Raw genomic sequence first — 230,686 nt, 5'->3', positions numbered from 1 at the left:
CCCACCGCAGGCGTGGACATCGAGTTGCGCCGTTCGATGTGGACCTTTCTGACCGAGCTGAACAGCAAAGGCATCACCATCATCCTCACCACGCACTACCTGGAAGAAGCCGAACAGCTGTGCCGCAACATCGGCATCATTGACCACGGGGTGATCGTGCAGAACACCGGCATGAAGCAGCTGCTCAGCACGTTGACCGTCGAGACGTTCGTGCTTGATCTCAAGGCGTCCTGGCAGACCGCGCCACAATTGCCCGGTTTCCCTTGCCGCCTGCTCGACAGTCACACGCTGGAAGTGCAGGTCGACAAGAACGTCGGCATCACGGCGCTGTTCAGCCAGTTGGCCTTCCAGAACATCGAAGTTTTGAGCCTGCGTAACAAATCCAATCGCCTTGAGGAGTTGTTTGTGTCCCTGGTGGAAAAAAACCTCGCGAAGGTGGCGGTATGACCGTACCCAACGGCGAGTTGCGCCCCAACCTGATTGCCCTGAAAACCATCGTCTACCGTGAAGTGCACCGCTTCATGCGGATCTGGCCGCAGACCCTGCTGCCGCCAGCCATCACCATGGTTCTGTACTTCGTCATCTTCGGTAACCTCATCGGTCGCCAGATCGGTGACATGGGCGGCTTTACCTACATGCAGTACATCGTGCCGGGCCTGATCATGATGTCGGTGATCACCAACTCCTACGGCAACGTGGTGTCGAGCTTCTTCGGTGCCAAGTTTCAGCACTCCATCGAAGAGCTGATGGTGTCGCCAGTCTCGCCGCACACCATTCTGGTCGGCTACACCCTGGGCGGTGTGTTGCGTGGGCTGATGGTCGGTTTCATCGTCACCATGCTGTCGATGTTTTTCACCGACCTGCAAGTGCACCACTTGGGCGTGACCATCATCGTGGTCGTGCTGACGGCGACGATCTTCTCGTTGCTGGGTTTCATCAACGCAGTGTTTGCGCGTAACTTCGACGATATCTCGATCATCCCGACGTTCGTGCTCACCCCGCTGACCTACCTGGGCGGCGTGTTCTACTCGATCAACCTGTTGCCGCCGTTCTGGCAGACCGTGTCGCTGGCCAACCCGGTCCTGCACATGGTCAATGCCTTCCGTTACGGCATTCTGGGCGTCTCCGACATCAAGATCAGCATCGCCCTGGCGTTCATGATCGTGGCGACCATCGTGCTGTATATCGGCTGCGCCAGGTTGCTGGTGAGCGGTCGCGGTATGCGTCAGTAACACATTGGCTTCGACCCGCCAGGCTGGAGGGTCGAACGCTGGCCGGCACCGGCCGTTCAGATTCTGCAACACACCACCTCTTCCGACATTTCCCCAGTGCGCTGATTCTTGAGGCTTTCCGCTGCAAGGAACCGTCATGCGCACAGGGATGATCGCGCTCGCGCTCGGGCTGCTTGCCCTGCGTTTTCTACCGGCGCTGCCGCCGATCTGGCTATTGCTGCTGATGCCGATACTGGCGTTGATGCTGCTGCCGTTCCGTACCTATCCGCTGGCGTTGTTCCTGCTCGGTTTCACCTGGGCGTGCGTGTCGGCGCAGTGGGCGCTGAGTGACCGGTTGGCGCCGCGTCTCGATGGTCAGACGTTGTGGGTACAGGGCAAGGTGGTCGGTTTGCCGAGTGTCGCCGAAGGTGTGGTGCGTTTCGAGCTGGAAGGCGCCTGGTCACGACGTGCCAAACTGCCCGCGCGAATCCGGGTGGCCTGGTACGGCGGCCAGCCCGTGAACAGCGGGGAGCGCTGGCGCATGGCGGTCAAACTCAAGCGACCGTCCGGGCTGGTCAATCCCGATGCTTTCGACTATGAGGCCTGGCTGCTGGCGCAGCGCATCGGTGCGACCGGCACGGTGGTGGATGGTGAGCTATTGGCACCCGCGCGTGCCGCCTGGCGCGATGCCCTTCGTCAGCGCCTGCTGGCGGTCGATGCGCAGGGCCGGGAGGGCGGTCTGGCAGCGCTGGTGCTGGGCGATGGCTCAGGGCTATCGAGCACCGACTGGCAGGTGTTGCAGGATACCGGCACTGTGCATCTGCTGGTCATTTCCGGCCAGCACATCGGTTTGCTGGCCGGGGTGATTTACGCTTTGGTCGCAGGCTTGGCGCGCTGGGGGCTGTGGCCACGCTTTTTGCCCTGGCTGCCGTGGGCGTGTGCGCTGGCGTTCAGCGCTGCACTGGGCTACGGACTGCTGGCCGGTTTCGAGGTGCCAGTCCGGCGCGCCTGTGTGATGGTCGCGATGGTGCTGCTGTGGCGCTTGCGTTTTCGCCATCTGGGCGTGGTCTGGCCCTTGTTGCTGTCCTTTAACGCGGTGCTGATCTTCGAGCCGCTGGTGACGCTGCAGCCGGGTTTCTGGCTGTCCTTCGCGGCGGTCGGCATTCTGATCCTGATTTTCAGTGGGCGTCTCGGCGCCTGGCGCTGGTGGCAAAGCTGGACACGGGCGCAGTGGCTGATCGCCGTTGGCTTGTTGCCGATCTTGCTGGCGCTGAACTTGCCGATCAGCCTCAGTGGGCCGTTCGCCAACTTGCTTGCCGTGCCTTGGGTCAGCGTGATCGTCCTGCCTCCGGCATTGCTCGGAACGCTGTTGCTGCCAGTCCCTGTAGTCGGGGAAGGTCTGCTGTGGCTGGCGGGCGGGGCGCTGCAGTGGCTGTTCGTGTTCCTCGACGCGGTGGCGGCAGCGTTGCCGGCCTGGCTGCCCAGTGCGGTGCCGGTCTGGGCATGGTGGTTGAGTCTGCTCGGGGCCTTGCTCTTGTTACTGCCCAAGGGCGTGCCCATGCGTCCGCTGGGCTGGCCGTTGCTGTTGCTGTGCGTTTTTCCGCCGCTCGAATCAGTGCCTGAAGGCCAGGTAGACGTGTTGCAACTGGATGTGGGGCAGGGCCTGGCGATTCTCCTGCGCACTCGCAATCACACACTTCTGTATGACGCAGGTCCGCGTTTCGGTGAGTTCGATATCGGTCAGCGCGTGGTCGTGCCCGCCATGCGCAAGGCAGGTGTCCGCCATCTTGACCTGATGTTGATCAGCCATTCCGACGCAGACCATGCCGGCGGTGCAGCAGCGGTTCATCAGGCTTTTCCGGTAAGCCGGGTGCTGGGTGGCGAGCTGGCCAGACTTGCGCCGCAACTCGACGCCCGATTGTGCGAGAGCGGTGCGCGCTGGGAGTGGGATGGCGTGGTGTTTTCCACGTGGCGCTGGGAGCAGGGGCCTGACGGCAACCCCGCCTCCTGCATCCTCAGCGTCGACGCCGGGGGCGAGCGTCTGCTGCTGGCGGGCGATATCGACGTGAGCGCCGAGCGCGCGGCAATCGACAGCGGGTTCGACCTGCGTGCCCACTGGTTGCAGTCGCCGCATCACGGCAGCCGGACCTCATCGTCCAAAGCGTTTCTTCGCGCCGTCGCACCGGTCGGCGTGCTGATTTCCCGTGGTCGCAACAATGCGTTCGGTCACCCACACCCGTTGGTCATGGCGCGCTATCGAGGCTTGGGCATCGCCAGTTACGACAGTGTCGAGCTGGGCGCTGTGCGTCTGCAACTGGGTACGTTCGGAGCGCCGCAGGCCGAGCGTGCGCAACGGCGCTTCTGGCGTAATTGAGTGAATGGATATCGATCTCGGCGTTCGGCACTTGGCGACCCTATGGTAGAGTGGCGCCAATTTTTCGAGGGAGTGATCACTGTGTGGGAACTGGTCAAATCTGGCGGCTGGATGATGCTGCCGATTATTCTGAGCTCCATCGCCGCCGCCGGCATCATCATCGAGCGCCTGTGGACGTTGCGTGCCAGCCGTATCACGCCACCGCACCTGCTCGGGCAGGTCTGGCAGTGGATTCAGGAAAAGAAGCTGGACGGCGAAAAACTCAAGCAGCTGCGCGCTGACTCGCCGCTGGGCGAAATCCTTGCCGCAGGTCTGGCCAATTCCAGGCATGGTCGCGAGATCATGAAGGAGTGCATCGAAGAAGCCGCTGCCCGGGTCATTCATGAGCTGGAGCGCTACCTCAGCGCACTGGGCTCGATCGCTGCCATGGCGCCGCTGCTTGGTTTGCTGGGCACCGTGCTGGGCATGATCGATATCTTCGGCTCGTTCAACAGTTCCGGGGCCACCGCCAATGCCGGCGTGCTGGCAGGTGGTATTTCCAAGGCGCTGATCTGTACGGCGTCGGGTCTTATCGTCGCGATCCCGGCGATTTTCTTTCATCGCTTCCTGCAGAGCCGCGTCGATGAGTTGGTGGTCGGCATGGAACAACAGGCCATTCGTCTGGTTGAAGTGGTGCAGGGCGACCGCGATGTCGATCTGATCGACGCCAAGATCGATCTCAAGTCGCTGGCCAGAGCGGGCGGGGGCAAGAAGAAGTGAAATTTCGCCGTCGCAGACCCCGGGAAAACATCGACATCAATCTGGTCTCTCTGATTGACGTGGTGTTCATCCTGCTGCTGTTCTTCATTGTGACGACCACCTTCACTCGCGAAACCCAGTTGCGGGTCGATCTGCCACAGGCCGTTACCGGAACGCCGGACGTGGACGCCAGCGCCAAACAGCTGGACATTGCCATCAACGCCGACGGGATTTTCTCGCTGAACAATCAGTTGTTGCCGAAAAACGATCTGGCGACGCTGATCGAGGCGCTGCAGCGCGAGTCGGGGGGCGATACCAGCCTGCCGCTGTCGATCAGCGCCGACGGCAAGACCCCGCACCAGTCGGTCATCACGGCCATGGATGCGGCGGGCAAGCTGGGCTTCAGTCATTTGCGCATGACCACCGTCGAGGCCACACCGGCTAACTGATGGCATTCACTGACCGTTTGCTCGATGCCTGGTACAAGGGCCACCCTGCGCTGGCGCTATTGCGCCCGCTCGAAGGTCTTTACCGGCGTGTCGTAGAGCGCAAACGGGCACGGTTTCTGGCGGGCGAGGGTGATATCTATCGCGCGCCGGTGCCGGTCATCGTGGTGGGTAATATCACCGTCGGTGGCACTGGCAAGACGCCGTTGATTCTCTGGATGATCGAGCACTGCCGCCGTCGCGGCCTGCGTGTCGGTGTGGTCAGCCGCGGTTACGGCGCCACGCCGCCAAGCCTGCCGTGGCGCGTCCTGCCTGAACAAAGTGCCAGCGAGGCGGGGGACGAGCCCCTGCTCATCGTGCAGCGCTGCGGCGTGCCGCTGATGATCGATCCGGATCGCAGTCGCGCCGTACAGGCCTTGCTCGCTGCCGAACCGCTGGATGTGATTCTTTCCGACGACGGCTTGCAGCATTACCGGCTGGCCCGCGACCTGGAGCTGGTGCTGATCGATGCCGCCCGTGGTCTGGGCAATCGCCGTTGTCTGCCGGCCGGGCCATTGCGCGAACCGGTCGAGCGGCTGAGCAGTGTCGACGCCCTGCTTTATAACGGCGCGACGGCTGACAGGGACGACGGCTATGCCTTCAGGCTCAAGCCTTCGGCGCTGATCAATCTGCGCAGTGGCGAACGTCAGCCGGTGGATTATTTTCCGGCCGGGCAGGCGCTGCATGCGGTCGCCGGAATCGGCAATCCCCAACGTTTCTTCAATACCCTCGAAGGATTACACTGGCGGCCGGTGACTCACGCATTCGCCGACCATGCTGTCTACAGTGCCGAGGCGCTGACATTTACCCCCGCGCTGCCTTTGGTCATGACCGAGAAGGATGCGGTGAAATGTCGTGCCTTTGCCGCTGATGACTGGTGGTATCTGGCAGTGGATGCACTACCTTCCGATGCCTTTGTCGGTTGGTTCGACCAGCAACTGCTACGTCTTTCTCCATGATTGCTTCAGGATCTCCTATGGACACCAAACTACTCGATATCCTCGCTTGCCCTGTCTGCAAGGGACCATTGAAGCTCAGCGCCGACAAGACCGAGCTGATCAGCAAGGGCGCAGGTCTTGCCTATCCGGTGCGCGACGGCATCCCGGTGATGCTCGAAAGCGAAGCTCGCACCCTGAGCACCGACGAGCGGCTGGAAAAATGACCGCAGCGTTTACCGTTGTCATTCCCGCGCGCTACGGCTCCAGCCGCTTTCCGGGCAAGCCGCTGAAAACCATTGCCGGCAAACCCATGGTTCAGCTGGTCTGGGAGCAGGCGTGCAAGAGCAGCGCCGAGCGTGTGGTGATTGCCACCGACGATGCACGCATTGTCGAAGCCTGTCAGGCTTTTGGTGCCGAAGTGCTGCTGACGCGCGACGATCACAACTCCGGCACCGATCGTCTGGCCGAGGTGGCCGCGCAACTTGGCCTGGCGACTGACGCGATTGTCGTCAATGTACAGGGCGACGAGCCGATGATCCCGCCAGCGGTGATCGACCAGGTGGCGTCCAATCTGGCCGCCCATCCCGAAGCCGGCATGTCTACGCTGGCCGAGCCTATCGACGACGTGGCCGCGTTGTTCAACCCCAACATCGTCAAGGTAGCTACGGACATCAACGGCCTGGCGCTGACGTTCAGCCGGGCTCCCTTGCCGTGGGCGCGCGATGCGCTCGCAGCAAACCGCGACCAGTTGCCTGCCGGCGTGCCTTATCGTCGGCACATCGGTATCTACGCCTACCGTGCGGGCTTCCTGCATGACTTCGTCAGTTGGGGGCCGTGCTGGCTGGAAAACACCGAAAGCCTGGAACAATTGCGTGCGCTGTGGAATGGCGTGCGGATTCACGTTGCCGATGCCCTTGAGGCGCCACCTGGTGGCGTCGATACGCCTGAAGACCTGGAGCGCGTCAGGCGCTTGCTGGAGGGTTGATGCGCTTCGTCCAGTGGTTCGGGAAGGCGAGGGTATGACCTTGCAGGTGCAGTCCGCGATTTCCCTCAAGCCGTTCAATACGTTCGGTGTTGATGTGCAAGCCCGGTTATTTGCCGAAGCGCATAGCGATGATGACGTTCGCGAGGCGCTGGCCTATTCGGCCGAGCACGATGTGCCACTGCTGGTGATTGGCGGTGGCAGCAACCTGCTGCTCAGCGCTGACGTGCAGTCACTGGTGGTGCGCATGGCCAGCCGCGGCATTCGCATCGTGCACGAGGACTGTCTCGAGTCGATTGTCGAGGCAGAGGCCGGCGAGCCCTGGCATCCGTTCGTGCAGTCCTGTCTGGAGCTGGGGCTGGCGGGGTTGGAAAACCTCAGTCTGATTCCAGGTACCGTTGGCGCGGCACCCATGCAGAACATCGGCGCTTATGGCGTCGAGATCAAGGATGTTTTCCATAGCCTGACGGCGCTGGATCGTGAAACGGGCGAATTGCGCGAGTTTTCTCTGCAGGATTGTGCGTTCGGCTACCGCGACAGCGTGTTCAAGCATCAGGTCGCGCGCTGGTTAATCCTGCGTGTACGTTTCAAGCTCAGTCGCGTCGCTCGCCTGCACCTCGAATATGGCCCGGTTCGTCAGCGTCTCGACGAGCAGGGTATCGATCAGCCGACGCCGTTCGATGTCAGTCGTGCGATCTGCGCCATTCGCAGTGAAAAGCTGCCTGACCCCGCTGTGCTGGGCAATGCCGGTAGTTTCTTCAAAAACCCGATAATCGCTGCCGAATTGTACGCAACGATCAAACAGCAGCACCCAGGCGTGGTCGGCTACCCGCAGGACGATGGCCAAGTGAAGCTGGCGGCCGGGTGGCTGATCGAGCAGGCGGGCTGGAAGGGGTATCGCGATGGTGATGCTGGCGTGCACAAGCTGCAGTCGCTGGTGCTGGTCAACTATGGGCAGGCCAGTGGCTTGCAGTTGCTAAGTCTGGCGCGCCGTATCCAGACTGATATCGCCGAACGTTTCGGTATCGAGCTGGAGATGGAGCCAAACCTCTACTGATAGCCTGGAAAGGGGCTCTTGTGGGGGCTCGCTCGCGAAGAGATCAGATCAAGCGCCGCGTATTGAAGATGAACGCGGTGCAATCCTCAACCAACGGACATGAAAAAGCCCCGCCTGTTTGCACAGGCGGGGCTTTTTCATGGGCCGGGATTAGACGAGGGGTTTAGGCTCGTTTTCTTTCTCGGCTTCATGTTGCGGTTTAACTGCTGGTTGCTCAGTTGCCGCTTCTTCGGTCTTTTCCTCGGCTGCCGGTGAAGGCTGTGCCGATTCTGCTTCAGCAGCAGCAGGCGCTGCCTCGACGACTGGAGCGCTGGCAGCAGCGGCTTCCTGTTGACGACGTGCTTCTTCTTCACGCTTGCGGCGACGAACTTCGCGAGGATCGTTCGGTGCGCGGCCCGTGCTGCTGACCACTGGTGCAGGCGCTGCTTCTTCAGCCGCAGGTGCCTGCTCTTGTGGGGTAGGTGCCTGTTCTTCAACGACCGGCTGAGGTGCGACGTAAGGAGCAGGCTCTTCTTTCAGCGCTACCGGCTCGACAACAGCAGCAGGCGCAGGCGTTGGCAGTTCGGATGATTCAGTGGCTGGCACTTCCTCATGAGCCGCTGCTTCGACCGGCGCCTGTGGTGCTGGCTCTGGCGTCGGCTTGAACGGCACTACGCGTTCTGCGTGAGGTGCTTCGAACAGTTCGGACTGTGCCGCAATCGCAGGTGCTTCGACCGCTGCCGGCTGAACTTCAACCTCTGGAGCAGGCTGTGCTACAGCAGCATCGTCTGCCACAGGGGCTTCAACGGCAGGTGCTTCGACAGTCGTCTCGGCAACGGCCGGTGCTTTTTCGGCAACCGGTGCTTCGGTGGCTGACGTTTCAGCTACTGGCGTTTCAGTCACAGGCGCTTCGGCAGAAGTTTCCTGATGCACAGCCTCGGCGTCTGCAGCGGCTGCGTTGCTGTTGGCACGTTCGGCCTGCTGATGCGCGTCGGCTTCGGCAGGCGCGCTGATCACGCTGCTGGCAGCGGAAGCTGCGGCGGTGAAGCCCAGACCCGCCGACAGGTCGGTGGCGCTGCCTTCTTCTTCGTTGCCGTTCTCTTCGGAGCCTTCGATCACGTTGCCATTGGCATCGCGCTGACGCTCACGACGATTGCTGCGACGACGCTGGCCACGCGAGCGGCGGCGAGGGCGGTCGCCTTCGCTACCGTCGTTGCCTTCCTGGTTCTCGTCATGTGTCTGCTCTTCGTTGAGCAGCACTTCCTCTTCTTCGCTCACGGCAGCTGCGGCCTGTTCGGCGCGTGGTTGACGTTCTTCACGAGGTGCGCGCGGCTGGCGCTCTTCGCGTGGTGCGCGTTCAGGACGCTCCTCGCGAGCGAGGTTCACTGCCGGGGCTGCATCCAGAGGCTCGCGCAGTTCGCGAACCGGGCGATCTTCGCGCGCTTCACGTGGCTTGCGCTCGCGGGTGGTACGGGCTGGACGCTCTTCGCGCGGAGCCGACTCCTCGCGGGCTTCACGCGGTTCGCGAACGGTGCGCTCTTCACGAGGTGCACGTTCCTCACGTGGAGCACGCTCTTCACGCGGTGCGCGCTCTGCACGTTCTTCGCGCGGGGCGCGTTCTTCACGAGGCTTGCGCTCTTCGTCGCGGCGATTGTTGCGGCCACGGCTCTGCTGGCGGCCGTTGCGGCGTTCCTCGTTGCGGGCTGGACGCTGTTCTGCAACTGGCTTCTCGACCACGACCGGAACGACAGGCTCTTCCTTGGTCGCGAACAGGCTGACCAGGGATTTCACCAGACCCTTGAACAGGCTTGGCTCGTGAGCGACAGGTGTCGGTGCAGGCGTTGGCGCAGGGGCAGCGGCTTCTACCGGGACCGGCGCATTGGCGCGGGCCGGGGCAGTCTTGACGGCTGCTTCCTGGCGAACCAGGGTGCGGGTTGCGGCGGCCAGTGGTGCAATTTCTTCCACTTCGGCAGCGGCAGCAGCAATTTCGTAGCTGGTCTGGCTGCTGTGCGCTTCAGGGCTGTCATCACGCAGACGCTGAACTTCGAAGTGCGGAGTTTCCAGCTGATCGTTCGGCAGAATGATGATGCGGGCACGGGTGCGCAGTTCGATCTTGGTGATCGAGTTGCGTTTTTCGTTGAGCAGGAAGGCCGCGACCGGGATCGGCACCTGAGCGCGCACTTCTGCAGTGCGGTCTTTCAGGGCTTCTTCTTCGATCAGGCGCAGGATGGCCAGCGACAGCGATTCAACATCACGGATGATGCCGGTGCCGTTGCAGCGAGGGCAAACAATGCCGCTGCTTTCGCCCAGCGATGGACGCAGGCGCTGACGGGACATTTCCAGCAGGCCAAAGCGCGAAATACGACCGATCTGCACGCGGGCACGGTCGGCTTCCAGGCTTTCGCGGACTTTCTCTTCCACCGCGCGCTGGTTCTTGGCCGGCGTCATGTCGATGAAGTCGATGACGATCAGGCCGCCGATGTCACGCAGACGCAATTGACGGGCGATTTCCTCAGCCGCTTCAAGGTTGGTCTGCAGGGCGGTTTCTTCGATGTCGCTGCCTTTGGTGGCGCGCGCCGAGTTGATGTCGATGGACACCAGGGCTTCGGTCGGATCGATGACGATGGAGCCGCCGGAAGGCAGTTCGACAACACGCTGAAAGGCGGTTTCGATCTGGCTTTCGATCTGGAAGCGGTTGAACAGCGGAACGCTGTCTTCGTACAGCTTGATCTTGCTGGCGTACTGCGGCATCACCTGACGGATGAAGGTCAGTGCTTCTTCCTGGGCTTCGATGCTGTCGATCAGGACTTCACCGATATCCTGGCGCAGGTAGTCACGGATGGCGCGGATGATGACGTTGCTTTCCTGGTAGATCAGGAAAGGGGCGGAGCGATCGAGGGACGCTTCCTTGATAGCGGTCCACAGTTGCAGCAGGTAATCGAGGTCCCACTGCATTTCTTCGCTGCTGCGGCCCAGGCCGGCAGTACGAACGATCAGACCCATGTCGGCTGGCGCGATCAGGCCATTGAGGGCTTCACGCAGTTCGTTGCGCTCTTCACCTTCGATACGACGCGAGATGCCGCCGGCACGAGGGTTGTTGGGCATCAGGACCAGATAGCGGCCTGCGAGGCTGATGAAGGTGGTCAGGGCTGCGCCCTTGTTGCCACGTTCTTCTTTCTCGACCTGAACGATGACTTCCTGGCCTTCGCTCAGGACGTCCTTGATGTTGACGCGGCCTTCAGGGGCTTTCTTGAAGTACTCGCGGGAGATTTCCTTGAGGGGCAGGAAGCCGTGGCGCTCAGAGCCGAAATCGACAAAGGCAGCCTCGAGGCTGGGTTCGATGCGAGTGATTCGGCCTTTATAGATGTTGGCCTTCTTCTGCTCGCGTGCACCTGACTCGATGTCCAGGTCGTAGAGGCGCTGGCCGTCTACCAGTGCAACACGCAACTCTTCGGGTTGAGTTGCGTTAATCAGCATTCTTTTCATGTAGTACCGTCGGTTTCCGGGCTGCCGGAAACGGCGTTCGGCACACACGACTTCTCACGGTCGGTGTCAGGGCACGTCAGGAGTGGTTGGACACTCCAGTGTCTAGCGAGGTCCTCGCCCAGAGGGGGCGGAGGGTCGCGACGACGTTTCCTGCTTGCTGTGGTGGCATAAGACACCCCTTTCAGCAAAAGCTTTGTCAGGAGGAGGAATCGACCATCGGTAGCGGACGAGATGAAGCGTCTAGAACAAGCCTTGTGCTACACAGTCCGATGGTTGTGCGTCTCCACCCTACACGTATCCCTGATAATTCGGGTGCTGCCGCGCGCAGAATCCGCAGCGGGTTGGCATTTACCGCGACCTTCGATAGGGAAGGTCGCGCATCATGGCTTGAGGCGTTGTTCCCGAAGCATTCGCTCGTAGCGTCTGAAAGCGACTGCACTTTGTGAACTGGCCATGAACTGTCCGCACTGGCCGCGAGCTGTCTGCTCTGCTGTCAGGCGTGTTTCCGGCCTCATGTCACCTGCGCTTGTTACGTTTTCAGCGTGCTCCGTTGTCACCGAACACTGCGTAGGACGGCCTCCCGTCCTTGTGAATTGCGTTGGTCAGGGCCGGTTGTCAACCGTTGGTCCGCTGTCCGGCCGCTTTTGGCGGCGTTCGCGACTATAGCAGCAATCATTAAGTGCTTCAATTCCATAAAAAATTGTTATCATTTGCGGCATGACGAATATTGCCCCTCCAACCCCCGGCGTCCAGCTGGTTGAGGTTGCCCCGGAACTTGCCGGTCAACGCATCGATAACTTTCTGATCACTTATCTCAAGGGTGTGCCCAAAACCTTGATTTACCGCATTTTGCGCAAAGGCGAAGTGCGTGTGAACAAGGGGCGGATCAAGCCGGAGTACAAGTTGCAGGCAGGCGATATCGTGCGCATTCCTCCTGTGCGCGTGCCTGAGCGCGACGAGCCTGTGCCGGTCGCGCAGGCATTGTTGCAGCGTCTCGAAGCTGCGATCGTCTACGAAGACAAGGCGCTTATCGTGCTCAACAAGCCTGCAGGTATCGCCGTGCATGGCGGCAGCGGCCTGAGCTTTGGCGTGATCGAAGCGTTCCGCCAGTTGCGCCCTGATGCCAAGGAGCTCGAGCTGGTTCACCGTCTCGATCGCGATACATCCGGTCTGCTGATGATCGCCAAGAAACGCAGCATGCTGCGTCATCTGCATGAAGCCCTGCGCGGCGACGGCGTAGACAAGCGCTACATGGCGCTGGTCCGCGGTAACTGGGCAACAGCGTTGAAGCAGGTTCGTGCACCGCTGATGAAAAGCAACCTGCGCTCCGGCGAACGCATGGTCGAAGTGAATGAAGAGGGCAAGGAGGCCCTGACGATTTTCAAGGTGCTGCGTCGTTTCGGCGATTTTGCCACCATGGTCGAAGCCAAGCCGGTCACCGGGCGTACTCACCAGATCCGTGTGCACACCTTGCACGCAGGGCATGCCATTGCAGGTGACACCAAGTACGGTGACGAGAATTTCAGTCGCGAAATTCGCGATCTGGGCGGCAAGCGTCTGTTTTTGCACGCCTACATGCTCACGGTGCCGATGCCCGATGGCAGCAAACTCAATGTGCAGGCGCCTGTCGATGATATGTGGGCCAAAACAGTGGAGCGTCTGAGTGCGCCGTGATTATGATCTGTTGATTTTCGACTGGGATGGCACGCTGGCCGACTCGGTCGGGCGCATCATCCTGTCCATGCGTACGGCGGCCATCGAGACTGACCTTGAAATTCGCGACGATACCGCGATCAAGGGGATTATCGGCCTGGGGCTGCCTGAGGCGATTCGAACCCTGTATCCGCAGATCAGCGGCAATCAGCTAATCGATTTTCGCCAGCACTACGCAGACAGTTATATGGCAATGGATAACGTGCCGTCGCCGCTGTTCGACGGTGTTGTAGAGTCGATGCAGGCGTTTCGCGAGGATGGCTATCGTCTGGCGGTCGCTACCGGCAAGGCGCGTCGCGGGCTCGATCGTGTGCTGAAGGCCAATGGCTGGCAGGATTACTTCGATGCCACCCGGGCGGCCGACGAGACCGCCAGCAAGCCTGATCCGCTGATGTTGAACGAGATCATGGCGCACTGTGAGGTTACCCCGCAGCGTTCGCTGATGATTGGCGATGCTTCGTTCGATCTGCTGATGGCTCGCAATGCGGGTATGGATTCGGTTGCGGTGGGCTATGGCGCTCAGCCGCTGGAGTCGCTGCGTCAGTTCGAGCCGCGGCTGGCTATCGAGCATTTTTCCGAGCTGCGCACCTGGTTGAACGGGCGCAGCGTCTAGTTTTCGGGTTGGAGTGATTGGAACATGTCTGACGAATGGAAGGCACCCGTTTCGCAAAGCGCGGACGAGGGCATCAATGGCAGGGAAGAGGCAAAAAGCTGGAAGCTTCTTGAAAAGACGCTGCTGGCCAGTGTGCAGGAGCAGCGCCGGGCGCGTCGCTGGGGGATCTTTTTCAAGCTGCTGACGTTCGCGTTCCTGTTTGTTGCAGTGATTGTCCCGATGCTGGATTTCGAGGGCGGCACTTCGCGCCGTTCCAGTCACACTGCGCTGATCGATGTGCAGGGCGTAATTGCCGACAAGGAAGCGGCCAGTGCTGAGAACATCGTCACTGCGCTGCAGAAGGCCTTCGAGGATGAAAAGACCAAGGGTGTGATTCTGCGTATCAACAGCCCGGGCGGCAGTCCTGTGCAGTCGGGCTATGTCTACGACGAAATCCGCCGTCTGCGCGCGACGAAGCCGGATATCAAGGTGTATGCGGTCATTACCGATCTCGGTGCTTCGGGCGCTTATTACATCGCCAGCGCCGCTGACCAGATCTATGCCGACAAGGCTAGTCTGGTGGGGTCGATCGGTGTGACGGCAGCAGGCTTCGGCTTTGTCGGTGCCATGGACAAGCTCGGCGTTGATCGTCGTACCTACACCTCCGGCGAGCACAAGGCGTTCCTTGACCCGTTCCAGCCACAGAAGGCTGACGAAACGCAGTTCTGGCAGGGTGTGCTGGACACGACTCATCGCCAGTTCATTGCCAGTGTCAAACAAGGTCGCGGCGATCGATTGAAGGACAAAGAGCACCCAGAGCTGTTCTCCGGGCTGATCTGGACCGGCGAGCAGGCTGTTGCGCTGGGTCTGGTGGATGGTCTGGGCAGTGCAAGTTATGTTGCGCGTGACGTGATCAAGGAAAAGGACATCGTCGAGTACACCGTCGAAGAGTCGCCTTTCGATCGCTTTTCGAAAAAGCTGGGCACCAGTATCGCCGAGCGAATTGCCATGCTGGTCGGTTTCAACGGCCCAAGCCTGCGTTGATGGCTTGATGCAGGCATAAAGAACCCGGCCAATGGCCGGGTTCTTTATATGTAAGGGTCAGGGTACGCTGACGCCTTCCTTTATAAGCATGTCCACCAGGCGTATCAGCGGCAGGCCGATCAGGCTGGTCGCGTCACTGCCTTCGGTGCTGCGAAACAGGCTGACGCCAAGGCCTTCTGCCTTGAAGCTGCCAGCGCAGTCATAGGGCTGTTCGGCATGCAGATAGCGTTCGATGCTGGCCCGGTCGAGTTCGCGCATGTGCACTGTAAAAGGCACGCAGTCGACCTGGCACTCGCCGGTCGAGCTATTGAGCAGGGCCAAGCCGGTCAGGAAGGTCACGCTTTTGCCGCTCGCTGCCGTCAGCTGTTCCAGTGCGCGCTCGAAGCTGTGTGGCTTGCCCAGGACCTGTTCGTCAAGGACGGCGACCTGGTCGGAGCCGATGATCAGGTGCTGTGGATGCTCGGCGGCGAGCGCTTGGGCTTTCTCTCGGGCAAGGCGCTGTACGAGGTCGAATGCGGCCTCGTTCGGTCGCCGGCTTTCATCGATATCCGGAGACCTGCAGGTGAATGGCAGGCGCAGGCGGGCGAGCAGTTCGCGGCGGTATGAGGAGCTGGAAGCGAGGAGCAGGGATGGCATGCGGTTCTCCGTAGGCTGAGCGTTGATTCTAAAGAGTGGCCGGAGTGACGAACAGGCCTGAATTTCCTTTGACATGCCCGGGGGGCATCCCTAGAATGCTGCGCCTATGTTGAATGACCCGATTCCATCTCACGTTGACCCGCGCAAATTGTCCGATCGCGGCACTACCCTTCAGGGTGAAGTGCTGCTGGGCGATCTGAAGAGACTCTGCGACCCGCTTGCCGACACTGTCGGTACGGTGCAGGCGAAATTCGTTTTTGAGCGTGACGAACGCCGTTCTGTGGTTATCCACAGTTCGATAGACGTCCCGGTCAAGATGGTTTGCCAGCGTTGTCTTGAGCTGGTGACCCTGCCGATCCACAGCGAATGCAGTTACGTTGTGGTGAAGGAGGGTGCGAATACCCAGTCGTTACCGAAAGGTTATGACGTGCTGGAACTGGGCGAAGATCCTTTGGATCTGCTGGCATTGATCGAGGAGGAGCTATTGCTCGCCTTGCCCATTGTGCCTGCTCATCATCCTGAAGAATGCCAGCAACCGGCGGGTCTCGATGAGCCCGAACCGAGCGTGGACGAGGTAACGCGGTCCAACCCGTTCAGTGTATTGGCGCAGTTAAAGCGTGACCCAAACGTTTAGGAGTTAATCAATTATGGCTGTTCAGCAGAACAAAAAATCCCGCTCTGCCCGTGACATGCGTCGTTCGCACGACGCTCTTGAGGCAAGCACTCTGTCGGTAGAAAAGACCACTGGTGAAATTCACCTGCGTCACCACGTATCGCCAGAAGGCGTATACCGTGGTCGTAAAGTGATCGACAAGGGCGCTGACGAGTAATTTCTTGTCCGCTCCGATCATCGCGATCGACGCAATGGGCGGGGACTTCGGTCCCCGCAACATTGTTCAGGCAAGCCTCGCGTGCCTGACAGCTACTCCCTCGCTTCACCTGGCCCTTGTCGGTCAAGCCTCCCTTATTGAAGAACTCGTCTCTACTCATGAAGCTGTGGACCGTTCGCGCCTGCGTGTCATTCATGCCAGTGAAGCGATTGCGATGGACGAGCGTCCGTCTCAGGCGTTGCGTGGCAAGCCTGACTCCTCCATGCGCGTTGCTCTCGAACTGGTGGCCAACGGTCAGGCCCAGGCATGTGTCAGTGCCGGCAATACCGGTGCGCTGATGGCGCTTTCCCGGTTTGTGCTCAAGACCTTGCCAGGGATTGATCGCCCGGCAATGATCGCAGCCATTCCCACTCGCTCAGGTCATTGCCAGTTGCTGGACCTGGGGGCGAACGTTGATTGCAGTGCCGAGGCGCTTTATCAGTTTGCAGTGATGGGCTCGGTGCTTGCCGAGATCCTTGGTGTCGCAACGCCCAGAGTGGCCTTGCTCAATGTGGGCACTGAGGACATCAAGGGCAATCAGCAGGTCAAGCGTGCTGCCGGTCTTTTGCAGTCTGCCTCGGGGCTTAACTACATTGGCTATGTCGAAGGTGACGGGTTGTACAGGGGGGAAGCTGACGTAGTGGTGTGTGATGGTTTCGTCGGCAACGTATTGCTCAAGTCGAGTGAGGGGCTGGCGACGATGATTGCGGCCAGGATCGAGACGCTGTTCCAGCGCAATCTGCTCAGCAGGGCGGTCGGCGCGCTGGCGTTGCCCTTGCTGAAGCGCTTGCAGACCGACCTGGCGCCCGCCCGTCATAATGGCGCGAGCCTGCTCGGGTTGCAGGGGGTCGTGGTGAAAAGCCATGGCTCTGCAAGTGTTTCAGGCTTTCAGAGTGCGATTCATCGAGCGCTCGTCGAGTCCCGTGAAAACCTGCCACAGCGTTTGAAGGGGCGGCTTGAAACGATGTTTCAGGACGACCGAAGCTGAAAATGTGACGCATCAGACTGGTCAGTCATCCAACCGATCAGTCATATACATTAGAATTCCCGCGTTCGACCTGTCCGGACGCCCATTTTGGCGACAATAATTCAGAGGCTTGTCAAATGTCTGCATCCCTCGCATTCGTCTTTCCGGGTCAAGGATCGCAATCGCTCGGTATGCTCGCCGAACAAGGCGCGCAACATCCGCTGATCCTCGACACTTTCGAGCAGGCTTCCGAAGCCCTCGGCTATGACCTGTGGGCATTGACTCAGAACGGTCCTGCCGAGCTGCTCAATCAGACCGACAAGACCCAGCCGGCCATTTTGACCGCTTCGGTTGCCTTGTGGCATGTGTGGCTGGCCGAGGGCGGTGCGGTTCCTGCGTTCGTCGCCGGTCACAGTCTGGGTGAATACAGCGCACTGGTAGCCGCGCAAAGCCTGAGCCTGGCCGACGCCGTAAAGCTTGTCGAGCGTCGCGGCCAGTTGATGCAGGAAGCGGTGCCAGCGGGTCAGGGCGGTATGGCCGCCATTCTGGGTCTCGATGATGCCGACGTTATTGCAGCCTGCGCCGAAGCGGCACAGGGTGAGGTCGTCAGTGCCGTGAATTTCAACTCGCCGGGCCAGGTGGTGATCGCCGGTTCCGCCGAGGCTGTCAAGCGTGCCATGGAGCTGTGCAAGGCCCGTGGCGCCAAGCGCGCTTTGCCATTGCCGGTCAGCGTGCCATCGCACTGCGAACTGATGCGCCCGGCCGCCGAGCGTTTCGCCGAGGCCGTTGAAGCCATCGAATGGCAAGCGCCGAAAATTGCGCTGGTACAGAACGTCAGCGCCAGTGCCGTCAGTGATCTGGCGACGCTCAAGCGTGATTTGCTGGAGCAGTTGTACAAGCCGGTACGCTGGGTCGAATCCATTCAATGCCTGGCCAGTCGCGGTGCGACCCAGCTTGTGGAGTGCGGTCCGGGCAAAGTGCTGGCCGGTCTGAACAAGCGTTGCGCCGACGGCGTGATGACCTACAACCTTGATACCCCGGACGCCTTTGCCGCCGCGCGCGCGGCACTGGCCTGATTAGGAGAAGCCTGCATGAGCCTTCAAGGTAAAGTGGCACTGGTAACCGGTGCAAGTCGCGGCATTGGTCAAGCCATTGCTCTGGAATTGGGACGCAACGGTGCTGTTGTCGTGGGTACCGCGACGTCAGAGTCCGGTGCCGAGCGCATCAGCGCGACGTTCAAGGAAAACGGCATCGAAGGCTTTGGCCTGATGCTGGATGTCTGCGATGCCGAGTCTGTGAATTCCGTTCTGTCCACCATTCAGGAGCGCGTCGGCGCACCGTTGATTCTGGTCAATAACGCCGGTATCACCCGTGATAACCTGATGATGCGCATGAAAGATGACGAATGGTATGACGTCGTCAACACCAATCTGAACAGCCTTTTCCGTCTTTCCAAGGGCGTTCTGCGTGGCATGACCAAAGCGCGTTGGGGGCGTATTATCAGCATTGGTTCGGTTGTGGGTGCCATGGGCAACGCCGGTCAAGTAAACTATGCTTCCGCGAAGGCCGGTCTGGAAGGCTTCAGTCGGGCTCTGGCCCGTGAAGTGGGCTCGCGGGCGGTCACCGTGAATTCGGTGGCACCGGGTTTTATCGATACCGACATGACGCGTGAGCTGCCTGAGGCTCAGCGTGAGTCACTGATTACCCAGATACCCCTGGGCCGTTTGGGGCAAGCCGAAGAGATTGCGCACGTAGTCGCTTTTCTTGCGTCCGAAGGCGCAGGCTACGTTACCGGGGCCACAATCCCTGTTAACGGCGGCATGTACATGAGCTAATGTGACGACCTGTTTCAAAAAAATGTCATACGAGCTGTCTAAAATCCGTTATAAAGCTGCAATCTATGAATGGGCAAAGGTACGGTTGGGCATAAGGGGAGAGCGTTAAGCTTGAAATTCGCAAAACCTCTTCTATACACTTACCCACTGGCCAGATGCCTGAACATTTCCACTAGGAGTTAAAACTAGGTATGAGCACCATCGAAGAGCGCGTCAAGAAAATCGTTGCAGAGCAACTTGGCGTCAAACAAGAAGAGGTTGTCAACACTGCTTCTTTCGTTGAGGACCTGGGCGCTGACTCCCTGGACACCGTCGAGCTGGTAATGGCTCTGGAAGAGGAATTCGAGACCGAAATCCCGGACGAAGAAGCGGAAAAGATCACTACCGTTCAAGCAGCAATCGACTACGTCACTAGCCATCAGGCTTAAGATTTGTAATCGCTGACTGCTGTCACGGGAAAACCGCACTGCTTTAACCGGCGTGCGGTTTTTTCTTTAAAAAACGCTGTGATTGTTCCGTAAACAAGAGAGAAGGAGAGTCCTGTGTCGCGTAGACGCGTCGTGGTCACCGGGATGGGCATGCTTTCGCCACTGGGCAATGACGTGCCCAGCAGTTGGCAAGGCATTCTGGCGGGCCGCAGTGGCATTGGCCTTATCGAGCACACGGACTTGTCAGCCTTCACCACCCGCTTCGGCGGCTCGGTCAAGGGTTTCAACGTCGAAGAATACCTCGCGCCCAAAGAAGCGCGTCGCCTCGATCTCTTTATTCAGTATGGCCTCGCGGCCAGCTTTCAGGCCGTGCGTAATGCAGGCCTTGAAGTCACTGATGCAAACCGTGAGCGCATCGGCGTTGCCATGGGTTCGGGCATCGGTGGTCTGACCAATATCGAAAACAGCAGTCGTCTGCTGCACGAGCAGGGTCCGGGGCGGATTTCACCGTTCTTCGTTCCTGGCTCGATCATCAATATGATTTCCGGTTTCCTGTCGATCCATCTGGGCGCACAGGGACCCAATTACTCCATCGCGACGGCTTGCACGACTGCAACCCACTGCATCGGCATGGCGGCTCGCAACATCGCCTATGACGAAGCGGACGTGATGATCGCCGGCGGCGCTGAAATGGCCGCCTGTGGGCTCGGTCTGGGTGGCTTCGGTGCAGCGCGTGCACTGTCGACCCGCAACGATGACCCGACCCGCGCCAGTCGCCCCTGGGACAAGGGCCGTGATGGCTTCGTCCTGTCCGACGGTGCCGGTGCCATGGTGCTCGAAGAACTCGAGCACGCCAAGGCGCGTGGCGCGACCATTTATGCAGAGCTGGTCGGGTTCGGCATGAGCGGCGACGCCTATCACATGACTTCGCCACCTGATGACGGCGCCGGTGCTGCACGCTGCATCGTCAATGCGTTGCGTGATGCCAAGGTCAATCCCGATCAGGTGCAGTACATCAACGCACACGGTACGTCGACGCCTGCAGGCGATCTGGCCGAGGCTTCTGCGATCAAGTCGGTATTCGGTGATCACGCATACAAGCTGGCAGTCAGTTCGACCAAGTCGATGACCGGCCACCTGCTGGGCGCCGCTGGTGCTGTCGAAGCGATCTTCAGCGTCCTGGCAATGGTTGATCAGGTGGCTCCGCCGACCATCAACCTGGATGAGCCAAGTGAAGGCTGCGATCTGGACTTCGTGCCTCACGAAGCGCGCCGCATGCCGATCGACGTCGTTCTGTCGAACTCCTTCGGCTTCGGTGGCACCAACGGCTCGCTGGTATTCCGTCGGTTCGCCGAGTAATGCCCGACTGGGTCGATGGCTGCCCCGCAGACGCCTTGTCCCTCAAGGATCGAGGGCTGGCTTACGGCGATGGACTGTTTGAAACCATCGTCGTCAAGGCCGGGCAGCCTTTGCTCCTGGAGCGCCATCTGCAGCGTCTCGAAAGCGGCTGCGCACGCTTGTCGATCGCAACCGATCACGCGCTGATCCGTGCAGAAATGACCCGCTTCGCTGCAGAACTTGGTGATGGGGTCATGAAGCTCATCCTTACCCGTGGCGACAGCCAGCGCGGCTACGCCCCGGCCCCCAATGCCCAATCGCGTCGAATCCTGCAGGGCGGCCCTGCGCCAGCCTATCCCGGTGCGCATGCCGAGCAGGGCGTGCGCCTGTTTGCCTGCCAGACGCGACTGGCGGAACAGCCGCTTCTGGCCGGACTCAAACATCTCAATCGTCTGGAGCAGGTACTGGCCCGTTCCGAGTGGAGTGACAGCGAGCACGCCGAGGGTTTGATGCGTGATATGTCCGGGCGACTGATAGAGGGTGTCTACAGCAACCTGTTTCTGGTCAGTCAGGGCCGTTTGCTGACTGCTGATCTCAGCCGCTGCGGGGTCGCAGGTGTGATGCGTGCCGAGCTGCTGGACCAAGCACCAAAGCTGGGGTTGGCTGTCGATATCCGTGACCTGCACATGTCTGACCTGGAATCGGCAGACGAAGTGTTTCTATGCAATAGCGTGTACGGCGTCTGGCCGGTTCGCAGCTTTGCAGCGTTGAACTGGCCGGTCGGGCCGCTGACCCGTAAACTGCAAGGTATTGCCCGCAGCCTTCTGGATATCTGATTTTGATCCGAAAAATATTGGTGTTGCTGGAAACAGCGGTTGTCCTGGCAGGTTTGCTGCTCGGCTTTGCGTTCTGGCAGCAGTATCAGGCACTGAACCAACCGCTTGAGGTGGCTCAGGAGCAACTGCTGGACGTTCCGGCCGGTTCGACGCCGACCGGCGTACTCAATCGATTGCAGGCCGATGGCGTGATCAAGGACGCTTTCTGGCTGCGTCTTTACTGGCGTTTCAACCTGTCCGGACAGGCGCTGCACAGCGGTGAATACCGCATGATGCCGGGCATGAACGTCAAGGGCCTGTTCGACGTCTGGAAGCGCAAGGAAGTCGTGCAATACAGCCTGACGCTGGTCGAAGGCTGGAATTTCCGCCAGGTGCGTGCCGCGCTTGCCAAACAGCCCAAGCTCGATCAAACGCTGGCAGGTCTGTCCGACAGCGAGCTGATGGCGAAAATTGGCCACCCCGACGTGTTTCCTGAAGGCCGTTTCTTTCCGGACACTTACCGCTACGTGCGCGGCATGACCGACGTCGAATTGCTCAAGCAGGCCTACAGCCGCCTGGAAGAAGTACTCGACGAGGAATGGAATGCGCGTTCGTCAGAGGCTCCCTACTCAAATCCTTACCAGGCGCTGATCATGGCGTCTTTGGTCGAGAAGGAGACCGGTGTACCTCAGGAGCGCGGCCAGATAGCCGGCGTGTTCGTGCGTCGCCTGAAGCTGGGCATGCAGTTGCAGACCGATCCGACCGTGATCTACGGCATGGGCGAGCGCTACAACGGCAAGCTGACCCGCGCCAACCTCAAGGAAGCGACGCCCTATAACACCTACGTGATCGCCGGCCTGCCGCCGACGCCTATTTCGCTGGTGGGGCGCGAAGCGATTCACGCTGCGCTCAATCCAGTAGACGGCAGCAGCCTGTATTTCGTGGCCAAGGGTGACGGCAGCCATGTGTTCTCGGACGATCTGGATGCCCATAACGCGGCCGTGCGTGACTATCAGCTCAAGCGCCGCGCGGATTATCGCTCCAGCCCGGCACCTGCCACACCGGCACCGGCAACTGACTCGCCCTCTTCGGAAGCCGTGCCTGCGGATGTTCCAGATGCCCCGCAGTCCGAGCCGAGTGCGCAATGATGACGATTAAGGATGACCTGTGACTGGCTTGTTTATCACTCTTGAAGGCCCGGAAGGTGCAGGCAAAAGCACCAACCGCGACTACCTGGCGGCACAATTGCGTGCGCAGGGGGTTCAGGTACTGCTGACCCGCGAGCCAGGTGGCACTCCGCTGGCCGAGCGTATTCGCGAGTTGTTGCTGGCGCCCAGCGACGAGGCCATGAGCGCCGACACCGAATTGCTGCTGGTGTTTGCCGCGCGTGCCCAGCATTTGGCCGAAGTCATTCGTCCCGCGCTGGCGCGTGGCGAGGTGGTGCTCTGTGATCGGTTTACCGATGCCACCTACGCCTATCAGGGCGGCGGTCGCGGCCTGTCCCATGAGCGTATCGCAGCGCTGGAGCAGTTCGTTCAAGGCGACCTGCGCCCTGACCTGACGCTGGTGTTCGACCTGCCGGTAGAGATCGGCCTGTCACGCGCCGCTGCACGCGGTCGGCTGGATCGGTTCGAGCAGGAAGGGCGGGCTTTCTTCGACGCCGTGCGTAGCACCTATCTGGAGCGCGCCAAGGCTGAACCTGCGCGCTATCGCCTGGTAGACGCCGGACAGACCCTGGCCGATGTGCAGGATTCCCTCGACACCTTGCTGCCTCAGTTGCTGGAGCTGCAACGTGGCTGAAGCCTATCCCTGGCAGGCTTCGCTCTGGCAGCAGATGGCCGGTCGCGCCCAGCACGCTCACGCTTATCTGCTGCACGGGCCTGCGGGTATCGGTAAGCGCGCCCTGGCTGAACGGCTGATGGCCAGCTTGTTGTGCAAGACGCCTGACGGGCTTGATGCCTGCGGGCACTGCAAGTCCTGTCTGCTGTTGGCGGCTGGCAGCCATCCCGACAATTACGTGCTCGAGCCGGAAGAGGCGGACAAGCCGATCAAGGTCGATCAGGTGCGTGATCTGGTCAGTTTCGTGGTGCAGACCGCCCAGATGGGCGGGCGCAAGGTGGTGCTCGTCGAGCCGGTGGAAGCGATGAATACCAACGCGGCCAATGCCTTGCTGAAAAGTCTGGAAGAGCCTTCAGGCAATACCGTTCTGTTGTTGGTCAGCCATCAACCGAGCCGCTTGCTGCCAACGGTCAAGAGCCGCTGTGTGCAGCAGGCCTGCCCGTTGCCCGGCGAGCAGATGAGTCTCGACTGGCTGAGCGGTGCATTGCCCGATTGCACGCAGGACGAGCGCTTCGAGTTGCTGACGCTGGCCGCCGGGTCGCCGCTGGCTGCGGTGGCGCTGCACGCGCAGGGTGTTCGCGAACAGCGCGCGCTGGTGGTCGACGGCGTCAAGAAGCTGCTCAAGCAACAACAGTCGGCTACCCAGCTGGCCGAGGGCTGGAAGGATATTCCGCTGTTATTGCTGTTCGACTGGTTCTGTGACTGGTCGCACCTGATCCTGCGCTATCAGATGACGCAGGACGAGGAGGGCCTTGGCCTGGGTGACATGCGCAAGGTGATTCAATACCTGGCGCAGAAGTCTTCTCGCGCCAAAGTGCTGGATATTCAGGACTGGATTCTGGCGCAGCGCCAGAAAGTCATGTCCAAGGCCAACCTCAATCGGGTTTTGCTGCTTGAAGCGTTGTTGGTGCAGTGGGCAGGCCTGCCGGGACAGGCGTAGACTCTGCGTTATCCGGAACCGTTGAGGTGTTGTCATGAATCTGCCGCCGAGCACAGGTCCACGTAATGGCATTCTGTCCCTGACCATCAAGGACAAGTCCGTTCTTTACGCTGCTTATATGCCGTTCATCAGAAACGGCGGGCTGTTCATTCCGACCAGCAAAAGCTACAAGCTGGGCGATGAAGTGTTCATGCTTCTTAATCTGATGGACGAACCGGAGAAGGTTCCGGTGGCCGGTCGTGTTGCCTGGATCACGCCGAAAGGCGCGCAGGGCAATCGCACTGCCGGCGTTGGCGTGCAGTTCAATGGCGGCGACAACACTGCCCGCAATCTGATCGAAACTCACCTGGTCGGCGCTCTCAAGTCCGATCGTCCAACCCATACGATGTAGTTGTGTTTTAACCCATGCTTGTAGATTCCCATTGTCACCTCGATCGCCTTGACCTTGCCCAGCACGACGGCTCTCTGGATGCCGCACTCGACGCCGCCCGCGGCAGAGGGGTCGGGCATTTTCTCTGCATCGGTGTCAGCGCCGACAATGCGGGTGCGGTCAAGGCACTCGCCGAACGCTATGCGGATGTTGATTGCTCGGTGGGCATTCATCCGCTGGACGTGAAGCCCGGCGAAATGCCGCCCCTGGACTGGTTGCTCAAGGAGCTGGATCACCCGCGGGTGGTAGCGATTGGTGAGACCGGTCTGGACTATCACTACGAACCTGAAGCGGCCGAGCTGCAACAGGCGTCTTTCCGGGTTCACCTCGAGGCGGCCAGAATCACTGAAAAACCAGTGGTCATCCACACTCGGGGCGCACGTGCCGATACCCTCAGCCTGCTGCGTGAAGCGGCCTTGCCCTACGCCGGTGTCCTGCACTGTTTCACCGAAGACTGGGAGATGGCCAAGGCCGCGCTGGACCTGGGTTACTACATTTCGCTGTCCGGTATCGTGACGTTTCGCAACGCCGATGCCCTGCGCGACGTTGCAAGGCAGGTGCCCGCCGATCGTCTGCTGGTCGAGACCGACTCCCCGTACCTCGCGCCCATCCCGTATCGGGGCAAGCCGAATCTGCCCCAGTACGTACGTGAGGTGGCCGAGTTTCTGGCAATGCTGCGAGGCGAGTCCTACGAGCGCTTTGCCGAGCAGACCACGGCCAATTTCGCTCGCCTGTTTCCGCTGGCGCACGTTCAGCGCTGACGGATGCACACGTTCACGGGCAGACAAATCGCAGGCAAAAAAAACCCGGATTCTGGGGGGTGAAGCCGGGTTAAGACCATTAGGAGTAAAACAAAGGCGCGCTAGTCCTTTGGCGCCTCTACTGCCGAGTCATTTGGGGAATGATGACGCGGCAGCAGCTTAAGTATTGTTCAGGACGGCGCAGCGTCCAGTGTCTTTTGATCGTTTTTTAAACAGTTTTGGAATACTAAAGCGCTCCTTGAGTGCTCGATGAACACTTTGTATCGGGCGAAATGCGGGTGCGCTGCAGTAATGGAGTGGTGGGGTGGAGTTTTCCAACGGTTTTCTGCTGAGTCTGTCCTTGTGCCTGGACATTGGTCTGGCAAACATCGCCATGATCACGCTGTCCATGCAGCGCGGTTTTTCCAGAGGGCTGTGGCTCGGGCTGGGAACCTGCGTCGGTGATCTGGCCTACGCAATCCTGGCGATGCTCGGCATGGCCGTGCTGCTGCAATATGAAGCCGTGCGCTACGTGCTCTGGATTGGCGGCACGGCGGTGCTGGCCTGGTTCTGCTTCAGAATGATCATGAGTGCTACCACCGTCAGCAACGGTCTCGACAGTCAGGCGGTTGAATCGGAAAAATCCAGCCTGGCGCTGTTCCTGCGCGGGATCTTTCTGGCGATGTCCTCACCCAGCGCCATCCTCTGGTTTGCCGCAGTCGGCGGAGCGCTGATTGCCCGGCAAGGCTCTGATCTTGTCAGCGCTTCGACCTTTCTCGCCGGGTTTGTCGCTGCGGGCGTGGTCTGGTCGATCTCGCTGTGCGCGCTGGCTCATCAGGGTGGGCGTTTCATGGGCGAACGAATGTTGCGCTGGTCGTACATTGCCTCGGCGCTGATCTTTGCCTACTTCACGTTGTATGTGGTGATCACGGGTTATCTGGAGTTTGTCGTTGCCTCTCCAGCGTTGCCAGCGCACTAGGTTGCCACCGCACTGGAACGGTATCGGGCGCCCGGGCTGACCGGTGCGAATCGTTCATGCAGGTCGACAAGTATGGATGAACCGTGCAATTTAGCGCCGATTGGGCATAATACCCGGCTTCGATTTCGATCCTGACAGACCTCTCTATGCAGAAAGAACCTCGTAAGGTCCGTGAATTTCGCCGCCGTGAGCAGGAAATTCTCGACACCGCGCTAAAGCTGTTTCTCGAGCAAGGCGAAGACAGCGTCACTGTCGAGATGATCGCGGACGCCGTCGGCATTGGCAAAGGCACCATCTACAAGCACTTCAAGTCCAAGGCGGAAATCTACCTGCGCCTGATGCTCGACTACGAGCGGGATCTGAACGAGCTGCTGCATTCGGCCGATGTCGACAAGGACAAGGAATCGCTCTCGCGCGCCTACTTCGAATTCCGCATGCGTGACCCGCAGCGCTATCGCCTGTTCGACCGCCTGGAAGAGAAGGTGGTCAAGGGCAACCAGGTGCCTGAACTGGTCGAAGAACTGCACAAGATTCGCGCTTCGAACTTCGAACACCTGACGCTGCTGATCAAAGGCCGCATCAGCGAAGGCAAGCTCGAAGATGTCCCGCCTTACTATCATTACTGCGCTGCCTGGGCGCTGGTGCATGGCGCCGTTGCCCTGTATCACTCGCCATTCTGGAGCAACGTGCTGGAAGACCAGGAGGGCTTCTTCCACTTCCTCATGGACATCGGCGTACGCATGGGCAACAAGCGCAAGCGCGACGGCGAAGTCAACGCCGAACCCACGCCAGATCCTGCCGCCGAATAACGCGCAGGCCTGGCCTTGAGCATCAGCTTCAAGGCTTTGGTGCCGGCTGCGCCAGAGATGGCGCGGAAGCTGCATCCGACGACCATTCGCCGGTTTTCCGTCACCGGTATTTGGGAGGGGATAATGCGTAGCCTGGTTATGCTGCTCGCGCTTCTGGCGTTGAGTGGCTGCATGAAAGTCAGTGACATGGGCGAGGGTGTTCGCGAGCAATTCAGCGACGCAGGTCTGCTCGACCATAGCGAAACCCGGCGTACTGCCAACTGGCGCGTGCAGCCTGACTCGTTCATTTACATCGCTCAGGGCGCCTTTGTGCCGCCAGGCAACGCCTATCCGCGGCCCAACGTGGTGGCTGAAGAAGCTTTCAAGGGCTTTATCGAGTACTTCCCGATGGTCCGTCGTGCCCGAGGCCCATTGGGGCTGGATGAAGCCATGGTCGAGGCGCGTGCTGCGGGCGCACATTATTTGCTCTATGCGCGTTTCGCCAAGGCTGACGACCGCATCGGCAATGGCGATCAATGGGCCGATCAGGAAGCGGTGGATCGTCTGGGCGTCGACAGCGGCGTCATTCAGCTGATGCTGATCGAGACCGGCACCCGCTACCTCATCGACAGCGCACGCATTCGCAGCCGTGGCGGATTGCTGACGCTTTACGACAAAAGCCCCGAGGATTTGCTGGGTCCGCCTCTTGAGGACTACGCTCGTACCTTATTGGGTGTCGAACGCTAGAAGCCGTGTCAGGAGAGTTGAGTGACCGATTCAAACAAGGCGGGTGATCTGTTCGCGCAGATCCCCAAAACCAAAGGGCTACCGCCTGTTCATTTGTGGAATCCGGATTTCTGCGGCGATATCGACATGCGTATCGCTCGCGACGGTACCTGGTATTACCTGGGCACGCCGATCGGCCGCAAACCGATGGTCCGGCTGTTCTCTACAATCATGCGCCGCGATGGCGATGACTATTTCCTGGTCACGCCCGTCGAGAAGGTCGGCATCACAGTTGATGACGCGCCTTTTGTCGCTGTCAGCCTCGAGGTGCTGGGGGAGGGCGAGGGCCAGGTATTGCGCTTTCTGACCAATGTAGAGGATCAAAGCGAAGCGGGGCCGGAACACCTTTTGCGGGTTGTAACCGACCCTGACACCCAGGAACCGGCGCCGTACATTCACGTGCGGAGCAATCTGGAGGCGCTGATTCACCGCAATGTTTTCTATCAGTTGGTCGAGCTGGCCGTTTCCCGCGACATAGACGGACAGCGCTGGCTGGGCGTCTGGAGCCATGGCGTGTTCTTCCCGATAGGGCTCGAGCCTTGAAATGCACACCTGATTGCCGGCTTGAATTGCCTGTCGGCAGTGCGGCGGTTAAAGTGCCGCTCCCTGATTTTCCTGAGGTTTTTGCATGAGCCAGTCCTTTGATATCGCCGTAGTCGGCGCAACCGGTACTGTCGGCGAAACCGTTGTGCAGGTTCTGGAGGAGCGCAATTTTCCGGTGGGCAATCTGTACCTGCTGGCCAGCATCGAATCTGCAGGCCACTCGGTGCCGTTTCGAGGCAAGAATGTGCGCGTACGCGAAGTCGACGAATTCGATTTCAGCACGGTGCGCATGGCGTTTTTCGCTGCGGGGCCTGCGGTCAGTCGCAGTCACGCCGAAAAGGCGGTAGCGGCGGGGTGCACGGTCATCGACCTCTCGGGCGCATTTACCTCAGCCCAGGCGCCGAATGTGGTGCCGGAAATAAATGCTACGCTTTTGCACAGCCGTGGTATCGCGCCTTGTCTGGTTGCCAGCCCCAGCGCTTCTGCCACTGCGGTTGCCCTGGCTCTGGCGCCGTTGCGCGGCCTGATCGATATTCAGTCGGTGATGGTAACGGCGTGTCTGGCGGTATCGGCACTGGGGCGTGAAGGCGTCAGCGAGCTGGCACGTCAAACCACCGAACTGTTGAATGTCCGCCCGCTGGAAACACGTTTTTTTGATCGCCAGATGGCGTTCAACCTGCTGGCGCAAGTGGGTACACCAGACGCGTCGGGGCACCTGCCGCTGGAAAGGCGTCTGGTCGAAGAATTGCGCGAACTGCTTGCGCTGCCATCGCTCAAAGTGTCTGCGACTTGCATTCAGGTACCGGTGTTCTTTGGTGACAGCTTCACTGTCGCGCTGCGCACGGCCGGGGCGGTCGACGTGGCGGCGGTCAATGCTGCACTCGAGTCTGCAGAGGGGATCGAGCTGGTCGATGCGGGTGATTACCCTACACCGGTGGGCGATGCGGTGGGTCAGGACGTGGTTTATGTGGGACGCGTCAGGGCGGGAACCGACGATTCCGAGCAGCTCAATCTGTGGCTGACCTCAGATAATGTGCGCAAAGGCGCGGCGCTCAACGCTGTGCAGGTTGGCGAATTGTTGATAAAAGACTATGTGTAAAAGATACTTGGCAACAATTTGAATAATTGTTTTAGCGGCGATACGCCTTACACCCAAATGCAGGACTACCTCCCCGGATCTCGGGGAATCTTTAAACAAGGGATGGGCTATGGTTCAGGTTCGTAAACTGGTATTAGCAATCGCTGCGGCATCAGCGCTGTCATCGGGTATGGCGCAGGCGCTGGGGCTCGGGGAATTGTCGGTCAAGTCGACCCTGAATCAGCCATTGGTAGCGGAAATCGAGTTGACCGAGGCTCAGGGACTCAACGCAACGCAAGTTGTGCCCAGCCTGGCCACCACGGCCGACTTCGCGCAGGCGGGCGTGACCCGTCAGGCATTTCTCAACGATCTCACCTTTACCCCGGTTATCAATGCCAGCGGTAAAAGTGTCCTGCGCATTACATCCAGCAAGCCGGTGCGCGAGCCTTATGTGAAGTTCCTGGTTCAGGTGCTCTGGCCCAATGGCCGGTTGCTGCGTGAATACAGCCTTCTGCTCGATCCGCCGAAATTCTCTCCCGAGGCAGCCGCTGCGGCTGCTGCCCCGGCCCCCGCTGCAGCGCCCGCGGCGCCTGCGCAACTGGCAACGGTAGCCCCGTCGGCTGAAGCGCCGGCAGCCGAGGCACCAGCACCGGCACCGTCTGCCAACCCAGCCGCAGTGCCGCCGCCAGCCGCGGACAAGCAGTCGCAGTACGTCACCGCCAATAACGACACCCTGTGGGAAATCGCTGCGAAGGTGCGCACTGGCGGGACTGTCCAGCAAACCATGCTGGCGATTCAGGCGTTGAATCCGGATGCGTTCATTGGTGGCAACATCAACCGCCTGAAGAAAGGGCAGGTGCTGCGCCTTCCAACGCCGCAACAGACCACCGCGCTGCCGCAATCACAGGCAGTGGCAGAAGTTTCCCGGCAATACAGCGCCTGGCGTGAAGGTCGCCGTCTGCCGGCCGGTACACGTCAGGTCGATGCTACCCGTCGTAACCGTGCGGGCGCGGCGCCCTCCAAAGTCGATACCTCCGATAACCTCAGTCTGGTGTCGGCAAGTGGCAAGCCTGCGGCTAAAGGTGCGGCGGGCGACAGCGATGTCGGCAACAAGCTGGCCGTGGCTCAGGAAGCCCTGGACACTACGCGTCGCGACAATGCCGAGCTGAAAAGCCGCATGAACGACCTGCAAAGCCAGCTCGACAAGTTGCAGCGTCTGGTCGAGCTGAAAAACGGTCAACTGGCCAAGATGCAGGCCGCTGGCGCAGCTGTGCCTCCTCCTGCCGCCACCCCGGAAGCGGCGACGCCTGCCAACGCGGCGGTGCCTGCCTCGCTGGTCGACGCCAACGGTGCCCCGGTCAAACCGGCCGGCGAGATCGCGCCTGAAGATGCGCTGCCTGCCGGAGCTGCCGAAGTTGCAACGCCGGCGCCAGAGCAGCCGCTGGCGGTAGAGCCGGTTGCTGCAGCGGACGAAGACGAGGACGCGCTGCAGAAAATCATCAACAACCCTGTGTTGCTTGGTCTGATCGGCGGTGCGGTATTGCTGATTCTGGCCTTGCTGCTGTTGTTCCTGGCGCGTCGTCGCGCGGCGAAGGCCGAGGCCGAGAAGCACAAGCGCATGGCGCGTGCGCTGGCCGAGGAGTCGGATTTCGTCTCGGACATGGACATGAATGCACCGCCTGCCAGCTTCGACGGGCTTGATGTGCCGCCGCCCAACGTGCGCATGGGAGGCGCAGCAGCAGCTGCTGCCGGTCGTGAACGTCCTGCCGATCCGCTGGTTCAGGCCGAGATCCATATCGCTTACGGCCGTATGAATCAGGCGATTGAATTGCTGGAAGAAGCCGTCAACGAAGACCCTAAACGCGACGATATCCGTCTGAAACTGATGGAAATCTACGCCGAGCAGGGTAATAACAAAGCCTATGCCGCCCACGAACGTAAACTGGTGGCAGCGGGAAAGCTTGAAGCTGAGGTCGAGCAGCGGGAAGAACTTAACTCGACCCTGAAGCCGGTGGCACCTGTTGCTGCGCCGCTGGCTTCTGAACCCTCCACTGCATCGGCTGCCCCAGTGGTAGCTGCAGCCGCCGCAGCGGCCACGACAGCTGCGCTGGTTGCAGAGCTTGATGCCAAATATCTCGAAGAACTGCTGGCCGATGATGCGGCAGAGCAGGAGGCCGAGCCAGAGCCTGAGCCCGAAATTGTTGCTACACCTGAACCTGAGCCGGAAGTAGTCGCGCCGCTGGTCGCAGAGCCTGTTGAAGAGGCAGACCCGTTCGATAACGATTTCGACTTGAGCCTGGACGAGTTCGAAGAACCGTCTGTGCCCGAAGTCTCTACTGTTAACGATCTCGATGACCTGATGCTCGACGAGCCCAAGGTATCGGCGGTAGCGGATGACGAAGAGCTGAGCTTCGAGTCGGTCATGCAGCAGCAGGAAGAGGCCCGTGCAGCGACAACGCCGCAGGACCTTGCCGACTTCGACCTGGACTTGTCCGAGGAAGACCCGGCCCTCAAGAACGAAGATGATTTCCTGCTCGGTCTTGGCGAGGATCCGCTGGATTTGGGTGAAACCTCGCCTGTACCGCCGGTCGGTGATGACCTGGAGCTTCCAGAGGATTTCGACCTGTCGCTGGCGGACGAGATTGAAACCGATCAGGCAAGTCAGGCGTTCGCGACTGAAATCGACGACGTTAATGCCGAGCTTGAGCGTCTTTCGCAGAATCTCGAACATCCGCCGCTCGATGAGCCGAGATTCACCGCGGAGGACGCGGCAGCGCTGGATGACGAGCCGGACTTCGACTTCATGTCCGGTACTGACGAGGCGGCGACCAAGCTTGATCTGGCGCGTGCCTACATCGACATGGGCGATGCGGACGGCGCTCGGGATATTCTTGATGAGGTCGTCACCGAGGGCGATGACGGTCAGAAAAGCGAAGCGCGGGAGATGCTTTCGCGGCTGGCCTGACTCAACCCCGGCAACCTGCACACGGCCGCTTATGCGGCCGTTTGCATTTCAGATGTCCGGCTTGAGTAGCGCGTTTTTTTTGCGGCCGTATAATGGCCGACTTTTCGCGAACCGACAGGCTGTACCACTTTGGCGAATATAGATAACCCGGCCGCCGAGATGGCGGCCGAGGGCTTTTCCCGAATCGCGCTGGGCGTTGAATACAAGGGCTCGCGCTATTGCGGCTGGCAACGTCAGGCGTCCGGCGTGCTGACTGTGCAGGAAACCCTTGAAGACGCGTTGTCAAAAGTGGCCGCGTCACCGGTTTCACTGATGTGTGCCGGTCGCACGGACGCCGGCGTGCATGCCTGCGGTCAGGTGGTGCATTTCGACACCCAGGCCGAACGCACCCTGAAGGCCTGGGTCATGGGCGCCAATATCAATCTGCCCCACGATGTCAGCGTCACTTGGGCCAGGGTCATGCCGGCCACCTTTCATGCACGCTTCAAGGCCATTGCCCGGCGTTATCGTTACGTGATCTACAACGATCAGATCCGTCCGGCGCACCTGAACCAGGAAATTACCTGGAACCACCGCCCGCTGGATGTCGAGCGCATGGCGCAGGCTGCCGAATATCTGGTGGGTACTCACGATTTCAGCGCGTTTCGCGCCGGTCAGTGTCAGGCCAAGTCGCCGGTCAAGCAGTTACACCATCTGCGCGTGACCCGCCACGGCAAGATGATCGTGATCGATGTGCGCGCCAATGCCTTTCTTCATCATATGGTGCGCAATATCGCCGGTGTGCTGATGACCATCGGTACCGGCGAGCGTCCTGTGGAGTGGGCGCGCGAGGTGCTGGAAAGCCGGATTCGGCGCACCGGCGGTGTCACGGCCCATCCTTATGGGCTTTACCTGGTCGGCGTCGAGTACCGTGATGAATTCCCGTTGCCAGAGCGTTATATCGGTCCTCATTTTCTTACGGGCTTTGCGGAATTGGACGGCTGACGATCCTGGCAGCATTTGCTAACATCCGGGACTTTCCGAAAAACCGGAGGTTACTCACGACATGTCAGCCGTTCGCAGCAAGATCTGCGGGATTACCCGCATAGAAGATGCACTGGCTGCCGCCGAGGCAGGTGCCGACGCTATTGGCCTGGTGTTCTACCCGAAAAGCCCGCGCGCGGTGACGGTATTGCAGGCGCGTGCCATTATTGCCGCGCTGCCGCCGTTCATCACCACGGTGGGCCTGTTCGTCAACGCCAGTCGCTGCGAGCTCAACGAGACGCTGGATGCGGTCGCGCTGGACATGCTGCAGTTTCATGGCGATGAAACACCCGAGGAATGCGACGGGTATCATCGTCCTTACATCAAGGCGCTGAGGGTCAAGGCCGGTGATGACATTGCCGGGGTCTGCCGAACCTATCGCAATGCACGCGGCGTGCTGCTCGATACCTACGTCGAAGGTGTGCCGGGCGGTACCGGAGAAACCTTCGATTGGGCATTGATTCCGGACGACCTGGACAAGCCGGTCATTCTGGCGGGCGGGCTGACGTCGGCCAACGTGGCGCAGGCCATCGCTCAGGTCCGGCCCTATGCCGTGGATGTCAGCGGCGGCGTTGAAAAGAGCAAGGGTATCAAGGATCGGGAGAAGATCCTGGCGTTCATGAGTGCGGTGCACGGCACCTGATGTGACGGCTATTGATCGGCCGCCGTCCATAAGCCTGTCCGCGCCAAGAGGCACGCGGGTCGAATCAAGTAAGCGGTGGGGCCACTGTGCAACGCCGTCGTTGTGAAAAATCGGGGTGAGGGGTGTGCAGGTCCGGCCGTGAGTCGATCGCTATCCTTTCATCGTCGTCCATATACGAATTTATCTGAGGGCATGCGACTGGTGTTTGATTTGTCAGTCGTTCGAGCCACACCGGTACTGGAGATATAAAGCATGAGCAACTGGTTGGTAGACAAACTGATCCCATCGATCATGCGTTCCGAGGTCAAGAAGAGCTCGGTTCCCGAAGGCCTCTGGCACAAATGCCCGTCCTGTGAGGCGGTGCTGTATCGCCCTGAGCTGGAAAAGACCCTGGACGTCTGCCCCAAGTGCAACCATCACATGCGTATCGGTGCACGTGCACGCCTGAACATTTTTCTGGACGTCGAAGGGCGCGAAGAGCTGGGTGCCGACCTTGAGCCGGTCGACCGTCTGAAATTCCGCGACGGCAAGAAGTACAAGGATCGTCTGACCGCTGCGCAGAAGCAGACCGGTGAGAAGGACGCGCTGATTTCCATGAGCGGCACCTTGCTGGGCATGCCGGTGGTGGCCTCGGCATTCGAATTCTCGTTCATGGGTGGTTCGATGGGTGCCATTGTCGGCGAGCGTTTCGTACGTGCCGCCAACTACGCGCTGGAAAATCGCTGCCCGTTCGTCTGCTTCGCCGCTTCCGGCGGTGCGCGCATGCAGGAAGCGCTGATCTCGCTGATGCAGATGGCCAAGACCTCGGCGGTTCTGGCGCGTCTTCGCGAAGAAGGGCTGCCGTTTATCTCGGTGCTGACCGACCCGGTCTACGGTGGCGTTTCCGCCAGCCTGGCCATGCTGGGTGACGTCATCGTCGCCGAGCCAAAAGCACTGATCGGTTTCGCTGGTCCGCGGGTCATCGAGCAAACCGTTCGCGAGAAGCTGCCTGAAGGCTTCCAGCGCAGCGAATTCCTGCTGGATCACGGTGCTATCGACATGATCGTCTCGCGCAGCGAACTTCGTCCGCGCCTGGGTAACCTGCTGGCACAGATGATGAACCTGCCAACCCCTCGCTTTGTCGCACCCGTTATCGAGCCAATCGTCGTCCCGCCGGCACCTGCGACGATATGACCCCTACGTCCCTGAGCGACTGGCTCGCCTACCTGGAGCAACTGCATCCGTCGGCCATCGATATGGGCCTGGACCGGTCTCGACAGGTGGCGCTGCAACTGGGGCTTACACGCCCGGCGCGCCAGGTGATCACGGTGACGGGCACCAACGGCAAGGGCTCGACCTGCGCCTTTGTCGCCGCCTTGTTGCAGGCTCAGGGCTTGAAGGTCGGTGTCTACAGCTCCCCGCATTTGATTCGCTATAACGAGCGGGTGAAAGTGCAGGGCGTCGAGGCAACCGATCTGGAACTGTGCGATGCCTTCGCTGCGGTCGAAGCGGCGCGCGGCGATGTCACCCTGACTTATTTCGAAATGGGCACGCTGGCGGCGTTCTGGCTGTTCGAGCAGGCCAGGCTTGATGCGGTGGTGCTGGAAGTCGGTCTGGGCGGTCGTCTGGACGCGGTCAATCTCGTGGATGCGGACCTGGCGCTGGTCACCAGTATCGGGGTCGATCACGCCGAGTACCTGGGTGACACCCGTAAGTCGGTCGCTTTCGAGAAAGCCGGGATCTTTCGCGCTGGCTGTCCTGCACTGTGCGGTGACCCGGCGCCCCCTGAGCCGCTGCTGGCCAAAGCTCGCGAGCTGGGCTGTCCGTTGTTGTTGCGTGGCCGAGATTTCGATCTTTCCATAGGTGATGACAGCTGGGACTGGCGCGGTATCGCTCACGGCGAACGGATCGAGCTGCGCGGTCTGCCGCTGCTCGACCTGCCCATGCAGAATGCAGCGCTGGCGCTTCAGGCCTTCGCCCTGCTGGGGTATATATTGCAACCGGATGCGACAGGCAAGGTGCTTGCCGAGACCCGGCTCGCCGGTCGTCTCGATCGCAGGGTCGTCAAGTGGCACGGCAAGTCGCTCAACCTGCTTCTGGATGTAGGCCATAACCCCCACGCCGCCCGGTTTCTGGGGCAACGCCTGGCGCGGCAGCCACTCGGCGGCAAGCGTCGTGCAGTGTTTGGCCTGCTCAGTGACAAGGATCTCGACGGCGTGGTCGCGCACCTGGCGCCGGTCATTGAAGAGTGGGCCGTTGCGCCGCTTCCGACCTCGCGCAGCCGGCCGGCAGAAGAGTTGCAGGCGGCCTTGCAGAACCTTGGGGCCCGCGTGACGTCCTATCAGAGTATCGCGTTGGCGCTGGAAGCTCAGTGCGCGCATGCCACGCCCGATGACGAGATTCTGCTGTTCGGTTCATTTTACTGTGTTGCCGAGGCCCTTGAATGGTTGGCCCGGTACACCGATGAGGACGCTGCAAATGGCTTTGCTGGATAACGTATTCAAGCAGCGAATGGTTGGAGCACTGGTGCTGATCGCCGTGGCGGTCATTTTCCTGCCCATGCTTTTCACGCGTGAAGATGAAACACGTCAGGTGCAGGTCGAGGCGCCAGCCGCGCCTCAGGCGCCTGCAGCTGCGCAGGTGCGGGTCGATCCGGTACCTGTTCCGGAGCCTCAGGTTCTGCCTCAGGAGCCTGTGCCAGGTGATGATGACATGAGCAGCAACCAGCCGCCTGCCATGCCGATAGCGCCTGCGCCGACCGCTCAGACCGCACCTGCCGCTCCGGCCTCCAAACCTGCTGCCAAGCCGGCACCTGCTCCGGCGCCAGCGACAGCTGCTGCACCAGTTGCGACACCGGCGCCTGCCAAACCTGCGGCACCTGCTGGCGTCGACGCCAACGGCCTGTCGATCAGTTGGTCGGTGCAATTGGCGAGCATGTCCAATCGTGCCAATGCCGACAATCTGCAAAAGACGCTGCGCACCCAGGGCTACAACGCCTACATTCGCACCGCTGATGGCGTGAACCGGGTGTTTGTCGGCCCGCTCATCGAGCGTGCCGAGGCCGATCGCCTGCGCGATCAGCTCGACAAACAGCAAAAGCTCAAGGGTATTGTGGTGCGCTTTCAGCCCCAGGGTGGCTGACCGTTCGGCACCTGGTGCCCCTGGCACAAAGGAAAATGCCTCGCGCCGGTAATCGCTGCTTACCGGCAGGCGGGCGCTCTGCTAAAATGCGCCGCCTTATCCGTCTGCAGGCTGCAACGTGCCATTTACTCCGGTTGACTGGGCAATTCTCGGAATTGTCGCCATCTCCGCCCTGATCAGTCTGAAGCGCGGCTTCGTAAAAGAAGCACTGTCGTTGACGACGTGGATCATTGCAGGTGTTGTGGCCTGGATGTTTGGCGCAGGGTTGTCGCAGTATCTGGTCAACTACATAGAAACACCTTCGGCCCGCGTGATCGCGAGCTGTACCATTCTTTTTGTCGCCACCCTGCTGGTAGGCGCCATGGTCAATTTTCTGATAGGCGAGCTGATTCGCGTCACCGGGCTTTCCGGGACCGATCGTTTTCTCGGCATGGTCTTCGGCGCAGCGCGCGGAGGCCTGCTTGTCGTTGTGGCGGTAGGGCTGTTGAGCCTGGGGCCGGTGCAACAGGATCAATGGTGGCAGCAGTCCAGGCTGGTGCCGCAATTTCTCATGGTCGCTGACTGGTCGAAAAACCTGATTCTCGGGATGTCCAGCAAGTGGCTCGCCAGCGGCATCAGCGTACCCGCTGACATGCCGTTCAAGGAACAGATCCTGCCGTCTACAATGCCGCAGGATGTGCTCGGTAAATCCAGTTCCACTAAGTAGGGGTTGTGTCGCATGTGTGGCATCGTCGGTATCGTCGGCAAGTCGAACGTCAATCAGGCGCTGTATGACGCGCTTACCGTCCTCCAGCACCGCGGCCAGGACGCTGCCGGTATCGTAACCAGCCACGATGGCCGGTTATTCCTGCGCAAGGACAACGGATTGGTGCGCGATGTGTTTCATCAACGTCATATGCAGCGTCTGGTCGGGCATATGGGCATCGGTCATGTGCGTTACCCCACCGCGGGCAGCTCGACGTCGGCCGAGGCTCAGCCGTTCTACGTCAACTCGCCTTACGGCATCACGCTGGCGCACAACGGCAACCTCACCAACGTCGAGCAGTTGGCCAAGGAAATTTACGAATCCGACCTGCGCCATGTGAACACTAATTCCGATTCGGAAGTGCTGCTCAACGTGTTCGCCCATGAGCTGGCCGTGCGTGGCAAGTTGCAGCCGACCGAAGAGGATATCTTCGCGGCAGTGACCGACGTGCACAATCGCTGCCGTGGTGGTTACGCGGTCGTGGCCATGATCACTGGCTACGGTATCGTCGGCTTCCGTGACCCGGACGCCATTCGTCCTATCGTGTTCGGCCAGCGTCACACCGACGAAGGCGTCGAGTACATGATCGCCTCGGAAAGCGTATCGCTGGACGTGCTGGGCTTTACCCTGATTCGCGACCTGGCGCCGGGCGAAGCGGTCTACATCACTGAAGACGGCAAGCTGCATACCCGTCAGTGCGCGGCCAACCCCAAATACGCACCATGCATCTTCGAACACGTCTATCTGGCGCGCCCGGACTCGATCATCGACGGCATCTCGGTCTACAAGGCGCGCCTGCGCATGGGTGAGAAGCTGGCCGACAAGATCCTGCGCGAGCGCCCTGATCACGATATCGACGTGGTCATCCCGATTCCGGACACCAGCCGTACTGCGGCGCTGGAGCTGGCCAACCATCTGGGCGTCAAGTTCCGCGAAGGCTTCGTCAAGAACCGTTACATCGGCCGGACCTTCATCATGCCGGGCCAGGCTGCGCGCAAGAAATCCGTACGCCAGAAGCTCAACGCCATCGAGCTGGAGTTCCGCGGCAAGAACGTGATGCTGGTGGATGACTCCATCGTACGTGGCACGACCTGCAAGCAGATCATCCAGATGGCCCGCGAAGCCGGTGCGAAGAATGTCTACTTCTGTTCTGCAGCCCCGGCTGTGCGCTACCCCAACGTCTACGGCATCGACATGCCGAGTGCTCACGAACTGATTGCCCATAACCGCACCACTCAGGACGTGGCCGACCTCATCGGTGCCGACTGGCTGGTCTATCAGGATCTGAATGACCTGATCGAAGCGGTCAGCGGCAGCAAGAAAATCAAGATCGACAACTTCGATTGCTCGGTTTTCGACGGCAAGTACGTGACCGGCGATATCGACGAGCATTATTTGAACCGGATCGAGAGCGCGCGTAATGACGCCTCCAAGATCAAGACTCAGGCAGTGAGCGCGATCATCGATCTGTACAACAACTAATTGGGCAAGGAGTGGGCGGCATGACTCAGGAATGGGATGCAGGTCGGCTGGACAGCGACCTTGAAGGCGTAGGTTTCGATACCCTAGCCGTACGTGCCGGGCATCACCGCACACCGGAAGGAGAGCATGGCGAACCCATGTTCTTTACCTCCAGTTACGTATTTCGCACAGCCGCCGACGCGGCTGCGCGTTTCTCCGGTGAAGTGCTGGGCAACGTCTACTCGCGTTACACCAACCCGACGGTGCGTTCGTTCGAAGAGCGCATTGCCGCACTGGAAGGTGCCGAGCAGGCCGTCGCTACGGCGACCGGCATGGCGGCAACCCTGGCAGTGGTGATGAGCCTGTGCAGCGCCGGTGATCATGTGCTGGTGTCGCGCAGCGTTTTCGGCTCGACCATCAGCCTGTTCGACAAGTACTTCAAGCGCTTTGGTGTCGAGGTGGATTACGTTCCTCTCGCCGATCTGAGCGGCTGGGACGCGGCGATCAAGCCCAACACCAAAATGCTCTTTGTCGAATCGCCGTCCAATCCCTTGGCTGAGCTGGTCGACATCGCGGCGCTGGCCGAGATCGCCCACGCCAAGGGCGCGATGTTGATCGTCGACAACTGTTTCTGTACGCCGGCCTTGCAGCAGCCGCTGTTGCTGGGCGCTGACATTGTCGTGCATTCGGCCACCAAGTTCATCGACGGCCAGGGCCGTTGCATGGGCGGCGTGGTTGCCGGGCGCAGCGAGCAAATGAAAGAAGTGGTCGGTTTCCTGCGTACTGCCGGGCCGACACTCAGCCCGTTCAACGCGTGGATATTCCTCAAGGGCCTCGAAACCCTGAACCTGCGGATGCGCGCTCACTGTGCCAATGCTCAGGCACTGGCCGAGTGGCTCGAGCAGCAGGGCGGCATCGAAAAGGTCCATTACGCTGGACTGAAAAGTCACCCGCAGCACGAGTTGGCCCAGCGTCAGCAAAAGGGTTTTGGTGCTGTAGTGAGCTTCGAGGTCAAGGGTGGCAAGGACGGCGCATGGCGCTTCATCGATGCCACGCGACTGATTTCGATCACTGCCAACCTGGGCGACAGCAAAACCACGATCACTCACCCGAGCACCACCTCTCACGGTCGCCTGGCACCTCAGGAGCGTGAAGCCGCAGGTATTCGCGACAGCCTGATTCGGGTTGCGGTGGGGCTGGAAGACGTGGCTGATCTGCAGGCTGACCTGGCCCGTGGTCTGGCGGCGTTGTGAGTAGCGATGCCAGCAATCCGGCCAGTGGCAAGCCGGGCGAGGAGTGGGCGTTGAAATTTGCCAGCGTCCACAATGGTCGTGTCGCCCTGGTGACCGGTGCCGCTCGGGGTATCGGGCTCGGCATCGCAGCGTGGCTGATTGCCGAAGGCTGGCAAGTGGTGTTGACCGATCTGGACCGTACGCGTGGCTCGAAAGTGGCCAGTGCGCTGGGTGAAAATGCCCTGTTCATTGCCATGGACGTTGCCAGTGAAGAACAAGTCGCAGCGGGCGTGGCCGAGGTGCTTCGGCAGTTCGGTCGTCTCGATGCGCTGGTGTGCAACGCGGCGGTCGCCGATCCGCACAACACTACGCTGGAAAGCCTTGAGCTGTCGCACTGGAACCGTGTGCTGGCAGTCAACCTCGGCGGTCCGATGCTGCTGGCCAAGCATTGCGCGCCTTATCTGCGTGCGCATTGCGGCAGCATCGTCAACCTGACCTCCACACGCGCCCGTCAGTCAGAGGCCGACACCGAGGCTTATGCAGCCAGCAAGGGTGGTCTGATGGCGCTGACGCATGCGCTGGCGATCAGCCTGGGGCCGGAGATTCGTGTCAACGCTGTCAGCCCTGGCTGGATCGACGCTCGCGACCCCTCGTTGCGCAGAGCCGAGCCGTTGTCCGAGACCGATCATGCCCAGCATCCGGCCGGCAGGGTAGGGACGGTGGAGGATGTTGCGGCGATGGTTGCCTGGCTGTTGTCCAGAAACGCCGGTTTCGTGACCGGGCAGGAGTTCGTGGTCGACGGTGGCATGACGCGCAAGATGGTGTACGCCGAGTAGTTTGTGCGGGCGAGCTTCGATTGAGCTATTGCTTGTGCTTTTGGTGTGTGGTGAGGGTTTTATGATTGAGGCGGTTTTTAAAAAAACTTCAATCAGGCTATTGACTTAGGTTCGTTAGGTGCGTAAATTTCGCGGCCTCAACGAAGCAAAGGGTGATTAGCTCAGCTGGGAGAGCAGCTGCCTTACAAGCAGCGGGTCGGCGGTTCGATCCCGTCATCACCCACCATCGTTGAGTTTGAAAGCTGAAGTACGAGGGCTTTCAAAAGTGATTTTACAAAGCTTATACGGACGCAAGTCCACAATGCGCAGCGGTAGTTCAGTCGGTTAGAATACCGGCCTGTCACGCCGGGGGTCGCGGGTTCGAGTCCCGTCCGCTGCGCCATATTTGTACAGATCGGGTTCGCCGGGTCTGCGATTGAAAAGCTAAAGGGTCTTTCAGTCACGTGTACAGGAAGCAAACTACCGAAAGTTTGTTTCAAACAGGTTTACAGCGATACGCAGCGGTAGTTCAGTCGGTTAGAATACCGGCCTGTCACGCCGGGGGTCGCGGGTTCGAGTCCCGTCCGCTGCGCCATACACCGCTTCAAGGCCCTTGAACTCCTTGAAGCAAACAAGAAAGCGGCCCTAGGGTCGCTTTTTTGTTGTCTGCGTTTTGTGTGCCTGGGAGTAGATTGGGTTCGCTTGAGCATGGGCTGTATCCAAATCCTTTTGAACTGTACGTTGATCCAGCGTCGGCCTTGTTGCAGACTTACCGCCATTTCCCAGTTCGCAGTCTTGCTGGCAGTCTTTTCCTTCCTCAGGATTTTCGATGTTTAAGCTACTGAATGTTCGTACCGCCTTCTGGATCTCTGCCGTGCTGATGGCAGCCGGGTGTTCATCGCCCAAGCAGGCGGTGTATGACCATGAACACTTCGACGACGCCGGGACCTTCTCCCGAAGCTACCCTGCGACCGACATGGCCTACTGCGAGGCAGGGCGGCGTGCCTTGCTGAGTCAGGGCTATATCATCACCAGCAGCGACCCGAAGATGATTGCCGGCCGCAAGAGCTTCCAGCAGACCGGCGATACGCATATCGAGATCAGCTTCAATCTGGTGTGCGCCGCCGATGCGAAGGATGGCAATTCCACCATGTTCGCCAACGCCCTGCAGGACCGTTACGCGTTGAAGAAGACCAACAACTCGGCCAGCCTCGGCGTAGGCGTGCTGGGCTCCGTGTCGATGCCGATAGGCTCGACTGACGACTCGATGGTCAAGGTCGCCAGCGAGACCGTCTCGTCAGCGAAGTTCTACGAGCGCTTTTTCGGTCTGGTGGAAAACTTCCTGCCGCCTGAAGTGAAAAAGGCTGCGCATATTGTCGAGAAGCCCAAGGCCGACCTCGGTGTGCCTGACACGGCTCCCGCAGCCCCGGCGGCTCCCGCCAAGGCTGCTGAGCCTGCGAAGCTGGCGCCTGCGTCGTCAGAAAACGCGCCGAAGGCCGAGCATGCCGCCGAACCGGTCACGCCTGCTGCAAGCGAACCTGTGCCTGCGCCGTCCGAACCTGCTTCATTCAAGGCAGAAACGGTCGAAACACCGGCCGCAGAACCTGCAGAAAGCACCGCTCCCACGCCAGTTGAGCCCACCCCGGCGCAGTAAGGAGTGGCGCGGAGCGTCGGTAACTGCGTTCCCGCGCTGGAGCGTGAGGAACGAGAGATATCCACGGCCTCAGCCCAGAAACAGTCTGTACGCCGGGTTCTCGCTTTCGTCCCAATACCGGTAACCAATCTCATCCAGCGCAGCGCCGACCAGATGCCGCTCATCCTCCGGCACGACCAGCCCGGCGACCACCCGCCCATCGGCTGCGCCGTGGTTGCGGTAATGGAACATCGAGATGGTCCAGCGACCGCCCAGACGGTTGAGGAAGTTGAACAGCGCGCCCGGTCGTTCCGGGAACTCGAAGCGCAGCACCACTTCATCATTGACCCGCTCGGCATGCCCGCCAACCATGTGGCGAATGTGCAGTTTGGCCAGTTCGTTGTCGGTCAGGTCCAGCACCGGGAAGCCTTGCCCGGTCAGGCTGGCGATCAGGGCACTGCGTGGGTCATTCTCCGGATGAGTCTGCACGCCGGCGAAGATGTGCGCCTCGCGGTCGGTGTGGTAGCGGTAGTTGAACTCGGTGATCTGCCGCTTGCCGATGGCCTCGCAGAATGCCTTGAAGCTGCCCGGTTGCTCGGGGATGGTCACGGCAATGATCGCCTCGCGACCTTCGCCCAGCTCTGCACGTTCGGCCACGTGGCGCAAACGGTCGAAGTTGACGTTGGCCCCTGAATCGATCGCCACCAGCGTCTGGCCGCTGACGCCGCGTTGCTCGACATACTTCTTGATCCCGGCCACGCCCAGCGCACCGGACGGCTCGGTGATCGAGCGAGTATCGTCGTAGATGTCCTTGATCGCCGCGCAGATTTCGTCGGTGCTGACGGTGATCACTTCATCGACATAATGGCGGCACACTTCGAAGGTGTGATGGCCGATCTGCGCGACCGCCACGCCATCGGCAAACAGCCCGACCTGGCTCAGCACCACGCGTTCCCCGGCGGCCATCGCCGCCTGCAGGCAGTTGGAGTCGTCCGGCTCGACGCCAATGATCTTGATCTCCGGCCGCAGGTATTTCACATAGGCCGCGATACCGGCAATCAGACCGCCGCCACCGACCGGAACAAAGATCGCGTCCAGTTGGCCCGGTTGCTGACGAAGAATCTCCATCGCCACCGTGCCTTGCCCGGCGATGGTGTCAGGGTCGTCATATGGATGGATGTAAACGAAGCCCTGTTCGTCGACCAGCTTCAGCGAGTAGGCCAGCGCTTCCGGGAAGGAATCGCCGTGCAGCACCACGGTGGCACCCCGCGAGCGCACGCCCTCGACCTTGATCTCCGGCGTGGTGCGCGGCATGACGATGGTCGCCTTGATCCCCAACTCACGCGCCGCCAGCGCCAGGCCCTGAGCATGATTACCTGCCGATGCCGTCACCACGCCGCGTGCGGTCTGCTCTGCGGGCAATTGCGCGAGCTTGTTGTAAGCGCCGCGAATCTTGAACGAGAACACGGGCTGCAGATCTTCGCGCTTGAGCAGCACCTGATTGCCCAGCCGTTCGGACAGCTGGCGAGCGCCTTGCAGCGGCGTTTCAATGGCAACGTCGTAGACGCGCGAGGTGAGGATTTTGCGCGCGTAGTCGTTGAGCAGAGCGTGCGGGTCCTGGCTCATCGCATCGCCTCTTCGTACGTCGTGCCTGGATACCTGGCGAACGCGCGCGGCAGATCGATAATCAGGTCCAGAGCGGCGAGAAGGGCGATAGAGCGAGGGATGGCGATCATGTCTGACTCCTGATTCGGCAATTGTTGCCCGGGAGACAGAAGAAACCCGCCTCCAGGGCGGGTTTTTTGCAAACGTCGGCTAACCCGCCATGACTGGAATGACGGTAATAATAATCTGGCCGAAGTTGTGCTTGATGAGGTTCATGAGCACGAGATTAGGTCGACACTGGCATGCAAGTCAATAGCACCCGTCCGCTACAGGGGTGAAGGGGATACTGAATCAGCCACGGTCTTTTTCGTCTGTTTGACAGGAATCAACATTTTTATTTCACATTGGCACTTTAATGTTGATCTTGCGGTCAGTTATTTCAGCTTTGATTATCACCCCCACTCACTCAGCCAAGAGGGCGAAGAAATGGACGAATACCAGGAAGAACTACTTGAATACCGCGCATCGGAACTGGACCCGGTAGAGCCTGCCGACGACGCTACCGAACTGTGAACGGCTTCAAGCGCTTTGACGCTGGCTGCGGCGGAACTCTCCCGGAGTCTGACCGTTCCAGCGTTTGAAGGCGCGTTGAAAGGCTTCGGCAGAAGCGAATCCCAGCAGGTAGGCGATCTCCCCGAACGCCAGTTCAGTGTCGCGAATATAAGTCATCGCCAAGTCGCGCCGCGTGTCATTGAGCACTGCGCGAAAGCAGGTGCCTTCCTCGGCCAGCTTGCGACGCAGCGTCCAGGTCGGCAGTTTGAGCCTTGCCGCCACTTCCTCCAGGTCCGGTTCACTTCCGCCGTTCAATAACGGCCCCAGCAATTGAATGATGCGTTCACGCAGGCTGCGGGTGCGGGTCTGTTGCTCCAGTTCACCTTCGCACAACTGCAACAGGTGCCGCCAGGTACTTGGGCAATGGTCCGGGTTGCGCAATGCCAGGCTGGTCTGGTCCAGGCGCAGTTGGTTGGTCGCCGCGCCAAACACCACCGGGTTATCACTTAGCACGGCGTATTGCGCGGCATAGTCAGGTGCTTCGAATTCGATCTCGACGCGTTGTGCGCGCAGCTCTGTACCTGCCAGCGTCGAAAGCTGAGCTAGCCAGCCAGCTAAAATCGAGTCCACCACAAACCTGTTGTAAGCGTTATAGGGGCTGATTGAATAGAAGCGCATCCAGGCGCCGGCCGAGTCCTCGTGGAAGCTCGACTGACCGCGATAATTGGAGCCATACAAGGGTTCGAAGCGGATCAGGGTACGTGCCGCCTCGCGCACGTTGGGTGCCTGGGCCGCGGTGATACCGGCCAGACCTGCCTGCGCAAAACGACTGAGCTGGCCCATGCGCAAACCCAGCCCTGGCTGGCCGGTCAGCTGGATGGCAGCATGCCCCAAGCGCATGTAGCGCGGGATCGACAGCCGCGCTCGCGCCTGGCTCAGGCGAATCGGGTCAAGACCGTACTGCTCCAGCAGCGCGTCAGGGTTCCTGTCGAAGCTGTTGACCGCATCGGTCAGGCTCTGGATGAAACCCACCGACAGATCACCGAGGCGCAGCGTCAGGGTCGGCATCGTCAAAGCCAGAGGTTGATCAGGCGCGCACCGCCAGCAGCATTTTCCTGCTGCGGCTCGGCGATCGTTTGTCCTGCGTGGCTGGCAAAACTTTGTCCGGCCACACCCTGATTCCAGAACTGCCCGCGCATGAACACACTGAGCCCTGCCTGCGCAGTGCTTTGCGGAGCACGTCCGGTCAACGTCAGGTGATGCCAGGCTTCGCCCTCGCTAGGCGTGTCAGTCGGCACGTCGATGTCTGAATGCCGGGGCTTGCGCCACGCTTCGGACCAGGCGGCCTTGCCGATCACAAAGGCCGGCACCGCGATCAGTTGCGCACCTTTCTGGTTCAGGCGCGCGTAATTCTCCGGGTACCAGCTGTCGCTACCGATCAGCACTCCCAGACGCCCGGCCGGGGTGTCGATCACATTCAACGGCGCGTCGCTTGCCGTGCGCACATAACGCTTCTGATAGCGCTCGGGGTACAACTGACGTTGCGGCTGACCCAGCGGCAGGCCATCGCTGCCAAATGTCAGGCTGCTGTTATACAGGGCGCCGCTGCCGACTTTCAGCTGACCGCCTTCAACGCTGGGATCGGGCAGCACAATCGAGCCTGCCACCAGTGTGACGCCGAACTCTCTGGCGAGGCCGCCAAACAGTGTCTGATAGTCCCGCGCCATCGATCGGGCCTTGATCCGCAGGTGGGCGTCATCCAGACGGTCCCTGCCTTCGGCCCCCAGGATCGCCGTGATGAATTGCAACGGATTGCTCCACGACAGCCATTCCATGGCGTCATCCAGCGTGGCGGCTTGATAGAGCTGATCCTTCTCGCCACTGGCGAACAGCCAGGTGCCGATATGTTCCGGCAGTATCACCACCGTGCGTGGGTTGATCAGCCCCTTGTCACGGGCCTGTTGCAAATAAGCGGCGAGCTTGCGGTGCAGTCGCTCGGTGTTCTGGTAATCAGTCGGAAACAGCTCGGGCTCGATCCCCAGCAGGTTGCCGCGCTCACCGGGCTGGCCTTCATTGATGGCCAGACGAATGCGCAGATCGGACAGGTAGTGACCCGCCGGACGTTGATCGGTCCAGATTGCGTAGCTGACGAGGCTGGCAACGCTGAGCAGAACCAGGCAGATGGCGAAGAGTTTGCGCATAAAAAGGATCGAATGACGGCCATCGGGAAATTGTCGACTAGGGTAGGGCGGCGTCGGGCGCTTGCCAAGTGCCACTGCGCGTTTGGATCAATAACTTGTCACTTTCGGTCATTGAGTGTGTGGCGGGATGCGTCTTTACTGGTGACCAATGAACCAGAGGACCCGCAGAGGTCCTTGCTATTGCGTGATTGACTCGATGGAGCTTTGCCATGACTGCTGCTCATTATCCGCACCTGCTGGCCCCGCTGGACCTGGGCTTCACGACCTTGCGCAACCGCACCCTGATGGGCTCGATGCACACCGGTCTTGAAGAGCGGCCGGGCGGTTTCGAGCGCATGGCCACCTACTTTGCCGAGCGCGCCCGTGGTGGTGTCGGGCTGATGGTCACCGGCGGCATCGCGCCCAATGAAGAGGGCGGTGTGTATGACGGCGCGGCAAAGCTCACCAACGTCGAAGAAGCGGATCGCCATCGCCTCGTGACGCGCGCGGTTCACGAGGCTGGTGGCAAGATTTGCCTGCAGATCCTCCACGCCGGTCGCTACGCCTACAGCCGCAAGCAGGTCGCGCCGAGCGCCATTCAGGCGCCGATCAACCCGTTCATGCCGCGAGAGCTGGACGAAGAAGGCATCGAAAAGCAGATCGCTGACTTTGTGAACTGTTCGGCACTGGCCCGCAGCGCCGGTTATGACGGTGTCGAAATCATGGGCTCGGAAGGCTACTTCATCAATCAGTTCCTGGCCGCGCATACCAACCACCGGACCGACCGTTGGGGCGGCAGCTATGAAAACCGCATGCGTCTGGCGGTCGAGATCGTCAGGCGCGTGCGTGAGGCAGTCGGTGCGCAGTTCATCATCATCTTTCGCCTGTCGATGCTCGACCTTGTGGAAGGCGGCAGCAGTTGGGAAGAAATCGTCGAGCTGGCCAAGGCGGTCGAACAGGCCGGTGCGACGCTGATCAACACCGGCATCGGCTGGCATGAAGCGCGCATTCCGACCATCGCCACCAAGGTGCCGCGCGCCGCGTTCAGCAAGGTCACTGCCAAACTGCGAGGCTCGGTGAGCATCCCGCTGATTACCACCAACCGGATCAACACCCCGGAAGTCGCCGAGCGCATTCTCAGCGAAGGTGATGCAGACATGGTCTCGATGGCTCGTCCGTTTCTGGCCGATCCCGAGTTCGTCAACAAGGCTGCTGCGGGCCATGCCGAACGCATCAACACCTGCATCGGCTGCAATCAGGCCTGCCTCGACCACACCTTCGGCGGCAAGCTGACCAGCTGTCTGGTCAATCCGCGTGCCTGCCACGAGACCGAACTCAATTACCTGCCCACCCTGCAGGTCAGGAAAATTGCCGTAGTGGGTGCCGGTCCTGCCGGTCTGGCCGCGGCAACCGTTGCCGCACAGCGCGGGCATGAGGTGACGCTGTTCGATTCGGCCAGCGAAATCGGCGGCCAGTTCAATATCGCCAAGCGCGTGCCGGGCAAGGAGGAGTTCGCCGAAACCCTGCGTTACTTCCGCAACAAAGTGCAGGAGACGGGTGTTCAGTTACGTCTTGGCAATCGGGTAAAGGCCGCAGACTTGCTGGGCGCAGGCTTTGACGAGGTGATTCTGGCGACCGGTATCGCGCCACGCACGCCGGCCATCCCCGGCATCGATAACCCCATGGTGTTGAGCTATCTGGACGTCATATTGCAGCGCAAGCCGGTCGGGCGCCGCGTGGCAGTAATAGGCGCGGGTGGCATCGGTTTCGATGTGTCTGAATTTCTTGTGCATCAGGGCGTGGCCACCAGTCTGGATCGCGAGGCTTTCTGGAAAGAGTGGGGCATCGACACGACCTTGCAGGCTCGCGGCGGTGTCGCCGGGGTCAAGCCCGAAGCCCACGCGCCGGCACGCCAGGTGTTTCTGTTGCAGCGCAAGAGTTCCAAGGTCGGCGACGGCCTGGGCAAGACCACCGGCTGGATTCACCGCACGGGGCTCAAGAACAAACAGGTGCAAATGCTCAATGCTGTGCAGTACCTGAAAATCGATGACGCAGGGCTGCATATTCGCATTGGCGAAGATGGCGAGGAAAAGCTGCTGGCGGTGGATAACGTGGTGATCTGTGCCGGGCAGGACCCGTTACGCGAACTGTATGACGATCTGCTCAATGCCGGGCAAAGCGTGCACCTGATCGGCGGCGCGGATGTTGCCGCAGAGCTGGACGCCAAACGGGCCATCGACCAAGGCTCACGTCTGGCCGCCACCCTGTGACAGACAACGCCTGATCAAGGGTTTCGCAACGCAGCCTGCTGACCGGCGAAGACCCGGAAACGGCTTGGCTGTAAACTGCGGCGCATGATGCTCGACGCCCTTGGCTGGCAACCCACTGCTCCCCTGGAACGCTTGAACCTGCCCTGGCTGCAAAAAGCCGGGGTCGAGGTTGCGATTCTGCGCCTGGACCTCATCGACGCGCTGATCAGCGGCAACAAATGGTTCAAACTCAGCGAGCACCTGAGCCTGGCTGTCGACGCGGGTGCCGAGGGATTGATCAGCCTTGGCGGTGCGCACTCCAATCATCTGCATGCTCTGGCCGCAACAGGCAAACGCTTCGGTTTCCTGACGGTCGGCCTGTTGCGCGGTCATGCTCAGCAGACGCCGACGGTGCTCGATCTGCAGGCTTTCGGCATGCAACTGCACTGGCTGGGTTACGCCGGTTATCGCGAGCGGCATGCTGCGGGCTTCTGGTCGCCCTGGCAGGCCCGCTATCCCGGTCTTTATCCGATTGCCGAAGGCGGTGGCGGGCTTGCCGGTGCGTTGGGGTGCGGTCGGCTGCGGGTAATGCTCGACGCGCAGCTCGCGCATCTGGGCTGGGACGATTACCACGGATGGTGGTTGGCTGCAGGCACCGGCACCACGCTGGCCGGCTTGCTGTTGGCAGAGGCGGGCGCCCGTCCGGTGTACGGAGCGATGGCTGTGCCCGAGGATCACGGGGTCGCGCCAAACATTATCGCGGTGCTGAATGACGCTGCGCAGGCTCAGGCCGATGTCAAGCCGTGTTTGCCCCCCGGTTGTGTTCTGCTCGATGCCAGCCGCGGCGGTTTCGCCAGAACCGACGCGGCGCTGCTCGATTTCATTGCCGACAGCGAGGCTCAGAGCGGTGTACCTCTAGAGCCGCTGTACACCGGCAAGGCGTTGCTGGCCCTGCATGATGAGGTGCTGGCCGGTCGTTTCGCGCCCGGCACGCGCCTGGTCTTCGTTCACACCGGAGGCCTCCAGGGACGACGCGCGATGGGCCTGTAAGCCACGTGGCAGAGCCTTTGGCATGAATCCTGCGCAGTTCGATGACAAGACGTCGGCCCTGACTACGTGGATGACACTTCTGGAGAGGGGCATCCGGGTCGCTGTCTCGATAATCGATCCATTCCAGATCAAGACGCCGAGGCCCGCCATGACAACTACTACCGTAGAGCAAGTCGATCCTGCCACGCTGAAAAAAGTCATCGTTGCTGCGGCCATCGGCAACTTCGTCGAGTGGTTCGATTTTGCCGTGTATGGCTTTCTGGCGACGACGATCGCATTGCAGTTTTTCCCCACCGGCGACAGCAGTGCGGCGTTGCTGAAGACCTTTGCCGTGTTCGCCGTGGCCTTCGCATTCAGACCGCTGGGCGGGATTTTCTTCGGCATGCTGGGTGACCGGATCGGGCGCAAGAAAACCCTGGCGATGACCATCCTGCTGATGGCCGGTGCAACCACACTGATCGGCCTGTTACCGACCTATGCCGCGATCGGTGTGATGGCGCCGGTGCTGCTGACCATCATTCGCTGTGCGCAGGGTTTCTCCGCCGGCGGGGAGTATGCCGGTGCCTGCGCCTACCTCATGGAACACGCACCACGCACGCAACGTGCCTGGTATGGCAGCTTCGTTCCGGTTTCGACGTTCTCCGCGTTCGCTGCCGCGGCAGTGGTGGCCTATGCGCTGGAGTCGTTTTTGTCGACTGAAGCCATGGGTAACTGGGGCTGGCGTCTGCCGTTTCTGATTGCTGCACCGCTTGGGTTGGTCGGGCTGTATCTGCGCTGGAAGCTCGATGAGACCCCGGCGTTTCAGGCGGTGGCTCAAGAGCACGCTGTTGCTCACTCGCCACTCAAGGACACCTTGCGCCATCATGCCGCCGCGATGTGCTGTCTGGGTGCATTCGTGTCATTAACGGCGTTGTCGTTCTACATGTTCACCACCTATTTCGCGACCTACCTGCAAGTGGCCGGTGGACTGAGCAGGGCAACGGCGCTGCTGGTCTCGTTGATCGCTCTGGCCTTCGCCGCCGCCCTCTGCCCACTGGCCGGTGCCTATTCGGACCGGGTAGGGCGCCGCGCCACCATGGCAACGGCCTGCATCCTGTTAATGGTCGTGGTGTTTCCGTCATTCCTGATGGCCAGCTCCGGCTCGTTCATCGCCTCGATCATCGGCGTCATGCTGCTTGCCGTGGGCGCAGTGCTATGCGGCGTGGTAACGGCTGCACTGCTGTCCGAAACCTTCCCCACCCGTACCCGCTACACCGCCTCGGCGATCACCTACAACATGGCCTACACCCTGTTCGGCGGCACCGCGCCGCTGATGGCGACCTGGCTGATTAGCATGACCGGCAGCAACCTGTCGCCCGCGTTCTACCTCATCGCCGTGGCAGCACTGGCAATGGCCGGCGGCATGGCCCTGCCGGAAACCTCGAAAATCTCGCTGCATGATGTACCTGTTGCAGGCGAGGAGCCGGTGGTGGGGTCAATTGCCTGAAGACTAGGGCCACAATATCGCTCACATCGCTGAACGCTGTGTGACGCGGAGCGTCACGAACTGCATTACCACGCGGAACGCTCATCTTTATACTTAGGTGCTGAAGAGCCGGGAAGACGGCGCTTTCAGGCTCCTGCCCGCAGGGCATGGGAGCAGACCGGGCGACGCTTCGCTTGTTCGCGAAGGCGTCGGTTCAGACGATGTATTTTCGGTGACTGTACCGGCGCTTTCGCGAACAAGTTCGCTCCCACGGCCTTCGGCCAGAATCAAAAACAGATGTGTGTGTAACGCTGAGCGCGGAGCATCGGCACGATAGTCAGAAACAGGAAAGAACCATGCCCGGCAGAGCACTTTCCGACCCGTCAGCAAAAACGCAACAAAACGTGGCACAGTCGCCCCGAAAAATGGCACATTGGCGCGCCTCGGTACGCGTGACACATCTTGTAATCATCCGTACCGGGTGACCCGCGAACCCTTTTACGGATAAATACCATGGCGACCAGTGCTCCGCCCGCGACGGCGAAGGCCTCGACCACCCCTCAAGCCAGTCCGCTGGTGATGCGCATCATCGGCGCCGTTGCCCTCGCGCACCTGGTCAATGACCTGATTCAAGCCATCCTCCCGTCGATCTACCCCATGCTCAAGGCCAGCTACGACCTGAGCTTCACCCAGATCGGCCTGATTACCCTGACATTTCAGATCACAGCCTCGCTGCTGCAGCCCTGGGTCGGTTATTACACTGATCGCCATCCCAACCCGCTGGTACTGCCCGTCGGATCGATCTGCACGCTGATCGGCATCGTAATGATGTCGATGGTCGGCAGCTTCCCCTTGATCCTGCTGGCCGCCGCGTTGATCGGCATCGGCTCTTCGACGTTCCACCCGGAAGCCTCGCGTATCGCGCGACTGGCCTCCGGTGGTCGCTACGGGCTCGCGCAATCGACCTTTCAGGTCGGTGGCAACACAGGCACGGCGTTCGGGCCGTTGCTGGCGGCGGCGATCATCATCCCGTTCGGCCAGGGCAATGTCGCCTGGATTGGCCTGTTTGCATTGTTCTCGCTGGGGCTACTGTACGCAATCAGCCGCTGGTATCGCGCGCACCTCAACCTGTTCAAGCTCAAGGCCGGTCAGGCCGCCACTCATGGTCTGTCCAGAAAGCGCGTGATCGCCTCGTTGGCAGTGCTGGCGTTTCTGGTGTTTTCCAAGTTCTTCTACATGACCAGCCTGACCAGCTATTTCACCTTCTACCTGATCGAGAAATTTGACCTGTCGGTTGCCAGCTCGCAATTGCACCTGTTCCTGTTTCTGGGCGCCGTGGCGGCGGGGACCTTTTTCGGCGGGCCGATCGGTGACCGCATTGGCCGCAAGGCGGTGATCTGGTTCTCGATTCTTGGTGCTGCGCCGTTCACCCTGGCGCTGCCCTATGCCGATCTGTTCTGGACCAGCGTACTCAGTGTGATCATCGGCTTTGTCCTGGCCTCGGCCTTTTCCGCCATCGTGGTCTACGCCCAGGAGCTGGTGCCTGGCAACGTGGGCATGATCGCCGGGCTGTTTTTCGGCCTGATGTTCGGCTTCGGCGGCATTGGCGCTGCCTTGCTCGGCTATCTGGCTGACAGCCACGGCATCCTGTTCGTCTACACGCTGTGCTCTTACCTGCCGCTGCTCGGCATCCTCGCGATTCTTCTGCCTCGGACCAAATAATGCTGCTAGCAACGCTGATTTTCCTGTTCACCATCACGCTGGTCATCTGGCAACCCAAGGGTCTGGGCGTAGGCTGGAGCGCCGTACTCGGGGCGATCCTGGCGTTGCTGACAGGCGTCGTGCACGTCAGTGACATCGCTGTGGTGTGGGGCATCATCTGGAATGCCACGGCAACGTTCATTTCGCTGATCATCATCACGCTGCTGCTCGATGAAGCCGGTTTCTTTGCTTGGGCAGCGCTGCATGTGGCGCGCTGGGGCAAGGGCAGCGGACGCCGTCTGTTTGCCCTGTTCGTGCTGTTCGGCGCGCTGGTGTCCGCCTTGTTCGCCAACGATGGTGCCGTGCTGATCCTCACCCCGATCGTCATTGCCATGATGCTGGCGTTGCGCTTCTCGCCTGCCTCGACACTGGCGTTCGTCATGGCGGCCGGTTTCATCGCCGATACGGCCAGCCTGCCGCTGGTGGTCTCGAATCTGGTGAACATCGTGTCGGCGGATTACTTCAAGATCGGTTTCAACCGTTACGCAGCGGTCATGGTGCCGGTGAATCTGGCCAGTGTCGCCGCCACACTGGCCGTGCTGATGTGGTACTTCCGTCGGGATATTCCCGCCGAGTTCGAGCCCGAGCAACTGGACAAGCCGGAAACGGTTATCCATGACCGGGCCACGTTTCTGGCCGGTTGGGCGGTGCTGGTGATTTTGCTGGTGGGCTGTTTCGCCCTTGAGCCGCTGGGCATCCCGATCAGTGCGATCTCGTCGGTGTGCGCAGTGTTGCTGCTGGGCATCGCTGCCAAAGGGCATACGATCAAGACGCGCAAGGTGATGAAAGAAGCACCGTGGCACATCGTGGTCTTTTCGCTGGGCATGTACCTGGTGGTCTATGGCCTGCGTAACGCCGGGCTGACCGATTACCTGGCCAATCTGCTGGACTGGTTCGCGGGCTATGGCATCTGGGGCGCGGCGATGGGCACCGGCCTGATGACGGCGTTCCTGTCTTCGATCATGAACAACATGCCCACGGTACTCATCGGGCTGCTGTCCATCGACGCAAGTCATGCCAGCGGCGCCATCCAGGAAGCGATGATCTACGCCAACGTGATCGGCAGCGACCTCGGTCCGAAAATCACTCCAATCGGCAGCCTGGCCACGCTGCTCTGGCTGCACGTGCTGCAGCGCAAGGGCATCACTATCAGCTGGGGCTACTACTTCAAGGTCGGTATCGTGCTGACCGTGCCTGTACTGCTGGTCACACTGGCTGCGCTGGCATTGCGGTTGAGTTGAGCGGATGACTGGTGTCGGCCCAGGCTGTGTAAAAACTACTGCGCTTGGCAATACTGCGTTAAAAACAGGCGAAAAATGCTCATTTAGAACACCTAAACTCCGCTTTTTCGCCTGTTTTTGCCTTGTCTTGCCTTCGCTCGTGACGTTTTTACACACCCTGGGCCAGATTCGGCCACATGTCCGACACCAGAAACAGCCGCTCGGCTTCCTCCCAGTGACCCTCGGCATTCTCCCTGAGGCGCACCAATAGCTGCGCCGGGGCCAGCGGGTCGAGTTCACTCAGCCATTCGTGCAACTGCTGATCGCTCCAGGCCTGGTTGTAGAGTGCCGGCGCCAGCCAGGCATGGCGCGGCAGGGGCTGCCAGCGTCCAGGGTGGCTTTGCGCCTGAAACGACTTCCAGTCACGCTGATGCAGCCAGCGACCCTTAAGGTGCTGCGGATGAACGCCGGCGGGCGATTGGCATGAGCCTGGCCACGGATACAGCAGGTAGCCGCCCAGCCACAACCGCGCACTGAACGCCTCGACCCCCAGCGCTGCCAGCGTCGCACGGCTTTCCGGACGTGCCGACATCGGCAACTGATGCTGGCTCAGATGAGTCAGCTTGCGGTCCAGCCGATCCTGGCAGCCCGGCCCCAGCCAGTGCGCCGGATCGCGGCCATCGCCGTCCTGCGGCCCCAGGTAAAGCTTGATCGCCAGTTCGACGTGGTGCACGCCGTCACCATCACGGAGCAGCATATCCAGCTCGCCCAGGGTCTGGTTGCCAAGCCTGATCGGCAGGTTGGCGGCGATTATTTCCACCCCTGGGGCATGCTGCACGGCGAATTGCCAGAGCCGTTCGTAATAGCGGCCCAGTCTTCGTGTGCTGGCCTGCGCGAGCCAGTCTTCGAGCGGGCGGCTGTCGCGGTCAAGTTGCTGGAGAAAATCCGTCAGTTGCTGCGGGGCTTTTACCCAGTCGCTGCCCGCCAGTGGATGGCGCTGCGGCCAAGGCGCGATTTCAAGCATGGGGGGCGCGAGGATCACCCAGGCAAGGTCGCGCACTTCGGAATGCCGCAATTGGCGGGGGAGATCGATCAGGCCGGGAAATAGAGTCATGCGCCGAGGATAGCGTGAGTCGCCGCCGACAGACAGCATGTTTGGCAAGCGGCATATTCGCGCTGGTGTTTCTGCTTCAAAGACAACGTATGACGTATGACGTGCGACAGGATGTTCATCGAATAACGAAAGGTTATCGAAAACTATCAGTGGCCTTCTCTTTGTGCAAACGGTCATTCATATCCAGTATATTGTTTGCGTCAAACAATTCAGGCACTGCTCAATTATGTTCATTGGCCGGTCTGTCTCAATTGTGGTCACCTTGTGGTGAACGTCATTCAATCAGTCGGTCGACGCTTGGGCTGCTTAATTATAGGTGGTCTTCAGGCGGCGGATATTTGACTCGGCAAGTCGGATGCCTGGAGTTTTCTATGAACGGTGACATGCAGACCCGTATAAAACAACTGCTCTCACCCGCCATTGCGCGCGTGCAATGTATTGCCATCGTTTGTTGGCTGGTTGTTCTTTCGGTCACGCCGTATCTGCAATTCGGTCTGCCGGAAATACTGCTGACCCTTGGCCTGCTGGGGGCGTGCGCCTGGCAATATCGCGCAGTCGACTTCAGAGTCTGGCGCTGCGTGGGCATGGCATTCGTGATCATTGTGGCACTGTGCTTTTCAAGGGCTGGGCATTTGCGCACCGGCACGGACATCAACTGGTCACTCTCGGTCGCCGTGATGATTATCCTGTGTTCGACATTGTTAGTGGTGTATACCCGGGATTATCTGGTGGTGGCGATACTCGCCTGGTGTATTCTCTCTCCCGCTCAGGGGGTCGATACCGACAGTGTCGCGGCTGTGTTCATGACGCTGTTCTTTATCACGTCGGTCAGTCTGGGCAGTGTGATGAATCATACTTACACGCGCACACTTCGTACGGTATTGAGTCTGGAACATCAGTTTCGCGAACTGTCGCTGACCGATGACCTGACCGCTATATTGAATCGCCGGGCATTGATGCAGGCACTGGACAATCATGTGCTGAATAACTCGGCCGGTTATTTTCTGATGCTCGACATTGATGACTTCAAAACGATCAATGATCAATTCGGTCACGACGCCGGTGATCAGGCACTTCGTGTTATGGCAGGCTGCCTGCAAAAGACCGTAGGCAGTCTCGCCTTCGGACGCATGGGCGGAGAGGAGTTCGGCGTGATCCTGCCAATGTGCAGTGAAGATGACGCTCGGGATTATGTGCTGAACCTGTTGGAGTGCATCAGAAAATCCCTCGCTGTCAGCCCGTTGACCTGCAGTGCCGGGCTGGCCGACATCCCTGCGGCAGCGGACAGCTCGGAAGTGCTCAAGACCGCCGATATCAATCTGTATCAGGCCAAGCGGGGCGGCAAGGACCGGGCATTCTGGCGAGGTGCGCAGATAGGCGGCCATCAGGCGGGCGGCATCAGTGTGGAATGCGATAAAACCCGCGTCCTGACACGGTAGGCGGGCATCGGACTTTATCGCGCTGCCCGTACCTTGTTGCAAGGTCCGCGAAACCCTTTTTAAACCCCGGTTTGCTGCGATCAGGCCCTTTCGCCCATAATCACGTTTTAAAGTCGTCTCGAACCCGCAGCAGGAGCCTCATGGAGCAATTTCGCAATATCGGCATCATCGGTCGCCTGGGCAGTGTTCAGGTGCTCGAGACCGTTCGCCGACTCAAGAGATTCCTGCTGGACCGCCACCTGCACGTCATTCTCGAAGAGACGATCGCCGAGGTCCTGCCCGGTCATGGCCTGCAGACCTCATCGCGCAAGATGCTCGGCGAGGTCTGCGACATGGTCATTGTGGTCGGCGGCGACGGCAGCCTGCTGGGCGCGGCGCGGGCACTGGCCCGGCATAACGTTCCGGTGCTGGGCATCAACCGTGGCAGCCTGGGCTTTCTGACCGACATCCGTCCCGACGAGCTGGAGGTCAAATGTGCCGAAGTGCTCGACGGGCATTACCTGGTCGAAAACCGTTTCCTGCTCCAGGCCGAAGTGCGTCGCCATGGCGAGGCCATCGGTCAGGGCGATGCGCTCAACGACGTGGTGCTGCACCCCGGCAAGTCCACGCGCATGATCGAATTCGAGATCTACATCGACGGTCAGTTCGTGTGCAGTCAGAAGGCTGACGGCCTGATCGTCGCCACCCCGACCGGATCGACAGCCTACGCGTTGTCGGCAGGCGGGCCGATCATGCACCCCAAGCTCGACGCCATCGTCATCGTGCCGATGTACCCGCATACCCTGTCCGGGCGGCCGATCGTGGTCGACGGCAACAGCGAGCTGAAAATCGTGGTGTCCAAGGACATGACCATTTACCCGCAAGTGTCGTGCGACGGTCAGAATCACTTCACCTGTGCGCCAGGTGACACCATTACGGTCAGCAAGAAACCGCAGAAACTGCGTCTGATCCATCCGTTGGATCACAACTATTACGAGGTCTGCCGCACCAAGCTCGGCTGGGGCAGCAAGCTCGGCGGCGGGGGCGATTAATGCTCGATCCGGCGCGTGGCTATGATCTGATCGGTGACGTGCACGGGTGTGCCCATACCCTCGAGCACTTGCTGGAGCTTCTCGGTTACCGTCTGCAGGCTGGCGTGTGGCGTCATCCCGAGCGTATCGTTATTTTCCTCGGCGACATCATCGACCGCGGCCCGCGTATTCGCGAATCGCTGCACATCGTGCGCGACATGGTTCAGGCTGGTCAGGCGTTGTGCATCATGGGCAACCATGAGTTCAACGCGCTGGGCTGGGTGACACCGGCCCTGTCCGAAAGCGGTCACCAGTTCGTGCGCGAGCACACCCCGCGTCACGCGCGGCTGATCGGCGAAACCCTGGCACAGTTCGAGCCGTATCCGGATGAGTGGAGCGAGTTCGTCAACTGGTTCTACGAGCTACCGCTGTACCTCGATGCCGGTCGCTTCAGGGTCGTGCATGCCTGCTGGGATGCGACGCTGATCGATCCGCTGCGTGGCCTGCATGGCACTGGGTGTATCGACCAGCATTTCGTCCAGGCGTCGGCAGTGCCCGGCAGCTTCGCCAGTAATGTCTTCAACCGTCTGCTGCGTGGCACCGACATGCGCCTGCCGCATGGCCTGACCCTGACTGGCGGTGATGGACTGACCCGCGAATTCTTCCGCACCAAGTTCTGGGAGGATGATCCGCAGACCTATGGCGACGTGGTCTTTCAGCCGGACGCCTTGCCCGAAGGGGTCGCCAAGACGCCATTGTCCACGTCGGAAAAGAACGCGTTGCTGCGGTATGGCATCAATGAGCCGCTGCTGTTTGTCGGTCATTACTGGCGCAGCGGCATCCCTGCGCCTATCCGGCCTAACCTGGCCTGTCTGGATTACAGCGCCGTGCTCTACGGCAAACTGGTCGCCTATCGGCTGGACCAGGAAACACAAATCGATCCGGACAAATTCGTCTGGGTCGACGTGCAGCGTCCCGAGGTTTGAGAATGAGTCCTGTAGCTGTCCTGCGTTTGCCGCTGACCACCGACCTGAGCGGTTTTGTCAGGCTGTTGCTGCGCTTGCAGATCCCTCACCGGGTCAGTGAAGAGGCTGGCGAGCAAGTCCTGTGGGTGCCGGACGCGCCGCGACTGGTCGAAGAAGTACGCGAGTTGTACACGCGCTTCCCCGAAGGTGACGAGCACGTGCAACTGACGCAAGACACCGGAAGCGCCACCTACAAGCCGCCCGGCCTGATCGAGCAGTTACGCAGCAGTCCGGTGACGGCGCTGGTGTTGCTGGTCACCTTGCTGGTCGCCGGCCTGACGCTGCTGGGCGATAACCTCGAAGCCGTCCGCTGGCTGACCTTTCAGGATTTCCGCATCAATGGCGAGTACGCAACGTTTCTGCCGTTGTCCGAAAGCCTCGCGTCCGGACAGTGGTGGCGGATCATTTCGCCCATGCTGATCCACTTCGGCATCCTGCACCTGGCCATGAACGGCATGTGGTTCTGGGAGCTGGGGCGGCGGATTGAAATTCGTCAGGGTAGCCTGTCGCTGCTGTTGCTGACCTTGCTGTTTTCGTCGGTTTCAAATTACGTGCAATACCTGTTCAGCGGCCCAAGCCTGTTTGGCGGACTGTCCGGCGTGTTGTATGGCTTGCTCGGGCATTGCTGGATTTTCCAGATGCTGGCGCCCAACCCGGTCTATCGCCTGCCGCGCGGCGTGTTGATCATGATGCTGGTCTGGCTGGCGCTGTGCCTGTCCGGGCTGGTGAGCATGCTCGGTTTCGGCGAAATCGCCAACGGTGCGCATGTCGGCGGGCTGATCATCGGTTGTGTCACCGGGCTGCTGGGTGGTGCGATTGCGCGCCGCAAGGCCTAGAATTACCCGCTATTTTCTGGAGTGCGCCATGTCGTCTTTTATAGAAATGATCGAAAACATCACCCCGGATATCTACGAGAGCCTGAAACTGGCTGTGGAAATCGGCAAATGGTCCGACGGTCGCAAGCTCACTCAGGAGCAGCGTGAGCTGTCGCTGCAGGCGCTGATCGCCTGGGAAGTGCAGAACCTGCCGGAAGACCAGCGTACTGGCTACATGGGGCCGCAGGAATGCGCCTCTAAATCGGCCCCAGTGCCCAATATCCTGTTCAAATCGGATGCTATTCATTGATCGAAATTGGTCGCGGAGCAGTCAACAAAATGTCGGCGCGTCAGGATGACACGTCGTGTGTGCAATACGCTTTTCGCCTCGGTGAGACCGAGATCGCGGTCAACCCGCTGATCGGCAAGACGCTGCGTCTGGAGTTTCTCGGCGCCATTCATTGCAGTCATTGCGGGCGCAAGACCAAGTCCAGCTACAGCCAGGGTTACTGCTACCCGTGCATGCTCAAGCTGGCGCAGTGCGACCTGTGCATCATGAGCCCGGAGAAATGCCATCACGATCAGGGTACCTGCCGTGATCCGGCGTGGGGCGAGCAGTTCTGCATGACCGATCACATCGTTTACCTGGCCAATTCCTCAGGCGTGAAGGTCGGTATTACCCGCTCAACGCAATTGCCGACCCGCTGGCTTGACCAGGGCGCAAGCCAGGCCCTGCCGATCCTGCGCGTGGCAACCCGTCAGCAGTCCGGCTTCGTCGAAGACCTGCTGCGCAGCCAGGTGGCCGATCGTACCAACTGGCGTGCCTTGCTCAAGGGTGACGCTCAGCCTGTCGACCTCAAGGCCATTCGCCAGGCGCTGTTCGACAGTTGCGGCGCAGGGCTGCAGGGATTGCAAGAACGATTCGGGCTGCAGGCCATCCAATTGCTACATGACGCCGAGCCTGTCGAGTTTCGTTACCCGGTCGAGGCGTATCCGACCAAGATTGTCAGCTTCAATCTGGACAAGAACCCGATTGCCGAAGGCACGCTGCTGGGGATCAAGGGCCAATACCTGATTTTCGACACGGGCGTGATCAATATCCGCAAGTACACGGCCTATCAGCTGGCCGTGCATCAGTAGAAGGATTCCAGCATGCGCACCGAACAACCGAAAATGATCTACCTGAAGGATTACCAGGCTCCCGAGTACCTCATTGATGAGACGAACCTGACATTCGAACTGTTCGACGACCACTCGCTGGTCCACGCGCAGCTGGTCATGCGCCGCAACCCTGAGCGTGGCGCAGGCCTGCCAGCGCTGGTGCTCGACGGCCAGAATCTGGAACTGGTCTCTGTCAAGCTGAGCGATGTCGAGCTGAGCGCTGCGGATTATCAACTGACCGACGACCACCTGACCCTGCACCCAAAGGCTGACACCTTTACGGTCGACAGCACCGTGCGCATCCATCCGGAATCCAACACCGCGCTGGAAGGGCTGTACAAATCCAGTGGCATGTTCTGCACACAGTGCGAGGCCGAAGGCTTCCGCAAGATCACCTATTACCTTGACCGTCCTGACGTGATGAGCAAGTTCACCACCACCGTCAGCGCTGACAAGCAGGGTTTCCCGATCCTGCTGTCCAACGGCAACCCGGTGGCTAGCGGCGAAGAAGAGGGTGGCCGGCACTGGGCGACCTGGGAAGACCCGTTCATGAAGCCGGCTTACCTGTTTGCACTGGTGGCCGGTGATCTGTGGTGTATCGAAGACACGTTCACCACCATGAATGAGCGGAACGTGACCCTGCGTATCTACGTCGAACCGGAAAACGTCGACAAGTGCCAGCACGCCATGACCAGTCTGAAAAAGTCCATGCGCTGGGACGAAGAGACCTACGGTCGCGAGTACGACCTGGACATCTTCATGATTGTCGCGGTCAACGACTTCAACATGGGCGCGATGGAAAACAAGGGCCTCAATATCTTCAACTCCAGTGCCGTGCTGGCGCGTGCCGAGACGGCGACCGACGCGGCACACCAGCGTGTCGAAGCGATCGTCGCCCACGAATACTTCCATAACTGGTCGGGCAACCGCGTGACCTGCCGTGACTGGTTCCAGCTGTCGCTCAAGGAAGGCTTCACGGTGTACCGCGACGCCGGTTTCTCGGCCGACATGAACTCGGCCACGGTCAAGCGTATTCAGGACGTTGCCTACCTGCGTACCCACCAGTTCGCCGAAGACGCAGGCCCGATGGCGCACGCCGTGCGCCCGGACAGCTTCATCGAAATCTCCAACTTCTACACCCTGACCGTGTACGAAAAAGGCTCGGAAGTGGTCGGCATGCTTCACACCCTGCTGGGCGCTGAAGGCTTCCGCAAGGGCAGCGATCTGTATTTCGAGCGCCACGACGGCCAGGCCGTGACCTGCGACGACTTCATCAAGGCCATGGAAGACGCCAATGGCGTCGATCTGACCCAGTTCAAGCGCTGGTACAGTCAAGCGGGCACGCCGCGTCTGGCGGTCAGCGAGTCGTACGACGCTGCGGCCAAGACCTACAGTCTGACCTTCCGCCAGAGCTGCCCGACCACACCGGGCCAGCCTGGCGACCAGAAGCAACCCTTCGTGATCCCCGTCGAACTGGGGCTGCTGGATAGCAAGGGTAGCGAGATTGCCCTGCGTCTGGGGAACGAAACGGCGGCGACCGGCACCACGCGGGTATTGTCGGTTATCGACGCCGAGCAGACCTTCACCTTCGTCGATGTCGCCGAAAAGCCGCTGCCTTCGCTGCTGCGCGGTTTCTCTGCGCCGGTCAAGCTGAGCTTCCCGTATGACCGCGACCAGTTGATGTTCCTGATGCAGCACGACAGCGATGGTTTCAATCGCTGGGATGCCGGTCAGCAGTTGTCGGTTCAGGTATTGCAGGAACTGATCGGCCAGCATCAGCAAGGTCAGCCATTGGTCATGGACCAGCGTCTGATCACTGCACTGGGCAGCGTGCTGGCGGACGACGGTCTTGATCAGGCGATGGTCGCGGAAATGCTTTCGTTGCCGGGCGAAGCTTATCTGGCCGAAATCAGCGAAGTGGCCGATGTCGATGCCATTCACGCCGCTCGCGATTTTGCCCGTCAGCAGTTGGCAGAGGGGTTGTTCGATGGGCTGCTGGCGCGCTATCAGGCCAACCGTGAAGTGTCGAAGGTCACGCCTTATGTTGCCGAAGCCGCTCACTTTGCCCGTCGCGCGCTGCAGAACATCGCGCTGTCGTACCTGATGCTCAGCGGCAAGCCGGAGGTACTGGCGGCCACTATCGACCAGTTCGACACCAGCGACAACATGACCGAGCGCCTTGCTGCGCTGGCCGTGCTGGTGAATTCGCCGTTCACTGCCGAGCGTGACAAGGCGCTCGCCGTGTTTGCCGAGAACTTCAAGAGCAATGCACTGGTCATGGATCAGTGGTTCAGCGTCCAGGCCGCGAGCACTCTGCCGGGCGGCCTGCAGCGTGTGCAGGAATTGATGAAACACCCGGCCTTCAGCATCAGGAACCCGAACAAGGTGCGTGCCTTGATCGGTGCCTTCGCCGGGCAGAACCTGGTCAACTTCCACGCGGCCGATGGCTCCGGCTATCGCTTCCTGGCGGACCTGGTCATCGAGCTGAACGCGCTGAATCCGCAGATCGCTTCTCGTCAATTGGCACCACTGACCCGCTGGCGCAAATATGACAGCGCCCGTCAGGCGTTGATGAAAGCCGAGCTGGAACGCATCCTCGCCTCCGGCAAACTGTCTGCGGACGTGTATGAAGTGGTGAGCAAAAGCCTGGCGGAATGAGGGTTGTCCAGTGCCTGACAGGCACTTGTGAGAAAGGCGCTGTCCGCTGCTGCGGACAGCGCCTTTTTTTATGCGGATGTCCCGTCGCCGTGCGGGTTCTGACTATCGTGCCAATGCTCCGCGTTGGCATGCATTGGGTGACGCTCTGCGTCACGAAATGCGCTGCCACGCGGAGTGCTAATCGTTATACACAAATCCGCTTTTGATTCTGGCCGTAGGCCGTAGGAGCGAACTTGTTCGCGAAAGAGCAGGTGTTCTCCGAAAATGCATTGTCTGAGCTACCGTCTTCGCGAACAAGTTCGCTCCTACGCCCTTCGGACAGAAGCAAGATGACGATATCCTCTCCCGCAAAAATCTCACATGTGATGTGTATCTATCCTTGAATGCATCTGCTACGTTGCTCACCTGATCCAAGGCCAGCAACAGAGGGAAGCGCCAATGCCTCGTAAAACCCAGGGCGATAACGCAGCGGTCCCGGCCAAGGTTTCCAAGAGTTCCACCGATTACATGCGTGAAATGCGCCTGCGGCTCAAGGAGGCGGGGCTGGTGAAGCGCGAATTCTGGATCCGGCCCGAAAATGTCGATGCCCTGCGGGGTATCGAAAAAGCCTTAAGACAGCCCTTTTTGGGCGACAGAATAAAACTGGAGGACTTCATGACCGAGAATACCCACTGGACCATCAGCTCCCTGCAGAAGGCACTCAGCGAACTGGAACTGGTGACGAACGGCAAGATCGAGCTCGACGTGACCGAGGGCGATGCCTCGGGGATCAGGCTGACCATGGCCGACTACGGCGACCTGCCGATCTACATCGCCGTGGAAGGCGAGCAGATTCTCGCCGATGCGACGTTGATCGAAGTGAACAAGGTCAAGAACGTACAAGCATTCAACGACGTTGTGCTGCGCAGCCGCGACCTGTTTCCGCTGTCGTCGGTCGGCATCGAAAAGCTGGGCGGCGGTCAGGAAGTCTACTGCCTGTTCGGCGCATTGAGCGCGGCATCGTCGCTCACGGTCGTGGTGCAGGAAATCCTCACCCTCGCGGACAACGTGATCCGTGCGGCCGATGCTTTTGAAGATCATTTCATCTACTGAACAGCGCTGTCAGGCGGAGAACATTCATGACTACAAGTATCTGGAAAAAACTGGTGACCGCTGTTCGTGGCGGCGCTTCCGAAGTGGGCGAGTCGATTGCCGACGCCAATGCCATCCGCATTCTGGACCAGGAAATCCGTGACGCCGAGAACGCGCTGGTCAAGGCCCGCGACGGACTGATCACTATCAAGGCCAAGCACAAACTCTCGGCACAGCGTCTTGAAGAGCACGCCACCAGCATTGCCAACTGGGAAGGTCGCGCCATGCAGGCCCTGAACAAGGGCGAAGAAGAGCTGGCCGTAGAATGCGCGAACAAGATCGCCGAAATCGAAGCACTGCGTGATCAGGAGCAGGAACTGGCCGATCAGTTCAGCAAGCAGGTCAACCTGTTGCAGGATCAGGTGATCAAGGCCGAGTCGCGAATCAAGAGCCTCAAGCAACAGGTCGAGATGGCCAAGGCCCGTGAAACCGTGCAAAAGGCCCGTGTTGCTACGGCCACTGCAACCGGTGGTGCCAGCGGCGCCGTGGAAACCGCAGTCGGCTCGCTGGCACGCCTCAAGCAGCGCCAGGATGAACAGGACGCCAAGCTTGAAGCAGCTGAAGAAATAGCCAGCCAGTCCAGCGGCAGCGATCTGGAGCGTCGTCTGCAGGATGCCGGAATCGGTGCCAAAAGCGGCGGTGCGCAGGATGTATTGGCGCGCCTGAAAGCCAAAAGTCAGACGCCGGCTCAGTAAGCGCTGCAATAAGGCAGGCGAGGGTGGTGCATGGCGTTTTCCCGACGACTAAAGGTCATCCTCGTCCTGTCGGCCGTGTTGATTGCGGTACAGGCAATCAACTCGATCACCGGCAATAGTCTGGTCCATTTCGGTATCATGCCGCGCAGCCTCATCGGGTTGCGCGGCATTGTGTTTGCCCCCTTCCTGCACGGGTCGATTCAGCACTTGCTCAGCAATCTGTTGCCGTTCATTGTGCTGAGCTGGCTGGTGGCGACCGAGGGTGTCAGGCGTTATGCATGGGTCGCCGGGCTGGTCTGCCTGCTAGGCGGGCTGCTGGTCTGGAGCTTCGGTCGCAGCAATGTCCACGTCGGCGCAAGCGGTCTGATTTTTGGTTTGTGGGCTTATCTGCTGGCGCGGGCGTGGTATCAGCGCAGTATCGCCAGCGTGCTGATTGCGCTGCTGGTACTGGCCGCTTACAGCGGGCTGGTGTTCGGCTTCGTTCCGGTGGCCGGCGTGTCGTTCGAGTCACATATCGCTGGTGCATTTGCGGGCGTTTGTGTGGCCTGGCTGATGCATTCCAGGGCATTGCTGGCGCAGAAGTGAGTCAGTCTCACGCGCGCAGGCAGTGCGCCTGTTGCGCTTGAAGAGCGTTATATATCGTCACCTGTCGACTGCAAGGAAATGGATTATGAGTTGGTTCAAACGGGCTATGGGCCTGGAAGCCCCCAAGGCATCAGGCCGTGACAGCACACAACCGGTCAGCACGGTGAGTCCGCTGGGGCTGGCGTCCGGACGCATGCTGTGCCTGGACAGTTCACTGAAGCTGTTGCTCGATGGTCACTCGGAAGTGGTCGTCCCGGGCGATGAAAAGGTCTGGTCCGTAGGGCATATCGATCTCGGCCAGTCCATGGCGCTGCATCGTTTCTACCTCGATAACGAGGACTACTTTCTGCAAGTGGTCAGCGACGGCCCCAATCCGGAAGACGTGCAGGACATCATCCTGTTCGGCTACTACAGTGCCGAGCCGATCACCAGCAAGGATGAATTGCTGCGCCTGACCGGCCCGTCGTCGAAGATCGGCCTGCCGACCTACGAGCACGATGGCGAGGTCTTCGAGCGGCAATGGGGGACTTCACCCGGCCAGACCGAACTGACGCCACTCGATGAAGACATCGTCAGTCCTGACGCGACTTATCGCGTCAAGCACCTGAGCATGCTGTACGCCCGCGAGACGGGACTGATTAACCGCCGTGAGTTTCTGCTGTTTTCCGTAGAGGAAGACGAGGAGGGCAGCATCACGCTCACCACGGCAGTCGGCATCACGCTGCAATCCACTGATATCAACGTTCTTTGACAAGGAAATCCTCATGATCGACGCGCTACGTATGTCGCTCAATGCCACTGCTGTGTTCGGCTTCGTCCTGTACATCCTGGTGGCGGCGATTCTGTTCGCGCTGTTCCAGTTCATCTACAGCCGGATCACGCCACACAAGGAATTTGCGCTGATTCGCGAGAACAACAGTGCCGCTGCGCTGGCCTTGGGTGGTTCGCTGATCGGTTTCGCGCTGCCGGCCAGTAACATCATCAGCTACAGCATCAGCATCCTGGATGTGGTCGTCTGGGCAGTGATTGCCGCCGTTGTGCAACTGCTGGCGTTCGGCGTTACCAGCCTGGTGCTCAAAGGCCTGTCGACGCGTATCGCCAAGGGCGAAATGGCGGCAGCCATCTATTCGGCCAGCGTCGCGATCAGCGTCGGTCTTCTCAACGCCGCCTGCATGACCCCGTCGGTCTGACGGCAGCCTTGAACAAGGAGACTCACGATGAGACGTAGTTCAGTAAAACTGGTACTCGCCGGTGCGCTGCCGCTGGCCCTTGCCGGGTGCGGTCCGTCCGAGCAAAAGGACACCGTCAACGCCAAGGCCAACTTCAGTTCGGTGCAGGAATGCGCCGATGCCAAGGTGCCGGTGAATATCTGTTCGGATGCCTACATGCAGGCGCTGTCCGATCATCGCCGCATTGCGCCGACCTATGACGACAAGGCCTCCTGCGACGCGGACTTCGTACCGGATTATTGCCAGGTCACCTCTGACGGCAAGTACATGCCCAAGCTCGGCGGCTTCGAACTGGGCTTTTCCGGGCAAGTGCCGAAAGAGGCGCTGGACCGGGCCAATCAGGAAGTCAACCAGTCTGCTTCGGCAGGCATGAGTGGCACCACCGGGCTGATGGCCGGCTTGCTGATCGGCAATCTGCTCAGCAACGGTTTCGGCAATAACCGCTATTACTCGCAGCCCATCTATCAGACGCGCGATGACCGTGGCGGCTATTACAGCTCCTCTCTGCCCAGCCAGATCGATCGCGGCAAGACCTTCGGGCGCTCGACTCAGGCGCAATCCAGCCCGGATCGCAGCTACGGCAGGAGCACCCTGGGGCGCAACCTGGGCAGCTCGGGTTCCGGCTCGTCCTCGGTGTCATCGACTATCTCGCGCGGCGGCTTCGGCAGCCAGGCTTCGGCACGCAGTGGCTGGGGCGGCAAGAGCAGCAGTGGCAGCGGCAGTTTCGGAGGCTGACGGTTCGCGGCATGAAAAAGATCAGCATCGAGGAACGTCCGGACTGGCGCACCACCGCCGAACGTGAAGGGTTCAACTTTCACACCATCGACGGCGAGCGTTACTGGGACGAGCGCGGGTATTACCTGTTCAGCGAACAGCAGATTACCCGCGATCTTGAAGCGCCCACCCAGGAGCTTCACCAGATGTGCATGGACGCCGTGGCGCGAGTGGTGGACAGCGAAGCGCTGCTCCATCAACTGGCGATTCCGGAAGCGTTCTTCGACCTGATCCAGACCTCGTGGAAGGAGGGACATCCGCATCTGTACGGGCGCTTCGATTTTGCCTACGACGGTACGGGCCCGGCAAAGATGTACGAAATCAATGCCGATACGCCGACCAGTCTGATGGAAGCGGGGGCGGTGCAGCTGCTCTGGCTGGAAGAGCAGATGGCACGCGGCGTGTTGCCTGCGCATGCCACCCAGTTCAACTCGATTGCCGAGGACCTGGTTCGGGCCTTTGCCGAGTTTCCCGGCACGACTCCCTTCTACTTTTCGGCGATGTCCGGTTCCATCGAAGACCGGGGCACCACCGATTTCCTGCGGCGTATGGCAGCACACGTCGGCATTGATGCGAGGCATATCGATATCGAAGACATCGGGCTCGGCGCTGACGGGCGTTTTGTCGATCTGGACGGGCGCTGGATCGAGCGCTTGTTCAAGCTGCATGCGTGGGAGCACATCTTTCACGAGGAGTTCGGCCAGCACGTGTCAGCCGCTGGCACCCAGTTCGTCGAACCCGCGTGGAAGGCGATTCTCAGCAATAAGGGGATTCTGCCGTTGTTGTGGCAGTTCAACGAAGGCCATCCGAACCTGCTGCCTGCGCACGTCGACCAGGACCCGAACAAAGCGGTCCCCAAAGGCTGGGTACGCAAACCGTACTTTTCCCGTGAGGGCGCCAACATTGAAATGCGCACGCCCGGCGATCAGGTCATCTCGGTCGATGGGCCGTACACTGATGCGCCCTACATTCTGCAGGCCTACTCGCCGCTTCCGCGATTCGGCGACAGCTACACGCTGATCGGCTCCTGGGTCATCGGCGATCTTGCGTCAGGGATCGGTATTCGTGAAGACGACAGCCTGATCACCAAGGACACCAGTCGCTTTCTGCCACACGTTGTCATCGACTGAGCCTTGCCTGTCGTCACCCGGTGTTACTGGCTTCGAGCACGTAACACTCTTGTTGTTACCCTCTGTTCATATACCCGCCAATAAGTCGCCGTAATGAGTTGCCTTGTGAGTGCGGTGTCTGACAATCAAACAGACGCTGTCGTTGTTTTTAATTCTGGTCATAACGCGGGTGCGCGATAGTTCAGATCTGTACCTTATATAAGTAGTGATCTGTTCTTTATCGCGTATTGGCATTCGCGTTGCATTACTGTGGGCTATTACGGGTGCCTGTTTTGTTGGTGTTTAACAGCGTGTTGTCCATTCTTCTTGTTCTGTGAAGTTTCCTACAGACGTATACCCGATAGATAACCTGTTCGCGGTAAGAATACGTGGGCAATTCAGTTCGCCTGTTCAACATACGGTTATTGGCCGAGCGTCAATAACCGTCTCGCCCTCATAACCTGCCGTTTACACGGAACCAATCCCGGCCTGGACGCCATACATGCGTCCCGACGTGGCCATGCAAGGAGAGCCCACATGCTCATGAAACAACGGCTGGGCAGCGCGCTGGCGCTGCTGTTCACGATCAACACCTGCCAGGCAGTCGATACCACGTTACTCGGGAGTCGTTTGACCCCGCTGGGAGGCGAGATGGCAGGTAATGCCACGGGGACCATTCCGCCCTGGACGGGCGGAATCACCCGACCGCCGTCCGGATACAAGGGGTCGGGCACTCGGCATGTCGACCCGTATGCGGCTGACAAGCCCCTGTTCACCATCACTCACGCCAATATGCAGCACTACCGCACGCGCCTGACGCCAGGGCAGGTGGCGATGTTCGAAACCTACCCCGACAGCTACCGGATGCCGGTATACCCCACGCGACGTTCCGGATCGGCACCGCAATGGGTGTACGACAACACCCGCCGCAATGCGCAGAAAGCCCGATTGATCGGCGGCGGCAATGGTTTTGTCGACGCCTACGGTGGCATTCCATTTCCCCTTCCGGAAAAGGGCATTCAGGCCGTGTGGAATCACATTGTCCGGTATCGCGGCCATTATGCGGTGCGGCGCACTTCGGAAGTCGCTATAAAGCGCGACGGCAGTTTCAAACTGAACACTTCGCGTCAGGAAGTGCTGTTTCGCTTCTACGATCCTGCGGGCAGCTTTGCCAGTCTGGATAATGTGCTGTTCTATTACCTGTCGTTTATCCAGTGCCCGACGCGCATGGCCGGTTCTGCCGTGCTGGTCCATGAAACACTGGACCAGATTCAGGAGCCGCGGCAGGCGTGGGCCTACAGTGTGCGGCAACGTCGGGTACGCCGCGCGCCGAGTCTGGCTTACGATATGCCTATTCCGGCCTCTGAAGGCTTGCGCACGGCCGACGATACCGACATGTTCAATGGCTCGCCGGATCGGTACGACTGGACCTTAGTGGGCAAACGCGAGATTTATATTCCCTACAACAACTACCGGATTTCCAGCCCCGACATTACCTATCGGCAATTATTGCAGGTGGGTCATCTCAACCCGGCCTACACGCGCCATGAGTTACATCGTGTGTGGGTGGTGGAGGGCACACTCAAACCGACCGCGCGTCATGTCTATTCAAGACGCACGCTGTACCTGGACGAGGACAGTTGGCAGGCCGCAATCGTCGATCAGTACGATGCCCGAGGGCAGTTGTGGCGCGTTTCTATGGCGTACCTGAAAAACTATTACGAACTGCCGACGACCTGGTCCGCTCTGGACGTTTTCCATGACCTGCAGGCGCGGCGTTATCACGTACAGAACCTCGACAATCAGGAGCCTGGCACCAGTGACTTCTCTCAGCCGGTACCCAGCGTGAACGCCTTCAAACCAGCGGCCTTGCGGCGCAGGAGCATTCGCTGACCGGCGCCTGGTCAATCCGCCCGATCAACCGTCGTTATGTTTCATCAATCACATCCCGCGCGCTTAACAAAAGATAACGACATGTCGATTGTCAGGCATTTGCAAAGCTGCCTAGGATGGCCGAGCTTCCAGACAGGTAGCGCCATAGCGCTGCGGGCGTTGGCATCGATATGAGTTGTCCGGCACCCGCACCCGATAACAGCCACCTGATAATAATAAGAGCGGAAAAGTCCATGCGTGAGTCTTTCCATCGTCGCACCTGGTTATGCGCGGGCATGTCCCTGGCTGTCGTTGCGTCATCCCTGTTTGCGCTGCCAGCCATGGCTGGCTCCGAGGCGGTACCCATGGCCACCGCTGCCGACACGTCTGTTTATGCCATCGAGTCGGCCAAAGCCTCTCGCACGTTATTACTGGACGTCGCCCATGCGGGTGCGCGGCTGGTCGTGGTGGGTGACCATGGGCATATTCTGCTTTCCGATGATCAGGGCAACACCTGGAGTCAGGCCCGCGTGCCTACCCGGCAGTTGTTGACGGCTGTGTTTTTTGTGGATGAACAGCACGGTTGGGCGGTCGGTCACGACGCGCAGGTACTGGCCAGCAGCGATGGCGGCAAGAGCTGGAACAAGCAGTTCGAGGACTTGAAGCGCGAGGCTCCGCTGCTGGATGTCTGGTTCAAGGACCTCGACAACGGCTTGGCCATCGGTGCCTACGGCCTGCTGCTGAGCACGGCCGATGGCGGGCTGCACTGGGAAGACGTCAGCGACCGGTTGGACAACGAGGACCAATACCACCTGAACGGCATCACTCAAGTCAAAGACGCCGGCCTGTTCATTGTCGGCGAAGCGGGCAGCATGTTTCGCTCCCGCGACGAGGGACAGACCTGGGAGAAAATCGCCGGCCCGTATCAAGGCTCGTTATTCGGCGTGATCGGCACGGCTCAGCCGTCCACGCTGCTGGCCTATGGTCTGCGCGGCAATTTGTTTCGCTCCAGCGATTTTGGTGACAGCTGGCAGCCCATCGAACTTAAGGGCGCGCGCGGGCCGCTCGAGTTCGGTCTGGCCAGCGCCACGCTGCTGGCCGATGACTCGCTGGTGCTGGTCGGCAATGGCGGCAGTGTCATGCGCAGCACCGATGACGGGGAAACATTCGCGGTCTTCAATCGACCTGATCGCATCTCGTTGGCCGGGGTCACCGGCAACCCTCAGGGCAATCTGATTCTGGTCGGGCAGGGCGGCGTTCGCCTCACCTCGCCGACGGGCGCCGATACGACCCAACAATAAGACCTTTCAGGGCGGGGATATTCAGGCATGAGCACGCACCAGCACGCGCAAGATTCGGATGAAAAGGCAACCTTCCTTGAACGCCTGATTTTCAACCATCGCCCGGCAGTCATCATCCTCTGCCTGCTGGCCAGCCTCTTTCTGTTCTGGCAGGCCACGCAGGTGCGGCCTTCCACCAGTTTCGAGAAGATGATCCCGCTGTCTCATCCGTTCATTCAGAACATGATGGAACACCGCAACGATCTGGCGAATCTGGGTAACACCGTTCGTATCTCGGTGGAGGCCAAGGACGGCGACATCTTCTCCAGACAGTACATGGAGACGCTGCGTCAGATCAGCGACGAGGTGTTCTATATTCCCGGCGTCGACCGGTCTGGCCTGAAATCGCTGTGGAGCCCGAGCGTACGCTGGACCGAAGTGACGGAGGAGGGCTTTGCCGGAGGCGAAGTGATTCCGCAGAGTTACAACGGTTCGGAGGAGAGTCTGGATCTGTTGCGCAACAACATACTCAAGTCCGGACAGGTCGGACGGTTGGTGGCCAACGATTTCAAATCCAGCATCATTGATGTGCCGTTGCAGGAGTCCTACCCCGACCCGGCAGATCAGGGCAAGTTGCTGGCGCTGGACTATCAGCAGTTCTCGCACCAGCTTGAAGAGAAGATCCGCGATAAGTACGAAGCACAGAACCCCAACATCAAGATTCATATCGTCGGTTTCGCCAAGAAGGTCGGTGATCTGATCGACGGTCTGTTCATGGTGGTGATGTTCTTCGGCATCGCCTTTCTGATCACGCTGGTGCTGCTGATCTGGTTCACACGGTGTATCCGTAGCACGGTGGCGGTACTGAGCACCACGCTGATTGCGGTGATCTGGCAATTGGGGCTGATGCACGTCGTGGGGTTCGGTATTGACCCGTACTCGATGCTGGTGCCGTTCCTGATCTTTGCCATCGGCATTTCCCATGGCGTGCAGAAAATCAACGGTATCGCCTTGCAATCCAGCGAGGCCGAAAACGCATTGATGGCGGCGAAGCGTACCTTCCGTCAGCTATTCCTGCCGGGCATGATCGCGATTCTGGCCGATGCGGTCGGCTTTATTACGCTGCTGATTATCGACATCGGAGTGATCCGCGAGCTGGCCATCGGCGCTTCCATTGGTGTGGCGGTGATCGTGTTCACCAACCTGATCCTGCTGCCGGTGGCGATTTCCTACGTGGGCATCAGCAAGCGGGCGATCAATCGCAGCAAGCAGGATGCGGTCTCCGAGCATCCGTTCTGGCGCTTGCTGTCCAACTTTGCCAGCCCAAAGGTTGCGCCGGTCTCCATCGTGCTGGCGCTGCTGGCCTTCGGTGGCGGCCTCTGGTACAGCCAGAACCTCAAGATCGGCGACCTGGACCAGGGCGCGCCGGAACTGCGTCCCGATTCACGCTACAACAAGGACAACGCATTCATTATCAATCATTACTCCACCAGTTCGGACGTGCTGGTGGTGATGGTCAAGACGCCACCAGAAGGTTGCTCGGCTTATCCGACAATGTCAGCGATCAACGAGCTGGCCTGGAAGATGGAAAACACCCAGGGCGTGCAGTCGGCCATTTCCCTGGTGACGGTGTCGAGACAGATGATCAAGGGCATGAACGAGGGCAACCTGAAATGGGAGAGCCTGTCGCGTAACAAAGATGTGCTGAACAACTCCATCGCCCGCGCCGACGGCCTGTACAACAACACCTGTTCGCTGGCGCCCCTGCTGGTGTTCCTCAACGACCATAAGGCCGAGACTTTGGACCGTGCGGTGCATGCAGTGCAGCACTTCGCTAAACAGAACAACACGCCGGACCTGCAATTTCTGCTGGCCGCCGGCAACGCCGGTATCGAGGCCGCTACCAACGAAGTGATCAAGCAGTCCGAGCTGGTGATTCTGGTGCTGGTCTACCTCTGCGTGGCCGCGATGTGCATGATCACCTTCCGCTCATGGGCCGCCACGCTGTGCATCGTCCTGCCGCTGGTGCTGACCTCGGTGCTGGGCAACGCCCTGATGGCCTTCATGGGCATCGGCGTCAAGGTCGCGACCTTGCCGGTGGTGGCGCTGGGCGTGGGCATCGGCGTCGATTACGGCATCTACATCTACAGCCGTCTGGAAAGCTTCCTGCGCGCCGGTCTGCCGTTGCAGGAAGCCTATTACGAAACCCTCAAATCCACCGGCAAGGCCGTGCTGTTCACCGGCCTGTGTCTGGCCATCGGTGTGTGCACCTGGATCTTCTCGGCGATCAAGTTCCAGGCCGACATGGGCCTGATGCTGACCTTCATGCTGCTGTGGAACATGTTTGGCGCGCTATGGCTGCTGCCCGCGCTGGCGCGGTTTCTGATCAAGCCGGAGAAGATGGCGGGGAAGGTGGGGAACTCGTTGTTTTCGCATTGAGACACACATGAGGTTATCCATCCTCTTCTTGGTGATGTGTCTTCGCTCTGTGCTGAACGTTTCGCAGCGCGCGGTTGCTTTGTTGAACGGCTTGTGGCAGGTCAAGGTTGTCTTGACCTGTAAAAGGGGGACAACGGGGTGAAAAAAAGGGCGAAAAATAGAGTTTTTAGGGTGATAGAGTTAAGGTTTTTATGAGACGCCTATCAGAAATATCAGGCTATTGTTCTGTCGGGCGGGGCTGTTAGTTTGCGGCTTAATAAGATGCCGTAAGAAATACTATGATCGCGCAAAGCGAGTGTCAGTGTGCGGGCAATAGGCCGGTATTTAAAGTCTGAGAGTTACTTAAGTTGCGTGAAGGGTGGTGCATAGTTATCATAATTTGCATGGGCTTCTCACGTGAGAGTTAGCCATTTCAAGTAGTTCATGGAGTAGAATGATGGCACTTTCATTGCGCGGTGATACGTTTGGCCATGAAAAAAGCACCGGCAGACAAAAGCTGGAATGGGAGTTCGAACAGAGTGCAAGTGAGCGGGGTGTTCATCAGTATACCTATTTTTTTTATCATCACGCGCCAGCGTTACAGCAACATGGCTTTGTTCTGGTCAGCGGTCCGGAGGCAGGGAAAAATAATAGTCATTGCGCAGAGCGGCAGGACGTCGCGGATGCGATTTGGGACGTTGCCTGCTCTGAGCCACTATTTACCGGTTTACTGAACAGGCCGGCATCATCAAATGACCGCGGCGAAATGATCGACGCCGGTACCACCTCTGACGGGATGAGGGCGTTCTACCTCGGCGAAGAGAAGGCATTCAGTTTACTGCGGTTTGCAAATAAAGAAACCGGAACAGGAAGTACGCAAGGCGAGTACAGTCTTGCGGCAGAGGTGAAGTCGCTGGTTCGTGAGTTTCATCATAAGTTGACGGGCCTGGTCATGGGCGTCAATGAGTCGGACGAAAACTTCACTATTACGGACCGTGAAAAGGAGGTGTACATATGGACAGCCATCGGCAAGACCTGTAATGAAATTGCCGTCATTCTAAATATATCCAAAAGAACGGTAGATTTTCATATTTCCAATGTCATCTCGAAGTTGGGTGTCAGAACCAAACTCCAGGCCTGCATACAACTGACCAAGATGGGGATTTTGTAAGGGGTTTTTGGAACCCATGACGACTGGGTTGAGTGGCGGGCGCCAAGGCAGTCAACGCGTTGAGTGAGCCTGGGTTCTTCTTGTGCGATTCCGACACAGCGCTAGGCCGATCGGAATGCTCATTGACCCCATCTGGATGCCCGCGCGATGGCTATCGGTCATCGCCATTCGTGGTCTGCGTACCTTCGCGTGCCGACTGTTCGCACAGTGTCTGCGGTGCGGTGCCGTACGGCGAATGACGTCTGTTTTGCAGGCGATAAATACTCAGTATCTGGCGCATGACCGATTGCGTATCGCGACGACCCGAGATGATGCCACCCTTGGCCAGATTGGCTTCGGCATAGTCAGGGTCTTGCAGGAGAATGGAGTGTGCCTTGTGCAGGTTCCAGTAGGGGATGCCTGCGAACAGGTGATGGGTCAGGTGCAGGTTGTCCCCGTGCATGCCGATAAACAGCCTCTCCCACCAGGAGGGAAAACGGTTGCGGGTGATCCGCAAGGCCTCCTGCTCCCTGCCGAATAATCCAAAATGTTCAGAAACTTCCGACAGCCAGCCGATGACCTGAAAGGCCGTCAGATAAGGAACGAGCCAGAACATCAGGTAACCGTACACGCCCGTGGTGGCATAGAAAAGCGAGAATAAAACAGCGTGTACCGCGATCAGTGTCAGGGCTTTGCGAGGGGATTTCAACAGTGCGCCCAACCGATGAATGACGAGGTAGCGCAGGTAGCTGAATATATTCAGAAACAGCACGGTTCTAAGCAGGTGGTTGAACATGAAGTCGAATCGATCTTCGGTCGCCTGCAGCCCGGATTCAATATAGTAACGATAGTCCGGGTCCTTGTCGGCGTCACCGAGATGATGGTGATGCATGTGCACATGCGAATGTCGATAAGCCTCGTAATCCTGAAAGATGGGTAATCCGGTCAGGTAGTGGCCAATGGCATAACTGAGGCGGCGGCTTTGGGTCAGGGTTAAATGGGCTGCTTCATGAACGAGAGAGGCTAGGGCGCGTTGCCGTGAACCGATAATCAGCACACTGAGGGGGTAAGCATACAATGACCATTGGGTGAGTGCGACAGCGCAAACAATGACAAGAACATCCCCCGACCAACCCAATAGCCATCGCCAGTTATTCTTTTTATAAAGACACGTCAGTTCAAGTTTTAGTGCATTTTTACAGTGAAATCTTTGGACGGTCTGCATCGTTTACCTCGACAGGTTGTGCTCTGCAATGCGTTGGTAATTAGGGCGTTATATAGACTAGAGAGGGTCGGGGAGCAGCGTAAGCTGATATTTTTTACAGGTAGACAGTTCGCAGTGGCGTGTGGTCTTTTTAAAGAAGTCAATCACCGCTAACAAAAACGGATACACCGGTTTTTTTACGAGGTTGATGTCACCTGATCAATATGTTATCTGAGGCCGTCATGAACAGTTTTGAGAAAGATAATACCGCACCGTCACGCTCTCAAGATCTCGCTATGCGGGCCGGCGCACAGCATATAACCGGTACCGAAGGGCCACTCTCCATGTCTCAGGAACAGGCCTGGTTTCTTGAGACGTTAGTACCAGAGAGTATTGCTTATAACTTTCAGGCCATGCTGAACATTCGCGGCAACCTTGATATCAAAGTGCTTGAACGTGCGCTGAGCAGGGTGGTTGAACGCCATCAGTCACTGTCCACTGTTTTTGATGAGGTTGACGGAGAACCGCGGCAAACTATCCAGGACGCCTGGTCCGTGAATATTCCGATCGTTGACCTGTCTGCCAGCAGTGAAGCGGTACGGCAGACCTACATGAATTCTATTGTGAAAGCTGAAATTGCCCAGAAGATCGAAGTGGCGAAGCTTCCGCTGATTCGCTGGGTACTGTTCAAATTCAGCGATCAATTCCACGTATTGCTGCATATCGAACACCACCTCATTCATGACGGCTGGTCATTCCGGCTGTTTCTCAAAGAGCTGAATCATTTTTACAATGAAGAAAAGGGCCGCGTGAATCAGGAGCCCCTTGAGCCGGTGATCCAGTTTATCGATTACTGCCAATGGGAGCGCGACTGGCTGGATTCTGCTGAAGGCCGTCAAGGCCGAGACTTCTGGTACGGACGTCTTGAAACCTGGCCGGCCTACACGCATTCGCCGTTTCCGGCAGAGAAGGACGCGCAAGCCGCATTAGATTTTGTCGGAAGTTCGGTGTCGGTGCCGCTGCCGGGTAAGTTGATCAGCGCACTGCAGGCGTATGGGTCGGAAAATAAATCCACCCTGTTCGAGACCATGTTTTCGCTGTTTGCCTGCGTGGTAGCGGCGCGTTCGGGTCAGACGCAACAGCTAATAGGCACCGCCGTCGCCAACCGTGACTTGCCGGGCATCGAAAACACCATCGGTATGCTGGTCAACATGTTGCCGCTGCGCATCGACATTGATGCGAATACGTCCTGGGCGCCTCTACTGGCAGCCGTGAAAGAAGAAATCCGCACGGCTTGCCTGCAGTCGCATGTGCCGTTTTCAACAATGGTTGCCGATCTGAGTCCGGATCGTGTCACTCAGCAATTGCCGTACATCCAGGTTGCTTTCAGCTTTCATAACTCCATGTCCCGTACCCTGGACTTCGCGGACATTGATGTCGAGGTGGTTGAAGGGCTGGCAAACGGTTCTGCGAAATTCGACCTCAACGTCATTTGCGTTTTCGATGACGAAGTGAACCCGGCCGCTGGCGGTCGCTTCATGCTTGAGTACTCCACCGCTGTCGCCAAAGAAGCAGATGTCAGAGCGCTGATGGCCGATTTTCTTCACCTGGCTGGCGCCTGGCTCGAGCAACCTGCAGAAAGTCTCGCCAATGTACGCAAGGCTGCTGTTCTTGCCGCGCCGTCAGGCAGTTCTTCTGTCAATCCCGGTGTGGAATTCTGGAAACAATCACTCGACCTCGAAGCTTCGGGGCTTCTGCCTGACCATGCGCTTAATCGCGCAGTCAGCGGGCCGCTTGCGCGTCATGAAATCCCTCTTTCGGATGAAAGCCTTGCGCGCCTGTTTCAAGCGTGTGAGCAGCGCAACATTGAACCTGAAGCAGCGCTTTTTTCTCTCTATGCCGTGACCATGGCACGTTATGGCGGGCATCAAACCGTCGTGGCCGGTCTGGGTACTGCTGCCGATGGACAGCGTCTGGCCACACCGTTGCCACTCAAGTTGACGCTCGCTGCGCATGACACGTTTGCCGATGTCTTCCTGCGCGCACAACAGCACTGCGAGCAGGCTCGTCACTGGCACGCATCTTCTGCCCAAGGTCTGGAACAAGCGCTTGATGACAGTGTTGCGGCGTCGGGAAGAGCGCCGCAGTCATTGATACAGTCGGTATTCTGCGACGGCGTTTCCGCGTGTGCCGAGCAGGGAGGTGAATCGGGCAGTCTGCACCCGCCCATCGAATTCGTCCTGGACCGTTCCAGCACAAAGGCCTCGTTGTCACTCGCCTATGCCGCTGATCTGTTCGCTCAGGAAACAGCGACTTCAATGGCCGGGCATTACGTCCATTTGCTGGAAAAAGCCAGCGAATCACTGGACCAAACGCTGGCGCAAAGCCTATCGGCCCAGCACCAGGCTGCCATTCAGACACAGTGTGAAGGGCTTGACTCGAGCTATCCTGAAACGTCCCTGCACGCCATCGTCGAGGCCTTTGCGGCCACACAGCCCGAGGCCATCGCTGTAAGGTGCGGCGATGCAGTGCTGACGTACGCTCAGCTCAATGAATCCGCCGACAAAGTTGCCGATACATTGCTTCGCAAGGGCGTGCAGCCGGGTGACGTCGTGGGCATCTGCATGATGCGCTCCGAATTGCTGGTTGCGGCGCTATTGGGCGTGCTCAAGGCCGGTGCGTGCTACCTCTCGATCGACTGTGCATTGCCTGCAGAGCGTCGTAATTGGCTTCTGGAGGAGGCGGACGTCAAGTGGGCACTGATCGATGAGAGTGCTCCGGCTTTACGTGATGCAACCTCAACACTGTTGATAGGGCAGTTGCTGAATGAGCAGGACGACCCACGCGTGTCGCCCCTGGCCAAGCCTGTCATCAGCGCGGATGCTCACTGCTACTACATGTTTACATCGGGTTCCACGGGCACTCCGAAGGCCACGGCCAGTACCCACCGCGCGGTGGTGAGTCTGGTCAAGGGTACGGACTATATCGATATCAAGAGTGACGACCGCTTCCTGTTTTTCGCGCCCCTCGCGTTCGATGCGTCGACTTTTGAAATCTGGGGCGCCTTGCTGAACGGCGCGCAGTTGGTGGTTCAGCCTGGCGAAGCCGGCGGACTGGATGACCTGGCACACACACTGGAAAATCAGCAGGTCAGTGTGCTCTGGCTGACGTCCGCCTTGTTCCAGGAGATGGTCGATCAATATCCTCAGGCGATGGCTGGCGTCAGGCACGTACTGACCGGCGGTGACGTTGTTTCGCCGCAAAGCATGCGCAGTTTGCTGGCACGCTCCACCGGGACGCTTACCATCTGTTACGGCCCGACTGAAGGCACGGTCTTTACCACGGCCTACAGCATGGACAAGGTCGAACAAGTGACTGACAAGCCCCTGATCGGATGGCCGATTGCACAGGCCGATGCCTACATCGTGGATATTTTCGGGCAGCTTGCCGAGCCCGGTGTTCCTGGAGAGTTATTCATCGGCGGCACAGGGATCACCGGTGCCTACCTCAAGCGTCCGGAACTGAGCCGGGAGCGGTTTGTGACGCTGGAGCGGTTCCCCGGCAAAACACTCTTCCGCACCGGTGATCTGGCGCGCTGGACCCCCAGCCGCGGCATCGAGTTCCTTGGACGCAGTGACAGTCAGATAAAGATCCGTGGCTTGCGCATAGAACCGGGTGAGGTCGAGCAGGCGATACGTCAATTGCCGGGCGTCACAGCGTGCTCACTGATTCTGCGCACATTGAACCTGGACAAACAGCTGGTCGCCTTCGTCAGTCTGGACGGAAGTGTTGCACTGGATGAGCAACAGATTCGTGTGGCGTTGAGAGAGTGCCTGCCCGACTACATGGTGCCTGCCGAAGTGCATGTGATCGAGCAACTGCCGGTCAATGCGAGCGGCAAGGTCGACAAGCGTGCCTTGCTTGAACTGGCGACTCAAAACGGCCGTGCAAGGGTTACCAGCGAGCGACCGTCGACGGCCCTGGAAAAATCCATTGCCGAGGTGTGGGCGCACATCCTCAACGTACCGGACGTGGGTAGAAATGAAGACTTCTTCTCCATCGGCGGGCACTCGTTGGCCGGTATGCGGATCATGTCGAGGCTGAGCAAGCAATTTGGCACTCGTCTGTCGCTGAACCTGCTCTTCGAGTATCCCAGCGTCGAGACGCTTGCAGGTGCTATCGAACGCGCGGCCGAGCCGTTGACGGCCTGACCGTTTTTCAGGCGCGTGGTGGGTAGCAACAGCACCCCCACGCGCTTTCTCACCTCTCAGCCTCCCAATTTACCCTTCCTCGCAGCGACATCGGTCGCTGTCGAGGTGGAGATGGTCATGTCTCAAAAAAAGCCGGTCACTTCAACCACCGAGTCCGCTGTCAGGATGCCGACCCCGGCAGCCGGGGGTTTCCTGAATTTATCGCCTGCGCAAAAAAGCCTCTGGTTCATGCACCAGATGGAAGATGCCAGCGCCACTTACAATGTGCCTTTTGCACTGCGTATTGACGGGGCGCTGGATTGCGCGGCCCTCGAGCGAGCAGTGGACAGCGTTTATCAGCGCCAGAGCGCACTGCGCTATCGTTTTCCCTGTATTGATGGGCAGCCGGTCATTCGCCTTGTGGATGAGCAACTGCTGATTCGCAAGGTTGACCTGCGAGCCGAACCGGACAGCGAAGCCGCGCTGAAAGCGTTCGAGCAAAGCGAAGCGCGTTATGTTTTCGATCTTGAGCATGAAGCGCTTCTGCGCGTGACGTTGCTGCACTGTGCGACCGACGAGCATGTTCTGCTGATCAACGTTCATCACATCGTTTTCGACGGTTGGTCGATGCAGATTTTCCTCTCCGAAGTGGCCTCAGCCTATTCGGCGCTGGTGCGGGGCAGCGAGGTAAACGCGGAGCCGTTGAATTTCGACTTTGGCGATTATTTGAGTCAGAGCCCATCGAACGCTGAACGGGCTCCCGATATCGCTCACTGGCAGCAGCGATTGGCCGGCGCGCCGCCGGTACTGCCATTACCGCTGGATAACAAGCGTCCGGCCATTCAGCGTTACGCAGGTCAGCGTTGTCATTTTCAAGTGCCTGCAGCCGTCTCGGACGCGCTGAAAAACCTGGCAAAGGAGTGTCGCGTCACGCCCTATATGGTAGGGCTTGCGGCCTTTTCCGTGCTGCTGTATCGCTATACGCAAGAGTCGGATCTGGTCATCGGGTCGCCGATGTCGAATCGGCAATCCGATGACCTGGAAGGCGTGATCGGTTTCTTCGTCAATACGCTGCCAAACCGGATCGATGCATCGGGTTCTCCCTCTTTCGTCGAATTGCTCAAAAGAGTTCGTGCCTCGGTACTCGATACGTTCGAGCATGCCCATGTGCCCTTCGATCAGATTGTCGAGGCCATTCAGCCCCCGCGTTCCCTGAGCCATGCGCCGGTGTTTCAGGTGCTGTTCGATATGGCCAACGAAGATTTTTCGGTCGAGCTGGAAAACCTGCGCACTCGTGTTTATACGCTCGACTCCTGTACCGCCAAATATGACCTGAGTCTTACCCTGGCACTGACTGCGCGCGGCATGAGCGGCGCAATCGAGTATGACACCGCATTGCTGGATGAGCGCGCAGTGCAGGGGATGATCGATAGCCTGCTGATTATTATGGAGCAGGTGTCACGCAACCCGGACGGGGCTATTGACGATTTTTCGCTATTGTCGTGCGAAGCTGTGGAGCAGGCGTTGCGCCTGGCCAATCATCAGCCAGCAGCGCCGCAAGCGCCCTTTGCACCTTTTCATCAATGGTTCAAACGCAGTGCCGCGCAATGGGGCGAGGCGGATGCGCTGGTCTATGAAAACCGTCGTTACAGCTATGCGCAACTGGATGCAGAGGCCCGGGTCCTGGCGGGTCACCTGCATGCTGCCGGCGTTCGGCATGGTGACCGGGTCGCAGTGGTGCAGCGCTATGGGCCAGAGGTCATCGTCGCGTTACTGGCGGTGCATCAGGTCGGGGGCATTTATGTGCCGCTGGCGATTGACGATGCCCGTCATGCTGATCTGCTCAAGGACATCGAGCCCAGACTGGTGCTCACACTGAGCGCCTATCAGGAGCAACTGAGGGGTTATCCATGCCTTCTGCAGGATGATTTGCCGCAGGCCACCGGCACACTGCACGAGAACGAATTCGAGGGGCGCAACACACAGCCGGAGGACATCGCCTACATTATTTTTACCTCCGGTTCTACCGGGCGTCCCAAGGGCGTCAGTGTCTCCCACGGCAGTTGGGTAAGTCTGCTCCAGGCGCTGGAGCAGACTTACGGTCAGACCGAGCCAGGTGTCACCGGCATTTTGCAGATGGCCAATTTCACGTTTGACGTATTCATGAGCGATGTGGTCCGCGCGCTGGCGGTTGGCGCACGGTTGATAATGTGCCCGCGGCAGAGTCTGGCTGACCCTGAACAACTCTATGAGCTGATCACGGCTGAACGGGTGACGTTGCTCGAGTTCGTGCCGGCGGTCCTGCGGCAGATGATACGTTACCTGGAAGAGACGGGACGGCGTCTGGATACCCTGCGTACGCTGACCTGTGGCGCGGATGTCTGGTTCGTCCACGAGTATCGGAAAATGCAGACGCTGTGTGGACCGCAGACCAGGGTTGTCAGTGTTTACGGAGTCACCGAGGCAACTTGCGAAAGCGCTACGTTCGAGCCCGACGCGGGGTGGTATGACCCTGAGCGCAGCTTGCCAATTGGCGGTCCGCTGCCTAACACGTCCCTGTACCTGGTCGACGCAACGCTGAATCTGGTGCCGCGCACTGTCCCCGGTGAATTGTTGATTGGTGGCGGTGCAGTGGCGTCCGGTTACATGAATCGCCCTGAATTGAACGAGAAGAGCTTCCTGACAGGTTCGTTCTCGGCCAGCGGACGGTTTTTACCTGGCGTCGGCGAGCAGCGGTTCTATCGTACCGGTGATCTGTGTCGGCACATGCGCGACGGCACCATCGAGTTTCTTGGACGCAGTGACAACCAAGTCAAAATTCGCGGCTTCCGCATTGAGCTGGGGGAAGTCGAGAGCGTACTTGCCGACCATCCGGATGTGAATGAATGCGCGGTGGTCACCCGCCAGTCACCAGGCGCTGAGGCCGAGCTGATCGGTTATGTGCAAACCCGTGCTACAGCGCAACAACTCAATGCCTACCTTGGCGAGCGCCTGCCAGGCCATATGGTGCCGCGCCTGTTGGTGGTATTGGCGGCACTGCCCCTGACCGCAAACGGAAAGATCGATCGCAAGAGCCTGCCGGAGCCCGACTGGACGCAGGACTCACGCGCTTATGCCGCACCGCGTAACAGTCTGGAAGAGCAACTTGTCGAAGACTGGCAAGGTCTGCTCAACATTCCGCGTATCGGCATTGACGATAACTTTTTCGAGAGTGGCGGGCATTCTCTGTTGGTCACCCAAGTCATCGCGCAGATTAAAAAACGCTTTGGCGTGGCGCTCAGCATTGCAAACCTGTTCGAAGGGCCCACCGTCGCCCAGGTCGCCGAAAAGATCATGCTGAGTATGATCCAGATCTCCCAAGGGGCCAGTGTCGCTTCCAGACCGGCCGCGATCGGTCGCAGCAGCGGTATCGAGCGTCAACGTCTGTCGTTTGCCCAACGCCGACTATGGTTGACCCAGCACAGTGAGCCGGGCACTGCCTACAACATGCCGGAAATATGCCGGCTGACCGGCCAACTGGATATTCCTGCGCTGGAAGGTGCGTTGAATCTGCTGCTTGAGCGCCACGAAGTCTTGCGCACGCATTTCACCCGAGAGCTTGAAACGTTTGTAGACGCTCGGGGCGTCACGCAGAAAGAGCCGTTGGTCGTGACAAGCCACGCAGACACCGCGCGTGTACCGTTCAGGCAGCAAACCATCGCTCGCGAAGCGCTCACGGCTGCGCTGGAGCGGGAGGTGCACACGCCGTTCGTGCTGGACCAGGAACTGCCGATACGCGCGTTGCTTCTGCAGACGGCGTCGGATGAGTACGTTCTGTGCCTGACGCTGCATCACATTGCCTACGATGGCTGGTCGAGCGCCTTGCTTCGTCAGGAGCTGGCAGTGTTTTATCGGCACTTGACGCAAGGTGAACGCCTCACACTGAGCGCACTGGAGGCTCAGTATCAGGACTATGCTGCCTGGCAACGAAATCAACTCGAAACCGGGGCCTTCGCGACTCAACTCGACGCCTGGAAGTCATCGCTGCAGGACTTGCCGCCGCCTCTGGTACTGCCTGTACGTTCCAGTCCGCGAGAAGGAAATCCGTTGGCTGGCGACTACGTTGCGCTGACTCTTCCTGCCGACTGCTCGGCAAGGCTCGATCAGCTTTGCCTGCGTCTGCAATGCACGCCGGCCATGATCATGCATGCCGCGTTCGCGCTGCTATTGCATCGCTACACCGGGCAGGACGACATTCTGATCGGCATGCCCTTCTCGGGAAGGGACCATGATGAAAGTGCGAACCTGATCGGGTTTTTCGTTAACCTGCTTCCGTTACGGCTGCGTTTGCGAGGCCCTCTGCGTGTGGCGCAGGTTATCGAGCAGAGTCGTCAGGCCCTGCTTGCCGCCGAGGCAAATCATTCGGTGCCAATCGATTACCTGGCGCAAGTGCTCAACCCGCAGCGGCTGCCGGGCAAGCATCCTTTTTTCCAGGCAGGCCTGGTGGTGCAGAGCACGACGGCTGTGCCGCTTGCCTTGCCGCACGTGAAATCGGAAGAAATCTCCCTGGCCTCCTCTGAGGTGAAGCTGGACCTTATGCTGGAGTTGCGCGCTGTCAAAGGCGAAGGGGTGAGTGGGGTATTCAAATATCGCACGTCGCTGTTCGAGCGCTCCGTTATCTCGGGAATGGCAGGACATTTTCAGTGTCTGCTGGAAAATATGCTGGCTAATGACGAGCAGACCGTCGCTCAGGTGAAGATGCTGTCTGCAGCTGAACACCAGAGGCTGATTAGCCAGTACAACGATACTGCACGCGACTTTGGCGATGGCGATGTCGTCAGCCGTTTCGAACAGCGTGTACGTCAGACTCCGCAGGCTATTGCCCTTCAGTTGCAGCAACGCTGTTGGACATATGCCGAGCTGGACCGATTAGCTAACGGCATCGCTCACGCGTTGATAAAGAAGGGTGTGCAAGCCGGTGAGCACATCGGCCTGTTCACTGGACGGCATCCCTATCTGGTGGCAGGCATGCTTGGGATCCTCAAGGCGCGCTGTGCCTTTGTCCCCTTGAATCCGCAGGATTCGATGGAAGGTGCGCTGGGCTACATGATCAAAGACGCAGCATTGCACCGCGTGGTGGGTCATCGAGGATTGGCACACGAGCTTGCCGCTCTGGGGCTGGACACGTTACTGGTCGACGACTTCGAAGGTGCCCAGGGCGAATGGTCTGCTCCGGCCTGCCAGCGTGAGCTTCAGGATCTGGCCTATATTCTTTACACCTCTGGCTCGACCGGGCAGCCCAAGGGGGTGATGGTTTCGCAGCGCAATATCGATAACACCGCGAATGCATTTGCGCGAACACTGGAACTGACTGGTCAGTCGCGCCAGCTGCAGTACTTTTCGCCAGTCTTCGACGGGGTTTGTGGCGAGGTGTTTCCGGTGCTGATCAGCGGCGCCACACTGGTATTTGCAGCGTCTGAACAGCTGCTTCCGGGGCCGGACCTGGTGACGCTTCTGCGCGAGCAACATATTACTCATCTGCAGATCACGCCGACGGCCCTGCGCTTGCTCCCCCATGCCGAACTTGCCGAGCTGAAAGTCATCATCAGCGCCGGTGAAGCCTGTCCGGCCAACGTCGCCCAGACGTGGGCAGCGGGCAGACGCTTCCTCAATGGTTACGGTCCGACCGAAACGACGGTGTATGCATCTGCCCGGGATTACTGGGATGAACGAGGTGCCTTGGTATTGCGGCCTCTGGACAACGTCAGAATGTACGTCCTGGACCCGTATCTGAACCCTCTTCCCTGCGGTGTACCCGGCGAGCTTTACATTGGCGGAAGCGGGGTGGCACAGGGTTATCTGAATCTGGATGAGCGCACCGAGCACGTGTTTCTTCCCGACCCATACGGCGTTTTGCCCGAGGCGCGTCTGTACCGCACCGGCGACTTTGTCGTGCGTCAATTCAATGGAAGCCTGAGCTATGTCGGGCGTATTGATAATCAGGTCAAGGTTCGCGGTTTTCGCATTGAGCTGGGCGATGTCGAAACGCGTTTGAACGCGATAGCCGGGCTGGAGCAGGCGGTCGTGGTCGTCAAACAGGATGACCAGTGCAACAAGGTTCTGGTGGGGTATTACATCGGCAAGCCGAGCGTTGCGCAGGTACGTGCAGAACTGGCCAAGGTGCTGCCAGCGCACATGGTGCCGGAGCGTCTTATCTGCTTGCCCGAGCTGCCGCTTAGCCGTACTGGCAAAGTCGATCGCAAGTCGCTCGAAAATCGCGTTGATCAGCGCGCTCAGGAAGGTACTGCAGTCGGGACGACGGCGACCCTTCCTGCCGCGGTCAGGCCTGCTGGAAAACGCCTGCACAACACGGTCAGAAAGATCTGGCAGGAAGTGCTCGATTGCCAGGAAATCGATTCGGACGATAACTTTTTCGATCTCGGTGGCCACTCGTTACGCATTGTCGAGACGCAAAAACGGTTGAGCGAGCTTTTGCAGGCGCCCGTGGCCATGACAGACCTTTTCGAATACCCGACGCTGCGTGGTCTGGTCGCTCATCTGGAACGCTTGCATGGGCCTTTGCCGGAGGTTCGCCAAGCCAGCGAGGCATCACCTGTCATTGATCCTGGGAACCGCACGCTGGCGGTGGTCGGCATGGCCGGGCGCTTTCCGGGCGCCGCTGACCTGAGCGAGTTCTGGCAGAACCTCACCGAGGGGGTGGAGTCGACTCTTTACTTCAGTGATGAAGTCATGCTCGCGCATGGCGTAAGCCCTGATCTGCTGGAGCGTGACGATTTCGTCAAGTGTGGCAATCGTCTTGAGGACGTCGACAAGTTCGACGCCGAGTTCTTCGGCTTCTCACCGCGGGAAGCACAGTTGATGGATCCTCAGCAGCGCATCTTCCTTCAATGCGCATGGGCCGCGATGGAAGCCGCCGGTTATGGCGGCGCTCTGAACGATTTGCGCGTGGGCGTATTTGCAAGCGCGAGCACCAGCCATTACCTGCTCGATCACGTTTACCCGAGGCGCCAGGAGCTGCAACTGGAGAACATCCAGTGGTTGTTGGGTAATGGCCGCGATTTCATGGCTTCGCGTGTGGCTTACAAACTCAATCTCGCGGGACCTGCGATTACCGTCGAAACGGCTTGCTCCTCGTCACTGGTAGCGGTCCAGATGGCCTGCGAAAGCTTGCTGCGTGGCGAGTCGGACATGGTGATCGTCGGCGGTGCTTCGGTCGAAGCTCAATACTACGGTTACCAGGCGGCACCGGGCAGCATCATTTCTGCCGATGGCCATTGCCGGCCTTTCGATGCCCAGGCCAGTGGCACTACTGGCGGCAGCGGTTGTGCAGTGTTGGTCCTCAAACTGGCTGACAGGGCAATCGAAGATCGCGACCATATTCATGCCTTGATCAAGGGCGGGGCGATCAATAATGATGGCTCCAGTAAAGTCAGTTACACCGCGCCCAGTGTTCATGGGCAGGCCCAAGTGGTGAGCGCTGCACTCGATGCAGCGAATATCAGCGCAGATTCCATTGGTTACGTCGAGGCGCATGGCACCGGCACTCGTCTGGGTGACCCGGTAGAGGTCCGTGCGTTGACGCAGGCCTATACCAGCGCTTTGCCACATGTCACGCCGGGCTTTTGTGCCCTTGGTTCATTGAAGAGCAACATCGGTCATCTTGATGCGGCCTCGGGCGTCGCCGGGCTGGTCAAGGCCATACTTGCCGTGCAACACGACGTCCTGCCTGCAAGCCTGAACTTCACGCGGGCCAATCCCGAAATCGATTTCAGCGACAGCCCGTTTTATGTCAACACGACCTCCAGACCATGGCCGGCAGCGGCCTCGCCACGTCGGGCAGGCGTCAGCTCCTTCGGCATCGGCGGGACCAATGCGCACGTCATTGTCGAGGAACCTCCTCGGCCGTCGGTACGCCCGCATGACGATAGCGAACGCTGGTACATACTGCCGTTCTCCGCACGCTCCGCTGCAGCGCTGGATCATCAGCGTCGGCAACTGATCACCTGCCTGCAGAATCCCGCAGCCGACCTACGCGATATCGCCTTCACGCTGGGAGAGGGTCGCACGCGATTTGCCTTCAGGGATAGCGTCGTCAGCCAGAGTATTGCCGGAGCCTTGCACGCGCTGCAGGCGCCTTCGTCCACAGCGCTAATGGAACGCAGACAGGATCGTCCGATCGTGTTCATGTTTTCCGGGCAGGGCAGCCAGTACACGGGCATGTTCAAGGGCCTCTACGACAGTGAGGCGGTATTTCGGCAGACAGTTGACCGCTGTGCAGTCATATTGCAGCGCTATGGCGTCGACATCCTGGCCTGTCTGTACCCGCCAGCGGGTGGCGAAACAGGCGACACCCTGAGCCGGACCGAGGTCGCGCAGCCGGCACTTTTTGTGGTCGAGTACGCGTGCGCCCTGTTGTTGCAAGGCCGCGGTATCCAACCGCAGGCGCTCATAGGCCATAGCCTTGGTGAGCTGGTGGCTGCCTGTTTTGCGGGTGTCTACAGTCTTGAGGACAGCTTGAAGCTGGTTGTCGAACGGGGCCGCCTGATGCAACGTCAAGCGCCCGGTGCAATGCTTGCCGTTGGCCTCTCGGAAGCAGACTGCACGCGTTTTCTGGGGCACGGCGTGGAGCTGGCTGCCGTCAATGGGCCGCTGCAATGTGTCCTGGCGGGTGATTTTGATGCCATTGCGCGGGTCGAGCGACAACTGGCCGATGAAGGGCTCGTGGGGCGTGTACTGGATACCTCGCACGCTTTTCATTCCCGCATGATGGCTCCTGCGGCGCACGCGTTGAAGGCAGTTGTTAACGGGTTCTCTGTTCAGCCCCCGACTATCGCGCTGGTGTCCAACCACAACGGTGGTTGGTTCTCGATCGATTCGAGCAGCCAGAGTGATTATTGGGCGTCTCATCTGCTGGATACCGTGCGCTTTTCTGACGGTATCGCGCTGCTTGCCGACGAACTGGAAGACCCGATTTTTCTCGAAGTCGGCCCTGGCCGTGCTCTTCAGAGTGCACTGAAATCCTATGCTGAGCCCTTGTGTGTGCTTGGTTGCACTCGGCATGCACGGGACAGCCGGTCGGACGAGGCGGCGTTGGCGGAAGGCATCGCGTCATTGTGGAGGCAGGGGGCACGTTTCGGTTGGGCGCAGGCCACAGGGTGTACAGACGGCGCACGCGTGCCGCTGCCGACCTATCCGTTCGCGCGGGACAGCCACTGGATCGAGGCTGCCGGGACGGCTTCTTCTGCGCAGCACGAGGCACCGTTGTTCCTGCACTGGCAGCGTATGCATGGTAATCGCCGGCAATTCCGGTTGAGCCTGTCGCCACAACTCTGGCTGGTGGACGAACATCGGGTCTTCGAAGGAAGGCCAGTGCTTTCCGGCACCGGATGCGTCGAACTGGTGCGCAATGCCTATGCGCGTATGGAAGGTATCGAGTCGATCGAGCTGAGTGATGTTTACTTCCCGACCCCTCTGGTTATGGAAGATGAGCAGGCCTCGCAACGCGTGCTGATTACATTCAAGGATCACGCCGAGAGCACTGAGTTTTTCCTCGAGTCGGTATCGGACGAGGGTAACAGTCCGCAGCAGCACACAATGCTGCACGCCCAAGGCTTCATCAAGCGCCACGACCGGGAGCGTTCCGTACCAACAGCGCTGATGCAGCTTCAGGCCGACCATGCCGACTGTCTTGCCGATGAAGTCGAACATGCGGCATTGAACACGCGTCTCGGCTTGTTCGGGCCTCGCTGGAAGTGCTTTCGTTCGATCTGGCTTAGTGAGGATGAGGGGTTGGCGCTCCTGGAGCTCGATCAGGCGTTTGCCGATGATGTTGAGCGCTTTGCGCTGCATCCGGCGTTGCTCGACATGGCGACCGGTTTTCTCTCGATCATGGAAAACCGCACCCGCAGATTGCCGTTCCATTACCAGCGCCTGACTATTCATGCACCACTGCGCTCCCGGCTTTACAGCCATGCACGGCGGGTCCGCAGTAATGTCTATGATGTGCAACTGTTCGAAGTCGACAACGACGGCGGAGTCGGGGCGCTGCTGGCCGAGGTCATCGGCTTCACTTTGCGCGAGGAGCGAGTTGCATCGGAGGCACAGCGCACTGAGCCCCTTGACTGGTGCCAGGCGCCTGCATGGCGCCCGGCATTGCCGCCAAGGAGCGACTCGCCATTACAAGGGCCCTGGCTGGTTGTGATGCGCGGCGTTGCAGCCGATAACAGCATGCTCTTCTCGCTGCCGCCGGACAGTGTCTGCATAGCAGATGCCGGTGATTCCGGCACTGCGGTCGCGATAATTGCTCGCGGCGATGCTCAGGCGTATGAGCAACTGTTCAATACACTGGCGGCGCAAGAGGCCTTGCCTAGTCAGATCATTTACATGGCTGGTGGGGCGCAACCGACGCAAGGCGAACACGCTGCGATTACGCTGTTTACCGATCTTATGTCGCTGGTACAGGCGTACATCCCTCATGCCGCAAACACCACAGTGTTGTCACTGGTGACCGAAGGTGCCTGCCAGGTGGATGACGATGAGCCGGTCAACAGCTGTGTAGCGACCTTGTCTGGCGTGGTTCGCACACTTACGTGGGAGCTGCCACAGATTCAGTGCCGTCATTTCGATCTGCCGCTGGCCAATGCGGCGGAGAACGAGACGCTGCTGCTTCAGGCACTCCAGCACATCGATCCAGACCAGGCATCCCCGCTTGCTTCGACCCTGGCGTTGCGCAAACAGACGTTCCATGAGCCTTGCCTGCGAGCGCTGCAAGTCTTGCAACCTCCGCAGCAGTTCGAGGAGGGCGGGACCTATGTGGTTACCGGTGGTCTGGGCGGCATGGGGCTTGCGCTGGCCAGTCATCTGGCTGCGAAGGTAAAAGCCGTCACGTTAGTCCTGATGTCCCGCTCTGCGACGGTCACGGATGAGGTCGGGCAAGCGCTGCAGGCGTTGGAACAGCAGGGTGCGCGGATTCAACACATGGCGGTCGATTGTGCTGATCGTGAGGTTTTCACCGCAGCGTTGCACCAGGTCAGACGTCAGCACGGGCGTATCTCTGGAGCCATACACGCCGCAGGCGTGCAAGCCAGCGGTCTCATCCAACTGAGCCAGGCGAATGCATGGGCCCAGGTCATGGGCAGCAAGGTAGTCGGCACCGATGTGCTGATAGAGGTTTTGCGCGAGGAACCTGTCGAGTTCATATTCCTGTGTTCTTCATTGGCGTCAGTGCTGGGTGGTCTGGGCCAGGCGGATTACGCCGCCGCCAACGCTTATCTGGATGCTCGCGCGCAGGCGTGTCGTCAGGAGGGCATGCCTGTGGTTTCGCTCAACTGGGATGCATGGGCGCAGGCAGGTATGCGTGTTGCCTATGACAGGGCGCACCCCGAGCAGGCGCCGATTGACGAAGTGCGCGGGCTGACCAACGCAGAAGGTTGCCAGTTGTTCGAGCTGGCCCTGGCGCAGAACACGGCCCAGATCGTCGTGAGCAAGGCGCAGGATCTGCAACAACTGATCAATCAACTGCAGCGCGGCGGCACGACATCGGCTGGCCGTGCAACAGCGCTGTTCGACTCTGGGGCCGAGCGTGTCGCGCCACGCAATGCTGTGGAACAGGAAGTCGCGCAGTTGTGGCAAGAGCTGCTAGGCGGTGATATGCCGGGTGTGCTGGATAACTTCTTCGATCTGGGCGGACACTCGCTGTTGGGCTCCCAGCTGATTTCGCGAATTCGTTCGCGCTTTCAGCAGTGCCTGACGTTGGCCGAGTTCCTCGATGAGCCGACCATCGAGCGAATCGCTCGCTCGTTGGGCAGTGGCGCCGACGATACGCCCGTCGATGCCGATGAAGCCGCCGTCCGCTACTGTCTGGTGCCGGTGCAGCGAAACGGCGAGGGGAGACCATTCTTCTGTCTGCCGGGCATGGGGGGCAACGTCAATCAAGTGCTTGGGTTGGCCAAGGCCATGGGTATGCAGCGGCCTTTCTACGGTCTGCAATGCCTTGGGCTCGATGGCAAGACTGAGCCTCACTTCAGCGTCGAGGAGATGGCCGAACACTATATTCGCTGCATGAAGTCGGTTCAGGCGCACGGGCCGTATCTGCTGGGTGGTCATTCACTTGGCGGAAAAGTAGCTTATGAAATCGCCAGACGTCTTGAAGCGCGTGGCGACCAGGTGGGCCTGCTGGCGCTGTTCGACTCGGCGGCACCTCCGTATACGCAAATGCAGGTGCCCACTGATGCTCAGGTACTGGGTTCGTTGCTGAGTATCTTCGGGCATTACTTCGACAAGCCGATCAAGCTTGGCCGCGAGGAGTTGCTGGCGCTCGAGCATCTGGATGATGAGGAAAAGATCCGCTACCTGAAAGACACGCTGGAACGTCACGGGTTGCTGGATGCACGTGGCGATGAGGGAAGCATCCGGGGGCTGTTCAACGTGTACAAGGCTGCTGCCGCCTTCGGTATGCGCTATGACCCGCCCAAAGTTGCGCTTGATGCCTCGCTGGTGCTGTTTCGTGCGGTCGACTCGATGCCCTCCGGCATCAACCTGCCCGAGATCCGCGACACGGATGCCTGGGGCTGGGAGTCGTTCAGTGCGGCGAAGGTAAGAACGGTCGATGTCTCGGGAGACCACTTTACTTGCCTGTCCGTCCACGCCCAGCAAATTGCCGATGTATTGATCGAGCAACTTGCCGAGTGTGATCGATAACCCGTTCTTTGCCGAACATGGCGAGCGGGCTCACCGCCTGCTCGCCTACATTAATCAGTCTGAGGTCTACATATGCCTGGAGGTTACTCAAAAGGTGACACCCGTCCACCCATGCGATTCATTCTTCTGATATTGGGGCTCGATGTACTTGGCATCGGTCTGGCGATCCCTGTGATGCCTACGCTGATCGCGACTATCTGGCCATCGTCTGCCGAGCATGTCTCGTTGGCGCTGGGCGTTGCGCTGACACTTTATTCGGCAATGCAGTTTCTATGCGCGCCGCTGCTGGGGGCGCTGAGCGATTGCCATGGGCGCCGACCGATATTGCTTCTGGCGCTGGCCGGCATGTGCCTGGGCAATTTGATGGCTGGCTTCGCCGGCAGCCTGACGGTCTTGCTGATAGGCCGTGCCATCGCAGGAATCACTGCCGCCAATATTGCCACTGCGATGGCCTATATTGCGGACATCAGTGAGGGCGAGCAGCGCACGCATTTCTACGGTGCCGCGGGAAGTGTTATCGCCATAGCGCTTGTTTTTGGCCCGGTGATAGGCGGGGGACTTGCGTCTTATGGACCGCACTTGCCCTTTCTGGTCGCTGGCGGCCTGGCGGCAATCAATCTGCTGTACGGCTACATGAGATTACCGGAGAGCCTTGCGGCCGAGCATCGGCGTGCCTTCGAATGGCGGCGAACCAACCCGTTTGGCAGCCTGCGAGGACTATGGAGTACGCAAGGCCTGCGGCCGTATCTGCTGGCTGCGACGTGCTCGTGGTTCGCCTACGGGATATTTCAAAGCTGCTTTGTGCTGGCTAATCAGATGCGTTATGGCTGGAGCATGCTCGAAGTGTCTTACGCATTGGCGGCGCTCGCCCTGGGCATGGCGTTCGCGCAGCGCGTGCTGGTACGCAAGCTGACGCCGATCATGTCCAACCAGCGGATCATCGTTACAGGTTATGCCTGTTGCCTGCTGGGTTATGGTTTCTATACGGCCGCTGCAAGCGTCTGGCTGACGGTGGTAGGGATGTGTTTCCATGCTGTCGGGCTGATTGCCGAGCCGGCACTGCGCAGTGAGCTCTCGCGTCATGCCAGGGCGGGGCACCAGGGCGAGCTGCAAGGCGGGCTGACGTCCCTGTTGAGTCTGGTGGGCGGTCTGGCGCCAGTGATTGGTGCCCTGATATTTGCCGGTAACCTGGGCTCAGGCCAGCATGTTCTGTGGCTGGGCGCTCCCTTTGTAGTCAGCCTGTTGATGTACGTGCTGGCGATAGGCTGCATCCAGAGGGGGAGAACATCAGCGGCCTGCAACGGTTGATCCTCGCGCTGGCAACCCATCAGCCTCCGCCGAGTACCACACTCAGCGCATTGCGCGCATCGTCCAGTTGCACCAGTGACGCGTGGCGTGCGCCCAGTGCGTCGCGGTTCTGGATGGCGGTGAGGATCGCCTTGTGGCGTGGCATGGCCAGTTCGTGCAGGTTAGGACGCTTGTTGGAGTATTTGAGCGCTTCGCGCAACGCCAGTGACAGCATGTTGCACAAGTGCGCCAGCAGATCGTTGTGGGTGGCGTCGGCGATGCGGCTGTGGAAGTCGAGGTCGGGTTGCAACAGGTCTTCCGGCGTCGGCGCAGCTTCCATGCGCAGATAGGCTTCGTGGATCGACTCGATCTCTGCGTCGGTGGCATGCTGCGCGGCCAGTGCGGCAACCGCTGGCTCGATGACCGCGCGTACGCTGGTCAGCAGATGGAAGAACTCATTCTGCGGCGAGCTTTGCATGACCCAGTGCAGCACGTCCGGGTCCAGCAGATGCCATTCGCGACGCGCCTTGACTACCGTGCCGACACGCGGACGCGAATAAACCAGACCCTTGGCCACCAGAACCCGTGTCGCTTCGCGCAGGACCGGTCGGCTGACGGCGTACTCTTCGCAGAGCAGCGCTTCGGCAGGCAACTTTTCGTCAGGCTTGAAACGTCCGGATACGATCTGCATGCCCAGTTCCTGGACAATACGGGCGTGCATGCTTTTTCGGTCGGAAGGCTTTCGATAATCCATGGGAACGCTGGTCGGTCCTGGCGGTGTTTGCTGGGCATCATACCATTGCGTAACACTTGCGGCGGCTGCCTGAGTCAGGCAAACCGCCGCTTTTGTCAGTGCGAGTGGCGGGGCACTTCGGAGCCTCTGCAACCGACCAGGAAGTCGAAATCACAGCCCTGATCCGCCTGCATCACCCGGTCTACGTACAGCTGGCGATAGCCACCCAGCAGCAATTGAGGCGGAGCCTGCCAGTCGGCGAGGCGCGCAGCCAGTTCGGCTTCCGGGATGTCCAGATGCAGACGCCCGCCAGCGCAGTCCAGCTCGATCCAGTCGCCTTCCTTGACCACCGCCAGCGGTCCGCCCGCTGCGGCTTCCGGCGCCACATGCAGAACCACTGTGCCGTAAGCCGTGCCGCTCATGCGCGCATCGGAAATGCGCACCATGTCAGTCACGCCCTGCGCCAGCAGCTTGGCTGGCAAGCCCATGTTGCCGACCTCGGCCATGCCCGGATAGCCCTTGGGGCCGCAGTTCTTGAGCACCATGACCGAGTTGGCATCAATGTCCAGATCCGGATCGTTGATTCGCGATTTGTACATCTCGAAATTCTCGAACACCACTGCGCGGCCACGGTGCTGCATCAGTGCCGGTGTCGCGGCCGAGGGCTTGAGCACGGCACCCAGCGGCGCGAGGTTGCCGCGCAGCACGCAAATCCCGCCGTCGGCGCGGATCGGGTTATCCAGCGCGCGGATCACCTGATCTTCACCATAGATCGGTGAGTTACAGGTGTTTTCGCCAATGCTCTTGCCATTGACGGTCAAGGCATCCGGGTTGGGCAGCAGCCTGGCTTCGTTCATGCGGCGCAACACGGCGGGCAGGCCGCCGGCGTAATAGAACTCTTCCATCAGGAAGCGCCCGGAAGGTTGCAGGTCGACGATGGTCGGCATGCCACGGCCCATGCGTGACCAGTCATCCAGGTCCAGATCGACGCCGATGCGTCCGGCGATGGCTTTCAAGTGGATGACGGCGTTGGTCGAGCCACCGATGGCCGCGTTTACCCGGATGGCGTTTTCGAAAGCGGCCTTGGTGAGAATCTTCGACAGGCGCAGGTCTTCGCGGACCATGTCGACGGCACGCATGCCGGACATGTGCGCCAGCACGTAACGCCGCGAATCCACCGCCGGAATGGCCGCGTTGTGCGGCAGCGAAGTGCCCAGCGCTTCGGCCATGCAGGCCATGGTCGACGCCGTGCCCATGGTGTTGCAGGTGCCAGCCGAACGCGACATGCCGGCTTCGGCGGAGAGGAATTCATCAAGGCTGATGGTCCCGGCCTTGTAGGACTCGTGCATCTGCCAGACGATAGTGCCGGCGCCGATGTCCTTGCCTTCATGCTTGCCGTTGAGCATCGGTCCGCCGGTGACGACGATGGCGGGGATGTCGCAACTGGCAGCGCCCATCAACAGGGCAGGGGTGGTCTTGTCACAGCCGGTCAACAGCACGACGCCATCGATGGGGTTGCCGCGAATCGCTTCTTCAACGTCCATGCTGGCCAGGTTGCGGGTGAACATAGCGGTAGGGCGCAGGTTGGATTCGCCGTTGGAAAACACCGGAAACTCCACCGGCCAGCCGCCTGCTTCGATCACGCCACGTTTGACATGCTCGGCGATCTGCCGGAAATGCGCGTTGCAGGGGGTCAACTCCGACCAGGTATTGCAGATGCCGATGATCGGCTTGCCCTGAAACTGGTGGTCGGCAATGCCCTGATTCTTCATCCAGCTGCGGTACATGAAGCCATTCTTGTCGGCAGTGCCAAACCACTGGGCAGAACGGAGGGTCGGTTTTTTATCGGAGTCAGACATGATCGGCTCTCTTATTGTAAGACTTAATGGCAATACTGCTGGCTAAGGTAAGCCTAAAAAACGCGTATTGGAAGAGTTGTCAGTTTAAATAGTATTACTATATAGTCGTTCGTAGACGAGGGATCATCCTGGCGCATGTGCAGTGTTATTCAGCCCCCAGGCACAGAGGCGATCCCCGCAGGTTCCATAACAAAAACAATGGGAGACCGCCCACATGAGCCAGGAACTGCGGCTTATACGCCGCATTACGTTCAAACTGATTCCTTTCCTTATCCTGCTGTACCTGATCGCTTATGTAGACCGCTCTGCCGTGGGCTTTGCCAAGCTGCACATGGGCGCGGACATCGGTATCGGCGACGCCGCCTACGGGCTGGGTGCCGGACTGTTCTTCATCGGTTATTTCCTGCTGGAGATCCCCAGCAACCTGATGCTCGAGCGTTTCGGCGCACGCCGCTGGTTCGCGCGGATCATGATCACCTGGGGCGCGATCACCATCGGCATGGCCTTCGTCCAGGGCCCGCACAGCTTCTACGTGATGCGGTTTCTGCTGGGCGCTGCCGAGGCGGGCTTCTTCCCCGGTGTGCTGTACTACATCACCCAGTGGTTTCCGGTGCGCCATCGCGGCAAGATCCTTGGCCTTTTCATCCTCTCGCAACCCATCGCCATGATGATCACCGGGCCCGTTTCCGGTGGTTTGCTGGGCATGGACGGCATACTCGGCCTGCATGGCTGGCAGTGGCTGTTCATCGTCATCGGCACGCCGGCGATTCTGCTGACCTGGCCGGTGCTGCGCTGGTTGCCGGATGGCCCGCAGCAGGTCAAATGGATAGACCAGGCCGAGAAGGACTGGCTGACCGGTGAGCTGAAAAAGGATCTTGAAGAGTACGGCCAGACTCGTCACGGCAATCCGTTGCATGCCCTGAAAGACAAGCGGGTGTTGCTTCTGGCGCTGTTCTACCTGCCGGTGACCTTGAGCATCTACGGTCTGGGCCTGTGGCTGCCGACGCTGATCAAACAGTTCGGTGGCAGTGACCTGACCACCGGCTTTGTGTCGTCGGTGCCGTACATTTTCGGCATCATCGGTCTGCTGATCGTGCCGCGCAGTTCCGACCGCCTCAACGACCGTTACGGGCATCTGGCCGTGCTGTATGTACTGGGCGCCATCGGCCTGTTCTGCAGCGCCTGGCTGACCATGCCGGTGGCGCAGCTGGCTGCATTGTGCGTCGTGGCGTTCGCACTGTTTTCCTGCACGGCGGTGTTCTGGACCTTGCCAGGACGGTTCTTTGCCGGTGCCAGTGCCGCAGCCGGTATCGCGCTGATTAATTCGGTCGGCAACCTGGGCGGCTACATTGGGCCATTCGTGATCGGTGCGTTGAAGGAAATCACCGGCAGCCTGGCATCGGGCCTGTATTTTCTGTCGGGCGTCATGGTCTTCGGGCTGCTGCTGACCGGCATCGTTTATCACGTGCTGGAGCGCAAGCATGTGCTGCCAGTGTCCGACTTCGCGGCGAGTGCCAAGGCGAGATAGGTTTTCAGCGGCCCATTATCTGGAAGGAGAATTTCATGCGTTTAGTACAGTTTGAATTGAGCGACGGTCAGCGTCGGGTCGGTCTGGTCGACGATGATCAGGTGCGTGAGGTCCAGGGTGTCGAGAGTGTTCGCGAGCTGGCGCTGGCGGCGATCGAGGCGGGTTCGGCTCTGGCGCATCAGGTCGAGCAGCGGGGCGTTGGCGAAACGCATGACTATTCACAGTTGCTTGAGGAGCTGCGGATCCTGCCGCCGCTCGACCATCCTGATCCGGCGCACCTGCTGGTCAGTGGCACCGGGCTGACCCATCTGGGCAGTGCGTCGGCACGCGACAAGATGCACCAGCAGTCCGGCGACGAAGCCTCGATGACCGATACCATGCGTATCTTCAAATGGGGCGTCGAAGGCGGCAAGCCGGTGGCGGGGCAGGCCGGTGTTCAGCCCGAGTGGTTCTACAAGGGTGACGGCAGCATTGTCGTGCGCCCCGGACATTCGTTTTCGTTGCCGCCCTTTGCCGAAGACGGCGGGGAAGAGCCCGAGCTGAGCGGCCTGTACGTCATCGGTCATGACCGCAAGCCTTATCGCCTGGGCTTCGCCATCGGTAACGAATACTCCGATCACGTCATGGAGCGTCGCAACTACCTGTATCTGGCGCATTCGAAACTGCGCGCCTGTTCGTTCGGGCCGGAGTTGCGCGTGGGCGACTTGCCGCAAAGCCTGTCGGGCACCAGCCGGGTCTGGCGCGACGGCAAGGTGCTGTGGGAGAAAGAGTTCCTCAGTGGCGAAGCGAACATGTGCCACAGCCTGGAAAACCTCGAATACCACCACTTCAAGTATGCACAGTTCCTCAGGCCCGGTGACGTGCATGTGCATTTCTTCGGCACCGCGACCCTGTCGTTTGCCGATGGCGTACGCACACAGCCCGGCGATCGTTTCGAGATCAGTCAGGCCGAGTTCGGTAAGCCGCTGGTCAATGGCCTGGCACCGAGCGAGCCAGTGTTCCAGCCGGGCGGCATCGGCAAGCTGTAAGCACAAACTCGCCGTACCTGTTTGATTGCCCACCGTACCAGCGCTCGGCGCTGGTACGGCTCTACTTGCGCTCCGACTGTATCTGCGCCTGCCTTTTGCCCTATCATTCGCGCTTTTGCTGGCCGGATGAATTTCATGACCACCACACCCACCACACTGCTCGCCGCACTCGAAGCCTCCACCATGCTGGAAATCGACGGTCTGCACGCCTGGGATTTCTCTCTGGGCGAGGAACTGAACGTCGAATGCATGGACGGCCGCGAGCGCAAGGTATGGCGCTTCACCAAGGCGCAAGTCGAGGCTGCGACCTTCGATGAGTCCCTGCAAAGCTGGGTGATCAATGACGGCAACGCCGATCACCGGATCATCTGCCTGGATGCCTTTACCCCCTCCGATGAAGATGATTCCGCGCAGGATTGAGTAAATGCGGGCTGGCGCTGTCATAGACCCCGACAGTGCCGTAACAGGCATCAATAACTTCGATAACAAGGGATGCCCCCATGCCCCATAAATTTCTGCCGTGGCTGGCGATTGCCAGTGCCATGAGCGCATTTACCCTGCAGGCCCAAGCCATGCCCGATACTGAATTGCTGATAGGTTCCTACACGCAAGGCAAGAGTGAAGGGATCTATCGTTTTGCCTTCGACAGCAAAACCGGGATGATCGATGCCAAGCCGTTGCAAGTGGTCAAGGCCGAAAACCCGTCCTGGCTGACCGTCTCCAGAGACCAGCGCTATCTGTTCGCGGTCAATGAAAACGGCCCTGGACAAAAAGACGCGGTCGGTAAGGTCAGCAGCTTCGCGATCGACCCGAAAACCCGTCAGATCACGCCGATCAATCAGGTTCAAAGCCGCGGTGAAGAACCGACGCACTCCAGCCTGAGCTATGACGGTCGCTACCTGTTCGTGGCCAACTACGCCGTAAACCCTGACCCGGGCGGCGCGCTGACCGTGGTGCCGGTGGGCAAGGACGGCACGTTGAGCGAAGCCGTTCAGGTGCTGCCGCTGGGGCCTGGAAGCAAGGTCAACAGTGAGCGGCAGATGTCGTCGCATGTGCACCTGGCCGTACCGACCCCGGATGACAAGTACGTGGTGACTGCCGACCTGGGCGCTGACAAGCTGTTCGTGTATCACTACGACGCAAGCCAGGCCAAGCCGTTGCAGCCAGCCAAGGTACCGTTCGTGCAGTTGCCGGGCGGTTCCGGACCCCGTCATACCCTCTTCAGTGGCGATGGCAAACATGCCTGGCTGGTACTGGAGATGACGGCTCAGGTGGCGGTGTTCGACTACCATGACGGCGCCTTCAAGCAGACCCAACTGGTCGACATGAAGAACAAGGGCGTGGACGAGAAAAACGGTGGTGGCGCCTTGCACACTTCACCGGATGGCAAGTTTCTGTACGTGACCAATCGGGGTGACGCGAATCAGGTTGTGGTGTTCCGCATCGATCAGGCCAGCGGCAAGCTTGAAGAAATTCAGCGTCGTTCCCTGGAAGGCAAGGAGCCCCGCGAGTTCGCATTCGATCCGACTGGCCAGTTCATGCTGTTCGCCAATCAGAAGAGCAACCAGATCGTGACCGTTCGCCGTGATCCGCAGAGCGGGAAGATCGGTGAAACGGTACAGAAATTCGATGCAGATGCACCTTCTTACCTGCGTTTTCTGACTGACAAGTAAGCCGCCCCGGCTCCAGCCCTTACGATATAAGGGCTGGAGCCGTTATCATTCTTGATGATATGGGTTAGTGCTACAAAAGATTTCTGCTGAACCACCCTCGGGCGTAAGTTTGAGTCACGGCCATAACGGTCAGGACTTCAAACCAGCGTAAAGACAGACAAGAGGGGTGACCGACATGAATTTCAATCTTTTCTCCATCATCGCTGCATCTGCTATCTCGGCAAGCGTCGCTCTCCCGGCCAGCGCCAGTGTCGAAGTGAACGACAAGAAAGCTCATGCCGCTCAGACCTACACTGCGACCTACACAACCAAATACCTGCAACAAAGCGCTAATTTCTACGCAGCGCTGGACCACAAATCCGCCCAGTGATTGATCAGCCGTCACGCTTTCGCGAGCATGTTCGCCCACACAGGTCCCTGCGACTTACTGCCCAATGCGTGGCAGACCATGCACGGAATGTCAGGCGAGCCTGTTCGCGAAAGCGCTGGTGGCGGCACATCCACGCCTGGAAACAAGGCTTCTGCCCCGCGGGCGTAGGAGATTCTATGGTTTTGGGAAAGCCCTCAAACCACTTTTGTTTGATATTCGCTCTGGTTCTTTAACAGAGCGAAGACTACTCGAGCCAACTTTCGGGAGAGCATGACCAGCGCTTGAGTTGTACTAAAGCCACGCTTTCTCTGCTCTTCATAAAAAGGCTTCCAGGCCGGCGTACGGCTCCCGGACATAGCCGCGTTGTGCAGCAACCGTCGGGCTTCTGGATCGCCGCGTTTGGTCAATCGACGAGGTCCATCACTTTGCCCTGATTTGGATACTCTCAGGTCCAGCCCAAGAAACGCGATAAAGGCGTTCGCTCCGCTGAACTCGCCTCGCTGAAAAGAAGTGACCAAGCGAGCTGCAGTCAGAAAGCCGATCCCCTCTACTTTCATACAGCGGTTGACCTGCCTCATCAGCCCGGCTTCCTGCAGTACATCGCGAATCTTCTTTTCAACGAGCGCCTCAAATCGTTTCATCGAGTTGACCTGATTGGCGAACGCTGTTCTCAGAAAAGGCTCGTTGGTCCAGCTTTGTACCAGGCCAGTACGAGCCTGAACCAAGGCTGCACGACGTCGGAACAGGCTCAGAAGCTGCCGATAAAGCGGGCTCGCAGGTATCCAGGGCCGCAACTCATCAAGCTCGTTTTTCAGGTATCGGGCCAACAAACGAGCATCTTGGGCATCGGTTTTGGCGCGTATGTTGACGCCTTTACGGTAATGACTGAGCTGATAGCCATCCACCATATAAACGTCACAGCCTGCTTCGTAGGCCGCATCCGCGAACAGGACGTGATAGACGTTAGTGGCTTCGATGGCGATGGCGCAGCTGCTCGCCAAGGCCTTCAGCCATTGGGTGATGGCGACTTTGGTATTGGGGATTGCCTCAAGTCGATCATATTGATCGTGGTAGATCACCAGCTCATTCTTGGCGACATCTACACCGATGATCGGTTTTTCCAGAGTAACCCGCATTGCCATAACGCCTCCTCGGGGATAAGGTTTACAGACTTGAAGGGGCCACCCAGAGGCGCAGGCTTGTTTCTATCGTAGGTTGTGAGCCTTAAGCATTCTTTATCGGCGCTTGGGTGAAAGGAGGAGGGGTGAAATCTCCTACGGGTCTGTACTGCGCGAACAGTCAGAAGCGAACTAAGTCCCTCCTCCTCCCTTCAAGTCTTACCATACAAGCGAACTTGTTCGCGAAGGCGGTACTTCGGGCGCTACATTTTCTCTGAATTTACGTCCCTTTCGCGAACAAGCGAAGCGTCGCCCGGTCCACTCCTACGCCCTCCCGGGCAGAATCAAAAGCTGAAGACTGCCAGGCGAGCCTGTTCGCGAAAGCGCTGGTGGCACAACATTCAAGAGCGGACGCAGAGCGTCCAGAACGGCATTCCGACGCGGAGCGTGAGGAACGATAGTCAACTGCCGTGCCTCCCGTTCCGCGTCACAGGTCTCTCAGTGCCCCACCTCGATGGTGCTCAATCCATTGCCCTGACGACGCACCTTGATCTGCACCGGGATTCGTTCGTGCATTTCCTGGACGTGGGAAATCACGCCGACCTTGCGACCCTGCGCCTGCAGGCCGTCGAGGGCGTCCATCGCCAGTTGCAGTGACTCCGGGTCGAGGCTGCCGAAGCCTTCGTCGATGAACAGTGACTCGATGCGCAAGGTGCTGGATGCCATCGAGGCGAGGCCCAGCGCCAGTGCCAGCGAGACAAGGAAGGTTTCCCCGCCGGACAGCGAGTGAACCGAGCGCAGTTCGTCGCCCATTTCCGTGTCCATGACCAGCAGACCGAGCATGCTGCCGCCGCGTTTCAGGCGGTAACGGCGCACCAGTTGCCTGAGCTGCGCATTGGCGTGGTGGACCAGCAGATCCAGGTTGTAGGCCTGGGCGATTTTGCGAAACCTGTCGCCTTCTGCCGAGCCGATCAACGACGCCAGACGTGCCCAGCGCAGGTATTCGCTGTTGGCGTCGGCGATGCGCGCCTGCAGTTCGCTGTTGGCGTTGCGGCGGCGCTGATCTTCACTGAGCTCGGCACGCAGGTCGGCGCAGTGCTGCTCACTGAGCGCCGACTGTTCATGGGCCTGTTGCAGCGCTGCTTCCAGTTGCGCACTGTCGGTCAGATCACTGTGTTGCGCCTGATGCTGTTGCAGGCGCTGATCGCGTTCCTGCAACAATACTTTTGCCTGTTCCAGCGCCTTGTCGGTGCTACTCAATTGCACACGTAATTGCTCGACATGCGCATCGTCGTAGGTCAGCAACGTATCCAGCGCGCTGTCGTCGAGCTGCGGATGCTGAGCGCGCCATTCGCTGATCTGCACATCAAGTTCAGCCAGTTCCTGTTGCAGGGCCTGCTGCTGTTGCTGTCCGGACTTGAGTTCGGCAGCCAGTTGAATCAGTTGATTGTGGATGTCCTGCAGCGCCTGCGCCGCCAGACTTTCCGTTTGTCTGGCCTGCTCGATGGTTTGCTCCAGCGCCTGCTGCCATTGCTCTGCGCTCGCGTGTTCGCCCAGCAGACCGGCAAGCGTCTGCTGACTGTTCTGCCGTTGCTCGCCGAGTCGGGTGACTTCCTGCGCCAGTTCGGTCTGGCGATGCACGCGAGTCTGCTGCTCGACCTGCTGCTTCTCGATCTTCTGCTGGCGCTCGGTTTGCTCCTGCTGCTCTTCGTGTTGCTGCTCCAGTTGATCGAGACGCTGGGTCACCTGCTGTTCGAGATGCAGCACGGTCGCCGATGCATCACTGCGCAGCCCTTCAAGCACCTGCGGCGATACCAGCGGCGTGAATGCCGTCAGTTCCTCTTCCAGTCGCTGCCCATCGGCCTCCAGTTGCTTGAGCTGCTCGGCAACATGGCCCGCAGCGGTCTGGCTGGCTTCGGTCGCTGCCTGAAGCTGCTGCTGCAGGCGGGCAGCGTCTTTTTGCAGGGCCAGCAAGGCTTGCTGACGTTGCTCGTCACGGTTGATGACTTCGCTCAGTTGACTCAATTGCTGGCTCAACCAGCCGTCGCGCTTGTCGGCGTCGCGGTCGAGCAATTGGGCGGCGAGGGGATGTGACTCCAGGTCCGGTGCCAAAGCCTGATGGCGCGCGGTGAGCTGCTCATGCTGGCGCAGCAGCTCTTTCTGCCGGGCGATCACGCCGCCGACCTGTTCACGTAATTGATTGCGTTGCTCGGTCAGCAGGTCCACGGCTTTCTGCGCGTTGGCCTGCTCGTTGTCGTCGTGTTGCGTGAGGCTTTCGAGCAGCGCCTCCGGCTGATGCCAGGGGTGTTCGATGCTGCCGCAGACCGGGCAGGGCTGGTCGTCCTGCAACTGCACGCGCAACTCCTCGACACTGGCGCTGCGGGCCAGGCGTTGGCGCTCCAGCAGTTGCCGGGTGACGGTCAGGGTCTGTTCGGCGACGGTCAGTTCATCACGAACGCGAAGGCCTTGGCTGTTGAGCTGTTCACGTTGCTGCTGGGCGCTCTGCTGTTGCTGGGTGAGGTCGGCAAGCTGCCGGTCGACGTCCTGCTGACTGGCCCACAGACGGGCCAGCTCCTCGAAGGCACGCTGCTGTTTGCGGTTGTCCTGCAACAGGCTGCCGAGAATCTGCACCTGCTCGGTCACTGCCTCCACTTCGCAATCGGCTTCGCGGTACAGCAACTCCAACGCGCTGCGTTGCTCGGTCAGCTGCTGATCGGCATTGCTGGCACGTTGCTGCAGCGCAGGCAGCTCACTGTGGCCGTGCTTGAGACGATTGGCGATCAGCGTGAGGGACTTCAGGCGGTCACGCCACGCGTTCCAGGCCTGAGCCAGTGGCGCCAGTTCGCTGCTGTGCTGCAGTTGCCCGGCAATACGCCCAAGACGTTGCGCTACCTGCTGTTGCTGATCGAGCAGGGTTTGCAGGCTGGTCTGGCCCTGAACGCAGAGCTGCTCGCTTTGCTGGTGCAGGTCGGACGCCTTGGCCAGTTCCTGGGCCAGGTGATTCAGGGTGTTCTGTGCTTCGAAAGCCTGCAGCAACAGCGGTTTGGCGCTGCCGTGCGCTTGCTGGGCTTCCAGCAGACTGGTCTGCGCCTGAGTACGGCGGCTTTCCAGCTGTTGCTGCTGGTCATGCAGCGAGGTCTGCTGTTGCTGATACTGGCGAATCTGTTCAGCCAGCGGATCAAGCTGAGCATTCAACGTGACCCGACGCGCGAAGCGATGGCGCTGCGGGCCCAGGCGTTCCAGCTGGCCGAGGGTCTGGCGTGCTCCGCTGTGGTCGTCCCAGGCCTGTTGCGCACTGTTCAGGGCTTCCTGGGCAGCGAGCTGTTCATCACGCAGACGGTGCAGTTCGGTGAGCCACTGCTGTTTGATTTCCAGTTGCCGTTGCTGTGTCTGATGGGCCTTGAGCTGTTGCTGCGCGTCGCTTAGACGCTGCTCCAGTTCAGCCAGCAGCTCCGGGGCCAGCGGGATGATGTTGCTGGCCTGCGCGGTCAGGGTTTTCAGGGCGTCTTCGGCTTCCTTGCTTTTGCTGTAGGCGCGCCGACCGAGCTGGCTGTAGATCGCGGTGTTGGTGAGCTTTTCCAGCAGTTCGCTGCGTTCCTTGTCATCTGCCTTTAGGAACGCGCTGAACTCGCTCTGGGCAAGCATCACGGCGCGGGTGAACTGTTCGAAGTTCAGGCCCAAGCGGTTTTCGATCAGTTGCTCGAATTCGCGTTTGCTCTGGTTGCTGAGGATTTGCTCACTGTCCAGATCGGTGAGGGTCTGCCGGCTGGCCTGCAGCTTTTTAGTGGCATTGTCGCGCGCGCGATTGGTTTCCCAGCGCGCGCGATAACGCCGCTGATCGATGCCGATGAAGTCCACCTCGGCGTAACCGCTGCCCGTGCCACGGCGCAGCAGGGTACGTGGGTCGCTGGTGGTGATGTCGCCGTCGATGTCCGGGACCTTGGACTGACCGATATTGCTAAGCCGCGGAATCGCGCCGAACAGCGCCAGGCACAGGGCATCGAGCAGCGTGCTTTTGCCCGCGCCGGTTGGGCCGGTGATGGCAAACAGTCCGGCGCTGGCCAGCGGCTCGGCAGTGAAATCGATTTCAAAGGGGCCGGCCAGCGAGGCCAGGTTTTTCAGGCGAATGGCGAGGATTTTCATGGTTGCTCGCTCTCCTGCTGGACTTCACGCAGCAGCGTGGCGAAATCGGTCAGCGTCTGTTCGTCGACCTCGCTGCCGAAGTTGTCCTGCCAGGCACGGCTGAACAGTTCCTGAGGCGTGAGCTGGTCCAGCTCAATCAGCGTGGCGTTACCCTCGCTGCCGTCCGCGCTGCCCTTGCCGGCGTACTCGGCACCGATGCGTACCAGCCGCACAGCCTTGCCCTGTAGGGCGTTTTCGATCTGGTTGCGCAGGTCCGGCTGGGGTTCATCCAGACGCACACGCACTTCCAGCCACGGCTGGCGGTCCGGGTCGGCGAGCAGGTCGATGTCCGGCAACGCCTTGAGCTGCACCAGCAGGTCGGCCAGCGGCGTAGGCCCGAGGCGTTGCAGGTTGACGGCGCGAGGAATCAGCAACGGCTCCACACTGGCCAGCGTCTCGCCGTCGCAATTGATTTCCAGAATCTGGTGCTGATAGCTGATTTCCGAAAAGGACAGCGGGATCGGCGAGCCGCTGTAGCGAATGCGATCTTCGCCGTTGACCCGCTGCGGTTTATGCAGGTGGCCCAGCGCAACATAGGTGATGCTCGGCCCGAACAGGCTGGCTGGCAGGGCTTCGGCGTTGCCGATGATCAGGCTGCGCTCGGAGTCTTCCGAGACCGAGCCACCTGCCATGTGGGCGTGACTGATGGCGATCAATGCCTGACCGGGCTGGCGCTTGAGGTCAGCCGCCGCGATCAGCAACTCATGCACCCGGCCGATGCCACGCAGGTAGTCATCGCCCAGGGTCGGGCCGGTGACTTCGGCGGGACGCAGAAAGGGCAGCGCCAGGCACCAGGCCTTGATGTCGCCATTGGCGTCCGGCAATGGCAACAGCAGGCGTTCGGCATCCAGCACGCCATCGTCCAGCCACATCACCCGGCCCAGCGCGTGGGTGCGCAAGCGGCGCATCAGGGGGGCGGGAAGTTCGATACGCGAGCCGGAGTCGTGGTTGCCGGCGATCATCACGATGGTCAGCAAGGGTTGCTGTTCGTGGGCGTTGACGATGAAGTCGTACAGGCGCTCCTGCGCTTTGACCGGCGGGTTGACGGTGTCGAAGATGTCGCCCGCGATCAACAGTACATCCGGTTTACGGTCGGCCAGACGGGCCAGCAGCCAGGTCAGAAAGCAGGCGTGTTCGAAATCCCGCTCCTGGCCGTGCAGGTTCTGACCCAGGTGCCAGTCAGAGGTGTGAAACAGACGCATTGGTTTACCTTGTCGTATAGGGGTGTTGCCTGAGCTGCATCATTTGGGATACAGCGGCGGCAACCCGGCATCACCTGCCGGGTCCTGAATATGTTCGGCGGCGGGCAGCTTGCGCACCGCGCGCCAGAGGTCCTCGCCCAGCCACAGCTTGCCGGTTTCGCTGTACAGCGCACCGTTGAGACCGTCCAGAGCATCGGACAGCGGCACGAAACGCGCGGCCATTTCGGCCAGGGTTTCCGGCTGCTGACGTGCCCAGGCGTCGAGCGCCTGACGGGTGCCCTGCGGGTCGTTGGCCAGGCAGGCGCGCTTGAGGTCATCGAGTACGGTACGCGGGCTGGGCCCGGTCTGCACGGCCCGGGCGATTGCCGGCTGTCCACGGGCGCGCCACCACAGGCCGAAACCGAGCAATGTTGTGCAGACCAGCAGCAAGGTGCTCATCTGCCACGGCCAGACTGGCGGGCCGATTACGGTCACGCCGTTTGTGTCGTTGTTCACCGGCGTGTCCACCGCCAGACCCGGGTTGACGCTGATCTGCAGGGTGCGCGCGGGCAGGCTGCTGTGCTCCAGATGATCTTCGCGGGTATTCCACCAGGTCACTTCAACCGCAGGCAGGTCGATTGCGCCGGCGCGGGCGGGCACCAGGGCCTCGCGTTCTTCGCGCGTGCCTATCAGGCCGCGTTCGCTGGGCAGGTTGCGCAGTTGTGGCTGATCCGGGTAACGCCGCAGGCCGGGTACTTCTGTGGGCGGCAAGGGGGGCAGCTGCGCGCCGGCCAGCCCTTCGGCCTTGAGCGTCAGGGTGCGGGTCAGCGAATCGCCGACCTGCGTAGTGCCGGGCTCCGGGCTCCAGTTTTCTTCCAGATTGATACTGCGTGCCGGCAGCCAGGCGACATCGGCCGGGTAGTCGGCAGGCTTGGGCTTGACGGTCAACGGCACTTCGGCGGACTTGACCCGTACCGACCGGCCCGGCTGCGGGCCGAACGGATTGGTGTCCTGGGCTTGCGAACCCTCGGCAGGCGTCTGCACCAGCGTTGCACTGAACACTTGCGCCGGTATCTTCAGCACGCCGCTCTGCTGCGGGTAGATCGCGTAGCGTGTCTCGATCACCCCGTGGCGCACGCCGTTGATCAGCTTTTCGTAGGTGCGCGAATCACCCAGTTTTTCGACCCGCGCGTCCGGCACTTGCAGCGGGCTCAGGCTACTGTCGTCGAACAGTGACACCGAGTGGTAAACGCGCAGGGTCAGCACGGCCTGAGCCTGAACATACACGCTGTCCTGATCCAGGCTCGCTTCGATGAAGATCGATGCCAGATGGTTGCTTTGTTCCTGGGGCTCGCTCTGCAGGACCTGCAGGGTCAGCGGCTGGCTTTTCAGCTCGCCCAGTTGCAGCGACGGAATCAACACGCTTCCGGTCTCGCGGGGCAGCAGGGTCACGATCCAGCGCGTGGTGGCCTGGCTGCTGCCATCCAGGGTTTTCAGGCTGTTGAGCTGACGCGTGTCACGCACCTCGAAACTGCTTTCCAGCGCGCTCATGTCCGGCTTGCCGAACTGCGTCACATCGTCGGTTTCCAGCGTCAGCTCGACGGTCTCCCCGGCGTTGAGGCGCGTGCGGTCAACGCTGGCGGTCAGTTGCGCAGCCTGCAGCGACAAGGTGATCAGGCTCAGCAGCAGGCCGATCAATAAGGTGTACACGCGACTCATCGGGTCTTTTCCTGATGTTGCTGTTCGTAGCGAAATTTGCGCCGCAACAGTTCGCCCGGGTCATCCGGAATCTGCCTCAACCACTGCTCCAGTTCCTGACGTCGCTCACCGGTCATGGGGCTGTCGGCGGACTGCAGCGCAGGGCGGGTAGTCTGTTCGTCGTCGGTCGACTCGCCCGAGGCGGCCTTGCCGCTGTTGTCCGGCGGCAGGCTTTCGCTGGTGCCGGGTTGATCCGATCGGGACGGGTTCTGCTCGGCAGGCGATGCGCTGCTATTGGGGTCTTGCGACGCCTGCTGACCTTCTTCGCCCTGATCGGCCTTGTTCTGTTCGTCTTGGGCAGGCTTCTGCTCATTGGCCTGATCCAGCAGGCTTTGCACCAGCGCCCGATTGGTTTGCGCCGCAGGGAAATCGGGCTGTCGGTCCAGGGCCTGCTCGTAGGCATCCAGTGCCGCTGCCAGCTCGCCGCTGCGGGCCAGGGCATTGCCACGATTGTAGTGGTCGGCGGCGCTGTTGCCTTCGGCAAACTGCCGGGCGGCGCTGGCGTAGTCTTGCGCCTGGTACAACGCCACGCCTTTCCAGCGCGAGTCTTCGAAGCGCTGCGCTGCCTCGGCTGGCCGATGCTGTTCCAGCAGCCGCTGGCCCTGTTGATCGGGACGCAGCCACAGGTCCTGAAACTCGAACGCCTGGCTGTTCTGCGGAAACATGAACATTAGCGGCAGGCAGAACAGCCAGCCGCGCCGACCGGCCAGTGCCGCGATCAGCAACAGCGGCAGCAGCAACCAGTGGCCCTGGTCAGCCCAGGTGTCGAGTTGCACGACCTGGCCGTCGCGGCTCATGTGTCGAGGGCTGGCCAGCAGACCGAGGCTGCGCAAGTCTTCTTCATCGCCGCGTGCCTGACGATAGCTGCCGCCGACCTGATCGGCGAAGTCGTTGAGGCTGGTACTGTCCAGACGCGGCACCAGAATCGCACCCTGATCATCCTTGAGCAGGCTGCCGTTTTCCTGCGTGACCGGCGCGCCTTCGGCCGTGCCGACCCCGAGAATCAACAGCGGCGGCGATTTTCCGCGCAATGCGGCGCGGATGCCCTGACGTTCCTGTTCGCTCAGCGACGAGGTGATCAACAGTATCCGCCCCTGACCCAATGCGCCCTGTTTGAGCAGGTGCAGCGCTTTCTGCACAGCCAGATCGGCGCGCTGGCCGGTCACCGGCATGATCGACGGTCTGATGGCTTCCAGCAGGTTGTGGCTGGTGACCAGATCATCGGACAGCGGCACCAGCGTGTGTGCGCTGCCTGCATAGACAACGATGGCGGTCTGCGCATCGCTGCGTTTTTGCAACAGGTCCAGCAGCTTGCGTCTAGCCTGTTCCAGGCGGGTAGGGGGCGTATCGGTGGCGAGCATCTGCGGGGTGAGTTCGAGAATGACCACCAGCGGATCGACCGGCTTCTGGCTGATCTGTTCGACGCGCTGCCAACTGGGGCCCAGCAAGGCGAAAAGGGCCAGCAACCAGGCGAGCCCCAGCGCGACCCATGGCAGTTTGCTGTTGCTGCCGCGCCCACCGTTGAGCAACACCTCATGAAAGTGAGTGGGCAGCAGCATTTGCCAGCGTCCGGCGCGTTTCTGCCGGTGCCAGAGTCGCCAGATCAGCAGCGCCAGCAAGGGCGTGATCAGCAGCCATTCCGGGCGAAACCAGTGCGGCCAGAGCCCGCTGATCATCGCGACCTCCACAGGCTTTTGCAGCGCTCTCGCCAGTTAATAGAACGCACCGCCGTCAGCAGGCGTTGCACTGCGTTGTTCGGCCACAACTCACGCAGCACCAGCAGCACACTCAATAGCAGCGCTGTCGCCAGTGGCCATTGATAAAGTGCTTGCGCCGGGCGCGCCTGGGTGGGCTGCTGTGCGACCGGCTCCAGGGCATCGAGGGTGGCGCGGATTTTTTCCAGCTGGTCGCCATCGCGCGCGCGGAAATACTGGCCACCGCTGAGGCTGGCGATTTCCTTGAGCGTCGGTTCGTCCAGATCAAGGCTGGGGTTGAGGCCCAGCACGCTTTGCAGCGCGTCCTTGTCCGGGTCCGAGCCGATGCCGATGGGGTAGATTTTTACGCCTTCTTCGGCAGCCAGCCGTGCGGCGGTGATCGGATCGATCTGACCGGCGTTGTTGGCGCCATCGGTGACCAGCACCAGCGCACGACTGGTGGCCGGACGCATACGCAGACGTTTCAGGGCCAGGCCGATGGCATCGCCCAGTGCGGTGTTCTTGCCGGCAATGCCTATCCTCGCCTCGTCGAGCCAGACCCGCACAGTGCGGCGGTCATAGGTCAGTGGCGCCTGGACAAACGCCTGGGTGCCGAACAGGATCAGGCCGACCCTGTCGCCCTTGCGGCCTTCGAGAAAGTCACCGAGCAGTTGTTGCACCAGCACCAGCCGGCTGACTTCATCGCTTTTCCATTGCATGTCCGGGTAGTCCATAGAGCCGGACACGTCGACCGCCACCAGCAGGTCGCGGCCACTGGCAGCTACCGGCAGTGGCTCGCCCAGCCATTGCGGTCGCGCTGTGGCGATCAGCAGCAACAGCCAGATCAACAGAAACGGCGCACGCTGTCTCCACACCGGTAGGTTGGCTTTGGCGCGGCGACCGCTCAGGCCTTCGAGTTCACTGAGAAAGCTGACCTTGAGCGCCGGCTCGCCACTGTCGGCCATGGGCAGCAGGGCGCGCATCAGCCATGGCAATGGCAGCAGGGCGAAGACCCACGGCCAGGCGAACTCAAACATGTTTGCGGATCCAGGTATCGACCGCCTGAGTCAGGCCGGTGATGGCCTTGTCGTCCAGTTTGCACTCGGGCTTGTACGCGCCTTCGACCAGAATCATCCAGCGCGTCAGGCCGGCAGCCGGGCAGCGGTTGTCGAGGAACGCCAGCCATTTGCGGCCGTTGAGGGTATGGCTCTGGCTGTGCGGGTAATGGTTACGGCACAGGCGTTTGAGCAGGCCGTTGATCTGCTGCAGCCAGGCACCGGCCGGCGCGCCGTCGTAGGGTTTCGGCAGGCTGGCCAGTTCCGCCAGCGCGGCGAGGCGAACCGGGTCCAGCGGCTGTTCGCTGCGCACTTTGCGGGCCTTGACCGGCAGCAGTTTGCGCAAGCGCCACAGGCCCCAGCCTGCCACGGGGATTAGCAACAGCAGCAGCCACCAGCCCGGCGCGAGCGGCCAGAAGCCGACGGCTTCGGGCGCAATCAGCGGCTCCAGCTGATCGAGGGGATTCATTTGCGCTTCACCGGACGACGCGCATTGAGGTATTCGCGCAGTTGTTCGACGAGCTCCGCCTGGGTGCTCAATGGCATGAGCAATACCCGCAGCTTCTGCGCCAGCAACTCCCAACGCGCCGTGCGCTCCTCGCCCTGTTGCCGGTAGGCGCGGCGCAGTTCGGGGTTGAGGGTGTCGATCTCCAGTTGCGCGCCGCGTTCGGCAAAACGCAGCAAACCGGCAGCGGGCAGAGCCCGGTCCAGCGGGTCGGACAGCGGCAGCAACAGCAGGTCGCTGTGGCGTGACAGCAGGCTCAGTTGTTGTTCGGCGGCATCGGACAGGGCGCGCTCGTCGCACAGGACGATGACCAGACTGCCGGGGCGCAGCACTTCCCGCGCGCGACGCAGCGCAGTACCGAACGCATCGCGGTCTGGCGGAATCTCGGTATGCAGCGACTGATTGACCCGTACCAGCCGGTTGAGCAACTGCAGCAGGCTTTGTTTGCTGCGTCGCGGCTTGATCTCGTAGTGTTCGTTATCGCCGAACACCAACCCGCCGACCCGGTCGTTGTGTTCCAGCGCCGCCCAGCCGATCAGCGCGGCCGCCTGAGCCGCGAGTACCGACTTGAACATCAGGCCGGAGCCGAAGAACAGCCGTCGGCTCTGTTCCACAAGAATGAAAATGGGCCGTTCGCGTTCCTCATGGAACAGTTTGGTGTGCGGCTCCTGCGTGCGTGCCGTCACGCGCCAGTCGATGCTGCGCACGTCGTCACCGGCCTGATAGACCCGCACCTGATCGAAATCCACGCCACGTCCGCGCAGCTTGGAGTGGTGCAGGCCGATCAGCGGGCTGCGCTGGCTCGGGGTAGAAAACAGCTGCACTTCCCGCACCCGATGACGCATCTCGATCAGCTCGCTGAGGCTGACGCGGATGCCCGGCTGGGGGATCAGGTAGGGTTGCATGGGGTCAGGCGACGGCCACGACGTCGAGGATGCGCTGAATCACGCGATCCTGATCGATACCGGCAGCTTCGGCCTCGAACGACAGGATGACCCGGTGGCGCAAGACATCGAACAGCACCGCCTGAATGTCTTCGGGGCTGACGAAGTCGCGTCCGGCCAGCCAGGCATGCGCACGGGCGCAGCGGTCCAGCGAGATGGAGCCCCGCGGGCTGGCACCGTAGGCAATCCATTCGGCCAGTTCCGGGTCGAACTTGGCCGGGGTACGGGTGGCCATGACCAGTTGCACCAGGTATTCCTCGACCGCATCGGCCATGTACAGGCCAAGGATTTCCTTGCGTGCGGCAAAAATCGCCTGCTGGCTGACGCGGCGCTCCGGCTTGGTTTCGCCATTCAGGGCTTCGCCACGCGCCTGTTGAAGGATCTTGCGTTCGACGGCGGCATCCGGGAAGCCGATCTTGACGTGCATCAAAAAACGGTCGAGCTGGGCTTCGGGCAGCGGGTAGGTGCCTTCCTGCTCGATAGGGTTCTGGGTCGCCATGACCAGAAACAGCGGCGACAGGTCGTAGGTGCTGCGCCCGACACTGACCTGGCGCTCGGCCATGGCTTCGAGCAGCGCCGACTGGACCTTGGCCGGCGCACGGTTGATTTCGTCGGCCAGCACCAGGTTGTGGAAGATCGGCCCTTGCTGGAACACGAAGCTGCCGGTTTCCGGGCGATAGATTTCCGTACCGGTGATGTCTGCAGGCAGCAGGTCGGGGGTGAACTGAATGCGGTGGAACTGGGCTTCGATACCTTCTGCCAGCTCCTTGATGGCCTTGGTCTTGGCCAGGCCGGGAGCGCCTTCGACAAGCATGTGGCCATCGGCAAGCAGGGCAATGAGCAGACGTTCGATCAGCTTTTCCTGGCCAAGGATCTGCGTTGAAAGAAAAGTTCGCAGCGCAATCAGCGCTTCACGATGTTCCATCGGTGACGGTTCCTGGCAGGGCGAACAGCTGTGTCTGACGACTGCTGAGCTGGGGGCGATACTTTAATCCATCCAGGCAGGTATCGACTAACGACTCCCGCGTTTTTTATTGCATTTAGAGAAGTGCCTGTCATTTATGCAGGTATTGTCCTACGTGATCTATGGGGGTCCATGTAGGAAGGTTGGCTCTGGCTCCCGGAGCCACGGCGTCAGAGTCGATAGAAGCTCGCCGCGTTCTCCCACAGCGCCTGACGAGCGCCGCTTTCGCCCAGTGCGTCGATCAACAGTTCGATATCGTCGGGCCGGAAGGGGCGGGGGGCACGGGTCGACGGCAGGTCGGTGCCGAACATCAGGGCATTCGGGTTGGCGGCGTGGATATCCCTGAGGGCCTCGCGCACCGGAAAGTCCACTCGCCCGAAACCACAGGCCTTGATCCGCACACCGCGCTCGGCAAGGCGCAGGACCACGGGCAGCCCTTCGGCACTCAGCCCCAGGTGATCGATGCTGATGGCCGGGAGTTTGCGCAGGCGTGTTTCGATGGGTGCCAGTTCCCGCGAGTCGATGTACAGCTCGGAGTGCCAGCCTACGCGTTCATGGACACGCACGGCCAGTGCCTCCAACTGGTCGAGCTGCTCCGAGCCGCCGCGCTTGAGGTTGAAGCGCAAGGCGCGCACGCCTGCCGCGTTCAGGGTGTCCAGCTCTGCATCGGTGACGCTGGCGGGCAATTGCGTGACACCGACGAAACCCGGTCCCAGCAGGCGCAGCGCCTGAAGCAGATAGCCCTGATCAAAGCCCTGAAAGGAACCGGACACCACCGCGCCACCCTGAACGCCCAGCGGCTGGACCTTCGCAAGGTAGTCAGCGACACCGAACGGCTCCGGCAGATAGCCGTTATTGGCGATCAGCGGGAAATGCGGGTCGATGATGTGGCAGTGGGCGTCGAAAATGCGGTTCATGACGGACTCCTGTTCGGCGAAGTGCTCACTCTAGGCTCTGTACGAAAAGTCGGCGAGCGAAGGTCAGGCGAGGCAAAAACAGGCCAGGAACGGCCGGGGTCGCGTTCGACTCTACGTGTTGTAAATGAGCATTCCGAGCCTGTTTTTAACGAAGCATCACCGAGCGCAGCCACTTTTCGTACAGAGCCTAGCGCTTTTTTGATCATCAGCTGATTGTGCTGGTGTACTCACCGACGTTTTCGAGAATGATCTGTAACGTCTGGTGAACGTCCTGCAACTCGCCTGCATCGGTGGCGTGGAGAATTTCGTACTGATGGTGGCCATCGAGCTGCTTGGCGTCCTGCGCGTCGATTTCCACCAACAGGCGCTTGGCACTGAAGGTGACCTTCAGGCTGGACACGTTCAGTGACTTGTCGTCGCTGACGGTGATTTCCACTTCGTTCTCGTCCGGGAAACGGGTCAGGGAAAACAGCATGCCGTTTTCTGCGTGGCAGCAGAGCAGCGCCATATCGTCGTATTCGTCGTCGCACGGGTTGGCGATGAGGCTGGCGGTCTTGATTTGCATGGGTGGCTCCGGGTCTGTCCAGGTAAGGCGTGAGTGAATTTTGCCAGTCCCGGGCAAATAATGTCGGGCGATATTGGCACCATCGTACGCAGTGTATCGCGACCTGATGACCGAATATGTCGCAGCCTCGTAAGCAGTGTGCGCTCAGCTCTCGTTAAGCTGCATGACGGACAAGTGGTGTACGGTGTCGGGTGCGCGTAGCGTTTTTTCACCGCGCTATACAAATGTGACTACCCTGACACAGCGCGCGTTACTACTTTAGCTTTACACTCGATCAGGTGATGCCCACGCGATTGACTGCAAGGGCACCCTGGTTTCAACACCTTCTTCAAGCCTCCCCAATAAAAGCCAAAGCGGAGTACCACAGATGGCGTTCTTCACCGCAGCCAGCAAGGCCGACTTCCAGCATCAACTGCAAGCGGCACTGGCTCAGCACATCAGCGAACAGGCACTGCCACAAGTGGCGCTGTTTGCCGAGCAATTCTTCGGCATCATTTCTCTCGACGAACTCACCCAGCGGCGGCTCTCCGACCTGGCAGGCTGCACCTTGTCCGCGTGGCGCCTGCTGGAGCGTTTCGAACATGCTCACCCGCAGGTCCGGGTCTACAACCCCGATTACGAGCGCCACGGCTGGCAATCGACTCATACTGCCGTTGAAGTGCTGCATCATGATCTTCCGTTTCTGGTCGACTCCGTACGTACCGAGCTGAACCGCCGCGGCTATAGCATCCACACCCTGCAGACCACCGTGCTGAGCGTGCGTCGCGGGGCTGCTGGCGAATTGCTTGAGCTGCTGCCCAAGGGCACCGCTGGCGACGACGTGCTGCAGGAATCGCTGATGTACCTGGAGATCGACCGCTGCGCCAACGTCAGCGAGTTGAACGTGCTGGCGCGCGAGCTGGAGCAGGTACTTGGCGAAGTACGCGCCGTCGTCGAAGATTTCGGGCCGATGAAAGCGCGTCTGCATGAGTTGCTGGCCAGTATCGATGCCAACGAGTCCAACACCGATGTCGAGGAAAAGGCCGAGATCAAGGTCTTCCTGCAATGGCTGGTGGACAACCACTTCACCTTCCTCGGTTACGAAGAGTTCGAAGTGCGCAACGACGCCGAAGGCGGCCAGTTGGTGTACGACGAGTCGTCCTTCCTCGGGCTGACCCGCCTGCTGCGCCCCGGCCTGACCCGCGAAGAACTGCACATCGAAGATTACGCGGTGAAATACCTGCAGGAACCGGTGTTGCTGTCGTTTGCCAAGGCGGCGCATCCAAGCCGCGTGCACCGTCCGGCGTACCCGGATTACGTTTCGATCCGTCAGATCGACGCGTCGGGCAAGGTCATCAAAGAATGTCGTTTCATGGGCCTGTACACCTCGTCGGTGTATGGCGAGAGCGTGCGGCAGATTCCGTACATCCGTCGCAAGGTCGCTGAGGTCGAGCGTCGCTCCGGTTTCGACGCCAAGGCGCACCTGGGCAAGGAACTGGCGCAGGTGGTCGAAGTACTGCCGCGTGACGACCTTTTCCAGACGCCGGTGGACGAATTGTTCACCACGGTCATGTCCATCGTGCAGATTCAGGAGCGCAACAAGATTCGCGTGTTCCTGCGCAAGGACCCGTACGGCCGCTTCTGCTACTGCCTGGCTTATGTGCCGCGCGACGTGTATTCCACCGAAGTACGCCAGAAGATCCAGCAGGTCCTGATGGACCGCCTCAAGGCCAGCGATTGCGAGTTCTGGACGTTCTTCTCTGAATCGGTGCTGGCGCGTGTGCAGTTGATTCTGCGCGTAGACCCGAAGATCAACCTGGACATCGACGTCGCCCAACTGGAAAACGAAGTTATTCAGGCGTGCCGTTCGTGGAAGGACGACTACGCCAGTCTGGTGGTCGAAAGCTTCGGTGAAGCCCACGGCACCAACGTGCTGGCCGACTTCCCGAAAGGCTTCCCGGCGGGCTACCGCGAGCGCTTTGCGGCGCATTCGGCAGTCGTCGACATGCAGCACGTACTGAGCCTCAGCGAAGCCAATCCGCTGGTGATGAGCTTCTACCAGCCACTGGCCGGTGGCCGCCAGCAATTGCATTGCAAGCTGTATCACGCCGACACACCGCTGGCGTTGTCCGACGTGTTGCCGATTCTGGAAAACCTTGGCCTGCGCGTGCTGGGCGAGTTTCCGTACCGCCTGCACCATGCCAACGGTCGCGAGTTCTGGATTCACGATTTCGCCTTTACCTACGGCGAAGGACTGAACCTCGATATCCAGCAGCTCAATGACACCCTCCAGGATGCGTTCGTGCACATCGTGCGCGGCGATGCCGAAAACGATGCGTTCAACCGTCTGGTGCTCACCGCCGGCCTGCCGTGGCGCGATGTGGCGCTGCTGCGTGCCTATGCGCGTTATCTGAAGCAGATTCGTCTGGGCTTTGACCTGGGTTACATCGCCACCACGCTGAACAATCACACCGACATCGCCCGCGAGCTGACGCGTCTGTTCAAGACCCGCTTCTATCTGGCGCGCAAGCTGGGTTCCGACGATCTCGACGACAAGCAGCTGCGTCTGGAACAGGCGATTCTGACTGCGCTGGACGACGTGCAGGTGCTCAACGAAGACCGCATCCTGCGTCGTTATCTGGACTTGATCAAAGCCACGCTGCGGACCAACTTCTATCAGGCCGATGCCAACGGGCAGAGCAAGAGCTATTTCAGCTTCAAGTTCAACCCGCGCCTGATTCCCGAACTGCCCAAGCCGGTGCCCAAGTTTGAAATCTTCGTCTATTCGCCGCGTGTCGAAGGCGTGCATCTGCGCTTCGGCAACGTGGCGCGTGGCGGCCTGCGCTGGTCGGACCGCGAGGAAGACTTCCGTACCGAAGTGCTGGGCCTGGTAAAAGCCCAGCAGGTTAAGAACTCGGTCATTGTGCCGGTAGGTGCCAAGGGCGGCTTCGTGCCGCGTCGCCTGCCGACCACCGGCAACCGCGACGAAGTGCAGGCCGAGGCAATCGCTTGCTACCGCATCTTCATCTCCGGGCTGCTGGACATCACCGACAACCTTAAGGAAGGCGCGCTGGTGCCGCCGGTCAACGTCGTGCGTCATGACGATGATGACCCTTATCTGGTGGTGGCCGCCGACAAGGGCACGGCAACGTTCTCCGACATCGCCAACGGCATTGCCATCGACTACGGCTTCTGGCTGGGCGACGCCTTCGCTTCCGGTGGTTCTGCCGGTTACGATCACAAGAAGATGGGCATCACCGCCAAGGGCGCATGGGTGGGCGTGCAGCGTCACTTCCGTGAGCGCGACATCAATGTGCAGCAGGACAGCATCAGCGTGATCGGTATCGGCGACATGGCCGGTGACGTGTTCGGCAACGGCCTGCTGATGTCTGACAAGCTGCAACTGGTCGCAGCGTTCAATCACCTGCACATCTTCATCGATCCGAATCCGGACCCGGCCACCAGCTTTGCAGAGCGTCAGCGCCTGTTCAATCTGCCGCGCTCGTCCTGGACCGACTACGACACCAGCATCATGTCCGCTGGCGGCGGGATCTTCCCGCGCAGCCTGAAAAGTATCGCCATCACCGAACAGATGAAGGCGCGCTTCGACATCAAGGCTGACAAGCTGACCCCGACCGAACTGCTGAACGCTTTGCTCAAGGCACCGGTCGATCTGTTGTGGAACGGCGGTATCGGCACCTACGTGAAGTCCAGCGATGAGTCGCACGCTGATGTCGGCGACAAGGCCAACGATGCGCTGCGCGTCGACGGCAACGAGCTGCGTTGCAAGGTGGTGGGCGAGGGCGGCAACCTGGGCATGACCCAGCTGGGCCGTGTCGAGTTCGGCCTCAATGGCGGCGCGACCAACACCGACTTCATCGACAACGCGGGCGGTGTGGACTGCTCCGATCACGAAGTGAACATCAAGATCCTGCTCAACGAAGTGGTGCAGGCCGGTGACATGACCGAGAAGCAGCGCAATCAGCTGCTCGAAAGCATGACCGACGAAGTCGGCCACCTGGTGCTGGGCAACAACTACAAGCAGACTCAGGCGTTGTCGCTGGCAGCCCGTCGCGCTTACGAGCGGATTGCCGAATACAAGCGTCTGATGAGTGACCTGGAGGCGCGTGGCAAGCTTGATCGCGCCATCGAGTTCCTGCCTGCTGAAGAGCAGATTGCCGAGCGGATTGCGGCCAAGCAGGGCTTGAGTCGTGCCGAGCTGTCGGTGTTGATCTCGTACAGCAAGATCGACCTTAAGGAAGCGTTGCTGGAATCCCGTGTGCCGGATGACGACTATCTGGCGCGTGATATGGAAACCGCGTTCCCGCCTTCGCTGGGCGCCAAGTTTTCCACGGCCATGCGCGGCCATCGCCTGAAGCGCGAGATCGTCAGCACGCAGATCGCCAACGATCTGGTCAACCACATGGGCATCACCTTCGTGCAGCGGCTCAAAGAGTCGACCGGCATGAGCGCTGCTGCGGTGGCCGGTGCCTACGTGATCGTGCGTGACATCTTCCACCTGCCGCACTGGTTCCGTCAGATCGAGGCACTGGACTACAAGGTTTCGGCCGAAGTCCAACTGGCGCTGATGGACGAGTTGATGCGTCTGGGGCGTCGTGCAACGCGCTGGTTCCTGCGTAGCCGTCGCAATGAGCTGGACGCCGGTCGTGACGTGGCACACTTCGGTCCGCACCTCGCTGCACTGGGCCTCAAGCTTGACGAGCTGCTAGAAGGTCCGACCCGCGAGATCTGGCAAACGCGTTATCAGGCGTATGTCGAAGCCGGTGTGCCGGAACTGCTGGCGCGCATGGTCGCCGGTACGACGCATCTGTACACACTGTTGCCGATCATCGAAGCCTCCGACGTGACCGGGCAGAATGCTGCCGACGTCGCCAAGGCATACTTCGCCGTCGGCAGTGCGCTGGACATTACCTGGTACCTGCAGCAGATCAGCAGTCTGCCGGTGGAAAACAACTGGCAGGCGCTGGCGCGTGAAGCGTTCCGGGACGATGTCGACTGGCAACAGCGGGCAATCACCGTGTCGGTTCTGCAGATGGCCGATGGTCCTTCGGAAATCGATGCGCGTCTGGCCCTGTGGCTGGAGCAGCACACACTGATGGTCGAGCGCTGGCGTGCCATGCTGGTCGAGCTGCGTGCGGCAAGCGGCACGGATTACGCAATGTACGCCGTTGCCAATCGCGAACTGCTGGACCTGGCCATGAGCGGGCAGGGCATTACCGTGTAACCAGGCTGTAAAGCTGTACCCATAAAAAACCCGCATCGAAAGATGCGGGTTTTTTTATGTCTGACTGATAGGTTCGATCAGCCGCTTACTGCGCAGCCGACAGGTGCTCGTAAAGAATCGTCGCACCCACCACGATCAACACGATACCGCCAATGATTTCAGCGCGTTTGCCGACCATGGTGCCCAGCACCCGGCCCAGCATCACGCCGATGGTGACCATGACCGTGGTCGCGAGGCCGATGGCCAGGGCGGCAACCACGATATTGACGTCGACAAACGCCAGGCCTACGCCGACTGCCAGTGCATCGATACTGGTGGCGAATGCGGTAACGGCGAGAATCCAGAAAGAATGCTGCCCCGGCTTTTCCTGCTCTTCGTCATCGTCGTGCTTGATGCCGTTGTAGATCATGTGCAGGCCGAGCACCAGCAACAGCGTGAAGGCGATCCAGTGATCCCAGCTCTCGGCGAAGCGCGCAGCCACCTGGCCAATGCCCCAGCCGATGACCGGCGTGATGGTTTCGATGGCGCCGAATATAAGGCCCGTGCGCAACGCTTCGAGAAAGCGCGGTTTATGCAGGCTTGCTCCTTTACCAAGGGCCGCAGCAAAGGCGTCCGTGGACATGGCAAGCGCGAGAAAGAGGAGGGAAATCGGATTCACGGTTATATCCAGTCGGGCTATGAGTCAACGACGCAACCACACGCCCGACTTTAGGCATGGATGCATCGTTGGTCTCGCCAACCAGAAGGTGTTCGCACCACGGCATGCTGCCGAGAATGTTGATACGAACGCTCTGTGACCGGAGTCACGAGCAGGCTACTCCCCAACAAGGGCCGCCACTATAGCCATGTGAATGTGAAAAATATATGTACGAGGCCGGGTGAGGGCAAAAAAAACCCCATCACGAGGATGGGGTTCTTCTGATGCCTGCTTTCGTGCTTACACTTGAACAGCCGGGATGTTGGCGTTCGCAGCGGCTTCACGGAACTCGGCGATCTGATCGAAGCTCAGGTAGCGGTACACGTCCGCTGCCATGGTGTCGATCTGGTTGGCGTAGCCCATGTACTCTTCGACCGTCGGCAGACGACCCAGAATCGAGGCAACGGACGCCAGCTCGGCCGAGGCCAGGTAGACGTTCGCGCCGTCACCCAGACGGTTCGGGAAGTTACGGGTCGACGTCGACACCACGGTCGCGTTCGGTTCCACGCGTGCCTGGTTACCCATGCACAGCGAGCAGCCCGGCATTTCCATGCGTGCGCCAGCCTTGCCGTAGATGCCGTAGTAGCCTTCCTCGGTCAACTGGTGAGCGTCCATCTTGGTCGGCGGCGACAGCCACAGACGCGTCGGCAGTTGGCCCTTGACCTGATCCAGCAACTTGCCCGCAGCGCGGAAGTGGCCGATGTTGGTCATGCAGGAGCCGATGAACACTTCGTCGATCTTCTCGCCCTGTACCGAAGACAGCAGGCGCGCATCGTCCGGATCGTTCGGCGCGCAGAGCACAGGCTCCTTGACGTCGGCCAGATCGATTTCGATGATTTCGGCGTACTCGGCGTCCTTGTCGGCTTCCAGCAGCTCCGGGTTGGCAACCCAGGCTTCCATCGCCTGAGCACGACGCTCCAGGGTGCGAGGATCACCGTAACCCTGTTCGATCATCCAGCGCAGCAGGGTGATGTTCGAATTCAGGTATTCGATGATCGGCTCTTTGGCCAGCTTGATGGTGCAACCGGCAGCCGAACGTTCGGCAGAGGCGTCGGACAGCTCGAAAGCCTGTTCGATGCTCAGGTTGTCGAGGCCTTCGATCTCCAGAATGCGACCGGAGAATGCGTTCTTCTTGCCTTTCTTCTCTACGGTCAGCAGGCCAGCCTGAATCGCGTAGTAAGGAATGGCGTGAACCAGATCGCGCAGGGTGATGCCAGGTTGCATCTTGCCCTTGAAGCGAACCAGGATCGATTCAGGCATGTCCAGCGGCATTACACCCGTTGCAGCAGCGAACGCCACCAGGCCGGAACCGGCCGGGAAGGAGATACCGATCGGGAAGCGGGTGTGCGAGTCGCCACCGGTACCGACGGTGTCGGGCAGCAGCATGCGGTTCAGCCAGCTGTGGATGATGCCGTCGCCCGGACGCAGGGAAACGCCGCCGCGGGTCATGATGAAGTCAGGCAGCGTGTGGTGCGTCTTGACGTCGATCGGCTTCGGATAGGCCGCGGTGTGGCAGAACGACTGCATGACCAGGTCGGTCGAGAAGCCCAGGCACGCCAGGTCTTTCAGTTCGTCGCGAGTCATCGGGCCAGTGGTGTCCTGGGAACCGACGGTGGTCATCTTCGGTTCGCAATAGGTACCCGGACGAACGCCCGCTACGCCGCATGCCTTGCCGACCATCTTCTGCGCCAGGGTGTAGCCCTTGGTGCTTTCGGCTGGCTGGTCAGGTGTCTTGAACAGGTCGAACTCCGGCAGGCCCAGTTCGGCGCGAGCCTTGCTGGTCAGGCCACGGCCGATGATCAGTGGAATACGGCCGCCAGCGCGGACTTCGTCGAGCAGCACCGGGGTCTTCATTTCGAAGGTGGTGATGACTTCGTCGCTGTCGTGCTTGCAGACCTTGCCAGCGTAGGGATAGACGTCGATCACGTCACCCATGTTGATGTTCGAGACATCGAATTCGATCGGCAGAGCGCCTGCATCTTCCATGGTGTTGTAGAAGATCGGGGCAATTTTGCTGCCGAAGCAGAAACCGCCGGCACGCTTGTTCGGGACGTAAGGGACGTCGTCGCCGAAGAACCAGAGTACCGAGTTGGTCGCCGATTTACGCGAGGAACCGGTACCGACCACGTCACCGACGTAGGCAATCGGGAAGCCCTGACCGCGCATTTCTTCGATCTGCTTCATCGGGCCGATGGCGCCCTGAACGTCAGGAACGATGCCGTCACGGGCCATTTTCAGCATGGCCAGTGCGTGCAGCGGGATGTCTGGACGCGACCAGGCATCAGGGGCAGGGGACAGGTCGTCGGTATTGGTTTCGCCGGTAACCTTGAAGACGCGCAGGCTGATCTTGTCGGCCAGCGTCGGACGCTTCTTGAACCACTCGCCGTCAGCCCAGGACTGCAGAACAGCCTTGGCGTGGGCATTGCCGCTCTTGGCTTTTTCGGCCACATCGTGGAAGGCGTCGAACATCAGCAGGGTGTGCTTGAGTTGTTCGGCAGCGACCGGCGCGAGGGTGGCGTCGTCGAGCAGTTCAACCAGGGTGACGATGTTGTAGCCACCTTGCATGGTGCCGAGCAGTTCGGTGGCGCGTTTTCTGTCGATCAGGGGAGAAGTGGCTTCGCCCTTGGCCAGGGCAGACAGGAAGCCGGCCTTGACGTAGGCAGCTTCGTCAACGCCTGGCGGAACGCGATTGGTGATCAGATCGACAAGGAAAGCTTCTTCGCCAGCCGGGGGATTCTTCAGCAGCTCGACCAGGCCTGCAGTTTGTTCGGCGTTAAGCGGCTGGGGCACGATGCCCTGGGCGGCACGCTCTTCGATATGTTTACGGTAGGCTTCAAGCACAGTATTAACCCTCATCAGTGGTCCCAAATGGGTGTCCGGGACGCTCATCCAGAAATCGCCCGTACCCACGCAAGGCTTATTGAGCCTTGTTGGCAGGGTGTCGGTGATTCCTAACAGAAGCTGTTTTCAAAGTTTTACGCCTGCAGGGCGGGGGGAGTGGCGGTCGACACGGCCATTCGTGATGAGGGAATGGCCTGTCGACGCCGCACTGCGGGATTAACTTGACTGTGCTCGTGACGCTTTGAAAACAGCTTCCAACGGACATTGGCGCCTTAAAAGGCTCGCTGATTCTACGCCAAAACTTTGCCAAAGGTAAGTTAGCCCCTACATCTTCGGGGGTGAACTTGCTTAGACAAAGGGCTAACATGAGCCCTTGTTTCGCCTTCCCCAGTCCTGCCTGACATGCCCGATTACATTATCAAAACCCCCTGCGTCGGCCTTTGCTCCACTGTTTACGGGGATCTGGTGTGCCGTGGCTGCAAGCGCTTCCACCACGAGGTCATCCACTGGAACGGCTACAACGAAGACGAAAAAAGAGCCGTCTGGCTGCGCCTGGAGCAACTGCTGGTCCAGGTGATGACTGCCAAGCTCGAAGTCTTCGATGCCGACAAGCTGCGTGCGCAGCTCACCCAGCGCAAGATCCGCTTTGTGCCGCACCAGTCCGAATATTGCTGGGCTTACCAGTTGATCGCCCGTGGCGCGCGGGTCATCAGCCAGGTCGAGGCCTACGGTTTCGTGCTGTTGCCGGAGTTTCGCGACTGGACGCTGCCGGAACTGCGCGATGCGATCGACCGCGAGTTTTTCCTGCTGTCCGAGGCGCACTATCAGCGCTATATCGCGCCAGGGTTTCTGCGCGACGCATTCGGCGCCTGACAAACCCGGCATGCTTTTGTGTCGCGAGGCATCGTTGCTGCTCGTATAATGCGCGGCCGTGCCTCTCCGTCATTCTGTGAGCCTATGTACCCGATCCCTGAAATCGAAGCCTTTCTGCTTTGCCGCACACCCGACAGCTGGGTCCAGGCCGCGCTGCGCAATCTGGACATCCTGCTGATCGACCATGCGAACAACGAGAAGAAGGCCGCCGGGGCTGCGTTCCAGTTCATGTTTCAGTACAACGACAAGTTCGACCTGTTGAGCAAGATGTCACGTCTGGCCCGGGAAGAGCTGCGCCATTTCGAGCAAGTCATCAGCATTATCAGAAAGCGCCAGATCCCCATGGCCAACATCAGCTCGGCCCGCTATGCCGGAGCGCTGCGCAAGCTGGTGCGCAATCACAACCCGTACCGGCTCACCGATGCGCTGATCGTCGGTGCCATTGTCGAGGCTCGTTCTTGTGAGCGCTTTGCCGCGCTGGTGCCGCATCTGGACGAAGAGCTGGCCAAATTCTATGGCGGTTTGCTGAAGTCCGAAGCGCGGCACTTTCAGGACTACCTCAAGCTGGCTTACAGCTACGGCGACAAGGCTGATGTCGATGCCAAGATCGAGGAGATCCGTCTGGCCGAGCGTGAGCTGATCGAAAGCCCTGACGAAGAGTTCCGTTTTCACAGTGGCGTACCTGTCGCCGCCTGATTCCTCTCGCGTTCCCTCCAAAAACGACCGTCTTGCCAGCGGTCGTTTTTTTATGGGCATTTAGTAAGCAAGCTAATAAATGCTTTGACAACGGCTGCCTAGGCAGTAATATTTTGCAATCACTGCTTAGGCAGCTATCTTGGTCAATTCATGAAACATTTCAGCCCCGACAATTTTGAATCCAGCCTTATCGGGCTGCTGGTCGGTCGTACCAATGCGCTCAAAGACCGCATGCTCGACAAGTACCTGCTGCCCTATGACGTGACGTTCGCGCAGTTCAAGGTGCTGATCATCATTGCCCAGTTTTCTACCGATACCCCTGTGGAATTGTGTCGGCACCTGTCGCTGGACAGCGGTTCGATGACCCGCATGCTCGATCGCCTGGAACAGAAAGGGCTGGTGGTGCGCCAGCGCTCCGCGACCGATCGTCGTCAGGTGCGTCTGGCACTGACCGAGCAGGGGCAGGCGCTCTGCGATCTGCTGCCGCAGATTGGCGCGGACGCGATGAACGACACGTTCGCGGCGCTCGACAGTGACGAGGTCGAGAGCCTGAAAAGAATTCTCACCAAGGTGCTGGTGGCGGCTGATGACCACATCACCCTGACTCGTTTGAGCTTCAACCCCAAAGCTAAACGCTGAGCGGCCGACGCATTGGCAGGCGTGAGCCTGATCGCCGTCGTTCCGTCGCTTCGCTGATTAAAGGTAACTGCCATGGCCACTGCTGCCGCTGAAAACACATCTGCCCCGGCCCCTGAACAGGAGCCGAAGTCCGGCAAGCGCAAGTTCATGCTGATCGGGCTTGCCATTGTCGTGGTCATCCTCGCACTGGGCATCTGGGCCTGGTACGAGATCTACGGCCAATGGAGCGAAGAGACCGACGACGCCTATGTCAATGGCAACGTGGTCGAAATCACCCCGCTGGTCACCGGAACCGTCATCAGTATTGGTGCGGACGACGGTGATCTGGTGCACGCAGGGCAGGTTCTGCTCAAGTTCGACCCGAGCGATGCCGAAGTTTCGCTGCAAAGCGCCGAGGCCAATCTGGGCAAGGTTGTGCGCCAGGTGCGCGGCCTCTACAGCAACGTCGATGGCATGAAAGCGCAGTTGGCCGCACAGCGTGCTGCGGTGCAGACCGCTCAGGACAACTACAACCGTCGTCGCAGCCTCGCAGCCGGCGGGGCGATTTCCCAGGAAGAGCTGTCGCACGCCAGAGACAGCCTGACCAGCGCGCAGAGCGCCCTGAACAACATTCAGCAGCAGTTGAGCACTAGCGTGGCACTGGTCGATGACACCGTGGTGTCCTCGCACCCGGACGTCAAGGCCGCCGCCGCGCAGTTGCGTCAGGCCTACCTGGCCAACGCGCGTTCGACGCTGGTGGCACCGGTCACCGGTTACGTCGCCAAGCGCACCGTGCAGTTGGGGCAGCGCATTCAACCGGGCACTGCAACCATGGCGGTCATTCCGCTGGACCAGTTGTGGATCGATGCCAACTTCAAGGAAACCCAACTGGGCAAGATGCGCATTGGTCAGCCGGTGGAGATCAGCTCCGACCTGTATGGCAGCGATGTGAAGTACAACGGCACCATCGACAGTCTGGGGGCCGGCACCGGCAGTGCCTTTGCATTGCTGCCTGCGCAGAACGCCACTGGCAACTGGATCAAGATTGTCCAGCGTGTGCCGGTGCGGGTGCACATCAATCCTGAAGAGCTGGCGAAGTACCCATTGCGCATCGGCCTGTCGACCACGGTTGAGGTCAACCTGCACGACCAGAGCGGCCCGGTCCTGGCGCAACAGCCGCGCAAGCAGGCCGCTTTCAGCACTCAGGTGTACACCGAGCAACTGGCTGACGCCGACGCGCTGATCGCCCGCCTGATTCACGAGAACAGTGCGCCCGGTGGCAAGACTGCCGTTCAGCGCTGAACCGCTAATCCGTGAGCCCCGGCCGCCGGTCGGGGTGTCGCATTCGTCTCCAGGGATTCGCGATGAGCAACAACGCCCCCGCTTCTTTTACCCCGCCAAGCCTGCTGCTGTGCACCATCGGTCTGTCGCTGGCGACCTTCATGCAGGTGCTCGATACCACGATTGCCAACGTGGCGCTGCCGACCATCGCCGGCAACCTGGGGGTCAGTTCGGAGCAGAGCACCTGGGTGATCACCTCGTTTGCGGTCAGCAACGCGATTGCCTTGCCGCTGACCGGTTGGCTCAGTCGTCGCTTCGGTGAGGTCAAGCTGTTCCTGTGGGCCACCATTCTGTTCGTGATCGCTTCGTTTCTGTGCGGCATTTCCCAGTCCATGCCGGAACTGGTGGGCTTCCGGGCGCTGCAGGGGATGGTCGCCGGTCCGCTGTATCCGATGAGCCAGACCCTGCTGATTGCTGTGTACCCGCCCGTCAAAAGGGGCATGGCCCTGGCATTGCTGGCGATGGTGACGGTGGTGGCGCCCATTGCCGGGCCGATCCTCGGTGGCTGGATCACCGACAGCTATAGCTGGCCGTGGATCTTCTTCATCAACATCCCCATCGGCCTGTTCGCCGTGTTGGTGGTACGTAGCCAAATGGCCAAAAGGCCGGTCAGCACAGCCCGCCAACCGCTGGACTACATTGGCCTGCTGGCGCTGATTATCGGTGTGGGCGCGCTGCAGATAGTGCTCGACAAGGGTAATGATCTGGACTGGTTCGAGTCGAACTTCATCATCTTCGGTTCGCTGATTTCGCTGGTCGCGCTGACCTTCTTCGTCATCTGGGAAATGACCGACAAGCACCCGATCGTCAACCTGCGCCTGTTTGCCTACCGCAATTTCCGCATCGGCACGCTGGTCATGATCGGCGGCTATTCCGGCTTCTTCGGCATCAACCTGATCTTGCCGCAGTGGTTGCAGACCCAGATGGGCTATACCGCGACCTGGGCGGGGCTGGCCGTCGCCCCGATTGGCATTCTGCCGGTACTGATGTCGCCCTTTGTCGGCAAGTACGCGCACAAGTTCGACTTGCGTCTACTGGCCGGGCTGGCGTTCCTGGCGATGGGGCTGAGCTGCTTCATGCGTGCAGGCTTCAACACCGACGTGGATTTCGAACACGTGGCGATGGTGCAACTGTTCATGGGCATCGGCGTGGCGCTGTTCTTCATGCCCACTCTGAGTATTCTGCTGTCCGACCTGCCGCCCAATCAGATCGCCGATGGATCTGGACTGGCAACCTTCCTGCGCACCCTGGGCGGCAGCTTCGCAGCCTCGCTGACCACCTGGATCTGGATCCGCCGCGCCAACCAGCATCACGCCTACCTGAGCGAAAACATCAGCACCTTCGACCCCGCCACCCGCCACGCCCTCGACAGCCTGGGCGGCGCGAGCCCACAAGCCTACGCGCAACTGGAACGCACCCTCAACGCCCAGGCCTACATGATGTCCACCGTGGATTACTTCTACTTGCTGGGCTGGATATTCGCAGGACTGATCCTGCTCGTCTGGCTGGCCAAACCCCCATTCGCCGCCAAGGCCGGGCCTGCGGCAGGCGGCGGGCATTGAGATGGGTTTCTCGTGCCAATGGGGTGGCATGCAGTTTGTGACTGCTTCAACTGCTTTAGATGTACTTTTCTATCACGATGGCACTGACGACGCAGAGTGCGACGTAAGTGACGGCTGAGTCCTGGCGCTGATCCGGGGGTAGCCTGGCAGGACGCCAGGCAAGCCGCACCGGGCCATGGATGGCCCGTTGCGGCGACCCCCGGATCAGTGTCAGGGCGAAGGAATCCGACGAAGTCGGGCCGGAAACGGAGCTGGGGGCTTTGGTCACTTTGGCCCCTTCAAAGTGACTCGCCGAGGGGCGAAAAGGTGACCTGAGCCGGACCCTAATCCACCTGACAAAGAAAACCCGCCGTGTGACGCAGAGCGTCACGAACTGCACTACCACGCGGAGCGTGGGAACGAGAATCCGATTCGACCTAAATCCACCTGAAGTCGTAGAACAGCCGCATTCCCGCGCCGTCAGTTCAGCAACGCAACCGTCTCCGGCACAAAGTCGAACGAACTCAGATTGAAACCCTGCTCATCCACCTGCAACACCCAGCCCTGACGATCCCAGTCACCCAACACAATGCGTCTGGCCGCCTGATCGCCAATCTGCAACTTATGAATCGCCGGACGATGAGTGTGACCGTGGACCAACGTACGCACACCGAACTGCTGCATGATCCGCGGCACCTCGTCCGGCGTCACATCGACAATATCATTGGCTTTCATACGGGTTTGCGCACGGCTCTCATTACGCAACTTGCGCGCCAGCTTGTGCCGAGTGCCCAGCGGCAAATGGCGCAGAATGAACAGCGTCAGCGGATGGCGCAGATAGCGACGCATCCGGATATAGCCTTCATCGCGGGTGCACAGACTGTCGCCGTGCATCAACAGCACCGGCTCACCGTTCAACTGCACGACGCTGGGGTCTCTCAGCAGCGTGCAGCCCGCTGCCTTGCAGAAACCCTTGCCAAGCATGAAATCACGGTTGCCGTGCATCAGAAAAATTCGTGTGCCGCTGTCGCTCAATTCGCGCAGGGCCTTGCAGATCGAAAGCTGGAACGGCGACATCGCATCGTCACCGATCCAGACTTCAAAGAAATCCCCGAGGATGTACAGCGACTCGGCTTCGCGAGCGCGTCCTGCGAGCAGATCCAGAAACGCCCGGGTAATGTCCGGGCGCTCCTGTTCAAGGTGCAGATCGGAGATCAGCAGTATCACTCAACGATCTCGGCTTTCTCGATGATCACGTCTTCTACCGGGACGTCCTGATGGCCGGCCTTGCTGGAAGTCGCCACGCCTTTGATCTTGTCGACCACGTCAGTGCCTTCGATCACTTCACCGAATACAGCGTAACCCCAGCCCTGAACGGTCTTGGCGCTGTGGTTCAGGAAGGCGTTGTCAGCGACGTTGATGAAGAACTGCGCAGAGGCCGAATGCGGTTCCATGGTACGGGCCATGGCGACGCTGTACTTCTTGTTCGGCAGACCGTTGTCGGCTTCGTTCTGAATGCTCGGGCGCTTGTCTTTCTTTTCTTTCATGCCAGGCTCGAAACCGCCGCCCTGAACCATGAAGTTGCCGATCACGCGGTGGAAAACCGTGTTCTCGTAGTGGCCGGCTTTAACGTATTCGATGAAGTTGGCAACGGTCTGCGGCGCCTTTTCTTCGTTCAGTTGCAGCACGATGTCGCCGTGGTTGGTAGTCAGTTTTACATTAGGCATTTGGGAAGTCGCTCTCTAGTCATGCATGAATGGGCAGATTATGACCCTGACGCGCAGTTTACAGACGAGGTTACATTTTTCAGCGCTTTTGCAGCTTTTATGCCTTCAAATACGCAGTCTGTTGTCAGGGACTTGACAGCTTCGGCTATGATAAGCGCTTTGATTTAGTCGGCCTACCCTGGCCGCGCACGTATGTCCAAGGATCCTATGAGCAAGCCCACTCCAGAACCCGCTGCCCATTCAAAGGCAGGTCCAGCCGTACCGACCAATTTCCTGCGTCCTATCGTGCAGGCAGACCTGGACTCGGGCAAGCACAGCAAAATCGTGACCCGCTTTCCGCCGGAGCCCAATGGCTACCTGCACATTGGTCACGCCAAGTCGATCTGCGTGAACTTCGGTCTGGCCAAGGAGTTCGGTGGCGATACGCACCTGCGTTTCGATGACACCAACCCGGCCAAGGAAGACCAGGAATACATCGACGCCATCATGAGTGACGTCAAGTGGCTGGGCTTCGAGTGGGCGGGCGAAGTGCGCTACGCCTCGCAGTATTTCGACCAGTTGCACGACTGGGCGGTCGAGCTGATCAAGGCAGGCAAGGCCTATGTGGACGATCTGACCCCCGAGCAGGCGCGCGAATATCGCGGCACCCTGACCGAGCCGGGCAAGAACAGTCCGTTCCGCGAGCGTGGCGTCGAGGAAAACCTTGACCTGTTCGCGCGCATGAAAGCCGGCGAATTCGAGGATGGCGCGCGCGTACTGCGCGCCAAGATCGACATGGCCTCGCCGAACATGAACCTGCGTGATCCGATCATCTACCGCATTCGTCATGCGCATCACCATCAGACCGGCGACAAGTGGTGCATCTATCCGATCTATGACTTCACCCATGGTCAGTCGGATGCCCTCGAAGGCATCACCCACTCGATCTGCACCCTGGAGTTCGAAAGCCATCGCCCGCTGTACGACTGGTTCCTCGATAACCTGCCGGTGCCGTGCAAGCCTCGTCAGTATGAGTTCTCGCGCCTGAACCTGAACTACACCATCACCAGCAAGCGCAAGCTCAAGCAACTGGTTGACGAGAAACACGTCAGTGGTTGGGATGACCCGCGCATGTCGACGCTGTCGGGCTTCCGTCGCCGTGGCTACACGCCGAAATCGATTCGCAATTTCTGCGAAATGATCGGCACCAACCGCTCTGACGGCGTGGTCGATTTCGGCATGCTCGAATTCAGCATCCGCGACGACCTGGACCACAGCGCGCCGCGCGCCATGTGCGTACTGCGCCCGCTGAAAGTGGTCATCACCAATTATCCGGAAGGCCAGGTCGAGAAGCTGGAGTTGCCGCGCCATCCGAAAGAAGACCTCGGTGTACGCGAGCTGCCGTTCTCGCGGGAGATCTACATCGACCGCGACGATTACATGGAAGAGCCGCCGAAAGGCTACAAGCGTCTGGAGCCGAACGGTGAAGTGCGTTTGCGTGGCAGCTATGTGATCCGCGCCGATGAAGCGATCAAGGATGCCGACGGCAACATCGTCGAGCTGCGTTGCTCCTACGACCCGGAAACGTTGGGCAAGAACCCAGAGGGCCGCAAGGTCAAGGGCGTCGTGCACTGGGTGCCAGCCGCCGAGAGCGTAGAGTGCGAAGTGCGTCTGTATGATCGCCTGTTCCGTTCGCCGAACCCGGAAAAAGCCGAAGAGGGCGCAAGCTTTCTGGACAACATCAACCCGGACTCCCTGCAAGTACTGACCGGTTGTCGCGCCGAGCCTTCTTTGGGCCAAGCGCAACCGGAAGACCGTTTCCAGTTCGAACGCGAAGGTTATTTCTGCGCGGACATCAAGGACTCCAAACCTGGTCGACCTGTCTTCAACCGCACCGTGACGTTGCGGGATTCCTGGACCTGATGCTGTACGTTTGAGGGGGAGCACGTGCTTTCTATCTACAACACGCTCACCAAGAGCAAAGAAGTTTTCAAGCCGCTGGATGGCAATAAGGTACGCATGTACGTCTGCGGGATGACCGTGTACGACTACTGCCACCTGGGCCATGGCCGCAGCATGGTTGCGTTCGATCTGGTGACACGCTGGCTGCGCTTCAGCGGTTATGAACTGACCTATGTGCGCAACATCACCGATATCGACGACAAGATCATCAACCGGGCGCGGGAAAACGGTGAGTCGTTCGACGCACTGACCGCGCGCATGATCGATGCCATGCACGAGGACGAGGCGCGCCTCAATATCCTCAAGCCGGACATGGAGCCGCGTGCCACCGATCATATCCCTGGCATGCACGCCATGATCCAGACCCTTATCGACAAGGGCTATGCCTACGCGCCGGGTAATGGCGATGTGTATTATCGGGTCGGCAAGTTTCAGGGTTACGGCAAGCTGTCGCGCAAGAAGATCGAAGACCTGCGCATCGGCGCACGCATCGAAGTGGACGAGTCCAAGGAAGATCCGCTGGACTTCGTGCTCTGGAAAGGCGTCAAGCCGGGCGAGCCGAGCTGGGAATCGCCCTGGGGGGCAGGACGTCCTGGCTGGCATATCGAGTGCTCGGTGATGTCGACCTGCTGCCTGGGCGAGACCTTCGATATTCATGGCGGCGGCAGCGACCTCGAGTTTCCGCACCATGAAAACGAAATCGCCCAGAGCGAAGCGGCCACCGGCAAGACCTACGCCAATGCCTGGTTGCACTGCGGCATGATTCGCATCAATGGCGAGAAGATGTCCAAGTCCCTGAACAACTTCTTCACCATTCGCGACGTGCTGGAAAAATATCACCCGGAAGTGGTGCGTTACCTGCTGGTGTCGAGCCACTACCGAAGCGCGATCAACTATTCCGAAGACAGCCTGCGTGAGTCGAAGGCGGCACTGGAGCGGTTCTATCACGCGCTCAAGGGCCTGCCGGTCGCCGAACCTGCGGGTGGCGAGGCGTTCGTCGAGCGTTTCAGCACGGCGATGAACGATGACTTCGGTACGCCTGAAGCCTGTGCGGTGCTGTTCGAGATGGTTCGCGAGATCAATCGTCTGCGCGAATCCGATATCGCAGCAGCGGCGGGTCTGGCGGCGCGCTTGAAGCAACTGGCCAGCGTGCTGGGTGTGCTGCAACTCGAAGCCGACGACTTTTTGCGCGCTGGCGCGGAAGGGCGTGTCGATGCGGCTGAAGTGGAGGCGCTGATTCAGGCGCGTCTGGCTGCGCGTGCCGCGAAAGACTGGGCTGAGTCCGACCGTATCCGCGACCAGATCACCGCCATGGGCGTGCTGCTGGAAGACGGCAAGGGCGGCACCACCTGGCGTCTGGCGGACTGATCAAGGACTATCCCTGAAACACTATCGTGCCCACTCCGCGTGGGCATGCTGTTCTGGACGCACCGCGTCCTGTCCTCGATGATGTGCGGCCTGCCGAGCGTCAAACACTAAACGATCCGCTGCTCTCGCAACCGCTTGTACAGCGTGTTGCGGCTGACGCCCAGACGTTTGGCCAGCTGTGAAATATTCCCGCCTGCCGCTTGAAACAATTGGCCGAGGTCTTCGCTCGAGTGAAGGCGCGTGGCCGACTCCTGAGTCCTGACCGGGGCACGGCATTCCTCATCCGCGTGAGCATCGAGCAGAAAGTCCTCGGGCAGATGGTCAGTGCCGATCGGCTGTTCGTCCGCCAGTGCCAGTGCTACCTGAATCACACTGTTGAGCTGGCGCAGGTTGCCCGGCCAGGGGTGACGCTCGAACAACTCAAGCACTTCTCTGGAGAAACCCGCGCGCTGATGAGCATCACGGTGCCGCTCCCAGATTCGCTGGACAAGCGCATGTTTGTCCGTCCGCTCGCGCAGGGGTGGGAGTTCGATGCTCAGGCCGCTGATCCGGTAATAAAGATCCTGGCGAAAAAGCCCCGCCTGGACCTGATCGCGCAGGCCTCGGTTGGTGGCTGAAATCAGGCGTATATCGACCGGATACAACTCGCTGCTGCCCAGTGGCTGAACGCAGCGCTCTTGCAGCACACGCAGCAGTCGCGCCTGCACCGGCATCGGCATGTCGCCCACCTCATCCAGAAACAGCGTGCCTTTGTCGGCCTTGCGGATCAGGCCGATGCTGCCTTTCTGGTTGGCCCCGGTGAAGGCGCCTCTTTCATAGCCAAACAGCTCGGCCTCGACCAGTTCGGCCGGGATCGCCGCACAATTGACCGCGATCAGCGGCTGGCTGGCGCGCGCACTGGCCTGATGCAGGGCTTTGACAAAGACTTCCTTGCCGACCCCGGTTTCACCATGAATGAGCAGCGGGATGTCTTTTTCCAGCAGCCGCTGCGCCTGACGCACAGCCTTCTCGACCTTCGCATCGCCCAGGCTGATCGCCTGCAGATCAAGGTTTCGTGGTGCAGCAGGCACCTGCGCAGCCTGGACGCAATGCAGCTTCAATGGTTTGCGAGTCGGACGCTTGAGCAGGCATTGAAAGCGATTGTTGCCAAATGCATGCAGCGCAAACGGACGCGCTTCGGTTTCGCTGAGCAATTGCAGGATCGGACATTTGAACAGCGTCTCGATGCTGGCACCGGCCGGAGCCGTCCCCAGCAAAGTGTCGGCACGCCGATTGGCGCACAGGATCTGGCCACTTTCGTCAAAAATAAGCAGGCCGGCCCACTGGCTGTCGAGGTTGTTCAGACCGGTATTGAAGATCAGCTGGAAGTGGGAGTCGCGAAACTGGTCGAGGATCAGGCGGTTTTCCACGGACTGGCTCATCATCTTGACCATGCCCAGCGTGTGCGAGGGTGGCAGGAAGCTGTCACTGGACACATCCAGCACGGCAATGATGCGCCTATCAGCATCGAAGATCGGTGAGGCCGAACCGGTCATGAAGCGGTTGGCCTTGAGGAAATGCTCGTCCGGTTCGATATGAATGGCCTGCTCGCAGGCCAGCGCTGTGCCGATGGCATTGGTGCCCGTGCCGCGCTCGCTCCAGCTGGCACCTGGCATGAAGCCCTGAGCCTGGGACGATTCGACGAAGCGCTGCGCACCCCATGACTTGAGCAACTGACCTTGAGTGTCGGCCAGCAGAATCAGACAGCTGGAGTTGCTGAGAATGTTTTCGTAGACCGGCAGGACCTCCTGATGGGTGGTCTGTACCAGTCCGTTATGGCGCTCCAGCAACCTGGAAACCTCCGCCCCCGGTAATTGGCCGAATGACGGGCGCGTCTGATGACTGAGGCCGAAGTCCCGGCAACGGGTCCATGAATCCTGAACGATGATGTCGTGAGCAAGCGAAGCGCTGGTTTGAGACATGAGGATGCCTGCGAATATGACGTATTGTTTTTGTTTTTAGGTCCCGTCGGCGTGACCATCCTTGCCCGCAACGTCCGTCCAGTGTCGTTCAGTTTTGTTCAAAGTCAATGTTCATTTTGTTCAAGTGTTCAGTATTTTCTGTTCATTATTGTTCAGCTGTGAAAGGCGTTTCGTCCCCTGATTACGGGCGAACGCTCTGTTTCGGGCTTCACCGGCAATTTGCCTGAGCTGGCACGAATGTCGCTATCTGCAAACAGTCACGCATTCACCCTTAAGAAAAAAACAACAAAGGGCACGCCATGTCACTCACGCTGGAGCATGTCAGTCGCGCCGTCGATGGCCAGGTCTGGATCGACGACGCTTCCCTGAGCTTTGAGCCGGGATCATTCAACGTTCTGCTGGGGCGCACCCTGTCCGGCAAAACCAGCCTGATGCGCCTGATGGCCGGGCTGGACAAGCCGGACAGCGGGCGAGTGCTGATGAACGGTGTCGATGTCACCAATCGTCCGGTTCGCCTGCGCAACGTCTCGATGGTTTATCAGCAGTTCATCAATTACCCGAGCATGACGGTGTTCGAAAACATCGCTTCGCCGCTGCGCCAGGCGGGTCTTTCCAGAGACGTGATCCACAGCCGGGTGCAGGAAACCGCGAAGATGCTACGCATCGAAAAATTCCTGCAACGCCATCCCCTCGAACTGTCCGGTGGGCAGCAGCAGCGCACCGCGATGGCCAGGGCACTGGTCAAGGACGCCGAGCTGATCCTCTTCGACGAACCGCTGGTCAACCTCGATTACAAGCTGCGCGAAGAGCTGCGTCAGGAAATGCGCGAGCTGTTTGCCGCTCGCCATACCATCGCCATCTACGCCACCACCGAGCCCAATGAAGCGCTGGCGCTGGGCGGCACCACCACCATCCTGCATGAAGGGCGGGTGGTACAGAGCGGCAAGACCCCCGAGGTCTATCATCGACCTGCGACTGTGCTGGCCGCCGAGCTGTTCTCCGAACCGCCGATCAACCTCATGCCGGGCCGTATAGAGGGCAATGAAGTCAGCTTCGCCAATTTCGTGCACTTCCCGCTCAACGTCGACCTGCGTGCCGTCGGCGATGGCGAGTATCGTTTCGGCGTGCGCCCCAGCCATTTGAGCCTGGTGCCGTCCAACGATGACGATCTGGAGCTGGCGGTTACTGTCGAGCTGGCGGAAATCAGTGGTTCGGAAACCTTCCTGCATGTGCGCAACGAGCTGTTCTCACTGGTCCTGCATCTGCCGGGCGTGCATGCCTACGACGTCGATGCGGCGATCCGGGTGTACATCCCGACCCACAAATTGTTTGTATTCGATCAGCAGGGCGGCCTGATTCAGGCGCCGGGCCTGCGTATGGCGAGGGTTGCCTGATGGCCGAGATCCGCTTGCAGAACCTCGCGCACAGCTACAGCGCCAAGCCTGGTCCTGACGACTATGCAATTCGCGAGATGAGTCACGTCTGGGAGCAGGGCGGTGCTTATGCGCTGCTCGGGCCTTCCGGGTGTGGCAAGTCAACCCTGCTCAATATCATTTCCGGCCTGCTCAGTCCGTCGCAGGGGCAGGTGCTTTTTGACTCGAAAGTGGTCAATGAGCTGCCTCCTGAGCGCCGTAACATCGCTCAGGTTTTCCAGTTTCCGGTGATCTACGACACCATGACGGTGTTCGACAATCTGGCCTTTCCATTGCGCAATCAGGGCATGGACGAGGCGCGGATTCTCATCAAGGTCAACGAAATTGCCGATGTCCTGGACCTGCAGCCGCTGCTGAAAAAGAAGGCGCGCAACCTCAGTGCGGACGAAAAGCAGAAGGTCTCCATGGGTCGCGGGCTGGTGCGCGATGACGTGTCGGCGATCCTCTTCGACGAACCGCTGACCGTGATCGACCCGCACCTGAAGTGGAAACTGCGGCGCAAGCTCAAGCAGATCCACGAGCAGTTCAATATCACCATGGTTTACGTCACCCACGATCAACTGGAGGCGTCGACCTTCGCCGACAAGATCGCCGTGATGTATGGCGGACAGATCGTCCAGTTCGGCACGCCGCGGGAGCTGTTTGAAAAGCCGTCGCACACCTTTGTCGGCTATTTCATCGGCAGCCCGGGGATGAATTTGATTGATGTCACGCCGCAGCCGGGCGGCGTCGGTTTTGCCGATATTCACCTGCCGCTGCCTGAGTCGTTGCAGCAGAAGCTCGCCAATACGCCGTGGAAAACGCTGAAAGTGGGTATTCGTCCTGAGTTCGTGCATGTCTGGGACGGGCCTTACGACGATGCGATGTGTGCCGACGTGACCTATGTGGAAGACCTCGGCACTTACAAGATCATCACCCTGAAACTGGCCGGGCAACTGCTGAAGGTGCGTCTGCAGGAAGACAAACCGGTGCCGCAAGGCCAGGCCTGGATCAGCTTTCCGGGGCAATGGCTGATGCTCTATGCAGATGATTACCTGATCGAAGCCGGCCCTGCCAGTGAGGTGTCCCATGCGTAAGGTTCAGAACAACAAGGCCTGGTGGCTGGTGATGCCGGTGTTTCTGCTGGTGGCATTCAGCGCGATTATCCCGATGATGACCGTGGTCAACTATTCGGTGCAGGACATTTTCGACCAGTCCAGCCGTTATTTCGTCGGCACCGACTGGTTCCGGCAGGTCTTGCAGGACCCGCGACTGCACGACTCGCTGTTGCGTCAGTTCATCTATTCGGGCTGCGTACTGCTGATCGAGATTCCGCTGGGCATCGCGATTGCCCTGACCATGCCGACCAAGGGGCGCTGGTCGTCGTTGTGCCTGATCGTGATGACCATTCCACTGCTGATCCCGTGGAACGTAGTCGGCACTATCTGGCAGATCTTCGGCCGTGGTGATATCGGCTTGCTGGGTTACACGCTGAACAACGTGCTGGGCATCAACTACAACTACGCCGCCAATGCCTCGGATGCCTGGGTGACGGTGCTGGTCATCGATGTCTGGCACTGGACCTCGCTGGTGGCCTTGCTCTGCTATTCGGGGCTGCGGGCGATTCCGGATGTGTATTACCAGGCGGCGCGCATCGATCGTGCGTCAGGCTGGGCGATCTTCCGGCATATCCAGTTGCCCAAAATGAAAAGCGTGCTGCTGATTGCGGTGATGTTGCGCTTCATGGACAGCTTCATGATCTACACCGAGCCGTTCGTGCTGACCGGTGGCGGGCCGGGTAACTCCACCACTTTCCTCAGTCAGACCCTGACCACCATGGCGCTCGGGCAGTTCGACCTAGGGCCTGCGGCCGCGTTCTCGCTGGTGTATTTCCTGATCATTCTGTTGGTGTCATGGGTGTTCTACACCGCCATGACTCACAGCGAAAAGAATTGAGGGGCTGGTCATGAGTCTGCGCAAAATCATACCGCTGTGGATTTACCTGTTGTTTCTGCTGGTGCCGATCTACTGGCTGATCAACATGTCGTTCAAGACCAATACCGAGATCCTCGGTGGCCTGACCCTGTGGCCGCAGGATTTCACCCTGGCCAACTACAAGGTGATCTTCACCGACGAGAGCTGGTACAGCGGTTACCTCAACTCGCTGTACTACGTGTGCCTCAATACCGTGATATCGCTAAGCGTCGCATTGCCGGCAGCCTACGCGTTTTCACGCTATCGTTTTCTCGGCGACAAGCACCTGTTCTTCTGGCTGCTGACCAACCGCATGGCGCCACCGGCAGTCTTCCTGCTGCCGTTTTTTCAGCTGTATTCGTCCATCGGTCTGTTTGACACGCACATCGCCGTGGCACTGGCGCACTGCCTGTTCAACGTTCCGCTGGCTGTATGGATTCTGGAGGGCTTCATGTCCGGCGTTCCCAAGGAAATCGACGAAACGGCCTACATCGACGGTTACAGCTTTCCCAAGTTTTTCGTGAAGATTTTCATTCCACTGATTGGTTCGGGTATCGGCGTCACCGCGTTTTTCTGCTTCATGTTCTCTTGGGTCGAGCTGTTGCTGGCGCGCACCCTGACGTCGGTGAACGCCAAGCCGATCGCTGCGGTGATGACCCGCACCGTGTCGGCATCGGGTATCGATTGGGGGGTGCTGGCGGCGGCAGGGGTGTTGACCATTCTGCCGGGCATGCTGGTGATCTGGTTCGTTCGCAACCATGTGGTCAAGGGCTTTGCTCTTGGTCGTGTCTGAGGAGTCGAAAAAATGGAGTGGATGTCCTGGACACTGCCCACTGCGGCCTTCTTTATCAGCATTGCGCTGCTGCTGGCAGGGATGACCGTATGGGAATTGCGCTCGGCAAGTATCGAGCGTCGTGGTTTTCTGCCGATTGCCACCACCCGTGGCGACCGTCTTTTCATTGGGCTTCTGGGCAGCGCTTATCTGCATTTGCTGGTAATCGGCGCGACAGACTGGAACATCTGGATCGCTTCGGGGGCTTCCCTGGTGTGGCTGTTGGTGGTGATGCGATGGGGTTAGAGAGCGGCCGGGCGCGGTTGCCGGGGTGATCCGGTCGGCGGCATTGGAAAAGCGGGACTACATGAAAGCAACCTGGAGATGACTATGTTCAATAAGAAAAACAAGCTGCAACATAGCGTGACGCTGGCAACCATGATCATGCTCAGCGGGTTGAGTGTGTCGGCATGGGCGGATAAGTACGAAGATGCGGCGAAGAAGTGGGCGGACAGCGAATTCAAGCCGAGTACGCTTTCCGATGACGAGCAGTTGAAAGAGCTGAAATGGTTCATCGAAGCTGCCAAGCCGTTTCGTGGCATGGACATCAAGGTGGTGTCGGAAACCCTGACCACCCATGAATACGAATCCAAGACCCTGGCCAAGGCGTTCACTGAAATCACCGGTATCAAAGTCACCCATGACTTGCTGCAGGAAGGTGATGTCATCGAAAAGCTGCAGACCGCCATGCAGTCGGACAAGAGCATCTATGACGGCTGGGTCAACGACTCGGACCTGATCGGTACGCACTTTCGCTACGGTAAGGCCCTGTCTCTGACGGATCTGATGGCCAGTCCGGAAGGCAGTAAAGTCACCTCGCCGACGCTGGACCTGAACGACTTCATCGGTATCTCATTTACCACCGCTCCAGACGGCAAGCTTTATCAGCTGCCTGATCAGCAGTTCGCCAACCTTTACTGGTTCCGTGCCGACTGGTTCGAACGTCCCGACCTGAAAAAGAAATTCAAGGACAAGTACGGCTATGAGTTGGGCGTTCCGGTCAACTGGTCGGCTTACGAGGACATTGCCAAGTTCTTCAGCGAAGACGTCAAGGAGATCGACGGCAAGAAAGTCTTTGGTCACATGGACTATGGCAAGAAAGACCCGTCACTGGGCTGGCGTTTCACCGATGCCTGGTTCTCCATGGCCGGCAGCGGCGACAAGGGTTTGCCTAACGGTCTGCCGGTGGACGAGTGGGGTATTCGCGTCGAAGACTGCCATCCGGTCGGCTCCAGCATTACCCGCGGTGGCGACACCAACGGCCCGGCGGCAGTGTTCGCCACGCAGAAATACATCGACTGGCTGAAAGCCTATGCGCCGCCGGAAGCGGCGGGCATGACCTTCTCCGAATCCGGACCGGTGCCTTCGCAGGGTAACGTCGCGCAACAGATCTTCTGGTACACCGCCTTTACCGCCGACATGACCAAGCCAGGCCTGCCGGTGATGAATGCTGACGGCACGCCGAAGTGGCGCATGGCGCCTTCGCCAAAAGGCCCTTACTGGAAAGAAGGCATGAAGCTCGGCTATCAGGACGTCGGTTCATGGACGTTCCTGAAGTCGTCCGACGAGAAAAAGCGTCTGGCCGCCTGGCTGTATGCGCAATTCGTGACCTCGAAAAGCGTTTCGCTGAAGAAAACCATCGTCGGCCTGACGCCGATTCGCGAGTCGGATATCAATTCCAAGGAGATGACCGAGCTGGCGCCTAAACTGGGTGGTCTGGTGGAGTTCTATCGCAGCCCGGCACGCGTGCAATGGTCGCCTACCGGCACCAATGTGCCTGACTATCCGAAGCTGGCACAGCTGTGGTGGAGCCATGTGGCCGAGGCGGTCACCGGCGAGAAGACTGCGCAGGAGGCCCTCGACGGTCTGGCCAAGGACCAGGATGCAATCATGACGCGCATCGAGCGTTCCAAGGTTCAGGAAGCCAGCAAGTGCGCGCCGAAGATGAATCCGGAAACCACTGCAGAAGCCTGGTACAAGAAGGCCGAAGAGAGCAACGGCAAGTTCCTCGCGCCACAGCGCAAGCTGGCCAACGAGAAACCCAAGGGTGAAACCATCGCCTACGCTGACCTGCTGAAAAGCTGGGAGGCAGCCAAGAAGTAAGGTTTTGTCGAGGTAAAAAAAACGGCACCTTCAAGGTGCCGTTTTTTATCGCCGCAGGCTGATCAGTCGTGCAGGGTTTCTGCCGCGTACAGCGTGTTTTCCAGCAGGCAGGCGCGGGTCATGGGGCCGACGCCGCCTGGAACCGGAGTGATCCAGCCGGCGCGGGGCAGGGCAGTCTCGTAAACCACGTCGCCTACCAGCTTGCCGTCTTCCTGGCGATTGATGCCGACATCAATGACGATCGCCCCCTGCTTGATCCATTCGCCTTTGACGAGGCCCGGCTTGCCGGCGGCAACCACCACAAGATCGGCACGACCCACGTGGCCTGCCAGATCCTTGGTGAAACGGTGGGTCACCGTGACGGTGCAGCCCGCCAGCAGCAGTTCCATCGCCATCGGGCGGCCGACGATGTTGGACGCGCCGACGACGACGGCATCCAGACCGTACAGGTCGACACCGGTGCTTTCGAGCAGGGTCATGATGCCTTTGGGCGTGCACGGACGCAGCAGCGGAATGCGCTGGGCGAGGCGACCCACGTTATAAGGATGGAAACCGTCCACGTCCTTGTCCGGGCGAATGCGCTCCAGCAGCAGCGAAGCGTCAAGGTGCGCGGGCAAGGGCAGTTGCAGCAGGACGCCGTCGACAGCGGCATCCTCATTGAGGCGGTCGATCAGATCGGTCAATGCTGCCTGAGTGGTATCAGCGGGCAAGTCGTAAGCCTGGGAGATAAAACCGACTTCCTCGCAGTCCTTGCGCTTGTGAGAGACATAGACCTGGGAGGCGGGGTCGCTGCCGACCAGAATCACCGCGAGGCCCGGCGTACGCAGACCTTGCTGGCTACGTTCGGCGACACGTTTGGCGATCTGCTGGCGCAGGCTGGCGGCGATCGCCTTGCCGTCGATTAGTTTTGCAGTCATGACGCGTGATTAACCATCGAGAGGAAAAAAATGAGCGCGCATTCTCTCATGACATGGCGCGAGGGCAAAGGCGATTGCTTTGCATATTCAGCTAACTCCTTTATCTAGCTGAATTTTTTTCAAAAAAAGGTTGACGACCCCAGGGGGCGTCTATAAGATTTGTCGCACTTGCCGGGCAGAGCCCAGCACTGGTTAAGCTAGCACTGGTTGATTCGGTCAGGCAGAGTTGCAAATCAGCTCGGTGTGATTGATTGAAAGCCTTTTAGTTTGTTATCGCAAGAGTACAAATTATATAAGTGCCCGTAGCTCAGCTGGATAGAGCATCCGCCTTCTAAGCGGATGGTCGCAGGTTCGAGTCCTGCCGGGTGCGCCATTAAAGGCAGCTTTGGCACAGCAAGTAGGTTGTATCGTCATGCGCAATATGGTGGGCGTAGCTCAGTTGGTAGAGCACAGGATTGTGACTCCTGCGGTCGTGGGTTCGAACCCCATCGTCCACCCCATATTAAGAAGGGCGCCAGATTCATAGTCTGGCGCCTTTGCTTTAAAAGTCTGAAATGCGGATGTGGTGGAATTGGTAGACACACTGGATTTAGGTTCCAGCGCCGCAAGGTGTGAGAGTTCGAGTCTCTCCGTCCGCACCAGATGTACTTTCGCCGGGTTCCAGTGAGCACCGCGAAAGCCAAGAGAAGCCCGCCAAGTGCGGGCTTTTTGTTGTCTCGGGTTTAGTATTTCTGTGGTCTGAAGATTGTTGAGCGGCAACGGCGTGAGCAGGATGCTCTTGCTCGCGCCGCGATGTGCTGCTGTCTCAAGGCAGGAAGCGGTTTTTCTGATTATTCAATAACCAGCAATACCTTGCCTTGGCACAGGAGAGACGAATTCGCTCCAGGGATCTCGATGGCTACGCTGTAGCCGCCGGGCTCCATGGAGGATAAATCTGCCGTGAATGAAAAGCCTGATTTCAAGAGTTTTTCATTGTTATAGGTCTTTACCAGGTCAATGCGATCAACGATGGCGGGGGCCTTGAATACAGTGGGAGTTCCTTTGTAGCCCGTCAGGCGAAGTCTCATTTCCTTTGGGGCGTCCTGGTTGGCAGTGTCGATCGCCCAGCCGTTGAACACAGCGACGCCTCGCGGTACATAAATGCTCGCTCCTGTTCCTGCGCTAATCTGTCCAGCAATTGAGTCAATATTGCATTTGTCTGATGAATAATAATTGGTTTTGGTGGTTGCTGCGCTTCCCTGGCTTCCTTCTTTATCATTGCACCCGGTCATTGTTGCTGAGGCTATAGCCAGAAAACTGAATGCAGCAATCATCTTGTACATGGTTTTTCCTGAGGGGTATCAATGTGTAGGGCATTGATTTGTTGAATATTTAAACGCTCTACCGCGCTATCGACGCAGCGCGAAATTGTACGACTCGCCAATCGCGCGGGTCTCTGTCCTTGCTGCTGGAATCTGGCCGGATTATGTAGCGGTTGACAGTGCTGTACAAGGCGCTGCCTTGAGCACAGGAGGCGCCCCGGCGCTTCCTTCTCCCCATTCAGTCGTATCCAGCCAGGCGCTCTGCTCTGGGATGCTGCCGGTTTTTTCGACAGCGTGCGGTGCTTCTATCGATGCGTTTGGCGTGTGTAAAACCTGGCAGGCACAGATGATTTCTTAGGTTGGCGGTGGCATTCGATTACGCATTGACGTCGCATTCGATACACACCTTCTGGCGGTTGATCAAAGGACTTATTTGCGTAAAAAATTGTCAGTCCCGTCAAATGCTTGCAATGGGTGGCGCGTCATCGCCACGTTGTGTACGATGCGCGCCGGGTTGAATCAGGCTGGAAGCTGCCTTGCGCCATTGAATCAGTACATCAAAAAATGCATTGATTTCAGGCGTCAAGGCTGGAGCCTGGCGTGGCAGGTTTCTGGAGATTTCGTTTTGTACTCTCCGTTCGCCATGACACATGTGACGTCGAGTGAGTGCTCGGGTCGCGAGAAAAAAGCCGCCTCGAGCGGTTTTTTTGTTTCAGCGTATTCGCTTTACCGTCTCGCTGGTCGACCGGCCTTTTCGCCGTCGGTCGAGTGGGGCGCGCTACATGGACGGGGTCGGTCGTCTCCGGTGCTGATGCTTCTTTATATAGAAGCCGTGCCAGACGCGTCGCCGAGGGTGCAAGGCTCTGTTCTTCCTTGCGCCGCTGCGCTCCGCTCTCGTCCTATAAATCCGCCCTTTTTCAGTAGGGTGACTTCTTGAGTATGACCCACTAGAATGCATGCCCTTGATTCTGGGGTCGGAAACGGCCGGCTAACGTCTGTGCAACGAGGAATATCCATGCAAGTTTCTGTTGAAAACACTTCCGCTCTTGAGCGCCGCATGACCATTGGCGTGCCTGCCGAACGCATCGAGACTGAAGTCAACAAGCGTCTGCAGCAGACCGCGCGCAAAGCCAAGATCCCGGGCTTCCGCCCTGGCAAGGTGCCTATGAGCGTGATTCGTCAGCGTTACGAGGACGGCGCACGTCAGGAAGCACTGGGCGATCTGATTCAGGCTACTTTTTATGAAGCTGTGGTTGAGCAGAAGCTGAACCCGGCCGGTGCTCCTGCAGTAGAGCCCAAGTCGTTCGAAAAAGGCAAAGATCTGGAATACGTGGCTACTTTCGAAGTATTCCCGGAATTCACCGTTGCCGGCTTCGACAGCATCTCCGTAGAGCGTCTGTCTGCCGACGTGGCTGACAGCGATCTGGACAACATGCTTGAAGTGCTGCGCAAGCAGAACGTTCGTTTCGAAGTGGCTGATCGTGCTGCCCAGAACGAAGACCAGTTGAACATCGATTTCGTCGGCAAGGTCGACGGTGAAGTGTTCGCTGGCGGTTCCGCTACCGGCACCCAGCTGGTTCTGGGTTCCGGCCGCATGATCCCTGGTTTCGAAGACGGTCTGGTTGGCGCCAAGGCCGGTGAAGAGCGCGTTCTGAACGTGACCTTCCCAGAGGACTATCAGAACCTCGAGCTGGCCGGCAAGGCTGCCGAGTTCACCGTGACCGTCAACACCGTTTCCGAGCCAAAGCTGCCTGAGCTGAACGAAGAGTTCTTCAAGCAGTTCGGTATCAAGGAAACCGGTATCGAAGGCTTCCGCACCGAAGTTCGCAAGAACATGGAGCGCGAGCTGCGTCAGGCGATCAAGTCCAAGGTCAAGAATCAGGTCATGGACGGTCTGCTGGCTGCCAACCCGATCGAAGTGCCTAAAGCGCTGCTGGAAAACGAAGTCAACCGTCTGCGTGTGCAGGCCGTTCAGCAGTTCGGCGGAAATATCAAGCCTGACCAGCTGCCGGCAGAGCTGTTCGAAGAGCAGGCCAAGCGCCGCGTCGAGCTGGGTCTGATCGTTGCCGAGGTCGTCAAGCAGTTCGACCTCAAGCCTGATGACGCTCGCGTTCGCGAAATGATTCAGGAAATGGCCTCCGCCTATCAGGAGCCTGAGCAGGTCGTTGCCTGGTACTACAAGAACGAGCAGCAAATGAACGAGGTACGTTCTGTTGTGCTTGAAGAGCAAGTTGTAGATACTGTTTTGCAGAAAGCTAGCGTGACCGACAAATCGGTCTCCTACGAAGAAGCTGTCAAGCCGGTGGAAGCTCCAAAAGCCGACTGATTTCTCTTTTCGTGCGAAAACACCCACAAGCCAGCCTTCGCGCTGGCTTGTGCGTATTCAAGACTCGACTATTTGGGAGTGAATGCAGGACATGTCCCGCAATTCTTATATTCAGCAGAACTCTGACATCCAGGCCGCTGGCGGCCTGGTCCCGATGGTTATCGAGCAGTCCGCCCGTGGCGAACGCGCCTATGACATCTATTCGCGCCTTCTCAAGGAGCGAGTCATCTTTATGGTTGGTCCGGTAGAGGACTACATGGCCAACCTTATCGCGGCACAACTGCTCTTCCTTGAAGCGGAAAACCCGGACAAGGATATCCATCTCTACATCAACTCGCCGGGCGGTTCGGTGACTGCAGGCATGTCGATCTACGACACCATGCAGTTCATCAAGCCGGACGTTTCGACCATCTGTATCGGTCAGGCTTGCAGCATGGGTGCATTCCTGCTGGCCGGCGGTGCAGAAGGCAAGCGTCATTGCCTGCCCAACTCGCGGATGATGATTCACCAGCCGCTGGGCGGTTTCCAGGGCCAGGCGTCGGACATCGACATCCATGCCAAGGAAATCCTGCACATTCGTCATCGTCTCAACTCGCTGCTGGCGCATCACACCGGCCAGAGCCTCGAAACCATCGAGCGCGATACCGAGCGTGACAACTTCATGAGCGCAGAGCGTGCAGCCGAATACGGCCTGATCGACTCGGTGATCAACAAGCGTCAAATGCCTGCCTAAGCGGCTCAAAATGTAGGGGGTCGGCACAACCGACCGCCTGCGGACTTGAAAAAGCCCGCAATAGCCTTCATCTTGTGTTGCAAGCCTACCGGATTGGATCGATCGAATGACTGACACCCGCAACGGCGAGGACAACGGCAAATTGCTCTATTGCTCCTTCTGTGGCAAAAGCCAGCATGAAGTGCGCAAATTGATTGCCGGCCCCTCGGTCTTTATCTGCGACGAGTGCGTCGACCTGTGCAATGACATCATCCGTGAGGAGGTGCAGGAAGCTCAGGCCGAAAGCAGCGCGCATAAATTGCCTTCGCCTAAAGAAATCAGCGGCATCCTTGACCAGTACGTCATCGGTCAGGAACGTGCCAAAAAGGTTCTCGCAGTAGCGGTGTACAACCACTACAAGCGTTTGAATCAGCGTGACAAGAAGAACGACGACGTCGAACTGGGCAAAAGCAACATCCTGCTGATCGGCCCTACGGGCTCCGGCAAGACGCTGCTGGCCGAGACACTGGCTCGCCTGCTTAACGTGCCGTTCACCATTGCTGACGCCACCACCCTGACCGAAGCCGGTTATGTGGGTGAGGACGTCGAAAACATTATCCAGAAGCTGTTGCAGAAATGTGATTACGATGTCGAGAAGGCCCAGATGGGTATTGTCTACATCGACGAAATCGACAAGATTTCGCGCAAATCCGACAACCCTTCAATCACTCGTGACGTGTCCGGTGAAGGCGTGCAGCAAGCCTTGCTGAAACTGATCGAGGGCACCGTGGCTTCCGTTCCGCCTCAAGGTGGTCGCAAGCACCCGCAGCAGGAATTCCTGCAGGTGGACACGCGTAATATCCTCTTTATCTGCGGGGGCGCCTTCTCGGGCCTGGAAAAGGTCATTCAGAACCGTTCCACCCGTGGCGGCATCGGCTTCAACGCCGAGGTTCGCAGCAAGGAGGAGGGCAAGAAGGTTGGCGAGTCGCTGCGTGAAGTCGAGCCTGACGATCTCGTCAAGTTCGGTCTGATCCCCGAGTTCGTGGGCCGTTTGCCGGTGCTTGCGACGCTGGACGAGCTGGATGAGGCTGCGTTGATACAGATCCTCACCGAGCCGAAGAACGCGCTGACCAAGCAGTATGCCAAGCTGTTCGAGATGGAAGGTGTGGACCTCGAGTTCCGTACCGATGCGCTGAAATCGGTTGCCCGTCGCGCGCTGGAGCGCAAGACCGGTGCCCGTGGCCTGCGTTCGATTCTCGAAGGTGTTCTGCTCGACACCATGTACGAAATCCCGTCGCAGAGCGATGTGAGCAAGGTGGTGATCGACGAAAGCGTTATCGATGGCACGTCCAAGCCGCTGTTGATCTACGAAAACAGCGAGCCGCCTGCCAAGGTTGCTCCCGACGCATAAACGCATGTTCATAGGCGTGAAGTAATACTGAAGGGGGCCTTTTTGGTCCCCTTTTGCATTTTTAAGCCGCTCATTCGTTTTGTATGAAGAAACTGATCTTGGCGGTCGCGCCTCTAGAGCTTGTTTTTTTTGGACGCTACCCCCATCTTGGCTTCAAGCTAATTCCATCTGTCCCGGCCAATTGGCCGCCGTAGAGGCGAAATCATGAAGACCACTATTGAATTGCCTCTCTTGCCATTGCGTGATGTCGTGGTTTATCCGCACATGGTTATCCCGCTGTTCGTGGGGCGCGAGAAGTCTATCGAAGCCCTTGAAGCGGCAATGACAGGCGACAAGCAGATCCTGCTGCTCGCGCAAAGAAATCCGGCTGACGACGATCCTGATGAAAAGGCTCTGTACAGCGTCGGCACCATTGCCACCGTATTGCAATTGCTCAAGCTGCCCGATGGCACCGTCAAGGTGCTGGTCGAAGGTGAGCAGCGTGGTTCGGTAGAGCGTTTCATCGAAGTCGATGGTCACTACCGAGCAGACGTCGCGCTGATCGAAGAAGCCGACGCACCGGATCGTGAATCCGAAGTGTTCGTGCGCAGCCTGCTGGCTCAGTTCGAGCAATACGTGCAACTGGGCAAGAAAGTCCCGGCAGAGGTCCTGTCGTCGCTTAACAGCATCGATGAGCCTGGCCGCCTGGTCGACACCATGGCAGCGCACATGGCGCTCAAAATCGAGCAGAAGCAGGAAATCCTCGAGATTATCGACCTGTCAGCCCGTGTCGAGCACGTGCTCGCCTTGCTGGATGCCGAAATCGACCTGCTGCAGGTTGAAAAACGCATTCGCGGTCGTGTGAAGAAGCAAATGGAGCGCAGCCAGCGCGAGTACTACCTGAATGAGCAGATGAAGGCCATTCAGAAGGAACTGGGCGATGGCGACGAAGGCCACAACGAGATCGAAGAGCTGAAAAAGCGCATCGACGCTGCCGGCCTGCCCAAGGACGCTCTGACCAAGGCGAATGCCGAGCTGAACAAGCTCAAGCAAATGTCGCCGATGTCGGCCGAAGCGACTGTGGTTCGCTCCTATATCGACTGGCTGGTTCAGGTGCCGTGGAAGGCGCAAAGCAAAGTACGTCTGGACCTTGCGCGCGCTGAAGCGATTCTCGATGCCGACCATTATGGTCTGGACGAGGTCAAGGAACGCATCCTCGAATACCTCGCTGTGCAAAAGCGCGTGAAGAAGATTCGCGGCCCTGTGCTGTGTCTGGTAGGTCCTCCAGGTGTAGGTAAAACCTCCCTGGCGGAGTCCATCGCCAACGCGACCAATCGCAAATTTGTGCGTATGGCACTGGGTGGCGTGCGTGACGAGGCTGAAATTCGTGGTCATCGCCGGACTTACATCGGTTCGATGCCAGGAAGATTGATACAAAAGATGACAAAGGTGGGCGTTCGCAACCCGCTGTTCCTGCTTGACGAAATCGACAAGATGGGCAGTGACATGCGTGGCGATCCGGCGTCGGCACTGCTCGAGGTGCTTGATCCCGAGCAGAACCACAATTTCAACGATCACTACCTTGAGGTCGACTACGATCTTTCGGACGTGATGTTCCTCTGCACGTCGAACTCGATGAACATTCCGCCAGCGCTGCTGGACCGGATGGAAGTCATTCGCCTGCCGGGCTACACCGAAGACGAAAAGATCAACATCGCCGTCAAGTACCTCTCGCCCAAGCAGATTCAGGCCAACGGCTTGAAGAAAGGCGAGATCAGTTTTGACGAGGAAGCGATCCGCGACATCATCCGTTACTACACCCGTGAAGCGGGTGTGCGCGGGCTTGAGCGGCAGATTGCCAAGGTCTGCCGCAAGGCGGTCAAAGAGCACGCGATGGAAAAACGTTTCGCGGTGCAGGTCACTGCCGACATGCTCGAGCACTTCCTGGGCGTGCGCAAGTTCCGCTACGGGCTGGCAGAGCAGCAGGATCAGATCGGTCAGGTCACCGGCCTGGCGTGGACTCAGGTGGGCGGCGAACTACTGACCATCGAAGCGGCGGTCGTATCGGGCAAGGGGCAGTTGATCAAGACCGGTTCGCTGGGTGATGTCATGGTCGAATCCATTACCGCAGCCCAGACAGTGGTTCGCAGCCGAGCCCGTAGCCTGGGCATCCCCGCTGATTTCCACGAGAAACACGACACGCATATCCACATGCCGGAAGGCGCCACGCCGAAGGATGGACCGAGTGCTGGCGTGGGCATGTGCACCGCACTTGTTTCGGCGCTTACACAGATTCCTGTGCGGGCAGATGTGGCAATGACGGGCGAAATTACCCTGCGTGGTCAAGTGCTGGCGATTGGTGGTTTGAAGGAAAAACTTCTGGCCGCACACCGTGGTGGAATCAAGACGGTGATCATTCCAGAAGAAAACGTGCGTGATTTGAAGGAGATTCCTGACAATATCAAGCAGGATCTGCAGATCAAGCCCGTTAAATGGATTGACGAAGTCCTGCAAATTGCGCTGCAATACGCGCCGGAGCCTTTGCCGGACGTGGCTACAGATCTGGTCGCCAAGGAAGAGAAGCGCGAGTCTGACTCTAAGGACAGAATTAGCACGCATTAAGTCTGGGCAGGCTTCCTTGACAGCTTTTTAGAGCCCTTGTTATAAAGCGGCTCTTTAAAGCAATCACCGGCAAGCCTTCCAGCGCTCGTTTTGCTTAACACCTAAAACTTAGAAACATACTCAAAATAGAGATAAGGGGACTTAGAGTGAACAAGTCGGAACTGATTGATGCTATCGCTGCATCTGCTGATATCCCGAAAGCTGCTGCTGGCCGTGCGCTGGACGCAGTGATCGAATCCGTCACTGGCGCTCTGAAGGCTGGCGACTCGGTTGTTTTGGTTGGCTTTGGTACGTTCTCCGTGACTGATCGTCCTGCTCGCATCGGTCGCAACCCTCAGACCGGCAAGACGCTGGAAATCGCTGCTGCCAAGAAACCAGGTTTCAAAGCCGGTAAAGCTCTCAAAGAAGCTGTCAACTAAGCCTCTCGATGCCTTTGCCCGCTGGATCGGGCCTGTCCTGATCCAGTAGCGGAGCGGTGGTGCATTCGGTTGCGACACCGAAGGGTTCGAGCCCTACCGCTTCGTCAGTTACGAGAAGGCGCATCCTCGGATGCGCCTTTCTTCTATCCGCTTTCTACCCACGCTCCGCGGTTGGTTAGTCAGTACAACCGTTTTGGGGGACGCAATGCTGCAGAACATCAGGGACAATTCACAAGGCTGGATTGCCAAGACAATTATCGGACTCATCATCGCCTTGATGGCCTTCACCGGCATCGAAGCGATGTTTACCGCTACCAGCAACAAGCAGAACGCGGCTGAAGTCAACGGCGAGGACATCTCTCAGAATGAGTTGAGCCAGGCCGTCGACATGCAGCGCCGCCAGTTGGCTCAACAGCTTTCGCAACAGTTGGGCAAGGATTTCGATCCTGCCATGCTGGATGAAAAGCTGTTGCGCGAATCAGCGCTCAAGGGCCTGATCGACCGCAAGCTGCTGCTGCAAGGCGCGGCGGATGCCAAGTTCTCGTTTTCCGACGCGGCACTGGATCAGCAGCTTTTGCAGACGCCTGAGTTTCAGGTGGATGGCAAATTCAGCGCAGACCGTTTCGATCAGGTCATTCGCCAGTTGGGTTACAGCCGTCTGCAGTTCCGCCAGATGCTGGGTCAGGAAATGCTCATCGGTCAGGTGCGTGCAGGTGTTGCCGGCAGTGCCTTTGTAACCGACGCACAGGTTGAAGCCTTCGCACGCCTCGAAAAGCAGACCCGTGATTTTGCGTCGCTGACCCTGCCTGCCGATACCTCGGCGGTCAAGGTGACCGATGACGAAGTCAAGGCTCACTACGACGAGCATGCCAAGGAGTTCATGAGCCCTGAGCAGGTCGTACTCGACTACATCGAATTGAAGAAGTCGTCCTTCTTCGACAAGGTGCAGGTCAAGGACGAGGACTTGCAGGCGGCTTATCAGAAGGAAATAGCCAATCTGTCCGAACAGCGTCGTGCGGCACACATCCTGATCGAAGTGAACGACAAGCTGAATGACGAGCAGGCCAAGGCGAAGATTGAAGAAATTCAGCAGCGTCTGGCCAAGGGTGAGGATTTCGCGGCACTGGCCAAGGAATACTCGCAGGACCCTGGTTCGTCTAACAAGGGCGGTGATCTGGGCTACGCAGGCAAGGGTGTCTATGACCCGGCTTTCGAAGAGGCGCTGTATGCCTTGAACAAGGACCAGGTTTCGCAGCCGGTGCGTACCGACTTCGGCTGGCACCTGATCAAGCTGCTGGGCGTTGAAGCACCTTCGGTGCCGACCTTTGCCAGTCTGAAAGGCAAGCTGACCAACGATTTGAAATCGCAGCTGGTCGAGCAGAAGTTTGTCGAAGTGACCAAGCAACTGGAAGACTCGGCGTTTGAATCGTCGGACTTGTCCCAGCCGGCACAGGACCTGGGCCTGAAGGTTCAGACCACTGCACCGTTCGGTCGTGAAGGCGGCGAAGGCCTGACGGCCAACCGCGCGGTCATCCAGGCGGCATTCAGCCCTGAAGTGCTGGAAGAAGGCGCCAACAGCAACACGCTGGAGCTGGATCCGGAAACCGTTGTGGTGGTGCGCTCCAAAGAGCACTTGCAACCGCAGCAGTTGCCACTTGAGAGCGTTGCCAGCTCGATTCGCGCTCAACTGGTCAAGGAGCATGCTTCGGCCGCTGCCAAGGCCAAGGGCGAGGCGCTGCTGGCCGGTCTGCGTGACGGCAAGATTCCGTTGGCGGCCAAGCAGGAAGGTCGTGACTGGAAGATGATGGAAGCGGTCACTCGCAGTCAGGAAGGGGTTGACCCTCAAGTGCTGCAGACGCTGTTCCGCATGCCCAAGCCGACAGGTAAGGACAAGCCGGAGTTCGCCAGCATCACTGCGTCGGATGGCAGCTTCGTGATCGTCCGTCTCAATGGCGTCAATCAGGCGGCTGCGCCGACCGATGCCGAGAAGGCACAATATCGTCGCTTCCTTGCCTCCCGCGAGGGGCAACAGGATTTCGCGGCTTACCGTGCACAGCTGGAAAGCAAGGCGAAGATCGAGAAGTTCTAATCTCGAAACGCGCAAACAAAGAAGGCCGCTCATTGAGCGGCCTTCTTTTTGAGTCCGGGAAAGTGCCGCTCGCGAGGAGCGGCGTTTACCGTGTCACTCGTCCATGCTGCCCATCGCGGTGGTGTTGAAGCCGCCGTCGACGTACATGATCTCACCGCTGATGCCCGACGCCAGGTCAGAGCACAGGAACGCGCCGGCGTTGCCGACTTCGTCGATGGTGACGTTGCGGCGCAGGGGAGTCTGCGCTTCGTTGGCAGCCAGCATCTTGCGGAAGTTCTTGATGCCTGACGCGGCCAGGGTGCGGATCGGGCCGGCCGATACAGCATTGACGCGAGTACCTTCCGGGCCGAGGCTGCCGGCCAGGTAACGAACGCCGGCTTCCAGGCTGGCCTTGGCCATGCCCATGACGTTGTAGTTGGGCATGGTGCGCTCTGCGCCCAGGTAGGACAGGGTCAGCAGGCTGCCATTACGGCCCTTCATCATTTCGCGACCGGCCTTGGCCAGGGCCACGAAGCTGTAGGCGCTGATGTCATGAGCGATGCGGAAACCTTCGCGCGTGGTGGCTTCGGTGAAGTCGCCATCGAGCTGATCGCCAGGCGCGAAGCCGACCGAGTGAACGATCACGTCCAGGCCGTCCCATTTCTTGCTCAGCTCTTCGAAGACCTTGTTGATCTCTTCGTCGCTGGCCACGTCGCAAGGGAAGCACAGCTCAGGACCCGAACCCCAGCCTGCGGCGAACTCTTCCACACGACCCTTGAGTTTGTCGTTCTGGTAGGTGAAGGCAAGCTCTGCGCCTTCACGATGCATGGCGGCGGCAATGCCGGATGCGATGGACAGTTTACTGGCGACACCGACGATCAGGACGCGCTTACCGGCGAGAAAACCCATGTGTTGTTCCTCTTCAGGTTAATCGACAGCTACCGGCGCCAAAAAGGCGGCCTCCAGCAGCTGCTGTGTATAAGGATGTTGCGGTGCGGCGAAGATATCCTGCGCTGCACCCTGTTCGACCACTTGGCCTTGCTTGACCACCATCAACTGGTGGCTTAGCGCTTTGACGACAGCCAGGTCATGGCTGATGAACAAATACGTCAGGTTGTACTTGGTTTGCAGCGAGCGAAGCAACTCGACGACCTGACGCTGTACGGTCCGGTCGAGGGCCGAGGTCGGCTCGTCCAGCAAAATCAGCGCCGGCTTCAAGACCAGCGCACGTGCAATGGCGATCCGCTGGCGCTGGCCACCGGAGAACTCGTGAGGGTAGCGGTGCCGGGTATCCGGGTCCAGACCAACCTCTTTGAGCGCTTCGATGATCGCCGTCTGCTGTTCGGCGGCCGTACCCATGCCGTGGATTCGCAAGCCTTCGCCAACGATTTCAGACACCGACATACGCGGACTCAAACTGCCAAACGGGTCCTGGAAAACCACTTGCATCTGCCTGCGCAGCGGACGGATCTGCTGTTGCGACAAGGATTCTAGCGCGTTGCCCTTGAACCGTATGGTGCCCTGACTGCCGATCAGCCTGAGAATCGCCAGGCCCAGCGTCGATTTGCCCGAACCGCTTTCACCCACAATACCCAGCGTTTGCCCTTCCGGCAGGCTGAAGCGTATGCCGTCCACCGCCTTGACGTGGTCGACCGTGCGCTTGAGCAGGCCTTTTTTGATCGGGAACCAGACTTTCAGGTCCTCGATTTCAAGCAGCGGAGCACCCGCGGGGTTGGTCGAAGGACCGCCGCTGGGCTCGGCGCTGAGCAACACTTTGGTGTAAGGATGTTGCGGCGAACGGAACAATTCTTCGCACGATGCCTGTTCGACGATGCAACCGCGCTGCATGACACATACTCGATTGGCTATTTGCCTTACGACGTTCAGATCGTGGCTGATAAGCAGCAGTGCCATACCCAGGCGAGCCTGCAACTGCTTGAGCAATTCGAGGATCTTCAGCTGTACCGTCACATCCAGCGCGGTGGTCGGTTCATCGGCAATCAGCAGCTCGGGTTCGTTGGCCAGGGCCATGGCGATCATCACGCGCTGACGCTGGCCACCTGACAGCTCGTGTGGCAGCGCTTTGAGGCGCTTGTGTGGCTCAGGGATGCCAACCAGTTCAAGCAGCTCCAGCGTGCGCTCGGTGGCCGCCTTGCCGGTCAGGCCCTTGTGCAGGCCCAGTACCTCGTTGATCTGTTTTTCCACCGAGTGCAGCGGGTTGAGCGAGGTCATCGGCTCCTGGAAGATCATGGCGATCCGGTTGCCACGGATCGTGCGCAGTTTTTTCTCTTCCACTTTCAGCAGGTCTTCACCCGCGTAGCGGATCGTGCCGCTCGGGTGGCTGGCGATGGGGTAGGGCAGCAGGCGCAGGATCGAGTGCGCGGTCACTGACTTGCCCGAACCGCTTTCGCCGACCAGTGCAAGCGTTTCACCGCGACGAATATCGAAGCTGATGTTCTCGACCACGCGTTGCCGTGAGTCGCCCGTCACGAACTCGACCGCCAGATCGCGGATTTCGATCAGATTGTCATTGTTCATCTTATTTCCTTGGGTCGAAAGCATCGCGGGCGGATTCGCCGATGAACACCAGCAGGCTCAGCATGATGGCCAGCACAGCGAAGGCGCTGATGCCCAGCCAGGGTGCCTGCAGGTTGGACTTACCCTGCGCTACCAGCTCGCCCAGAGACGGCGAGCCGGCGGGCAGGCCGAAGCCCAGAAAGTCCAACGCCGTCAGGGTGCCGATGGCGCCGGTGAGAATGAACGGCAGAAAGGTCATGGTCGACACCATGGCGTTGGGCAGGATGTGGCGGAACATGATCGCGCCGTTCTCCATGCCCAGCGCCCGCGCGGCCCTTACGTATTCCAGATTGCGGCCACGCAGGAACTCGGCGCGCACCACGTCCACCAGGCTCATCCAGGAAAACAGCAGCATGATGCCCAGCAACCACCAGAAGTTGGGTTGTACGAAGCTGGCGAGGATGATCAGCAGATACAGCACCGGCAGACCCGACCAGACCTCGAGGAAGCGCTGGCCCAGCAGGTCGACCCAGCCGCCATAGAAGCCCTGCAAGGCACCGGCGATGACGCCGATGATCGAGCTGAGGATGGTCAGGGTCAGGGCGAACAGTACCGAAATCCTGAAACCGTAGATCACCCGTGCCAGCACGTCACGGCCTTGATCATCGGTGCCCAGCAGGTTCTCCCGCGAAGGCGGCGCCGGGGCAGGGACTTTCAGGTCGTAGTTGATGCTCTGGTAGCTGAACGGGATGGGCGCCCACAGGGTCCAGCCATCCTTCGCGGCGAGCAGTTCCTTGATGTACGGGCTCTTGTAATTGGCTTCCAGCGGGAACTCACCGCCGAAGGTGGTTTCCGGGTAACGCTCGAATACCGGGAAGTACCAACTGCCGTCATAACGCACGGCCAGCGGTTTGTCGTTGGCGATCAGTTCGGCGCCCAGGCTCAGGCCGAACAGAATCAGGAACAGCCACAATGACCACCAGCCACGCCTGTTGGCCTTGAAGCGTTCGAAGCGACGGCGATTGAGAGGAGACAGCTTCATATCAATGCTTCCTGCTTTCGAAGTCGATGCGCGGGTCCACGAGTGTGTAGGTGATATCACCGATCAGCTTCACCACCAGCCCCAGCAGGGTGAAGATGAACAGCGTACCGAACACCACCGGATAGTCGCGGTTGATCGCGGCTTCAAAGCTCATCAGGCCCAGGCCGTCCAGCGAGAAGATCACTTCCACCAGCAGCGAGCCGGTGAAAAAGATGCCGATGAACGCTGACGGGAAGCCGGCGATCACCAGCAGCATTGCGTTGCGAAACACATGGCCGTAGAGCACTTTGTGGTTGCTCAGGCCCTTGGCTTTGGCCGTGGTCACGTATTGCTTGCTGATTTCGTCGAGAAAGCTGTTCTTGGTCAGCAGCGTCATGGTGGCAAAGTTGCCAATCACCAGCGCGGTGACGGGCAACACCAGATGCCAGAAGTAATCGAACAGCTTGCCCAGCGTGCTCAGCTCGTCGTAGTTGTTGGAGGTCAGCCCGCGCAGTGGAAACCAGTTGAAGTAGCTGCCCCCGGCAAACACCACGATCAGTAGAATCGCGAACAGGAATGCTGGAATGGCGTAGCCGACAATGATTGCCGAACTGGTCCATACGTCGAACTGGCTGCCGTGGCGCGTGGCCTTGGCAATCCCCAGCGGGATCGACACCAGGTACATGATCAGGGTGCTCCATAACCCGAGGGAAATGGACACCGGCATCTTCTCGACAATCAGGTCGATGACCTTGGCATCGCGAAAGAAGCTGTCGCCGAAATCCAGCGTGGCGTAGTTCTTGATCATGATCCACAGACGTTCCGGCGCCGACTTGTCGAAACCGTACATGCGTTCGATTTCCTTGACCAGTGCCGGGTCCAGGCCTTGCGCGCCGCGGTAGTTGGAGCCGGCCACCGAGACTTCGGCGCCGCCTCCGGCAATCCGGCTGGTGGCGCCATCGAAGCCTTCGATCTTGGCGATCATCTGTTCGACCGGGCCACCGGGCGCAGCTTGAATGATGACGAAGTTGATGATCAGGATGCCAAGCAGGGTAGGGATGATCAGCAGCAGGCGTCGCAGAATATAAGCCAGCATGTTATTGCTCCGCGTTCGCAGGCTTGGCCTGATCAGGGGCTGACGGGGTCGCGGTCGCCGGTTTGACATCCGGCCTGGCCCACCAGGTCATCAGGCCGATATCGGAAAGCGCTTTGGCCTTCGGATGGTCGAGGTGATTCCAGTAAGCCACCCGCCAGGTCTTGATGTGCCAGTTCGGGACAACGTAAAAGCCCCACAGCAGCACGCGATCCAGCGCCTTGGTATGGGTGATCAGGCTTTGCCGTGAGTCGGCGTTGATCAGGCCGTTGACCAGCGAGTCCACCGCAGGGTCCTTGAGGCCCATGAAGTTGCGGCTGCCCGGGTTGTCGGCGCTGGATGAGTCGAAGTACACGCGCTGCTCGTTACCGGGCGAGCTGGACTGCGGATAGCCCGTGACGATCATGTCGTAGTCGCGCGAGCGCAGGCGGTTGATGTATTGCGACACGTCGGCACGACGAATCACCAGTTCGATACCCAGGTCGCTCAGGTTGCGCTTGTAAGGCAGCAGAATGCGCTCGAACTCGGTCTGGGCAATCAGAAACTCGATTTTTACCGGGTTGCCCTGCGCGTCGACCATCTTGTCGTCGACGATCTTCCAGCCCGCTTCCTGCAACAGCTGGAAGGCCCGACGCTGCTGCGGCCGGATCATGCCGCTGCCATCGGTAACCGGCAGGGTGAAGGGTTCGCTGAACACGCGATCCGGAATCTTGCCGCGCAATGGCTCGAGAAGCTTGAGTTCTTCCGCAGACGGCAGGCCGCTGGCGGCCATTTCCGAGTTGTCGAAATAGCTTTTGGTGCGGCTGTACGAGCCGTTGAACAGCTGTTTGTTGGTCCACTCGAAGTCCAGCAGCAGAGTCAGCGCCTCGCGGACCCTGACGTCCTGAAACACAGGTTTGCGCAGGTTGAAGACAAAACCCTGCATGCCGGTCGGGTTGCCGTTGGGCAGCTCTTCCTTGATCAGCCTGCCGTCGCGCACTGCGGGCGTGTCGTAGGCGGTCGCCCAGTTCTTGGCACTGGTTTCGATCCAATAGTCGAATTGCCCGGCCTTGCCGGCCTCCAGCGCTACCGTATTGTCGCGGTAGTAGTCGGTCGTCAGTACGTCGAAGTTGTAGAAGCCCTTGTTGATCGGCAAGTCCTTTGCCCAGTAATCCTTGACCCGCTCATAACTCACCGAACGACCGGCCTTCACGTCGGCGACCTTGTAAGGTCCGCTGCCCAGCGGGAAGTCCAGGTTGCCCTTGCTGAAGTCGCGATCAGCCCAGAAATGCTTGGGCAGCACTGGCAACTGACCAAGGATCAACGGTAACTCGCGGCTGCCCTTGTGCTTGAATTTGAACAGCACGCGCAACGGATCTTCGACGATGACCTGATCGACGTCGGCGTAGTAGCCCTTGTACATGGGCGAGCCGTGCTCCATGAGGGTCTTGAAGCTGAACTCGACATCGTCGGCGCGGATCGGGTGACCGTCATGAAAACGCGCCTCGGGTCGCAGATAGAAACGCACCCAGCTGTTGTCCGGGGATTTCTCGATCTTGCCGGCGACGAGTCCGTATTCGGTGAACGGTTCATCCAGGCTTGAGCGGGCCAGGGTGTCGTAGATCAGACCAATGTCGTCTGCCGGCACACCTTTGTTGATGAACGGGTTGAGACTGTCGAAGCCGCCGAAGCCTGCCTGGCGCAGCGTGCCGCCCTTGGGGGCATCCGGGTTCACGTAGTCGAAATGTTTGAAATCAGCCGGGTACTTCGGCGCTTCGTCATACAGTGTCACGCCATGCTGAGGCGCGGCCTGTACCGTGCAGGCGAGGCTGGCCAGCAGCAGGCCGGCTGCCTGCGAGCGCAGGGAGTGCAGAGGGTTCATCGGGGCTTCTCCAGAGTCTTGAGCCACCACGCACGCAGCCCCAAGGTGTAGGGCGGGGTAGTGACCATGGCGAATCGGTTGCGATAGGCAAGCCGATGATTGTTCAGGTACCAGTTGGGAATGCTGTAGTGCTGAGACAGCAGGACACGGTCCAGCGCCCGCGCCGCGGCGACCTGGTCGTCCCGGGTCTGCGCGGCCAGCAGCTTGTTCAGCAGGGCATCGACCACCGGGTTGGCGATACCCGCGTAGTTCTTGCTGCCGTTGATCGCGGCCTGACTGGAGTGGAAATACTGCCACTGCTCCAGACCGGGGCTCAGGGTCTGCTGCAGGGTCATCAGAATCATGTCGAAATCGAAACGGTCCAGACGTTGCTTGTACTGGGCGCGGTCGACGGTGCGCAGCCCTGCAATGATCCCCAGGCGGCGCAGGTCTTCGATGTAGGGCTGCAGAATGCGTTCGAGGTTGGGGTTGACCAGCAGGATCTCGAAGCGCAACGGTTGCTTGTCGGCATTGAGCAAACCCTTGTCCGAGAGTGTCCAGCCAGCCTCGGCAAGCAGCTTCAGGGCCTTGCGCAAGGTTTCGCGCGGGATCCCGCCGCCATCGGTTTTTGACGGGCTGAACGGCTGGGTGAACAGGCTGGCGGGCAACTGATCGCGGTAGGGTGCCAAGAGCAGCCATTCGGCCCCGGTCGGCAGGCCCGTCGCGGAAAATTCGCTGTTTGGGTAGTAACTGGTCGAACGGTCATAGGCGTCGCTGAACAGCGTGCGGTTGGTCCATTCGAAATTGAACAGCAGCCCCAAGGCCTCGCGCACGCGGATGTCGGCGAAGGCGGCGCGCCGGGTGTTCATGAACAGGCCCTGGGTCTGGGTTGGTATGCGGTGCGGAATCTGCGCCTTGATCACCTGACCGCTGGCGACTGCGGGGAAGTCATAGCCATTGGCCCAGTTCTTGGCCTGATGCTCGATGTAGATGTCGAACTCACCCGCCTTGAACGCTTCGAACGCCACGTCGCTGTCGCGGTAGAACTCGACCTCGACCCGATCGAAATTGTATTTGCCGCGGTTGACCGGCAAGTCCTTGCCCCAGTAATCCTTGACCCGCTCGAACACCAGTTGCCGACCCGGCTGCACGCGGGTGATGCGGTAGGGGCCACTGCCCAGCGGCGGTTCGAAGGTGGTCGCCTTGAAGTCCCTGTCTTTCCAGTAATGCTGCGGCAACACCGGCAGTTCGCCCAGGCGCAGGATCAGCAGCGGGTTGCCGGAGCGCTTGAAGACAAACCGGATGCGATGACGATTAAGGATGTCGACGCGCTGCACTTCCTGCAAGGCGGTGCGGTATTGAGGGTGACCGTCCTTAAGCAGTGTCCGGTAGGAAAACGCCACGTCGTAGGCGGTGATCGGCTTGCCGTCATGGAAGCGCGCCTGCGGGCGCAGGTTGAACACCACCCAGCTGCGGTCCTCGCTATATTCCACGGACTGGGCGATCAGCCCGTAACTGGAGGTTGGTTCATCGCCGGACGGGTCGTACTGGCCTGTGCCGACCATCAGCGGTTCGTTCAGCTCGTTGACGCCATACTGCAGGAAGTTGCCGGTCGAGACCGGGCTACTGCCCTTGAATGTGTAGGGGTTGAGCGTGTCGAACGTGCCGAAGGCCATCATTCTCAGGGTGCCACCTTTCGGCGCCTCGGGATTGACCCAGTCGAAATGAGTGAAGCTGGCCGGGTACTTGAGAACACCAAACTGCGCGTAACCATGACTTTCAGTGATGGATGCGTTGGCGCAGAAGCTCAAGGCCAGGCTGAGGGTTAGCAGGAAGGGACGTATCACGATCCAGGCGGCTTGGGCTTTCGGGTCGCTAACAGTAACAGCTTGTTCCAGCTGGAAAAAGACTGCAGGTGATGGCGCTGCCAGGGCTGCGTCGGCCACCCGCCCCAAGGTTGTTGAAGGGCAAGTGGCCGCGCTCATCAATGTGGCAGGTAAACGGTCAGGGTCTGGCCGGGTTTGAGAGCCTGACCGCTACGCGGATTCCAGCGCTTGAGATGTTGCATCTCGACGTTGAAGCGCTTGGCGACCAGGTACATCGAGTCGCCTTTCTGGATCTTGTACTGCATGGATTTCTTTTCGCTGTCCTTGCCACCGGTGCTGGCGACCGCCTTGCTGGCCGCTTTGCCGGCAGGCTTGCTGGTGTCCTGCATGACCAGCGTCTGGCCGACCTTGAGCTTTTTGCCGGTCAGCTTGTTCCAGCGTTGCAGGTCTTCGACATCGACCTTATTGGCTTGCGCGATGTTGGTCAGGTTGTCACCGCTGCGCACCTTGTAATTGCGGGTACGTGAAGGCTTGTCGTTGCTGGCCAGCGCTTCGAACACGGGCTGTGAATTCTGCATGCCCGGCTTGACCGGTATGCTCAGCGACTGACCGACCTTCAAACGGTTGCCGGACAGCTTGTTATTGCCTTTGAGCGAGCTGACCGTGACCTGGTAACGACTGGCCAGGCTTTCCAGGGTATCGCCCTTGCGCACCCGGTAAGGCTGCCAGGCGACCAGTTCTTCCTGCTTCATGGTCAGCAGGCTGGCCGTCAGCAGTTGCGCCTTGGAGGTGGGCACCAGCAGGTGCTGTGGGCCATCGACGGTCAGGCGCTTCTTGTAGGCAGGGTTGAGCTGGATAAGCTCGTCTTCGTCGATATCGGCGGCGCTGGCCACCTTGGACAGGTCGACACGCTTGTTGAGCTCGACGACTTCGAAGTAAGGCTGGTTGGCGATCGGGTTCAGATTGACGCCGTAAGCTTCCGGCGACAGCACCACCTGGGACAGGGCCAGCAGCTTGGGCACGTAATCGCGGGTTTCCTGCGGCAGCGGTAGGTTCCAGTAGTCGGTCGGCAGGTTGAGCTTGTCATTGCGCTCGATGGCACGGCTCACCGTCCCTTCGCCGGCATTGTAGGCTGCCAGGGCCAGCAACCAGTCACCGTTGAACATGTCATGCAAGCGGGTCAGGTAATCCAGTGCCGCAACGGTCGACGCCTGGATATCGCGACGTCCGTCATAAAAGCTGGTCTGGCGCAGGTTGAAGTAACGACCGGTCGATGGGATGAACTGCCAGAGGCCGACCGCCTGACTGCGCGAAACGGCCATCGGGTTATAGGCGCTTTCGATGACCGGAAGCAGCGCCAGTTCCAGCGGCATGTTGCGCTCTTCAAGGCGCTCGACGATGTAGTGCATGTACAGGCTGCCGCGCTCGCCAGCGTTTTCCAGAAAGGAAGGGTTATTGGCGAACCACAGGCGCTGTTGATCGATGCGGGGGTTCTGATCATTGCCTTGTTGCAGTTGAAAGCCCTGACGCATGCGCTCCCAGACATCCTGTGGAGGTGCGAGAGGGGTGGCAGGCTTGTGCGACAGGAAAATCGGTTTTTGCTTGATTCCGGCCGCCAGGTTAGGCGCGCGATGATTGCTGGCCGGGTCGACACTGGCGGTGCTCTGGCAACCGGCCAGAAGGGCACTCGCGGTGACGGCCATGGCCTGAGCCAACCGAGTCAATGCGTCCGAATGTGAAGGCTTGCTGGTAGATGACGACATTGTTCGGGGGGTACATCCAGACGAAAATGTCGGGCGATTCTAGGAAGCGGCCTGCCGTCGGTCAACCTTTCAGAATTTTATTGCGGTTTTAGGGTCGGGTCAGAACTTATCTTTCCATGCCCTCAGGCTTGCAAAGACCGCACTCTGCGAGGTGTTTTGCCCGCCGCTCCGTTCGTCCGCTTTTTCGTTAACGGATGTTTCCCCGGTACGCAGGAACGGATTGGTGCGTTTTTCCAGTGCCAGATTCGACGGAAGACTGATGCGATTTTCGCTGCGCCAGCGCGTCACTTCGGCCAGGCGTTCGGCAATATCGACGTTGTCGGGTTCGACGGCCTGTGCAAAGCGCAGATTGCTCAGCGTGTATTCGTGAGCGCAGTAGATCAGCGTGCTGTCCGGCAGTTCGGCCAGACGACCGAGAGAATCGTGCATCTGTTGCGGCGTACCCTCGAACAGCCGTCCACAGCCGGCGGCAAACAGCGTGTCGCCGCTGAACAGCAGGGGTGTTGTGGCGTCCTCGTGATAAAACGCGATATGCCCCAGCGTGTGGCCTGGAACCGCATGCACCACAAATTCCAGGCCCAGCACAGTCAGGCGGTCATTGTCGACCAGCGCGATGTCGCGCGCCGGTATGGTCTCGGCCGCGGGACCCAGCACACGCGCCGCGGTCAGCTGCTTGAGTTCCGCGACACCGCCCACATGATCATTGTGGTGGTGCGTGATCAGGATATCGGTCAGCCGGTAGTCGGGATTCTGCGCCAGCCAGCCCAGCACCGGCTTTGCGTCGCCCGGATCGACGACAGCGCACTGCTGGCTCGAAAGGTCTTGTAACAACCATATGTAGTTGTCATTGAAAGCAGGAAGGGCGTGGATCTGTATCATGGCGCAGTTCGCATAGCGGCAGACAATGGTGCATCTTAGAGTCTGTTGCCGCTGTATGCGAGCACCTCTGGAGGAGAACTCATGACCGATGAAGCGTTCGCTCAGGCTGATCCTGAGTGGCTTGCATTGATCCGCGCTGCCCGTGAATGGCTTTCCGGGCCGCTCGGGCAGCTTCTGCTCGAAGAGGAGCGGCGCATTCTCGACGAAGAACTGGGCCGTTATTTCGGTGGCTATCTGGTGCATTACGGCCCATCGGCGCAAAGCCCGCCGGTGGCTCCCCAAGTGCAGCGCAATGTACGTCTTGGTGCGCCGTTACCGGGTGTCGAGATCGTCTGTGAGGAACAGGCGTGGCCATTGAGTGAGCACGCGGCCGATGTCGTGGTACTGCAACATGGCCTGGATTTCTGCCTGTCGCCCCATGGCCTGTTGCGTGAAGCGGCCAGCAGCGTGCGGCCGGGCGGGCACTTGCTGATTATCGGCATCAACCCCTGGAGCACCTGGGGCATACGCCATGTTTTCGCTCGGGATGCGCTGCGCAAGGCGCGCTGCATTTCATCCTCGCGAGTCGCTGACTGGCTGAATCTGCTGGGCTTCGCGCTGGAGAAACGACGCTTCGGATGCTATCGTCCGCCCCTTGCTTCAGCAGCATGGCAGTCGCGTCTTGCAGGGCTTGAACGCCTTGGCGAGGGACGTCAGAGTCCTGGTGGCGGCTTCTATGTACTGGTGGCGCGCAAACTGGTGGTAGGCCTCAGGCCCTTGCGTCAGGTGCGCCGTGACCCTATCGGCAAGCTGATCCCCATGCCGATGGCCAAGGTCAGCCGCAACATTCAGGACCAGGCTTGAATAACGCCTTGCTGCACATGAAGCCCATCATTCTGGAAAGGTCGTAATGAGCGATAGCGTTGAACTCTTCACCGACGGTGCCTGCAAGGGTAATCCGGGCCCGGGCGGTTGGGGGGCCCTGCTGATATGCAAGGGCGTTGAAAAAGAGTTGTGGGGTGGCGAAGCCAATACCACCAACAACCGGATGGAACTGACCGGTGCGATTCGCGGGCTTGAAGAACTCAAGCGCCCCTGCGAAGTGACACTGGTGACCGACTCTCAGTACGTGATGAAAGGCATTACCGAGTGGATGGTCAACTGGAAGAAACGCGGCTGGAAAACCGCTGCCAAGGAGCCGGTCAAAAATGCCGATCTGTGGCAGCTCCTTGATGAACAGGTCAGTCGCCATACGGTGAAATGGCAGTGGGTGCGTGGGCATATCGGCCACCCTGGCAACGAGCGTGCCGACCAGCTCGCCAACCGTGGCGTCGACGAAGTGCGCGGCATCCGGCACGGCTAGACGCGCACGGGCTTGCAACGGCCGCTGCGTGCTAGAATCGCGGCCTGTACATGAGGCAACAGTCAATGGCATTGCAAAACCTGGATAACAGATCCATCGTCCTCGATACCGAAACCACCGGTATGCCGGTGACGGATGGTCACCGCATCGTCGAGATCGGTTGTGTCGAGTTGATCGGTCGCCGCCTGACCGGTCGGCATTTTCACGTTTACCTGCAACCTGATCGCGAAAGTGACGAAGGCGCGATCGGTGTTCACGGTATCACCAACGAATTTCTGGTCGGCAAGCCGCGGTTTGCCGAAGTCGCCGATGAATTCTTCGAGTTCATCAAGGGCGCGCAGCTGATCATTCACAACGCAGCGTTCGACGTTGGCTTCATCAACAACGAATTTGCCTTGATGGGGTCGCAGGACAGGGCTGATATCACTCAGCACTGTTCGGTTCTCGACACCCTGATGATGGCGCGGGAGCGCCACCCGGGTCAGCGCAACAGTCTGGATGCACTGTGCAAGCGCTACGGCGTCGATAACTCGGGCCGTGAGCTGCACGGCGCATTGCTCGACTCCGAGATTCTGGCAGACGTCTACCTGGCGATGACCGGCGGGCAGACCAGCCTGTCGCTGGCTGGTAATGCCTCCGATGGCAATGGCTCGGGCGAAGGCTCCGGCAACCGTGCCAGCGAAATTCGCCGTCTGCCGGCAGATCGCAAGCCTTGCCGCATTATTCGCGCCTCTGAAAGTGAACTGGCCGAGCACGAAGTGCGTATGAGCACCATCGCCAAGGCTTGCGGTGCTCCTCCGCTCTGGGTACAGATGCTGGAAGCCGGAGCACAGGCATCTTCCTGACAGCAAGCGGCAAAGGTGAACTGAACGTGGCACATCCTGCTTTGAGCATTCGGGTTGCAGACGAATGCTTCGAGGACTACATCCTCAATAGCGAATTCACGTTTACAGTGCTTGGCTATGCCCAGCCGATCATCGGCGAGTGCGTGGATTCATGGCCGGTCGAGCTGGTCGAGCCCTACAGCAAGAATTATGGTATCGACTCTCAGGAGTTTGCCGATCATCGTGACGCCGCCACCAGTTCGGTGATGGTCGCCTGGCTGGATGACCACCCCGTCGGCCATATTGTGATGAGCACTCACTGGAGCGGCTTCGCCTACATCGATGAACTGGCGGTAGACGAGTCGGCGCGCCGTCATGGCGTCGCACGTTCATTGCTCGATGCCGCGCAATTCTGGACTCGCAAGCGCAGTCTGCCGGGTATCGTTCTGGAAACGCAGAACAATAATCTGGGAGCCTGCAGGCTGTACGAGAGTTGCGGGTACGTGGTCGGCGGGGTGGATCACATGCGCTATCGAGGCATTGATCCGAACACTCGTGAAACGGCGATCTTCTGGTATCTGATCTTTTCGGACTAACAGCTTCCCGCTGGCGGTGTAGCCAAAGCGGGAATGCTGCCGTTATTACGTGGGTGTACGGGTAATTTTTATGCCCGATTGCACCAGCTCGAAGTCCTCACCACCCAAATGCTTGACCCGGTCGCCGATTGCCAGCCTGTAGGTGATCACCGGCTGCCCGCCCTGCGCCTCATTCGGCTGCGATTCCTGGAACTCATGAACCGGATAAACGCGACCTTCGGCGTCCCTGGCATGAAATTGTCCGACGAGAACTGAAGCCATTTGCTCTGTAACCTCTGAAACTGAATATAACTGCTGGTTTACGAATCCATCGAGGCTAGTAGACCACTGATCTATAGGTGAGTTTGCCTTTGAGGGAAAAAATAATCCCTGCTGTTCAAGTGCGTAGGGAATTGACTGGCGCACAGGTCGTCTAAACCCGGCTTCTGTTCTATACCTAACCTTCCCTTGAATCAGATGACGGATATTTCCATGAGCCAGGTTCACACCATTGCCGTATTGGTCGGCAGTCTGCGAAAAGAGTCCATCAACCGCAAGATCGCGCTTGCTCTGGCAGAACTGGCACCTGCCAGCCTGAAACTGAATATCGTCGAGATCGGTGACTTGCCGTTGTACAACGAAGACATCGATGGCGACTCACCGCCGCCTGCATACACCACCTTTCGCGAGCAACTGGGCGCTGCCGACGGCGTGCTGTTTGTTACCCCGGAGTACAACCGCTCGGTGCCGGGTGCCCTGAAGAACGCTATCGACGTGGGCTCGCGCCCCTACGGCAAAAGTGCCTTCAGCGGCAAGCCGGGCGCAGTGATCAGTGCCTCGCCGGGTGCTGTCGGTGGCTTTGGTGCCAACCATCACCTGCGCCAATCGCTGGTGTTTCTGGACGTGCTGTGCCTTCAGCAGCCCGAAGCCTACCTGGGCGGTGCCGGGAGCTTTTTCGACGAGTCCGGCGCACTGTCCGATAAAACCAGGCCCTTCCTGCAGAAGTTCATCGATGCCTTCGCCGCTTGGGTCGACAAGAACGGCAGGGCTGCCGACAACTGATTTTTTAACGAAGCGCGTCTGCCGATGGATTGCTTTATGTAACGCAGGCGCGTCGATCCATCCCCATAAGCTGTTTCCTTTTTCTCTGCCACGCGCCTGGGCGCCGTGCGCAGAGGCGCCCTCCAAAGGAAACAGTACATGTCAGCCGCTCCCTATTTTTCCAGCGACGCGCTGCGCGCGCGATTCACACAAGACATTCAGGACGCCGTAGCACAGTCTCGAATCAGCCGTGACGACGGCGCGTGGTTGCAGCTATTGGCTGCCGAAAGCACCGAGCCAGCCAACGATGCGCTTCCCCGAGTCGACAGACTGCTGATAAACGACCAGTTGCCCGTCAATGCGGAACTGGCCGCGGCCTTGTTCGTCAGCGATGCCGCCAACCCCTCGGCACGGGTCTTTCTCATTACCCTGACCTTCGGCATCGAGCAATTCGAGAGTCGCAGCGCGCTGTTCAGCGCCTTGCAGCAACGATTCGACGATATCACGGCCTTGTCGATCGTCGAGAGCGAGCGCATCGAGGGCTCGCTGTTTGACGCCTGCACGCAGACGGTCATGCGTCAGCAGGCCGGGCATCTGCAGCGTCTGGCGGCCAGATTGGAGGTGCTGCCCGATCTTCGAGAGGCGGCCGGCAAGGCCTTGCAGGATGTGCTGGTAGAAAGGGGCATCGATGTCGTTGCCCAGACTGTCCAGCTTGTGCACACGCCCCCCGGTGCTGCACCTGCAGCGTCAACAGTCGTCGGGACTCAATACCTTGCCGAGGCCGCCATGCAGGCGTTTTCCTACGACGCCCTGCCGCAAGGCCAGACACGTCGCTATCTGGATACCAAGGGGGCGGCGTTGCCCGAGGCACAGGCGATCGTTTTCGATCAGGCGCTGGCCGACTCGGCTGCTTCAGTCGGCACCGCGTATGAGCAATTGCTGTCTGACTACTGGACGTCTCAGTGGCAGGGTGGACGCACGCTGCGGGATCTTGGCGCTGATGCGCTTGCAGAGTGCTTTCGCCAGCATCTGTTATCGAGCAGGGCGTACCGCACCATGACCGATGCCGAATACCGCTGGCTGCTGACCCTGTTGCCTTCGCAGCCTGGCGCGCCCGCTGCGCGGGTGCCTAGGGTACGCAGGTTATCAGTGGTCGTGGCCGGCGAGGACCCCGTCAAGCTGGTCGGTGTATTCCTCATCGACTTCCCCGGAGAAGCGTCATCGGCGGCGTTTCTCTATTCGTCACAGCCGGGCTTCCTGCGCTTTGGTGATCAGGCTCAGGCCATCGAGCATGTGCTAAGGGGGCCTTCACGCGCCGGGCTGTTGTTTTATTCATCGCTGAACGATCATTCCGCGATCAGCCTGGGGGGGCAGCTCAAGCTGCGTCACGACACGCTCACCGAGGACTTTTTCAGCGAGTTCATCGATGCCCTGATCGCCTTGCAAGCGCGCGACCTGCGCTACGTACTTGACCTGCCAGCCCTTCATTCGGAAAAAAATCCGGCGCGGATTGACGATGCACTGGACATCCGCAAGCTGCTCGATGGTCGATTATTGAACCTGCACGATGCAGGGCGCTGGCGTCAGGACCGGCTGAGCTTCGACAGCGTCTGGGGGGCAGCGGCCCAGAGCAGTATCAGTGAACGGCCGAACATGATTTCAGACCCGTCCTATAACTGGGTGGGCAAGCTGAAAAAGCTCGACGCCTTGCTTGGCCACGTCGATGCCATGCATGCCGGTGCAGATGGCTGCATGCATCGCGCACTCAACCTTTATCTGGCCTTGATTGGCGGTCCGCTTCTGGATGCCCGCAAGCTCTGGGTATTGGCGGATGTCGCTGAGGCCAAGCCGGTGCCAGTGCTGACGCTGGCGCTGGACCGGGTGTGCGGTTACACAAGTGCTCCTGTGACTGACAGCGTCGTTCTTGCAGGACCGATCACCCCGGTGGCGGGTCAACCTGTGCAACGTCTGTCCCTGGCTTTGCTTGAGCAGATACTGATCTGCGTGCAGGCAGATTTCGCCCATCGTTTCGAGAGTCAGATCGGCGAGTTCTACGCACGCACGATTCGCCAACGGGACACCAGCATGCATCCCGGCGTGATATCCGCTCTGGTTCGGGAGTACTCGCTGCGCCTCGAATTGCTGGTTGAAAGGCGTACGGCCACGCTGCCTGTGGTTTTCATCGACAACATACAGCAGGTCATCGACAGGCCGTTGCCGGCACTTCGGGAGGGGCTGGGCGAGGCGCGCGTCGATGCATTCCGGGTGACGGTCGAGTATGACCCGCAGGCGCCTGCCATCAAGGTACCCAATGCTTTTGTGGTCACTGGCAGGCGTCCCGATAGCCAGCCCGTCCTGTGGATACTGGAGCAGGGAATCATCTGTTTCGAAACCCGGCAGTTACTGGAAGTGTATGTCGCCGGGCGACTGGCAGGGATAGAACTGGGCTCGCAGGTATCAGGGGTAATCGCCGAACCTGACCGACGCATGTTACTCGACCAGCGTACCCGTCGAGGGACGCTTGAGCTCAAGGTCGTCCTGCAACCCATTGAAGGGCATTTTATCGAGGCATTGCAGCGCGACGAGGTCGAGCGCCAGCAGCGCACGGTGGCCGATCTTTATCGGCAATCCATAGCCTGGCAGGTGCCATCGGAACTGTTCGTCAACCTGCTGAGTGCCGCAGAGCGGGATGACCGAAATCGCCAGGCCCTCAACTCTTTGGGAGTCGCCATTCAATTCATCATTTACAAGGCGCTCGTACCTTCATGGGTCAGCGATGCGTCGAAGCGTGATCAGGTCATTCTGGTCGAGGTCCTGCGACGGTTTTATGTGACCTGTGTCGGCGAGAAGGACTTTCTGTTCGATATTCCAAGCTTCTACGATTATTCCCTCGAGCAGCTCAAACACAGGTTCGACAAGGACTTCGCAGAGCCCCGTCCTGATCCTGAAAATGTGTGTGTTTCCCTGACGCACTATGTTCCCGCCCCGGTAGCACCAGGCGAGGTGCCGCAGTCGGTGCCGGCGGCAGCCCAAAGCGTCAGCGAAAACCTGGTGGAGTTCGCAATCAACCGCTTTCTGTCCAGGCAGGACGGGGTCATTCTGCTTTCTTCGAGGGACGACACGCCGCTGCACGCGGCCCTGACACCGGCGTATCTGCGCGAACTGGTGGCGTCGCTGGACATCGCCGCGAGTTACCGCAGGATGCTGAACTCGGTGCTGTCAGAGACGACGCCGGATTATATCGAACGCCGCAAACTGTTCGTCGAACAGGTTCCTTCGCTGGATATTCTGCGAGCCTTCACCTTCAAGCTGAAAAACGAGCTGTCCGAGCAGGCGTATCGGATTGTCGAAAACGTATTGACCATGCCTGATGCGGTCGCGCGCCTGCCAGTCAATGGCTGCCAGATAATCATCAGCCCCTTGAAACTGCTACCGGCCAAGGAGGGCTGGGAACCGACTGCGGTACTTAATACCTACGTGATGGGGCCAAAGGAAAATCAGCCGGGACCGTGGGTGCTTTACGCGCCCCTGCACGACGAGTTCGTGTTCAAGGAGTATCCCGACCAGGCTGCGCTGGTGCTTGATATTCACACTTCAGCCTATTTTCAAGCGTACATTCTGGACCGTATCGACCCCGATTTGCGCAAGATTTACGACAAGGGCGGTTTTGTGGAGCCGCATCTGCCTTTCAGCACCGAGTCCTCTTTCGATTTACCTTTGGAGCGCCCAGCCCCTGTCACCGTGCAAATCGACCCTTATGAGGGCAACTGCCTGTTGCTGATGTTCAAAGGCGCGCTGGATATCCTGAAGCTGCAGGTCAAGCAGTACAGCGTCACCAATGCCGAACATCGCCGCGCGGCGACGCAGTACCTGTTCACGCTGGGCGCAGAGCAATTCATGGCGCTCATGCCCGGACGCCTGGGGGCACTGATTGGCATCATTCAGGGACAGACATTGTTGAATCTGTCACTCATCTCGGCAACGGATCAGCAATGGGGGCAGGCCATTTCGGAGTTCATGGCGGCCCTGAGCGTGATGATTTCTTCCGGACAGAGCCCTGCGGAAGTCGCATCCCTGACGGCTCTTGAGAACGGCGCCCTGGTGGATGACGCCACGTCGCCCGACCCGCTGGTGCAATTGATTGAGGGCGCTGATACGTTCGAGTTCTCTTGGGGGAACAGCTCCCTGACACAACAGATACGGGAGCGCTTACGCGAGTTCGAAGTTCACGACATAGCCTTGTACACGCTGCAGCGCGATGAGCTGTTAAGCGTCTACCGGGATCCTGTTACCGGCAGGGCGTACGCAGCCATCGGTGGGAAAACCTATGAGTTGCAGTCCGATGAAGATGGCTGGTTCATCGTGTCGGGCAGCAAAATCGGTCCCTCGGTGAGCCTGGATGCGGATCAGCAATGGAGGCTGGACATCCCGGGCGGGCTGCGCGGCGGAGGTGGGGCGCTGACCCGAATGGAAGGCAGCCTGGTCGACGACCTGGTTGACGAGATCATGGTTGTCAGCGCTCGAGGCATGCCCGAGATTCGTCATCGTCACCGGGATATGGCCCAGTCTATCGAAGATGCCTGCCTGCAGGCGCGGAGCTATCTGGAAAACGCCTTGGACAACCTGACCAGACGCTTGCCGGACAACACGCTGGATCCGCGTGCGGAAAAAATATTAAGCGATTTTTTTGCACAGAAGGTGCCCGACGATCGACTGCGTGAAGTCACTAAAAAGGCGGTCACCGACCTGTATCAGGAGTTGATTGACCCTTCGATGTCGCCCATCGACTCGAAACGCTATGTAATCGGCGTCAATCGAATGGGTAACGAGTCGGCCAGCGCGTTCATGTTTGAAGCAGACCCGGCGCGACGGATTTTTCTGACAGAGCAGTTCTTTCGACTGCCGACCTATCGATTGAAGCTCAGCGCGCAACGTGCCGGGGAATTCAAGTTTCCTCAGCATTACCGGGCCGCGATCCTGATTCATGAGTTATCGCATATGGTGCTGAAAACGGACGACATTGCTTATGTGGACTCACAGGCCCCGTTCATTGACTTGCTTGAAGATGCCCCGACCTATCGACTGCGGATCAGGAATGAACTGATTTATCAGCAGCAAAAGACGCTGTCCTTTCATACTGATCGCGACAAGCTGTTCAAACAACTGGACGAAGATTCTTGGCGCGACCTGAGGCGCACGGACGGCAACGGAAAACAGACCATTCTGCGCATCTCTGGCAAGAGCACGCTGGAAAAAGCGCGTGACGTATTTTACGAAGACGTTCACAAACGGGCCGACATTATGCTCAAAAATGCCGACTCGGTGGCCTTGCTGGTCACGTTGCTGGGGCGAGAGCGATTTGTGAAGCCCTGACGCGCTGCCCCCTGCATACTGCATTGCCCGGCCGTTGCATCTGCATCAGACCAGATAATGACGCAGTTCCCGGGCGATCAGCAGACGCTGGATCTCGCTGGAGCCTTCGTATATCTGGGTGATGCGCGCGTCCCGGTAGTAACGCTCGACGGGGTAGTCCTCCAGATAGCCATAGCCACCATGAATCTGGATAGCCTTGGAGCACACCCATTCGGCCATTTCCGAGGCGAACAGCTTGGCTTGAGAGGCTTCCGACAGGCACGCTTGCCCGGCGCTGCGCAGCCGCGCGGCGTGCAGGGTCAGCAGGCGCGCGGCGTTGATGCGGGTGTGCATGTCGGCCAGCAGATTGGCAATGCTTTGATGTTCGATGATCGGTTTGTCGAACTGCACACGTTCCCGGGCGTACGCCAGCGCTGCTTCAAAGGCAGCGCGGGCGATCCCCAGTGCCTGCGCGGCGATGCCGATGCGGCCGCCTTCCAGATTGGAGAGGGCGATAGACAGGCCCTTGCCACGCTCACCCAGCAGATTCGCAGCCGGGATTCGGCAGTTATTCAAGGTGACCGCGCAGGTGTCCGATGCGCGGATGCCCATCTTGTGCTCGCTGCGATCCACCACGAAACCGGGGTTCTCGGTCGGCACCAGAAAGGCTGACAGGCCTTTTTTGCCAAGCTGCGGGTCGGTCACGGCAAACACGATAGCCAGTTGTGCCCGTCTGCCATTGCTGACGAACTGCTTGGCACCGTTGATGACCCACTCATCGCCCTGCAACTCGGCACGAGTCCGCAGGTTGTGAGCTTCAGAGCCTGCATGCGGTTCGGTAAGGCAGAAGCAGCCGATGGCACGGCCTGTGGCCAGTTTTTCCAGCCAGGTATGCTTCTGCTCGTCGGTCCCGTAATTGAGAACCGGCCCGCAGCCTACCGAGCTGTGCACGCTCATCAGCGTGCCGGTGGCCGCGTCGGCGGCGGAGATTTCTTCAACCGCCAGGGCGTAGGCGACGTAATCGATGTAGGTGCCGCCCCATTGCTCAGGCACTACCATGCCCAAGAGGCCTAGCTCACCGAGTTTGGCGACCAGCGCGTCATCGATCCAGCCGGCCTTTTCCCAGGCCTGGGCATACGGCGCAATTTCATTACGCGCAAAGTCGCGCGCCATGTCGCGAATCATTACCTGCTCTTCACTCAATTCAAGGTCGTGCACGGCTCAATTCTCCAGACCGCTGAAGAAACTCTGCACCTGCGCGGCACTGACATCCTGCGCGCTGGCGTGTTTCCATTGCGGCTTCTTGTCTTTATCGATGATCAGCGCGCGTATGCCTTCGATCAGGTCACCGCGTTCGAACCATTGGCGGTCCAGGTGCAACTCCATGGCGAAGCAGGCCGGCAGCGACAGATGACGACCACGGCGCAGCATTTCCAGGGTCACGGCCATACCCAGTGGTGAGTGAGCCTTCATTCGGCTGACGGTGTCCAGCGCCCACTCGCGTGTGTCGCCGATGACCACCTGTTGCAGTTGTTCGAGCATGCTGGGGACATCCGGGAGCCCGAAAAAGTGGTCGATGGCGTGGCGCAGGGCTTCCAGCGGCGGGGTGGGCAGACGCTGGGTAGCCAGCTTGGCCAGCGCACCCTGCAGGTCCTTGAGTGGGGTTGACTTCCACTTCAGGTGATCAAGCATGTGGTCGAGGCGCGGCAGCAGTTCGCTGTTCATGGACCAGTTGGCAAGGCCGCAGTACAACGCATCGGCGGCACCGATCTGCGACCCGGTCACGCCCAGCCAGGTACCCAGTTCGCCCGGCAGCCGAGAAAGAAAATAACTACCGCCGACATCAGGGAAATAACCGATGGCCACCTCCGGCATGCCGAGGCGGCTGCGTTCGGTGACCACGCGCAGGTCGGCTCCCTGGACCAGCCCCATGCCGCCGCCCAGCACCAGACCGTCCATCAGGGCCAGTACCGGCTTGCGGTAACGGTGAATGGCCAGGTCCAGTTCGTACTCTTCGGCAAAAAATGTGTGGTGCAGATCCTGGCCGTTCTGGTGGCTTTCATACAAGGAACGTATATCGCCACCGGCGCAGAACGCCTTGCCGCCAGCGCCACGCAGGACCACGGCATGAACCGAGGGATCGTCGGCCCAGCGCTCAAGTTGCTGGCGAAGTGTGCGGACCATGTCCAGATCGATTGCGTTCAGGCCTTCCGGACGGTTGAGGGTCAAGTGTCCGATGTGGTTGCGCACGCCGATAACGATCGAATCCCGGCTGGCGGACGGTCGAACCGGGCGGGCGGATGAAACCTGTGAACTCATTCTGAACTCCTTGTTCGGTTGCGCTTTTTTCTTATTCGAGCGTCGCAGAAGATCCTAGCAGTGCAAATGTGCAAAGCAAAACTGCGTTTAAGCATAGTCTGAAGTTTCAGATAGCCACTGTTCAACGCCTTCGCAAGTGCCCGATCGTTGCTGTATTGCACTGACCGACGCGAATCATTGCCAGGTAGATGAGTATTATGACTGTCATTAATGTCACAAAAGGGAATTCCTCAGGTGTCCCCCATGAAAGTCCCCGTGTCAGTCGTTTATGAGCGATAAGTATGCCCCGCGCGAGTGGGCCGCCCACGAGCGTCCGACCATGCCAGGCTCACCGTCGACGCCGCTGCATTCGACTGCGCGGCGTTGGGCGTTTGCTGTCGTAGGGGTGATCGTCGCGCTGACCGGCGGGCTCGGCAACGCGCTGGTAGTCGCCAACCTGCCATATCTGCAGGGCGCATTGGGGGCGACCTCGCAAGACATCGCCTGGCTGCCGGCGGCCTACATCATGACTAACGTGTCGATGAATCTGCTGCTGGTGAAGTTTCGTCAGCAATTTGGTCTGCGTGCGTTCACCGAGCTGTTTCTGGTGCTGTATGCGCTGGTGACGCTGGCACATCTGTTCGTCAACGACATCGATTCGGCCATCGCTGTACGTGCGGCACACGGTATGGTCGGCGCTGCGCTCAGCACTCTGGGCCTGTATTACATGATTCAGGCTTTCCCGCAGAAGTGGCGGCTCAAGGCGCTGGTATTGGGGATTGGCACCGCCCAGTTGGCAACGCCGCTGGCCCGGCTGGTGTCGGAGGATTTGCTGCAGATTGCTCAGTGGCGTGGCCTGTATCTGTTCGAGCTGGGCATGGCGCTGCTCTCGCTGGGCTGCGTGCTCATGCTCAAACTGCCACCGGGCGATCGCTTCAAGGCGTTCGAGAAGCTCGATTTCCTGACCTTTGGCCTGTTGGCCACCGGCTTCGCGCTGTTCTGTGCGGTGCTGTCGCTGGGGCGTATCGAATGGTGGCTGGAAGCGCAGTGGATTGGTATTGCCTCAGCAGCATCGATTGCGCTGATCTGTGCCGGACTGGCTATCGAGCATAACCGCAGCAATCCGTTGCTGATCACGCGCTGGCTGGGCAGTGGCGCGATCCTGCGTCTGGGCCTGGCGGTTATCCTTTTTCGCGTGGTGCTGTCCGAACAGTCGGTCGGCGCTGTCGGTTTTCTTCAGGCGCTGAACATGGGCAGTCAGCAGTTGCACACCTTGTATCTGGTGATGTTGCTCGGCAGCGTTTCGGGGCTGGCGGTCAGTGCGCTGACCATCAACCCCGCGCATCTGATCAAACCTTTGCTGATCTCCTTGGCGATGATGGCAATCGGTGCCTGGATGGACAGTCATTCCACCAACCTGACCCGCCAATCGAACATGTACCTCAGCCAGTTTCTGTTGGCGTTCGGTGGCACGTTTTTCCTCGGGCCTACCCTGGTGCTGGGGATCAGCGGGGTGTTGGCGAACCCGCGCAATATGGTCAGCTTTTCGGTGTTGTTCGGGATCACGCAGAACATCGGCGGGCTGATCGGGTCTGCTGCATTGGGCACCTTTCAAGTGGTGCGCGAGAAGTTTCATTCCAGCCACGTCGTCGAACACTTGACCCTCATCGACCCGCTGGTTCAGGCGCGGCTGCAGAGCTACAGCGCCAGTTACAGCTCGGTGATTGCCGACCCTTCGTTGCGCAACAGTCAGGGTATCCGCGCGATGGCCACGGCCGCGACCCGCGAAGCCAACGTGCTGGCCTACAACGATGTATTCATGCTGATCGCGCTGATTGCCGTGCTGACCATGATCTGGATTTCAGCCAGGGTCCTGTGGCTGAAAATGACCACTCAACCTCTGGCGCTGGCACCCGTTGCACCTGCTGCTTCGCCCATCGTATCCAACTCCGGCGTTAAATCTTCATGACCGAATCCAAGACCCCAGATACCGAAGCCCCCCGCAACTCGCCGCCACCGGCACCGTTGACGTCCCCGGTGACCAGCAAGCCGCGCTCGACCCGCAAGCGTGTCGTGTCTTCCGTGATTTTCGGCGTCGTTGCCCTGGCCGGAGTGCTGGTGGTGCTGTACGCCTGGCAATTGCCTCCGTTTGCCAGCCCGATCGAGAGCACCGAGAACGCGCAGGTCAAGGGCCAGACCACGCTGATCGGGCCGCAACTGAGTGGGTATGTTTACGAAGTGCCGGTGCAGGACTTCCAGTTCGTCAAGGCCGGTGATTTGCTGGTGCGTCTGGATGACCGTATCTATCGTCAGCGCCTGGACCAGGCCATTGCGCAGCTGGCTGTGCAGAAGGCCTCGCTGGCCAACAATCTGCAACAACGGCGCAGTGCTGAAGCCACCATCGGCCAGCGCCAGGCCGAATTGCAGAACAGCATCGCCCAGAGCCGCAAGAGCGCCGCCGATCTGCGGCGTAATCAGGCGCTGGTGACCGACGGTTCGGTTTCGAAAAGCGAGCTGGATGTGACGCGTGCCGCCGACGCGCAGGCAAATGCCGCCGTTGCCGAAGCCAGGGCTGTCTTGCAGATCGCCCGTGAGGATCTGCAAACGGTCATCGTCAACCGTGGCTCGCTGGAAGCCTCGGTCGCCAATGCGCAAGCGGCCATCGAACTGGCGCGCATCGACCTGGATAACACCCGTATCGTTGCCCCGCGTGACGGGCAGTTGGGGCAGATCGGCGTGCGTCTTGGTGCCTATGTCAATTCGGGCGCGCAACTGATGGCGCTGGTGCCCGAGCAGCGCTGGATCGTGGCGAACATGAAAGAAACCCAGATGGCCAATGTGCGCCTGGGCCAGCCGGTGAGCTTTACCGTCGATGCCCTCGACGGCCATGAGATGCACGGCCACGTACAAAGAATTTCGCCCGCCGCGGGCTCGGAATTCAGCCTGCTGCCCGCCGACAACGCCACCGGCAACTTCGTGAAGATTTCCCAGCGCATTCCGGTACGCATCGTGGTCGATGCCGATCAGCCCATGCTTGAGCACCTGCGGCCAGGGATGTCGGTGGTCGTGAGCATCGACACCAGCGCGGACGGCGATGTGCCGCCTGATCCGGCGGTGCGCTGAGCCTCTGGATGATCGCTAATTGCTGGACGCGAGCAGGATTCGATCCGATGCAAGTTGACTATCGTGCCGACGCTCCGCATCGGCATGCGGTTCGTGACGCTCTGCGTCATCCACCTCTGATGCGAAACAACGTCATGCCTTACTCGCAGCCGCTGCCAACGCAGTGCTTTTCAACCGCGATGGCACAGACGACGCAGAGTGCGACGTAAGTGACGGCTGAGTCCTGGCGCTGATCCGGGGGTAACCTGGCATGACGCCAGGCTAGCCGCATCGGGCCGAGACTGTGTAAAAACTACTGCGCTTGGCAATACTGCGTTAAAAACAGGCGAAAAATGCTCATTTAGAACACCTAGACTCCGCTTTTTCGCCTGTTTTTGCCTTGTCTTGCCTTCGCTCGTGACGTTTTTACACAGTCTGGGCCATGGATGGCCCTTTGCGGCGACCCCCGGATCAGTGACAGGGCGAAGGAACCCGACGAAGTCGGGCCGGAAACGGAGCTTGGGGTTTTGCCTACTTTGGCCCCATCAAAGTAGGTCGCCGAGGGGCGAAAAGGTGACTTGAGTCGAACTCTAATTCACCTGATGTCACAGAACCGCTGTGTGATGCAGAGCGTCACGAACGGCATGCCGACGCGGAGCGTCGGCACGATAGTCAAAGGGGGGCGGACGCAACAGGCATCAGAACAGCTTGCTGAACACCCAATACAATGAACCTGACAAGAGGATCGCCGCCGGCAGGGTCAGCACCCAGGCCGTGGCCAGATTGCGCAGGGTACGCATTTGCAGCCCCGAGCCATTGGCGACCATTGAACCGGCCACGCCGGACGACAGCACATGCGTAGTGGATACCGGCAGCCCATACATGTCCGCCGCCCCGATCGTGAACATCGCCACGACCTCTGCCGACGCGCCCTGGGCGTAAGTCATGTGCGTCTTGCCGATGCGCTCGCCCACAGTCACCACGATACGCTTCCAGCCGACCATCGTGCCCAGCCCCAAGGCGATGGCCACGACAATCTTGACCCAGGTCGGAATAAAGCGCGTGGCACTGTCGATCTGCCCTTTGAACGCCTCAAGCTTGGTCTTGGTGTCCGCGTCGAAATCGCCGACCTTGTTTTTCTCCATCAGGCGGATGCTTTCCGAGGTCAGGTACATGTCGTTACGCACGTTGGTCACGGCTTCGGCAGGCACCTTGGACAGCGAGCCATAACTGGCGACCTGATCGCCGATCTTGCCAGCCATGACCGCCAGCGCAGGGATCAGCTCAGGACTCGCTTCCTTGCTGACCAGGTAATCCGACAGCGTCTTGCGCGCATCCCCGGGGGCCGGTTGAGGGACGCTGCGGATCAGCGCCTGCTGGGTTACTTCAGCCACCGCAGCGAACTGGGTAGCCTGTTCGGCGGGCATGGTGCGGTTCAGCGCATAAGCCATCGGCAGAGTGCCGACCAGAATCAACATGATCAGGCCCATGCCTTTCTGCCCGTCGTTGGAGCCGTGCGCGAACGAAACGCCCGTGCAGGTCACAATCAGCATGGCGCGAATCCACAACGGTGGCGGCGCGTTGCCTTCCGGGGCTTTGTACAACGCACGGTTCTTGATGAACATGCGCATGGCCAGCAACAGCAACGCGGCACAACCGAAACCCACCAAGGGAGAGAGCAGCAGTGAGTAACCGATCTTGGTGGCCTGCGACCAGTCCACACCGCTGGTGCCGTCGCGGCCGTGCATCAGGGCGTTGGCGATGCCGACCCCGATGATTGAGCCGATCAGTGTATGCGAAGACGACGCAGGCAAACCCAGCCACCAGGTGCCGAGGTTCCAGATGATCGCCGCGATCAACAGCGCGAAGATCATCGCGAAGCCCGCCGATGAGCCGGTTTGCAGGATCAGTTCCACCGGCAGTAGGGCAATGATGCCGAATGCCACCGCACCGCTGGAAAACATTACGCCGAGGAAATTGAAAAAGCCCGACCAGACCACGGCAAAGCCGGGCGGCAGGGAGTGGGTGTAGATCACGGTGGCGACCGCGTTGGCCGTGTCATGAAAGCCGTTGACAAACTCGAAGCCCAAGGCGATCAGCAACGCTACGCCCAACAGCACGAACGGGGTCCAGGTGGTGACCACCGTGCCCATGTCGTCAACGTCCTGTTTTAGGCTGTAGCCAGTGAACAGCAACCCTGCGATGAGTATCGTGAAGAAAAGTATCATGGTCATTCGGCTGGGCTTGCGACCGAATTGACTCGCTGACAGGCTCGCCTTGCCGAGAGCGTCCGGAGACAGTGCGTTTGTAGCCATGTTCGCAATCCTAGATTGAAAGAATATTGACATGGTCATTGCAAAATGTGACAGCGGTGAGACATGTAACAATTGATTGCGCTTTTGCGCCGGTTTTCTGACAACCGGCGTGTACGCTGCTGATTCAGTAATCGCCGCGTTTGCGGAACGCCCAACGCCCGGCGACCAGCGTGAAGGTCGCGACCAGTGCCACCAGAATCCAGAAGCCCTCAGGGTCGGACGCCAGCGGCACGCCCCCGACGTTCATGCCGAAAAAGCCGGCAACGATGTTGATCGGCAAGGCCAGAACAGTCACCACGGTCAGGGTAAACAGGGTTCTGCTGCTCTGTTCGTTGAGGTTGGCGGCAATTTCTTCCTGCAACAGTTTGATGCGCTCGCCCAGCGCCGTAAGGTCGTTGATCACCAGTGAGGACTCTTCGATAGACTGACGTAATGCCTGAACATCCTGTTCGCGCAGCCATTGCGGAGGTTTGTGCAACAGGCGCATCAACGAACCGGGTTCCAACGCCAGCAGGCGTTGCAGACGTACCAGTACCCGGCGCATGGCGCCGAGTTCGGAGCGATTGTTGCTCAGTCGCTGCGAAAGCAACTGGTCTTCAATGCGGTCGACGTTGACGCTGGTCTTGCGCAGAAACTGTGTCAGCACTTCGCCCTGGTCGCTCAGCAGGTGGGCGAGGAGCTCCAGCGGTGAGTCGAATTGTTCGCCGCGCTTGACCGCCGAGCGCAGTTTGTCCACCGAGCGCAGCGGCTGCAGCCGGGCGGTGACCAGCAAACGCTGTCGGGCACAGACCCATAAAGTGGAGATGTCAGTCGAGAGCCTGTTGAAGTCGAACACCACATCGTTGACCACCGCCATCAACGTGGCGTCCACGTGCTCGATCCGCGTCGAGCGCGAGCCCTCGTGCAATGCTTCGAAAAACTCTTCCGGAAGATCCAGTTGGGTTTTCATCCAGCGCTCGCAGGCCGCATGCGAGAGGTTCAGGTGCAGCCAGATGAAGTCGTTCTCTTGGGGAGGGTTTTGCAGGTAATCCAGCGCGGCGGCCGAACCGATTTCCTGGCCACTTTCACCATGGCGAAAACGGAAGCCGTAGAGCAGGCCGAAAAGGTCGGAGTCCTGATGGTGGTGAGCGATACTGTGGTTCATGGCTGTCCACGTGCGGCCTGGCCCAGGCAGGGAGGCGAAGGCCGCATGATGACAAGGCGTTATTTCATATTTGTGACAGCTTGTTGCCGGGTGTGTCATCTGTCATGTCAGGAAGCGGCTGCGTGGGCAGCCGTTCAGTCAATCGACAGCTCGCTATCGCACTGACAGCGGTCAGACCATCGCCAGCGGCACTTTGCGAGTGGGCGCAGGCCATGCCAGATCGATATCGGCCAGATCGCGCTCGGTCAGGCGAATCTGCTCGGCAGCGATGTTCAGACGAATGTGTTCCGGGTTGGTCGCCTTGGGAATGGCGATCATGTTGTCCTGACGCAGCACCCACGCCAGGGAGATCTGCGCCGGTGTTGCATCGTGGCGTTTGGCGATTTCGTGCAGGGCAGGGTGGTAGAGCAGATCGCCAGCCTGGCCGATCGGGCAGTACGCCATCAACGGCAGGTGGCGGTCCGCGCTCCACAGCATCAGGTCGAACTCGATACCGCGTTGCTCCGGGTTGTAGAGCACCTGATTGGTGGCACAACGCGGATTGTTGAGTTCGATCATGTCCGGCACATCAAAGTTGGAAACACCCCAGGCACCGATTTTGCCCGCTTCACGCAGACGCTCGAATGCCTCGACCGTCTCGGTCAGCGGATACTGGCCGGGCCAGTGCAGCAAGTACAGATCGATGTAGTCGGTGTTCATGCGCCGCAGGCTGGCTTCGCACGCGGTCGGAATACCGGCGCGGCTGGCGTTGTGCGGGTAGACCTTGCTGACCACGAATACCTTGTCCCGCTGTCCGGCAATGGCTTGCCCGACAATTTCCTCGGCAGCGCCATCGGCGTACATCTCGGCGGTATCGATCAGGGTCAGGCCCTGTTCGATCCCGAGGCACAGGCCGGCGATTTCTGCCGAGCGCTGATGCCCTTTTTCACCCATGTGCCAGGTGCCCTGACCCAGCACTGGTACGGTTCTGCCTGCCAGTTCCAGTGTGCGCATGTGACCCCCTGCAGTTAAATAAGCAGCTAATGAGCGGTTGAATAAGCAGGTCTCAGGCAACAAGAGGCGCACGAGGTTCCGTACCACCCCCCAAAATCGCGTTGCAGATTTAAACCCGGAACTGCTTCAGCAAGGTGTTCAACTCTTCGCTCAACCCTCGCAGGTGCAGACTGGCCGAAGTCGATTGTTCGGCGGCCAGTGCTGTGCTCTGAGACAGTTGCGCGGCCTGGGTGACGTTCTGGTTGATGTCATCCACCACGTGCGTCTGCTGCAGGGTGGCACTGGCGATGGAGGCGTTCAGGCTGTTGAGGTTGCGCAGCGCCTGACTGATCGAGGTCAGGCTCTGGCCGGCCTGATTGGCCTGCTCGATGGTCATCTGCGAAGAACGGCTGCTGTCACCGATCACCTTGACCGCCGCATCGGAATGCTTTTGCAGGCGTTCGATCATTGACTGGATTTCTGCGGTCGACTTCTGCGTGCGCTGGGCCAGCAGACGCACCTCGTCTGCCACCACGGCAAAGCCGCGGCCTTGTTCGCCGGCCCGCGCTGCTTCGATGGCGGCGTTCAGCGCTAGCAGGTTGGTCTGCTCGGCAATCGAACTGATCACTTCCAGCACGCTGCCGATCTGCGTGCTCTCGCTGGCCAGACTCTGCATCACTTCCACGGCCTGACCGATGGTGCTCGAGAGGTGTTCGATCTGGCGCAGGCTGTTATCGATGTTGATTTGACCCTGCTGTGCCTGCGACTCGGCATCGCGCATTTCGCTGGCGGCATGTTCAGCGTTCTTGGCGACGTCCTGCACGCCGTAGGTCACTTCGTTGACCGCAGTGGCAACCAGGTCCATTTGCTGCGACTGCTTCTCGCTGCGGCTCTGCGCCTGTTCGGCGTCGCTGCCCAGATCGGTCGAGGCCTGGCCCAGCGCCACGGCTGAGTGCTGCAACTGACCGACGACATTGCGCAACTTGGCGACGAAGGCATTGAAATGCGTACCCAGCTCAGTGATTTCATCCTGGCCATGGGTTTCCAGCGTGCGGGTCAGATCACTCTCGCCACTGGCAATGCTGGCCATCGCACCGACCGCCGCTCTGAGAGGGCGCACGATGCTGCGCACGATCGTGACCAGCAGCAAAACCATGATCAGCACGATGCCGGCGATGAACATCCCGGCATTCCACAGCTGGGTCTTGAACTCAGCCGCGACGTCATCGACGTATACGCCGGAACCCAGAATCCAGCCCCATGGCTGAAACAGTTGCACGTAGGAGGTCTTTTTCACCGGCTCGCTGGCACCGGGCTTGGGCCAGCGATAATTCACCATCCCGGCACCTTTGGCTTTGACCAGCGTGACCATTTCGTTGAACACCGCAAAGCCGTCCGGGTCCTTGATGGTCGACAGATCCTGGCCTTCGAGCTTGGGGTTGGTGGGGTGCATGATCATCACCGGGCGCAGGTCGTTGATCCAGAAATAGTCGCTCTGGCTGTAACGCAGGCTCTTTATCTCTTTCAAGGCCTGCTGTTGCGCAGCCTCGCGGGTCATGCCGCCGGCGGCTTCCAGCCCCTGATAAAACGACAGGATGCCGCTGGCCGTCTGCACCACGTGCATGGTTTTCTCGGCCTTGGCCTGATACAGGTCGTTATGCAGCTGTCTGAGCAGTGTCGCCGAGAGGACAAAGAGCATCAGCACTGAAACCACAAGAATCAGCCACAGACGGCGACTGATGGACAAACTGCGCATACTCATGATCGGCATCCCTTGCATTATTTTTCTTCTGATGACTCTGGCTCGCGCGGCGCGCGATTCAGGGTCTTTCAAGAATCTCGGCGCGTCACGTCCAAACATGAGCGGTCGGTCACATTTTTTAGCGGCGTACACGGGTATGGCAAAAGGCTTACAGCAACAGGCGCGATTGGCTCTATCGACTGACCCTCAGTGAATGTAGGATCCAATTCAACAGCTGCAGCAAAGGAACGCTGCAGTGATCAGGGACGATCGACCATTGCTAGGAGGCTACTGACAGGATGTCGGAATGGTCATGTTGCAAAACCACCCGCTTCGGCGGGTTTTTTGCGTCTGCAGGAAAGCAGGGTGGGCTCAGCGATCCGGCTCGCAGCCCTTGAGCACCAGCCTGAGGATGGTCTGCGTTGCCGCCTCGTAATCGGCATCCTGCAGTTTTGCCTTGCCGGTGACCGTAGCGATCTGCCAATCGAAATCGGCGTAGGTCTGGGTCGCCGCCCAGATGGTGAACATCAGGTGGTGAGGATCGAGCGGGGCGATCTGTCCGCTGTCGATCCAGGCCTGGATGCAGTCGATATTGTGCCGTGCCTGGCCGTTGAGCTGTTCGATCTGCTGCGCTGTCAGGTGCGGGGCGCCATGCATGATCTCGCTGGCGAACACTTTCGAGGCGAAGGGCAGGTCACGGGAAATCTGGATTTTCGAACGGATATAGCGGCTGAGGACTTCGGCAGGTACGCCTTCGGGATTGAAGGGCGTAGAGGCACGCAGAATGGGCTCGATGATGCTTTCCAGCACCTCGCGATAGAGGTTTTCCTTGGATTTGAAGTAGTAATAGACGTTGGGCTTGGGGACACCGGCCTTGGCTGCGATGTCGCTGGTCTTGCTGGCGGCGAAGCCTTTGTCGGCGAATTCCTCGCTGGCAGCGCGCAGGATGAGTTCTTTGTTGCGCTCGCGGATACTGCTCATGACCCGGTTATTCCCTTGCCTGCATGGCGGTCGCGCATGTTAGCACCGGGTTTGCGCAGCGCTCAATGTTGACGGCCCGGCGCAGGGTTGCAGCGGGCCGTTTACTCAAACGCTCATCAGTTCCTGGACTCTGGCGGCCAGGGCATCGATTGCAAACGGCTTGGTCAGCACGCGCATTCCTGGCCCGAGCTGTTCGTCACCGATGGCGGCGTTTTCCGCGTAGCCGGTGATGAACAGGGTTTTCAGATGCGGGCGGACCTCGCGTCCGGCATCGGCCATTTGTCGTCCGTTCATGCCGCCCGGCAAACCCACGTCAGTGATGAGCAGATCGATATGCACATCCGAACGCAGCAGCTTGAGGCCGGCCAGGCTGTCGGCGGCTTCGATCAGCGTATAGCCCAGGTCACCGAGGGCATCGGTGAGCAGCATGCGCACCGTGGGTTCGTCGTCCACGATCAGGATGGTTTCCCCGGACTGGGTGAACTCGAACGGTGCCTTGTGCACATCGCCTTCGTCCCTGGCCGCAGTACCTTCGTAGCGGGGCAGGTACAGTGATATCGCAGTGCCCTTGCCGACCTCCGACTGAATGAGCACCCTTCCGCCAGACTGATTGGCAAACCCGTAGATCATCGACAGACCCAGCCCGGTGCCCTGGCCAATGGGCTTGGTGGTGAAGAAGGGGTCGAATGCCTTGGCGATGACATCAGGTGTCATGCCGGTGCCGGTATCGGTCACGCACAGCGACAGATAGTGGCCCTCAGGCATATCGTGTGCGCGTGCCACATCGCCGTCGATCCAGCGGTTGCTCGCCTCGATGGTGATGCGTCCGCCGTCCGGCATGGCATCGCGGGCGTTGATGCACAGGTTCAGCAGCGCGTTTTCCAACTGGCTGGCATCGACCAGGGTTGGCCACAGCCCCGTGGCGCCGATGGTCTCGACCACGATGCTGGGGCCGACCGTGCGCTGGATCAGGTCGGTCATGCCTTTCATCAGCCTGTTCACGTCGGTCGGCTGCGGGTCCAGAGTCTGGCGGCGAGAGAAGGCCAGCAGCCGATGCGTAAGGGCTGCTGCACGTTTGGCCGCGCCTTGGGCGGTCACGATGTACTTGTCGACCTCGCCCCAGCGGCCTTGCTCGATCCGGGTACCCATCAATTCCAGCGCGCCGGAAATACCTGCCAGCAGGTTGTTGAAGTCGTGGGCCAGGCCACCGGTCAGTTGCCCGACCGCTTCCATTTTCTGCGACTGGCGCAGCTTCTCTTCGGCCTGCATGAGCTCGGTGGTACGGGCTGCAACGCGTTGCTCAAGCGTGTCGTTGAGGGCACGCAGCGCTGCGGTGGCACGGTCGCGTTCGGCTGCTACGGCGCGTCGTTCGTCGACGTTGATGAGCACGCCGGGGAAGCTCAGTGGCGTGCCATCCTCGGCTCGGTCGACCCGGCCGTTGGCTTCGATCCAGTAGTAAATGCCATCATTACGACGAACACGGTATTGGTGGGCGTAAACACGCCCGCTGGTGATGACCGCATTGATCGCATGGATCAGGCCTTGCTTGTCTTCCGGGTGAACAGTGGCAATGACTTGCTCCAGGCTCAGGCCTTCACGGCCCAGCGCGGCATCCAGGCCGAATGCCTTGGCGAAGGCTTCATCGACGGTAAAGCGATCGGTCGGCAAGTCCCAGTGCCAGGTGCCGATGATTGCACCTGCGGCCAGGGCGAGCTGAACGCGGTCGATGTTTTCACGTGCGACGGCCTCGCTGGTGCGCAAGCGCTCCTCGGCGTCGCGTCGCGCGGTCACATCGCTGAAGATCACCGCAATCTGCCGATCAGCCGGTTCACCGACACGCACCGCCTTGACTTCGAACCAGCGTTCGAAAGCTTTGGCATAGTTTTCAAAGTTGGCTGGCTCACCGGTTTTGGCGACGTTGCCATAGGCTTCGAACCAGAACCGCTCCAGGTCTGGCGCGAACTCGGTCACCCACTTGCCGCGCAGATCGACGCCGGCCTGACGTTCAAAGGCGGGGTTGGCCTCGATGAAGCGGTAGTCCACCGGGCTGTCATCGGCATCGAACTTGACCTGAATGATGGCGAATGCGGCTTCGATGGTCTCCAGCATAGCCCTTGAGCGCTCTTCGCTCTGGCGCAGCGCGGTCTCGGCCTTGCGCATCTGCGACATATCGAGCATTGCGCCGATCATGCGCACCGCCTGGCCGTCGATATCGCGTATCACATGGCCGCGGTCCAGCACGTCGGCATAGGCCCCGTCCAGACGACGAAAGCGGTATTCGTCCGTCCAGGCAGTGCCATTGCCGTCGATCACGGCATGAATGGAGTTGTACACGCGGGTACGGTCGTCGGGATGGATCTGGCCCATCCACCAGTCACCGGAGTTGTCCAGGGTTGCCAGCGGGTAGCCGTAGGCCTCTTCCAGCGCGTCGTTCCAGAGCACCAGGTTGGCTGCAAAGTCCCAATCCCAGATCGCGTCATTGGTCGCCTTGGCGGCGAGCCGGTGTCGTTCCTGGGCTTCTTCGGTCGCGCGGCCCGCCAGATGCTCGGGGGTGCGGTCGCGCAGGATCTTCACGAAGCCGAGGTGCGTATGCTTTTTATCGTAAAGCGGCATCATCTCGCCTGATGCCCAGAACAGCTGGCCGTCCTTGCGCAGGTGCCAGCGCTCGTCCGACGCCCGGCCTACACTCAGCGCAAGCTGCATTTCATGCTCGATACGATCGTTGGCCACGTCCTCGGGCGTAAAGAAACGTTCGGCGCTCTGGCCAACCATCTCATCCTGAGTCCAGCCCAGAACCTGCTCTGCGCCCGGGTTCCAGTCGGTAATGATGCCGTCGAGATCGGTCAGGATCATGGCGAAATCCATCGCACTGTCAAAGACTGCACGCTGGCGTGCCTCGCGGCCGATGGCTGCGGGTCGACAGGTATTCGTTGCGGCGTCGATGCCGGCTTCTTCAAGCATGCTGCGCAGGTCCACGATCTGCGTTTCAAGCTCTTCTCTTGTCAGGTCTTTCAGAGCGCCTCCCGCTCACACGTTATGTTTGGCATGGGCGGGCACTTGCTGGTGGCCTGCTTTGCACGTTGAAATCCGCTCGTTAGTAAGCTCTGCATTTGCCCGTTCGCCCTCGGCAGGCTGCACCTGATGTGCGTCGTGCTATGTCGATCACCATACAGTCATTGCCGCGCTTGAACTCACTTCCCTTCCTGACTGCACCGCAGTGGCTGTGTCAGTGGACACCTGCCGACGAATCGGTTTTCGACGGATCAGGCATTTAAAGCAGCCATCGCGTCTTCGGCTGGTTCAGGGCACATGTTCAAGGCGCGGCGAATTGCCCGGGTATTCATCGGCCTTTGGGCGGCTTTCTTTAGAGGGCGTCAAGCCAGGGGAACAACTTTGTTCGCAGGCTGCGCACATCGCTCATGACCTGATGCGAATTGTGCTTGCGGAGCAGCCTTTTTTCAGGGGTTCTGCGGAGCGCATGCTAGGATTTACCCTTTCGTTATGCGAAACGTGCCCTTCGTATGTCCATCGATGCAAACAGCTCCGGTACACCCAGCGCAGCCAAGCAGCCTGCAGCCAAACGTCGCCTGCCCAAGGGCGAGGTGCGCAAGGCCGAAATCATCAAGGCGGCCATGACCCTCTTCGCTCGGGATGGGTATGCCGGCGCCTCGCTGACCAACATTGCCAAGGTGGCAGGTCTCTCTCAGGTCGGCCTGCTGCACCACTTCCCGACCAAACTGGTGCTGCTGCAAGCTGTTCTCGAACATCGCGACCAGTACATTGCCGGCCGGCTGCAGGATGCCGATCAGGTCGCTTCTCTGCAGGGGTTCCTGTCGTTTCTGAAGCAGGTCATGAGTTTCAGTATCGAAGACGCCGCGGTCAGCCAGGCGCTGATGATCATCAACACTGAAAGCCTGTCGGTCACGCATCCTGCACACCGCTGGTTCAGCGAGCGTTTTGCAATTGTGCACGGTCATCTTCAGGCGCATCTGAAGTTGCTGGTCGAGGAAGGCGAAGTTCGAGCGGATATTGACGCAAGGCAGATCAGCCTGGAGATAGCCGCCATGATGGATGGCATGCAGATTCAATGGCTTCGATCGCCAGGGGATGTGCAGATAGAGGAGGGGTTTGCCAGGTTTCTCGAACGACTGGCGCGGGATCTGGCTGCATGCTGAGCTGCGAGCATTTGCCAGGCAGGCATCGGTGGTCCTGTCGACCACCGATGCCTTTGGCGTGTGATGAATGTTGCTTGGGATGAATGTCGCTTAGTAAGCCTGTTCTGCCTTGACCTGTACGGCCTTGCGCAGGGGAATCGGCAGCGGGTTGGAGTCGCGAGTGGTCAATTTCTCCGGGTACAACGCTACAACCGTGCGGTCGAGCGTCAGGTTTTCCGAGTCCTTGCCTACCAGCACCTTGAACTTGCCAGGGTCAACGTTCCAGCTCACCGAGTTGGCTGAGTAGTACGCGAACGAGCGCGAGTCCAGCGCAATGGTCACGGTCTTGCTTTCGCCAGGCTTCAGGTAAACCTTGGAAAAGCCCTTCAGCTCTTTCTCTGGACGATCAACCAGCGGCTTAGAAGGCTGCACGTACAACTGAGCCACTTCGAAACCGGCCTTGTCACCCGTGTTGGTAACCGTGAACGACGCTTGAATGGTCGCGCCCGGTGCCAGCACATTGCTCGACAGCTTCAGGTCGCTGTACGCGTAGGTGGTATACGAAAGCCCGAAACCGAATGGGTACAGCGGTTTGGTGTGCTTCTTGTCGTAACCGCGATAGCCCAGGTACAGGCCTTCGCTGTAGCTCATCTCGACAGGCGGGTTAGGGCTGCTGAAATAGTAAGGCACCGGGTTCGAGTACGATGCATAGCTCGGATTGTCCTGCGCCTTCTTGTCCAGCGTGATCGGCAGCTTGCCCGACGGATTGACCTTGCCGAAGAGGATTTCAGCCAGTGCCTGGCCGCCCTGTTGCCCTGGATACCAAGCGTGCAGAGACGCACCTACCTTGTCAGCCCACGGCTGCATGTCCATGCCACCGCCACCGTGCAGTACCACGATGGTTTTCGGGTTGGCTTTCTGAATGAAACCGATCAGCTCGGACTGGAATTGCGGCAGTTCGAACGGACGATCGAGCGACTCACCCTCGTATTCAAAGTTATTGCCGGCGGCTACCACGACAGCGTCGTAATCCCCCAGGTTCTTCGGTGGACGCAACGATGCCCAGCTCATCTGCACGCCGTTCATGCCGCCCAGTACCGGGGTGAAGTTGCCCTTGAGCCGGCGGTATTCGAGGCGCACGTTGTATTCGCTGCCGGCCTTGAGATTCGGTGTCTTGACGGTGCGCGGCACGACTGGAATCAGGTCGAACGAGACTTGCGCGCCTTCATCTTCAAGCACCAGCTCATCGTTGATCCAGAGTTTGTAAGGGCCGTCGGCACGCACCTTGAACACCTGGGGCCCGGTGATCGTCGGTTTGATCTTGCCGGTGAAACGGGCAGAGAACGCGCCTGGCGCAGGGGTATAACCGTTGACTGTGCTGGCACCGTTATCGGTCACGTTGGTACTGGTAATCCAGTCCAGGTTGACGCCCGGCTCGATGCGGGTTGCCACCGGGTCGCCGGACAGCGAGGTGTTGGCGTAGTACTCGGCTTTTACGCCGGTGTTGCTGATCGCCTGCTGGTCACTGCCTGGCTGATACCAGACCGATGATTTAGGGTTCAGGCTCATCTGTGGCAGGTAGTCCACATTCGACGGGCTAGACGCCAGTTGCTTGAGTCCGCTCACTTCGGTGACATAGCTGGCCGGCGCCGAATAAGCGGTGCCGAACGGCGCGGTCGGCGGCTGCATGGCCATATCGCCAATCACGGCGATCTTTGCGTTTCTGGACAACGGCAGCAGAGGTTTCTGCCCGTCTACTGGCTCGTTGCGCAGCAGGACGATCGATTCTCTGGCGACGTTCAAGGCCGCCAGCTGACCGTATTCACGATGCTCCAGTGGCTGCGCCTTGTTGATCCCTTTGTCAAAGCCGTAGCTGACCAGCGCTCTCAGGTTCCTGCGCACCTTGTCGTCGATCACGTTCTGGTGCAGTTGACCATTCCAGACGTAAGGCAGCAGTTTGGCTTCGGTAAACTGAAGGCCGCTGGGCATGTCGATATCGGTGCCCGCCCAGGCACCCTTGAAGGCGTCCTGAACCGAGTTGAAATCGCTCATGACGTTACCCTGAAAGCCCCACTGGCCTTTGAGGATATCGGTGATGAGGTGGTGGTTTTCACACGCGTATTCGCCGTTGATCTTGTTGTAGCCGCACATGATCGAGGCGATATTCGAGTTCTTGACCAGCGATTCGAAGCCCGGCAGGTACAGCTCCTGCATCGCTCGTTCGTCGATCTTCACATCCAGATAATGACGGTTCGCTTCCTGCTCGTTCATAAGGTAATGCTTGGCGGCCGCCTGGATGCCTTGAACCTGGATACCGTTGGTGACGGCAGGTGCCAGTACTGCGCCGAGAAACGGATCTTCGCCGCTCATGTACTCAGCTGCCCGGCCGTTGAACGGCGTGCGGTACAGGTTGATGGCCGGCGACAGCATCTGCTGACCGCCTGCGATGCGGGTTTCGTAGCCGATGGCCAGACCGAATTCCTTGGCCCGGTTAATGCTCCAGGTTGCGGCAAGGGCGGATGGCGAGGGGTACTGCGCGCCGAACGTCTTGCCGCCGACCAGTACGCCCATGGCCGAGTCATAGGCGACCGTGCCTTGGAGGTTGAACTTGTCCAGCTTGGGAATCATGCGGCCGTCGTCAACGCGCGAAAAATTGATTTTTTCCGATTGCGTCATGTTGTCCAGCATCGCGCCTACGCGCGCTTCCACTTCATTGCCGGTCATCGGCGTGACAGCGAATACGCTGCCTGCCTGGGCGATACCGAGCGCCAACAGGCTCAGGCCCAGGCCTTGTTTGATCATGGACACGGAGTTATTCCTTACGTCATTCATAGGTTGATCGGTTGCAGTCAGTGGGTCACTCAGCGGTCTTCATTGCCGGCAGGCGCGTCAGCAGTGTCGATCGGTGCATCCACCACCGTTTGCGCGCCATTGGGCGTTTTCTGTACGGCAGCGTCGGCACCGGTGATCTGCTCACGCTGGGCGTCGACTTCTGCGCGGCGCTCGCTCGACGTGGATGGCAGCGGGTTCTGCCTGTCAGCGGCAGACACCGGGAGGGCGGCAAGGGACATCAGTAAAGTGGCAACAACAGGCAGCAGGGGGCTGGCCATCGGGAGAATCTCCAAACAGAAATATGAAACAGGCAGACAGGCAAGTCAGCAGCTCAGGGCCGCTGACAGTTCATTCAAGTCGTGCGTGACAAACAGAAAATTGCTGAAAGGTAAAATACACGAATGTAATTTTATATATTTGAGATTGGGTAAAATTCAATGGCAGCTATTTGGTTTTGGTTTTGTTTTAATTTCAAAATATATATTTAATAGGCAATATTTTTCTGGTTTTTTGTGTTTTTACAGGCATTAATCTTCTTTTTAAAAAACAGAGTGATCACTCTGTTTTTTGGTTTTTAGATGGTTTTCCATGGGGTCGCGTGCTGATAAGTGAAAGTATTGCTGACGCCTGAATACTGGCAGTGAGTGTCAGCATCATCACGTCGCTGTCAGGCCCGTCGAATAAAGCCCGGACGCCACCAAAGAATGCCTACGCCTGTCTGGACTGGAGTGAGCCTCTCCTCACATCGGCGGCGCTGCTGGAGCTGATGCTCAAGCGCGGCTGGGTAAGCCGCCATCTGGATTCCAGAGCACTGCAGCTGATGCCCAAAGGGGCAGGCGGGATGGCGAAGGCGTTTGATCTGGAAGGCGGTGTGTTACCGCTCAGATAACCACGCTGCTATCGGGCATGCCCGGTAGCAACGGGGATCAGGTTCAGAAGCTGTATTTCGCCGTCAACGCATAGCTGCGCGGGTTGCCGTACACGTCGGTGGAGCCCCATACCGAACTTGCGCCAATTGCCGTGTAGTAGGTGCGGTCGAAGATGTTGTTGGCGTTCAGTTGCAGGTCGAGGTTCTTGCTCACCTGATACCCTGCCATCAGGTCGGCGACGGCGTAGCTACCCTGTTCCAGGCGATAGCTGCCATCGGTAAGCGCGATGTCGTTGTACATGCGGCTCTGCCAGTAAACGTTACCACCGACGCGCATTTTCTCCAGTGCACCCTGCAGACGATAGACCGTCGACACCTTGAACAGATGCTCGGGTGTGTCGGTGTTGAATTGCTGGTTCTTGTTCGCCGGATCGGCGTCCTTGAGGTAGTGGGTGCGGGCGTAGGTGTAGCCTGCGCCGACTTGCCAGTTCTCGGTCAGCGCGCCTTGCAGTTCCATCTCGATGCCTTGGCTGCGTACCAGACCGGCAGCGTCGTAACAGGTCAGAACCGCGCAGCCCGCTTGGGTCGGCGACTGGGTCTTGAGGTTTTTCTGGTCGATCTGGAACACCGCCAGGGAGGTGTTGAGCGCGCCGTTGAAGTATTCACCCTTGATACCGACTTCATAGTTTTCGCCCACCACCGGCTTGAGCACCTTGCCGGACAGGTCCTGTGCGCTCTGCGGCTGAAAGACGTCGGTGTAACTGGTGTAAAGCGAGTGGTGTTCATCCAGCTTATAGATCAGCCCTGCGTAGCGCGTCAGGTTACGGGTGACTTTGTAGTCTTCATCGCCGACGCGGTCATCGTAGTCGTACCAGTCCAGACGGCCGCCGAGGATCAGGGTCAACGGATCGGCCAGGCTCAGGCGTGTGGTGAGATAGACCGCATCCTGGGTAGCGATGCTATGCGTCTTGCCATTGCGAACGAAGTCCGGCTTTGGCGCGCCGATGGGCAGGCCGGTGTCGTAGGGGCTGTACTCGTTGCTGGTCTGGTCGTACACGCGCCGGCTGGTGCCGACCACCACTTCATGAGTGCGGCCGAAGGCCTCGACCGGCCCACTGGCGTAGGCATCGAAGGCGGTCTGCTGCTCTTCCGGCTTCGACTGGTAGGCCGTGGTTTCCAGCGGGCCGTTGTAGCGAGACAGATAAGTCCCCGAAAACAGGCCGTCCAGCGACGAGCTCGAGCCTGCTACGCGCAGCTTCCAGTCGTTGTCGAAACGGTGCTCCAGCTCACCGAACACGGTGTCTATCTGGATTTTCTTGTTTTCCCAATCCGAGCCGGAATAGGTGGAGCGCGGCAGGTTCAGGTGGTGACCATCGACGCCCAGGGGCAGGCCGCCCCAGAAGTAGTTGGTCTGATCTTCCTGACGAGACAGGCCCAGGGTGGCGGTCGTCGCGTCACTCAGATCGGCTTCGACCACCCCGTAGAACACGCCGTGATCGCTCTTTTCCTTGTCGCGGAAACTGTTGGCATCCTGGTAGGAGCCGACTATGCGGCCGCGAACCGTGCGGCTGTCGTTCAGTGGGCCGGACGCATCGAATACGCCACGGTAATCGTCCCAGCTCCCGACCGTGCCGGTGAGGGTGACCTGTGGCACGGCGGTAGGGCGTTTGCGCACCATATTGATCGCTGCCGAAGGATTGCCAGACCCTGTCGCCAGGCCAGTCGCGCCCCTGATCACCTCGACATGATCGAACATGGCCAGATTGGGTTGAACGCCTGCCGTGTAGCCCGAGTACGAGGCGGGCAGGCCGTCGTACATGATGTTGTCGATGTCGAAACCGCGGGACGTGTAGGTTTGCCGACCCGGTCCGCTGGACTGGTCCAAAAACAGTCCCGGCGTATACCTGACCACGTCATTGATGCTAGTCATGGCCTGATCGTCCATGCGTTGGCGGGTGACGACCGTTACAGCCTGCGGCGTTTCACGAATGGTCAGCGGCAACTTGGTCGCGGTCTGCATCGGGCCGGTGGTGTAGGACTGACTGCCCTCGGTTGTGGAGCCAAGTTGATCGCTGCTGATCTGCGTGGCGCCCAGTTCCATGGTCGTGGCGGGCTGTGCTTCGCCAACCTGTTCTCCAGCGGCAAAGGCTGCCTGTGTGGTGGCAGCCCAGATGCCCATGGCCAGCAGACCCGGTGTGAAGCGATTACGGCTTTGCGATTGTTGCCCCGACATGAACCCGACACTCCCTCGACGCCCTCCATGGCAGGATGATAATAATGTTGATAATGGTTCTCATTAGTGTGACAGGTTGTTTCGTACAGAAAAAGACACTGCGAACAAATAGTTAACAAAATTTTCACATTCCACGTTGAGGTCGCGCGTGTGTCGTCTTAAGGATCTGATGGGTATTCCATCGAAAAGCGCTATGAAAATCTTGTACATGAAATTACATTGGTACAAGTTTTATGGCTGCGGAGCCTCTTCCATTGACCCAAGCCCCTCGTCTCCACCTGATCCTTGGCGATCAGCTTTCCTTCGATCTCGCGTCCCTGAAGGACTTGTGTCCAGAGTGCGATACGGTCCTGATGGTCGAGGTCATGGAAGAGGCGAGTCATGTGCCGCATCACCCGCAGAAGATCGTGCTGATCTTCAGCGCCATGCGGCATTTTGCCGAGGCGCTGCGTGAGCGTGGTGTTCGGGTGCAGTACGTCATGCTCGATGATCCGCAGAACACAGGGTCGGTGCCGGGTGAGTTGCAGCGTTGGCAGGCCCTGTTGCGAGCAGAAGAGCTGCACGTTACCGAGTGTGGTGACTGGCGTCTGGAGCAGTCGATCAAGGACTGCGGGTTGCCCATCCAGTGGCACGCGGATACGCGCTTTCTCTGTTCCCGTGACGAGTTCTCGTCGTGGGCGCAAGGCAAGAAGCAGTTGCGCATGGAGTTCTTTTACCGGGAGATGCGCCGCAAAAGCAGGCTGCTGTTGAACGGCGACGGTACGCCGGTCGGTGGTGCCTGGAACTTTGATGCCGAGAACCGCAAGGCGCTGCCCAAGGGCATGGCCGCGCCTTATCCGCTGCGCTTTTCCGCCGACACCATCACTCGTCAGGTGCTGACGCTGGTGGGCGAGCGCTTTGCCAGTCATTACGGCTCGCTGGATAATTTCGACTATCCGGTTACGCACGCCGACGCTCAGGCGCTGTGGGAATACTTTCTGGACTATGGCCTGGCCGGTTTCGGTGATTATCAGGACGCTATGGCCACTGATGAGCCGTTTTTGTTTCATGCGCGCATCAGCGCTGCGCTGAACATCGGGCTGCTGGATTTACGCCAGGTGTGCAGTGACGTTGAATCCGCATACTGGTCGGGCAGGGTGGGGCTGAATGCCGCCGAAGGTTTCATTCGCCAACTGATCGGCTGGCGGGAATATGTGCGTGGCGTCTATTGGCTGAAAATGCCCGATTACGCGAGCGGCAATCTGTTCGGTAACAGCCGGCCGCTGCCCGAGTTTTACTGGACCGGCGAAACCAAGATGAACTGCATGAGTCAGGCGATTGGCCAGAGCCTGAAGCGCGCCTACGCCCACCACATTCAGCGCCTGATGGTGACCGGCAACTTTGCCCTGCTTGCCGGCATCGTGCCGGAGCAGATCTGCGAGTGGTATCTGGCGATCTACATGGACGCCTTCGACTGGGTCGAGCTGCCCAATACGCTGGGCATGGTCATGCATGCCGATGGCGGCTATCTGGGCTCCAAGCCCTATTGCGCCAGCGGCCAGTACATCAAGCGCATGTCTGACTATTGCCGCGGCTGTGCGTACAAGGTCACTGAAAGCACCACTGAGGATGCCTGCCCGTTCAATGCGCTCTACTGGCATTTCCTGATGCGCCACGGCGACCTGTTACGTCGCAATCAGCGCATGGCGATTATCTATAAGAACCTTGATCGTATGGCTGAGCCCAAGCAACAGGCGCTGTGGGAGCGGGGCGAGCATTTGCTGGCCAGGCTGGATGCCGGAGAAGCGCTTTGAAAAAGAGTGAGTTGCCGGTCAAAACCTGTGTGGTCTGCGGGCTGCCGTTCACCTGGCGCAAGAAGTGGGCGCGCTGCTGGGATGAGGTGCTTTATTGCTCTGAGCGTTGCCGGCGAAACAAGCGCACTGCACGCCAGTAGAGTTTTCAACATATTTCGAAATGAAAAGCGCTGAACTATCGCTTGCTCAGCATGATCCTTCCTTATGCGCATTCAGCGCGACCCCGACCTGCCAGTGCATCCGCACTGAGTTTTGATCCAGGGTCGCCGAACGAAAAGGAGCCGTCATGACCGTAACCACCCATCCCGTCTACCGCTACACGCCAGGCCCGCTACACGCGACCTTGCTTGCCGGAACCGTGCCTTTGTTTCTTGGCGGCTTGCTGAGTGATATTGCCTACTACCAGACCTTTCAGATTCAGTGGAGCAACTTTGCCGCCTGGCTGATTGCCGGAGGCCTGTTGTTCTGCGGGCTGGCGTTGCTGTTCGCGTTGGTCAATCTGGTTCGCGCCGATCACAAGGCCGGTCGTCCCGTGGTGTACTTCCTGTTGTTGCTGGTTACCTGGGTGCTGGGTCTGGTCAATGCCTTCGAGCATGCGAAAGACGCCTGGGCGGTCATGCCGTCTGGCTTGATCCTGTCGGTCATCGTCACTGTTCTGGCCTGCGTTGCGACGTGGACCGGGCTCACCAGCCTGCGTTCCGGAGGTGCAGAATGAGAAATATCCACGCATTGACTGCATTGAGCATGGCGCTGCTGCTGAGCGCCTGCGGTGGTGAAGCCGACAGCACTCAGGCGCGCGGACCGGATCCGAAACTGCCGGACCCGCAACGCGGCCTGTTGCCGAGCATGAAGATTGCCGAACCGACCGCATGGGGCGATCAGAAGCCTGCCGTGCCTGAGGGTTTCAGCATCACGGCGATTGCCAGTGACCTGAATATTCCGCGCCAGTCCATCGTCTTGCCCAACGGCGATATCATTGTTGCCGAAGGGCGCGGCGGCAGCGCTGCCAAGCTCAAACCCAAGGACGTGATTGCCAGCGTCATCAAGGCCCAGGGCAACACCAAGGTCAAAAGCGGTAATCGTCTGACACTGTTGCGGGACGCGGACGGCGACGGCAAGTACGAGCTGAAGACGGTCTTCGCCGAGAACCTCAATGCGCCTTATGGCCTGGCCTTCGCGAACGGCAAGCTGTACGTAGCCAACCAGGATGCGCTGGTCAGCTTCGATTATCAGGAAGGTCAGACCAAGGCCAGCGGTGAGCCGACCAAGGTCACCGACTTGCCTTCGGCGATTAACCACCACTGGACCAAGGCGCTCACGGCAAGCCCCGATGGCCGCTTCCTGTATGTCGGTATCGGCTCGAACAGTAACGTGACCGAGCGCGGTATGGAGGTCGAGATCGATCGGGCGATGGTCTGGCAGATCGACGCCGCCACCGGTGCCCACAAGCCTTATGCGACCGGTCTGCGCAACCCGACAGCACTGGCGATTCAGCCTGGCACCGGGCAGTTGTGGACGGTGGTCAACGAGCGTGACGAACTGGGGCCTGATCTGGTTCCGGACTACCTGACCTCGGTGAAGGAGGGTGCGTTCTACGGCTGGCCTTACAGCTATTGGGGCCAGAATGTCGACACGCGCGCCCAGCCGCAGAATCCGGCCAAAGTCGCTGCGGCGATCAAGCCTGATTACAGCCTTGGTTCGCACGTCGCCGCACTGGGCGTGTCGTTCTCGATCCCTGCCATGGGCGACAAGTTTGCCGACGGCGTGTTCGTCGGTGAGCACGGCAGTTGGAACCGCGATAACCCGGTGGGTTACAAGGTGATCTTCGTGCCGTTCAGCAATGGGCGTCCTGCGGGCGAGCCTGTGGATTTCGCAACCGGTTTCCGCGGAGCTGACGGTAAGACTCGCGGCCGGCCAGTGGGCGTGACGGTTGATCCGAAAGGCGCACTCATCATCGCTGACGACCTGGCAAACACCATCTGGAGAGTGACCCGCAACAAGTAGGTCACATGGCCTTGGGTCGTTGTTGAGTGATCGTTCCCAAGCTCTGCTTGGGAACGCCGTTCGTGAAGCTCTGCGTCAACCATGCAACCTCGACGCAGAGCATCGGCCGGATGGCCAGCCTTCGCTGGGCTTACCTTGCGTCATCCACACAAAATTCTTTCGCAAGGTGGCTTCGATACGGGCTTACACGTTAGGGTTGGCCGCTTCCACGCGCTGGCCCGAGCGGCTGGTCGCTGACATCCCTGAATTCTGGAACCGCTGTGAGTCGCTTTGAAACCGCTGGAAACGTAAAAACAAAACCCGCTTCATGGTGGGCCGTTGGCAGCGTATCGCTTGGGTCGTTCGCCACCGTCACCACTGAATTTCTGCCGGTCGGGCTGCTGCCCGATATCGCTCGCGACCTGGGAACCAGCATCAGCCAGACAGGCTTGATGATGGCCGTTCCCGGCATCCTCGCGGCCATCTCGGCACCGTCCTGTATTGCCCTGTTCAGTCATGTCGACCGCAAGCGCCTGTTGCTCGGGCTGCTGTCGATATTGCTGGCATCCAACCTGATCGTCGCGTTGTCTACGCACTTCTGGCTGACCCTCGCAGGCAGGGTCCTGCTCGGCTTCGCGCTGGGGGGATTCTGGACGATTGCCGGGTCACTCGGGCCGCGCTTGAGGCCCGGCAAGGAGGGCGTCAAGGCCACTGCTTATGTGCTGGCGGGCGTCTCGATTGGCACTGTCGCCGGGATTCCGGCCGGCACGTTGATCGGTGAAGCCTTCGGCTGGCGGGCAGCTTTTGAAACAGCGGCAGTGGTCACGGTTGCAGTGGGGTTGTTGATCGCAACCTTCCTGCCTGCGTTGCCGGGCGAACGTTCCGCCGGCATCAGCCAGATGCTGTCGCTGGCTGGCGAGCAACGCATTCGTCGCATGTTCGCCGCCGCACTGTTGATCTATGTCGGGCACTTCGCGGCTTACACGTACCTCGCGCCCTTCGTGCAGGAATTCGCGCATATTCAGGGTCAGGCGCTGGGGGCATTGCTCTTCGCGTTCGGCCTGGCGGCGGTTGCAGGCAATCTGGCCGGTGGAGCCCTGGCGGACAGAAGCGCGCCGTCCTCGGTGCTGATCATGACCCTGCTGATGCTGGGTTCGCTGACGGCGCTGCTGATGTTCGTCGGTAACCCGTGGCTGCTCTGGCCGGTGATTCTGGTCTGGGGGTTCGCTTTCGGGATGATCCCCATCACCACACAGATCTGGTGTTTCGAGGCCTCCAATGACCGTGTCGAAGGCGTTCAGGCGCTGCTGGTGTGTGTGGTGAATCTGTCGATTGGCGGCGGGGCGTTCATTGGTGGTGTGGTGTCCGGTCGGGCCGGCTTTACCGCTGCCATCGTGATCGGCGCGGTATGTGCCGCGCTGTCCATGCTCACCGTGATACTGGCGATGCGCAGCTCAAGGCCGGTCAGTTGCATAGACTGATCTGCCGATAATGGGATACCGCGGCAACGCTGAATGCATCGTCGCGATAACTCATCACACCCTCAGCCTGCCTTGAAAAACGCGACCTTGCGGGTCAGGCGATCCGCAAGCTGTGCGAGCTCCTCACTGGCGGTTGCCACCTGCTGCGATCCATTGGCAGATTTGAGTGTCGAGTCGTGGATGCTGGTGATGTTTATCGCAACGTCTTCTGCCACCGCACTCTGTTGAACCGACGCGCTGGCGATCTGCGCGTTCATGTGATTGATCGCGCTCACTTCCTGATTGATTCTCGACAAGGCGCTTTGGGCATTGCGTGTCTGTTCCACGGCACGATTGACCAGTTCACAGCTGTCGCGCATGTTCTGTGCCGCAGTTTCAGTACCACCCTGCAGCGTGCTGATCATGTTCTGAATCTCCTGGGTCGACAGCTGGGTGCGATTGGCCAGCGAACGAACCTCATCGGCCACCACCGCAAAACCTCGGCCATGCTCGCCCGCGCGGGCGGCTTCAATGGCCGCGTTGAGCGCCAGCAGGTTGGTTTGTGAGGCAATCGAGTTGATCACCTCGATCACCTTTTCGATCTCCTCGCCGTGCCGTGAGACCTGCTCCACGGTACTGGTCGTTTCAGTCAGCGTGGCCGCCAGTTGTTCGATGGCAGTGGTCGTGCCTTCGACGAGCGTGTTGCCGTTCGCCACCTCACTGTCAGCCAGACGTGCAGCGTCTGCGGCCTGTGCTGCATAGCCCGACACTTCACTGACCGTCGCGGCCATCTCGCTGATGGCGGTGGCTACCTGTTCGGCTTCACGGGTCTGCACCATGATCTGCGCATTGTTGGCGGAGGAGGCCGCCGACAGCACGGTAGAGGACTGGCTGACCTCTTGAGCGGCCATTCGTACGTCGGTGATGGTTTCCGAAAGACGGATTAGCGCTGTTCTCAGTACGCCCATGACGCTGTCGGGATACGCCGTGGTGATGGTTTGCTGCAGATCGCCCGCTGCCAGTCGGCGAATGGCTTCGGCAACTTCAACCGGTTCTGCGCCAAGGGTCTTTTTCACGAAGCGGATGATGAACGCCGACAGCACGATGCTCAGCAGCACGGCGAACGCTGTGGCCAGCAGCATCAGGCCACGGAACTGGCTGGCGGTTGCCTGCACGTTATCCAGATGAACCCTGATCGAGGCTTCCTCATTATCGATGAGCGCGTTGATACGCTTCAGCCATTCACTGTAGTTACCGGACGTCTGGCTGAGCAACAAGGCCTGCGCACCGGCGATGTCTCCAGCACGGCGCAAGGCAATCACGCTCTTGGTAGAGCTGAGCGTTTGCTGTTCGATCTCCTTGATGCCGCGCAGCAATTGGCGCTCTTCGGCACTGACATTGGGCTTGGTGAACAACTGCTCCATCGGTACGGCCGAGTCGACATAGTCCTTTTCAAGGCGGGTCATCTCTGCCAGATGCAGCGCCAGGTCCTGGTCGTTATTGACCAGCACGGCGTCACGCAGGGCGATCGCACGGTTATGCACGCTGCCCCGAAAGTTGATCGCATAGCGTTGCACCTTGGCGGCATTTTCGCCTACGTCTTCCAGGGTGCTGTCGATGAACCCGACCCGCTGAATGCCAACGGCGGTGATCAAGATGAGCAGCGACACGACAGCGGCGAATCCCAAGCCGATGCGCGTAGCCAGAGAAACCTGATTTTTCATGAAATGAACCCGAGCGAGGCAAGAGAAGAAGTCGAATTAAATAATGGCAAAGAGCCTTTATTCAGAATGGCCTGACAATACCGTCCAGTCGACTCGCTGCCCAATAGATATTTGCGCACGGTGACATAGACAGGTGTTATTTCAGAACTGTATGACAGTTACGAAAGCGTGCGGTGCGATCTTTAGGGGCGATCGTCGTCGCTGTTTGCCGCGGGTAACCGGCGAGGCTCATGACGCTCGCCGGTTCCGGGATTTTTTACAGCGTCGGTCAGACGAATCCGGTCACTGCATGGGGCACGTACGGAGCCTCGAGGCGTTTGATGTCCTCATCACTGAGCACCAGTTGCAGCGCTGCGATGGCATCGTCCAGTTGCGTGGCCTTGGAAGCGCCGACGATGGGCGCGGATACACCGCGCTTGGCCAATACCCAAGCCAGTGCGATTTGCGCCATCGGCACCCCGCGCTCTGCGGCCAGCTGTTCCACGGTATCGATCACCCGACCGTCTTCCTTTTCCGTCGCCTCGTAAAACGACTGGCCGGAAACGTCGGTTCTGGTCCGCTCCGTCTGCTGACCATGGGGCCTGGTCAGCCTGCCGCGTGCCATCGGGCTCCACGGCATCAGGCCGACACCCTGATCGATACACAGCGGGATCATCTCGCGCTCTTCTTCGCGATACACCAGGTTCAGGTAGTTCTGCATCGAGACGAACCTGCTCCAGCCATGCGCGGTCGCGACCTGCTGGGCCTTGGCGAACTGCCATGCGTACATGGAGGACGCGCCGATGTACCTGGCCTTGCCGGCCTTGACCACATCGTGCAGGGCTTCCATGGTTTCTTCGATGGGCGTGTCATAGTCCCAGCGATGGATCTGGTACAGGTCGACGTAGTCAGTGCCGAGTCGCGTCAGGCTCGCATCAATACTGGACATGATGGCCTTGCGCGAGAGCCCCTTTTCGTTAGGACGGGTCGAGCCTTCCCACATGTTCGCCGGAAAGAACACCTTCGTGGCGATGACGGTCTCGTCGCGACGGGTGAACTCTTTGAGCAATTTGCCGACGATGGTTTCCGAAGTACCTGCCGAGTAGCTGTTGGCCGTGTCAAAAAAATTAATGCCTTGCTCGACGGCGTGTTTGATGATCGGCCTGCTTGCTTCTTCGCCCAGTGTCCAGGGATGCGTTCCGGCATCGGGCTCGCCGAATGTCATGCATCCAAGGCACAGTCTGGAAATATCCAGCCCTGTGTTGCCAAGCTTTACGTAGTCCATGAATCCTCCGTCTATCGTTGATTGATCAGCCGCCGAGCCGTGTCGGTGCCGTCCATAACATTTACAGTTGGGGTAATGTCTGCCCGGAACAACTCGCTTTGGCGCGATTGGTTCTATAGTTCTAGTTCTGTAGAACTATAAGCGACTGTGCACGATTCGGGAGAGCAATATGGCCAGACTGGAACAGATAGGGTTTCTCGGTTTCGATGTATTCGGCACCGTTGTCGACTGGCGAAACGGCGTGGCGCGGGCCGCTGCGCCGTTTCTGCTGCAGCATGGCGTGAACGTCGACCCCCTTGATTTTGCCGATCAGTGGCGCGGTCTTTATCAACCTTCCATGCAGCGCGTGCGTGCGGGTGAGCGCCCGTACGTGACACTCGACGTGCTCAACCGGGAGAGTCTCGAAACCGTGCTGGCGCGCCACGAGGTGGATTTCGGCAGCATCTCCGACGCCGAGCTCGCCGAGCTCAACAAGGCTTGGGAAAGGCTCGATCCATGGCCCGACTCGGTCGCAGGCCTGACCCGATTAAAGCGCAGATTCTCGATCGGTACGCTATCGAACGGACACATCGCCGGAATGCTCAACCTGGCAAAGTTCGGCGGACTGCCCTGGGACGTCATCGTCGGCGCGGAGATCGCCGGCACCTACAAACCGATGCCCCAGGCCTACCTGAAGTCTGCAAAAGCAGTGGGTCTGGCGCCGCATTGCGTCGCCATGGTGGCTGCGCATAACGCCGACCTGACTGCCGCACGTGCGAATGGCTTCAAGACCGTATTCGTCCGACGTCCCGCCGAGCACGGGCCAGGCCAGACGTCTGATCTGACCGCCGAACAGGACTGGGACGTGATCGTCGATTCCCTGACCGAAGCGGCTGACGCGCTCGATTGCTGAAGCGCCATTACCCGGGCGGGCCGTTCACCCGCGCAAGTCTTTCCACATGTGCACTTTGGCGACGAACCCGGTGCCTACAGCGACTGCAAGGGGTTCGAGGCCAAAGGTCACGAAGCCCATTCGCTCGTACAGTCCGACTGCTTCGGTGTTGCCCTGCGTGACAGTGAGCTGGACGACCAGAAGCTCGGGCCGGGTTCCGGCATGGTCGAGCACGCTGCGCACCAATCGAGCGCCGATGCCCCTGTTCCTGTGTACCAGTGGCACGTACGTGCCGAACAGGGTCGATTTGTGTCGGGCCTTCTTTCGGGTTTCGACGCAGAGGCCGGCGACGCCCAGCAGGTGACCGTTTTCAACGGCGGCAAACACTACTTCGCTTGCGCCAGCGCTGTCATCGAGCCTTTTCTCCCACCATTGCGCAGGCAGCACCTCGCGCTCTTTCACGTCAGAGGTAAAGGCGTCTGGATGACGTTCATAGGCCTCAAGCATCAAGGCGCGATAGGCAGGCGCATCGGCCGGGGTCAGTCGCCGGTAGTTCAGGGTCATGGAGGCCGGGCTCATGTGAATCAGGTTTCGAGTATTGCATCGGATGCCTGGAAAAGTCGTCGCCTGACACTGGAATTTGAAACAGATCCGGCGGCTGGACGGCCGTGCCGTTTGACGGACACTTTCGCGGTTTGTAACTTTTTGTTTGCCTCATCGCCAAAAATCGTGGTTATTATCCCCGGCGCTCAGGGCCAAAAACCCGGCGCCAATGACTGTCATGGGTCCACAGACTCCGCAGTCACAGCCGATCGGGTCCACCCTGGCGCTGACACCCCGGCGCAGGCCGTTCCCCGTCGTTGACCCTCGAACCGAAGGTGAGGTTTCAATTGGCCACGCGGTATGCAAACGTCAGTTCCAAGGGTAGAGCGATCAGTCTCGTCAACGAGCCAGCCAACCCCCTTTCTGTATGCGATTCGCGCCGTGCCGCGTTCGCCTGTCATCCCTCAGCGATCCCCCCGCGCGCTTGCATGTCAGGTCATGGCATGAGCCCGAGAGCCCGCGCCGCACCCTCTCCCTGAATCTCGATGTTCATCCGGCATTGCTCATGCCGTGCCTGACGGGCTTGCTGCTCTGCGCTCCCGTCTGCTCATAAAAAAATAATCTGCTCACGGACGGTGATTCCTGATGGTCGACAAATCTTCCTCGCGCGGGACGGGCTTCGCTCATCCTGATACAGAGCAACCCTTTGACCAAACCCAGTGTGTGCATGGCCTTTTCGAAGCACAAGCGCAGCTTAATCCTGACGCTATCGCGGCACGCTTGGGGCTGGACACGCTTGACTATGCGACGCTCAATACCCAAGCCAACCGCCTGGCCCATTACCTGCGCAGCCTTGGTGTAGGGCCGGATGTGCGTGTCGGGATTTGCCTGGAGCGCTCGCTGGACATGCTGGTCGGCGTGCTCGCGGTACTCAAGGCCGGCGGTGCCTACGTGCCGCTGGACCCCACGTACCCGAAAGCCCGTCTGGCCCACATGCTGGCAGACAGCACGCCGCGCGTGCTGCTGAGCCACGCTCCGGCGCGCGCGGCGTTGCTGGCGGCGCTGGAGCAAGGTGAGGTCGCAACGCAAGTGCTTGATCTGGCCGATACCCGACTATGGGCAGCGCAGCCGACGCACAACCCTGACCCGCACGCGGTTGGTCTGACGTCCCGCCATCTGGCGTACGTGATCTACACCTCGGGCTCCACCGGGACGCCCAAGGGGGTCATGGTCGAGCACCGTGGGCTGATCGCGGTGAGCGCTGCCTGGGAGCGCTTGTACGCGCTGCACAAACCCCTCAATCACCTGCAAATGGCCGGGTTTTCCTTCGATGTGTTCAGCGCCGACCTGATCCGCGCGCTGGGTTTTGGCGGCACGCTCGTGCTCTGCCCGCGTGACACGCTGATGGACCCGCCTGCGCTGTATCGCCTGTTGAGCGAGGCGCGCATCGATTTCGCGGACTTCGTGCCTGCGGTGCTCAACCCTTTGCTGGTCTGGGCGCAGGAGGCAGGGCGCGACCTGTCGTTCCTGAGCACGGTGGTTTGTGGTTCGGACATCTGGACGGCCCACAGTGCGCGCCAACTGCGTGGGTTGTGTGGCGAGCATGTACAAATCGTCCAGGCCTACGGTGTTACCGAAGCGAGCATCGACAGCACCTGTTTCGAGTTCGAGCCCGACAGCCACGTCGATGCGGTGCTGCCCATCGGACGGGCGTTGGCCAACACGCGGATTTACCTGCTCGATGCCGCTGACGAGAGGGTTCCCCAGGGTGTGACCGGCGAACTGTACATCGGCGGCGCGGGGGTTGCGCGTGGCTACCTGAACTTGCCGGAATTGACCCGCGAGCGCTTCATCGACAGCCCGTTCGTGGCCGGTGAGCGGTTGTACCGTACTGGCGATCTGGCCCGCTATCGAGCTGACGGCCATCTGGAATTCCTCGGGCGCAACGACTCGCAGGCCAAGCTGCGCGGCCTGCGCCTTGAACTGGGTGAAATCGAGGCGCGTCTGGCCGAGGTTGCCGGTGTGCGTGACAACGTGGTGGTGCTGCGCGAGGACAACGCCGGCGTGCCCAGGCTGATTGCCTACTTTCGCGAACAGAGCGGCGCAGCGCTGACGCCCAAAGGCCTGCGCGAGCATCTGCAGCGCAGCCTGCCGGACTACATGATTCCTGCTGCATTCGTGCGCATGGACGCGCTGCCGCTGACCGCCAATGGCAAGCTGGACCGCATCACACTGCCCGAGCCGGGGGATGACGCGTTCGATCGGCATGTCTTCGAAGCCGCGCAAGGCGCGCTGGAAACGGCCCTCGCGGCCATCTGGGCGGAGGTGCTGGGCGTCGAGCGAGTCGGTCGCCAGGATCACTTTTTTGCACTCGGCGGCCACTCGCTGCTGGTGATGCGCGTGCTGGCCAAGGTTCGGCAGGCACTGCATCTTGAGGTGTCACCCTCAGCCCTGTTTACCGCCCCCGTGCTGCAGCAGTTCGCCGAACGACTGAGCACCGCGCAGCAGGGCAACGCTCGCCCACCGATCACGGCTGTAGAGCGTAGCGGGGCACACACATTGTCATCTGCCCAGCAGCGCCTGTGGTTTCTGGCGCAGATGGAAGGCGGCAATGCGGCCTACCACATGCCCTTGAATCTGCGCCTGCGCGGGCCGTTGCAAGTAGCCGCGCTGGAGCGCAGTTTCAATCAGCTGGTGGCCCGCCACGAGGCGCTGCGCACCACCTTCTTCGCGGTCGAGGGCGAGGGGCGGCAGCGTGTTGCTGCGAGAGCGATCATTCCGTTACCAGTCATCGATCTTCGCGACGAGCGAGATGCCCAGGCGCGTCTGCTGGCGTTGATCGACGCAGAGGGCAGCAAGCCGTTCGACCTGGCGGTGGGGCCGTTGATGCGCGTCAGCCTGGTCAGGCTGGCCGACGACGATCATGTGTTGCTGCTGACCCAGCACCACATCGTCTCGGATGGCTGGTCAATGGGCGTGCTGACCCGTGAACTGGGGCTGCTCTATGAGGCGGCTATTCAGCAACCGGCCGCGCACGGGCAGTCCCTGCCACTGCCGCCGCTGGCTGTTCAGTATGTGGATTACGCGGCCTGGCAACGCCAGTGGCTGTCCGGCGAGGTACTGGATGCGCAGCGGCGCTACTGGCGTGAAACCCTGAGCGGTGCACCGCTATTGCTGGAGTTGCCCACCGATCACAAACGTCCGGCCGCCCAGGATTACCGCGGCGGCTTCGTGCCGCTGGTCTTTGACCGTGCGCTGACAGCACGGCTCCGAGTGTTGGCTACGCAGCAGGGCACCACGTTGTTCATGAACCTGCTGGCGGCCTGGTCGCTGTTGCTGATGCGCCTGTCGGGGCAGGATGACGTGGTCATTGGTGTGCCCTCGGCGAACCGCAGCCAGCAGGAGCTGGAAGGGCTGATCGGGTTCTTCGTCAATACCCTGGCCCTGCGCATGACCCGCGCCGGCAGCCCGACGGTGGCCAGCTGGCTGCAACGGGCGCGCAGCGTTGCGCTTGCCGCTCAGGAACATCAGGACTTGCCGTTCGATCAAGTGGTGGAGTTGCTCAACCCGCCGCGCAGTCTGGCTTACAGCCCGGTGTTTCAGGTGCTGTTCGCCTGGGAGCAGCATCAGGATTCCGATCTGGAGTTGTCCGGGGTCGATGTCAGTGTGCTGCAAAGCGTCCAGCCAGTGGCCAAATTCGACCTGCAACTGGCACTCAGCGAACGCGACGAGCAAATCGTCGGCGGCCTGGAATACGCGTCGGGGCTGTTCGAGCCGGAGACCGTGGTGCAGATGGGCGAATACCTGCGCCGCATCCTCACGCAGATGGTCGAGGACAGCGAACAGCCGTTGGCGACGCTCGACCTGCTCAACGCCGAGCAGCACCGACGGATCGTCCACGACTGGAACCGCACCGAACGCGATACCTCGGCGCAGCCCGATTGTGTCAAACGCTTCGAAGCCGTGGCGCAGCGCACACCCGACGCCGAGGCGTTGCTGGCCGATGAGCGAGCGCTGACTTACGCCGAGCTCAATCAGTCTGCCAACCGGTTGGCGAATTACCTGATCGAGCAGGGCGTGAGGCCCGAGCAGCGCGTGGGACTGTGTCTGGAGCGCTCGTCGCAGATGGTCATCGGCCTGTTGGCCATTCTCAAGACCGGAGCCGCTTACGTGCCGTTCGATCCGGCATACCCGGCCGAGCGTCTGGCGTTCATGTTCGCGGATGCCGCACCGAGCCTGCTGCTGACCCAGACTGCACTGCGTGCCGGTCTGCCGCCGTTGCCGGACACGCTGCCGATCTGCTGCCTCGACGTGGAAGCGCAGCGCTGGTCTGGGTATTCCGAGGCCAACCCGCAAGTCCCCGTCAGCCCCGGCAACCTGGCTTACGTGCTCTACACCTCCGGTTCGACCGGGCGGCCCAAGGGCGTGGCGCACAGTCGTGCGGCGCTGGATAACCTGATCGCCTGGCAACTGGAACAGACGCCTGTTGCACAACGCGTGCTGCAATTCGCGTCGTTGAATTTCGACGTGTCGTTTCAGGAAATCTGCAGCACGCTGTGCCAGGGTGGCAGCCTGGTGCTGATGAGCGAAGCCGGCCGCAAAGATCTCGCCGCGCTGCGTCCGACGCTGGTGGCCGAAGATGTACGACGGGCGTTTCTGCCGTTTGCCGTGCTTCAGCAACTGGCCAGCCTCACTGAAGCCGAGGCGTCGGTGCCGATGCCTTTGCCAAAGGGCGGCTGCGAAATCATCACTGCTGGCGAGGCGTTGCTCGTCAATGACGAACTGCGTTCCTTTGTCTGCGGCCTTGGCGGTGCGCAACTGCACAACCAGTACGGCCCGACCGAAACCCACGTGGTCAGCCAGTTCAGCCTGAACTGTGACGCCGCCGGGCAGTGGCCGGACGCACCGCCGATTGGCCGGCCCATCGCCAATGCGCGTCTGTATGTGCTGGACGGCGACCTGAACCCGGTGCCGGTCGGCGTGGCGGGCGAGTTGTTTATCGCCGGGGCCTGCCTGGCCCGTGGTTATCTGAATCGTCCAGACTTGAGCGCCGAACGCTTCATGCCGGACCCGTTCAACTCGCAGCCCGGTGCGCGTATGTACCGCAGCGGTGACCTGGCGCGGTTCGCGGCTGACGGCAACGTTCACTACCTGGGACGCATCGACCAGCAGGTCAAGTTGCGCGGCTTTCGCGTCGAACTGGGCGAGATAGACAGCCTTCTGCACCAGCAACCCGGTGTGCGGGAAGCGGTGGTGCTGCTGCGCGAAGATGTGCCGGGCGACAAGCGTCTGGTGGCCTATGTGGTGGGGCCTGCAACTGCCGAAACATTGCGTGCCGAGCTACACCTGCACCTGCCGGAACACATGGTGCCGACGGCCTGGGTGGCGCTGGCGCAGTTGCCGCTGACCCGTAACGGCAAGCTCGACCGTCAGGCGCTGCCAGTGCCAGAGCGGCAGGCCGCCAGTGCCTATGTGGCACCGCGCGACGAGACCGAGCGGCAGATGGTGTGTATCTGGGCCGAGGTGCTCAAGTGCCAGCAGGTCGGCATTCACGACAACTTTTTCGAACTGGGCGGGCATTCGCTGCTGGCCACGCGAATGATCTACATGATCAACCAGCGCATGGGCGCGCAGCTGTCCCTGAGCAGCCTGTTCAAGACGCCGGTGCTGATGGACCTGGCCGAGCAGGTGCGGCTCGGGCGGAGTGACGGGCCTTCGCTCGACACACCCTTTGCCCCGATTGAAGCCGATCGCAGCGCACGTTACGCGCCGTTTCCGCTGACCGATATCCAGCAGGCGTATTGGTTTGGCCGCGAAGCGTCGGTCAGCCTCGGCGGGGTCAGTGCCCATGGCTATGAAGAGCTGCGCATCCCCGGCCTCGACGTGCCACGTTTCGAGCAGGCGCTGAACCGCATGATCCTGCGGCACGACATGCTGCGCGTGGTGTTCCTTGGCGATGGCACGCAGCAGGTCCTCGACAGCGTGCCGACCTACCACATGCCACGCAACGATCTGCGCGGCCTGTCTGCCGCCGCCGCGCAGCAGGCCCTGCAAGTCACCCGCGAACGTCAATCCCATCAGGTGCTGGACGCCAGTCGCTGGCCGTTGTTCGAGTTCAGTCTGTCGTTGCTCGATGAGGGCATCAGCCATCTGCACATCAGCCTTGACGCCCTGATCGTCGACGCCGCGAGTACGCAGATTCTGGCGCGCGAGCTGATGGCGTTTTATGCCGACCCGCAGTTGCAACTGCTCGAACCGGGGCTGACCTTTCGCGATTACGTGCTGGCCGAGCAGCGCTTGCGCAATGACAGCCGCTATTCACAGGCACTGGACTACTGGCGCGAGAAGGTTGCCACGCTGGCACCTGCGCCGGACCTGCCGTTGGTGTGCCAGCCGGAAAGTATCAGCCAGCCGCACTTTACCCGCCGCGACCGCGAGCTTTCAGCGCTGCAGTGGTCACGGCTCAAGGAACTCGCCAGGCAATTTGCCGTGACGCCATCGGTGATGCTGCTGACCGCGTTCAGCGAGGTGCTGGCGCTGTGGAGTCGGCAGCCGCGCTTCACGTTGAGTCTGCCGCTGTTCAATCGCATGCCGCTGCACCCGGATGTCGATGAGATCATCGGTGACTTCACCTCGCTGGTCTTGCTTGAAGTCAGTCTCGACGGGGCCGCGAGTTTCATCGACAAGGCGCGTGCCGTGCAGGCACGGTTGTGGCAAGACATCGACCATTCGGTGGTCAGCGGCGTGCGGGTGCTGCGTGAACTGTCCCAGGCCCGAGGCGTGCAGCAGACCGCCATGCCGATCGTGTTCAACAGCACCCTGTCGGAAGCTGCGCCGGAACTGGCCGAATTCAACCTTGCCGACGCATTGAATGCCGAGCATATGCACAGCATCACCCAAACCCCGCAGGTCTGGCTTGACCACACGTTGCTGGAGCTGGAAGGGCGCCTGCTGTTCAACTGGGACAGCATCGACGAGTTGTTTCCGCAAGGCCTGATCGAGCAGATGTTCGTCGCCTACAACGCGCTGCTGGATCGCCTGCTGGACGCCGATGCCTGGAACGCTGGCACGGTGGAGCTGATACCGCGGGCGCGCTTGCCGGTGCCCGATGCCAGCCCCGCCGACTCGGCGCTGATGCACGAGCTGTTCGATCGCCAGGCACTCGCTGCCCCGGATGCGCTGGCGGTCATCGGCACCCAGCGTCAGTTGAGTTATCGGCAGCTGCGAGCCGAAGCGCGGCAACTGGCGGCGCTGCTTCAGTGTCGCGGCGTGGTGCCTGATCAACTGGTCGCGGTGGTCATGGAACGTGGCTGGGAACAGGTCGTCGCGACGCTGGCGATCCAGTACGCCGGCGGGGCCTACCTGCCGCTCGACCCGGCACTGCCGACCGAGCGTCTGGAGCACATTCTGCAACGTGCCGAAGCCAGCCTGGCACTGACTCAGCCGGCACTGCTGCAACGTGTCGAGTGGCCCGCGCAGGTCCAGGTGATCAGCGTGAGCGACCCGATCATTGCCGACGATGGCCTTCCCGATCAGTCCGAATTGCATGCCGTGCATCTCACCCCGGACGATCTGGCCTATGTGATCTACACCTCGGGCTCGACCGGCCTGCCCAAGGGCGTGGTCATCGATCATCGCGGTGCGGTGAATACGCTGCTCGACATCAACCGGCGCTTTGCCGTCGGCGCTGCGGACCGGGTGCTGGCGGTTTCGTCGCTGAGTTTCGACCTGTCGGTCTATGACTTCTTCGGCACGCTGGCCGCTGGCGCAGCGGTGGTGCTGCTCGAACCGCAGCAAGCCCTCGACCCGGCGCACTGGCTGACGCTGATCGAGCGGCATCAGGTCAGCCTGTGGAATTCGGTGCCAGCCTTGTTCGGCATGTTGCTGGAGTATGTGCAAAGCGAGCGCAGCGCGTTGCCGTCGTGCCTGCGCGTGGCGATGCTGTCAGGCGACTGGATTCCCCTGACGCTGCCCGAGCGTGCCTGGGCGCTGCAGCCGGCGTTGCAACTGGTCAGCCTTGGCGGGGCGACCGAAGCGTCCATCTGGTCGATCCAGTATCCGCTGCAGCAGGTCGACCCCGCGTGGCGCAGTATTCCCTATGGCAAGGCGCTGGATCACCAGCGCTTCTATGTGCTGGATGACGCCTTGCAGGTTCGCCCGACATGGGTGGCTGGCCAGTTGTATATCGGCGGTATCGGCCTGGCCAAGGGCTATTGGCGTGATGAAGCCCTGAGTGCCGGCAGTTTCTTCGGTCACCCGCTGACTGGCGAACGTCTGTACCGGACCGGCGACCTGGGGCGCTGGCTGCCCGACGGCAATATCGAGTTTCTCGGGCGTGAAGACACCCAGGTCAAGGTCCAGGGGCACCGCATCGAGCTGGGCGAGATCGAAGCGGCGCTCAATCGCCATCCCGGCGTGCAGAGCGCCGTGGTGCGGGTGCTCGGCGAAGCGCTGGGCGAGAAGCGGCTTGCGGGCTACGTACTAAAGGCCGATTCCTCGTTACAGGCCAGTGATTTTACCCAGTACCTGGCAGACAAACTGCCGGCCTACATGGTGCCAACATCGTTTACCTTCGTGCAGGAATGGCCGCTGTCGGCCAACGGCAAGGTCGACAAGAAGCGCCTGCCGGAGCCAGCGCAGGTTCAGGATGCCGGTCCTGCGCTGGAAGTGGAGGGGCCACAGGAGCAACAACTGGTGATGATCGTGCAGGGCGTGCTCAAGCGCCCGTCGATCGCTGCCGACGCCAATTTGCTCAACCTGGGCGCCACCTCGATCGACATTGTCAGGATCAGCAATGCGCTGTCCGGCGAACTGCAGTTCCGTCCCAACGTTGCGCAATTGCTGGCGCAGCCGACGCTGCTCAATCTGCTCGGCATGTACCGCCGTAATCTGGCCGACGGCAGTGTGGTCGACAGCGTTCGGCAGCGCGCGGGTTCGCCTGAGCAGGTGATTGAGGATCCGCAGCAGCGGGCGCGCTTCAAGGCCGACCAGCGCGGTCGGCGGACTTTCACCCCAGAGGTTGCTGCGCTGAATCTTGCGCGTCCGGATGATCCGGCGTTCGCGCGACGCTTCAGCGATTACCGCTCGGTACGCCAATTCGCTGAGGGGCCCGTTCTGACCGAAGCGTTTGCCGGGTTACTGGCCAGCCTGGCGCAGGGGCAACTGCACGGCGAGGTCAAATACCAGTTCCCGTCCGCAGGCGGTCTGTACCCGATCCAGTGCTACTTGTATGTCAAACCGCAGAGGGTCACCGGCGTTGCTGCCGGCGCCTATTACTACGACCCGGTTGAGCACCGCCTGCTGATGCTCGACAGCGAGCCGCTCGATCCGGACACCTACGATTATTTCGTTAACCGCCCGGTGTATGAAAACGCCGCGTTCTCGCTGTTCTTCATCGCCGACATGGCCGCGATACGGCCGCTGTATGGCGAGCGCAGTCGTGACTTCTGTCATATCGAAGCCGGTGGCATGGCGCAATTGCTGACCATGACGGCGGTGGAGCAGGGCCTTGGCCTGTGTGGCATGGGCTCGCTCGAAGAGCAGCAATTGTCGGCCCTATTCGACCTGGGACCGAATCATCAGTTGATCTACTCGATGGTGGGCGGCCTGCGCACTGCCGACGAACAACGCCGCGCGCAGGTCGAGGCGTTCGCTTCTGCCGCCGATCAAACGGACGATGCCAGCGACATGGAGGAGATAGAGATATGAATGCCTATCAATTGCTGGAGTTGTTCGGTCGCCACGCCGTGGTGCTTGAAGTGGACGGCGACAAACTGCGCTGCAAGGCGCCGCGCGGGTTTCTGAATGACGAGATGTTGCAGGCGCTCAAGCAGCACAAGGCAGAACTGATTGCCTTGCTGAGCGGCACCGACCCCGCCGCGATCCCTCGGCGTGCTGCCGGGCAAACGGCTGTTCCGCTGTCGTTTTCACAACGCCAGCTGTGGTTTCTCGATCAGATGGAACCGGGCAATGCGTTCTATAACGTGCCCACTGCGGTGCTGCTGAAAGGCGTGCTGGATGTGTCGGCGCTGGAGCGGGCGCTGAACGAATTGATCATGCGCCATGAAATATTGCGCACCACGTTTGCCAGCGTGGACGGCGAGCCACGGCAGCTCGTGCACCCGGCGATGCCGCTGGTGATGCCAAGTGTCGACCTGCGTGACTTGTCGCCGACGGCGCGCGATGCGCACGTCAGCATGGCGGTGGAGCAGGAGGCCAAAGCGCCATTTGACCTGGCCAGCGGCCCGTTGCTGCGGGCCTCGCTGCTGCGCCTGGCCGATGAGGAATACCTCTGGCTGTACAGCGTGCACCACATCATCGCCGATGGCTGGTCGATGGGCGTGATCCTTCAGGAAGTGACTACCGTGTATGGCGATTTTCTGCGCGGTCAGGCGTCCAGTCTGGCGCCGCTGGCGGTGCAGTACGCCGATTACGCCTGCTGGCAGCAACAGCGGCTGAGCGACGAGGCGCTGGCCGGGCAACTGGACTTCTGGCAGCGCACGCTGGCCGACGCGCCACCGCTGCTCGACATGCCTGCCGACCGGCCGCGTCCGACCGTGCAGCGCTACGTCGGGGCTACTTTCAGCTCGACGGTCGACGGCACCACCTTGCGTGCGCTCAATGCGCTGGCCAGACAGACCCAAGGCACGCTGTTCAACGTGCTGATCGGCGCGCTGTCGGTCCTGCTCTGGCGCCACAGCGGTCAGCGGGACCTGTGCATCGGTACGCCATTCGCCAACCGTAGCCGTCCAGAAATCGAGCCGCTGATCGGCCATTTCGTCAACACTCAAGTGATTCGCCAGCGTCTCGATCCGCAGCAGACCTTTGCCGAGCTGTTGCGCGAAGTGCGCGCCACTCTGCTGGATGTCCATGCGCATCAGGACGTGCCTTTCGACCGCGTGGTGGAGGCCGTCAACCCGCAACGCGATACCGCGTATTCGCCTCTGTTTCAGGTCATGATGGTGTTGCAGAACACCCCAGGCAACGCCGCACAGATGCCGGGCCTGAGCATGACCCCATACGGCACCGGGAGCGCCACGGCCAAGTTCGACCTGGCGTTCGAATGGGTCGAGCGCGACGGTGTGCTGAGCCTGCTGGTGGAATACAACACCGACCTGTTCGACCAGACCAGCATCGAGCGTCTGAGCGGGCATTATCGTCAGCTGCTGGAACAGGTGGCGCTGAACCCCAAGCAGCCTGTCGGCGCACTGACGCTGATCAGCGATGCCGAACGCGAACAGATACTGCATGCGTGGAACAGCCCGGCACCGCTGGCCCAGCCCGTCGATTGCGTGCATCGTCTGATCGAAGCTCAGGTCACGCGTCGGCAGGCCGAGTGTGCGGTCATCTTCGAAGGTCGATCGCTGAGCTACAGCCAGCTCAACAGTCAGGCGAACCGCCTGGCGCATCACTTGCTCACCCTCGGCGTCGGCCCGGATGTGCGCGTGGCGGTGTGTATCGAACGTTCGCTGGAACTGCCGGTGGCCGTGCTGGCGGTGCTCAAGGCCGGGGGCGCCTATGTGCCACTGGACCCGGATTATCCATCGGGTCGCCTGCGGCATATTCTCGATGACACGTCCCCGGTGGTGCTGCTGGCCCAAGGGCCGACGCGCAAGATCCTGCGCGAGGCCCTGCAAGGCGCGGACTGTGAAGTGCCGATCCTCGACGTGCAGGCCGATGCCGTGCTTTGGGCCGAGTGCCCGTCGGACAATCCGCAGCCGCAGCGTGTCGGTGTGAACGCCGACCATCTGGCGTATGTGCTGTACACCTCCGGCACCACCGGGCTGCCCAAGGGGGCGATGGTCACGCATCGCGGGCTGAGCAACCTGCTGCTGTGGTGTCAGCAATTCTGCGGCGAACACGGGAGCATGCTGCACAAGATTCCATTCGGTTTCGATGCCTCGGCCTGGGAGATTTTCTGGCCGCTGCTCACCGGGGGCAGGCTGGTCATCGCCCGTCCCGGCGGGCATTTCGAACCCGGCTACCTGGCGCAGGTGGTGCGCGAACAAAGCGTCACCGCGATGGTGTTCGTGCCGGCCATGTTGCAACTGTTTCTGGAGGTCGAAGAGGTCAGCGCCTGTCTCTCCCTGAAGGATGTGTTCAGTGGCGGTGGGGAGCTGTCGCCCGCAGTCGCCAGGCTGTTTCAGGAGCGTCTGCCGCATGCCCGCCTGCACAACGTCTATGGTCCGACCGAAACCACAGTGATCAGCAGTGTCTGGACGCTGGAGCCTGGTGCTGACGTTCCGCCACGCCAATTGCCCATCGGCCGACCCATTGCCAACACCCGTTTTTACGTGCTCGACGAGCGTGATGCGCCGGTGCCGGCCGGGGTCACCGGTCAGTTGCACATTGGTGGTGTCGGCGTTGCACGGGGTTATCTGGGGCAGGACGAGCTCACCGCCGAACGGTTTATCGACAACCCCTTCGTTGCCGGTGACCGGCTGTACCGCAGCGGCGATCTGGCGCGTTATCGGCCGGACGGTCAGTTGGAGTTTCTCGGTCGCAACGACTTTCAGGTCAAGCTGCGCGGCATTCGCCTGGAACTGAGTGAAATCGAAGCGCGTCTGGACCTGTTCCCCGGTATTCGTACCAGTGTGGCATTGATCGTCGGTGATACGGCGCAGAACCAGCGCCTTGTGGCGTGCTGCGTTACCGACAGCACGGTGGACGAATCCGCACTGCGTGCGCACCTGTCAACGACTCTGTCCAGCGCCGTCATGCCCAGCGCGTTTCTGTGGCTGGACGCCTTACCGTTGACGGTCAATGGCAAAGTCGACCGTGCCGCCCTTGCGGCACTGGCCGATCAGGATCTGGCCGACCGGCAGGTCAATCTCGGCAGCCCCCGTGACCATATCGAGCTGACCCTGTATCAGATCTGGAAAGACCTGCTGCTAGTGCCGCAGATCGGCATTCGCGACAACTTCTTCAACGTCGGCGGGACATCGATTGCGGCGATCAAGATGGCCTACGAAATTGGCCGGGCGTTCAGCGTCGAGGTGCCTGTGCGCGTGATCCTCGGCCACCCGACCATCGAGGCGTTGGGCGGCTGGCTGCGTAGCGGGGCCAGCCTGGCCGCGGCACAGGACAACCTGATCGAATTCCGGCGCGGTGCCGGGCAACGCAACGTGGTGTGCATTCACCCGGCGGGGGGCACAGCGTTCTGCTATCTGTCGCTGGCCAAGGAACTGCCGGAAAGCATCGGTGTGTACGGTGTGCAATCGCCAGGGTTGAACCCCGGAGAGAGCACCGAGCCGAGCGTCGAAGCGATGGCCGACGCCTATTTGCGGCGGATCGCGGCGTTGACCTCACAACCGCTGGTGCTCACCGGGCTGTCGTTCGGTGGCCTGGTGGCGTACGAAATGGCCCGCCGCCTGACGGCTGCCGGCCATCGTCAGGTGACGGTGGTGCTGCTCGACACCCAAGGCTCGGATGATCCGGGGTTTCGGCAACAGATCGGGACCGTGGACATGGCGGAGTTTCGCGACAAGCTGGTGCGCTTCAACGGCATGTACCCCGGCATCGAAGACGCGCAGGTCGAGCGATATTTCCACCTCTACAACCACAACCGCCTGGCCATGGCCGCATACGAGTGCGCGCCGCAAGCCGGGCGCATCGTGCTGATTCAGGCTCGCGAAGGCTTTACCCGCCCGCAGTTGCATGAGCTGCGCAGCTTCTGGCGTCGTCGCGCGGGCAATGGTTACAAGGCCCGGCTGGTACATGGCGGGCACTGGGGCATGCTGGAAAGCGCTGAGGTGCATCGGGTCTCGCAGACGCTCAGGCAAGAGCTGCAACGTTTCGACACGCAGGAGGCGCAATGATGAACCGGCACGCGGAAAATAACGCCCGCAACCCCCAGACCCTGCTGTCGCGTTTCGCCGAGCAGGTACGCCGTGATCCGCAGGCGCTGGCCGTGATCGACCGACAGGTACGGCTGACCTACGCGCAACTGGCCAGCGCCAGTGAACGAATCGCCAAAGGGCTGCTGGCACAAGGCACCGGCCCTGCGGATCCGATTGCCCTGTGCATGCCGCGCTGCTGGCAATGGGTCGCCACGATACTGGCCGTGCTGAAAGTCGGGGCTGTGGTGGTGCCGCTGGATCGGGCCAGTCCGGCCCGGCGTCGACAGCTGATGCTCGACGACGGAGGTTGCGTCGGGCTGGTGACCCTCGGCGAAGACGCGGACAGCCTGGCAGCGCCACAACGTGGCTGGTACGTCAGCGTCGAAGCCCTGCTGGAATTCCCTGATCAACCGGCACTGCCGCTGCCCGAGGACTTCGCCGCGTCGAGCTTCCTGTTCTACACCTCGGGCACCACCGGTACCCCGAAGGCCGTGGACGTAGGGGAGCGCGGCCTGTTGCGTCTGGCCCGGACCGACAGTTGCCTCGACACTCGCGCAGGCGAGCGCGTGGCCTGCCTGTCCAACCCGGCGTTCGACGCCTGTAATTTCGAACTGTGGGCGCCGCTGCTCAACGGCGGTTGCTGCGTCATCATTGCCGACGCAGACCTGCAGGACGCACAGCAACTGGCCAGAGTGCTGGAAACGCAGCAGGTCGATAGCCTGTTCATGACCGTTTCGCTGTTCAACACCTTGAGCGCAGATAACCCCGCCTGTTTCGCCAGCCTGCGCCAAGTGCTGATCGGCGGTGAGCAGGTCAGCGCCGCGGCGGTGCGTGCCTGGTATCAGGCCAATCCCGACAGCCGTTGCCGGATTTTCAACGCCTACGGACCCACCGAATGCACCACCTTCGCCGTGTGCTATCCGATCCCCCGCGACTTTGCCGGGGACGCGGTGCCGATCGGTCGGCCATTGCCTGACACCGGCGTGCAGGTGCTTGATGCGCAACAACGCCCGGTTGCCAGTGGCGAGGCGGGTGAGCTTTACCTGAGCGGCAGCGGGGTCGCACGCGGTTACCGCAACCGTCCGACCGAGACTCAACAGCGTTTCCTGCGCCTGCCGACAATCGATGCCGGGGACGTGCTGCATTACCGAACCGGCGATCAGGTGCGGGTCAATGCCGACGGGCTGATCGAGTACCTGGGGCGGATTGATCGTCAGGTGAAGGTCCGCGGTTTTCGCATCGAGCCGGGCGAGGTCGAGCAGCGTATTCTGGAGCACCCGCAGGTGGCGCAGGTGCACGTCTGTACGCGCCGGCAGGCGGCTGAAGACCACCAGTTGCTGGCCTTCATCGTGCCGCGCGAGGCGCTGGACTATCGCGATTTCGACCAGCACCTGCGTGACAACCTGGCGGTATGGATGCGCCCGCATCAGCTGTTTGTGCTGCAGCGCCTGCCGTTGACCGCCAATGGCAAGATCGATCAGTGTGCGCTGCTGGAGCAGCCCTTGAAGCCGTGGCGACCGCAGGCGGGTTCGCGGGCAGACGAGCAACACTCGCCCACGCTTGACTGGCTGCTGACTCAGGCCCGCAGGTTGTTGGCGCAACCTGAGCTGAACGGCGAGGATGACTGGCTGGGCAGCGGCGGCGACTCGCTCAAGGCCATGCGTCTGCGTTCGGCAATCCGCACCCACTGGCGGCGGGAAATCACCTTGGGTGCGGTGCTGAGCGAATCGTTTTCGGCACTGGCCAAGCGCCTTGGTGATGAGCAGGGGGCGGCGTCTGCCTATCCGCCCGCGCCGCCCGTCAACCATTCAGGGCGTGCGCCGGCGACTGCCGAGCAGAGTCGCCTGTGGCTGATGCAGCAGCGCACTCCGCAGGCGACCGCCTACAACGTGCCAATCATCCTGCACCTGGCGGCGGATGTTCAACTCCCCGCACTGGCCGACGCCGTGCAGCGCCTGCTGACTCGGCACAGCGGGCTGCGCACGGCGTTCGTCTCCGCTGCCGACGGGCTGCATCAAGAGGTTCACCAACGGGACGCGGTGTGCCAGACCTTTGCTAAAGGGGCGTTCAGTGAACAGACCTGGCGCAGCTTTGCAGCCCTGGTCTTCGACACACCTTTCGATCTGGCGACGTCGGCGCTGTGCAAGGCCTGGCTGTTGCCGTTTGCCGATGGCAGCTGCCGCTTGCTGCTGAACCTGCATCACGTGGCCATTGATGGCTGGTCGATGAACCTGTTGTTCGATGACCTGGTGCAGCTGTACGACGATGCGCTGCAGGGGCTGCCGAGTGCCGAGCCTTCGCCGGGTCTGGGCACGCTGGAGTTTGCCCTGTGGCAACGGCAATGGCGTGTCGACCCGCGTTACCGCGATCAGCGTCGCGCCCTGGCCGGGTTGCACCGTCAGCACCCGGCGTCTTCGCCCGCGCTGCTGCCGGTTCGCGAGCCTGGCCCGCAGGCACTGCTTTATCGTCAGCCGCTGGGAGCCACGCGCAGCGCTGCACTGGATCGTTTTTGCAGCCGACAGCGCGTCACTCGTTATGAGGTGCTGTTCAGCGTTTATGCCTGGAGCATTTACGCCCTGACCGGCTGTGAACGGCCACGCATCGCCAGCCCGGTATCCAACCGTCCGCTGAGCGAATTCGAAGACGCAATCGGTATGTTCGCCAATACCGTGCTGATCCCCACGGCGTTCGACGGCGACAAGGCGCTCGACCAGCAACTGCATCAGCAGACCGCCACGGTGCGTGAGGTGCTGGCCTTGCAGGACGTCGCGCTGGCGGACCTGGTGGAAGACCTGCGGCTGTCGTCGAGCAGTGCACTGTTCGATTTCATGTTCGTGCTGGAAAACACCGACTACGCCAGGCTGGCCCATACCGGCCTGCGGGCCACGCTGGAATTCAACGAGACGGTGCAGGCCAAATGTCCGCTGACCTTGCTGGTGGTCGATGCCGGGTTACAGCTGGAATGCTGGTGGGAGTACCAGTGCAGTTATTTCGATGCGGGCCAAATGGTCGCCGTCAATCAGCTCTTGCAGCAGGGGCTTGATCTGCTGTTGGAGAAACCGTCGGCGACCCTTGATGCGCTGCTCACGCCTTACCGCTTCAACCTGCCGCCCGCCAGTCAGGGCGACAGCGCTGAGCCACCGTTCAACACCGTGGCCGACTGGTTCGCCTACCAGGTGAGTTGCACACCGGATGCTCCGGCACTGGTCGACAATCAGCAGTGCATCAGCTACGCCGAACTGGATGCACTGGCCGATACGCTGGCGGCCACCCTGATCGAGCAGTGCCCGCTGCCGGAGGATAACGATGCGCCGCTGCAAGTGGTCCTGTACCTCCAAGCGTCGGTCGAGCACATCGTGGCCTTACTGGCGCTGGCCAGGCTCAACCTGACGGCGGTACCCGTCGATCCTGGCTATCCGCTGGCGGTGCAGCGTCAGGTCATGCAGCAGGCACAACCCGGCTGCGTGCTGTACAGCGCGACCACTGAGGTGGCACTGGAACAGTTGAACGCAGACCGACGGGTCTGTCATCGGGTCGACCTGAGCGCTGCGGCACGGCCGTTCGAGCGTCGCCGTCATGCGGGTCAACGACCGTTGTACACGCTGTTCACGTCCGGTTCGACGGGGACACCAAAAGGGGTTCAGGTGCCGGACCGAACCCTTTGCAATCTGTTGCACTGGCAGCGCAACGAGGGGCAGTTACCCGCGAAGTCAGTGACCCTGCAATTCTCCATGCTGTCGTTTGATGTGTCGTTTCAGGAGATTTTCAGCACCCTCTGCGGCGGGGGGTGTTACCACCTGATCAACCCGCGTTGGCGGCAGGATGCCCAGGCATTGCTGAGCTATCTGGTGCAGACGCGTATCGAGCGGCTGTTCCTGCCCTGCGTGGCCTTGCAGCATCTGGCGCAGACCGCTGTCAGCCAGGGCGTGTATCCGCAGGCGTTGCGCGAAGTGATCACGGCGGGCGAGCAACTGCTGTGCACCGAGGCTTTGCGCAACTGGTTCGGCGGCATGCCGCAGGCACGGCTGTTCAATCATTACGGCCCGACCGAAACCCACGTGGTCAGCGCCTGGCGTTTGCCTGCGGCGGTTCAGGACTGGTCGCTGCGCGCGCCGATCGGGCGGGCAGTGAGTAATGCACGCCTGCTGCTGGTGGACGAATACGACCGGCCGGTGCCGCGTGGCAGCCAGGGCTATCTGCTGGTGGCAGGGCCGATGATTTCGCGCTGCTACCTCGCTGACCCGGCGCTGAATGCCGCGCGCTTTGTCGAGTTGCCGCAGCCAGAGGGCATGACCCTGTTCTATCGCACCGGCGACCTTGCGCGTGCTGATGCAAACGCCTGTCTGCACTACCTGGGCCGGGACGATCAGCAGATCAAAATCAGTGGTCAGCGTATAGAACTGGGGCAGATCGAGGCCGCGCTGTTGCAGGTCGCTCAGGTGAGCAACGCGGTGGTAGCCATGCAGGCTGAGCCGCCCCGTCTGGTGGCCTGGTTGCGCAGCGAAGGCACGCTGCCCGATGCACTGCAGCTTGATCGACAGATCAGCCTGCACCTGCCGGCGCATGTGCGTATCGACGAGTACCGGCGGGTCGACGCTTGGCCGCGCACGCCGAGCGGCAAGATCGATCGCAGGGCACTGGGGGATCTCGGCGAGGTATTGCAACGGCAACGCACCGGGCTGCCTGCGGCACCGTTGAGCGCACTTGAACAACAACTGAGCGAGTTGTTCGTGGCGGTCATCGGTCGCGACATCGAGCCTGATCAGACTTTCTTCGAAGCCGGCGCCACCAGCCTCGGCCTGATGCGCCTGCATGCCCGTTACAACGAGGTGCTGCCGCAGCCAGTAGCAATGGCCGCGTTGTTCGAGCATGTCAGCGTGCGCCGCCTGGCACAGCATCTATCCATACCGGCAGGGCAACTGTCCGGTGCAGGGAAGGGCAGTGAGCGGGGTGCTAAGGCTGGCGAACAACCCATGGCGATCATCGGCATGTCGGTGAATGTGGCCGGGGCGAGCAACCTTGCCGAGTTCTGGGCGATGGTTCAAGGAAATGGCTTGGGCATCGAGCGGTTCGACGCTGCCGAGGGGCTGGTCGGTGCGCGCAGTCAACTGACCGGCCTGTTGGATTTCGATCCCGACTATTTCGGCATCAGTCTGCAGGAAGCGCGGCTGATGGACCCGCAACAGCGGCACCTGCTGATGGGCTGCGTGCAGGCGCTGCAACATGCCGGGCTGACACCCAAAGCCGACGGGCCGCGCATCGGTCTGATCGCCAGTTGCGGCGAAACCACGTATTTCCAGCAAATGCTGCGCGAAACTGCCGAGGGCGATCTGCCCGACGGTTTTCAGATGGCGCTGCACCACGACAAGGACTTTCTGGCCACCAAGGCGGCTTACCACCTCGACCTCGGCGGGCCGGCACTCAGCGTTCAGGCGGCGTGCGGCAGTTCGCTGATTGCCGTGCACCTGGCGGCGGCGATGCTGCGTCAGGGCGACAGTGACGTGATGCTGGCCGCCGGGGTGCTGATCGACCCGACCCTGACCGATGGCTATCGTTATCGCCCGCAGCACATTTTTTCCCGCGACGGTTTGTGCCGTCCGTTCAGTGACGACGCCAGCGGCACCATTGGTGCCAGCGGTTACGGGGTGGTGGTACTCAAACCGCTGGACCGTGCTCAGGCCGACGGCGACCGGATCTACGCGCTGGTCGAAGCCTCTGCGCTGAACAACGATGGCCGCGCCAAGATGAGTTACACCGCGCCGTCTGTGGCGGGGCAGAGCGCAGTGATCAGCGAGGCGCTGCGCAAGGCCGGGATCAATGGCGCCGACATGGGCTACATCGAGGCTCACGGCACCGGCACGCTGTTGGGCGACCCTATTGAAGTGGCGGCATTGACCAAAGCGTTCGGCGCGGCACCAGCCGCCGGTTGCGCGCTGGCCTCAGTGAAAAGTCAGGTGGGTCATCTGGGCGCGGCTGCCGGCGTGGTCGGGCTGATTCGCGCGACGCTTGCCGTGTTTCACGGGGTGATCCCACCCAACCTGGGGTTTACCCGGATCAATCCGCAAATCGATCTGCAGCACTCGCCGTTCTACATACCCACCACCTCCGGGCCCTGGCCCGAGGGGCGTCGGCGTCTGGCCGGGGTCAGCAGTTTCGGCATCGGTGGCACCAACGCGCATGTAATTGTCGGCGCCGCGCCGCAGCAGACAGCGCGCGTCGAGGATAGCCCGGCGTGCCTGCTGCTGTCGGCGCACAGCCGCACTGCCCTGGAGCGGGACATGCTGGCGATTGAAGCCTGGCTCAACGCCTTTCCCGAGCAGCAGGCTGCGCTGCTGCATTACCTGCAACACGGTCGACGCGCGTTGCCCTGGCGCTTTGCGATGATCTGCGAGCCCGGTCAGACGCCGCGCCTGCAAGCCTCGTCGATCAAGCAGGTGACGCTTTCGGACGTGCGAGTGAACGCCTGCGAGCATTCGCCCCAGGCCCTGCTGGATGCCTGGTATGCGGGGGCCAGCATCGAAGGGTCGACCGGTTCGACGCCGCCCCCCTGGGACTTGCCTCCGTCGGCATTCGATCTGCATACCTTCCGCTTCAAACCCGCCGCACGTGCCGAACTGCAGCCGTCGTCAGCCGTGGAGCGCCAGCTGCTGGCGGACTGGTTTTATCAGCGTCAGTGGCAGCGGGTAAACCGTCTGCGTACACAACCGACTGGTGAGGGTCGTGACGTGCTGGTGGTGTGTAGCCATGAGCGTCTGGATGCCACCACGCTTGGCAGTCTGCAGGGTGTCTATCGGCACGTCATCGAGGTGCAGGCCGGCAATGGCTACCAGCAGCTTGGCCCGAATCGTTATGAACTCGACCCGCTGGACCCAGTGGCGTTTGGCCGATTGATCGCTACGCTCGATCAGAATAGGCAGACGGCAAGCGAACTGGACTGGCTGCATGCCTTGCCGCTGTCGGTGGGCGGAGCGGTTGACGAGCAAAGCCTGGCGGCCGCGCAATGGGCTTGTCTGGATACGCTCAGCGCGTTGTTGCAGGCCTGGGGGCAGAACGCACAGAAGAGCGTTCTGCGGCTCTGGCTGTTGTCCTGGCAAGCGTGCCCGGTGAACGGCCAGGTCATGCGCCCTGAACTGGCGGCGCTGGCCGGCATCACCGAAGTGGCGCCGCAGGAGTACCCGATACGCTGTCATTGGCTGGACCTGCCCACGGCGCTGTTGAGCGTTCAGGCTCGGCACCTTGCGGCGCTGCTGGCCGAACCGGCGTCGCTGCCGCGGCGCATGGCCATTCGTGATGGTTATCTGTGGCAGCCTCAGCTGTTGGCCAGTCCGCTGGCGAATCCGATGGC

Annotated in this window: 162 protein-coding genes, 6 tRNA genes and 2 pseudogenes (2 of these 170 running past the window's edge); 118 read left to right on the top strand and 52 right to left on the bottom strand. The window is 60.1% G+C overall.

Features of this window, described 5'->3' with window-relative positions:
* From JOE34_RS23540 to murB, 9 genes are all read left to right on the top strand, one after another.
* A protein-coding gene (locus tag JOE34_RS23540; RefSeq protein ID WP_003317464.1) for an ABC transporter ATP-binding protein crosses the window boundary here: on the top strand, positions 1-447 show its 3' end. It extends 486 nt beyond the left edge of the window; only the last 447 of its 933 coding nucleotides appear in the window; the start codon falls outside the window, past its left edge; the stop codon is at positions 445-447.
* A complete protein-coding gene (locus tag JOE34_RS23535) occupies positions 444-1,232 on the top strand; it encodes an ABC transporter permease (RefSeq protein ID WP_010405533.1) in 789 nt (262 codons plus the stop codon). Before JOE34_RS23540 ends, JOE34_RS23535 begins: the two co-directional genes overlap by 4 nt.
* Positions 1,233-1,368: 136 nt before the next feature.
* Complete coding sequence (locus JOE34_RS23530; RefSeq protein WP_209996726.1) at positions 1,369-3,585, top strand: DNA internalization-related competence protein ComEC/Rec2; 2,217 nt, start codon at positions 1,369-1,371, stop codon at positions 3,583-3,585.
* 42 nt (positions 3,586-3,627) lie between these two features.
* Entirely contained in the window at positions 3,628-4,344 is a 717-nt protein-coding gene (locus tag JOE34_RS23525) for a MotA/TolQ/ExbB proton channel family protein (RefSeq protein ID WP_003317467.1), read from the top strand.
* The gene (locus tag JOE34_RS23520) at positions 4,341-4,772 is read left to right on the top strand and encodes a biopolymer transporter ExbD (protein WP_003317468.1); all 432 of its coding nucleotides are present in this window, start codon (positions 4,341-4,343) and stop codon (positions 4,770-4,772) included. Before JOE34_RS23525 ends, JOE34_RS23520 begins: the two co-directional genes overlap by 4 nt.
* On the top strand, positions 4,772-5,767 hold the full coding sequence (gene lpxK / locus JOE34_RS23515; RefSeq protein WP_024648606.1) for a tetraacyldisaccharide 4'-kinase: 996 nt from the start codon (positions 4,772-4,774) through the stop codon (positions 5,765-5,767). The genes JOE34_RS23520 and lpxK overlap by 1 nt, the downstream gene beginning before the upstream one ends.
* 17 nt (positions 5,768-5,784) lie before the next feature.
* On the top strand, positions 5,785-5,970 hold the full coding sequence (locus JOE34_RS23510) for a Trm112 family protein (protein ID WP_002552679.1): 186 nt from the start codon (positions 5,785-5,787) through the stop codon (positions 5,968-5,970).
* A complete protein-coding gene (gene kdsB, locus JOE34_RS23505) occupies positions 5,967-6,731 on the top strand; it encodes a 3-deoxy-manno-octulosonate cytidylyltransferase (protein ID WP_010405598.1) in 765 nt (254 codons plus the stop codon). The genes JOE34_RS23510 and kdsB overlap by 4 nt, the downstream gene beginning before the upstream one ends.
* Before the next feature lie 34 nt (positions 6,732-6,765).
* Positions 6,766-7,785: a UDP-N-acetylmuramate dehydrogenase gene (gene murB, locus JOE34_RS23500; protein ID WP_044311729.1), complete on the top strand. Its 1,020-nt coding sequence runs from the start codon at positions 6,766-6,768 to the stop codon at positions 7,783-7,785.
* Between the two features lie 150 nt (positions 7,786-7,935).
* On the opposite strand, the gene rne is transcribed toward murB, so the two are convergent.
* Entirely contained in the window at positions 7,936-11,241 is a 3,306-nt protein-coding gene (rne, locus tag JOE34_RS23495) for a ribonuclease E (RefSeq protein ID WP_046265772.1), read from the bottom strand.
* Between the two features lie 726 nt (positions 11,242-11,967).
* Between rne and rluC the strand changes: the two genes are divergently transcribed.
* The 3 genes from rluC to sppA are packed head-to-tail and all read left to right on the top strand — an operon-like array spanning position 11,968 to position 14,599.
* Complete coding sequence (gene rluC / locus JOE34_RS23490; protein ID WP_003317474.1) at positions 11,968-12,924, top strand: 23S rRNA pseudouridine(955/2504/2580) synthase RluC; 957 nt, start codon at positions 11,968-11,970, stop codon at positions 12,922-12,924.
* Positions 12,914-13,576, top strand: a complete 663-nt coding sequence (locus JOE34_RS23485) for an HAD-IA family hydrolase (RefSeq protein ID WP_046265773.1) — start codon at positions 12,914-12,916, stop codon at positions 13,574-13,576. Before rluC ends, JOE34_RS23485 begins: the two co-directional genes overlap by 11 nt.
* 24 nt (positions 13,577-13,600) lie before the next feature.
* Positions 13,601-14,599, top strand: a complete 999-nt coding sequence (sppA, locus tag JOE34_RS23480; RefSeq protein WP_003421328.1) for a signal peptide peptidase SppA — start codon at positions 13,601-13,603, stop codon at positions 14,597-14,599.
* Positions 14,600-14,656: 57 nt separating this feature from the next.
* Here the strand turns inward: sppA and JOE34_RS23475 are convergent, their stop codons facing one another.
* Positions 14,657-15,235, bottom strand: a complete 579-nt coding sequence (locus JOE34_RS23475; RefSeq protein ID WP_010405623.1) for a nucleoside triphosphate pyrophosphatase — start codon at positions 15,233-15,235, stop codon at positions 14,657-14,659.
* A gap of 106 nt (positions 15,236-15,341) precedes the next feature.
* Here JOE34_RS23475 and JOE34_RS23470 point away from each other — a divergent pair, with 106 nt between their 5' ends.
* The 32 genes from JOE34_RS23470 (at position 15,342) to JOE34_RS23315 (ending at position 43,268) form a co-directional block, all read left to right on the top strand.
* Entirely contained in the window at positions 15,342-15,869 is a 528-nt protein-coding gene (locus tag JOE34_RS23470; protein ID WP_003390869.1) for a YceD family protein, read from the top strand.
* Between the two features lie 13 nt (positions 15,870-15,882).
* Positions 15,883-16,065, top strand: coding sequence for a 50S ribosomal protein L32 (gene rpmF / locus JOE34_RS23465; RefSeq protein ID WP_002552688.1), 183 nt, complete (start codon positions 15,883-15,885; stop codon positions 16,063-16,065).
* Positions 16,066-16,069: 4 nt separating this feature from the next.
* Positions 16,070-17,092 (top strand): phosphate acyltransferase PlsX, encoded by a 1,023-nt coding sequence (gene plsX / locus JOE34_RS23460; RefSeq protein WP_010405661.1) that lies wholly within the window; start codon positions 16,070-16,072, stop codon positions 17,090-17,092.
* A gap of 116 nt (positions 17,093-17,208) precedes the next feature.
* Positions 17,209-18,147, top strand: coding sequence for an ACP S-malonyltransferase (fabD, locus tag JOE34_RS23455; RefSeq protein ID WP_046265774.1), 939 nt, complete (start codon positions 17,209-17,211; stop codon positions 18,145-18,147).
* Between the two features lie 15 nt (positions 18,148-18,162).
* Positions 18,163-18,906: a 3-oxoacyl-ACP reductase FabG gene (gene fabG, locus JOE34_RS23450; protein ID WP_003318510.1), complete on the top strand. Its 744-nt coding sequence runs from the start codon at positions 18,163-18,165 to the stop codon at positions 18,904-18,906.
* Positions 18,907-19,097: 191 nt separating this feature from the next.
* Complete coding sequence (gene acpP, locus JOE34_RS23445; RefSeq protein ID WP_003227051.1) at positions 19,098-19,334, top strand: acyl carrier protein; 237 nt, start codon at positions 19,098-19,100, stop codon at positions 19,332-19,334.
* Positions 19,335-19,448: 114 nt separating this feature from the next.
* Positions 19,449-20,693, top strand: a complete 1,245-nt coding sequence (gene fabF, locus JOE34_RS23440) for a beta-ketoacyl-ACP synthase II (RefSeq protein WP_003390862.1) — start codon at positions 19,449-19,451, stop codon at positions 20,691-20,693.
* On the top strand, positions 20,693-21,508 hold the full coding sequence (pabC, locus tag JOE34_RS23435; protein WP_003390859.1) for an aminodeoxychorismate lyase: 816 nt from the start codon (positions 20,693-20,695) through the stop codon (positions 21,506-21,508). Before fabF ends, pabC begins: the two co-directional genes overlap by 1 nt.
* Positions 21,509-21,510: 2 nt before the next feature.
* A complete protein-coding gene (gene mltG / locus JOE34_RS23430) occupies positions 21,511-22,635 on the top strand; it encodes an endolytic transglycosylase MltG (protein WP_010405692.1) in 1,125 nt (374 codons plus the stop codon).
* A gap of 19 nt (positions 22,636-22,654) precedes the next feature.
* Complete coding sequence (gene tmk / locus JOE34_RS23425) at positions 22,655-23,287, top strand: dTMP kinase (RefSeq protein ID WP_010405696.1); 633 nt, start codon at positions 22,655-22,657, stop codon at positions 23,285-23,287.
* Positions 23,280-24,266 carry a DNA polymerase III subunit delta' gene (locus JOE34_RS23420; RefSeq protein WP_003347832.1) on the top strand — a complete coding sequence of 329 codons (987 nt, stop codon included), beginning with the start codon at positions 23,280-23,282 and terminating at the stop codon, positions 24,264-24,266. The genes tmk and JOE34_RS23420 overlap by 8 nt, the downstream gene beginning before the upstream one ends.
* A gap of 34 nt (positions 24,267-24,300) precedes the next feature.
* Positions 24,301-24,657: a PilZ domain-containing protein gene (locus JOE34_RS23415; protein ID WP_209996722.1), complete on the top strand. Its 357-nt coding sequence runs from the start codon at positions 24,301-24,303 to the stop codon at positions 24,655-24,657.
* A gap of 14 nt (positions 24,658-24,671) precedes the next feature.
* Positions 24,672-25,457, top strand: a complete 786-nt coding sequence (locus JOE34_RS23410) for a TatD family hydrolase (protein ID WP_046265775.1) — start codon at positions 24,672-24,674, stop codon at positions 25,455-25,457.
* A 304-nt stretch (positions 25,458-25,761) separates the two neighbouring features.
* Positions 25,762-26,415, top strand: coding sequence for a LysE family transporter (locus tag JOE34_RS23405; RefSeq protein WP_024662238.1), 654 nt, complete (start codon positions 25,762-25,764; stop codon positions 26,413-26,415).
* A 146-nt stretch (positions 26,416-26,561) separates the two neighbouring features.
* Entirely contained in the window at positions 26,562-27,224 is a 663-nt protein-coding gene (locus tag JOE34_RS23400; protein WP_003347824.1) for a TetR/AcrR family transcriptional regulator, read from the top strand.
* 123 nt (positions 27,225-27,347) lie between these two features.
* The gene (locus JOE34_RS23395; protein WP_003318496.1) at positions 27,348-27,950 is read left to right on the top strand and encodes a DUF4823 domain-containing protein; all 603 of its coding nucleotides are present in this window, start codon (positions 27,348-27,350) and stop codon (positions 27,948-27,950) included.
* Positions 27,951-27,971: 21 nt separating this feature from the next.
* On the top strand, positions 27,972-28,532 hold the full coding sequence (locus JOE34_RS23390; protein WP_032660187.1) for a DUF1285 domain-containing protein: 561 nt from the start codon (positions 27,972-27,974) through the stop codon (positions 28,530-28,532).
* 85 nt (positions 28,533-28,617) lie between these two features.
* Positions 28,618-29,631 (top strand): aspartate-semialdehyde dehydrogenase, encoded by a 1,014-nt coding sequence (locus JOE34_RS23385; protein ID WP_032660185.1) that lies wholly within the window; start codon positions 28,618-28,620, stop codon positions 29,629-29,631.
* Between the two features lie 109 nt (positions 29,632-29,740).
* Complete coding sequence (locus tag JOE34_RS23380) at positions 29,741-32,575, top strand: FimV/HubP family polar landmark protein (protein WP_122220273.1); 2,835 nt, start codon at positions 29,741-29,743, stop codon at positions 32,573-32,575.
* A 159-nt stretch (positions 32,576-32,734) separates the two neighbouring features.
* Positions 32,735-33,559 (top strand): tRNA pseudouridine(38-40) synthase TruA, encoded by an 825-nt coding sequence (truA, locus tag JOE34_RS23375; protein ID WP_003390841.1) that lies wholly within the window; start codon positions 32,735-32,737, stop codon positions 33,557-33,559.
* Positions 33,560-33,620: 61 nt separating this feature from the next.
* The gene (locus tag JOE34_RS23370; protein ID WP_003390839.1) at positions 33,621-34,241 is read left to right on the top strand and encodes a phosphoribosylanthranilate isomerase; all 621 of its coding nucleotides are present in this window, start codon (positions 33,621-33,623) and stop codon (positions 34,239-34,241) included.
* A 252-nt stretch (positions 34,242-34,493) separates the two neighbouring features.
* Positions 34,494-35,414 (top strand): acetyl-CoA carboxylase, carboxyltransferase subunit beta, encoded by a 921-nt coding sequence (gene accD, locus JOE34_RS23365; protein WP_003318491.1) that lies wholly within the window; start codon positions 34,494-34,496, stop codon positions 35,412-35,414.
* On the top strand, positions 35,411-36,715 hold the full coding sequence (folC, locus tag JOE34_RS23360) for a bifunctional tetrahydrofolate synthase/dihydrofolate synthase (RefSeq protein WP_024662243.1): 1,305 nt from the start codon (positions 35,411-35,413) through the stop codon (positions 36,713-36,715). Before accD ends, folC begins: the two co-directional genes overlap by 4 nt.
* The gene (locus JOE34_RS23355; RefSeq protein ID WP_024662244.1) at positions 36,699-37,361 is read left to right on the top strand and encodes an SPOR domain-containing protein; all 663 of its coding nucleotides are present in this window, start codon (positions 36,699-36,701) and stop codon (positions 37,359-37,361) included. The genes folC and JOE34_RS23355 overlap by 17 nt, the downstream gene beginning before the upstream one ends.
* 118 nt (positions 37,362-37,479) lie before the next feature.
* Entirely contained in the window at positions 37,480-38,067 is a 588-nt protein-coding gene (locus JOE34_RS23350) for a CvpA family protein (protein ID WP_003318487.1), read from the top strand.
* Positions 38,068-38,079: 12 nt separating this feature from the next.
* Entirely contained in the window at positions 38,080-39,588 is a 1,509-nt protein-coding gene (gene purF / locus JOE34_RS23345) for an amidophosphoribosyltransferase (RefSeq protein ID WP_003347797.1), read from the top strand.
* A gap of 20 nt (positions 39,589-39,608) precedes the next feature.
* A complete protein-coding gene (locus tag JOE34_RS23340) occupies positions 39,609-40,820 on the top strand; it encodes an O-succinylhomoserine sulfhydrylase (protein ID WP_209996721.1) in 1,212 nt (403 codons plus the stop codon).
* Positions 40,821-40,870: 50 nt separating this feature from the next.
* Positions 40,871-41,635 (top strand): SDR family oxidoreductase, encoded by a 765-nt coding sequence (locus JOE34_RS23335; protein WP_161420916.1) that lies wholly within the window; start codon positions 40,871-40,873, stop codon positions 41,633-41,635.
* Positions 41,636-41,785: 150 nt separating this feature from the next.
* Positions 41,786-41,861, top strand: a tRNA-Val gene (locus tag JOE34_RS23330).
* Between the two features lie 79 nt (positions 41,862-41,940).
* Positions 41,941-42,017, top strand: a tRNA-Asp gene (locus tag JOE34_RS23325).
* Positions 42,018-42,132: 115 nt separating this feature from the next.
* Positions 42,133-42,209, top strand: a tRNA-Asp gene (locus tag JOE34_RS23320).
* 234 nt (positions 42,210-42,443) lie between these two features.
* Positions 42,444-43,268 carry a DUF2242 domain-containing protein gene (locus JOE34_RS23315; RefSeq protein WP_004418579.1) on the top strand — a complete coding sequence of 275 codons (825 nt, stop codon included), beginning with the start codon at positions 42,444-42,446 and terminating at the stop codon, positions 43,266-43,268.
* A 69-nt stretch (positions 43,269-43,337) separates the two neighbouring features.
* On the opposite strand, the gene ilvA is transcribed toward JOE34_RS23315, so the two are convergent.
* The gene (ilvA, locus tag JOE34_RS23310; RefSeq protein ID WP_245227223.1) at positions 43,338-44,852 is read right to left on the bottom strand and encodes a threonine ammonia-lyase, biosynthetic; all 1,515 of its coding nucleotides are present in this window, start codon (positions 44,850-44,852) and stop codon (positions 43,338-43,340) included.
* Positions 44,853-45,110: 258 nt separating this feature from the next.
* On the opposite strand from ilvA, the gene JOE34_RS23300 reads away from it, so the two are divergent.
* The gene (locus JOE34_RS23300; protein WP_032660289.1) at positions 45,111-45,425 is read left to right on the top strand and encodes a hypothetical protein; all 315 of its coding nucleotides are present in this window, start codon (positions 45,111-45,113) and stop codon (positions 45,423-45,425) included.
* A gap of 6 nt (positions 45,426-45,431) precedes the next feature.
* On the opposite strand, the gene JOE34_RS23295 is transcribed toward JOE34_RS23300, so the two are convergent.
* Complete coding sequence (locus tag JOE34_RS23295) at positions 45,432-46,472, bottom strand: AraC family transcriptional regulator (RefSeq protein ID WP_024664225.1); 1,041 nt, start codon at positions 46,470-46,472, stop codon at positions 45,432-45,434.
* 2 nt (positions 46,473-46,474) lie between these two features.
* Positions 46,475-47,605: a carbon-nitrogen hydrolase family protein gene (locus tag JOE34_RS23290; protein ID WP_209996714.1), complete on the bottom strand. Its 1,131-nt coding sequence runs from the start codon at positions 47,603-47,605 to the stop codon at positions 46,475-46,477.
* A gap of 209 nt (positions 47,606-47,814) precedes the next feature.
* Here JOE34_RS23290 and JOE34_RS23285 point away from each other — a divergent pair, with 209 nt between their 5' ends.
* The 5 genes from JOE34_RS23285 to JOE34_RS23265 all read left to right on the top strand — a co-directional run bounded on the left by JOE34_RS23285 (position 47,815) and on the right by JOE34_RS23265 (position 55,350).
* The gene (locus JOE34_RS23285; protein ID WP_209996712.1) at positions 47,815-49,854 is read left to right on the top strand and encodes an NADPH-dependent 2,4-dienoyl-CoA reductase; all 2,040 of its coding nucleotides are present in this window, start codon (positions 47,815-47,817) and stop codon (positions 49,852-49,854) included.
* Between the two features lie 84 nt (positions 49,855-49,938).
* Positions 49,939-50,883 (top strand): pyridoxal-phosphate dependent enzyme, encoded by a 945-nt coding sequence (locus JOE34_RS23280; RefSeq protein ID WP_209996710.1) that lies wholly within the window; start codon positions 49,939-49,941, stop codon positions 50,881-50,883.
* Positions 50,884-51,031: 148 nt separating this feature from the next.
* Positions 51,032-52,369, top strand: coding sequence for an MFS transporter (locus tag JOE34_RS23275; protein ID WP_024693849.1), 1,338 nt, complete (start codon positions 51,032-51,034; stop codon positions 52,367-52,369).
* Between the two features lie 492 nt (positions 52,370-52,861).
* On the top strand, positions 52,862-54,070 hold the full coding sequence (locus JOE34_RS23270) for an MFS transporter (protein WP_003390808.1): 1,209 nt from the start codon (positions 52,862-52,864) through the stop codon (positions 54,068-54,070).
* The gene (locus JOE34_RS23265) at positions 54,070-55,350 is read left to right on the top strand and encodes an arsenic transporter (RefSeq protein WP_209996709.1); all 1,281 of its coding nucleotides are present in this window, start codon (positions 54,070-54,072) and stop codon (positions 55,348-55,350) included. The genes JOE34_RS23270 and JOE34_RS23265 overlap by 1 nt, the downstream gene beginning before the upstream one ends.
* 148 nt (positions 55,351-55,498) lie before the next feature.
* Here JOE34_RS23265 and JOE34_RS23260 read toward each other — a convergent pair whose 3' ends face one another.
* On the bottom strand, positions 55,499-56,443 hold the full coding sequence (locus tag JOE34_RS23260; RefSeq protein ID WP_074908294.1) for a DUF1853 family protein: 945 nt from the start codon (positions 56,441-56,443) through the stop codon (positions 55,499-55,501).
* 371 nt (positions 56,444-56,814) lie between these two features.
* Between JOE34_RS23260 and JOE34_RS23255 the strand changes: the two genes are divergently transcribed.
* The 18 genes from JOE34_RS23255 to JOE34_RS23170 all read left to right on the top strand — a co-directional run bounded on the left by JOE34_RS23255 (position 56,815) and on the right by JOE34_RS23170 (position 76,815).
* Complete coding sequence (locus JOE34_RS23255; protein WP_003390801.1) at positions 56,815-57,882, top strand: diguanylate cyclase; 1,068 nt, start codon at positions 56,815-56,817, stop codon at positions 57,880-57,882.
* Between the two features lie 140 nt (positions 57,883-58,022).
* Positions 58,023-58,913 carry an NAD(+) kinase gene (locus JOE34_RS23250; RefSeq protein WP_003409651.1) on the top strand — a complete coding sequence of 297 codons (891 nt, stop codon included), beginning with the start codon at positions 58,023-58,025 and terminating at the stop codon, positions 58,911-58,913.
* Entirely contained in the window at positions 58,913-59,878 is a 966-nt protein-coding gene (locus JOE34_RS23245) for a metallophosphoesterase (protein ID WP_003423161.1), read from the top strand. The genes JOE34_RS23250 and JOE34_RS23245 overlap by 1 nt, the downstream gene beginning before the upstream one ends.
* Positions 59,879-59,880: 2 nt before the next feature.
* Positions 59,881-60,753 (top strand): rhomboid family intramembrane serine protease, encoded by an 873-nt coding sequence (locus JOE34_RS23240; protein ID WP_016567582.1) that lies wholly within the window; start codon positions 59,881-59,883, stop codon positions 60,751-60,753.
* Between the two features lie 28 nt (positions 60,754-60,781).
* Complete coding sequence (locus JOE34_RS23235) at positions 60,782-61,042, top strand: DUF1315 family protein (protein ID WP_002554502.1); 261 nt, start codon at positions 60,782-60,784, stop codon at positions 61,040-61,042.
* Complete coding sequence (locus JOE34_RS23230) at positions 61,039-61,872, top strand: DUF2797 domain-containing protein (RefSeq protein ID WP_024647953.1); 834 nt, start codon at positions 61,039-61,041, stop codon at positions 61,870-61,872. The genes JOE34_RS23235 and JOE34_RS23230 overlap by 4 nt, the downstream gene beginning before the upstream one ends.
* A 12-nt stretch (positions 61,873-61,884) precedes the next feature.
* Positions 61,885-64,551: an aminopeptidase N gene (gene pepN, locus JOE34_RS23225; protein WP_046266145.1), complete on the top strand. Its 2,667-nt coding sequence runs from the start codon at positions 61,885-61,887 to the stop codon at positions 64,549-64,551.
* A 438-nt stretch (positions 64,552-64,989) separates the two neighbouring features.
* Complete coding sequence (locus JOE34_RS23220; RefSeq protein WP_046266144.1) at positions 64,990-65,643, top strand: YjfI family protein; 654 nt, start codon at positions 64,990-64,992, stop codon at positions 65,641-65,643.
* A gap of 26 nt (positions 65,644-65,669) precedes the next feature.
* Positions 65,670-66,377, top strand: a complete 708-nt coding sequence (locus JOE34_RS23215) for a PspA/IM30 family protein (RefSeq protein ID WP_003390786.1) — start codon at positions 65,670-65,672, stop codon at positions 66,375-66,377.
* Between the two features lie 30 nt (positions 66,378-66,407).
* Positions 66,408-66,962 (top strand): rhomboid family intramembrane serine protease, encoded by a 555-nt coding sequence (locus tag JOE34_RS23210; RefSeq protein ID WP_003390783.1) that lies wholly within the window; start codon positions 66,408-66,410, stop codon positions 66,960-66,962.
* A gap of 85 nt (positions 66,963-67,047) precedes the next feature.
* Positions 67,048-67,713 (top strand): DUF2491 family protein, encoded by a 666-nt coding sequence (locus tag JOE34_RS23205; protein WP_003390781.1) that lies wholly within the window; start codon positions 67,048-67,050, stop codon positions 67,711-67,713.
* Between the two features lie 13 nt (positions 67,714-67,726).
* Positions 67,727-68,152: a DUF350 domain-containing protein gene (locus tag JOE34_RS23200; RefSeq protein WP_003415711.1), complete on the top strand. Its 426-nt coding sequence runs from the start codon at positions 67,727-67,729 to the stop codon at positions 68,150-68,152.
* 27 nt (positions 68,153-68,179) lie between these two features.
* Positions 68,180-68,926, top strand: coding sequence for a DUF1190 domain-containing protein (locus tag JOE34_RS23195; RefSeq protein ID WP_003390775.1), 747 nt, complete (start codon positions 68,180-68,182; stop codon positions 68,924-68,926).
* An 11-nt stretch (positions 68,927-68,937) separates the two neighbouring features.
* On the top strand, positions 68,938-70,095 hold the full coding sequence (locus JOE34_RS23190; protein WP_004418558.1) for a glutathionylspermidine synthase family protein: 1,158 nt from the start codon (positions 68,938-68,940) through the stop codon (positions 70,093-70,095).
* 516 nt (positions 70,096-70,611) lie between these two features.
* The gene (locus JOE34_RS23185) at positions 70,612-71,967 is read left to right on the top strand and encodes a DUF1329 domain-containing protein (RefSeq protein WP_044311708.1); all 1,356 of its coding nucleotides are present in this window, start codon (positions 70,612-70,614) and stop codon (positions 71,965-71,967) included.
* Between the two features lie 233 nt (positions 71,968-72,200).
* Positions 72,201-73,247 (top strand): YCF48-related protein, encoded by a 1,047-nt coding sequence (locus JOE34_RS23180; RefSeq protein WP_209996707.1) that lies wholly within the window; start codon positions 72,201-72,203, stop codon positions 73,245-73,247.
* Positions 73,248-73,274: 27 nt separating this feature from the next.
* Positions 73,275-75,665: an RND family transporter gene (locus tag JOE34_RS23175; protein ID WP_209996706.1), complete on the top strand. Its 2,391-nt coding sequence runs from the start codon at positions 73,275-73,277 to the stop codon at positions 75,663-75,665.
* A gap of 436 nt (positions 75,666-76,101) precedes the next feature.
* A complete protein-coding gene (locus JOE34_RS23170; RefSeq protein WP_003318609.1) occupies positions 76,102-76,815 on the top strand; it encodes a LuxR C-terminal-related transcriptional regulator in 714 nt (237 codons plus the stop codon).
* Between the two features lie 151 nt (positions 76,816-76,966).
* On the opposite strand, the gene gntB is transcribed toward JOE34_RS23170, so the two are convergent.
* Positions 76,967-78,019, bottom strand: coding sequence for a guanitoxin biosynthesis L-arginine gamma (S) hydroxylase (gntB, locus tag JOE34_RS23165; protein WP_004418555.1), 1,053 nt, complete (start codon positions 78,017-78,019; stop codon positions 76,967-76,969).
* Positions 78,020-78,342: 323 nt separating this feature from the next.
* Between gntB and JOE34_RS23160 the strand changes: the two genes are divergently transcribed.
* From JOE34_RS23160 to JOE34_RS23150, 3 genes are all read left to right on the top strand, one after another.
* Positions 78,343-82,209 (top strand): non-ribosomal peptide synthetase, encoded by a 3,867-nt coding sequence (locus tag JOE34_RS23160; protein ID WP_024664717.1) that lies wholly within the window; start codon positions 78,343-78,345, stop codon positions 82,207-82,209.
* 117 nt (positions 82,210-82,326) lie between these two features.
* A complete protein-coding gene (locus JOE34_RS23155) occupies positions 82,327-94,887 on the top strand; it encodes a hybrid non-ribosomal peptide synthetase/type I polyketide synthase (protein ID WP_057445237.1) in 12,561 nt (4,186 codons plus the stop codon).
* 111 nt (positions 94,888-94,998) lie between these two features.
* Positions 94,999-96,195, top strand: a complete 1,197-nt coding sequence (locus JOE34_RS23150) for a tetracycline resistance MFS efflux pump (RefSeq protein WP_003423180.1) — start codon at positions 94,999-95,001, stop codon at positions 96,193-96,195.
* 19 nt (positions 96,196-96,214) lie between these two features.
* On the opposite strand, the gene JOE34_RS23145 is transcribed toward JOE34_RS23150, so the two are convergent.
* The gene (locus JOE34_RS23145) at positions 96,215-96,928 is read right to left on the bottom strand and encodes a FadR/GntR family transcriptional regulator (protein ID WP_003318617.1); all 714 of its coding nucleotides are present in this window, start codon (positions 96,926-96,928) and stop codon (positions 96,215-96,217) included.
* A gap of 95 nt (positions 96,929-97,023) precedes the next feature.
* A complete protein-coding gene (locus JOE34_RS23140; protein WP_003318618.1) occupies positions 97,024-98,766 on the bottom strand; it encodes an IlvD/Edd family dehydratase in 1,743 nt (580 codons plus the stop codon).
* A gap of 214 nt (positions 98,767-98,980) precedes the next feature.
* Between JOE34_RS23140 and JOE34_RS23135 the strand changes: the two genes are divergently transcribed.
* The 5 genes from JOE34_RS23135 (at position 98,981) to JOE34_RS23115 (ending at position 103,365) form a co-directional block, all read left to right on the top strand.
* Positions 98,981-100,294, top strand: a complete 1,314-nt coding sequence (locus JOE34_RS23135) for an MFS transporter (protein ID WP_046266137.1) — start codon at positions 98,981-98,983, stop codon at positions 100,292-100,294.
* Between the two features lie 35 nt (positions 100,295-100,329).
* Positions 100,330-101,322 (top strand): AraD1 family protein, encoded by a 993-nt coding sequence (araD1, locus tag JOE34_RS23130; protein ID WP_209996705.1) that lies wholly within the window; start codon positions 100,330-100,332, stop codon positions 101,320-101,322.
* Between the two features lie 135 nt (positions 101,323-101,457).
* A complete protein-coding gene (locus JOE34_RS23125) occupies positions 101,458-101,742 on the top strand; it encodes a DUF5629 family protein (RefSeq protein ID WP_003390727.1) in 285 nt (94 codons plus the stop codon).
* Between the two features lie 80 nt (positions 101,743-101,822).
* The gene (locus JOE34_RS23120; RefSeq protein ID WP_003423190.1) at positions 101,823-102,995 is read left to right on the top strand and encodes a lactonase family protein; all 1,173 of its coding nucleotides are present in this window, start codon (positions 101,823-101,825) and stop codon (positions 102,993-102,995) included.
* 175 nt (positions 102,996-103,170) lie between these two features.
* On the top strand, positions 103,171-103,365 hold the full coding sequence (locus tag JOE34_RS23115) for a hypothetical protein (RefSeq protein WP_003390722.1): 195 nt from the start codon (positions 103,171-103,173) through the stop codon (positions 103,363-103,365).
* A gap of 194 nt (positions 103,366-103,559) precedes the next feature.
* On the opposite strand, the gene JOE34_RS23110 is transcribed toward JOE34_RS23115, so the two are convergent.
* From JOE34_RS23110 to JOE34_RS23060, 11 genes are all read right to left on the bottom strand, one after another.
* A complete protein-coding gene (locus JOE34_RS23110; protein WP_209996703.1) occupies positions 103,560-104,507 on the bottom strand; it encodes an IS110 family transposase in 948 nt (315 codons plus the stop codon).
* 474 nt (positions 104,508-104,981) lie between these two features.
* Positions 104,982-108,626, bottom strand: a complete 3,645-nt coding sequence (locus JOE34_RS23105) for an AAA family ATPase (protein WP_096116926.1) — start codon at positions 108,624-108,626, stop codon at positions 104,982-104,984.
* Positions 108,623-109,867 (bottom strand): exonuclease SbcCD subunit D C-terminal domain-containing protein, encoded by a 1,245-nt coding sequence (locus tag JOE34_RS23100; protein WP_003390719.1) that lies wholly within the window; start codon positions 109,865-109,867, stop codon positions 108,623-108,625. The genes JOE34_RS23105 and JOE34_RS23100 overlap by 4 nt, the downstream gene beginning before the upstream one ends.
* Positions 109,868-109,906: 39 nt before the next feature.
* Positions 109,907-111,565 carry a BatD family protein gene (locus JOE34_RS23095; protein WP_003390716.1) on the bottom strand — a complete coding sequence of 553 codons (1,659 nt, stop codon included), beginning with the start codon at positions 111,563-111,565 and terminating at the stop codon, positions 109,907-109,909.
* Positions 111,562-113,280 (bottom strand): VWA domain-containing protein, encoded by a 1,719-nt coding sequence (locus tag JOE34_RS23090; RefSeq protein ID WP_057445225.1) that lies wholly within the window; start codon positions 113,278-113,280, stop codon positions 111,562-111,564. The genes JOE34_RS23095 and JOE34_RS23090 overlap by 4 nt, the downstream gene beginning before the upstream one ends.
* The gene (locus JOE34_RS23085) at positions 113,277-114,335 is read right to left on the bottom strand and encodes a VWA domain-containing protein (protein ID WP_003390707.1); all 1,059 of its coding nucleotides are present in this window, start codon (positions 114,333-114,335) and stop codon (positions 113,277-113,279) included. The genes JOE34_RS23090 and JOE34_RS23085 overlap by 4 nt, the downstream gene beginning before the upstream one ends.
* The gene (locus tag JOE34_RS23080) at positions 114,328-114,822 is read right to left on the bottom strand and encodes a DUF4381 domain-containing protein (RefSeq protein WP_003415732.1); all 495 of its coding nucleotides are present in this window, start codon (positions 114,820-114,822) and stop codon (positions 114,328-114,330) included. Before JOE34_RS23080 ends, JOE34_RS23085 begins: the two co-directional genes overlap by 8 nt.
* Positions 114,819-115,763, bottom strand: coding sequence for a DUF58 domain-containing protein (locus JOE34_RS23075; protein ID WP_003318876.1), 945 nt, complete (start codon positions 115,761-115,763; stop codon positions 114,819-114,821). The genes JOE34_RS23080 and JOE34_RS23075 overlap by 4 nt, the downstream gene beginning before the upstream one ends.
* A 4-nt stretch (positions 115,764-115,767) precedes the next feature.
* Entirely contained in the window at positions 115,768-116,727 is a 960-nt protein-coding gene (locus JOE34_RS23070) for a MoxR family ATPase (RefSeq protein WP_003342804.1), read from the bottom strand.
* A gap of 209 nt (positions 116,728-116,936) precedes the next feature.
* The gene (locus tag JOE34_RS23065) at positions 116,937-117,683 is read right to left on the bottom strand and encodes an amidohydrolase family protein (RefSeq protein ID WP_057445222.1); all 747 of its coding nucleotides are present in this window, start codon (positions 117,681-117,683) and stop codon (positions 116,937-116,939) included.
* A gap of 205 nt (positions 117,684-117,888) precedes the next feature.
* Positions 117,889-118,248, bottom strand: coding sequence for a hypothetical protein (locus JOE34_RS23060; RefSeq protein WP_003390700.1), 360 nt, complete (start codon positions 118,246-118,248; stop codon positions 117,889-117,891).
* Positions 118,249-118,615: 367 nt separating this feature from the next.
* Here JOE34_RS23060 and JOE34_RS23055 point away from each other — a divergent pair, with 367 nt between their 5' ends.
* A complete protein-coding gene (locus JOE34_RS23055) occupies positions 118,616-123,472 on the top strand; it encodes an NAD-glutamate dehydrogenase (protein ID WP_057406771.1) in 4,857 nt (1,618 codons plus the stop codon).
* Positions 123,473-123,557: 85 nt separating this feature from the next.
* On the opposite strand, the gene mntP is transcribed toward JOE34_RS23055, so the two are convergent.
* Both mntP and acnB read right to left on the bottom strand, forming a co-directional pair.
* Entirely contained in the window at positions 123,558-124,130 is a 573-nt protein-coding gene (gene mntP / locus JOE34_RS23050) for a manganese efflux pump MntP (protein WP_003318883.1), read from the bottom strand.
* Between the two features lie 279 nt (positions 124,131-124,409).
* Positions 124,410-127,010: a bifunctional aconitate hydratase 2/2-methylisocitrate dehydratase gene (gene acnB, locus JOE34_RS23045; protein ID WP_024661529.1), complete on the bottom strand. Its 2,601-nt coding sequence runs from the start codon at positions 127,008-127,010 to the stop codon at positions 124,410-124,412.
* 402 nt (positions 127,011-127,412) lie between these two features.
* Here acnB and JOE34_RS23040 point away from each other — a divergent pair, with 402 nt between their 5' ends.
* The 5 genes from JOE34_RS23040 to JOE34_RS23020 all read left to right on the top strand — a co-directional run bounded on the left by JOE34_RS23040 (position 127,413) and on the right by JOE34_RS23020 (position 132,100).
* Entirely contained in the window at positions 127,413-127,883 is a 471-nt protein-coding gene (locus tag JOE34_RS23040) for a DUF1289 domain-containing protein (RefSeq protein ID WP_002554470.1), read from the top strand.
* Positions 127,884-127,967: 84 nt separating this feature from the next.
* A complete protein-coding gene (miaE, locus tag JOE34_RS23035; protein ID WP_003368536.1) occupies positions 127,968-128,579 on the top strand; it encodes a tRNA isopentenyl-2-thiomethyl-A-37 hydroxylase MiaE in 612 nt (203 codons plus the stop codon).
* Positions 128,580-128,729: 150 nt separating this feature from the next.
* Positions 128,730-129,218 carry a MarR family transcriptional regulator gene (locus JOE34_RS23030; protein ID WP_003318886.1) on the top strand — a complete coding sequence of 163 codons (489 nt, stop codon included), beginning with the start codon at positions 128,730-128,732 and terminating at the stop codon, positions 129,216-129,218.
* A gap of 72 nt (positions 129,219-129,290) precedes the next feature.
* Positions 129,291-130,499 (top strand): HlyD family efflux transporter periplasmic adaptor subunit, encoded by a 1,209-nt coding sequence (locus JOE34_RS23025; RefSeq protein ID WP_003390683.1) that lies wholly within the window; start codon positions 129,291-129,293, stop codon positions 130,497-130,499.
* Between the two features lie 41 nt (positions 130,500-130,540).
* A complete protein-coding gene (locus JOE34_RS23020; protein WP_267872946.1) occupies positions 130,541-132,100 on the top strand; it encodes a DHA2 family efflux MFS transporter permease subunit in 1,560 nt (519 codons plus the stop codon).
* A gap of 459 nt (positions 132,101-132,559) precedes the next feature.
* On the opposite strand, the gene lpxH is transcribed toward JOE34_RS23020, so the two are convergent.
* Both lpxH and JOE34_RS23010 read right to left on the bottom strand, forming a co-directional pair.
* Positions 132,560-133,306 carry a UDP-2,3-diacylglucosamine diphosphatase gene (gene lpxH, locus JOE34_RS23015; RefSeq protein WP_003304994.1) on the bottom strand — a complete coding sequence of 249 codons (747 nt, stop codon included), beginning with the start codon at positions 133,304-133,306 and terminating at the stop codon, positions 132,560-132,562.
* Entirely contained in the window at positions 133,303-133,806 is a 504-nt protein-coding gene (locus tag JOE34_RS23010) for a peptidylprolyl isomerase (RefSeq protein ID WP_003390678.1), read from the bottom strand. The genes lpxH and JOE34_RS23010 overlap by 4 nt, the downstream gene beginning before the upstream one ends.
* Before the next feature lie 207 nt (positions 133,807-134,013).
* Between JOE34_RS23010 and JOE34_RS23005 the strand changes: the two genes are divergently transcribed.
* Both JOE34_RS23005 and cysS read left to right on the top strand, forming a co-directional pair.
* Positions 134,014-135,708 (top strand): glutamine--tRNA ligase/YqeY domain fusion protein, encoded by a 1,695-nt coding sequence (locus JOE34_RS23005; RefSeq protein WP_004418525.1) that lies wholly within the window; start codon positions 134,014-134,016, stop codon positions 135,706-135,708.
* Between the two features lie 24 nt (positions 135,709-135,732).
* Positions 135,733-137,115 carry a cysteine--tRNA ligase gene (gene cysS, locus JOE34_RS23000; RefSeq protein ID WP_003315286.1) on the top strand — a complete coding sequence of 461 codons (1,383 nt, stop codon included), beginning with the start codon at positions 135,733-135,735 and terminating at the stop codon, positions 137,113-137,115.
* A gap of 107 nt (positions 137,116-137,222) precedes the next feature.
* Here cysS and JOE34_RS22995 read toward each other — a convergent pair whose 3' ends face one another.
* Complete coding sequence (locus JOE34_RS22995) at positions 137,223-139,076, bottom strand: sigma-54-dependent Fis family transcriptional regulator (protein ID WP_024662031.1); 1,854 nt, start codon at positions 139,074-139,076, stop codon at positions 137,223-137,225.
* Positions 139,077-139,375: 299 nt separating this feature from the next.
* Here JOE34_RS22995 and JOE34_RS22990 point away from each other — a divergent pair, with 299 nt between their 5' ends.
* From JOE34_RS22990 to JOE34_RS22965, 6 genes are all read left to right on the top strand, one after another.
* Complete coding sequence (locus tag JOE34_RS22990) at positions 139,376-140,470, top strand: ABC transporter ATP-binding protein (RefSeq protein WP_003390669.1); 1,095 nt, start codon at positions 139,376-139,378, stop codon at positions 140,468-140,470.
* On the top strand, positions 140,470-141,585 hold the full coding sequence (locus JOE34_RS22985) for an ABC transporter ATP-binding protein (RefSeq protein ID WP_003390667.1): 1,116 nt from the start codon (positions 140,470-140,472) through the stop codon (positions 141,583-141,585). Before JOE34_RS22990 ends, JOE34_RS22985 begins: the two co-directional genes overlap by 1 nt.
* A complete protein-coding gene (locus JOE34_RS22980; protein WP_002552729.1) occupies positions 141,578-142,444 on the top strand; it encodes a sugar ABC transporter permease in 867 nt (288 codons plus the stop codon). Before JOE34_RS22985 ends, JOE34_RS22980 begins: the two co-directional genes overlap by 8 nt.
* A gap of 10 nt (positions 142,445-142,454) precedes the next feature.
* Complete coding sequence (locus JOE34_RS22975; RefSeq protein ID WP_003315280.1) at positions 142,455-143,255, top strand: carbohydrate ABC transporter permease; 801 nt, start codon at positions 142,455-142,457, stop codon at positions 143,253-143,255.
* A gap of 12 nt (positions 143,256-143,267) precedes the next feature.
* Complete coding sequence (locus JOE34_RS22970) at positions 143,268-143,540, top strand: DUF2160 domain-containing protein (RefSeq protein WP_003315278.1); 273 nt, start codon at positions 143,268-143,270, stop codon at positions 143,538-143,540.
* Between the two features lie 84 nt (positions 143,541-143,624).
* On the top strand, positions 143,625-145,397 hold the full coding sequence (locus JOE34_RS22965) for an ABC transporter substrate-binding protein (protein ID WP_096116276.1): 1,773 nt from the start codon (positions 143,625-143,627) through the stop codon (positions 145,395-145,397).
* A gap of 62 nt (positions 145,398-145,459) precedes the next feature.
* On the opposite strand, the gene folD is transcribed toward JOE34_RS22965, so the two are convergent.
* Positions 145,460-146,314 carry a bifunctional methylenetetrahydrofolate dehydrogenase/methenyltetrahydrofolate cyclohydrolase FolD gene (gene folD, locus JOE34_RS22960; RefSeq protein WP_003304374.1) on the bottom strand — a complete coding sequence of 285 codons (855 nt, stop codon included), beginning with the start codon at positions 146,312-146,314 and terminating at the stop codon, positions 145,460-145,462.
* Between the two features lie 296 nt (positions 146,315-146,610).
* On the opposite strand from folD, the gene JOE34_RS22955 reads away from it, so the two are divergent.
* The 3 genes from JOE34_RS22955 to JOE34_RS22945 all read left to right on the top strand — a co-directional run bounded on the left by JOE34_RS22955 (position 146,611) and on the right by JOE34_RS22945 (position 146,955).
* Positions 146,611-146,687, top strand: a tRNA-Arg gene (locus JOE34_RS22955).
* A 51-nt stretch (positions 146,688-146,738) separates the two neighbouring features.
* A tRNA-His gene (locus tag JOE34_RS22950) sits at positions 146,739-146,814 on the top strand.
* Positions 146,815-146,870: 56 nt separating this feature from the next.
* A tRNA-Leu gene (locus JOE34_RS22945) sits at positions 146,871-146,955 on the top strand.
* A gap of 189 nt (positions 146,956-147,144) precedes the next feature.
* On the opposite strand, the gene JOE34_RS22940 is transcribed toward JOE34_RS22945, so the two are convergent.
* Entirely contained in the window at positions 147,145-147,636 is a 492-nt protein-coding gene (locus JOE34_RS22940) for a hypothetical protein (RefSeq protein ID WP_003342837.1), read from the bottom strand.
* Between the two features lie 994 nt (positions 147,637-148,630).
* Between JOE34_RS22940 and tig the strand changes: the two genes are divergently transcribed.
* The 5 genes from tig (at position 148,631) to JOE34_RS22915 (ending at position 155,084) form a co-directional block, all read left to right on the top strand.
* On the top strand, positions 148,631-149,941 hold the full coding sequence (tig, locus tag JOE34_RS22935; protein WP_003315274.1) for a trigger factor: 1,311 nt from the start codon (positions 148,631-148,633) through the stop codon (positions 149,939-149,941).
* Between the two features lie 91 nt (positions 149,942-150,032).
* Positions 150,033-150,674, top strand: a complete 642-nt coding sequence (gene clpP / locus JOE34_RS22930; protein ID WP_002552734.1) for an ATP-dependent Clp endopeptidase proteolytic subunit ClpP — start codon at positions 150,033-150,035, stop codon at positions 150,672-150,674.
* Positions 150,675-150,780: 106 nt separating this feature from the next.
* Complete coding sequence (clpX, locus tag JOE34_RS22925; RefSeq protein WP_002552735.1) at positions 150,781-152,064, top strand: ATP-dependent Clp protease ATP-binding subunit ClpX; 1,284 nt, start codon at positions 150,781-150,783, stop codon at positions 152,062-152,064.
* A 204-nt stretch (positions 152,065-152,268) separates the two neighbouring features.
* Entirely contained in the window at positions 152,269-154,665 is a 2,397-nt protein-coding gene (gene lon, locus JOE34_RS22920; protein ID WP_209996701.1) for an endopeptidase La, read from the top strand.
* A 146-nt stretch (positions 154,666-154,811) separates the two neighbouring features.
* Positions 154,812-155,084, top strand: a complete 273-nt coding sequence (locus JOE34_RS22915) for an HU family DNA-binding protein (RefSeq protein ID WP_002552737.1) — start codon at positions 154,812-154,814, stop codon at positions 155,082-155,084.
* Here the strand turns inward: JOE34_RS22915 and JOE34_RS26075 are convergent.
* On the bottom strand, positions 155,077-155,208 hold the full coding sequence (locus JOE34_RS26075; protein ID WP_010425731.1) for a hypothetical protein: 132 nt from the start codon (positions 155,206-155,208) through the stop codon (positions 155,077-155,079). The genes JOE34_RS22915 and JOE34_RS26075 overlap by 8 nt on opposite strands.
* 81 nt (positions 155,209-155,289) lie before the next feature.
* Here JOE34_RS26075 and JOE34_RS22910 point away from each other — a divergent pair, with 81 nt between their 5' ends.
* Positions 155,290-157,173 carry a SurA N-terminal domain-containing protein gene (locus JOE34_RS22910; protein ID WP_003315271.1) on the top strand — a complete coding sequence of 628 codons (1,884 nt, stop codon included), beginning with the start codon at positions 155,290-155,292 and terminating at the stop codon, positions 157,171-157,173.
* Positions 157,174-157,266: 93 nt separating this feature from the next.
* On the opposite strand, the gene fabI is transcribed toward JOE34_RS22910, so the two are convergent.
* The 8 genes from fabI to gloB form a co-directional block, all read right to left on the bottom strand.
* Positions 157,267-158,061, bottom strand: a complete 795-nt coding sequence (gene fabI / locus JOE34_RS22905) for an enoyl-ACP reductase FabI (RefSeq protein WP_003368564.1) — start codon at positions 158,059-158,061, stop codon at positions 157,267-157,269.
* Positions 158,062-158,079: 18 nt separating this feature from the next.
* Entirely contained in the window at positions 158,080-159,690 is a 1,611-nt protein-coding gene (locus JOE34_RS22900) for an ABC transporter ATP-binding protein (protein WP_016567612.1), read from the bottom strand.
* 1 nt (position 159,691) lies between these two features.
* Entirely contained in the window at positions 159,692-160,711 is a 1,020-nt protein-coding gene (locus JOE34_RS22895; protein ID WP_003315267.1) for an ABC transporter permease, read from the bottom strand.
* A 1-nt stretch (position 160,712) separates the two neighbouring features.
* Positions 160,713-161,786, bottom strand: a complete 1,074-nt coding sequence (locus JOE34_RS22890; protein ID WP_003409733.1) for a microcin C ABC transporter permease YejB — start codon at positions 161,784-161,786, stop codon at positions 160,713-160,715.
* Between the two features lies 1 nt (position 161,787).
* Positions 161,788-163,644, bottom strand: a complete 1,857-nt coding sequence (locus JOE34_RS22885; RefSeq protein WP_046265832.1) for an extracellular solute-binding protein — start codon at positions 163,642-163,644, stop codon at positions 161,788-161,790.
* Positions 163,641-165,470, bottom strand: coding sequence for an extracellular solute-binding protein (locus JOE34_RS22880; RefSeq protein WP_209996699.1), 1,830 nt, complete (start codon positions 165,468-165,470; stop codon positions 163,641-163,643). Before JOE34_RS22880 ends, JOE34_RS22885 begins: the two co-directional genes overlap by 4 nt.
* 137 nt (positions 165,471-165,607) lie before the next feature.
* A complete protein-coding gene (locus JOE34_RS22875; protein WP_074908261.1) occupies positions 165,608-167,212 on the bottom strand; it encodes a LysM peptidoglycan-binding domain-containing protein in 1,605 nt (534 codons plus the stop codon).
* Between the two features lie 99 nt (positions 167,213-167,311).
* On the bottom strand, positions 167,312-168,091 hold the full coding sequence (gloB, locus tag JOE34_RS22870) for a hydroxyacylglutathione hydrolase (protein ID WP_010425749.1): 780 nt from the start codon (positions 168,089-168,091) through the stop codon (positions 167,312-167,314).
* Between the two features lie 81 nt (positions 168,092-168,172).
* Between gloB and JOE34_RS22865 the strand changes: the two genes are divergently transcribed.
* From JOE34_RS22865 to JOE34_RS22850, 4 genes are all read left to right on the top strand, one after another.
* Entirely contained in the window at positions 168,173-168,934 is a 762-nt protein-coding gene (locus JOE34_RS22865) for a methyltransferase domain-containing protein (protein WP_003315257.1), read from the top strand.
* Positions 168,935-168,980: 46 nt separating this feature from the next.
* Positions 168,981-169,433, top strand: coding sequence for a ribonuclease HI (gene rnhA, locus JOE34_RS22860; protein ID WP_003390623.1), 453 nt, complete (start codon positions 168,981-168,983; stop codon positions 169,431-169,433).
* Positions 169,434-169,498: 65 nt separating this feature from the next.
* The gene (gene dnaQ / locus JOE34_RS22855) at positions 169,499-170,278 is read left to right on the top strand and encodes a DNA polymerase III subunit epsilon (protein WP_003390621.1); all 780 of its coding nucleotides are present in this window, start codon (positions 169,499-169,501) and stop codon (positions 170,276-170,278) included.
* Positions 170,279-170,298: 20 nt separating this feature from the next.
* Entirely contained in the window at positions 170,299-170,853 is a 555-nt protein-coding gene (locus tag JOE34_RS22850; protein ID WP_003304334.1) for a GNAT family N-acetyltransferase, read from the top strand.
* Positions 170,854-170,898: 45 nt separating this feature from the next.
* Here the strand turns inward: JOE34_RS22850 and JOE34_RS22845 are convergent, their stop codons facing one another.
* Complete coding sequence (locus JOE34_RS22845; RefSeq protein ID WP_003342876.1) at positions 170,899-171,114, bottom strand: hypothetical protein; 216 nt, start codon at positions 171,112-171,114, stop codon at positions 170,899-170,901.
* Between the two features lie 210 nt (positions 171,115-171,324).
* Between JOE34_RS22845 and JOE34_RS22840 the strand changes: the two genes are divergently transcribed.
* Positions 171,325-171,894 carry an NADPH-dependent FMN reductase gene (locus JOE34_RS22840; protein ID WP_010425750.1) on the top strand — a complete coding sequence of 190 codons (570 nt, stop codon included), beginning with the start codon at positions 171,325-171,327 and terminating at the stop codon, positions 171,892-171,894.
* A 138-nt stretch (positions 171,895-172,032) separates the two neighbouring features.
* The gene (locus tag JOE34_RS22835) at positions 172,033-177,246 is read left to right on the top strand and encodes a DUF6543 domain-containing protein (RefSeq protein ID WP_074908260.1); all 5,214 of its coding nucleotides are present in this window, start codon (positions 172,033-172,035) and stop codon (positions 177,244-177,246) included.
* Positions 177,247-177,291: 45 nt separating this feature from the next.
* Here JOE34_RS22835 and JOE34_RS22830 read toward each other — a convergent pair whose 3' ends face one another.
* Positions 177,292-178,443, bottom strand: coding sequence for an acyl-CoA dehydrogenase family protein (locus tag JOE34_RS22830; protein ID WP_074908259.1), 1,152 nt, complete (start codon positions 178,441-178,443; stop codon positions 177,292-177,294).
* A 3-nt stretch (positions 178,444-178,446) separates the two neighbouring features.
* Positions 178,447-179,544 carry an enoyl-CoA hydratase/isomerase family protein gene (locus JOE34_RS22825; protein ID WP_003390608.1) on the bottom strand — a complete coding sequence of 366 codons (1,098 nt, stop codon included), beginning with the start codon at positions 179,542-179,544 and terminating at the stop codon, positions 178,447-178,449.
* 268 nt (positions 179,545-179,812) lie between these two features.
* Here JOE34_RS22825 and JOE34_RS22820 point away from each other — a divergent pair, with 268 nt between their 5' ends.
* Entirely contained in the window at positions 179,813-181,492 is a 1,680-nt protein-coding gene (locus JOE34_RS22820; RefSeq protein ID WP_010425762.1) for an MFS transporter, read from the top strand.
* Positions 181,489-182,646: an HlyD family secretion protein gene (locus tag JOE34_RS22815; protein WP_003423292.1), complete on the top strand. Its 1,158-nt coding sequence runs from the start codon at positions 181,489-181,491 to the stop codon at positions 182,644-182,646. The genes JOE34_RS22820 and JOE34_RS22815 overlap by 4 nt, the downstream gene beginning before the upstream one ends.
* Positions 182,647-183,323: 677 nt before the next feature.
* On the opposite strand, the gene JOE34_RS22810 is transcribed toward JOE34_RS22815, so the two are convergent.
* From JOE34_RS22810 to JOE34_RS22785, 6 genes are all read right to left on the bottom strand, one after another.
* On the bottom strand, positions 183,324-184,940 hold the full coding sequence (locus JOE34_RS22810) for an inorganic phosphate transporter (RefSeq protein ID WP_010429677.1): 1,617 nt from the start codon (positions 184,938-184,940) through the stop codon (positions 183,324-183,326).
* 124 nt (positions 184,941-185,064) lie between these two features.
* Positions 185,065-186,084 carry a transporter gene (locus JOE34_RS22805; RefSeq protein ID WP_046266049.1) on the bottom strand — a complete coding sequence of 340 codons (1,020 nt, stop codon included), beginning with the start codon at positions 186,082-186,084 and terminating at the stop codon, positions 185,065-185,067.
* Positions 186,085-186,255: 171 nt separating this feature from the next.
* Entirely contained in the window at positions 186,256-187,077 is an 822-nt protein-coding gene (locus JOE34_RS22800) for an aldo/keto reductase (RefSeq protein ID WP_003315245.1), read from the bottom strand.
* A gap of 109 nt (positions 187,078-187,186) precedes the next feature.
* A complete protein-coding gene (locus JOE34_RS22795) occupies positions 187,187-188,818 on the bottom strand; it encodes a methyl-accepting chemotaxis protein (RefSeq protein ID WP_024648150.1) in 1,632 nt (543 codons plus the stop codon).
* Between the two features lie 351 nt (positions 188,819-189,169).
* Entirely contained in the window at positions 189,170-189,778 is a 609-nt protein-coding gene (locus JOE34_RS22790; protein WP_003315242.1) for a TetR/AcrR family transcriptional regulator, read from the bottom strand.
* Positions 189,779-189,883: 105 nt separating this feature from the next.
* Positions 189,884-192,739 carry a PAS domain-containing protein gene (locus JOE34_RS22785; protein WP_244526618.1) on the bottom strand — a complete coding sequence of 952 codons (2,856 nt, stop codon included), beginning with the start codon at positions 192,737-192,739 and terminating at the stop codon, positions 189,884-189,886.
* Between the two features lie 560 nt (positions 192,740-193,299).
* Here JOE34_RS22785 and JOE34_RS22780 point away from each other — a divergent pair.
* Positions 193,300-193,953 carry a TetR/AcrR family transcriptional regulator gene (locus JOE34_RS22780; protein WP_074908256.1) on the top strand — a complete coding sequence of 218 codons (654 nt, stop codon included), beginning with the start codon at positions 193,300-193,302 and terminating at the stop codon, positions 193,951-193,953.
* A 90-nt stretch (positions 193,954-194,043) separates the two neighbouring features.
* On the opposite strand, the gene JOE34_RS22775 is transcribed toward JOE34_RS22780, so the two are convergent.
* From JOE34_RS22775 to JOE34_RS26155, 3 genes and pseudogenes are all read right to left on the bottom strand, one after another.
* A complete protein-coding gene (locus JOE34_RS22775) occupies positions 194,044-196,734 on the bottom strand; it encodes a glycoside hydrolase family 3 C-terminal domain-containing protein (RefSeq protein ID WP_057407151.1) in 2,691 nt (896 codons plus the stop codon).
* A gap of 59 nt (positions 196,735-196,793) precedes the next feature.
* A complete protein-coding gene (locus tag JOE34_RS22770; RefSeq protein WP_024662572.1) occupies positions 196,794-197,042 on the bottom strand; it encodes a hypothetical protein in 249 nt (82 codons plus the stop codon).
* A gap of 277 nt (positions 197,043-197,319) precedes the next feature.
* A pseudogene (locus JOE34_RS26155) lies at positions 197,320-197,478 on the bottom strand (MFS transporter); the annotation flags it as partial.
* 34 nt (positions 197,479-197,512) lie between these two features.
* On the opposite strand from JOE34_RS26155, the pseudogene JOE34_RS26005 reads away from it, so the two are divergent.
* Positions 197,513-197,653 (top strand): annotated as a pseudogene (locus JOE34_RS26005) (ArsR family transcriptional regulator); the annotation flags it as partial.
* 43 nt (positions 197,654-197,696) lie between these two features.
* Here JOE34_RS26005 and JOE34_RS22760 read toward each other — a convergent pair.
* The gene (locus tag JOE34_RS22760; protein WP_029572959.1) at positions 197,697-199,865 is read right to left on the bottom strand and encodes a TonB-dependent siderophore receptor; all 2,169 of its coding nucleotides are present in this window, start codon (positions 199,863-199,865) and stop codon (positions 197,697-197,699) included.
* 233 nt (positions 199,866-200,098) lie between these two features.
* Here JOE34_RS22760 and JOE34_RS22755 point away from each other — a divergent pair, with 233 nt between their 5' ends.
* The 5 genes from JOE34_RS22755 to JOE34_RS22735 all read left to right on the top strand — a co-directional run bounded on the left by JOE34_RS22755 (position 200,099) and on the right by JOE34_RS22735 (position 205,122).
* Positions 200,099-201,658, top strand: a complete 1,560-nt coding sequence (locus JOE34_RS22755; RefSeq protein ID WP_074908252.1) for a cryptochrome/photolyase family protein — start codon at positions 200,099-200,101, stop codon at positions 201,656-201,658.
* Complete coding sequence (locus JOE34_RS22750) at positions 201,655-201,798, top strand: DUF2256 domain-containing protein (RefSeq protein ID WP_003383779.1); 144 nt, start codon at positions 201,655-201,657, stop codon at positions 201,796-201,798. The genes JOE34_RS22755 and JOE34_RS22750 overlap by 4 nt, the downstream gene beginning before the upstream one ends.
* Positions 201,799-201,944: 146 nt before the next feature.
* Entirely contained in the window at positions 201,945-202,373 is a 429-nt protein-coding gene (locus tag JOE34_RS22745) for a DUF2231 domain-containing protein (RefSeq protein ID WP_003342934.1), read from the top strand.
* The gene (locus tag JOE34_RS22740) at positions 202,370-203,662 is read left to right on the top strand and encodes a sorbosone dehydrogenase family protein (protein WP_003423316.1); all 1,293 of its coding nucleotides are present in this window, start codon (positions 202,370-202,372) and stop codon (positions 203,660-203,662) included. The genes JOE34_RS22745 and JOE34_RS22740 overlap by 4 nt, the downstream gene beginning before the upstream one ends.
* Before the next feature lie 260 nt (positions 203,663-203,922).
* On the top strand, positions 203,923-205,122 hold the full coding sequence (locus JOE34_RS22735) for an MFS transporter (RefSeq protein WP_032660372.1): 1,200 nt from the start codon (positions 203,923-203,925) through the stop codon (positions 205,120-205,122).
* A 62-nt stretch (positions 205,123-205,184) separates the two neighbouring features.
* On the opposite strand, the gene JOE34_RS22730 is transcribed toward JOE34_RS22735, so the two are convergent.
* Both JOE34_RS22730 and JOE34_RS22725 read right to left on the bottom strand, forming a co-directional pair.
* Entirely contained in the window at positions 205,185-206,825 is a 1,641-nt protein-coding gene (locus JOE34_RS22730; RefSeq protein WP_032660376.1) for a methyl-accepting chemotaxis protein, read from the bottom strand.
* Positions 206,826-207,093: 268 nt separating this feature from the next.
* Positions 207,094-208,089, bottom strand: coding sequence for an aldo/keto reductase (locus JOE34_RS22725; RefSeq protein WP_003315226.1), 996 nt, complete (start codon positions 208,087-208,089; stop codon positions 207,094-207,096).
* A 169-nt stretch (positions 208,090-208,258) separates the two neighbouring features.
* Here JOE34_RS22725 and JOE34_RS22720 point away from each other — a divergent pair, with 169 nt between their 5' ends.
* A complete protein-coding gene (locus JOE34_RS22720) occupies positions 208,259-208,981 on the top strand; it encodes a haloacid dehalogenase type II (RefSeq protein WP_024693594.1) in 723 nt (240 codons plus the stop codon).
* Between the two features lie 24 nt (positions 208,982-209,005).
* Here the strand turns inward: JOE34_RS22720 and JOE34_RS22715 are convergent, their stop codons facing one another.
* A complete protein-coding gene (locus JOE34_RS22715) occupies positions 209,006-209,524 on the bottom strand; it encodes a GNAT family N-acetyltransferase (RefSeq protein ID WP_032660379.1) in 519 nt (172 codons plus the stop codon).
* Positions 209,525-210,148: 624 nt separating this feature from the next.
* Between JOE34_RS22715 and JOE34_RS22710 the strand changes: the two genes are divergently transcribed.
* The 3 genes in view from JOE34_RS22710 to JOE34_RS22700 are tightly spaced (each overlapping or abutting the next) and all read left to right on the top strand, a layout consistent with a single transcriptional unit that may run on beyond the window.
* Positions 210,149-219,211: a non-ribosomal peptide synthetase gene (locus tag JOE34_RS22710; protein WP_209996698.1), complete on the top strand. Its 9,063-nt coding sequence runs from the start codon at positions 210,149-210,151 to the stop codon at positions 219,209-219,211.
* Positions 219,208-223,320, top strand: a complete 4,113-nt coding sequence (locus JOE34_RS22705) for a non-ribosomal peptide synthetase (RefSeq protein ID WP_209996695.1) — start codon at positions 219,208-219,210, stop codon at positions 223,318-223,320. Before JOE34_RS22710 ends, JOE34_RS22705 begins: the two co-directional genes overlap by 4 nt.
* A protein-coding gene (locus JOE34_RS22700; protein ID WP_209996693.1) for a non-ribosomal peptide synthetase crosses the window boundary here: on the top strand, positions 223,317-230,686 show its 5' portion. It continues 1,813 nt past the right edge of the window; the window shows 7,370 of its 9,183 coding nt (coding positions 1-7,370); it begins with the start codon at positions 223,317-223,319; the stop codon falls past the right edge of the window. Before JOE34_RS22705 ends, JOE34_RS22700 begins: the two co-directional genes overlap by 4 nt.

Origin of the sequence: Pseudomonas sp. PvP028 (genome assembly GCF_017832255.1) — a bacterium.
In the GTDB taxonomy this organism is placed as follows: Bacteria; Pseudomonadota; Gammaproteobacteria; order Pseudomonadales; family Pseudomonadaceae; genus Aquipseudomonas; species Aquipseudomonas syringae.
This window is presented reverse-complemented; position numbering and strand designations above follow the sequence as displayed.

Excerpts from the sequence above, each read along its gene's own strand:
- JOE34_RS23410 (WP_046265775.1), top strand. The coding sequence starts at position 24,672 with ATGCTTGTAGATTCCCATTGTCACCTCGATCGCCTTGACCTTGCCCAG.
- JOE34_RS23145 (WP_003318617.1), bottom strand. The coding sequence starts at position 96,928 with ATGGATTATCGAAAGCCTTCCGACCGAAAAAGCATGCACGCCCGTATT.
- clpX (WP_002552735.1), top strand. The coding sequence starts at position 150,781 with ATGACTGACACCCGCAACGGCGAGGACAACGGCAAATTGCTCTATTGC.
- fabG (WP_003318510.1), top strand. The coding sequence starts at position 18,163 with ATGAGCCTTCAAGGTAAAGTGGCACTGGTAACCGGTGCAAGTCGCGGC.
- JOE34_RS23195 (WP_003390775.1), top strand. The coding sequence starts at position 68,180 with ATGAGACGTAGTTCAGTAAAACTGGTACTCGCCGGTGCGCTGCCGCTG.
- JOE34_RS23525 (WP_003317467.1), top strand. The coding sequence starts at position 3,628 with ATGGTAGAGTGGCGCCAATTTTTCGAGGGAGTGATCACTGTGTGGGAA.
- JOE34_RS22910 (WP_003315271.1), top strand. The coding sequence starts at position 155,290 with ATGCTGCAGAACATCAGGGACAATTCACAAGGCTGGATTGCCAAGACA.
- JOE34_RS23115 (WP_003390722.1), top strand. The coding sequence starts at position 103,171 with ATGAATTTCAATCTTTTCTCCATCATCGCTGCATCTGCTATCTCGGCA.
- JOE34_RS26075 (WP_010425731.1), bottom strand. The coding sequence starts at position 155,208 with ATGCGCCTTCTCGTAACTGACGAAGCGGTAGGGCTCGAACCCTTCGGT.
- JOE34_RS22725 (WP_003315226.1), bottom strand. The coding sequence starts at position 208,089 with ATGGACTACGTAAAGCTTGGCAACACAGGGCTGGATATTTCCAGACTG.
- JOE34_RS23025 (WP_003390683.1), top strand. The coding sequence starts at position 129,291 with ATGGCCACTGCTGCCGCTGAAAACACATCTGCCCCGGCCCCTGAACAG.
- JOE34_RS22810 (WP_010429677.1), bottom strand. The coding sequence starts at position 184,940 with ATGGCTACAAACGCACTGTCTCCGGACGCTCTCGGCAAGGCGAGCCTG.
- JOE34_RS23055 (WP_057406771.1), top strand. The coding sequence starts at position 118,616 with ATGGCGTTCTTCACCGCAGCCAGCAAGGCCGACTTCCAGCATCAACTG.
- JOE34_RS23355 (WP_024662244.1), top strand. The coding sequence starts at position 36,699 with ATGGCTTTGCTGGATAACGTATTCAAGCAGCGAATGGTTGGAGCACTG.
- JOE34_RS23170 (WP_003318609.1), top strand. The coding sequence starts at position 76,102 with ATGGCACTTTCATTGCGCGGTGATACGTTTGGCCATGAAAAAAGCACC.
- JOE34_RS23275 (WP_024693849.1), top strand. The coding sequence starts at position 51,032 with ATGACAACTACTACCGTAGAGCAAGTCGATCCTGCCACGCTGAAAAAA.
- rnhA (WP_003390623.1), top strand. The coding sequence starts at position 168,981 with ATGAGCGATAGCGTTGAACTCTTCACCGACGGTGCCTGCAAGGGTAAT.
- fabI (WP_003368564.1), bottom strand. The coding sequence starts at position 158,061 with ATGGGTTTTCTCGCCGGTAAGCGCGTCCTGATCGTCGGTGTCGCCAGT.
- JOE34_RS22970 (WP_003315278.1), top strand. The coding sequence starts at position 143,268 with ATGGAGTGGATGTCCTGGACACTGCCCACTGCGGCCTTCTTTATCAGC.
- gloB (WP_010425749.1), bottom strand. The coding sequence starts at position 168,091 with ATGATACAGATCCACGCCCTTCCTGCTTTCAATGACAACTACATATGG.
- JOE34_RS23210 (WP_003390783.1), top strand. The coding sequence starts at position 66,408 with ATGGCGTTTTCCCGACGACTAAAGGTCATCCTCGTCCTGTCGGCCGTG.
- folC (WP_024662243.1), top strand. The coding sequence starts at position 35,411 with ATGACCCCTACGTCCCTGAGCGACTGGCTCGCCTACCTGGAGCAACTG.
- JOE34_RS23160 (WP_024664717.1), top strand. The coding sequence starts at position 78,343 with ATGTCTCAGGAACAGGCCTGGTTTCTTGAGACGTTAGTACCAGAGAGT.
- JOE34_RS22710 (WP_209996698.1), top strand. The coding sequence starts at position 210,149 with ATGGTCGACAAATCTTCCTCGCGCGGGACGGGCTTCGCTCATCCTGAT.
- JOE34_RS22900 (WP_016567612.1), bottom strand. The coding sequence starts at position 159,690 with ATGAACAATGACAATCTGATCGAAATCCGCGATCTGGCGGTCGAGTTC.
- JOE34_RS23295 (WP_024664225.1), bottom strand. The coding sequence starts at position 46,472 with ATGCCGACCCTGACGCTGCGCCTCGGTGATCTGTCGGTGGGTTTCATC.
- JOE34_RS22815 (WP_003423292.1), top strand. The coding sequence starts at position 181,489 with ATGACCGAATCCAAGACCCCAGATACCGAAGCCCCCCGCAACTCGCCG.
- JOE34_RS23250 (WP_003409651.1), top strand. The coding sequence starts at position 58,023 with ATGGAGCAATTTCGCAATATCGGCATCATCGGTCGCCTGGGCAGTGTT.
- lon (WP_209996701.1), top strand. The coding sequence starts at position 152,269 with ATGAAGACCACTATTGAATTGCCTCTCTTGCCATTGCGTGATGTCGTG.
- JOE34_RS23220 (WP_046266144.1), top strand. The coding sequence starts at position 64,990 with ATGCCTCGTAAAACCCAGGGCGATAACGCAGCGGTCCCGGCCAAGGTT.
- JOE34_RS23180 (WP_209996707.1), top strand. The coding sequence starts at position 72,201 with ATGCGTGAGTCTTTCCATCGTCGCACCTGGTTATGCGCGGGCATGTCC.
- acpP (WP_003227051.1), top strand. The coding sequence starts at position 19,098 with ATGAGCACCATCGAAGAGCGCGTCAAGAAAATCGTTGCAGAGCAACTT.
- JOE34_RS22885 (WP_046265832.1), bottom strand. The coding sequence starts at position 163,644 with ATGAACCCTCTGCACTCCCTGCGCTCGCAGGCAGCCGGCCTGCTGCTG.
- fabD (WP_046265774.1), top strand. The coding sequence starts at position 17,209 with ATGTCTGCATCCCTCGCATTCGTCTTTCCGGGTCAAGGATCGCAATCG.
- JOE34_RS23110 (WP_209996703.1), bottom strand. The coding sequence starts at position 104,507 with ATGGCAATGCGGGTTACTCTGGAAAAACCGATCATCGGTGTAGATGTC.
- JOE34_RS22720 (WP_024693594.1), top strand. The coding sequence starts at position 208,259 with ATGGCCAGACTGGAACAGATAGGGTTTCTCGGTTTCGATGTATTCGGC.
- JOE34_RS22755 (WP_074908252.1), top strand. The coding sequence starts at position 200,099 with ATGGCTGCGGAGCCTCTTCCATTGACCCAAGCCCCTCGTCTCCACCTG.
- JOE34_RS22985 (WP_003390667.1), top strand. The coding sequence starts at position 140,470 with ATGGCCGAGATCCGCTTGCAGAACCTCGCGCACAGCTACAGCGCCAAG.
- JOE34_RS23030 (WP_003318886.1), top strand. The coding sequence starts at position 128,730 with ATGAAACATTTCAGCCCCGACAATTTTGAATCCAGCCTTATCGGGCTG.
- JOE34_RS22775 (WP_057407151.1), bottom strand. The coding sequence starts at position 196,734 with ATGATCAAACAAGGCCTGGGCCTGAGCCTGTTGGCGCTCGGTATCGCC.
- JOE34_RS22760 (WP_029572959.1), bottom strand. The coding sequence starts at position 199,865 with ATGTCGGGGCAACAATCGCAAAGCCGTAATCGCTTCACACCGGGTCTG.
- pabC (WP_003390859.1), top strand. The coding sequence starts at position 20,693 with ATGCCCGACTGGGTCGATGGCTGCCCCGCAGACGCCTTGTCCCTCAAG.
- JOE34_RS22780 (WP_074908256.1), top strand. The coding sequence starts at position 193,300 with ATGTCCATCGATGCAAACAGCTCCGGTACACCCAGCGCAGCCAAGCAG.
- JOE34_RS23085 (WP_003390707.1), bottom strand. The coding sequence starts at position 114,335 with ATGTTTGAGTTCGCCTGGCCGTGGGTCTTCGCCCTGCTGCCATTGCCA.
- JOE34_RS23255 (WP_003390801.1), top strand. The coding sequence starts at position 56,815 with ATGAACGGTGACATGCAGACCCGTATAAAACAACTGCTCTCACCCGCC.
- JOE34_RS23470 (WP_003390869.1), top strand. The coding sequence starts at position 15,342 with ATGTTGAATGACCCGATTCCATCTCACGTTGACCCGCGCAAATTGTCC.
- JOE34_RS23010 (WP_003390678.1), bottom strand. The coding sequence starts at position 133,806 with ATGCCTAATGTAAAACTGACTACCAACCACGGCGACATCGTGCTGCAA.
- JOE34_RS23215 (WP_003390786.1), top strand. The coding sequence starts at position 65,670 with ATGACTACAAGTATCTGGAAAAAACTGGTGACCGCTGTTCGTGGCGGC.
- JOE34_RS23510 (WP_002552679.1), top strand. The coding sequence starts at position 5,785 with ATGGACACCAAACTACTCGATATCCTCGCTTGCCCTGTCTGCAAGGGA.
- murB (WP_044311729.1), top strand. The coding sequence starts at position 6,766 with ATGACCTTGCAGGTGCAGTCCGCGATTTCCCTCAAGCCGTTCAATACG.
- JOE34_RS23070 (WP_003342804.1), bottom strand. The coding sequence starts at position 116,727 with ATGGAACATCGTGAAGCGCTGATTGCGCTGCGAACTTTTCTTTCAACG.
- JOE34_RS23290 (WP_209996714.1), bottom strand. The coding sequence starts at position 47,605 with ATGCGCAAACTCTTCGCCATCTGCCTGGTTCTGCTCAGCGTTGCCAGC.
- JOE34_RS22940 (WP_003342837.1), bottom strand. The coding sequence starts at position 147,636 with ATGTACAAGATGATTGCTGCATTCAGTTTTCTGGCTATAGCCTCAGCA.
- JOE34_RS23190 (WP_004418558.1), top strand. The coding sequence starts at position 68,938 with ATGAAAAAGATCAGCATCGAGGAACGTCCGGACTGGCGCACCACCGCC.
- JOE34_RS23105 (WP_096116926.1), bottom strand. The coding sequence starts at position 108,626 with ATGAAAATCCTCGCCATTCGCCTGAAAAACCTGGCCTCGCTGGCCGGC.
- JOE34_RS23135 (WP_046266137.1), top strand. The coding sequence starts at position 98,981 with ATGAGCCAGGAACTGCGGCTTATACGCCGCATTACGTTCAAACTGATT.
- JOE34_RS22770 (WP_024662572.1), bottom strand. The coding sequence starts at position 197,042 with ATGGCCAGCCCCCTGCTGCCTGTTGTTGCCACTTTACTGATGTCCCTT.
- JOE34_RS22785 (WP_244526618.1), bottom strand. The coding sequence starts at position 192,739 with ATGCTTGAAGAAGCCGGCATCGACGCCGCAACGAATACCTGTCGACCC.
- JOE34_RS23065 (WP_057445222.1), bottom strand. The coding sequence starts at position 117,683 with ATGAACCGCATTTTCGACGCCCACTGCCACATCATCGACCCGCATTTC.
- purF (WP_003347797.1), top strand. The coding sequence starts at position 38,080 with ATGTGTGGCATCGTCGGTATCGTCGGCAAGTCGAACGTCAATCAGGCG.
- JOE34_RS23100 (WP_003390719.1), bottom strand. The coding sequence starts at position 109,867 with ATGCGTCTGTTTCACACCTCTGACTGGCACCTGGGTCAGAACCTGCAC.
- JOE34_RS23395 (WP_003318496.1), top strand. The coding sequence starts at position 27,348 with ATGCGTAGCCTGGTTATGCTGCTCGCGCTTCTGGCGTTGAGTGGCTGC.
- JOE34_RS22705 (WP_209996695.1), top strand. The coding sequence starts at position 219,208 with ATGAATGCCTATCAATTGCTGGAGTTGTTCGGTCGCCACGCCGTGGTG.
- JOE34_RS23265 (WP_209996709.1), top strand. The coding sequence starts at position 54,070 with ATGCTGCTAGCAACGCTGATTTTCCTGTTCACCATCACGCTGGTCATC.
- JOE34_RS22980 (WP_002552729.1), top strand. The coding sequence starts at position 141,578 with ATGCGTAAGGTTCAGAACAACAAGGCCTGGTGGCTGGTGATGCCGGTG.
- JOE34_RS22795 (WP_024648150.1), bottom strand. The coding sequence starts at position 188,818 with ATGAGTATGCGCAGTTTGTCCATCAGTCGCCGTCTGTGGCTGATTCTT.
- JOE34_RS23385 (WP_032660185.1), top strand. The coding sequence starts at position 28,618 with ATGAGCCAGTCCTTTGATATCGCCGTAGTCGGCGCAACCGGTACTGTC.
- rluC (WP_003317474.1), top strand. The coding sequence starts at position 11,968 with ATGACGAATATTGCCCCTCCAACCCCCGGCGTCCAGCTGGTTGAGGTT.
- gntB (WP_004418555.1), bottom strand. The coding sequence starts at position 78,019 with ATGCAGACCGTCCAAAGATTTCACTGTAAAAATGCACTAAAACTTGAA.
- JOE34_RS22730 (WP_032660376.1), bottom strand. The coding sequence starts at position 206,825 with ATGAAAAATCAGGTTTCTCTGGCTACGCGCATCGGCTTGGGATTCGCC.
- JOE34_RS22715 (WP_032660379.1), bottom strand. The coding sequence starts at position 209,524 with ATGACCCTGAACTACCGGCGACTGACCCCGGCCGATGCGCCTGCCTAT.
- JOE34_RS23185 (WP_044311708.1), top strand. The coding sequence starts at position 70,612 with ATGCTCATGAAACAACGGCTGGGCAGCGCGCTGGCGCTGCTGTTCACG.
- sppA (WP_003421328.1), top strand. The coding sequence starts at position 13,601 with ATGTCTGACGAATGGAAGGCACCCGTTTCGCAAAGCGCGGACGAGGGC.
- JOE34_RS22820 (WP_010425762.1), top strand. The coding sequence starts at position 179,813 with ATGAGCGATAAGTATGCCCCGCGCGAGTGGGCCGCCCACGAGCGTCCG.
- JOE34_RS22800 (WP_003315245.1), bottom strand. The coding sequence starts at position 187,077 with ATGCGCACACTGGAACTGGCAGGCAGAACCGTACCAGTGCTGGGTCAG.
- JOE34_RS22895 (WP_003315267.1), bottom strand. The coding sequence starts at position 160,711 with ATGAAGCTGTCTCCTCTCAATCGCCGTCGCTTCGAACGCTTCAAGGCC.
- accD (WP_003318491.1), top strand. The coding sequence starts at position 34,494 with ATGAGCAACTGGTTGGTAGACAAACTGATCCCATCGATCATGCGTTCC.
- JOE34_RS23380 (WP_122220273.1), top strand. The coding sequence starts at position 29,741 with ATGGTTCAGGTTCGTAAACTGGTATTAGCAATCGCTGCGGCATCAGCG.
- lpxK (WP_024648606.1), top strand. The coding sequence starts at position 4,772 with ATGGCATTCACTGACCGTTTGCTCGATGCCTGGTACAAGGGCCACCCT.
- folD (WP_003304374.1), bottom strand. The coding sequence starts at position 146,314 with ATGACTGCAAAACTAATCGACGGCAAGGCGATCGCCGCCAGCCTGCGC.
- JOE34_RS23095 (WP_003390716.1), bottom strand. The coding sequence starts at position 111,565 with ATGAGTCGCGTGTACACCTTATTGATCGGCCTGCTGCTGAGCCTGATC.
- JOE34_RS23120 (WP_003423190.1), top strand. The coding sequence starts at position 101,823 with ATGCCCCATAAATTTCTGCCGTGGCTGGCGATTGCCAGTGCCATGAGC.
- JOE34_RS23155 (WP_057445237.1), top strand. The coding sequence starts at position 82,327 with ATGTCTCAAAAAAAGCCGGTCACTTCAACCACCGAGTCCGCTGTCAGG.
- JOE34_RS22975 (WP_003315280.1), top strand. The coding sequence starts at position 142,455 with ATGAGTCTGCGCAAAATCATACCGCTGTGGATTTACCTGTTGTTTCTG.
- JOE34_RS22845 (WP_003342876.1), bottom strand. The coding sequence starts at position 171,114 with ATGGCTTCAGTTCTCGTCGGACAATTTCATGCCAGGGACGCCGAAGGT.
- JOE34_RS22745 (WP_003342934.1), top strand. The coding sequence starts at position 201,945 with ATGACCGTAACCACCCATCCCGTCTACCGCTACACGCCAGGCCCGCTA.
- JOE34_RS23075 (WP_003318876.1), bottom strand. The coding sequence starts at position 115,763 with ATGCAACCCTACCTGATCCCCCAGCCGGGCATCCGCGTCAGCCTCAGC.
- JOE34_RS22840 (WP_010425750.1), top strand. The coding sequence starts at position 171,325 with ATGAGCCAGGTTCACACCATTGCCGTATTGGTCGGCAGTCTGCGAAAA.
- JOE34_RS22790 (WP_003315242.1), bottom strand. The coding sequence starts at position 189,778 with ATGAGCAGTATCCGCGAGCGCAACAAAGAACTCATCCTGCGCGCTGCC.
- JOE34_RS23270 (WP_003390808.1), top strand. The coding sequence starts at position 52,862 with ATGGCGACCAGTGCTCCGCCCGCGACGGCGAAGGCCTCGACCACCCCT.
- JOE34_RS23535 (WP_010405533.1), top strand. The coding sequence starts at position 444 with ATGACCGTACCCAACGGCGAGTTGCGCCCCAACCTGATTGCCCTGAAA.
- rpmF (WP_002552688.1), top strand. The coding sequence starts at position 15,883 with ATGGCTGTTCAGCAGAACAAAAAATCCCGCTCTGCCCGTGACATGCGT.
- JOE34_RS22965 (WP_096116276.1), top strand. The coding sequence starts at position 143,625 with ATGTTCAATAAGAAAAACAAGCTGCAACATAGCGTGACGCTGGCAACC.
- JOE34_RS23370 (WP_003390839.1), top strand. The coding sequence starts at position 33,621 with ATGTCAGCCGTTCGCAGCAAGATCTGCGGGATTACCCGCATAGAAGAT.
- JOE34_RS23400 (WP_003347824.1), top strand. The coding sequence starts at position 26,562 with ATGCAGAAAGAACCTCGTAAGGTCCGTGAATTTCGCCGCCGTGAGCAG.
- kdsB (WP_010405598.1), top strand. The coding sequence starts at position 5,967 with ATGACCGCAGCGTTTACCGTTGTCATTCCCGCGCGCTACGGCTCCAGC.
- JOE34_RS22805 (WP_046266049.1), bottom strand. The coding sequence starts at position 186,084 with ATGAACCACAGTATCGCTCACCACCATCAGGACTCCGACCTTTTCGGC.
- JOE34_RS23285 (WP_209996712.1), top strand. The coding sequence starts at position 47,815 with ATGACTGCTGCTCATTATCCGCACCTGCTGGCCCCGCTGGACCTGGGC.
- clpP (WP_002552734.1), top strand. The coding sequence starts at position 150,033 with ATGTCCCGCAATTCTTATATTCAGCAGAACTCTGACATCCAGGCCGCT.
- JOE34_RS22825 (WP_003390608.1), bottom strand. The coding sequence starts at position 179,544 with ATGAGTTCACAGGTTTCATCCGCCCGCCCGGTTCGACCGTCCGCCAGC.
- JOE34_RS23205 (WP_003390781.1), top strand. The coding sequence starts at position 67,048 with ATGAGTTGGTTCAAACGGGCTATGGGCCTGGAAGCCCCCAAGGCATCA.
- JOE34_RS23245 (WP_003423161.1), top strand. The coding sequence starts at position 58,913 with ATGCTCGATCCGGCGCGTGGCTATGATCTGATCGGTGACGTGCACGGG.
- JOE34_RS23040 (WP_002554470.1), top strand. The coding sequence starts at position 127,413 with ATGCCCGATTACATTATCAAAACCCCCTGCGTCGGCCTTTGCTCCACT.
- JOE34_RS23530 (WP_209996726.1), top strand. The coding sequence starts at position 1,369 with ATGCGCACAGGGATGATCGCGCTCGCGCTCGGGCTGCTTGCCCTGCGT.
- JOE34_RS23140 (WP_003318618.1), bottom strand. The coding sequence starts at position 98,766 with ATGTCTGACTCCGATAAAAAACCGACCCTCCGTTCTGCCCAGTGGTTT.
- JOE34_RS22995 (WP_024662031.1), bottom strand. The coding sequence starts at position 139,076 with ATGTCTCAAACCAGCGCTTCGCTTGCTCACGACATCATCGTTCAGGAT.
- JOE34_RS23260 (WP_074908294.1), bottom strand. The coding sequence starts at position 56,443 with ATGACTCTATTTCCCGGCCTGATCGATCTCCCCCGCCAATTGCGGCAT.
- JOE34_RS23005 (WP_004418525.1), top strand. The coding sequence starts at position 134,014 with ATGAGCAAGCCCACTCCAGAACCCGCTGCCCATTCAAAGGCAGGTCCA.
- JOE34_RS22990 (WP_003390669.1), top strand. The coding sequence starts at position 139,376 with ATGTCACTCACGCTGGAGCATGTCAGTCGCGCCGTCGATGGCCAGGTC.
- JOE34_RS23235 (WP_002554502.1), top strand. The coding sequence starts at position 60,782 with ATGTCGTCTTTTATAGAAATGATCGAAAACATCACCCCGGATATCTAC.
- tig (WP_003315274.1), top strand. The coding sequence starts at position 148,631 with ATGCAAGTTTCTGTTGAAAACACTTCCGCTCTTGAGCGCCGCATGACC.
- JOE34_RS23060 (WP_003390700.1), bottom strand. The coding sequence starts at position 118,248 with ATGCAAATCAAGACCGCCAGCCTCATCGCCAACCCGTGCGACGACGAA.
- JOE34_RS22890 (WP_003409733.1), bottom strand. The coding sequence starts at position 161,786 with ATGCTGGCTTATATTCTGCGACGCCTGCTGCTGATCATCCCTACCCTG.
- JOE34_RS23280 (WP_209996710.1), top strand. The coding sequence starts at position 49,939 with ATGATGCTCGACGCCCTTGGCTGGCAACCCACTGCTCCCCTGGAACGC.
- JOE34_RS23150 (WP_003423180.1), top strand. The coding sequence starts at position 94,999 with ATGCGATTCATTCTTCTGATATTGGGGCTCGATGTACTTGGCATCGGT.
- JOE34_RS22740 (WP_003423316.1), top strand. The coding sequence starts at position 202,370 with ATGAGAAATATCCACGCATTGACTGCATTGAGCATGGCGCTGCTGCTG.
- araD1 (WP_209996705.1), top strand. The coding sequence starts at position 100,330 with ATGCGTTTAGTACAGTTTGAATTGAGCGACGGTCAGCGTCGGGTCGGT.
- JOE34_RS23240 (WP_016567582.1), top strand. The coding sequence starts at position 59,881 with ATGAGTCCTGTAGCTGTCCTGCGTTTGCCGCTGACCACCGACCTGAGC.
- JOE34_RS23125 (WP_003390727.1), top strand. The coding sequence starts at position 101,458 with ATGACCACCACACCCACCACACTGCTCGCCGCACTCGAAGCCTCCACC.
- JOE34_RS23340 (WP_209996721.1), top strand. The coding sequence starts at position 39,609 with ATGACTCAGGAATGGGATGCAGGTCGGCTGGACAGCGACCTTGAAGGC.
- JOE34_RS23080 (WP_003415732.1), bottom strand. The coding sequence starts at position 114,822 with ATGAATCCCCTCGATCAGCTGGAGCCGCTGATTGCGCCCGAAGCCGTC.
- JOE34_RS22875 (WP_074908261.1), bottom strand. The coding sequence starts at position 167,212 with ATGTCGTCATCTACCAGCAAGCCTTCACATTCGGACGCATTGACTCGG.
- JOE34_RS23415 (WP_209996722.1), top strand. The coding sequence starts at position 24,301 with ATGAATCTGCCGCCGAGCACAGGTCCACGTAATGGCATTCTGTCCCTG.
- pepN (WP_046266145.1), top strand. The coding sequence starts at position 61,885 with ATGCGCACCGAACAACCGAAAATGATCTACCTGAAGGATTACCAGGCT.
- JOE34_RS23200 (WP_003415711.1), top strand. The coding sequence starts at position 67,727 with ATGATCGACGCGCTACGTATGTCGCTCAATGCCACTGCTGTGTTCGGC.
- JOE34_RS22865 (WP_003315257.1), top strand. The coding sequence starts at position 168,173 with ATGACCGATGAAGCGTTCGCTCAGGCTGATCCTGAGTGGCTTGCATTG.
- dnaQ (WP_003390621.1), top strand. The coding sequence starts at position 169,499 with ATGGCATTGCAAAACCTGGATAACAGATCCATCGTCCTCGATACCGAA.
- JOE34_RS23090 (WP_057445225.1), bottom strand. The coding sequence starts at position 113,280 with ATGATCAGCGGGCTCTGGCCGCACTGGTTTCGCCCGGAATGGCTGCTG.
- JOE34_RS22835 (WP_074908260.1), top strand. The coding sequence starts at position 172,033 with ATGTCAGCCGCTCCCTATTTTTCCAGCGACGCGCTGCGCGCGCGATTC.
- rne (WP_046265772.1), bottom strand. The coding sequence starts at position 11,241 with ATGCTGATTAACGCAACTCAACCCGAAGAGTTGCGTGTTGCACTGGTA.
- JOE34_RS23315 (WP_004418579.1), top strand. The coding sequence starts at position 42,444 with ATGTTTAAGCTACTGAATGTTCGTACCGCCTTCTGGATCTCTGCCGTG.
- JOE34_RS23175 (WP_209996706.1), top strand. The coding sequence starts at position 73,275 with ATGAGCACGCACCAGCACGCGCAAGATTCGGATGAAAAGGCAACCTTC.
- truA (WP_003390841.1), top strand. The coding sequence starts at position 32,735 with ATGGCGGCCGAGGGCTTTTCCCGAATCGCGCTGGGCGTTGAATACAAG.
- miaE (WP_003368536.1), top strand. The coding sequence starts at position 127,968 with ATGTACCCGATCCCTGAAATCGAAGCCTTTCTGCTTTGCCGCACACCC.
- JOE34_RS23475 (WP_010405623.1), bottom strand. The coding sequence starts at position 15,235 with ATGCCATCCCTGCTCCTCGCTTCCAGCTCCTCATACCGCCGCGAACTG.